Origin of the sequence: Pseudomonas sp. NPDC090233 (assembly GCF_044772285.1) — a bacterium.
Lineage (GTDB): Bacteria > Pseudomonadota > Gammaproteobacteria > Pseudomonadales > Pseudomonadaceae > Aquipseudomonas.
In genome coordinates this window covers 338,813-564,022 of the sequence record NZ_JBIVYQ010000004.1, presented here as the reverse complement: position 1 = coordinate 564,022, position 225,210 = coordinate 338,813, and the positions used below count along the sequence as shown (strand labels likewise).

The 225,210-nt window shown below is 61.9% G+C and carries 213 protein-coding genes, 1 tRNA gene and 3 pseudogenes (2 of these 217 only partly in view); 121 read left to right on the top strand and 96 right to left on the bottom strand.

Annotated elements, in window-relative coordinates; translation table 11 throughout:
- The 17 genes from mnmE to glmS form a co-directional block, all read left to right on the top strand.
- Positions 1-662, top strand: the final stretch of a protein-coding gene (mnmE, locus tag ACIQUF_RS13935) for a tRNA uridine-5-carboxymethylaminomethyl(34) synthesis GTPase MnmE (RefSeq protein ID WP_403132273.1). 709 nt of this gene lie to the left of the window's left edge; 662 of the gene's 1,371 nt are visible here — the last part of the coding sequence; its start codon lies beyond the left edge, outside the window; it ends in the stop codon at positions 660-662.
- A gap of 471 nt (positions 663-1,133) precedes the next feature.
- Complete coding sequence (mnmG, locus tag ACIQUF_RS13930) at positions 1,134-3,026, top strand: tRNA uridine-5-carboxymethylaminomethyl(34) synthesis enzyme MnmG (RefSeq protein ID WP_403132270.1); 1,893 nt, start codon at positions 1,134-1,136, stop codon at positions 3,024-3,026.
- Positions 3,023-3,673, top strand: coding sequence for a 16S rRNA (guanine(527)-N(7))-methyltransferase RsmG (gene rsmG / locus ACIQUF_RS13925; protein ID WP_403132267.1), 651 nt, complete (start codon positions 3,023-3,025; stop codon positions 3,671-3,673). Before mnmG ends, rsmG begins: the two co-directional genes overlap by 4 nt.
- Positions 3,674-3,691: 18 nt before the next feature.
- Entirely contained in the window at positions 3,692-4,483 is a 792-nt protein-coding gene (locus tag ACIQUF_RS13920) for a ParA family protein (RefSeq protein ID WP_400804311.1), read from the top strand.
- A gap of 9 nt (positions 4,484-4,492) precedes the next feature.
- Positions 4,493-5,365: a ParB/RepB/Spo0J family partition protein gene (locus ACIQUF_RS13915; RefSeq protein WP_403132265.1), complete on the top strand. Its 873-nt coding sequence runs from the start codon at positions 4,493-4,495 to the stop codon at positions 5,363-5,365.
- 149 nt (positions 5,366-5,514) lie between these two features.
- Positions 5,515-5,922 (top strand): F0F1 ATP synthase subunit I, encoded by a 408-nt coding sequence (locus ACIQUF_RS13910; protein WP_400804314.1) that lies wholly within the window; start codon positions 5,515-5,517, stop codon positions 5,920-5,922.
- Positions 5,923-5,938: 16 nt separating this feature from the next.
- Entirely contained in the window at positions 5,939-6,808 is an 870-nt protein-coding gene (atpB, locus tag ACIQUF_RS13905) for a F0F1 ATP synthase subunit A (RefSeq protein ID WP_400804317.1), read from the top strand.
- 143 nt (positions 6,809-6,951) lie between these two features.
- Positions 6,952-7,209 (top strand): F0F1 ATP synthase subunit C, encoded by a 258-nt coding sequence (gene atpE / locus ACIQUF_RS13900; protein WP_003097235.1) that lies wholly within the window; start codon positions 6,952-6,954, stop codon positions 7,207-7,209.
- Between the two features lie 56 nt (positions 7,210-7,265).
- Complete coding sequence (locus ACIQUF_RS13895) at positions 7,266-7,736, top strand: F0F1 ATP synthase subunit B (RefSeq protein ID WP_010955888.1); 471 nt, start codon at positions 7,266-7,268, stop codon at positions 7,734-7,736.
- A gap of 12 nt (positions 7,737-7,748) precedes the next feature.
- The gene (locus ACIQUF_RS13890; protein WP_003253191.1) at positions 7,749-8,285 is read left to right on the top strand and encodes a F0F1 ATP synthase subunit delta; all 537 of its coding nucleotides are present in this window, start codon (positions 7,749-7,751) and stop codon (positions 8,283-8,285) included.
- Between the two features lie 21 nt (positions 8,286-8,306).
- Positions 8,307-9,851, top strand: a complete 1,545-nt coding sequence (gene atpA / locus ACIQUF_RS13885) for a F0F1 ATP synthase subunit alpha (protein WP_400804319.1) — start codon at positions 8,307-8,309, stop codon at positions 9,849-9,851.
- A gap of 48 nt (positions 9,852-9,899) precedes the next feature.
- On the top strand, positions 9,900-10,760 hold the full coding sequence (atpG, locus tag ACIQUF_RS13880) for a F0F1 ATP synthase subunit gamma (RefSeq protein ID WP_400804321.1): 861 nt from the start codon (positions 9,900-9,902) through the stop codon (positions 10,758-10,760).
- Between the two features lie 27 nt (positions 10,761-10,787).
- Entirely contained in the window at positions 10,788-12,164 is a 1,377-nt protein-coding gene (atpD, locus tag ACIQUF_RS13875; protein ID WP_009684662.1) for a F0F1 ATP synthase subunit beta, read from the top strand.
- Between the two features lie 43 nt (positions 12,165-12,207).
- Positions 12,208-12,627: a F0F1 ATP synthase subunit epsilon gene (locus ACIQUF_RS13870; protein ID WP_016489909.1), complete on the top strand. Its 420-nt coding sequence runs from the start codon at positions 12,208-12,210 to the stop codon at positions 12,625-12,627.
- A 119-nt stretch (positions 12,628-12,746) separates the two neighbouring features.
- The gene (glmU, locus tag ACIQUF_RS13865; RefSeq protein WP_403132260.1) at positions 12,747-14,114 is read left to right on the top strand and encodes a bifunctional UDP-N-acetylglucosamine diphosphorylase/glucosamine-1-phosphate N-acetyltransferase GlmU; all 1,368 of its coding nucleotides are present in this window, start codon (positions 12,747-12,749) and stop codon (positions 14,112-14,114) included.
- A gap of 164 nt (positions 14,115-14,278) precedes the next feature.
- Entirely contained in the window at positions 14,279-15,055 is a 777-nt protein-coding gene (locus tag ACIQUF_RS13860; RefSeq protein ID WP_403132258.1) for a DeoR/GlpR family DNA-binding transcription regulator, read from the top strand.
- Positions 15,056-15,057: 2 nt separating this feature from the next.
- Entirely contained in the window at positions 15,058-16,893 is a 1,836-nt protein-coding gene (gene glmS / locus ACIQUF_RS13855) for a glutamine--fructose-6-phosphate transaminase (isomerizing) (protein ID WP_403132255.1), read from the top strand.
- Positions 16,894-16,940: 47 nt separating this feature from the next.
- Here the strand turns inward: glmS and ACIQUF_RS13850 are convergent, their stop codons facing one another.
- The 3 genes from ACIQUF_RS13850 to ACIQUF_RS13840 all read right to left on the bottom strand — a co-directional run bounded on the left by ACIQUF_RS13850 (position 16,941) and on the right by ACIQUF_RS13840 (position 19,628).
- Complete coding sequence (locus ACIQUF_RS13850; RefSeq protein ID WP_403132253.1) at positions 16,941-17,945, bottom strand: threo-3-hydroxy-L-aspartate ammonia-lyase; 1,005 nt, start codon at positions 17,943-17,945, stop codon at positions 16,941-16,943.
- 83 nt (positions 17,946-18,028) lie between these two features.
- A complete protein-coding gene (locus tag ACIQUF_RS13845; protein ID WP_403132250.1) occupies positions 18,029-18,910 on the bottom strand; it encodes a sugar phosphate isomerase/epimerase family protein in 882 nt (293 codons plus the stop codon).
- A 130-nt stretch (positions 18,911-19,040) separates the two neighbouring features.
- Positions 19,041-19,628: an acyl-homoserine-lactone synthase gene (locus tag ACIQUF_RS13840; protein WP_403132247.1), complete on the bottom strand. Its 588-nt coding sequence runs from the start codon at positions 19,626-19,628 to the stop codon at positions 19,041-19,043.
- A gap of 127 nt (positions 19,629-19,755) precedes the next feature.
- Between ACIQUF_RS13840 and ACIQUF_RS13835 the strand changes: the two genes are divergently transcribed.
- Entirely contained in the window at positions 19,756-19,974 is a 219-nt protein-coding gene (locus ACIQUF_RS13835) for a hypothetical protein (RefSeq protein ID WP_403132245.1), read from the top strand.
- 6 nt (positions 19,975-19,980) lie between these two features.
- Here the strand turns inward: ACIQUF_RS13835 and ACIQUF_RS13830 are convergent, their stop codons facing one another.
- The gene (locus ACIQUF_RS13830; RefSeq protein ID WP_403132243.1) at positions 19,981-20,688 is read right to left on the bottom strand and encodes an autoinducer binding domain-containing protein; all 708 of its coding nucleotides are present in this window, start codon (positions 20,686-20,688) and stop codon (positions 19,981-19,983) included.
- Between the two features lie 142 nt (positions 20,689-20,830).
- Here ACIQUF_RS13830 and ACIQUF_RS13825 point away from each other — a divergent pair, with 142 nt between their 5' ends.
- Both ACIQUF_RS13825 and ACIQUF_RS13820 read left to right on the top strand, forming a co-directional pair.
- Entirely contained in the window at positions 20,831-21,778 is a 948-nt protein-coding gene (locus ACIQUF_RS13825; protein ID WP_403132241.1) for a PDR/VanB family oxidoreductase, read from the top strand.
- Between the two features lie 92 nt (positions 21,779-21,870).
- Positions 21,871-22,506 carry a LysE family translocator gene (locus ACIQUF_RS13820; protein ID WP_403132238.1) on the top strand — a complete coding sequence of 212 codons (636 nt, stop codon included), beginning with the start codon at positions 21,871-21,873 and terminating at the stop codon, positions 22,504-22,506.
- 62 nt (positions 22,507-22,568) lie between these two features.
- On the opposite strand, the gene lpdA is transcribed toward ACIQUF_RS13820, so the two are convergent.
- Positions 22,569-23,969, bottom strand: coding sequence for a dihydrolipoyl dehydrogenase (gene lpdA, locus ACIQUF_RS13815; protein ID WP_403132236.1), 1,401 nt, complete (start codon positions 23,967-23,969; stop codon positions 22,569-22,571).
- A 200-nt stretch (positions 23,970-24,169) separates the two neighbouring features.
- Between lpdA and cfaB the strand changes: the two genes are divergently transcribed.
- Positions 24,170-25,354, top strand: a complete 1,185-nt coding sequence (gene cfaB, locus ACIQUF_RS13810) for a C17 cyclopropane fatty acid synthase CfaB (protein WP_403132234.1) — start codon at positions 24,170-24,172, stop codon at positions 25,352-25,354.
- Between the two features lie 37 nt (positions 25,355-25,391).
- On the opposite strand, the gene cls is transcribed toward cfaB, so the two are convergent.
- Positions 25,392-26,831, bottom strand: coding sequence for a cardiolipin synthase (gene cls / locus ACIQUF_RS13805; protein ID WP_403132232.1), 1,440 nt, complete (start codon positions 26,829-26,831; stop codon positions 25,392-25,394).
- A 131-nt stretch (positions 26,832-26,962) separates the two neighbouring features.
- Between cls and ACIQUF_RS13800 the strand changes: the two genes are divergently transcribed.
- On the top strand, positions 26,963-27,490 hold the full coding sequence (locus ACIQUF_RS13800) for a DUF3617 domain-containing protein (protein WP_403132230.1): 528 nt from the start codon (positions 26,963-26,965) through the stop codon (positions 27,488-27,490).
- Positions 27,491-27,493: 3 nt separating this feature from the next.
- On the opposite strand, the gene folE2 is transcribed toward ACIQUF_RS13800, so the two are convergent.
- Together folE2 and ACIQUF_RS13790 are read right to left on the bottom strand one after the other, a co-directional pair.
- Complete coding sequence (folE2, locus tag ACIQUF_RS13795) at positions 27,494-28,381, bottom strand: GTP cyclohydrolase FolE2 (protein WP_403132229.1); 888 nt, start codon at positions 28,379-28,381, stop codon at positions 27,494-27,496.
- 24 nt (positions 28,382-28,405) lie between these two features.
- The gene (locus ACIQUF_RS13790; protein ID WP_403132523.1) at positions 28,406-28,786 is read right to left on the bottom strand and encodes a glutamine synthetase; all 381 of its coding nucleotides are present in this window, start codon (positions 28,784-28,786) and stop codon (positions 28,406-28,408) included.
- 113 nt (positions 28,787-28,899) lie between these two features.
- Between ACIQUF_RS13790 and zigA the strand changes: the two genes are divergently transcribed.
- The 3 genes from zigA to ACIQUF_RS13775 are packed head-to-tail and all read left to right on the top strand — an operon-like array spanning position 28,900 to position 31,742.
- Positions 28,900-30,108: a zinc metallochaperone GTPase ZigA gene (gene zigA, locus ACIQUF_RS13785; RefSeq protein WP_403132227.1), complete on the top strand. Its 1,209-nt coding sequence runs from the start codon at positions 28,900-28,902 to the stop codon at positions 30,106-30,108.
- Entirely contained in the window at positions 30,105-30,731 is a 627-nt protein-coding gene (locus ACIQUF_RS13780) for a DUF1826 domain-containing protein (protein WP_403132225.1), read from the top strand. Before zigA ends, ACIQUF_RS13780 begins: the two co-directional genes overlap by 4 nt.
- A 39-nt stretch (positions 30,732-30,770) precedes the next feature.
- Complete coding sequence (locus ACIQUF_RS13775) at positions 30,771-31,742, top strand: CobW family GTP-binding protein (RefSeq protein ID WP_403132223.1); 972 nt, start codon at positions 30,771-30,773, stop codon at positions 31,740-31,742.
- Here the strand turns inward: ACIQUF_RS13775 and ACIQUF_RS13770 are convergent, their stop codons facing one another.
- The gene (locus ACIQUF_RS13770) at positions 31,743-32,135 is read right to left on the bottom strand and encodes a DUF3301 domain-containing protein (protein ID WP_403132220.1); all 393 of its coding nucleotides are present in this window, start codon (positions 32,133-32,135) and stop codon (positions 31,743-31,745) included.
- 120 nt (positions 32,136-32,255) lie between these two features.
- Between ACIQUF_RS13770 and pdxY the strand changes: the two genes are divergently transcribed.
- A complete protein-coding gene (pdxY, locus tag ACIQUF_RS13765; RefSeq protein ID WP_403132217.1) occupies positions 32,256-33,128 on the top strand; it encodes a pyridoxal kinase PdxY in 873 nt (290 codons plus the stop codon).
- Here the strand turns inward: pdxY and ACIQUF_RS13760 are convergent.
- Entirely contained in the window at positions 33,125-33,610 is a 486-nt protein-coding gene (locus ACIQUF_RS13760; RefSeq protein WP_403132215.1) for an acyl-CoA thioesterase, read from the bottom strand. The genes pdxY and ACIQUF_RS13760 overlap by 4 nt on opposite strands.
- A gap of 322 nt (positions 33,611-33,932) precedes the next feature.
- Between ACIQUF_RS13760 and ACIQUF_RS13755 the strand changes: the two genes are divergently transcribed.
- Positions 33,933-35,693, top strand: a complete 1,761-nt coding sequence (locus ACIQUF_RS13755) for a cation:proton antiporter (RefSeq protein ID WP_403132211.1) — start codon at positions 33,933-33,935, stop codon at positions 35,691-35,693.
- A gap of 156 nt (positions 35,694-35,849) precedes the next feature.
- Here ACIQUF_RS13755 and ACIQUF_RS13750 read toward each other — a convergent pair whose 3' ends face one another.
- The 4 genes from ACIQUF_RS13750 to zwf all read right to left on the bottom strand — a co-directional run bounded on the left by ACIQUF_RS13750 (position 35,850) and on the right by zwf (position 41,061).
- A complete protein-coding gene (locus ACIQUF_RS13750) occupies positions 35,850-36,257 on the bottom strand; it encodes an SMI1/KNR4 family protein (RefSeq protein ID WP_403132207.1) in 408 nt (135 codons plus the stop codon).
- 114 nt (positions 36,258-36,371) lie between these two features.
- On the bottom strand, positions 36,372-37,226 hold the full coding sequence (locus ACIQUF_RS13745; protein WP_403132204.1) for a Tim44 domain-containing protein: 855 nt from the start codon (positions 37,224-37,226) through the stop codon (positions 36,372-36,374).
- Between the two features lie 113 nt (positions 37,227-37,339).
- Positions 37,340-39,529 (bottom strand): DNA helicase II, encoded by a 2,190-nt coding sequence (gene uvrD / locus ACIQUF_RS13740; RefSeq protein WP_403132201.1) that lies wholly within the window; start codon positions 39,527-39,529, stop codon positions 37,340-37,342.
- A gap of 89 nt (positions 39,530-39,618) precedes the next feature.
- Positions 39,619-41,061, bottom strand: a complete 1,443-nt coding sequence (gene zwf, locus ACIQUF_RS13735) for a glucose-6-phosphate dehydrogenase (protein WP_403132199.1) — start codon at positions 41,059-41,061, stop codon at positions 39,619-39,621.
- Positions 41,062-41,164: 103 nt separating this feature from the next.
- Here zwf and hexR point away from each other — a divergent pair, with 103 nt between their 5' ends.
- Entirely contained in the window at positions 41,165-42,031 is an 867-nt protein-coding gene (hexR, locus tag ACIQUF_RS13730) for a transcriptional regulator HexR (RefSeq protein WP_400801598.1), read from the top strand.
- A 100-nt stretch (positions 42,032-42,131) separates the two neighbouring features.
- Positions 42,132-42,350, top strand: a complete 219-nt coding sequence (locus ACIQUF_RS13725; RefSeq protein WP_403132196.1) for a PA3496 family putative envelope integrity protein — start codon at positions 42,132-42,134, stop codon at positions 42,348-42,350.
- On the opposite strand, the gene ACIQUF_RS13720 is transcribed toward ACIQUF_RS13725, so the two are convergent.
- A complete protein-coding gene (locus ACIQUF_RS13720) occupies positions 42,292-43,239 on the bottom strand; it encodes a LysR family transcriptional regulator (RefSeq protein ID WP_403132521.1) in 948 nt (315 codons plus the stop codon). The genes ACIQUF_RS13725 and ACIQUF_RS13720 overlap by 59 nt on opposite strands.
- Positions 43,240-43,443: 204 nt before the next feature.
- On the opposite strand from ACIQUF_RS13720, the gene ACIQUF_RS13715 reads away from it, so the two are divergent.
- From ACIQUF_RS13715 to ACIQUF_RS13700, 4 genes are all read left to right on the top strand, one after another.
- Complete coding sequence (locus ACIQUF_RS13715; protein ID WP_400801595.1) at positions 43,444-44,859, top strand: acetyl-CoA carboxylase biotin carboxylase subunit; 1,416 nt, start codon at positions 43,444-43,446, stop codon at positions 44,857-44,859.
- 11 nt (positions 44,860-44,870) lie between these two features.
- Entirely contained in the window at positions 44,871-46,679 is a 1,809-nt protein-coding gene (gene oadA / locus ACIQUF_RS13710; RefSeq protein ID WP_403132193.1) for a sodium-extruding oxaloacetate decarboxylase subunit alpha, read from the top strand.
- Between the two features lie 183 nt (positions 46,680-46,862).
- Complete coding sequence (locus ACIQUF_RS13705; protein ID WP_403132519.1) at positions 46,863-48,188, top strand: type II toxin-antitoxin system HipA family toxin; 1,326 nt, start codon at positions 46,863-46,865, stop codon at positions 48,186-48,188.
- A complete protein-coding gene (locus tag ACIQUF_RS13700; protein ID WP_403132190.1) occupies positions 48,185-48,463 on the top strand; it encodes a helix-turn-helix transcriptional regulator in 279 nt (92 codons plus the stop codon). The genes ACIQUF_RS13705 and ACIQUF_RS13700 overlap by 4 nt, the downstream gene beginning before the upstream one ends.
- 28 nt (positions 48,464-48,491) lie before the next feature.
- Here the strand turns inward: ACIQUF_RS13700 and ACIQUF_RS13695 are convergent, their stop codons facing one another.
- The 3 genes from ACIQUF_RS13695 to ACIQUF_RS13685 are packed head-to-tail and all read right to left on the bottom strand — an operon-like array spanning position 48,492 to position 50,262.
- Positions 48,492-49,166 (bottom strand): GNAT family N-acetyltransferase, encoded by a 675-nt coding sequence (locus ACIQUF_RS13695; RefSeq protein WP_403132188.1) that lies wholly within the window; start codon positions 49,164-49,166, stop codon positions 48,492-48,494.
- A 7-nt stretch (positions 49,167-49,173) separates the two neighbouring features.
- Positions 49,174-49,620, bottom strand: coding sequence for a GNAT family N-acetyltransferase (locus ACIQUF_RS13690; protein WP_403132185.1), 447 nt, complete (start codon positions 49,618-49,620; stop codon positions 49,174-49,176).
- Between the two features lie 12 nt (positions 49,621-49,632).
- Positions 49,633-50,262, bottom strand: a complete 630-nt coding sequence (locus tag ACIQUF_RS13685) for an FMN-binding negative transcriptional regulator (RefSeq protein WP_403132183.1) — start codon at positions 50,260-50,262, stop codon at positions 49,633-49,635.
- A 90-nt stretch (positions 50,263-50,352) separates the two neighbouring features.
- Here ACIQUF_RS13685 and ACIQUF_RS13680 point away from each other — a divergent pair, with 90 nt between their 5' ends.
- Positions 50,353-51,891 carry a PLP-dependent aminotransferase family protein gene (locus tag ACIQUF_RS13680; RefSeq protein WP_403132180.1) on the top strand — a complete coding sequence of 513 codons (1,539 nt, stop codon included), beginning with the start codon at positions 50,353-50,355 and terminating at the stop codon, positions 51,889-51,891.
- A 62-nt stretch (positions 51,892-51,953) separates the two neighbouring features.
- On the opposite strand, the gene ACIQUF_RS13675 is transcribed toward ACIQUF_RS13680, so the two are convergent.
- The 4 genes from ACIQUF_RS13675 to aspA form a co-directional block, all read right to left on the bottom strand.
- Positions 51,954-53,057, bottom strand: a complete 1,104-nt coding sequence (locus ACIQUF_RS13675; protein ID WP_403132176.1) for a polyamine ABC transporter substrate-binding protein — start codon at positions 53,055-53,057, stop codon at positions 51,954-51,956.
- Positions 53,057-54,100, bottom strand: coding sequence for a histone deacetylase family protein (locus ACIQUF_RS13670; protein ID WP_403132173.1), 1,044 nt, complete (start codon positions 54,098-54,100; stop codon positions 53,057-53,059). The genes ACIQUF_RS13675 and ACIQUF_RS13670 overlap by 1 nt, the downstream gene beginning before the upstream one ends.
- Before the next feature lie 102 nt (positions 54,101-54,202).
- Entirely contained in the window at positions 54,203-55,195 is a 993-nt protein-coding gene (locus ACIQUF_RS13665; RefSeq protein WP_403132170.1) for an AraC family transcriptional regulator, read from the bottom strand.
- A 226-nt stretch (positions 55,196-55,421) separates the two neighbouring features.
- On the bottom strand, positions 55,422-56,846 hold the full coding sequence (aspA, locus tag ACIQUF_RS13660) for an aspartate ammonia-lyase (RefSeq protein ID WP_403132168.1): 1,425 nt from the start codon (positions 56,844-56,846) through the stop codon (positions 55,422-55,424).
- A 182-nt stretch (positions 56,847-57,028) separates the two neighbouring features.
- On the opposite strand from aspA, the gene ACIQUF_RS13655 reads away from it, so the two are divergent.
- The 5 genes from ACIQUF_RS13655 (at position 57,029) to ACIQUF_RS13635 (ending at position 60,641) form a co-directional block, all read left to right on the top strand.
- Positions 57,029-57,961 (top strand): LysR substrate-binding domain-containing protein, encoded by a 933-nt coding sequence (locus ACIQUF_RS13655; protein WP_403132165.1) that lies wholly within the window; start codon positions 57,029-57,031, stop codon positions 57,959-57,961.
- Between the two features lie 171 nt (positions 57,962-58,132).
- Positions 58,133-58,624: a 5-(carboxyamino)imidazole ribonucleotide mutase gene (gene purE, locus ACIQUF_RS13650; protein WP_403132162.1), complete on the top strand. Its 492-nt coding sequence runs from the start codon at positions 58,133-58,135 to the stop codon at positions 58,622-58,624.
- Positions 58,625-58,634: 10 nt separating this feature from the next.
- Entirely contained in the window at positions 58,635-59,717 is a 1,083-nt protein-coding gene (locus ACIQUF_RS13645; protein ID WP_403132159.1) for a 5-(carboxyamino)imidazole ribonucleotide synthase, read from the top strand.
- 96 nt (positions 59,718-59,813) lie between these two features.
- A complete protein-coding gene (locus tag ACIQUF_RS13640) occupies positions 59,814-60,059 on the top strand; it encodes a GlsB/YeaQ/YmgE family stress response membrane protein (protein ID WP_027592121.1) in 246 nt (81 codons plus the stop codon).
- Positions 60,060-60,107: 48 nt separating this feature from the next.
- The gene (locus ACIQUF_RS13635; protein ID WP_403132157.1) at positions 60,108-60,641 is read left to right on the top strand and encodes a DUF3299 domain-containing protein; all 534 of its coding nucleotides are present in this window, start codon (positions 60,108-60,110) and stop codon (positions 60,639-60,641) included.
- 108 nt (positions 60,642-60,749) lie between these two features.
- On the opposite strand, the gene ACIQUF_RS13630 is transcribed toward ACIQUF_RS13635, so the two are convergent.
- Together ACIQUF_RS13630 and ACIQUF_RS13625 are read right to left on the bottom strand one after the other, a co-directional pair.
- Complete coding sequence (locus ACIQUF_RS13630) at positions 60,750-61,646, bottom strand: D-hexose-6-phosphate mutarotase (RefSeq protein ID WP_403132154.1); 897 nt, start codon at positions 61,644-61,646, stop codon at positions 60,750-60,752.
- 71 nt (positions 61,647-61,717) lie between these two features.
- A complete protein-coding gene (locus tag ACIQUF_RS13625; RefSeq protein WP_400801571.1) occupies positions 61,718-62,116 on the bottom strand; it encodes an acyl-CoA thioesterase in 399 nt (132 codons plus the stop codon).
- 359 nt (positions 62,117-62,475) lie between these two features.
- On the opposite strand from ACIQUF_RS13625, the gene ACIQUF_RS13620 reads away from it, so the two are divergent.
- The 10 genes from ACIQUF_RS13620 to ACIQUF_RS13575 all read left to right on the top strand — a co-directional run bounded on the left by ACIQUF_RS13620 (position 62,476) and on the right by ACIQUF_RS13575 (position 73,602).
- Positions 62,476-63,765, top strand: a complete 1,290-nt coding sequence (locus ACIQUF_RS13620; protein ID WP_403132152.1) for an MFS transporter — start codon at positions 62,476-62,478, stop codon at positions 63,763-63,765.
- 190 nt (positions 63,766-63,955) lie between these two features.
- Positions 63,956-64,954 carry a phosphate ABC transporter substrate-binding protein PstS gene (locus ACIQUF_RS13615; protein ID WP_400801568.1) on the top strand — a complete coding sequence of 333 codons (999 nt, stop codon included), beginning with the start codon at positions 63,956-63,958 and terminating at the stop codon, positions 64,952-64,954.
- A gap of 138 nt (positions 64,955-65,092) precedes the next feature.
- The gene (locus ACIQUF_RS13610) at positions 65,093-67,381 is read left to right on the top strand and encodes a phosphate ABC transporter permease (protein WP_403132149.1); all 2,289 of its coding nucleotides are present in this window, start codon (positions 65,093-65,095) and stop codon (positions 67,379-67,381) included.
- A gap of 17 nt (positions 67,382-67,398) precedes the next feature.
- Positions 67,399-69,069 (top strand): phosphate ABC transporter permease PstA, encoded by a 1,671-nt coding sequence (gene pstA, locus ACIQUF_RS13605; protein ID WP_403132146.1) that lies wholly within the window; start codon positions 67,399-67,401, stop codon positions 69,067-69,069.
- A gap of 72 nt (positions 69,070-69,141) precedes the next feature.
- Positions 69,142-69,975, top strand: a complete 834-nt coding sequence (gene pstB, locus ACIQUF_RS13600) for a phosphate ABC transporter ATP-binding protein PstB (protein ID WP_400801563.1) — start codon at positions 69,142-69,144, stop codon at positions 69,973-69,975.
- A gap of 55 nt (positions 69,976-70,030) precedes the next feature.
- Positions 70,031-70,801 carry a phosphate signaling complex protein PhoU gene (gene phoU / locus ACIQUF_RS13595; protein WP_403132141.1) on the top strand — a complete coding sequence of 257 codons (771 nt, stop codon included), beginning with the start codon at positions 70,031-70,033 and terminating at the stop codon, positions 70,799-70,801.
- A gap of 164 nt (positions 70,802-70,965) precedes the next feature.
- Positions 70,966-71,868, top strand: a complete 903-nt coding sequence (locus ACIQUF_RS13590; protein ID WP_403132138.1) for a response regulator — start codon at positions 70,966-70,968, stop codon at positions 71,866-71,868.
- Between the two features lie 190 nt (positions 71,869-72,058).
- The gene (locus ACIQUF_RS13585; protein WP_403132135.1) at positions 72,059-72,961 is read left to right on the top strand and encodes a M23 family metallopeptidase; all 903 of its coding nucleotides are present in this window, start codon (positions 72,059-72,061) and stop codon (positions 72,959-72,961) included.
- A 42-nt stretch (positions 72,962-73,003) separates the two neighbouring features.
- Positions 73,004-73,306 carry a type II toxin-antitoxin system RelE/ParE family toxin gene (locus tag ACIQUF_RS13580; protein WP_403132133.1) on the top strand — a complete coding sequence of 101 codons (303 nt, stop codon included), beginning with the start codon at positions 73,004-73,006 and terminating at the stop codon, positions 73,304-73,306.
- Positions 73,303-73,602, top strand: a complete 300-nt coding sequence (locus tag ACIQUF_RS13575; protein ID WP_403132130.1) for an addiction module antidote protein — start codon at positions 73,303-73,305, stop codon at positions 73,600-73,602. The genes ACIQUF_RS13580 and ACIQUF_RS13575 overlap by 4 nt, the downstream gene beginning before the upstream one ends.
- Before the next feature lie 33 nt (positions 73,603-73,635).
- On the opposite strand, the gene ACIQUF_RS13570 is transcribed toward ACIQUF_RS13575, so the two are convergent.
- The 3 genes from ACIQUF_RS13570 to phoB form a co-directional block, all read right to left on the bottom strand.
- The gene (locus ACIQUF_RS13570) at positions 73,636-74,976 is read right to left on the bottom strand and encodes a hemolysin family protein (protein WP_403132127.1); all 1,341 of its coding nucleotides are present in this window, start codon (positions 74,974-74,976) and stop codon (positions 73,636-73,638) included.
- 116 nt (positions 74,977-75,092) lie between these two features.
- Positions 75,093-76,400: a phosphate regulon sensor histidine kinase PhoR gene (gene phoR / locus ACIQUF_RS13565; protein WP_403132125.1), complete on the bottom strand. Its 1,308-nt coding sequence runs from the start codon at positions 76,398-76,400 to the stop codon at positions 75,093-75,095.
- 48 nt (positions 76,401-76,448) lie between these two features.
- A complete protein-coding gene (gene phoB, locus ACIQUF_RS13560) occupies positions 76,449-77,138 on the bottom strand; it encodes a phosphate regulon transcriptional regulator PhoB (RefSeq protein WP_003253341.1) in 690 nt (229 codons plus the stop codon).
- Positions 77,139-77,312: 174 nt separating this feature from the next.
- Here phoB and ACIQUF_RS13555 point away from each other — a divergent pair, with 174 nt between their 5' ends.
- Entirely contained in the window at positions 77,313-77,684 is a 372-nt protein-coding gene (locus tag ACIQUF_RS13555; protein ID WP_403132112.1) for a hypothetical protein, read from the top strand.
- A gap of 119 nt (positions 77,685-77,803) precedes the next feature.
- Here the strand turns inward: ACIQUF_RS13555 and ubiA are convergent, their stop codons facing one another.
- A complete protein-coding gene (gene ubiA, locus ACIQUF_RS13550; protein WP_403132109.1) occupies positions 77,804-78,694 on the bottom strand; it encodes a 4-hydroxybenzoate octaprenyltransferase in 891 nt (296 codons plus the stop codon).
- Positions 78,694-79,251 (bottom strand): chorismate--pyruvate lyase family protein, encoded by a 558-nt coding sequence (locus ACIQUF_RS13545; RefSeq protein WP_403132107.1) that lies wholly within the window; start codon positions 79,249-79,251, stop codon positions 78,694-78,696. Before ACIQUF_RS13545 ends, ubiA begins: the two co-directional genes overlap by 1 nt.
- 105 nt (positions 79,252-79,356) lie before the next feature.
- Between ACIQUF_RS13545 and ACIQUF_RS13540 the strand changes: the two genes are divergently transcribed.
- The 4 genes from ACIQUF_RS13540 to ACIQUF_RS13525 all read left to right on the top strand — a co-directional run bounded on the left by ACIQUF_RS13540 (position 79,357) and on the right by ACIQUF_RS13525 (position 81,718).
- Complete coding sequence (locus ACIQUF_RS13540; protein ID WP_346612668.1) at positions 79,357-79,524, top strand: rubredoxin; 168 nt, start codon at positions 79,357-79,359, stop codon at positions 79,522-79,524.
- A 30-nt stretch (positions 79,525-79,554) separates the two neighbouring features.
- The gene (locus ACIQUF_RS13535) at positions 79,555-80,703 is read left to right on the top strand and encodes an NAD(P)/FAD-dependent oxidoreductase (RefSeq protein WP_403132105.1); all 1,149 of its coding nucleotides are present in this window, start codon (positions 79,555-79,557) and stop codon (positions 80,701-80,703) included.
- A 188-nt stretch (positions 80,704-80,891) separates the two neighbouring features.
- Complete coding sequence (locus tag ACIQUF_RS13530; protein WP_039605050.1) at positions 80,892-81,191, top strand: HU family DNA-binding protein; 300 nt, start codon at positions 80,892-80,894, stop codon at positions 81,189-81,191.
- Between the two features lie 149 nt (positions 81,192-81,340).
- Positions 81,341-81,718: a helicase gene (locus tag ACIQUF_RS13525; RefSeq protein WP_403132101.1), complete on the top strand. Its 378-nt coding sequence runs from the start codon at positions 81,341-81,343 to the stop codon at positions 81,716-81,718.
- Between the two features lie 33 nt (positions 81,719-81,751).
- Here the strand turns inward: ACIQUF_RS13525 and ACIQUF_RS13520 are convergent, their stop codons facing one another.
- The 6 genes from ACIQUF_RS13520 to exbB all read right to left on the bottom strand — a co-directional run bounded on the left by ACIQUF_RS13520 (position 81,752) and on the right by exbB (position 88,471).
- On the bottom strand, positions 81,752-83,155 hold the full coding sequence (locus ACIQUF_RS13520; protein ID WP_403132098.1) for an HDOD domain-containing protein: 1,404 nt from the start codon (positions 83,153-83,155) through the stop codon (positions 81,752-81,754).
- A gap of 78 nt (positions 83,156-83,233) precedes the next feature.
- Complete coding sequence (recG, locus tag ACIQUF_RS13515; RefSeq protein WP_403132096.1) at positions 83,234-85,312, bottom strand: ATP-dependent DNA helicase RecG; 2,079 nt, start codon at positions 85,310-85,312, stop codon at positions 83,234-83,236.
- 3 nt (positions 85,313-85,315) lie between these two features.
- Complete coding sequence (locus ACIQUF_RS13510; RefSeq protein WP_403132094.1) at positions 85,316-86,242, bottom strand: LysR substrate-binding domain-containing protein; 927 nt, start codon at positions 86,240-86,242, stop codon at positions 85,316-85,318.
- 94 nt (positions 86,243-86,336) lie between these two features.
- Positions 86,337-87,071, bottom strand: a complete 735-nt coding sequence (locus ACIQUF_RS13505) for an energy transducer TonB (RefSeq protein ID WP_403132093.1) — start codon at positions 87,069-87,071, stop codon at positions 86,337-86,339.
- Complete coding sequence (exbD, locus tag ACIQUF_RS13500; RefSeq protein WP_400801535.1) at positions 87,068-87,496, bottom strand: TonB system transport protein ExbD; 429 nt, start codon at positions 87,494-87,496, stop codon at positions 87,068-87,070. The genes ACIQUF_RS13505 and exbD overlap by 4 nt, the downstream gene beginning before the upstream one ends.
- Positions 87,497-87,499: 3 nt before the next feature.
- Complete coding sequence (exbB, locus tag ACIQUF_RS13495) at positions 87,500-88,471, bottom strand: tonB-system energizer ExbB (protein ID WP_403132090.1); 972 nt, start codon at positions 88,469-88,471, stop codon at positions 87,500-87,502.
- Positions 88,472-88,662: 191 nt separating this feature from the next.
- Between exbB and ACIQUF_RS13490 the strand changes: the two genes are divergently transcribed.
- Positions 88,663-89,520: an SDR family oxidoreductase gene (locus ACIQUF_RS13490; RefSeq protein WP_403132087.1), complete on the top strand. Its 858-nt coding sequence runs from the start codon at positions 88,663-88,665 to the stop codon at positions 89,518-89,520.
- A 58-nt stretch (positions 89,521-89,578) separates the two neighbouring features.
- Here ACIQUF_RS13490 and ACIQUF_RS13485 read toward each other — a convergent pair whose 3' ends face one another.
- From ACIQUF_RS13485 to ACIQUF_RS13465, 5 genes are all read right to left on the bottom strand, one after another.
- A complete protein-coding gene (locus ACIQUF_RS13485; RefSeq protein WP_403132085.1) occupies positions 89,579-90,304 on the bottom strand; it encodes a hypothetical protein in 726 nt (241 codons plus the stop codon).
- Positions 90,305-90,360: 56 nt separating this feature from the next.
- Positions 90,361-90,741 carry a RidA family protein gene (locus ACIQUF_RS13480; RefSeq protein ID WP_043199829.1) on the bottom strand — a complete coding sequence of 127 codons (381 nt, stop codon included), beginning with the start codon at positions 90,739-90,741 and terminating at the stop codon, positions 90,361-90,363.
- A 23-nt stretch (positions 90,742-90,764) separates the two neighbouring features.
- Positions 90,765-92,873: a bifunctional GTP diphosphokinase/guanosine-3',5'-bis pyrophosphate 3'-pyrophosphohydrolase gene (gene spoT / locus ACIQUF_RS13475; RefSeq protein ID WP_403132083.1), complete on the bottom strand. Its 2,109-nt coding sequence runs from the start codon at positions 92,871-92,873 to the stop codon at positions 90,765-90,767.
- A 59-nt stretch (positions 92,874-92,932) separates the two neighbouring features.
- Entirely contained in the window at positions 92,933-93,196 is a 264-nt protein-coding gene (rpoZ, locus tag ACIQUF_RS13470) for a DNA-directed RNA polymerase subunit omega (protein ID WP_012312123.1), read from the bottom strand.
- A 157-nt stretch (positions 93,197-93,353) separates the two neighbouring features.
- Positions 93,354-94,226 carry a LysR family transcriptional regulator gene (locus tag ACIQUF_RS13465; protein ID WP_403132082.1) on the bottom strand — a complete coding sequence of 291 codons (873 nt, stop codon included), beginning with the start codon at positions 94,224-94,226 and terminating at the stop codon, positions 93,354-93,356.
- Between the two features lie 244 nt (positions 94,227-94,470).
- Here ACIQUF_RS13465 and ACIQUF_RS13460 point away from each other — a divergent pair, with 244 nt between their 5' ends.
- From ACIQUF_RS13460 to ACIQUF_RS13450, 3 genes are all read left to right on the top strand, one after another.
- Positions 94,471-95,814, top strand: coding sequence for a glutamine synthetase family protein (locus ACIQUF_RS13460; protein WP_403132517.1), 1,344 nt, complete (start codon positions 94,471-94,473; stop codon positions 95,812-95,814).
- Between the two features lie 4 nt (positions 95,815-95,818).
- A complete protein-coding gene (locus tag ACIQUF_RS13455; RefSeq protein ID WP_403132080.1) occupies positions 95,819-96,568 on the top strand; it encodes a gamma-glutamyl-gamma-aminobutyrate hydrolase family protein in 750 nt (249 codons plus the stop codon).
- 113 nt (positions 96,569-96,681) lie between these two features.
- Positions 96,682-98,220, top strand: coding sequence for an APC family permease (locus tag ACIQUF_RS13450; RefSeq protein WP_403132078.1), 1,539 nt, complete (start codon positions 96,682-96,684; stop codon positions 98,218-98,220).
- A gap of 98 nt (positions 98,221-98,318) precedes the next feature.
- Here ACIQUF_RS13450 and gmk read toward each other — a convergent pair whose 3' ends face one another.
- Together gmk and ACIQUF_RS13440 are read right to left on the bottom strand one after the other, a co-directional pair.
- Positions 98,319-98,939, bottom strand: coding sequence for a guanylate kinase (gene gmk / locus ACIQUF_RS13445; RefSeq protein WP_403132076.1), 621 nt, complete (start codon positions 98,937-98,939; stop codon positions 98,319-98,321).
- 13 nt (positions 98,940-98,952) lie between these two features.
- On the bottom strand, positions 98,953-99,816 hold the full coding sequence (locus ACIQUF_RS13440) for a YicC/YloC family endoribonuclease (RefSeq protein WP_403132072.1): 864 nt from the start codon (positions 99,814-99,816) through the stop codon (positions 98,953-98,955).
- 206 nt (positions 99,817-100,022) lie between these two features.
- On the opposite strand from ACIQUF_RS13440, the gene rph reads away from it, so the two are divergent.
- On the top strand, positions 100,023-100,745 hold the full coding sequence (gene rph, locus ACIQUF_RS13435) for a ribonuclease PH (RefSeq protein ID WP_403132070.1): 723 nt from the start codon (positions 100,023-100,025) through the stop codon (positions 100,743-100,745).
- 61 nt (positions 100,746-100,806) lie between these two features.
- Here rph and ACIQUF_RS13430 read toward each other — a convergent pair whose 3' ends face one another.
- Positions 100,807-101,586 (bottom strand): exodeoxyribonuclease III, encoded by a 780-nt coding sequence (locus ACIQUF_RS13430; RefSeq protein WP_403132067.1) that lies wholly within the window; start codon positions 101,584-101,586, stop codon positions 100,807-100,809.
- 80 nt (positions 101,587-101,666) lie between these two features.
- Between ACIQUF_RS13430 and pyrE the strand changes: the two genes are divergently transcribed.
- Positions 101,667-102,308, top strand: a complete 642-nt coding sequence (gene pyrE / locus ACIQUF_RS13425; protein WP_014861506.1) for an orotate phosphoribosyltransferase — start codon at positions 101,667-101,669, stop codon at positions 102,306-102,308.
- A gap of 171 nt (positions 102,309-102,479) precedes the next feature.
- On the opposite strand, the gene argB is transcribed toward pyrE, so the two are convergent.
- From argB to coaBC, 4 genes and pseudogenes are all read right to left on the bottom strand, one after another.
- Positions 102,480-103,385 carry an acetylglutamate kinase gene (gene argB / locus ACIQUF_RS13420; RefSeq protein WP_346612649.1) on the bottom strand — a complete coding sequence of 302 codons (906 nt, stop codon included), beginning with the start codon at positions 103,383-103,385 and terminating at the stop codon, positions 102,480-102,482.
- A 30-nt stretch (positions 103,386-103,415) separates the two neighbouring features.
- A pseudogene (locus tag ACIQUF_RS13415) lies at positions 103,416-104,789 on the bottom strand (phosphomannomutase/phosphoglucomutase); the annotation flags it as partial.
- A 135-nt stretch (positions 104,790-104,924) separates the two neighbouring features.
- The gene (gene dut, locus ACIQUF_RS13410) at positions 104,925-105,380 is read right to left on the bottom strand and encodes a dUTP diphosphatase (protein WP_403132063.1); all 456 of its coding nucleotides are present in this window, start codon (positions 105,378-105,380) and stop codon (positions 104,925-104,927) included.
- A 5-nt stretch (positions 105,381-105,385) separates the two neighbouring features.
- On the bottom strand, positions 105,386-106,597 hold the full coding sequence (gene coaBC / locus ACIQUF_RS13405) for a bifunctional phosphopantothenoylcysteine decarboxylase/phosphopantothenate--cysteine ligase CoaBC (protein ID WP_403132061.1): 1,212 nt from the start codon (positions 106,595-106,597) through the stop codon (positions 105,386-105,388).
- 129 nt (positions 106,598-106,726) lie between these two features.
- On the opposite strand from coaBC, the gene radC reads away from it, so the two are divergent.
- The gene (gene radC, locus ACIQUF_RS13400) at positions 106,727-107,407 is read left to right on the top strand and encodes a DNA repair protein RadC (protein WP_403132058.1); all 681 of its coding nucleotides are present in this window, start codon (positions 106,727-106,729) and stop codon (positions 107,405-107,407) included.
- A gap of 76 nt (positions 107,408-107,483) precedes the next feature.
- Here the strand turns inward: radC and ACIQUF_RS13395 are convergent, their stop codons facing one another.
- A complete protein-coding gene (locus ACIQUF_RS13395; RefSeq protein WP_403132055.1) occupies positions 107,484-109,073 on the bottom strand; it encodes an ABC transporter substrate-binding protein in 1,590 nt (529 codons plus the stop codon).
- A 361-nt stretch (positions 109,074-109,434) separates the two neighbouring features.
- Here ACIQUF_RS13395 and rpmB point away from each other — a divergent pair, with 361 nt between their 5' ends.
- Together rpmB and rpmG are read left to right on the top strand one after the other, a co-directional pair.
- Positions 109,435-109,671, top strand: coding sequence for a 50S ribosomal protein L28 (gene rpmB / locus ACIQUF_RS13390; RefSeq protein ID WP_054894119.1), 237 nt, complete (start codon positions 109,435-109,437; stop codon positions 109,669-109,671).
- 11 nt (positions 109,672-109,682) lie between these two features.
- On the top strand, positions 109,683-109,838 hold the full coding sequence (rpmG, locus tag ACIQUF_RS13385) for a 50S ribosomal protein L33 (RefSeq protein WP_003253507.1): 156 nt from the start codon (positions 109,683-109,685) through the stop codon (positions 109,836-109,838).
- 58 nt (positions 109,839-109,896) lie between these two features.
- On the opposite strand, the gene ACIQUF_RS13380 is transcribed toward rpmG, so the two are convergent.
- The gene (locus ACIQUF_RS13380; RefSeq protein WP_403132053.1) at positions 109,897-110,256 is read right to left on the bottom strand and encodes a cupin domain-containing protein; all 360 of its coding nucleotides are present in this window, start codon (positions 110,254-110,256) and stop codon (positions 109,897-109,899) included.
- 196 nt (positions 110,257-110,452) lie between these two features.
- Here ACIQUF_RS13380 and ACIQUF_RS13375 point away from each other — a divergent pair, with 196 nt between their 5' ends.
- Complete coding sequence (locus ACIQUF_RS13375; protein WP_403132051.1) at positions 110,453-111,946, top strand: aldehyde dehydrogenase; 1,494 nt, start codon at positions 110,453-110,455, stop codon at positions 111,944-111,946.
- 98 nt (positions 111,947-112,044) lie between these two features.
- On the top strand, positions 112,045-113,184 hold the full coding sequence (locus tag ACIQUF_RS13370; protein WP_403132048.1) for an MFS transporter: 1,140 nt from the start codon (positions 112,045-112,047) through the stop codon (positions 113,182-113,184).
- A 3-nt stretch (positions 113,185-113,187) separates the two neighbouring features.
- Here ACIQUF_RS13370 and ACIQUF_RS13365 read toward each other — a convergent pair whose 3' ends face one another.
- A complete protein-coding gene (locus ACIQUF_RS13365) occupies positions 113,188-114,738 on the bottom strand; it encodes a phospholipase D family protein (protein WP_403132046.1) in 1,551 nt (516 codons plus the stop codon).
- Positions 114,739-114,798: 60 nt separating this feature from the next.
- Entirely contained in the window at positions 114,799-116,229 is a 1,431-nt protein-coding gene (locus ACIQUF_RS13360) for a PLP-dependent aminotransferase family protein (RefSeq protein WP_403132044.1), read from the bottom strand.
- A 178-nt stretch (positions 116,230-116,407) separates the two neighbouring features.
- On the opposite strand from ACIQUF_RS13360, the gene ACIQUF_RS13355 reads away from it, so the two are divergent.
- Entirely contained in the window at positions 116,408-116,638 is a 231-nt protein-coding gene (locus tag ACIQUF_RS13355; protein ID WP_403132042.1) for a DUF1127 domain-containing protein, read from the top strand.
- Positions 116,639-116,713: 75 nt separating this feature from the next.
- Here ACIQUF_RS13355 and ACIQUF_RS13350 read toward each other — a convergent pair whose 3' ends face one another.
- On the bottom strand, positions 116,714-118,006 hold the full coding sequence (locus ACIQUF_RS13350) for an NAD(P)/FAD-dependent oxidoreductase (protein WP_403132040.1): 1,293 nt from the start codon (positions 118,004-118,006) through the stop codon (positions 116,714-116,716).
- Positions 118,007-118,067: 61 nt separating this feature from the next.
- On the opposite strand from ACIQUF_RS13350, the gene ACIQUF_RS13345 reads away from it, so the two are divergent.
- Entirely contained in the window at positions 118,068-118,421 is a 354-nt protein-coding gene (locus ACIQUF_RS13345; protein WP_403132037.1) for a YkgJ family cysteine cluster protein, read from the top strand.
- A 2-nt stretch (positions 118,422-118,423) separates the two neighbouring features.
- Here ACIQUF_RS13345 and dadR read toward each other — a convergent pair whose 3' ends face one another.
- The gene (gene dadR / locus ACIQUF_RS13340; RefSeq protein WP_003258963.1) at positions 118,424-118,912 is read right to left on the bottom strand and encodes a transcriptional regulator DadR; all 489 of its coding nucleotides are present in this window, start codon (positions 118,910-118,912) and stop codon (positions 118,424-118,426) included.
- A gap of 153 nt (positions 118,913-119,065) precedes the next feature.
- Between dadR and dadA the strand changes: the two genes are divergently transcribed.
- The 5 genes from dadA to ACIQUF_RS13315 all read left to right on the top strand — a co-directional run bounded on the left by dadA (position 119,066) and on the right by ACIQUF_RS13315 (position 124,796).
- Entirely contained in the window at positions 119,066-120,370 is a 1,305-nt protein-coding gene (dadA, locus tag ACIQUF_RS13335; protein ID WP_403132035.1) for a D-amino acid dehydrogenase, read from the top strand.
- 135 nt (positions 120,371-120,505) lie between these two features.
- A complete protein-coding gene (alr, locus tag ACIQUF_RS13330) occupies positions 120,506-121,579 on the top strand; it encodes an alanine racemase (protein ID WP_403132034.1) in 1,074 nt (357 codons plus the stop codon).
- A 109-nt stretch (positions 121,580-121,688) separates the two neighbouring features.
- Positions 121,689-122,237: a cupin domain-containing protein gene (locus tag ACIQUF_RS13325; RefSeq protein ID WP_403132032.1), complete on the top strand. Its 549-nt coding sequence runs from the start codon at positions 121,689-121,691 to the stop codon at positions 122,235-122,237.
- A 154-nt stretch (positions 122,238-122,391) separates the two neighbouring features.
- Positions 122,392-122,796 (top strand): c-type cytochrome, encoded by a 405-nt coding sequence (locus ACIQUF_RS13320; RefSeq protein ID WP_403132515.1) that lies wholly within the window; start codon positions 122,392-122,394, stop codon positions 122,794-122,796.
- A 143-nt stretch (positions 122,797-122,939) separates the two neighbouring features.
- Positions 122,940-124,796 (top strand): acetyl-CoA hydrolase/transferase C-terminal domain-containing protein, encoded by a 1,857-nt coding sequence (locus tag ACIQUF_RS13315; RefSeq protein ID WP_403132029.1) that lies wholly within the window; start codon positions 122,940-122,942, stop codon positions 124,794-124,796.
- Positions 124,797-124,831: 35 nt separating this feature from the next.
- Here ACIQUF_RS13315 and ACIQUF_RS13310 read toward each other — a convergent pair whose 3' ends face one another.
- Entirely contained in the window at positions 124,832-125,404 is a 573-nt protein-coding gene (locus ACIQUF_RS13310; RefSeq protein WP_019472726.1) for a xanthine phosphoribosyltransferase, read from the bottom strand.
- 64 nt (positions 125,405-125,468) lie between these two features.
- A complete protein-coding gene (gene rep, locus ACIQUF_RS13305; protein ID WP_400801485.1) occupies positions 125,469-127,478 on the bottom strand; it encodes a DNA helicase Rep in 2,010 nt (669 codons plus the stop codon).
- Between the two features lie 300 nt (positions 127,479-127,778).
- Here rep and ACIQUF_RS13300 point away from each other — a divergent pair, with 300 nt between their 5' ends.
- Positions 127,779-129,446 (top strand): putative bifunctional diguanylate cyclase/phosphodiesterase, encoded by a 1,668-nt coding sequence (locus tag ACIQUF_RS13300; RefSeq protein ID WP_403132026.1) that lies wholly within the window; start codon positions 127,779-127,781, stop codon positions 129,444-129,446.
- A gap of 62 nt (positions 129,447-129,508) precedes the next feature.
- On the opposite strand, the gene ACIQUF_RS13295 is transcribed toward ACIQUF_RS13300, so the two are convergent.
- Entirely contained in the window at positions 129,509-130,891 is a 1,383-nt protein-coding gene (locus tag ACIQUF_RS13295; RefSeq protein WP_403132012.1) for a NorM family multidrug efflux MATE transporter, read from the bottom strand.
- Between the two features lie 155 nt (positions 130,892-131,046).
- Here ACIQUF_RS13295 and ACIQUF_RS13290 point away from each other — a divergent pair, with 155 nt between their 5' ends.
- From ACIQUF_RS13290 to ACIQUF_RS13280, 3 genes and pseudogenes are all read left to right on the top strand, one after another.
- A complete protein-coding gene (locus ACIQUF_RS13290) occupies positions 131,047-131,973 on the top strand; it encodes a LysR substrate-binding domain-containing protein (protein ID WP_403132008.1) in 927 nt (308 codons plus the stop codon).
- A gap of 259 nt (positions 131,974-132,232) precedes the next feature.
- A pseudogene (locus tag ACIQUF_RS13285) lies at positions 132,233-133,273 on the top strand (Cache 3/Cache 2 fusion domain-containing protein); the annotation flags it as partial.
- Positions 133,271-134,134, top strand: coding sequence for a methyl-accepting chemotaxis protein (locus ACIQUF_RS13280; protein WP_403132513.1), 864 nt, complete (start codon positions 133,271-133,273; stop codon positions 134,132-134,134). The pseudogene ACIQUF_RS13285 and the gene ACIQUF_RS13280, both read left to right, overlap by 3 nt.
- Positions 134,135-134,232: 98 nt before the next feature.
- Here the strand turns inward: ACIQUF_RS13280 and ACIQUF_RS13275 are convergent, their stop codons facing one another.
- Both ACIQUF_RS13275 and ACIQUF_RS13270 read right to left on the bottom strand, forming a co-directional pair.
- A complete protein-coding gene (locus ACIQUF_RS13275) occupies positions 134,233-135,618 on the bottom strand; it encodes a VOC family protein (RefSeq protein ID WP_403132005.1) in 1,386 nt (461 codons plus the stop codon).
- A gap of 206 nt (positions 135,619-135,824) precedes the next feature.
- Positions 135,825-136,709, bottom strand: a complete 885-nt coding sequence (locus ACIQUF_RS13270) for a LysR family transcriptional regulator (RefSeq protein ID WP_403132003.1) — start codon at positions 136,707-136,709, stop codon at positions 135,825-135,827.
- 136 nt (positions 136,710-136,845) lie between these two features.
- Here ACIQUF_RS13270 and ACIQUF_RS13265 point away from each other — a divergent pair, with 136 nt between their 5' ends.
- Together ACIQUF_RS13265 and ACIQUF_RS13260 are read left to right on the top strand one after the other, a co-directional pair.
- The gene (locus ACIQUF_RS13265; RefSeq protein WP_403132001.1) at positions 136,846-138,336 is read left to right on the top strand and encodes an aldehyde dehydrogenase family protein; all 1,491 of its coding nucleotides are present in this window, start codon (positions 136,846-136,848) and stop codon (positions 138,334-138,336) included.
- A gap of 66 nt (positions 138,337-138,402) precedes the next feature.
- Entirely contained in the window at positions 138,403-139,689 is a 1,287-nt protein-coding gene (locus tag ACIQUF_RS13260) for an NAD(P)/FAD-dependent oxidoreductase (protein WP_403131998.1), read from the top strand.
- Positions 139,690-139,774: 85 nt separating this feature from the next.
- Here ACIQUF_RS13260 and ACIQUF_RS13255 read toward each other — a convergent pair whose 3' ends face one another.
- From ACIQUF_RS13255 to ACIQUF_RS13245, 3 genes are all read right to left on the bottom strand, one after another.
- The gene (locus ACIQUF_RS13255) at positions 139,775-141,202 is read right to left on the bottom strand and encodes a mechanosensitive ion channel domain-containing protein (protein ID WP_403131996.1); all 1,428 of its coding nucleotides are present in this window, start codon (positions 141,200-141,202) and stop codon (positions 139,775-139,777) included.
- Positions 141,203-141,337: 135 nt separating this feature from the next.
- Positions 141,338-141,730, bottom strand: coding sequence for a hypothetical protein (locus tag ACIQUF_RS13250; protein WP_403131995.1), 393 nt, complete (start codon positions 141,728-141,730; stop codon positions 141,338-141,340).
- Between the two features lie 716 nt (positions 141,731-142,446).
- Positions 142,447-143,847, bottom strand: a complete 1,401-nt coding sequence (locus ACIQUF_RS13245; protein WP_403131993.1) for a PAAR domain-containing protein — start codon at positions 143,845-143,847, stop codon at positions 142,447-142,449.
- A gap of 298 nt (positions 143,848-144,145) precedes the next feature.
- On the opposite strand from ACIQUF_RS13245, the gene ycaC (ACIQUF_RS13240) reads away from it, so the two are divergent.
- From ycaC (ACIQUF_RS13240) to ACIQUF_RS13230, 3 genes are all read left to right on the top strand, one after another.
- On the top strand, positions 144,146-144,775 hold the full coding sequence (ycaC, locus tag ACIQUF_RS13240; RefSeq protein ID WP_403131991.1) for an isochorismate family cysteine hydrolase YcaC: 630 nt from the start codon (positions 144,146-144,148) through the stop codon (positions 144,773-144,775).
- A gap of 114 nt (positions 144,776-144,889) precedes the next feature.
- Complete coding sequence (locus tag ACIQUF_RS13235; RefSeq protein WP_403131989.1) at positions 144,890-145,198, top strand: hypothetical protein; 309 nt, start codon at positions 144,890-144,892, stop codon at positions 145,196-145,198.
- 129 nt (positions 145,199-145,327) lie between these two features.
- Complete coding sequence (locus ACIQUF_RS13230) at positions 145,328-147,310, top strand: amidohydrolase (RefSeq protein WP_403131987.1); 1,983 nt, start codon at positions 145,328-145,330, stop codon at positions 147,308-147,310.
- A 408-nt stretch (positions 147,311-147,718) separates the two neighbouring features.
- Here ACIQUF_RS13230 and ACIQUF_RS13225 read toward each other — a convergent pair whose 3' ends face one another.
- Positions 147,719-148,981, bottom strand: coding sequence for an OprD family porin (locus tag ACIQUF_RS13225; protein WP_403131985.1), 1,263 nt, complete (start codon positions 148,979-148,981; stop codon positions 147,719-147,721).
- Between the two features lie 79 nt (positions 148,982-149,060).
- Entirely contained in the window at positions 149,061-149,972 is a 912-nt protein-coding gene (locus tag ACIQUF_RS13220) for a LysR substrate-binding domain-containing protein (RefSeq protein WP_403131983.1), read from the bottom strand.
- 135 nt (positions 149,973-150,107) lie between these two features.
- Here ACIQUF_RS13220 and ycaC (ACIQUF_RS13215) point away from each other — a divergent pair, with 135 nt between their 5' ends.
- The gene (gene ycaC / locus ACIQUF_RS13215; RefSeq protein WP_400801461.1) at positions 150,108-150,737 is read left to right on the top strand and encodes an isochorismate family cysteine hydrolase YcaC; all 630 of its coding nucleotides are present in this window, start codon (positions 150,108-150,110) and stop codon (positions 150,735-150,737) included.
- 208 nt (positions 150,738-150,945) lie between these two features.
- On the opposite strand, the gene ACIQUF_RS13210 is transcribed toward ycaC (ACIQUF_RS13215), so the two are convergent.
- Complete coding sequence (locus ACIQUF_RS13210; protein WP_403131980.1) at positions 150,946-151,512, bottom strand: PBECR2 nuclease fold domain-containing protein; 567 nt, start codon at positions 151,510-151,512, stop codon at positions 150,946-150,948.
- Positions 151,513-151,811: 299 nt separating this feature from the next.
- On the opposite strand from ACIQUF_RS13210, the gene ACIQUF_RS13205 reads away from it, so the two are divergent.
- Complete coding sequence (locus ACIQUF_RS13205) at positions 151,812-152,057, top strand: HigA family addiction module antitoxin (RefSeq protein ID WP_403131977.1); 246 nt, start codon at positions 151,812-151,814, stop codon at positions 152,055-152,057.
- On the opposite strand, the pseudogene ACIQUF_RS13200 reads toward ACIQUF_RS13205, so the two are convergent.
- The 6 genes and pseudogenes from ACIQUF_RS13200 to ACIQUF_RS13175 form a co-directional block, all read right to left on the bottom strand.
- A pseudogene (locus tag ACIQUF_RS13200) lies at positions 152,054-152,731 on the bottom strand (NAD-binding protein); the annotation flags it as partial. The gene ACIQUF_RS13205 and the pseudogene ACIQUF_RS13200 overlap by 4 nt on opposite strands.
- A gap of 408 nt (positions 152,732-153,139) precedes the next feature.
- Positions 153,140-153,610 (bottom strand): hypothetical protein, encoded by a 471-nt coding sequence (locus ACIQUF_RS13195; RefSeq protein WP_403131975.1) that lies wholly within the window; start codon positions 153,608-153,610, stop codon positions 153,140-153,142.
- Between the two features lie 517 nt (positions 153,611-154,127).
- Positions 154,128-155,237 carry an SbmA/BacA-like family transporter gene (locus tag ACIQUF_RS13190; RefSeq protein WP_403131972.1) on the bottom strand — a complete coding sequence of 370 codons (1,110 nt, stop codon included), beginning with the start codon at positions 155,235-155,237 and terminating at the stop codon, positions 154,128-154,130.
- Positions 155,238-155,308: 71 nt separating this feature from the next.
- The gene (locus ACIQUF_RS13185; protein WP_403131970.1) at positions 155,309-156,724 is read right to left on the bottom strand and encodes a TolC family protein; all 1,416 of its coding nucleotides are present in this window, start codon (positions 156,722-156,724) and stop codon (positions 155,309-155,311) included.
- Positions 156,721-158,874 (bottom strand): peptidase domain-containing ABC transporter, encoded by a 2,154-nt coding sequence (locus tag ACIQUF_RS13180; protein WP_403131967.1) that lies wholly within the window; start codon positions 158,872-158,874, stop codon positions 156,721-156,723. The genes ACIQUF_RS13185 and ACIQUF_RS13180 overlap by 4 nt, the downstream gene beginning before the upstream one ends.
- A gap of 6 nt (positions 158,875-158,880) precedes the next feature.
- Positions 158,881-160,152 (bottom strand): HlyD family secretion protein, encoded by a 1,272-nt coding sequence (locus tag ACIQUF_RS13175; RefSeq protein ID WP_403131964.1) that lies wholly within the window; start codon positions 160,150-160,152, stop codon positions 158,881-158,883.
- Positions 160,153-160,315: 163 nt separating this feature from the next.
- On the opposite strand from ACIQUF_RS13175, the gene ACIQUF_RS13170 reads away from it, so the two are divergent.
- The 3 genes from ACIQUF_RS13170 to ACIQUF_RS13160 all read left to right on the top strand — a co-directional run bounded on the left by ACIQUF_RS13170 (position 160,316) and on the right by ACIQUF_RS13160 (position 162,880).
- A complete protein-coding gene (locus ACIQUF_RS13170) occupies positions 160,316-160,540 on the top strand; it encodes a response regulator transcription factor (RefSeq protein ID WP_403131962.1) in 225 nt (74 codons plus the stop codon).
- Positions 160,541-160,743: 203 nt separating this feature from the next.
- A complete protein-coding gene (locus ACIQUF_RS13165; protein WP_403131960.1) occupies positions 160,744-162,435 on the top strand; it encodes a hypothetical protein in 1,692 nt (563 codons plus the stop codon).
- Complete coding sequence (locus tag ACIQUF_RS13160) at positions 162,419-162,880, top strand: toxin-activating lysine-acyltransferase (RefSeq protein ID WP_403131958.1); 462 nt, start codon at positions 162,419-162,421, stop codon at positions 162,878-162,880. Before ACIQUF_RS13165 ends, ACIQUF_RS13160 begins: the two co-directional genes overlap by 17 nt.
- A gap of 930 nt (positions 162,881-163,810) precedes the next feature.
- On the opposite strand, the gene ACIQUF_RS13155 is transcribed toward ACIQUF_RS13160, so the two are convergent.
- Positions 163,811-165,598, bottom strand: coding sequence for a monovalent cation:proton antiporter-2 (CPA2) family protein (locus ACIQUF_RS13155; protein WP_403131956.1), 1,788 nt, complete (start codon positions 165,596-165,598; stop codon positions 163,811-163,813).
- Positions 165,599-165,720: 122 nt separating this feature from the next.
- Complete coding sequence (locus ACIQUF_RS13150) at positions 165,721-166,695, bottom strand: GlxA family transcriptional regulator (protein ID WP_403131955.1); 975 nt, start codon at positions 166,693-166,695, stop codon at positions 165,721-165,723.
- Between the two features lie 153 nt (positions 166,696-166,848).
- Here ACIQUF_RS13150 and ACIQUF_RS13145 point away from each other — a divergent pair, with 153 nt between their 5' ends.
- Together ACIQUF_RS13145 and ycaC (ACIQUF_RS13140) are read left to right on the top strand one after the other, a co-directional pair.
- Positions 166,849-167,220: a helix-turn-helix domain-containing protein gene (locus tag ACIQUF_RS13145; protein ID WP_403131952.1), complete on the top strand. Its 372-nt coding sequence runs from the start codon at positions 166,849-166,851 to the stop codon at positions 167,218-167,220.
- A gap of 74 nt (positions 167,221-167,294) precedes the next feature.
- Positions 167,295-167,921, top strand: coding sequence for an isochorismate family cysteine hydrolase YcaC (gene ycaC, locus ACIQUF_RS13140; RefSeq protein WP_004375560.1), 627 nt, complete (start codon positions 167,295-167,297; stop codon positions 167,919-167,921).
- Positions 167,922-167,961: 40 nt separating this feature from the next.
- On the opposite strand, the gene ACIQUF_RS13135 is transcribed toward ycaC (ACIQUF_RS13140), so the two are convergent.
- A complete protein-coding gene (locus ACIQUF_RS13135) occupies positions 167,962-172,992 on the bottom strand; it encodes an AAA family ATPase (RefSeq protein WP_403131949.1) in 5,031 nt (1,676 codons plus the stop codon).
- Between the two features lie 228 nt (positions 172,993-173,220).
- On the opposite strand from ACIQUF_RS13135, the gene ACIQUF_RS13130 reads away from it, so the two are divergent.
- Both ACIQUF_RS13130 and ACIQUF_RS13125 read left to right on the top strand, forming a co-directional pair.
- Positions 173,221-174,213, top strand: coding sequence for a response regulator (locus ACIQUF_RS13130; RefSeq protein ID WP_403131947.1), 993 nt, complete (start codon positions 173,221-173,223; stop codon positions 174,211-174,213).
- Entirely contained in the window at positions 174,210-174,590 is a 381-nt protein-coding gene (locus ACIQUF_RS13125; RefSeq protein WP_403131946.1) for a response regulator transcription factor, read from the top strand. Before ACIQUF_RS13130 ends, ACIQUF_RS13125 begins: the two co-directional genes overlap by 4 nt.
- On the opposite strand, the gene ACIQUF_RS13120 is transcribed toward ACIQUF_RS13125, so the two are convergent.
- The 3 genes from ACIQUF_RS13120 to ACIQUF_RS13110 all read right to left on the bottom strand — a co-directional run bounded on the left by ACIQUF_RS13120 (position 174,567) and on the right by ACIQUF_RS13110 (position 177,925).
- Positions 174,567-175,868: an Nramp family divalent metal transporter gene (locus ACIQUF_RS13120; RefSeq protein WP_403131944.1), complete on the bottom strand. Its 1,302-nt coding sequence runs from the start codon at positions 175,866-175,868 to the stop codon at positions 174,567-174,569. The two genes, ACIQUF_RS13125 and ACIQUF_RS13120, sit on opposite strands and share 24 nt — an antisense overlap.
- A gap of 156 nt (positions 175,869-176,024) precedes the next feature.
- Positions 176,025-176,279 (bottom strand): DUF2790 domain-containing protein, encoded by a 255-nt coding sequence (locus ACIQUF_RS13115; protein ID WP_403131941.1) that lies wholly within the window; start codon positions 176,277-176,279, stop codon positions 176,025-176,027.
- Between the two features lie 155 nt (positions 176,280-176,434).
- Positions 176,435-177,925 carry a YifB family Mg chelatase-like AAA ATPase gene (locus tag ACIQUF_RS13110; protein WP_403131938.1) on the bottom strand — a complete coding sequence of 497 codons (1,491 nt, stop codon included), beginning with the start codon at positions 177,923-177,925 and terminating at the stop codon, positions 176,435-176,437.
- A gap of 254 nt (positions 177,926-178,179) precedes the next feature.
- Between ACIQUF_RS13110 and ACIQUF_RS13105 the strand changes: the two genes are divergently transcribed.
- Complete coding sequence (locus ACIQUF_RS13105; RefSeq protein WP_403131936.1) at positions 178,180-180,201, top strand: DUF4034 domain-containing protein; 2,022 nt, start codon at positions 178,180-178,182, stop codon at positions 180,199-180,201.
- A 17-nt stretch (positions 180,202-180,218) separates the two neighbouring features.
- On the opposite strand, the gene ACIQUF_RS13100 is transcribed toward ACIQUF_RS13105, so the two are convergent.
- A complete protein-coding gene (locus ACIQUF_RS13100) occupies positions 180,219-180,482 on the bottom strand; it encodes an accessory factor UbiK family protein (RefSeq protein WP_403131935.1) in 264 nt (87 codons plus the stop codon).
- Positions 180,483-180,845: 363 nt separating this feature from the next.
- Here ACIQUF_RS13100 and glnK point away from each other — a divergent pair, with 363 nt between their 5' ends.
- The 3 genes from glnK (at position 180,846) to sutA (ending at position 183,322) form a co-directional block, all read left to right on the top strand.
- Positions 180,846-181,184: a P-II family nitrogen regulator gene (glnK, locus tag ACIQUF_RS13095; RefSeq protein ID WP_002555808.1), complete on the top strand. Its 339-nt coding sequence runs from the start codon at positions 180,846-180,848 to the stop codon at positions 181,182-181,184.
- A gap of 47 nt (positions 181,185-181,231) precedes the next feature.
- Entirely contained in the window at positions 181,232-182,563 is a 1,332-nt protein-coding gene (locus ACIQUF_RS13090; RefSeq protein ID WP_403131933.1) for an ammonium transporter, read from the top strand.
- A gap of 429 nt (positions 182,564-182,992) precedes the next feature.
- The gene (gene sutA, locus ACIQUF_RS13085) at positions 182,993-183,322 is read left to right on the top strand and encodes a transcriptional regulator SutA (protein WP_403131930.1); all 330 of its coding nucleotides are present in this window, start codon (positions 182,993-182,995) and stop codon (positions 183,320-183,322) included.
- Between the two features lie 76 nt (positions 183,323-183,398).
- On the opposite strand, the gene ACIQUF_RS13080 is transcribed toward sutA, so the two are convergent.
- Genes ACIQUF_RS13080 through ACIQUF_RS13055 form a run of 6 tightly spaced genes read right to left on the bottom strand, consistent with a single transcriptional unit; the run spans position 183,399 to position 188,009 of the window.
- Positions 183,399-184,094 (bottom strand): HAD family hydrolase, encoded by a 696-nt coding sequence (locus ACIQUF_RS13080; protein WP_403131927.1) that lies wholly within the window; start codon positions 184,092-184,094, stop codon positions 183,399-183,401.
- Complete coding sequence (gene xerC, locus ACIQUF_RS13075; RefSeq protein WP_403131924.1) at positions 184,091-184,990, bottom strand: tyrosine recombinase XerC; 900 nt, start codon at positions 184,988-184,990, stop codon at positions 184,091-184,093. The genes ACIQUF_RS13080 and xerC overlap by 4 nt, the downstream gene beginning before the upstream one ends.
- Positions 184,990-185,700 carry a DUF484 family protein gene (locus tag ACIQUF_RS13070; RefSeq protein ID WP_403131922.1) on the bottom strand — a complete coding sequence of 237 codons (711 nt, stop codon included), beginning with the start codon at positions 185,698-185,700 and terminating at the stop codon, positions 184,990-184,992. The genes xerC and ACIQUF_RS13070 overlap by 1 nt, the downstream gene beginning before the upstream one ends.
- A gap of 13 nt (positions 185,701-185,713) precedes the next feature.
- On the bottom strand, positions 185,714-186,544 hold the full coding sequence (gene dapF / locus ACIQUF_RS13065; protein ID WP_403131919.1) for a diaminopimelate epimerase: 831 nt from the start codon (positions 186,542-186,544) through the stop codon (positions 185,714-185,716).
- Between the two features lie 4 nt (positions 186,545-186,548).
- A complete protein-coding gene (lysA, locus tag ACIQUF_RS13060; protein ID WP_403131917.1) occupies positions 186,549-187,796 on the bottom strand; it encodes a diaminopimelate decarboxylase in 1,248 nt (415 codons plus the stop codon).
- 9 nt (positions 187,797-187,805) lie between these two features.
- Positions 187,806-188,009, bottom strand: coding sequence for a lipoprotein (locus ACIQUF_RS13055; RefSeq protein WP_403131914.1), 204 nt, complete (start codon positions 188,007-188,009; stop codon positions 187,806-187,808).
- Positions 188,010-188,197: 188 nt separating this feature from the next.
- On the opposite strand from ACIQUF_RS13055, the gene cyaY reads away from it, so the two are divergent.
- The 3 genes from cyaY (at position 188,198) to rnk (ending at position 189,287) form a co-directional block, all read left to right on the top strand.
- Positions 188,198-188,530: an iron donor protein CyaY gene (cyaY, locus tag ACIQUF_RS13050; RefSeq protein ID WP_403131911.1), complete on the top strand. Its 333-nt coding sequence runs from the start codon at positions 188,198-188,200 to the stop codon at positions 188,528-188,530.
- A gap of 1 nt (position 188,531) precedes the next feature.
- Entirely contained in the window at positions 188,532-188,744 is a 213-nt protein-coding gene (locus tag ACIQUF_RS13045; protein WP_403131908.1) for a DUF1289 domain-containing protein, read from the top strand.
- Between the two features lie 132 nt (positions 188,745-188,876).
- The gene (gene rnk, locus ACIQUF_RS13040; protein WP_403131906.1) at positions 188,877-189,287 is read left to right on the top strand and encodes a nucleoside diphosphate kinase regulator; all 411 of its coding nucleotides are present in this window, start codon (positions 188,877-188,879) and stop codon (positions 189,285-189,287) included.
- 15 nt (positions 189,288-189,302) lie between these two features.
- On the opposite strand, the gene ACIQUF_RS13035 is transcribed toward rnk, so the two are convergent.
- From ACIQUF_RS13035 to ACIQUF_RS13025, 3 genes are all read right to left on the bottom strand, one after another.
- The gene (locus ACIQUF_RS13035; RefSeq protein WP_403131903.1) at positions 189,303-192,161 is read right to left on the bottom strand and encodes a class I adenylate cyclase; all 2,859 of its coding nucleotides are present in this window, start codon (positions 192,159-192,161) and stop codon (positions 189,303-189,305) included.
- Between the two features lie 148 nt (positions 192,162-192,309).
- The gene (locus ACIQUF_RS13030) at positions 192,310-192,555 is read right to left on the bottom strand and encodes a TIGR02647 family protein (RefSeq protein WP_403131901.1); all 246 of its coding nucleotides are present in this window, start codon (positions 192,553-192,555) and stop codon (positions 192,310-192,312) included.
- 69 nt (positions 192,556-192,624) lie between these two features.
- Positions 192,625-192,924 carry a hypothetical protein gene (locus ACIQUF_RS13025; RefSeq protein WP_403131899.1) on the bottom strand — a complete coding sequence of 100 codons (300 nt, stop codon included), beginning with the start codon at positions 192,922-192,924 and terminating at the stop codon, positions 192,625-192,627.
- 146 nt (positions 192,925-193,070) lie between these two features.
- Between ACIQUF_RS13025 and ACIQUF_RS13020 the strand changes: the two genes are divergently transcribed.
- Entirely contained in the window at positions 193,071-193,733 is a 663-nt protein-coding gene (locus tag ACIQUF_RS13020; protein ID WP_403131897.1) for a glutathione S-transferase, read from the top strand.
- Positions 193,734-193,774: 41 nt separating this feature from the next.
- On the opposite strand, the gene argH is transcribed toward ACIQUF_RS13020, so the two are convergent.
- On the bottom strand, positions 193,775-195,169 hold the full coding sequence (gene argH / locus ACIQUF_RS13015; protein ID WP_403131895.1) for an argininosuccinate lyase: 1,395 nt from the start codon (positions 195,167-195,169) through the stop codon (positions 193,775-193,777).
- A gap of 309 nt (positions 195,170-195,478) precedes the next feature.
- Between argH and ACIQUF_RS13010 the strand changes: the two genes are divergently transcribed.
- The 7 genes from ACIQUF_RS13010 (at position 195,479) to rsd (ending at position 201,933) form a co-directional block, all read left to right on the top strand.
- The gene (locus ACIQUF_RS13010) at positions 195,479-196,222 is read left to right on the top strand and encodes a LytR/AlgR family response regulator transcription factor (RefSeq protein WP_403131892.1); all 744 of its coding nucleotides are present in this window, start codon (positions 195,479-195,481) and stop codon (positions 196,220-196,222) included.
- Positions 196,223-196,415: 193 nt separating this feature from the next.
- Positions 196,416-197,357, top strand: coding sequence for a hydroxymethylbilane synthase (gene hemC, locus ACIQUF_RS13005; protein ID WP_403131889.1), 942 nt, complete (start codon positions 196,416-196,418; stop codon positions 197,355-197,357).
- Positions 197,354-198,121, top strand: coding sequence for a uroporphyrinogen-III synthase (locus ACIQUF_RS13000; RefSeq protein ID WP_403131886.1), 768 nt, complete (start codon positions 197,354-197,356; stop codon positions 198,119-198,121). The genes hemC and ACIQUF_RS13000 overlap by 4 nt, the downstream gene beginning before the upstream one ends.
- 46 nt (positions 198,122-198,167) lie before the next feature.
- The gene (locus ACIQUF_RS12995) at positions 198,168-199,268 is read left to right on the top strand and encodes a uroporphyrinogen-III C-methyltransferase (protein ID WP_403131884.1); all 1,101 of its coding nucleotides are present in this window, start codon (positions 198,168-198,170) and stop codon (positions 199,266-199,268) included.
- A complete protein-coding gene (locus ACIQUF_RS12990; protein ID WP_403131882.1) occupies positions 199,265-200,503 on the top strand; it encodes a heme biosynthesis protein HemY in 1,239 nt (412 codons plus the stop codon). Before ACIQUF_RS12995 ends, ACIQUF_RS12990 begins: the two co-directional genes overlap by 4 nt.
- 221 nt (positions 200,504-200,724) lie before the next feature.
- The gene (locus ACIQUF_RS12985) at positions 200,725-201,231 is read left to right on the top strand and encodes a disulfide bond formation protein B (protein WP_403131879.1); all 507 of its coding nucleotides are present in this window, start codon (positions 200,725-200,727) and stop codon (positions 201,229-201,231) included.
- 231 nt (positions 201,232-201,462) lie between these two features.
- Positions 201,463-201,933: a sigma D regulator gene (rsd, locus tag ACIQUF_RS12980; RefSeq protein ID WP_403131877.1), complete on the top strand. Its 471-nt coding sequence runs from the start codon at positions 201,463-201,465 to the stop codon at positions 201,931-201,933.
- 9 nt (positions 201,934-201,942) lie between these two features.
- On the opposite strand, the gene ACIQUF_RS12975 is transcribed toward rsd, so the two are convergent.
- Positions 201,943-202,608, bottom strand: a complete 666-nt coding sequence (locus ACIQUF_RS12975) for an FKBP-type peptidyl-prolyl cis-trans isomerase (RefSeq protein WP_403131874.1) — start codon at positions 202,606-202,608, stop codon at positions 201,943-201,945.
- Between the two features lie 224 nt (positions 202,609-202,832).
- On the opposite strand from ACIQUF_RS12975, the gene ACIQUF_RS12970 reads away from it, so the two are divergent.
- A complete protein-coding gene (locus ACIQUF_RS12970) occupies positions 202,833-203,834 on the top strand; it encodes an AlgP family protein (protein WP_403131872.1) in 1,002 nt (333 codons plus the stop codon).
- Here ACIQUF_RS12970 and ACIQUF_RS12965 read toward each other — a convergent pair.
- Positions 203,810-204,292, bottom strand: a complete 483-nt coding sequence (locus ACIQUF_RS12965) for a TIGR02444 family protein (RefSeq protein ID WP_403131869.1) — start codon at positions 204,290-204,292, stop codon at positions 203,810-203,812. The two genes, ACIQUF_RS12970 and ACIQUF_RS12965, sit on opposite strands and share 25 nt — an antisense overlap.
- A 50-nt stretch (positions 204,293-204,342) precedes the next feature.
- Here ACIQUF_RS12965 and ACIQUF_RS12960 point away from each other — a divergent pair, with 50 nt between their 5' ends.
- Both ACIQUF_RS12960 and ACIQUF_RS12955 read left to right on the top strand, forming a co-directional pair.
- On the top strand, positions 204,343-206,253 hold the full coding sequence (locus ACIQUF_RS12960; protein WP_403131867.1) for an ATP-binding cassette domain-containing protein: 1,911 nt from the start codon (positions 204,343-204,345) through the stop codon (positions 206,251-206,253).
- Between the two features lie 107 nt (positions 206,254-206,360).
- Entirely contained in the window at positions 206,361-206,993 is a 633-nt protein-coding gene (locus ACIQUF_RS12955) for a LysE family transporter (RefSeq protein WP_403131865.1), read from the top strand.
- A 30-nt stretch (positions 206,994-207,023) separates the two neighbouring features.
- Here the strand turns inward: ACIQUF_RS12955 and ACIQUF_RS12950 are convergent, their stop codons facing one another.
- Together ACIQUF_RS12950 and ACIQUF_RS12945 are read right to left on the bottom strand one after the other, a co-directional pair.
- Entirely contained in the window at positions 207,024-207,776 is a 753-nt protein-coding gene (locus ACIQUF_RS12950) for a slipin family protein (protein ID WP_403131863.1), read from the bottom strand.
- 2 nt (positions 207,777-207,778) lie between these two features.
- Entirely contained in the window at positions 207,779-209,119 is a 1,341-nt protein-coding gene (locus tag ACIQUF_RS12945) for a nodulation protein NfeD (RefSeq protein ID WP_403131860.1), read from the bottom strand.
- 97 nt (positions 209,120-209,216) lie between these two features.
- Here ACIQUF_RS12945 and ACIQUF_RS12940 point away from each other — a divergent pair, with 97 nt between their 5' ends.
- The 3 genes from ACIQUF_RS12940 to ACIQUF_RS12930 all read left to right on the top strand — a co-directional run bounded on the left by ACIQUF_RS12940 (position 209,217) and on the right by ACIQUF_RS12930 (position 210,688).
- Positions 209,217-209,675: an aminoacyl-tRNA deacylase gene (locus tag ACIQUF_RS12940; RefSeq protein ID WP_400801391.1), complete on the top strand. Its 459-nt coding sequence runs from the start codon at positions 209,217-209,219 to the stop codon at positions 209,673-209,675.
- A gap of 61 nt (positions 209,676-209,736) precedes the next feature.
- Positions 209,737-209,979, top strand: coding sequence for a DUF2789 domain-containing protein (locus ACIQUF_RS12935; RefSeq protein WP_403131857.1), 243 nt, complete (start codon positions 209,737-209,739; stop codon positions 209,977-209,979).
- A 70-nt stretch (positions 209,980-210,049) separates the two neighbouring features.
- The gene (locus ACIQUF_RS12930) at positions 210,050-210,688 is read left to right on the top strand and encodes an NADH:ubiquinone oxidoreductase subunit N (RefSeq protein WP_400801387.1); all 639 of its coding nucleotides are present in this window, start codon (positions 210,050-210,052) and stop codon (positions 210,686-210,688) included.
- Between the two features lie 7 nt (positions 210,689-210,695).
- On the opposite strand, the gene ACIQUF_RS12925 is transcribed toward ACIQUF_RS12930, so the two are convergent.
- The 3 genes from ACIQUF_RS12925 to ACIQUF_RS12915 form a co-directional block, all read right to left on the bottom strand.
- Positions 210,696-211,133, bottom strand: coding sequence for a CBS domain-containing protein (locus ACIQUF_RS12925; RefSeq protein WP_403131853.1), 438 nt, complete (start codon positions 211,131-211,133; stop codon positions 210,696-210,698).
- Positions 211,134-211,349: 216 nt separating this feature from the next.
- Positions 211,350-213,080, bottom strand: a complete 1,731-nt coding sequence (locus ACIQUF_RS12920; RefSeq protein ID WP_403131850.1) for a dipeptidase — start codon at positions 213,078-213,080, stop codon at positions 211,350-211,352.
- Between the two features lie 161 nt (positions 213,081-213,241).
- A tRNA-Arg gene (locus tag ACIQUF_RS12915) sits at positions 213,242-213,318 on the bottom strand.
- 225 nt (positions 213,319-213,543) lie between these two features.
- Here ACIQUF_RS12915 and ACIQUF_RS12910 point away from each other — a divergent pair.
- The 8 genes from ACIQUF_RS12910 (at position 213,544) to ACIQUF_RS12875 (ending at position 220,769) form a co-directional block, all read left to right on the top strand.
- The gene (locus ACIQUF_RS12910) at positions 213,544-214,293 is read left to right on the top strand and encodes a GntR family transcriptional regulator (RefSeq protein ID WP_403131847.1); all 750 of its coding nucleotides are present in this window, start codon (positions 213,544-213,546) and stop codon (positions 214,291-214,293) included.
- On the top strand, positions 214,290-216,014 hold the full coding sequence (locus ACIQUF_RS12905; protein WP_403131845.1) for a fumarate reductase/succinate dehydrogenase flavoprotein subunit: 1,725 nt from the start codon (positions 214,290-214,292) through the stop codon (positions 216,012-216,014). The genes ACIQUF_RS12910 and ACIQUF_RS12905 overlap by 4 nt, the downstream gene beginning before the upstream one ends.
- Before the next feature lie 67 nt (positions 216,015-216,081).
- On the top strand, positions 216,082-216,327 hold the full coding sequence (locus tag ACIQUF_RS12900; protein WP_043208219.1) for a ferredoxin family protein: 246 nt from the start codon (positions 216,082-216,084) through the stop codon (positions 216,325-216,327).
- A gap of 119 nt (positions 216,328-216,446) precedes the next feature.
- The gene (locus ACIQUF_RS12895) at positions 216,447-217,853 is read left to right on the top strand and encodes an ABC transporter substrate-binding protein (protein WP_403131842.1); all 1,407 of its coding nucleotides are present in this window, start codon (positions 216,447-216,449) and stop codon (positions 217,851-217,853) included.
- Positions 217,854-217,868: 15 nt separating this feature from the next.
- Complete coding sequence (locus ACIQUF_RS12890) at positions 217,869-218,645, top strand: ABC transporter permease (protein ID WP_403131839.1); 777 nt, start codon at positions 217,869-217,871, stop codon at positions 218,643-218,645.
- A complete protein-coding gene (locus tag ACIQUF_RS12885; protein WP_403131836.1) occupies positions 218,645-219,502 on the top strand; it encodes an ABC transporter ATP-binding protein in 858 nt (285 codons plus the stop codon). Before ACIQUF_RS12890 ends, ACIQUF_RS12885 begins: the two co-directional genes overlap by 1 nt.
- Positions 219,499-220,464 carry a HEAT repeat domain-containing protein gene (locus ACIQUF_RS12880; protein ID WP_403131833.1) on the top strand — a complete coding sequence of 322 codons (966 nt, stop codon included), beginning with the start codon at positions 219,499-219,501 and terminating at the stop codon, positions 220,462-220,464. Before ACIQUF_RS12885 ends, ACIQUF_RS12880 begins: the two co-directional genes overlap by 4 nt.
- Positions 220,464-220,769, top strand: coding sequence for a DUF971 domain-containing protein (locus ACIQUF_RS12875; RefSeq protein WP_403131831.1), 306 nt, complete (start codon positions 220,464-220,466; stop codon positions 220,767-220,769). Before ACIQUF_RS12880 ends, ACIQUF_RS12875 begins: the two co-directional genes overlap by 1 nt.
- A 63-nt stretch (positions 220,770-220,832) precedes the next feature.
- On the opposite strand, the gene ACIQUF_RS12870 is transcribed toward ACIQUF_RS12875, so the two are convergent.
- Together ACIQUF_RS12870 and ACIQUF_RS12865 are read right to left on the bottom strand one after the other, a co-directional pair.
- Positions 220,833-221,693, bottom strand: coding sequence for an ABC transporter ATP-binding protein (locus tag ACIQUF_RS12870; RefSeq protein ID WP_403131829.1), 861 nt, complete (start codon positions 221,691-221,693; stop codon positions 220,833-220,835).
- On the bottom strand, positions 221,690-223,282 hold the full coding sequence (locus ACIQUF_RS12865; protein WP_403131827.1) for an ABC transporter permease: 1,593 nt from the start codon (positions 223,280-223,282) through the stop codon (positions 221,690-221,692). Before ACIQUF_RS12865 ends, ACIQUF_RS12870 begins: the two co-directional genes overlap by 4 nt.
- A 297-nt stretch (positions 223,283-223,579) precedes the next feature.
- Between ACIQUF_RS12865 and ACIQUF_RS12860 the strand changes: the two genes are divergently transcribed.
- Positions 223,580-224,623, top strand: coding sequence for an ABC transporter substrate-binding protein (locus tag ACIQUF_RS12860; protein WP_403131825.1), 1,044 nt, complete (start codon positions 223,580-223,582; stop codon positions 224,621-224,623).
- 35 nt (positions 224,624-224,658) lie between these two features.
- On the top strand, positions 224,659-225,210 hold the 5' portion of the coding sequence (locus ACIQUF_RS12855) for a TauD/TfdA dioxygenase family protein (protein WP_403131823.1). The gene runs 354 nt beyond the window's last position; only the first 552 of its 906 coding nucleotides appear in the window; its start codon is at positions 224,659-224,661; its stop codon lies off the right edge, out of view.

The following is a 225,210-nucleotide window of genomic DNA, read 5'->3' as shown; positions in this document are numbered from 1 at the left end:
CGGGGCGTGAAGCGGCCATCGTCACCGATATCGCCGGCACCACGCGGGACATCCTGCGTGAACATATCCACATCGATGGCATGCCGCTGCATGTGGTCGATACCGCCGGTTTGCGCGATACCGACGACCATGTGGAAAAGATAGGTGTGGAACGTGCGCTCAAGGCCATTGGCGAAGCCGACCGGGTATTGCTGGTGGTCGACTCAACGGCGCCGGAGGCAAGCGACCCATTCGCCCTCTGGCCCGAGTTTCTCGACCAACGGCCGGACGCGGCCAAGGTCACGCTGATTCGCAACAAAGCCGATCTCAGCGGCGAGCAAGTTGCGCTGGAGCAGTGTGATGACGGTCATGTGACGATCACCCTGAGCGCCAAGGGCGACGATCAGGGCCTGCAGCTGCTGCGGGATCATCTCAAGGCCTGCATGGGTTATGAACAGACCGCCGAAAGCGGTTTCAGCGCCCGTAGACGCCATCTGGATGCCCTGCGCCAGGCTAGCACGCACCTGGAGCACGGTCGCGCGCAATTGACCCTGGCAGGTGCCGGCGAGCTGTTGGCCGAGGACCTGCGTCAGGCGCAGCAGGCATTGGGTGAGATCACCGGAGCCTTCAGCTCCGATGACCTGTTGGGACGAATCTTCTCCAGTTTCTGCATCGGCAAGTAGCCTTTACGGTAAACCATCCACAGCCGCTCCCTTTGGGGGCGGCTTTTTTTTGCCTGAAATTTGAGTGGCCGCCGTAAAACTGCTCTCAGGAGCCCTGTGGAAAACTCGCCATAGGCTCCGTTGATAACCGTGCTTTTTTTCTGAGGACAAACCGGCCTGTGGGTAAACAGGCATTTCATCCACAGGCTAAATGGCGTTATCCAGAGCCCTCGTGGTACTCCAGACACAGGGTTTAATTTTTCTCTACACAGCGCCAATAGAGGGATACAGAACCTTATCCACAGAAGAAGGTGTGCATAAGAATAAACATAAAAACAAAGCTTTTTTAAATTTCTTCTCTCTGATTTCTGTTGTCAGCCACTCATCCACAGCCTGGTCAAAATTTGCGCAAAAGGTTTCTTTAGAGTGGGTGAAGTCCCTATACTTGTCGGCTTACCTTCTCTATTCGCAAAAACAGGCACGAGGTGCGTGGTGGATTTCCCTTCCCGTTTTGAAGTGATCGTCATCGGCGGCGGCCATGCCGGTACCGAGGCTGCGCTTGCGTCTGCACGCATGGGTGTGAAAACCCTGCTGCTGACCCACAACGTGGAAACCCTCGGTCACATGAGTTGCAACCCCGCCATCGGCGGCATCGGCAAAAGCCATCTGGTCAAAGAGATCGATGCGCTCGGCGGTGCGATGGCACTGGCCACCGACAAGAGCGGCATCCAGTTCCGCGTGTTGAACAACCGCAAGGGCCCGGCCGTACGCGCCACCCGTGCGCAGGCAGACCGCGCCATCTACAAGGCAGTGGTGCGCGAAATCCTGGAAAACCAGCCCAACCTGTGGATATTCCAGCAGTCCTGCGATGACCTGATCGTCGAGCAGGACCAGGTCAAAGGCGTGGTTACGCAAATGGGTCTGCGCTTTTTCGCCGATTCCGTTGTGCTGACCACCGGTACGTTCCTCGGTGGCCTTATCCACATCGGCCTGCAGAATCATTCCGGCGGTCGTGCCGGTGATCCGCCATCGATTGCCCTGGCCCACCGCATGCGTGAACTGCCGCTGCGCGTCGGCCGCCTGAAAACCGGTACTCCGCCACGTATCGACGGGCGTTCGGTGGACTTTTCGGTGATGACCGAACAACCAGGCGACACACCGATCCCAGTGATGTCGTTCATGGGCAACGCGGCAATGCATCCGCGTCAGGTCAGCTGCTGGATCACCCACACCAACGCGCGCACCCACGAGATCATTGCCTCCAACCTCGACCGTTCGCCGATGTACTCGGGCGTGATCGAAGGTGTCGGCCCGCGCTACTGCCCGTCGATCGAAGACAAGATCCATCGCTTCGCCGACAAGGGAAGCCACCAGGTGTTCATCGAGCCAGAAGGCCTGAATACCCACGAGCTGTACCCCAACGGCATTTCCACCTCGCTGCCGTTCGACGTGCAGCTGGAACTGGTGCGCTCGATCCGCGGCATGGAAAACGCCCACATCGTGCGCCCGGGCTATGCCATCGAGTATGACTACTTCGATCCGCGCGACCTCAAGTACAGCCTCGAGACCAAAGTCATCGACGGCCTGTTCTTCGCCGGCCAGATCAACGGCACCACCGGCTACGAAGAAGCCGGCGCCCAGGGCCTGCTGGCCGGGACCAACGCCGCGCTGCGCGCGCAGGGCCGCGAAAGCTGGTGCCCGCGCCGTGATGAGGCGTACATCGGAGTTCTGGTCGACGACCTGATCACCCTGGGTACCCAGGAGCCGTACCGCATGTTCACTTCGCGCGCCGAATACCGTTTGATCCTGCGCGAAGACAACGCCGACCTGCGTCTGACCGAAAAAGGCCGCGAGCTAGGCCTGATCGACGATGAGCGCTGGGCCGCGTTCTGCGCCAAGCGCGACGGTATCGAGCGTGAAGAACAACGCCTGAAGTCGACCTGGGTTCGTCCGAACACTCCTCAAGGCCAAGCCGTTGTGGATAAGTTCGGTACACCGCTCAGCCACGAATACAGCCTGCTCAATCTGCTGGCACGTCCGGAAATCGATTACGCCGGGCTGATCGAGGCGACAGGCGGGGAAGAAATCGATCCACAGGTCGCCGAGCAGGTCGAAATCAAGACCAAGTACGCCGGTTACATCGACCGTCAGCAGGATGAGATCGCTCGCCTGCGTGCCAGCGAAGACACCCGCTTGCCTGTGGATATCGACTACACGACGATTTCCGGCCTGTCCAAGGAGATCCAGGGCAAGCTCGGCCAGACCCGCCCGGAAACCCTGGGCCAGGCTTCGCGCATCCCAGGCGTGACGCCAGCGGCGATTTCCCTGTTGCTGATTCATCTGAAAAAACGCGGCGCTGGCCGCGAATTGGAGCAAAGCGCTTGAGTTCCCTGGTCACCCCGCAACACGCAGAAGAGTTGTCCACAGGTGCGCGTCAGCTCGGTGTCGAGCTGACCGCCGAGCAGCACGAACGGCTGCTGGGTTACCTGGCCCTGTTGATCAAATGGAACAAAGCCTACAACCTGACCGCCGTGCGCGACCCGGACGAGATGGTTTCGCGCCATCTGCTCGACAGCCTCAGCGTCATGGAATTTATCCACAGCGAGCATGACAGCTGGCTGGATGTCGGCAGCGGTGGTGGCATGCCAGGCATTCCCTTGGCTATCCTGCATCCGCACAAGCAGGTGACAGTGCTGGACGCCAACGGCAAGAAGACGCGCTTCCTGACCCAGGTGAAAATGGAGCTGAAACTGGACAACCTCACGGTTATCCACAGCCGCGTCGAAGCCTTCCAGCCAGCGCAGCCGTTCAGCGGCATCATCTCCCGCGCCTTCAGCAGCATGGAGAACTTCACCAACTGGACCCGCCACTTGGGCGACACCGGGACGCAATGGCTTGCAATGAAGGGGCTGCATCCTGCCGATGAACTGGTAGCATTGCCCGCAGACTTCACAGTGGAAAGCGAGCAGGCCCTGACCGTTCCGGGTTGCCAGGGCCAGCGCCATCTGCTGATACTGCGCCGCAAGGCATGACTGGGAACACACGCAACAATGGCTAAGGTATTCGCAATCGCGAACCAGAAAGGTGGCGTGGGTAAAACCACCACCTGTATCAATCTCGCCGCATCGCTGGCCGCGACCAAGCGTCGTGTGCTGCTGATCGACCTCGATCCGCAGGGCAACGCCACCATGGGCAGCGGTGTCGACAAACATGAACTCGAACATTCGGTCTATGACCTGCTGATCGGGGAATGCGACCTTGCCCAGGCCATGCACTACTCCGAGCACGGCGGCTTCCAGCTGCTGCCGGCCAACCGCGACCTGACCGCCGCGGAAGTGGTGCTGCTGGAAATGCAGGTCAAGGAGAGCCGCCTGCGCAATGCCCTGGCGCCGATCCGCGACAACTACGACTACATTCTCATCGACTGCCCACCGTCGCTGTCGATGCTGACGCTCAACGCGCTGGTTGCCTCCGATGGCGTGATCATCCCGATGCAGTGCGAGTACTACGCGCTGGAAGGTCTCAGCGACCTTGTGGATAACATCAAGCGCATTGCCGCTCGTCTGAATCCCGAGTTGAAGATCGAAGGCCTGCTGCGGACCATGTACGACCCGCGCCTGAGCCTGAACAACGATGTTTCGGCGCAGCTCAAGGAACATTTCGGCGAGCAGCTGTACGACACGGTGATTCCGCGCAACATCCGCCTGGCCGAGGCGCCGAGCTTCGGCATGCCGGCGCTGGCGTACGACAAGCAATCGCGTGGCGCGCTCGCCTACCTGGCCCTGGCCGGGGAACTGGTTCGCCGTCAGCGCCGTCCATCACGCACTGCACAAACAACTTAAGGAATCCGTATGGCCGTCAAGAAACGGGGTCTCGGACGTGGGTTGGATGCACTGCTCAGTGGTCCTTCCGTCAGCGCGCTCGAAGAGCAGGCTGTGAAGATCGACCAGAAAGAACTGCAACACCTGCCGGTCGAGCTGATCCAGCGTGGTAAATACCAACCGCGCCGCGACATGGATCCAGAAGCGCTGGAAGAACTCGCGCACTCGATCCGCACCCACGGCGTGATGCAACCGATCGTGGTCCGCCCGATCGATGGCAACCGCTACGAGATCATTGCCGGTGAGCGCCGTTGGCGCGCCACCCAGCAGGCAGGCCTGGACACTGTGCCGGCGATGGTCCGTGAAGTGCCGGACGAAGCCGCCATCGCCATGGCGCTGATCGAGAACATCCAGCGCGAGGACCTCAACCCGCTGGAAGAGGCCTTGGCCCTGCAGCGCCTGCAGCAGGAATTCGAGCTGACCCAGCAACAGGTGGCCGACGCTGTAGGCAAGTCGCGGGTGACCGTGGCCAACCTGCTGCGCCTGATCTCGCTGCCTGAAGCAATCAAGACCATGCTCGCCCACGGCGATCTGGAAATGGGCCACGCCCGTGCTTTGCTCGGCCTGGAAGAAAATCGCCAGGAAGAAGGGGCGCGTCATGTTGTCGCACGCGGCCTCACCGTGCGCCAAACCGAGGCACTGGTGCGCCAGTGGCTCAGTGGCAAACCTGATCCGGTCGAACCGAGCAAACCTGATCCGGATATCGAGCGCCTTGAACAGCGGCTCGCAGAGCGCCTGGGCTCCCCGGTGCAGATACGCCACGGCAACAAGGGTAAAGGCCAGTTGGTTATTCGCTATAACTCGCTTGACGAGTTGCAAGGTGTGCTTGCTCACATCCGCTGAAACAATTCCCGTTGTAGCGCGCAGTCGGAAATCACTACCGAAGAGTTGAATAGGGGTTAATCCACCCCTATACTCTGCGCGCATTTTGTCGGCACAAATTATGCCAAGTCGATACTGACTTGTTGGTCGACTTCCGAGGAGCAGTTTTGATGGAAATCCGCACGCCAAACCGCCTGCCTTTCCATCGCTGGGCAGTTTTTCCGGTACTGTTGGCTCAATTTGTCGTACTGCTGCTGGCAACATTGGTGTTGTGGCAGTGGAAAGGTGCGGTCAGTGGATATTCAGGTCTCTGCGGAGGTTTGATTGCCTGGCTGCCCAATATGTATTTCGCCTGGAAGGCTTTTCGCTTCAGCGGAGCCCGGGCGGCGCAAGCCATCGTCAAGTCGTTCTACGCAGGCGAGGCTGGCAAGATGATTTTGACGGCAGTGCTGTTTGCACTGACCTTTGCAGGAGTGAAGCCATTGGCGCCGTTGGCAGTATTCGGCGTCTTCGTGCTGACCCTTATGGTCAGCTGGTTTGCGCCCCTGCTGATGAATAAAAGACATTCGAGACCTTAGGGCGTTTGAGGCAACCATGGCAGAAGAAACCGCTTCGGGTTATATCCAGCACCACTTGCAGAACCTGACCTATGGTCAATTACCAGACGGCAGCTGGGGCTTTGCCCATTCGGCTGCAGAAGCCAAGGCAATGGGCTTCTGGGCGTTCCACGTGGACACCCTGGGTTGGTCCGTCGCGCTGGGTCTGATCTTCCTGTTGATCTTCCGCATGGCGGCGAAGAAGGCGACTTCCGGCCAGCCTGGCGGCCTGCAGAACTTCGTCGAAGTGATGGTCGATTTCGTCAACGGCAGCGTGAAGGACTCCTTCCACGGCCGCAGCCCGGTGATCGCTCCGCTGGCGCTGACCATCTTCGTCTGGGTCTTCCTGATGAACGCCGTCGACCTGGTACCGGTCGACTGGATTCCTCAGCTGGCCATCCTGATCTCCGGTGACCCGCACATTCCGTTCCGCGCCGTGTCGACCACCGACCCGAACGCGACCCTGGCCATGGCCTTCTGCGTGTTCGCCCTGATCATCTTCTACAGCATCAAGGTCAAGGGCCTGGGCGGCTTCATCGGTGAGCTGACCCTGCACCCGTTCGGCAGCAAGAACATCTTCGTGCAGATCCTGCTGATCCCGGTGAACTTCCTGCTGGAATTCGTCACCCTGATCGCCAAGCCGATCTCGCTGGCACTGCGTCTGTTCGGCAACATGTACGCCGGCGAGCTGGTGTTCATCCTGATCGCCGTCATGTTCGGCTCCGGCCTGCTGTGGCTCAGCGGCCTGGGTGTGGTGCTGCAATGGGCGTGGGCTGTGTTCCACATCCTGATCATCACCCTGCAAGCTTTCATCTTCATGATGCTGACCATCGTCTACCTGTCGATGGCTCACGAAGATAACCATTAAGACCGCCTGGCGTGTCTGATAGCCTTCCCCGCTCGTTTGGGGGGAGGGCTTAAAAAGTCCGCAAGGGCAGCTGTTCCAAACGATTTGTTTTACCGCTTCAAACTAAAAACCTAACCAATACGACGTAAAAGTCGGGAGGAAAGATGGAAACTGTAGTTGGTCTGACCGCTATCGCTGTTGCTCTGCTGATCGGCCTGGGTGCTCTGGGTACCGCCATTGGTTTCGGCCTGCTGGGCGGCAAATTCCTGGAAGGTGCTGCTCGTCAGCCTGAGATGGTTCCGATGCTGCAGGTGAAAATGTTCATCGTTGCCGGTCTGCTCGACGCCGTAACCATGATCGGTGTTGGTATCGCTCTGTTCTTCACCTTCGCGAATCCGTTCGTTGGTCAGATCGCCGGCTAATCACTCGTCACCACGAGTTGATGGCTGTATGAATTAAGACCGAGCGAGGTGTTGGCGTGAACATTAATGCAACCCTGATTGGCCAATCCGTTGCTTTTCTGATTTTTGTACTCTTCTGCATGAAGTACGTATGGCCTCCGGTCATCACTGCTCTGCAAGAGCGCCAAAAGAAGATTGCCGACGGCTTGGACGCTGCCAACCGCGCAGCTCGCGACCTGGAGCTGGCCCAAGAGAAAGCGGGTCAGCAACTGCGTGAAGCTAAAGCACAGGCAGCCGAAATCATTGAGCAAAGCAAGAAACGCGCTGCTCAGCTTGTCGATGAAGCCCGTGAACAGGCCCGCGTCGAAGCTGACCGTGTGAAGGCTCAGGCTCTGGCCGAGATCGAACAGGAACTGAACAGCGCTAAAGACGCCCTGCGTGCCCAAGTGGGTGCCCTGGCCGTTGGCGGTGCTGAAAAGATCCTTGGCGCCACAATCGATCAAAACGCGCATGCGGAGCTGGTTAACAAACTGGCCGCTGAAATTTAAGCGAGGGCGATCATGGCAGAACTGACCACGTTGGCCCGACCTTACGCTAAGGCTGCCTTTGAGCATGCCCAGGCCCATCAGCAACTGGCCAATTGGTCAGCCATGCTCGGCCTGGCTGCTGCGGTGTCGCAAGACGACACCATGCAGCGCCTGCTCAAGGCCCCGCGACTGACGAGCGCAGAAAAGGCCGCCACGTTCATTGACGTGTGCGGTGACAAGTTCAATGCACAGGCACAGAATTTCATTCATGTTGCCGCGGAAAACGACCGTCTCCTGCTGTTGCCGGAGATTGCCGCTCTGTTCGACCTGTACAAGGCCGAGCAAGAGAAATCCGTGGACGTGGAAGTCACCAGTGCTTTTGCGTTGAACCAAGAACAGCAAGACAAACTCGCCAAGGTTCTCAGTGCACGGTTAGGCCAGGAAGTGCGCCTGCACGCGTCGGAGGATGCCAGCCTGATAGGTGGTGTCGTCATCCGCGCTGGTGACCTGGTAATCGATGGCTCTGTTCGCGGCAAAATCGCGAAACTGGCCGAAGCATTGAAATCTTGAGTTTGAAGGGGCAGCAGAGCAATGCAGCAACTCAATCCTTCCGAAATTAGTGAAATCATCAAGGGCCGCATCGACAACCTCGATGTGAGCTCCCAAGCCCGTAACGAAGGTACCGTTGTTTCGGTATCCGACGGTATCGTGCGGATCCACGGTCTGGCCGACGTCATGTACGGCGAAATGATCGAGTTCCCTGGCGGCGTCTACGGCATGGCCCTGAACCTGGAGCAAGACTCCGTAGGTGCAGTGATCCTGGGTGCCTATGACACCCTCGCCGAAGGCATGAGCGCCAAGTGCACCGGCCGCATCCTGGAAGTTCCGGTTGGTAAGGAACTGCTGGGCCGCGTCGTCGACGCCCTGGGCAACCCGATCGACGGCAAAGGTCCTCTGGGCAACACCCAGACCGACGCGGTCGAGAAAGTTGCTCCAGGCGTGATCTGGCGTAAGTCGGTAGACCAGCCTGTACAGACTGGCTACAAGTCCGTCGACGCCATGATCCCTGTCGGCCGTGGCCAGCGTGAGCTGATCATCGGTGACCGTCAGATCGGCAAGACCGCCATGGCCATCGACGCCATCATCAACCAGAAAGACTCCGGTATTTTCTGTGTTTATGTTGCTGTCGGCCAGAAGCGTTCCACCGTTGCCAACATCGTTCGCAAGCTGGAAGAAAACGGCGCCCTGGCCAACACCATCGTGGTGGTTGCCAGTGCTTCGGAATCCGCCGCACTGCAATTCCTGGCGCCATACGCCGGTTGCACCATGGGCGAGTTCTTCCGTGACCGCGGTGAAGACGCACTGATCGTTTACGATGACCTGTCCAAGCAGGCCGTTGCCTACCGTCAGATCTCCCTGCTGCTGCGCCGTCCACCAGGACGTGAAGCGTACCCAGGCGACGTGTTCTATCTCCACTCCCGTCTGCTGGAGCGTGCATCGCGCGTTTCCGAAGAGTACGTCGAGAAGTTCACCAACGGTGCTGTAACTGGCAAAACCGGTTCCCTGACCGCGCTGCCGATCATCGAAACCCAGGCTGGCGACGTTTCCGCGTTCGTTCCGACCAACGTGATCTCGATCACCGACGGTCAGATCTTCCTGGAATCGGCCATGTTCAACTCGGGCATCCGCCCTGCAGTGAACGCCGGTGTTTCGGTATCCCGCGTAGGTGGTGCCGCTCAGACCAAGATCATCAAGAAGCTGTCCGGTGGTATTCGTACCGCTCTGGCTCAGTACCGTGAACTGGCTGCATTCGCCCAGTTCGCTTCCGATCTGGACGAAGCGACCCGCAAGCAGCTGGAGCATGGTCAGCGCGTAACCGAGCTGATGAAGCAGAAGCAGTACGCGCCGATGTCCATCGCGGACATGGCTCTGTCGCTGTACGCCGCTGAGCGTGGTTTCCTGACTGACGTGGAAGTCTCCAAGGTCGGCAGCTTCGAACAAGCGCTGATCGCCTACTTCAACCGTGATCACGCCGAATTGCTGGCGAAGATCAACGTGAAGGGTGACTTCAACGACGAAATCGACGCTGGCCTGAAAGCCGGTATCGAGAAGTTCAAGGCCACCCAGACCTGGTAAGCCGCAGCGGGGGCCCTGGCCCCCGCTTGCTAACCTGATAGGTGATACATGGCAGGCGCAAAAGAGATTCGCAGTAAGATTGCGAGCATCAAAAGCACGCAAAAAATTACCAGCGCCATGGAGAAAGTGGCGGTCAGCAAGATGCGCAGAGCACAAATGCGCATGGCTGCTAGCCGTCCTTACGCGGAGCGTATCCGCCAGGTGATCGGTCATCTGGCCAACGCCAACCCGGAATACCGCCACCCGTTCATGATCGAGCGCCCTGTAAAGCGCGCCGGTTATATCGTGGTGAGCAGTGACCGTGGTCTGTGCGGTGGTTTGAATACCAACCTGTTCAAGGCCCTGGTCAAGGACATGAGCGCAAACCGCGAACAGGGCGTGGAAATCGACCTGTGCGTGATCGGCAGCAAGGGTGCGACTTTCTTCCGCATCTTTGGCGGCAACGTCGTAGCCGCGATCAGCCACTTGGGCGAAGAGCCATCGATCAACGATTTGATCGGCTCCGTCAAAGTGATGCTGGACGCCTACCTGGACGGCCGTATCGATCGCCTTTCGGTGGTTTCGAACAAGTTCATCAACACCATGACCCAACAACCGACGGTCGAGCAATTGGTACCGTTGGTGGCAACCCCGGATCAGGATCTCAAGCATCACTGGGACTACCTGTACGAACCCGACGCAAAAGAGCTGCTGGACGGCTTGATGGTGCGTTACGTGGAGTCGCAGGTGTACCAGGCGGTGGTCGAGAACAACGCTGCTGAACAAGCGGCCCGGATGATCGCCATGAAGAACGCCACAGACAACGCCGGTGATTTGATCAAAGAGCTTCAGTTGATCTACAACAAGGCGCGTCAGGCTGCGATCACCCAGGAGATCTCGGAAATCGTCGGCGGCGCTGCCGCGGTTTAACGGTTCAAAAATTCAGAGGATCCAGCTATGAGTAGCGGACGTATCGTTCAAATCATCGGCGCCGTCATCGACGTGGAATTCCCACGTGACGTCGTGCCGAGTGTATACAACGCGCTGAAAGTACAAGGCGCGGAAACCACTCTGGAAGTTCAGCAGCAGCTGGGCGACGGCGTGGTTCGTACCATTGCGATGGGCTCGACCGAAGGCCTGAAGCGCGGTCTGGATGTTGTCGACACCGGTGCTGCCATTTCCGTTCCTGTTGGTAAGGCCACTCTGGGCCGTATCATGGACGTACTGGGCAACCCGATCGACGAAGCCGGCCCGATCGGTGAAGAAGAGCGTCGCGGTATCCACCAGCCAGCGCCTTCGTTCGCTGACCAGGCAGGCGGCAACGACCTGCTGGAAACCGGCATCAAGGTTATCGACCTGGTTTGCCCGTTCGCCAAGGGTGGTAAGGTTGGTCTGTTCGGTGGTGCCGGTGTCGGCAAGACCGTAAACATGATGGAACTGATCCGTAACATCGCCATGGAACACAGCGGTTACTCCGTGTTCGCTGGTGTGGGTGAGCGTACTCGTGAGGGTAACGACTTCTACCACGAGATGAAGGACTCCAACGTTCTCGACAAAGTAGCGCTGGTCTACGGTCAGATGAACGAGCCACCAGGAAACCGTCTGCGCGTAGCGCTGACTGGCCTGACCATGGCTGAGAAGTTCCGTGACGAAGGTAACGACGTTCTGCTGTTCGTCGACAACATCTATCGTTACACCCTGGCCGGTACCGAAGTATCCGCACTGCTGGGCCGTATGCCTTCGGCGGTAGGTTACCAGCCGACCCTGGCTGAAGAGATGGGCGTTCTGCAAGAGCGCATCACCTCCACCAAGGAAGGTTCGATCACCTCCGTTCAGGCCGTATACGTACCTGCGGACGACTTGACCGACCCGTCGCCAGCGACCACCTTCGCCCACTTGGACGCCACCGTCGTTCTGTCCCGTGACATCGCCTCCCTGGGTATCTACCCAGCGGTCGACCCACTGGACTCGACTTCGCGCCAGCTGGACCCGAACGTGATCGGCAACGAGCACTACGAGACCGCTCGTGGCGTTCAGTATGTTCTGCAGCGCTACAAAGAGCTGAAGGACATCATCGCGATCCTGGGTATGGACGAACTGTCCGAAAGCGACAAGCAACTGGTAGCCCGCGCTCGTAAGATCCAGCGCTTCCTGTCGCAGCCGTTCTTCGTGGCCGAAGTCTTCACCGGTTCGCCAGGCAAGTACGTTTCCCTGAAAGACACCATCGCTGGCTTCAGCGGCATCCTCAAAGGTGACTACGACCACCTGCCAGAACAAGCGTTCTACATGGTCGGCAGCATCGACGAAGCGATCGAGAAAGCCAAGAAACTGTAATTCCTGCGCCCCGCAAGGGGCGCTATCAGGTTGAGGCAAGCAGATGGCTATGACAGTCCATTGCGATATCGTCAGCGCGGAAGGAGAAATTTTCTCCGGTCTGGTCGAGATGGTGGTTGCGCACGGTAACTTGGGTGATCTTGGTATCGCTCCAGGCCACGCGCCGCTGATCACCAATCTGAAGCCAGGTCCGATCACGCTGACCAAGCAGGGTGGCGCACAAGAGGTGTTCTACATCTCTGGTGGTTTCCTCGAGGTTCAGCCGAACATGGTCAAGGTGCTTGCCGATACCGTGCAACGTGCTGCAGACCTGGATGAAGCGCAGGCTCAGGAAGCCCTCAAGGCTGCTGAGAACGCCCTGAATCTGAAAGGCGCGGACTTCGATTACGGCGCCGCCGCCGCACGTCTGGCCGAGGCCGCAGCTCAGCTGCGTACCGTCCAGCAAATGCGCAAAGGCAAGTAATCGGCCCCGGCTGATCACTGCTGTTGCGATTGAGAAAAAGGGTAGCCTCGGCTACCCTTTTTCTTTTTCAAATTTCCCCTCGGTCATTTCACTGACCGCCCAGGATTGGTAGCCAGTCAATGTCGCTCGATATCGTAATTCTTGCCGCCGGCCAAGGTACCCGCATGCGCTCGGCGCTGCCTAAGGTGCTGCACCCGGTGGCCGGCAACTCCATGCTCGGTCATGTTATCCACAGTGCTCGCCAGCTCAAGCCGCAAGGTATTCATGTGGTGATCGGCCATGGTGCGGAGCAGGTTCGCGAGCGCCTGGCGGCTGATGACCTGAATTTCGTCCTGCAGGATAAGCAGCTGGGGACTGGCCATGCGGTTGCCCAGGCGCTGCCGGCTATCACCGCCGACACCGTGCTGGTGCTGTATGGCGATGTACCGCTGATCGAAGTGGAAACCCTGCAGCGCTTGCTGACCAAGGTCAGCGAACAACAACTGGGCTTGCTCACCGTGACCCTGCAAGACCCGACCGGCTACGGGCGCATCGTGCGTGACGCCGATGGCAAGGTGACAGCGATCGTCGAGCACAAAGACGCCAGCGAAGCGCAGAAGGCGATCAAGGAAGGTAACACCGGTATTCTGGCGCTTCCCGCCGCGCGTCTGGCCGATTGGATGGGGCGGTTGTCCAACAACAACGCCCAGGGTGAGTACTATCTGACTGATGTCATCGCCATGGCTGTAGCCGATGGTCTGGTGGTCGCCACCGAGCAACCGCACGATCCGATGGAAGTGCAGGGCGCCAACGACCGTCGCCAGTTGTCCGAACTCGAACGCCATTACCAATTGCGCGAAGGCCGTCGCCTGATGGCCCAGGGTGTCACCCTTCGTGACCCGGCGCGTTTCGACGTGCGCGGTGAGGTAACCGTTGGTCGTGACGTACTGATCGATATCAACGTGATCCTCGAAGGTAAGGTGGTCATCGAAGACGACGTACAGATTGGCCCGAACTGCGTCATCAAGGACAGCACACTGCGCAAGGGTGTAGTGATCAAGGCCAACAGCCATATCGAAGGCGCGGTGATGGGCGAGGGCAGCGATGCCGGTCCGTTTGCCCGCCTGCGCCCGGGCAGCGTGCTCGATGCCAAGGCCCATGTGGGTAACTTCGTCGAACTGAAGAACGCTCATCTGGGCGAAGGCGCCAAGGCCGGTCACCTGACCTACCTGGGCGACGCCGAGATCGGCGCCCGCACCAACATCGGTGCTGGCACCATCACCTGCAACTACGATGGCGCGAACAAGTTCAAGACCGTGATGGGCGAAGACGTGTTCATCGGCTCGAACAACTCGCTGGTGGCGCCTGTGGAAATCAAGGCCGGTGCCACGACGGCTGCTGGTTCCACCATTACCCAGGTGGTCGATGCGGGTGATCTGGCCGTAGCGCGAGCCCGCCAACGCAACATTTCGGGCTGGAAGAGGCCCGAGAAGATCAAGAAGAGCTGAGTTATACACAGCTGTCGTAACCGAAGCCGACCTATGTGAATAAGTCGGCTTTTTTGTGGCCATGAATTATCCACAGGCCAAATTTCCGATTTGCGACCTTGACGCAACGTCCATCTTAGGTTTTGATTGCAACCATTATCTTTCGAATCGAAACTTAAAAGCCCATGTCGAAACGGAACACGCCTCAACGTCGCCACAATATCCTGGCTTTGCTAAGCGAGCAGGGTGAGGTGAGTGTGGACGCCCTGGCCAAACGCTTCGAGACATCGGAAGTCACCATTCGCAAAGACCTTGCCGCGCTGGAGGCCAATGGCCTGTTGTTGCGGCGCTACGGTGGGGCGGTACCGGTCCCGCAGGAGATGCTGGGTGAACCCGCAGTCCTGGTTTCCGCTTACAAGAAAGCCATCGCCCGCGCAGCGGTAGGCCGCATTCGCGAGCACGCCCGGATCATCATCGACAGCGGCAGCACCACCGCCGCCATGATCCCTGAACTGGGCCGTCAGCCGGGCCTGGTGGTGATGACCAATTCGCTGAACGTAGCCCGCGCCATCAGCGAGCAGGAGCACGAGCCGGTGCTGTTGATGACCGGCGGCACCTGGGACCCGCACTCCGAATCGTTCCAGGGCCAGGTGGCCGAGCAGGTACTACGCTCATACGATTTCGACCAGCTGTTCATTGGCGCCGATGGCATCGACCTCGATCGAGGCACCACCACCTTCAATGAACTGCTGGGCTTGAGCCGGGTCATGGCCGAGGTGGCCCGCGAAGTGATCGTCATGGTCGAGTCCGACAAGGTCGGGCGCAAGATCCCCAATCTCGAGCTGCCATGGGGCAGCGTCACCACCCTTATTACCGACGACCGCCTGCCCATGGCGGCACGCGAACTCATTCAAGCCCGCGGCATCAACCTGATCTGTGCCGCGATCAGCCAGGAGCAATAACCATGTGTGGAATCGTAGGCGCCGTTGCCGAGCGCAACATCACCGCCATCCTTATCGAAGGTCTCAAGCGTCTTGAGTACCGCGGCTACGACAGCGCGGGCCTGGCTGTTTACACCCAGCAGGGTGAGCTGCAGCGTCGCCGCCGCATCGGCAAGGTTGCCGAGCTGGAAGCCGCCAATACCGCCGACCCTCTGGTCGGCCAGCTGGGCATTGCCCACACCCGATGGGCCACCCATGGCGCGCCAACCGAAGGCAATGCACACCCGCATTTCTCCGGTAACGAAGTAGCGGTGGTGCACAACGGCATCATCGAAAATCACGAAGAACTGCGCGAAGAGCTCAAGGCTCTGGGTTACGCGTTTTCCTCGCAGACCGATACCGAGGTCATCGTCCACCTGATTCACCACACGCTCAAAACCATCCCGGACCTGGCCGACGCGCTCAAGGCTGCGGTCAAGCGGCTGCACGGTGCCTACGGCCTGGCGCTGATCAGCGTGAAACAGCCGGACCGCCTGGTTGCAGCACGCAGTGGCAGCCCGCTGGTGATCGGTCTTGGCCATGGTGAGAACTTCCTCGCGTCCGACCAGTTGGCGCTACGCCAGGTCACCGACCGCTTCATGTACCTGGAGGAGGGCGACATCGCTGAGATCCGCCGTGACCAGGTGAAGATCTGGGACCAGGCCGGCAACCCCGTCCAGCGTGAAACCGTTCAGTACCACGAAGGTGCCGAAGCGGCTGACAAGGGTGAGTACCGCCACTTCATGCTCAAGGAGATCCATGAGCAGCCGTCCGTGGTGCAGCGCACCCTGGAAGGTCGCCTGGGCAAGGACCATGTGCTGGTCCAGGCCTTCGGCCCACAGGCCGCCGACCTGTTCGCCAAAGTCCGCAATGTACAGATCGTCGCCTGCGGTACCAGCTACCACGCCGGCATGGTCGCCCGTTACTGGCTGGAGAGCCTGGCCGGCATCCCGTGCCAGGTCGAAGTGGCCAGCGAGTTCCGCTACCGCAAGGTGGTGGTGCAGCCTGACACCCTGTTCGTCTCGATCTCCCAGTCCGGCGAGACCGCCGATACCCTGGCGGCCCTGCGCAACGCCAAGGAGCTAGGCTTCCTCGGCAGCCTGGCGATCTGCAACGTGGGCATCAGCTCGCTGGTGCGCGAGTCCGACCTGACCCTGCTGACCCTGGCCGGCCCGGAAATCGGTGTAGCTTCGACCAAGGCGTTCACCACTCAGCTGGTGTCGCTGATGCTGCTGACCCTGGCCCTGGGCCAAGTGCGCGGTACCCTCGAATCCGGCGTGGAAGCGGAGCTGGTCGAAGAGCTGCGTCGCCTGCCGGCTCGCCTGGGTGAAGCACTGGCCATGGACCGCACTGTCGAGAAGGTCGCCGAGCTGTTTGCCGACAAGCATCACACCCTGTTCCTCGGCCGTGGCGCGCAGTACCCAGTGGCGATGGAAGGTGCGCTCAAGCTCAAAGAGATTTCCTACATCCACGCCGAAGCCTACCCGGCAGGTGAGCTCAAGCACGGCCCGCTGGCGCTTGTGGATAACGACATGCCAGTGGTGACCGTGGCGCCGAACAACGAGCTGCTGGAAAAGCTCAAGTCGAACCTGCAGGAAGTCCGCGCCCGTGGTGGTGAGTTGGTGGTCTTCGCCGACGAGCATGCCGGCATGAGCAACGGCGAAGGCACGCATGTGATCAAGGTCCCGCACATCGCTGATGCGCTGGCGCCGATCCTGTACACCATTCCGCTGCAGTTGCTGTCGTATTACGTGGCGGTGCTCAAGGGGACGGATGTGGATCAGCCGCGTAACTTGGCGAAATCCGTGACTGTGGAATAAGGCAGGTCTGGCACAAAGGGGGTGAGTTTCCTTCTTTCACCCCCCTCTCAAGTCTCCTGGCTATTGACCGCTTCAGCACCTTTGGCTGCAAGCAACAACCGCGCATAGTGCTCCAGGTCGACGTTGCCGCCAGTGAGAATCACCCCGACGCGCTTGCCCTTCAGCCGCTCGCCCAACGAAACCGCCGCCGCTGCCGCCAAGCAGCCGGTGGGCTCGACCAACAGGTTCATGCGCTCAGCCAAAAAAACCATGGCCTGCAGAAGCTCCGCGTCCGACACCGTCACCATGTCGCTCACCCACTGTTGGATCAACGGAAAGGTGATTGACCCCAACGACTGCGACTGTGCGCCGTCGGCCAGGGTCGCGGGGGTGGGGATGGTCACCAGCTTGCCGGAGCGCCAGGACTGCTGGCCGTCATTGCCCGCCTCGGGCTCCACGCCGATGACCTCGCAGCCAGGGCTGCACAGCTGGGCTGCCAAGGCGCAACCGGCAATCAGGCCGCCACCCCCCACTGGTACCAGAAGTACGTCGAGCGGGCCTGTCTCCTCGAACAATTCAAGAGCGGCGGTGCCTTGCCCGGCGATCACGTCCGGGTGATCGAAGGGTGGAATCAGCGTGTAGCCGTTGTCTTGCTGCAACTGGTTGGCGATGGCGAGACGATCTTCGCGGTAGCGGTCATAGCCAATCACGGTGGCGCCGTAGCCTTCGGTGGCGGCGCGTTTCGCGGCGGGGGCATCTTCGGGCATCACGATCACCGCTGGCATGCCCAGATCCCGGGCGGCGAGGGCGACGCCCTGGGCGTGGTTGCCGGATGAGTAGGCCACCACTCCGCGTTGACGGCTGGCCGGGTCGAGCCGCATCAACGCGTTGAGTGCGCCGCGGATCTTGAAGGCGCCCATGCGCTGAAACTGTTCACATTTGAAGAACACCTGTGCGTCCGTTTGGGCGTCGAGGGTGGAGGAAGTGAAGACGGGCGTGCGGTGGACACGGCCCTGCAGGCGGTCGGCGGCGGCCAGCACGTCCTGTGCAGTGGGTAGCGGCTGTTCGGTCATGGCGGTTCCTTGGAACTAAAACCCGTACGGCAGCCAGGGTAGCTGCCGTACGGGTGTTTAGCGAGGCAATGATGCCTCGCGGATCAGTGGGTCGAGGCCGCCACCAACTGGTTGAGGTGGCTGACGCCTCCCATCAAGGTACCGCCCCGGGTCTCGAAACCGATCAGGCCTTTCCAGCCGGTGTACTGGATTGCGTTCACCAGCGCCGGGAAGTCGAGGTTTCCGCGGCCCAGTGGGAAGTGCGAATCGCGGTCACCGTTGTTGTCGCTGAACGACATGCCCACTACGCGATCAGTGAACTTCCAGAAGAATGACAGCGGGTCGCCGCCGTTGACGTAGGCGTGGGACACGTCCAGGAACATGTGCAGGCCCGGTACGGCTTCGAGTACCTGCTCGACCTCATCCTCGGTGGTGCAGATGTAGTAGAACGGGTGAAACCGTGTGTAGTTGCACAGGTTTTCCAGCCAGATTTCGACACCGCGCTCTTTGCCATAGGCCACCAGTTCGCGCAGGTTATCGATAAGCCGGCCGAGGCCTTTTTCCCGCGCTTCCTTGACCAGGCGAGGCTCGACCACGCCGCCGCCATGCACGATCAGCGGTGCACCGCCCAAGGCCGCGCAGACATCGACTTCCTTCTTCACGTAGTCCAGCGCGGCGGCGGCGAGGGCTTCCACATCGCTGCCCAGCGGTGCCTTGAAATTGCCATGGAAGATCGGCTTGACCCCGCTGCTGGCCATCCGCTGGTTAAGCTCGGCCAGGCGTTCGGCGGTAAAGTCCGCCGGGCCTTCGCCCTCCAGGCTGCCGTCGATGTACCAATGGCTATAGCCCTGTTCCACGGCCGATTGCAGGCCGGTCTCGGCGCTCAGGTAGTCCTGCAGGGCACTGGCAGTCATGAATGCGGGCCAGGTATCACGGCTGGCATACATCAGGGTTTCGCTGCTAGGCGTATCGATCACGGATTCCATCGTTCGTCTCTACATTCCGATTGTATTTGTTGAATGTTTCCCAACCATCACCGCTCTCTGTGTGAAATACGGTGGGTATTGGCGGGTTGCTGGAAAATCTTGTGTGCTGACAAGGCCTTGGAGCAACCTATCAATTTGACAGGGTTGAGTCGGCCAGGGCTGCCAAGGTTTTGCCATTGAGCGCGATCGACAAGGCGACGGCGCGCTCCACCCCGATGGTCTGCGCCGGCCCCAAACGGCGTATATCAAGGCCCAGGCGAATCAACAGCTTTTCCACGCCTACCGTGGTGACGGTCACGAAACGCTTCAGGCCGCGCTCGACGCCAAAGTGAATGACCGCGCGGATGGCCACCAGCGACTGCTCGGAGAACGCAAAAGGTCGGCCATTGCGTTGGCAGATCGCGAAACGACTGAGTTCCCAGGTGTCTTCGGCGCGGGGTACCGGGGCGCCCCCCAGCAGTTCGGGGAAGGTGTCGGCCAGCATGTTCGGGCCGGTTGTGGGCAGCAAACGCCAGCAACCTGCGACATCATCGGCGCGGTCCTTGTCCTGGAGAATCATGTAATAAGGGTTCAACGCATCGTAGCCGTCGATCTCCATTCCCGCGATCACGCTAACGTCCCAGGCCTTCTTGTCGCGGAATATCTGCGCGCGCAGCACATGCATCTTTTCCAGGCGGGCGCTATCAAAGTTATTTCTTTTATCGATTGCTATGTTCACGGTCATTACCTCGGAAAGACCGGAATAGTTGTATATCCAGTTCGGATAATTATCAGCCTATCAATCTGATAGGTGTCCGGCGCCGGGGGTGCTTGGGTACAGTTCGGGCCAACTGGAAGGGGGCGAGATGGATGCACAGAGAGGGCTGATCGCACGCGCCGTGGGGGTGCGTCTGGCGCGGGGCGAAAGCCAAGGGGCATTCTGGCAGATGTTTGGTCTCAGCCAGCCGGCGGCTAGCCGGCTGGAGTGTGGTGGCAAAGGCTCGCCCAGCCTGATCGTGTTGCTCAGCCTGTACTTTGCCGGGCGCATCAGCGATGAGGACTTGAACCAGGCGAGGCTGGAGTGATCGCGGCTAGACGTTGAGCAGGTCCAGCTGGATCGCACGGGCGACCGCCAGGCGCCGGGAGTTCACGTTCAGCTTGCGGCGGATGTTCTTGAAGTGGAACTCGACGGTGGGCCCCGAGAGGCTGAGGATTTTGCCAATTTCCCAGGTGGTTTTCTCAGCCCAGGCCCAGTGCAGGATTTCCCGCTCTCGGGTGGTCAAGTGGGGGGCTGGCGTTTTCGCCGGTTGCAGGTGGCGGACAGCGCTGGTGAATGCATAGTCGCGCAGCATGGCCAACTGGCCGATACCGCTGTTGAACAGCTGTTCGTACTCCCGCTCGGGCAGCGCATCGCAGCTCAAGCTGAGCATGCCGACCTGGCCTTGTGGCCCGTGGATCGGCAGCGTTATGCCATGACTGAGCCCTGCCCCTTTGGCTTCCTCGGCAAAAGCCTGTGCGGCTTGGGTACTGTAAAGGGCGCGGTGCCAACGTAGCGGCAGGGACGAAGTGAAACTGTGAGCGACCGTAGGGTCGATGGTGGCGTAGCCCTGGCTGTCGTAGTGGTGGCGCCATTCCCCAGGAAAGGTACTGAGAATGACAGCCTCATCATTGCGCGCCTGTTTGTTGGGCTTCAGGCCATACAGCACCTGGTTGTAGCCGAGCTTACCGGCCGTCCCGACCAGCGATTCGAACCAGGCGCGTTCATCCGGGGCGTTCAGCAGCCCGATGCATTCATCCATGAGCAACATCATTTATTCCAATAGCAAGCTAATCATCAGGGGCGGCGAACATAGAAGGGCTGCACGTTAGCGTCAAGAAGGGGTGCGACCTTCGTCTAATGCGCGCCTCCGGATTCAATTAGGTATTACAAGGAAGATAACGTTGAACGCCGATTTGCAAACTGTTCGAGTCACCCGTGTGGTACAGGAAACCGAGCGCATCCTTTCGTTGGAGCTCTCCCAGGCTGGTGCTGGTTCGCTGGCCGGCTTCGACCCTGGCGCGCATATCGACCTGCACCTGCCCAACGGCCTGGTGCGCAGCTATTCGATCATGAGTGCGCCGGCTGACCTCAGCCGCTACCGTCTAGGCGTGCTGCTGGACCGGCAGAGCAGGGGCGGGTCGTCGTTCATCCACCAGCACCTGCGGGTAGGCGCGCAAATCAAAGTCTCGAAGCCGCGCAACAACTTCCCGGTGGTTAACACCCCCCGGGCGGTATTCATTGCCGGGGGCATCGGCATCACACCCTTGCTCGGCATGGCCACGCAACTTGCTGGCGAGGGCTGCGCGGTCGACATGCTGTATTGCGCGCGTTCGGAAGAAGAAATGGCGTTCCGCCAGGAGCTGGAGGGATTCCCCGGCAAGCTGATGATGCACTTCGACGATCGACAGGGCGGCGCGCCGGACTTGATCGCGTTTCTGCGCAAGTACTCCCCTGATACGCCAGTCTACTGCTGTGGCCCGAGCCCCATGCTCAAAGCGTTGGACACGGCATGTTCGCACCTCGCTTTGCAGAACGTTCACACCGAGAGGTTCGCCGGTGTCGTCACGGTGCCCGCGAATGACCCAGGTTACGAAGTGGTGCTGTCGCGTTCCGGTCGGGCGCTGTTCCATGACGGACGCGGCAGCCTGATCGATACACTGCTTGCGGCAGGCCATCCGGTCTCGTTCAGTTGCCGCGAAGGGGTGTGCGGCTCCTGCGAAACCGTAGTGCTGGAAGGCACGCCCGATCACCGCGACTTCGTGCTAAGCCCAGGTGAGCGGGAAGCCGGTAAGACGATGATGATCTGCGTGTCGGGCTGCAAGTCGTCTCGCCTCGTGCTGGACCTGTAAAGCCGGCCCACCATGCAGGCCGGCATCCGAGCCTGAACGGTGCAGCAATCTGTTACAGTCCGTCGATCAGTGTTCCCAGGAGATGTACAAGGATGTTGCTTCACGAATGGTTCGGTTTTGTCGTCGTCGCCATGCTGGTCACCCTGACTCCAGGCCCTGGGGTGATCATGGCGCTCTCCAATTCGGTGGCTTACGGGCCTCGGCGTGCGATGCTCGGCTCGGTCGGAAACGCCTTCGGCTTGCTGGTGGTCTCGGCTGCCACCAGTGCCGGGCTGGGCGTGTTGCTGCAGGCGTCGGCGACGGCGTTCCTGCTGCTCAAGGTGCTTGGCGCAAGCTACCTGATCTACCTGGGGGTGAAGCAGTGGAGGAGCCGCACCAGTGCATTCGACTCGCTCGACCAACCGGCCCGGCGCGTCTCGACCAACAACAGGCTGATGCTCAACGGTGTAACCGTGGCACTGACCAACCCCAAGGCGATCTTGTTTTTCGCCGCGTTTCTGCCGCAGTTCATCCGCCCCGGCAGTGACTCGAACGTGCAGTTGGGCATTCTGGTACTGACCTTCGCGGCCTGCTCGATCATTTCCCATGCCTTCTATGTAACCCTGGCCCGGATGCTCCGGCGCAAGCTCGCCGCGCCGAACCGTGCGCGGTTGATGAACCGGCTGTTCGGCGCCTCGTTCGTGGCGCTGGGGGCAAGCTTGTTTACGGTGCAGGCCAAGGTTGCCTGACTGACGAGCGTCAGTGGCAAAACCCCTGAGAGGGGTTTTGTCGTTTCTGGTCTGATCGAAACTCAGATCTGCATCGCCATCCCTTCCACATTCATCGCCGCCTGGCGCAACGCCTCGGAGCGGGTCGGGTGTGGGTGGCAGGTAAGGGCGATGTCTTCGGCCGAGGCCGAGAACTCCATCGCTACGCAGAATTCGCCGATCATCTCGCTGACGCTCGGGCCAACCAGGTGCACGCCCAATACTTCATCGGTGTTGGCATCGGCGATGACCTTGGCGAAGCCTTCGGTCTCGTGGTTGATCTTGGCCCGGCTGTTGGCGGTGAAGGGGAACTTGCCGACCTTGTACGCACGGCCCTCGGCCTTGAGCTGTTCTTCTGTCTTGCCGACGCTGGCCAGCTCGGGACGGGTGTAGATCACCCCGGGGATAAGGTTGTAGTTGACCTCATGTGGCTTGCCGGCGATGCGCTCGATGCAGGCCACTGCTTCGTCTTCGGCCTTGTGCGCGAGCATCGGTCCGGAAGTGACGTCGCCAATCACCCAGACACCCGGCACGGAAGTGCGGTGATGTTCGTTGGTGAGCATGCCACGCTTGTCGGTCTGCAGGCCCACACTCTCCAGGTTCAGGCCCTGGGTGAAGGGGCGGCGGCCGATGGCGACCAGCACGTAATCGGCTTGCAGGGTCTCTGCGGCACCGCCGGCTGCGGGTTCCAGGGTCAGGCTCACGCCATCGGCAGAAGCGCTGGCCTGGGTCACCTTGCTGCCGAGCTTGAAGGCCATGCCTTGCTTGGCCAGGGCTTTTTGCAGGGTTTTGGCGGTTTCTTCGTCGGTGCCCGGGCAGATGCGATCGAGGTACTCGATGACAGTGACCTGGCTGCCCAGGCGGCGCCATACCGAGCCCAGCTCCAGGCCGATGACACCGGCGCCGATCACGATCAGGTGCTTGGGTACCTGGGGCAGGGCCAGGGCGCCGGTGGAGTCGATGATGCGCTGGTTATCGATGGTCACGCCTGGCAGTGGCGTGGGCTCCGAGCCGGTGGCGATGACGATGTCCTTGGCCTGCAGCGGGGTTTCGCTGCCATCTTCGGCCTTGACGATGACCTTGCCGGCACCGTCCAGGCGGCCCCAGCCCTTGATCCAGTCGACCTTGTTCTTGCGAAACAGGTATTCGATGCCCTTGGTCAGGCCGGTTACGCTCTCGTCCTTCTGTTTCATCATCTGGGCAAGATTCAGGGTTGGCTTCACTTCGATGCCGAGATGGGCAAACTCCTCGCCGCTGGCGGCCTCGTAAAGCTCGGAGGCATGCAGCAACGCCTTGGATGGCATGCAGCCGACATTCAGGCAAGTGCCGCCCAGGGTCGAGCGGCCTTCCACACAGGCGACACTCAGGCCCAATTGGCCGGCGCGAATCGCCGCGTTGTAGCCGCCGGGGCCGCCGCCGATGATCACCACGTCATAGGATTTCATGAGTTTCTACTCCAGATGAAGAAGCGCGAGAGGGGCATAAGGTTAAGCGGAGCGATTGAAATTGTATACAATCAAGCGCGCGCATAAGATCAGTTGGTTCTAGACCTTGGTCTCGCTTAGCGGAAACTTTGCACGAATGAACTACCCTGATTCGGTGGTGTTCGAAATTTCATGCATCGAGCCCAGAAGGAGGGTCGTCCATGCTTGCGCAACTTCCGCCGGCACTGCAGAGCCTGCATTTGCCACTTCGCCTGAAACTGTGGGACGGCAACCAGTTCGACCTGGGGCCTAGCCCTCAGGTCACCATTCTGGTGAAGGAACCGCAGCTGATCAGCCAGCTGACTCATCCCAGCCTGGACGAACTGGGAACTGCGTTTGTCGAAGGCAAGCTGGAGCTGGAGGGCGATATCGGCGAAGCCATTCGGGTATGCGACGAACTGAGCGAAGCCTTGCTGACTGACGACGACGCCAGCCCTCCGCAGCGTCTGGCCCACGACAAACACACGGACGCCACGTCCATCTCGTATCACTACGATGTTTCCAACGACTTCTATCAACTGTGGCTCGACCAGGACATGGCGTACTCCTGCGCCTACTTCCGTGAGCCCGACAACACCCTCGATCAGGCTCAGCAGGACAAGTTCGACCACCTGTGCCGCAAGCTGCGCCTGCAGGCGGGTGACTATCTGCTCGACGTGGGATGCGGCTGGGGTGGGTTGTCTCGTTTTGCCGCGCGCGAATATGGCGCCAAGGTATTTGGCATCACCTTGAGCAAGGAGCAGCTCAAGTTGGGGCGCCAGCGGGTGAAGGATGAAGGGCTGGCTAAACAGGTCGACCTGCAGATCCTCGATTATCGCGACCTGCCCCAGGACGGGCGATTCGACAAGGTGGTGAGCGTCGGTATGTTCGAGCATGTCGGGCATGCCAACTTGGCGCTTTACTGCCAGAAGCTGTTCGGCGCCGTGCGTGAAGGCGGCCTGGTGATGAACCACGGCATTACCGCCAAGCATATCGACGGCCGACCGGTTGGGCGTGGCGCAGGTGAGTTCATCGATCGCTATGTGTTCCCCAACGGTGAGCTTCCACATTTGTCGATGATCAGTGCAAGCATCTGCGAAGCGGGGCTGGAGGTGGTGGACGTGGAAAGCCTGCGCCTGCATTACGCCAAGACATTGCATCACTGGAGTGAGAATCTGGAGCACCAGCTACACCGGGCAGCGGCCCTGGTGCCGGAAAAAATCTTACGCATCTGGCGCCTGTACCTGGCGGGTTGTGCCTATGCGTTCCAGAAGGGCTGGATCAATCTGCACCAGATTCTTGCTGTGAAGCCCTATGCCGATGGGCATCACGATCTACCCTGGACCCGCGAAGACCTCTACCGCTGACACTCAACCCAGGGCCGCAATCGCGGCCCTGGTCACTTTAGAGGATCGGCGAAATCAACCGCGCTATGCGCATCCCCAGCTGCTGGATACGGTGGGTATCACGGCTATCCTCTGCGGTAATTTCTCTGGCCTGTTCAAAGTCATCGATCAACATCGCCTCGACCTGATCGGCGAACTGTCGGTCGACCGTCAACAGGGTGATTTCGAAGTTGAGCCGGAAGGATCGGTTGTCCAGGTTGGCACTGCCGATGGCACTGACCTCGTCGTCGACCAGCACCACCTTCTGATGCAGGAAGCCTGGCTGGTAGCGGAACATGCGCACACCTGCACGCACGGCCTCGAAGGCGAACAGGCTGGAAGCGGCATAGACGATGCGGTGGTCCGGGCGCGATGGGATCAGAATGCGTACGTCCACACCTCGCAGCACGGCCAGGCGCAAGGCGGCGAACACGGCCTCGTCGGGGATGAAGTAGGGGCTGGTGATCCATACCCGGTGGATGGCGGAGTGGATAGCTTCGATGAAGAACAGCGAGCATGTTTCCTGAGGGTCCGCTGGGCCGCTGGCCAGTGCCTGGCACAACACGCCGTTGTCTGGGTAGGTGTCGGGCAGGATCAACGGTGGCAGCTGGCGCGTTGCCCAGTACCAGTCTTCGGCGAACGACTCCTGCAGGCAGGCCAGCACCGGCCCGCTGATCTGCACATGGGTATCGCGCCAGGGAGAAAGGCGAGGGTGCTCACCCAGGTATTCGTCACCGACGTTGTGGCCGCCGATGAAGCCGGCCATACCATCGACTACGACAATCTTGCGGTGGTTGCGAAAGTTTACCTGGAAGCGATTGAACCAGCCGCGGCGGGTGGCGAAGGCATGGATCTGCACGCCACCGTCGCGCAGTGCCTGGCTGTAGCTTGCGGGCAAAGCGTGGCTGCCGACCCGGTCGTACAGTACGAACACCTGCACGCCCTCGGCGGCTTTGCGCAGCAGCAGTTGCTGTAGCGTCTTGCCCAGGGTGTCGTCATGAATGATGAAAAACTGCACCAGTACCACTTCCCGGGCCTGCTCCATGGCGGCGAAGATCGCGTCGAACGTTGCCTTGCCATTGATCAACAGCTTCACTTGGTTATTGGCCAGGCAAGGCATTCGACCTAGTTTCGGCATCGCCCGTAACGCGGCATAGCTGTCTGATTCGCGGGCAGTGAGCGCTTCCTCTACCCAGGGCCGCCAGTTCAGATTGGCCATTGCCACGTGCATTTCCTGGTTGGCCTGGCGCCGCGCCTGGATGTAGGCATAGAAGGAGCGGGCACCGAAAACCAGGTAAGGGATGAGGGTGAAGTAGGGAATGAAGAACAGCGACATGGCCCAGGCAATCGCACCTTGGGCGGTACGCACGGTGAACACCGCATGCAGTGCGGCGATGATGCCTAGCAGGTGAATGACGCCGAGCACGTAGCCGAAGAAGTAGGGGCTGTGGTAATCCATACGCATCCTGCTTGCCGAATACACAGCGGATAACAGAACACGTTCCACGCCCGCCTTGCAACCTGAAAGCGGATTTGACGTCTAAGCCTGAGCCCGGCCACTTGGCCGGTTTTTTCGAGGAGCGTTCGTCCATGAAGATTCGTCTGCCACTGTTGGCTCTGGCCCTTGGCCTGGGCAGCCCGCTGGTGCATGCGCAGATGTTGCAACCTGGCTTGTGGGAACTGACCACCAGCAATATGCAGGTTGATGGCAAACCGTTGCCTGATATGCAGTTCATGCTCGGCCAGCTGAAGAACTTGCCGCCGGAGCAACGGGCGATGATGGAAGGGGTGCTGGCCAAGCAGGGCGTTACGATCGGCGGCAATGGTGTGCGTTCATGCCTGACGCCGGAGCAGGTGAAGACCAATGATATTCCGCTGCAAGACCCTAAGTCCGGTTGCACGCAAAAGATCACCGACCGCACCGGCAATGTCTGGAAGTTCCAGTTCAGCTGCCCGAAGGCTCAAGGCACCGGTCAGGCAACCTTCTTCAGCGACAAGGAATTCACCACCCAGGTAAACGGCACATTCAATGCGTCGGGTGTGCAGCAGCAGGGCAGCATGAACACCCGCGCCGTCTGGCTGGGCAACGACTGTGGAACGGTCAAGCCTCGGACTTGAAATTCACCATTGCCACTGACTGCTGGCGACCGCGTCGTGGGCATGCAGGCTTTCTGCATGTTCCACGCGCAGCTTGAAGGCAGTGCTCCAATCCAACTGTCGCAGCGACTTATGCAGTCGTCGTGCGGCGTCTTCACAGAACATCAGGTTCTGGCCATTGGCCAAAGCGAACGCTTGCTCGTCGGCGCGTTTTACGGCTGTCTGAACTGCGGTACCCAAGCTCATCTCGATCGAGTCGATGAGTGCGGTTGCTGGAAGACTCTCAAGATTGTCGCGCAAGCGAACATGGACTTTGGCCATGCTGCGTTGACTGTGTGGCGTGGCAACAATGCCCTGGCTGCTGCTCAACCAGCTCAGGATTTCCTCGCGACTCGGGTTGCGCTGGGCAAAGTCTGTCTGAAACTGTTTTTGAATCAACTGCCTGGCTAGCGCTGCCGAGCATGGGCAAGTGGATGAATAGGGAACGCGTACAGATAGTTCCACGTGGAACATTTCATTTTCAATCTTCGCATCGAGAGTGACCGCGTAGCTTTTCCAACCTGCTAACGGGCTGATTAGAGCCGGTCGTTTGAGCAAGTGCTCGAAACTCAGCCGCAGATAGGCAGCATTGGACAGTCCCTCGTGGCTGACGAGAAAATCTGCAAGCAAACGACGGATTGCCAACGGGGTCAGCGCTTCATGCTCAAGGCGCTCCAGGGAGAGGTAGAGTCGCGACATGTGAATACCACGTGACGTGCCATCCACAAGGCTCACCCCGGCATCGGCCATCGCTGCCACCCTGTGCCCTTCGAACTGTACGGGCAATGCGATACCGCGCATGCCAACCCAATCGAGGGGCGTCGTTTGCTGTTGTGCCTGTGCGGCGATGTCGGGGAGCGTCAGATCAGTCATGGGTGATACCAGGCATAAGGTGTGTCAGCGGCATCCGCCGACCAGGCTGCAATGCAGATTGAAACGTTGACCGCTTGAGCTGGAAACGCGGTTCAACGTGGTCCAGCCAACGCGTCGGCTATACCCAACCCAGGCTTCACCATCGCTGGCGAGGCCTGTGAAAAACGTCAGCGTGCCGTAGCGGCTGTTGGTTTGCGCCCAGAGTCGGCGCGACGCAGTGTCGAAGCCGCGCAGGTAAAGATGGCTGCCCTCTGTCCGCACACTGTAATAACTGCCGTTGCCATCCTTGCAGGCAAGCAGTGTCGCGCTACGTGTGCACAACGCGAGCGTGTTGCTCAACGGCATCGCCAGCGTCGGAAAAGGCGCAGTGAGCAGCAGCAACGCAGCTGCACGTAACAGGTTCATTTTCATTCCCCGAGAAAATCTTCCGACGAGTACGGCTTGGCGAAATTGTATTGTTACTTTATAACATTATGCAATGCATCGTTTCGAATGCGTCCGCCTGTAGAGGTTTCGCCATGTCCAATCGTCTTCCCGTCACCGTGCTCTCCGGCTTCCTGGGCGCCGGCAAAAGCACCTTGCTCAACCATGTGCTGCGTAATCGCTACAACCTTCGGGTCGCCGTGATCGTCAATGACATGAGTGAAATCAACATCGATGCCAGTGAGGTCCAACGCAACGTCAGCCTCAACCGCGCCGAAGAAAAACTGGTGGAGATGAGCAACGGCTGCATCTGCTGCACACTGCGCGAAGACCTGCTGGAAGAAGTCGCAAGGCTGGCCGAGGAAGGCCGCTTCGATTATCTGCTGATCGAGTCCACCGGCATTTCCGAGCCGTTGCCGGTCGCCGAGACGTTCACCTTCCGAGATGAGCAGGGCCGCAGCCTGTCCGACATGGCCCGGCTGGACACCATGGTGACGGTGGTCGATGGCCTGAACTTCATGCGCGATTACCAGGCTGCCGACAGCCTGGCGAGCCGCGGCGAAACCCTGGGCGAGGAAGACGAGCGTTCAATCAGTGACCTGTTGATCGAACAGGTCGAGTTCGCCGATGTGCTGTTGCTGAGCAAGATCGACCTGATCAGCCAGCATGAGCGCGAGGAGCTCATCGCCATCTTGCGCAGCCTCAATGCCCGGGCGCAGATCGTGCCCATGGTCATGGGCCAGGTGCCGCTGGCGCGGATCCTCGACACCGGTTTGTTCGACTTCGAACAGGCCGCGCAGGCACCGGGCTGGTTGCAGGAACTGCGAGGGGAACACGTTCCGGAAACCGAGGAGTACGGCATTGCCGCGTCTACGTGGGAAGCTCGCAGGCCGCTGCACCCACAGCGGTTCTTCGACTTTATCCACAAGCCTTGGAGCAACGGCCGCTTGTTGCGCTCGAAAGGTTTCTTCTGGCTGGCCAGCAAATACCAGGAGGCCGGCAGCTGGTCGCAGGCAGGCGGCATGATGCGCCATGGGCTGGCCGGGCGCTGGTGGCGGTTCGTGCCGCGTGAGCACTGGCCACAGGATGAGCAGAGCACACAGGACATCCTCAAGTATTGGGTAGCCGAAAGCGGAGACTGCCGTCAGGAACTGGTATTCATCGGCCAGAACATCGACTTCGCCAGGTTATCCACAGCGTTGGATGACTGCTTGTTGACCGATGAAGAGATGGCACTGGGTCACATGGAATGGCTGCACCTACCTGACCCATTCGGCCCCTGGCATGCAGAGGAAGCAGCATGAAGCCTTTGCTTCAGCCTGTGGATATCCGTCAGATTCACGGTGAATCACCACGGGTTTTAACGGAAATTTTTAACGATGGCGTCAATATGGCCGCCTGGCAGCGCCGTCTGCCTGTTCAGATCGAAGATTTCGCCGCGCTGCTGGTTGGCCTGGGCCAACCCCTGGAGGACCTGCGTGTGTTCGATGTGAATGAGCATGAAACCCCGCTGCTCCCGCACCTGTTGGCCGAGGCAGCGGAACTGCAGGGCTACGAAAGCTTCGTCGCAGATGTGCGCTGGCTGGTGTCCGCCTTCACCTGCCTGCTCGGAGCGCGGCGAGTGGGGCTGCGGTTGCGGGTTCTGCAAGGCGCCATGTGTCCTCGCTTCCATGTGGATAACGTCCCCGTGCGGCTGCTGACCAGCTATGTGGGTCCAGGCAGTGAATGGCTCGAAGAGGACGCGATCGAGCGGCGTGGATTACATCTCGCTCAGGCGCCTGTGGATAACATCAAGCGCCTGCAACCTGGGGATGTAGCTGTGCTCAAGGGCGAAAAATGGCTGGGCAACGAAGGGGCCGGCCTGATCCATCGCTCGCCGCCTAGCCAGGAGCGGCGCCTGCTGCTCAGCCTTGACTGGCTGGCTTGACGGGGCATAGTGGGGTGAATTACGTACCGAAGTGATCGCATGCTGCAGAACATCCCCACTCACGTCATCGCCGGGCCTTTGGGGGCCGGTAAAACCAGCGTCATCCGTCAGTTGATGGCCCAGCGTCCGGCGGGCGAGCGTTGGGCTGTGTTGGTCAATGAGTTTGGTCAGGTTGGCCTGGACGCGGCGTTGATGAGTCGTGACGAGGACGGTATAGCCATTGCGGAGGTGGCGGGGGGATGCCTGTGCTGCGTGAATGGCACCCCCTTCCAGGTCGGGCTCGGGCGACTGCTGCGCAAGGCTCGCCCCGACAGGTTGTTCATCGAGCCTTCGGGCCTTGGCCATCCCGTGCAGCTGCTGAACCAACTGCGCCAGGCTCCCTGGGTTGGAGTACTGGCGGTGCAGCCGCTGGTAATGGTTTTGGACGCTCAGTCGCTGGCGCGGGGGGAGCCTTTACCTGAGGCCCAACGACGGGCGCTGGAAGCTGCTTCGCTGCTGATCTTCAACAAAAGCGAGGCTGTTGATGAAAAACATAGGTTGTTGATAAATAAGGAATTTCCAGCAATAGCTAGTGTATGGACACAGCAGGGGCTGTTAGCAATTTCCCGCCTCCCGATGTCATCCACAGATGGTTTATCGCGATTATCTGTGGATAAATCTTTCATCGATATTCCGTCCACAGCCTCTGGCGCCCTGTGGACAGATACTCGCCAGCCCATCTTTCACGTCAACGAAGGTGAGGGGAGTTGGAGCATCGGTTGGCGCTGGCATCCGAGCCAACAATTCAATCCGCAGGCGCTGCGTGAAATGCTCGAAATGTTCCACTGGCGGCGGGCCAAGGGAGTTATCCACAGCACCGAAGGTTGGCAGTCCTTCAATGGTCTGAATGGCAACTTGCCTGATTGGCTAGCTAGCGACTGGCGCAAGGATACGCGCATCGAACTGATCTTCGATCAGCCGCAATCCCTGCAGTCGCTACAGGCCGAACTGGATCGATGCCGAGTAACGTGATCAGTTGCGCCAGCGATTGTGCTCCTGGCGCCACTGCTGCATCTCGATGACGTTGCCGGTGCGGGGCGGCGTATTGATCTCGAACGGGTAGGGCGCCAGCTCGATCTGCATGCTGTGGGCGCCGAACTGAGTCACGGTACCTGGATGGCGCTGTTCGCCGGTCACGGTGAACTCGAAGGCATACACCCGTGCCAGCCGCTTCCTGCCATTGGCATCACGGATAAAGCCGATGCGCTTGAGCGCGACGGCATCGTCGAGCAGCTCCAGGTCGAGTTTGGCGCAGTGCTGTTTGACCCGCGCCAGGGCCTTCTCGCGCAGCCCATGGTTGTGCCATAACCAAGCGCCTGCCGTGGCCAACAGCATCAGGACTAAGAGGTTCTCCAGGGTCAACATTTACGTATGCTCCAAACAGGTCGATCCAGCTTAACTGTGTCCCTGGTCTGTCGTACAGGTGGCAATCAAGTTCATACTGCGCGACGCACAATCCTTGAAACAGCTTTGGAAAACGCCCGCATGAAACGTACCCCGCACCTGCTCGCCATTCAGTCCCACGTGGTGTTCGGCCACGCTGGCAACAGCGCCGCGGTGTTCCCCATGCAACGGATCGGGGTCAATGTCTGGCCACTTAATACCGTGCAGTTCTCCAATCACACTCAGTATGGCCAGTGGGCGGGCGAAGTGCTTGCTCCAGCGCAAATTCCTGCGTTGGTGGAAGGCATTTCCAATATCGGCGAACTGGGCCACTGCGATGCGGTGCTGTCCGGCTACCTGGGCAGCGCCGAGCAGGGCCGGGCGATCCTGGCGGGCGTCGAGCGTATCAAGGCGGTGAATCCGAAGGCGTTGTATCTGTGCGACCCGGTCATGGGCCACGCCGAGAAGGGTTGTATCGTGCCGCAGGAGGTCAGTGAGTTCCTGTTGGAGGAGGCCGCTGCACGGGCGGACATTCTGTGCCCCAACCAGTTGGAACTGGACAGCTTTTGTGGCCGGCGGGCGCAGTCACTGGAGGACTGCGTGGGCATGGCCCGTGGTCTGCTGGAGCGTGGCCCGCAAGTGGTGCTGGTGAAGCACTTGGCCTATCCGGGGCGAGCCGAGGACATGTTCGAGATGTTGCTGGTCACCCGTGACCAGAGCTGGCACTTGCGCCGCCCATTGCTGGCCTTCCCGCGCCAGCCGGTCGGGGTGGGTGACTTGACCTCGGGGCTGTTCCTCGCCCGCGTGCTGCTGGGAGACAGCTGGTTGCAGGCATTCGAGTACACCGCGGCAGCCGTGCATGAGGTGCTGCTGGAAACCCAGGCCTGCACCAGCTACGAGCTGCAGCTGGTGCGGGCACAGGATCGTATCGCTCACCCGCGCGTGCGCTTCGAGGCGCAGCGCCTGGCGTTTTAAACGGCGTCGGTCTTCAAGTCCTGGTAGCGCTTTTCCAGCTCCTGACGGATTTGCCGGCGCTGCTGGCCCTGGAGGAAGCGGCGCTTCTCTTCGCTGGACAGCGGCTGGCGCGGCGGCACCGGGACTGGACGGCGGTTATCGTCGACCGCGACCATGGTGAAGAAACAGCTGTTGGAATGGCGCACCGAGCGCTCGCGGATGTTCTCGGTAACCACCTTGATGCCCACCTCCATGGAGGTGTTGCCGGTGTAGTTGACCGAAGCCAGGAACGTCACCAGCTCGCCGACGTGCACCGGCTCGCGGAAGATCACCTGGTCGACCGACAGGGTCACCACATAGCTGCCGGCATAACGGCTGGCGCACGCATAGGCCACTTCATCGAGATACTTGAGCAAGGTGCCGCCATGTACGTTGCCAGAGAAGTTGGCCATGTCCGGGGTCATCAGGACGGTCATGCTCAACTGGGCGTTTCCAGGTTCCATAGTGTGCTCACGGTGGGGTTGCGCTGAATCGGGGCGGGTATCTGAAGACACTTCTGTTTCCCCTCTTGAAGTTTTGCCTTCCTGGTACGGGACGTTGGCTGACGCTCCAGCGTCACGCCGATCTTGCCATCAGCGGTGGTTAACCGGCCGATCTGTTTCTACATATTGCACCGCCTTTTTGCGGCGGGGTGCGATGTTAACCTGAGTACGCCCACGCAACATGGGCCTTCCTGCATTCAATACAGTATGTACTTGCTGCTCGCTTGGGTTTGCCTTGGCAGAGGAGCGGTTTGCCCGGGCATCGAAAAAGGAGTATCGCGCCATGCATGCCATCAGCTTCATCCAGGATCTGGCCGTGATCATGCTGGTCGCCGGGGTGGTGACGATTCTCTTCCACCGGCTCAAGCAGCCTGTGGTGCTCGGCTATATCGTCGCCGGTTTCATCATCGGCCCGCACACACCACCGTTCGGCCTGATTCACGATGAAGACACGATCAAGACCCTGGCTGAGCTTGGGGTGATCTTCCTGATGTTCTGCCTGGGCCTTGAGTTCAGCCTGCGCAAGTTGTTCAAGGTGGGCGCCACGGCGTTTATCGCGGCGTTCCTGGAAATCGTCCTGATGATCTGGATCGGTTTCGAGATTGGCCGCTGGTTCGGCTGGAATACCATGGATTCGCTGTTCCTCGGCGCGATCCTGGCGATTTCCTCAACCACCATCATCGTCAAGGCGCTCAACGATCTGAAGATGAAGAACGAGCGTTTCGCTCAGCTGATCTTTGGCGTGTTGATCGTCGAGGACATTCTCGGCATCGGCATCATCGCCCTGCTTTCAGGTATCGCGGTCAGCGGCTCGGTCAGCTCTGGCGAGGTGTTCTCCACGGTTGGCAAGCTTTCGCTGTTCATGATCGTGGCGCTGGTCATCGGCATTCTGCTGGTGCCGCGGCTGCTGGCCTACGTGGCGAAATTCGAAAGCAACGAGATGTTGCTGATCACCGTGCTGGGCCTGTGCTTCGGTTTCTGCCTGCTGGTGGTCAAACTTGAATACAGCATGGTGCTGGGCGCGTTCCTGATCGGTGCGATCATGGCCGAGTCGCGCCAGTTGCTGAAGATCGAGCGGCTTATCGAACCGGTGCGCGACCTGTTCAGCGCCATCTTCTTCGTCGCCATCGGCTTGATGATCGACCCGCAGGTTTTGATCGATTACGCCTGGCCGATCGTGGTCATCACCCTGGCCGTGGTGTTGGGCAAGATGCTGTCCTGCGGCATGGGCGCGTTCATTGCCGGCAACGACGGGCGTACTTCGCTGCGGGTGGGAATGGGGCTTTCGCAGATCGGCGAGTTCTCGTTCATCATCGCGGCCCTGGGCATGACGCTTCAGGTAACCAGCGACTTCCTCTACCCGGTTGCCGTGGCCGTGTCGGCGATTACCACATTGCTGACGCCCTACCTGATCCGTGCGGCCGACCCGCTGTCGCTGAAGCTGGGCCAGGTGATGCCGAGCCGGCTGTCGCGCGTGCTGTCGCTGTATGGCGAATGGTTGCGCAGCATCCAGCCTCAAGGGGAAGGCGCGATGCTGGCAGCGATGATCCGGCGCATCCTGCTACAGGTCGGGGTGAACCTGGCGCTGGTGATCGCGATCTTCTTCAGCGGGGGATACTTCGCCGAGCGTATCGGCACCTGGCTCAATGAGTGGGTCAGCGATGTCAGCCAGCAGAAGGCGGTGATCTGGGGCGCGGCGCTATTGCTGTCGCTGCCGTTCCTCATCGCGGCGTATCGCAAGCTCAAGGCCCTGTCGATGCTGCTGGCCGAGATGGGCGTGAAGCCGGAAATGGCTGGGCGCCATACCCAGCGCGTGCGCCGTGTGGTGGCCGAGGTGATTCCGCTGCTGTCGCTGCTGGTGATTTTCCTGCTGCTGTCGGCGCTATCGGCGAGCATTCTGCCGACCAACGAACTGCTGCTGATCATTGCAGTGGTGGCAGCGGTGGTGGTGGCGGTGCTGTGGCGGTGGTTCATCCGCGTGCACACACGCATGCAGATCGCTTTGCTGGAGACGCTGGAGAACAGCCGGGAGAATTCGCACTGAAGCGGGCATGCTGAGTTTCTGAAGCTTGCGCAACCCTTGTAGGAGCGGCTTTAGCCGCGAAGAGAACGATGCGGTGTATGGCACCGGCTCCGCCGGTGTTCGCGGCTGAAGCCGCTCCTACAGGGATATGTGAGAGCTTCGGAATGGGTGGTGCTATCAGCTTTCCAGCCAGACATCCCGTGCCCAGTGCCAGACCGATTCCCAGCTGTCTTCGCCCACCAGCTCTTCGTCGGCATCCCACAGCACTACAGTGCCGTCTTCCTCGACACAGTAGTAGTTGTCACCGTCCTGGCACAGTGGGATCAGCTCGCGGGGTACGCCTGCATCCCAGGCATTGGCGGCGACTTCAGGGAGGTAGGTGTGCGACTGCGGGTCGGTGGCCGTCACCGGCTCCAGCGAGCCGTACACCACATCGCTGACGGTCAAAAGAAACTCTTTGAACACGAACGGAATATTGATGAACAGCTGTTCCTCGATCTCGACCAGTTGGTCTTCATCGGGAAGCTCCAGGGGCACCGGTACCGGCTCATTGGCTTCACGGAGTTGTTCGATCACTTCTTCCACGGTTCATTTCCTCTGACCTTGATGACAACGCTGCGCGTTATACCCTAGTAGGCCGGTCTGGCAAAAGCAAAAACCCCGGGACAGGCCCGGGGTTTTTTGTGCAACGTGCGTCGGTTAACCGTTTTGACGGATACCGGCGACCAGCCAAGGCTGGTTGTCGCCTTGGGCGCGAACCATGTGCCAGCTTTCGCTGAAGGCTTCGCCCTGATCGAAGCGCGAGGTCTTCGATACGCCACGGAAGGTCAGGGTGGCGTCGGTACGGTCGGAGCGATCGTCCACCCCGTCCAGCTGCACTTCAAGGTTGTCGATGTAGGTGGCCTGGAAGCCATCACCCAGGTCGGCACGTTCGCGCTTGAGGAACTCTAGCATTTGCGGTGTGACGAACTCGGCGATCTTGTCCATCTCGTTGGCATCCCAGTGCTGCTGCAGCGACTGGAAGTGGCTTTGCGCTGCTGCCAGGAAGCTCTTCTCGTTGAACCAGGCCGGGGCGTTGATGACCGGCGCAGCTGCAGCCGCAGGTGCGGCCGAACCACCGAAGATCGACGGCTGGGCAGGCTGGCCGTGGGCTTCACGCTGGAACGGCGCGTGGCCCGGAGCGGCCATTTGTGGCTGCTGCTGGCGGCGTCGCGCGGCGATGAAGCGGAACACCAGGAAGGCGATCAGCGCGACGATCAGGAAGTCCATGATCTGGAAGCCTTCGAAGCCGTCACCCATGAACATGGATGCCAGCAGGCCACCGGCGGCGAGGCCGGCCAGAGGGCCCAACCAGCGCGAAGCACCGCTGGCGGCGGCCGGAGCACGGCCAGGTGCGGTCGGCGCGGCGGCAGGCGTGGTTGGCGTAGCCTGGCGAGTCTGGTGAATAGGCGCGGAGCCCGAGCTCTTGCCGCCGCCGAAGCGCTTGGCACTGGCGTCCAGGCTCAGCGTCAGGCCGACGCAGAGCGCCAGTGCGATGCTAAGAAAACGTTGCATAAATGGGATATCCCCTGTTGTGGATTGCACGCGCGTCATGGTGCACAGGTTCCCGGGCACATGACCAGCGACAAGATGTTTCTAGCTTTTGCTTGAATGTTGCAGGGCTGCGCTTAGATGGCCTCTAGCTTGGCATACCCCAACATCAGCCATTTGCTGCCTTCGGCAAAGTTGACCTGCACCCGGGCCTGGGCGCCGGAGCCCTCGAAGTTGAGGATCACGCCCTCACCGAAGACCGAATGCTGGACCCGCTGGCCAAGGTTGAACGCTGTTTGCGGAATGTTGGCATTGGCGAACAGGTTGCTGGTGCTGGCGCTTTTCGCGCCGCCGAACGGACGGCTGACGCTGTTGGAAAGGCGCACTTCCTGAACCAGCCCGGCCGGAATCTCGCGTACGAAACGTGACACCTTGTTGTAGGTTTCACTTCCATACAAACGACGGGTTTCAGCGTAAGTCATGAACAGCTGACGCATGGCGCGGGTAATGCCCACGTAGGCCAGGCGGCGTTCCTCTTCCAGGCGGCCGGGTTCTTCCAGGCTCATCTTGTGCGGGAACAGGCCTTCCTCCATGCCGACCAGGAACACATAAGGGAATTCCAGGCCTTTGGCGCTGTGCAGGGTCATCAGCTGAATGCTGTCTTCATGCTCGTCAGCCTGCGCTTCACCGGCTTCCAGCGAGGCGTGGCCGAGGAAGGCCGACAGTGGCGAGAGATCCGCGTCATCGTCGCTGGTTTCGAAGTTGCGCGCGGCGCTGACCAGTTCCTCAAGGTTTTCTACCCGTGCCTGGCCCTTTTCACCTTTTTCTTCTTGGTGATAGATGATCAGGCCCGATTGCTCGATAACCGTTTGCGTCATAGTGTGCAGCGGCATGTCGGCAGTCTTGCCGGCGAGGTTCTCGATCAGCTCGATGAACGCGCCCAGTGCGCTGGCAGCGCGGCCTTTGAGGGCCTTGGCGGCGAGCAGCTGGCACATGGCTTCCCACATCGACAGCTGGCTGTGGCGGGCGTGCTCGCGGATGGCTTCGACAGTCTTCTCGCCAATTCCGCGCGGCGGGACATTGATGACTCGCTCCAGGGCCGCGTCGTTTCCACGGCCTTCGAGCAGGCGCAGGTAAGCCATGGCGTTCTTGATTTCGGCACGTTCGAAGAAGCGCTGACCACCGTAGATGCGGTAGGGGATGCGCTCGCGCAGCAGCGCTTCTTCCAGCACCCGCGACTGGGCGTTGGAGCGATACAGGATGGCGACTTCGTTGCGCGAACAGCCTTGCTTGATCAGGCTCTCGATGGTCTCGACCACATAGCGCGCTTCGTCGTGCTCGTTGTAAGCCGCATAGAGGGTGAGCGGCTCACCTTCACCGAGGTCGGTCCACAGCTCCTTGCCCAGGCGCCCGCTGTTGTTGGCGATCAAGGCGTTGGCGGCCTTGAGGATGCCCCCGGTGGAGCGGTAGTTCTGCTCCAGGCGAATCATCTCGGCGTCGGGGAAGTCGGCGGTGTACTGGTGAATGTTCTCGATCTTGGCACCGCGCCAGCCGTAGATCGACTGGTCGTCGTCGCCCACGGCCATCAGGCTGCCGCCGCCACCGCCCGCCAGCAGGCGCAACCAGGCGTACTGTACGGCGTTGGTGTCCTGGAACTCGTCCACCAGCAGGTGGCGGAAGCGCCGCTGGTAGTGTTCGAGCAGGCCCGGGTGGTCGCGCCACAGGTCAAGGGCGCGCAGCAGCAGTTCGGAGAAGTCGATGACCCCGGCGCGTTCGCAGGCCTGTTCGTAGGCCTCGTAAATGCTGCGCATGGTGCCCAGGAACAGGTCGCCACTGGCCTGGATATGCTGCGGGCGCAGGCCTTCGTCCTTCTGCCCGTTGATGAACCACTGGGCCTGGCGCGCCGGCCAGCGCTGCTCATCGAGGCCCAGCTCGCGGATCACCCGCTTGACCAGGCGCTGCTGGTCATCGCTGTCGAGGATCTGGAAGTTCTGCACCAGACGCGCTTCCTGCCAGTGTGCCCGCAACAGGCGGTGCGCCAGGCCGTGGAAGGTACCCACCCACATGCCCGCCGGGTTGATGCCCAGCAGTTGCTCGATCCGCTGGCGCATCTCGGCGGCAGCCTTGTTGGTGAAGGTCACCGACAGGATCGAGTGCGGGGACGCCTGCTCGACCTGGATCAACCAGGCGATGCGGTGCACCAACACGCGGGTTTTACCGGAGCCGGCGCCGGCAAGCACCAGTTGACGCCCGAGCGTGGCCGCGACGGCCTGGCGTTGGGCATCGTTGAGGGAGTTCAGCAGGAGGGAGAGGTCATCTGTGTGCATCCGGCCATTCTAGGGGCAGGCTGGTTACGGGGCAAACACCCACTGTATAAATATTCACCCTGCAAGGTCGCCGCTCATCGGTGAGCGTCTCAGCCGTGCCAGTGCTGGCCGTTCCTTGCCAGCAGGCTGTTGGCCTGGTCAGGGCCGTTGCTGCCGGCGGCATAATGACGGGGGGCCTGGAAGTGCTCCTCCCAGCCATTGATGATCGGATCTATCCAGGCCCAGGCCGCTTCCACTTCGTCACGCCGCATGAACAGCGTCGAGTCACCTTCCAGCACGTCCAGCAGCAGGCGCTCATAGGCTTCCCAGCGACGGGTCTGGCCGAACACCTGAGCCAGGTTGAGGTCCAGCTCCACCGGCTCAAGGCGCATGCCCTTGCCCGGGCTCTTGGTCATCATGCGCAGGCTGATGCGTTCTTCCGGCTGCAACTGAATCAGCAGCTGGTTGACCTGGCCGCCGCTGAACAGCTCGTGCGGCACCGGTTTGAACTGGATGACGATCTGCGACGAGCGCCGCGCCATGCGCTTGCCGGTGCGCAGGTAGAACGGCACACCGGCCCAGCGCCAGTTGTCGATGTGGGCGTGCACGGCAACGAAGGTTTCGGTATCGCTGTCGTTGTCCACGTCCTTCTCGAAGTAATAGGCAGGCACTTCCTGACCGCCGATGTGCCCGGCACCGTACTGCCCGCGCACGGTCTTGTCCTGCACGTCCTGGCCGGTGATCGGCTTGAGGGCGCGCAAAATCTTCACCTTTTCGTCTCGCACCGCTTCGGCTTCGAACTGCGCGGGCGGCTCCATGGCCACCAGGCACAGCAGCTGCAGCAGGTGGTTTTGCAGCATGTCACGGGTTGCGCCGGAGCGGTCGTAGTAGCCGCCGCGGTTCTCTACACCGAGGGTTTCGCAGACGCTGATCTGTACATGGTCGACCTGCCCGTTGCGCCACACCGGTTCCAGCAAGGCATTGGCGAAACGCAGGGCCATGAGGTTCTGCACGGTCTCTTTGCCAAGGTAGTGGTCGATGCGAAATACCTGGGATTCGTCGAATACCGCGCCGATCGCTTCATTGATGGCGGTGGCCGACGCCAGCGAATGGCCGATCGGCTTCTCCAGCACGATGCGCGCTTCGGGGTCGGCCAGCCCGGCCACACGCAGGTGGTTGGCAATCGGCACGAACAGGTTCGGGGCGGTGGCCAGATAATAGATGCGGGTCAGCCCGCCCGGTTCGCCGAGGTAGCGGGCCAGTCGGCCGAAGTCGGCGCTTTGCGAAGCATCCATGGGGAAGTAGTCGAGGCGTGCACAAAAGCGTTGCCACACGTCTTCGTCGAAGTCGTTGCGGGCGATCTGCGCCCGACAATGGCGTTCGGCGAGCTTGAGGTAGTCGTTACGCGAGAGGTTGCGGCGAGCCAGGGCAATGATGCGCACAGCAGTGTTCAGGCGTGCCTCGCGATACAGGTGATAGAGCGCCGGCAGCAGTTTGTGCAGGGCCAGATCACCGGTGCCACCGAACACCAGAATGTCGCAAGGAATAGTCAAACCGCTTCGCTCCACCTTCGTTTAACTGGGCGGGTTGGCGTCCATGTAGTATAACTACAAGAAAGCTACATCCCGGCCAGCCGATCATAACCGAGTCCAGCCCGTGAATCTGTTGCAACATATCGCCCAATCGCGCCACCTGCTGCGCAAATCGGAATTGAAAGTGGCCGACCACGTGCTGCTCGACCCGGCAGCCGTCATGCACAGCTCGATGGCCGACCTGGCGCACAACGTGGGTATCAGCGAACCGACCATCGTGCGTTTCTGCCGGGCAATCGGTTGTTCGGGCTTCCAGGATCTCAAGCTCAAGCTGGCGCAGAGCCTGGCCGCTGGTGCCAGTTTCGGGCAATTCGCAATTCATGAAGACGACTCGGTTGCCGACTACAGCCTGAAGATTTTCGACACCACTCTGCACACCTTGATGGAAGTGCGCGAACACCTCGACCCGCACGCCTTGCAGCAGGCGGTGAGTGCCATGGCCAAGGCGCAACGCGTGGAGTTCTATGGGTTTGGTGCGTCCGGCGCGGTGGCGGCCGATGCGCAGCACAAGTTCTTCCGCCTGCTGCTCAGTGCGGCCGCTTATTCCGACCCGCATATGCAGGCGATGTCGGCCGTCACGCTCAAGCCGGGTGATGTGGCGGTGTGCATTTCACAGTCGGGGCGTTCCAAAGACCTGCTGATCACCGCCAACCTGGTGCGTGAGAGTGGCGCCAACCTGATCACCCTGTGCCCAAGCCAGACGCCTTTGGCAGAGCTTTCGACCGTGAACCTGGCGATTGATGTGCACGAAGACACCGAAATCTATACTCCGCTGACCTCGCGTATCGCCCACCTGGTAGTGATCGACGTGCTGGCCATGGGTGTGGCAATGGCGCGCGGACCGAGCCTGGTCAACCACCTCAAGAGCGTGAAGCGCAGCTTGCGTAGCCTGCGTTTGTCGCCGAAGTCGATCAAGGCAATGGATGACTGAAAGAATCGGCAAATTTCATTGATTTGTCACGATTGCTCAGCAAAACGGTAAACCATTGAAGCCAGTCTGAAGCTCCCCGCACTCGATCAGGGAGACAGACATGGCTCGTGACTTCGATGGCTCGTACCAACCTAATGCCAAAGCCCGTAAACAGCAGGAAAAGGATCAGCGCCGCATGGAGTACCGCCGCGCGATCGAAAGCTATTGCGACCAACGACAACTGCTCCGCGACTTGGCGGATTATCCCGAGTTGGAAGCACTTACAGTGTGGCAGGCTTCAGCTGCAACTTCCCCGAAAAACGCTCAACAATCGCGCTGATCAATGCACGTTCGCTGCGGATGAACGCCAGAAAGGCCAGGGCTACCGGTGACTGCCGCTTGGCCTTGGACTGCACCACGCACCAGCTGCGGTACAGCGGGAGTTCTTCCACCGGCAGCTCCCTGAGCACCCCTGCGGCCAGTTCCATGTTGACCGCGTGGCGGGTCAGCAAGGCAATGCCGAGGCCGGCGATCACGCACTCGCGTTGGGCATCGGCCGAGGCCACTTCCAGTGTTTGGGTGAAGTGCACGCGCTTGTCCTTGAAGTATTCCTCACAAGCTTTACGCGTTCCCGAGCCCTGTTCGCGGACCAGCAGGGTATGAGGCTCAAGATCCTGCAAGCGCAGCTGCTCAAGCTTGCACAGCGGATGCTCAGGCGGCGCCACGGCGATGATCGGGTTGTTGAGAAACGGCAGAAACTCCAGGCCCATGTCCTGCGGCACCATGGACATGATGATCAGGTCGTCGCGGTTGTCGGAAAGACGCCGGATCGCCTGGGCGCGATTGACCACCGTAAGGGTCAGGTTGACCTCCGGGTGACGTTGCTTGAAGGCGGCGAACAGGTGTGGCACGAAGTACTTGGCGCTGGATTCGATCGCCAGTTTCAGCTGCCCTTGCAGTGAGCCCTGCATGTCCGACAGCTGCATGTCGAGGCTTTCCAGGCGGCCGAAGATGTCTCGGCTGGCGCGCTGCAAGGCTTCGGCGGCCTCGGTCAGGTAGAGCTTCTTGCCGACGTACTCGAACAGCGGCTGCCCGACCAGCTCTTCGAGCTGGCGGATCTGTAGACTAACGGCGGGTTGCGTCAGTGCCATCTCCTCTGCGGCACGGCTGTACGAGCGTAAATCACACACCTCGTTAAAGATCTGCAATTGACGCAAAGTCATACGCATCAAGGACTTACGCATTTTTCCCTAGGCTCCAGCAAAACCTTGTTACCGAACTATAAGCTTTTGCTAATACAGCCCCTAACAAATATTGATTTTTGTTTATCGACCTACAGCGCTAGGGTGAATATGCGACTGGCCAGCGACGTCTGGTCACGCGCCGACCGGTAAAACCGGCTCGACTGTTCCTACGGCTTTGGGAAGACTCCAGTGATAAAAAAAATCCTGATCGCCAACCGGGGTGAAATCGCAGTTCGCATTGTGCGTGCCTGCGCCGAAATGGGCATTCGCTCTGTCGCGATCTATTCCGACGCCGACCGTCACGCCTTGCACGTCAAGCGCGCCGACGAGGCCTACAGCATTGGTGCCGAGCCGCTGGCCGGTTATCTGAACCCGCGCAAGCTGGTCAACCTTGCTGTGGAAACCGGCTGTGACGCCCTGCACCCGGGCTACGGTTTCCTGTCGGAAAACCCTGAACTGGCAGAAATTTGCGCCGAGCGCGGGATCAAGTTTATCGGCCCGGCCGCCGAGGTCATTCGCCGCATGGGCGACAAGACCGAAGCACGCCGCACCATGATCAAGGCCGGCGTGCCGGTGACGCCAGGCACCGAAGGCAACGTCGCCGATATCCACGAAGCCCTGAGCGAAGGCGAGCGCATCGGTTACCCGGTGATGCTCAAGGCCACCTCGGGTGGTGGCGGCCGTGGTATTCGCCGTTGCAACAGCCGTGAAGAGTTGGAACAGAATTTCCCCCGGGTCATTTCCGAGGCGACCAAGGCCTTCGGCTCGGCGGAAGTGTTTCTGGAAAAGTGCATCGTCAATCCCAAGCACATCGAAGCGCAGATCCTCGGTGACAGCTTCGGTAACGTAGTGCACCTGTTCGAGCGCGACTGCTCGATCCAGCGCCGCAATCAGAAGCTCATCGAAATCGCCCCGAGCCCGCAGCTCACCCCCGAACAGCGCGCCTACATCGGCGACCTGGCGGTGCGTGCGGCCAAGGCGGTGAACTACGAGAACGCCGGTACCGTGGAGTTCCTGCTCGCCGATGGCGAGGTGTACTTCATGGAGATGAACACCCGGGTGCAGGTGGAACACACCATCACCGAAGAAATCACCGGTATCGATGTAGTCCGCGAGCAGATTCGCATTGCCTCGGGCCTGCCGCTGTCGGTCAAGCAGGAAGACATCCAGCACCGCGGCTACGCGTTGCAGTTCCGCATCAACGCCGAAGACCCGAAGAACAACTTCCTGCCCAGCTTCGGCAAGATCACCCGTTATTACGCCCCCGGCGGCCCGGGCGTGCGCACCGACACGGCGATCTACACCGGCTACACCATTCCGCCGTTCTACGACTCCATGTGCCTGAAGCTCGTGGTCTGGGCATTGACCTGGGAAGAAGCCATGGACCGCGGCCTGCGGGCCCTGGACGACATGCGCGTGCAAGGGGTGAAGACCACCGCCGCGTACTACCAGGAAATCCTGCGCAACCCGGAATTCCGTAGCGGCCAGTTCAACACCAGCTTCGTCGAAAGCCACCCTGAACTGACCAACTACTCGATCAAGCGCAAACCCGAAGAGCTGGCCCTGGCCATCGCCGCCGCCATCGCCGCCCACGCAGGCCTGTGAGGAACCCAATAATGTCCAAGAAAATCTTTGTTACCGACACGATCCTGCGCGACGCCCACCAGTCCCTGCTGGCCACCCGCATGCGCACCGAAGACATGCTGCCGATCTGCGACAAGCTCGACAAAGTCGGCTACTGGTCGCTGGAAGTCTGGGGTGGCGCCACCTTCGACGCCTGCGTGCGCTTCCTCAAGGAAGACCCGTGGGAGCGCCTGCGCAAACTGCGCAATGCCTTGCCCAACACCCGCCTGCAGATGCTCCTGCGCGGCCAGAACTTGCTCGGCTACCGCCACTACAGCGACGACGTGGTCAAGGCGTTCGTGGCCAAGGCAGCGGTCAACGGCATCGATGTGTTCCGTATCTTCGATGCCATGAACGACGTACGTAACCTGCGCGTGGCCATCGAAGCAGTGAAGGCTGCCGGCAAGCACGCCCAAGGCACCATCGCCTACACCGTCAGCCCCGTGCACACTGTCGACGCCTTCGTGCAGCAGGCTAAGCAGATGGAAGCCATGGGTTGCGACTCGGTAGCGATCAAGGACATGGCCGGCCTGCTGACCCCGTTCGCCACTGGCGAGCTGGTGAAGGCGCTGAAGGCCGAGCAGTCGCTGCCGGTGTTCATCCACTCCCACGACACCGCTGGCCTGGCTGCCATGTGCCAGCTCAAGGCCGTTGAGAACGGTGTCGACCACATTGATACCGCTATCTCCAGCTTCGCCTGGGGCACCAGCCACCCGGGCACCGAGTCGATGGTCGCTGCGCTCAAGGGTAGCGAGTTCGACACCGGCCTGGACCTGGAGCTGCTGCAGGAAATCGGCCTGTACTTCTACGCCGTGCGCAAGAAGTACCACCAGTTCGAGAGCGAGTTTACCGCCGTGGATACCCGCGTGCAGGTCAACCAGGTGCCGGGCGGGATGATTTCCAACCTGGCCAACCAGCTCAAGGAGCAGGGCGCGCTCAACCGCATGAACGAGGTGCTGGCGGAGATCCCGCGGGTGCGCGAAGACCTCGGCTTTCCGCCGCTGGTTACCCCGACCTCGCAGATCGTTGGCACCCAGGCGTTCTTCAACGTGCTGGCCGGCGAGCGCTACAAGACCATCACCAACGAGGTGAAGCTGTACCTGCAAGGCGGTTACGGCAAGGCCCCGGGCGTGGTCAACGAGCAACTGCGCCGCCAGGCCATCGGCAGCGAAGAAGTGATCGACGTGCGCCCGGCCGACCTGCTCAAGCCAGAGATGGCCAAGCTGCGTGCCGACATCGGCGCGCTGGCGCGCAGTGAAGAAGACGTGCTGACCTTCGCCATGTTCCCGGACATTGGCCGCAAATTCCTCGAAGAACGCGAAGCCGGTACCTTGACCCCCGAAGCCCTGCTGCCGATTCCAGAAGCCGGTGCAGTCGCCGCCCCTGGTGGAGAAGGCGTACCGACCGAGTTCGTCATCGATGTGCACGGCGAAACCTACCGCGTCGACATCACCGGTGTGGGCGTCAAGGCCGAAGGCAAGCGTCACTTCTACCTGTCGATCGACGGCATGCCGGAAGAAGTGGTGTTCGAGCCTCTCAACGAGTTCGTCGGTGGCGGCAGCAGCAAGCGCAAGCAAGCCAGCGCCCCGGGCCACGTCAGCACCACCATGCCGGGCAACATCGTCGATGTGCTGGTCAAGGAAGGCGACGTAGTCAAAGCCGGCCAGGCCGTGCTGATCACCGAAGCGATGAAGATGGAAACGGAAGTGCAGGCGGCCATCGCCGGCAAGATCGTGGCCATCCACGTGGCCAAGGGCGATCGCGTGACGCCGGGTGAGATCCTGATCGAGATCGAAGGCTGACAGACGCCTTCATCTACAAGTGGTTAACCTCTGGGGAGCGGATGCTCCCCTTTTTTTGTGCATTAAAAAGCATATTTTTTCGATCAAGATTAGAAGAAATGCAATTTAATGCACAATTTGCTTTTGAAACTTGTTTTGGATGCACTATATTGCATATTAAATGATCCGCTTAAAGGCAAGCCCATGTACCCGCTGACGCTTCAGGTCTATGTCGACGGCTGTTGGCAAGATGCGATGACACTCAGTTTTTCGCAGCCAGAGCAGGGTTTTATCGGCCCTTGTGCCTTTGCCTACGAGCCCTCTTATGTCAAAAACAACCTGGATGCCTACGGGAGCTTTCTTGCCAAAGCGGTGAGTGCACGATTGCCCGTGGATTTCGACAGCTTCATGCTACCGGCAGCTCCCGCGTTCATTCATGACATTGCCCCTTCGGGTGCGGCTAAGCGGTTTCTCATGGCTCACTTGGGCCGAGAAAAGTCCGTTGGCATCAGCGACGATGTATATCTCTTGGCAAGAAGTACCCCAGCGCCGGTCGGAAATCTGCGTATCAAGGAGTCGATGGCACATCTCGACACGGTCGACCCTATGGGGTTCAGCAGGCAAGACGTGATCAGTCGTGATCAGCGTTTTCTCGAGTACGCCTACGAACAGGGGGCCGCCATTGGCGGGGCCACTGGCGCAGGCGGCGAGGCGCCCAAGCTGCTGATGACCGAAGGCAAGGATGGCTTGCTGTACCCGGATGCCGCTTTGGACGACGGACAGGCCCGCCAACACTGGTTCATCAAGTTTGCGCGCAATCAGGCGCTGAAAAATGACCAGGACATATTACGGGCTGAATGTCTCTACTATCGGGCACTGCGAGTTCTGGATGTGGAGACTGTGGCTACGGATGAATTGGCCCTTGAAGAGGGCGTGAAACCTAGCCTCTGGATGAAGCGCTTTGACCGTAAGTTGGCCGATCAAAAGGTGGAGCGGTTTGCTGTGGAATCCATCTATTCGCTGGCTGGCGTTACGCAGCCGGGAAGCCGCATGGAACATGGGGAAGTTGTGAGGGGGTTGGTGAAGCTATGGGTTCAGGCAGGGCAAGGTAGTCAGACCACTGAGCTGATTGCTGAATACCTTCGTCGAGACCTGATCAACAAGATCCTCGGCAATTCGGACAATCACGGACGGAACATGGCTGTCATACGTGAAGCCGAGACGGTGAGGCTGGCACCCATTTACGACCTCGCGCCGATGGTGCTTGATGCGGAGGGTGTCACCCGTACGACAAAATGGGCGGCAGGTATCGAGCGTGCCGGTGAAATCGACTGGTGGGCCGCGTGTGCCAGCCTGGCTGATCTGATTGAACCGGAACTGGCCTTTGAACAGTTGCGCCAGGATGCCACCCGACTATTGGCGCTCCCAGACCTGCTCAGCGAATCAGGTTTGCCGGACGCCGTCATGAATCACCCAGCAATCGCATTACGCCAACTTGAACACCGTATGAAAACATGGGGGCTGATATGAGCCTGACACCCGAGCAACGTGCTCAGGTTATCGAAGACGTTCAGCGAGCAATTGCCGAAGGCTCCTGGGAATTGGGTACAGCGGTACGACACCTGCGGGTGACCATAGCAAACCTTCAACAAGCCCAATTCGCCAAAATGTGCAAAGTCTCGCTGCGCACGCTCATTCAGATTGAGCAGGGTGAAGGTAACCCTACGCTCAAGTCCTTGAATGCCGTATTTCGCCCATTTGGTCTGCAAATGGGCGTTGTCAGGCGCCAGCGTCAGGTTATCTGAACTGTGGTTGGCGCCTCCGTCCTGGCCATCAGCAGTGAGTGCGGCAAGTTTCCAAGCTGCTGACTTGGCCCTCAGGCCGCTGATTTTCTTCGCTCAACCACCGCTCGAACCCCGCTGCCACCTGCGGCCATTCATCATCGGTAATCGAATACCACGCCGTATCGCGGTTATGGTCCTTGACCACCAGGTGCTTGCGGAACACCCCTTCGAACTGGAAGCCGAACCGCTCAGCCGCGCGCTTGGAGCGGGCATTGGCGTTGTTGCACTTCCATTCCAGGCGCCGGTTGCCCAGCTCGAAGCCAAGCTTGGCCAGCAGGTACACCGCTTCGGTGCTCTTGGGCGTACGCTGCATGGGGGCGCCGAAGGCGATGTGGCCGATCTCGATGCGGCCGTGGTCGGGCACGATCGACATCAGGGTGAGAACGCCTTGCGCCTGGCCGTTCGCGCGGTCGATGACGGTGTAGTACAGCGGGTCGCGGCCAGCGGCGTTGCCTTCCAGCCAGCGGTCGAAGGCAGCGCGCTCGGTGAAGGGGCCGTAGGGCAGGTAATCCCACAACACGGGATCGGAGTCCGGGCCCTGCAATGCTGCCCACAGATCATCCGCATGGCGTGCCGGGTCGAGCTTCTCCAGGCGAATGAAGCGGCCATCGATGGGCTCGGCTTGCGGCGCTGTGGCAGGTTTCCAGTTCAAGGCATCAGTCATGATCGGCCTACAGTCCTTTGCGAAATTGGATGAAGCCCGGCCGCTCGGCAACCTGCTCGTACAGGCTGATGGCGGTGGCGTTGGTTTCGTGGGTCAGCCAGTGCACCTTGATGCAGCCGGCAGCTTTGGCCGTGGCATAGACGTGTTCGATGAGTTGACGGCCGATGCCCAGGCCGCGCTGTGCGCTGTCCACGTAGAGGTCCTGCAGGTAACAGGAATTCTCGATGCTCCAGTTGGAACGATGGTAGATGAAGTTGACCATGCCCACCGCCTTGCCATCGACCCAGGCGAGGGTCGAGTGGGTCGGTTCATTGGGATCGAGCAGGCGTTGCCAGGTATTGAGGCTGATTTCTTCGGCCAGTTCGGTCTGGTAGAAGCGCAGGTAGGCCTGCCACAGTTCGAGCCAGGCGGCGTGGTCTTGGGCGCTGACGGGGCGCAGGTTAACGCTGGGCATGGGGCTTTTCCTTCAGAGCTGGCGCATCTGCGCCGCGAGTTGGTTGTCCAGATAATCGGTGCTGGCGCTTAGGCCTTCGCGCACGCCGGTAATGTCTTGTGCCGAACGGTTCTGGCTGAGCTTGCGCGCGCCCTGCAGGCGGGCGATGGGCAGGCGGATGCCGACGATGGCGCGGAGCATGCCGTCCAGGTAATCGCTGGGTGCGTCGGCCACTTTCCAAGGTGCATCGCGACCGTGTTCGTGGCGTTCGGTCAGGCGGCTGACGATGTTTAGCAGCGGGGCCGCCTCATGGATCACTTCGACCGGGCCATAGGCATGTACGGCCAGGTAGTTCCAGGTCGGCACCACCTTGGGGTTTTCGGCTTTGCTCGGGTAGTAGCTGGGGCTGATATAAGCATCGGCGCCGGGAAATACCAGCAGTGCTTCGCCGCCACTCTCCAGGTCCTGCCATTGGCGATTGGCGCGCGCCAGGTGCGCGTAAACGGTGCCGAATTCGCCTTCATCGGTGTCGACCAGCACTGGCAAGTGGGTGGCGAGTAAACCTTGTTCACCCTGGCTGACCAGCACGGCCAGGCGGGTATCCAGCATGTGCTGATGCAAACGCTCGCGGTCGTGTTCCTGGTGGGGTTTGCTGTTGTACATGCGTAGGTTCCTTGTCGAATGTCTCCATCCTAGGCAGGCTATTGGTTCTGTGTAAGATCCATTCATGACTGTTTTGATAGGTCCAATGCCATGAGCGAACGTCCCCTCGTGCTGCCCTTTGATCCTGCCGGACTGGTCCTCGACCGCCGCCGGGGGCTTAGTCAGCAGCTCTATCAGGCTCTGCGTTCACGAGTGCTGGACGGGCGGCTGAGCAGCGGCACGCGACTGCCCGCCACCCGCGAACTGGCGAGCATGTTGGCGCTGTCGCGCAACAGCGTGGTGCGAGCCTACGATCAGCTGTACGCCGAGGGTTACATCGAAAGCCGGGTAGGTGACGGTACGTATGTGAGTCGCCTGGAAAAACTATCCACACAACTATCCACAGGGTTATCCCTGGGTTTATCAACAGGTTTATCCACATCTTCTTCGGGTGATACTGAGGATTTATCCAGCAACACGCTGTCCAGTGAGCCATTGGAACGTCTGAAAAGTAACCATCTTCCGCTGCCAAGAAGCGGCGCACCGCGTGCTTTTCGCGTCGGTATTCCAGCCTTCGACCTGTTCCCGTTCGACGTGTGGGCCAAGCTTCATGCGGGTTTCTGGCGTAATCCGGATCCTGCGCAGCTTGGTTATGGCGACCCGGCAGGCGAGCGCACGCTGCGCGAGTTGATATCGGCCTACCTGCGGCGCTCACGTGGTCTTTCCTGCACGGCTGAACAAATTGTGATCACCAGTGGTGCACAGCAGGCCATCAGCCTTTGTGCACAGTTGCTGTTACAGCCGGGCGACGGCGTGGCTGTGGAAAGCCCTGGTTATCGAGCCGCTGGCCATACCTTCGCCGTGGCCGGTGGCAAGGTGTCGGGCATTCCTGTGGACGAGGAGGGCATGGACTGCGCGCGCCTGGAACAACTGCAGGATTGCCGCCTGGCCTACGTCACGCCCGCCCACCAGTACCCCACGGGTGTAACCATGAGCCTGGCCCGGCGCCTGGCGCTACTGGCGTGGGCCGAGCGTCGCGATGGCTGGATCATCGAGGATGACTATGACGGCGAGTACCGCTACAGCGGTGCGCCGTTGGCTCCGCTGGCGGCGTTGGACCGCCAGGGGCGGGTGTTGTACGTCGGCACCTTCGGCAAGATTGCGTTCCCCGCATTGCGCCTTGGCTACCTGGTGCTGCCCCAGCGATTGGTGCAGGCGTTCAGCCAGGGCAGGGCGCTGGCGATGCGGCATTCCGAAGTCGGCACCCAATGCGTGATGGCCGAGTTCATGGCTCAGGGGCATTTCCAGCGGCATATTCGGCGGATGCGCAAGGCGGCGTTGAGCCGGCGCAATGTATTGAAAGCTGGGTGGCCTGTGGAGGTTCCGGGGCTGGGTGGTATGCCGGAAGTGGCTGCGGGGCTGCATGTGAAGGTGGATGTGGATAACTTTGCGCGGGAGCAGGAATTGGTGGCCAAGGCAGAAGCGGTCGGGGTCGAAGTGAATCCGCTGAGCAGTTATTGGCTGGAGGACAGCGAGGTGCCTTTGGATAAACGTGCGGGGTTGGTACTGGGGTTTGCGGCGGTGCCGGAAGGGGAAATTGCCGAGGCGTTGATGCGCTTGCGCAAGGCTTGGCGGCCTCTTCGCGGCTAAAGCCGCTCCCACAGGAGTACTGCAGTACCGGTGGGAGCGGCTTCAGCCGCGAAGAGGGCGACTCAGGTTCCGGACTTGATCCTGGTCCAGGCCCGTGTCCGCGCCCGCTCCGCATCCCGTGACAACGGCTTGAGCGTATACAGCTTGGCCATCGCCTCCGCCGTCGGATACAGGTTGGGGTTGTTGCGAATCGCCGGGCTGACCTTCTCGGTCGCATCTTTGTTCGGGTTCGGATACCCGACAAAGTCGCTGATCGGCGCAATCACCTCCGGCCGCAATAGGTAATTGATGAACGCGTGCGCATCTTCCGGGTTGGCTGCCCCCTTTGGAATGGACAGCATGTCGAACCAGATCGGCGCGCCTTCCTTGGGCAGGCGCATGTCCACCACCACGCCATTCTTGGCCTCCCGTGCGCGGTTGGCGGCCTGGGAGAAGCTGCCGGAATACCCGACGGCCACGCAGATGTCGCCGTTGGCGATATCGGCCATGTACTTCGAGGAATGGAAGTAGGTGATGTGCGGGCGGATCTTCAGCAGCAGCGCCTCGGCTTTCTTGTAGTCTTCAGGCTTGCCGCTGTTGGGGTCCAGGCCCAGGTACTTCAGGGCCAGCGGCAGGATCTCCGAAGGCGAATCGAGCAACGCCACGCCGCACTGCTTGAGCTTTGCAATGTTCTCTTCCTTGAAGATCAGGTCCCAGCTGTCTACCGGCGCCTGGTCGCCGAGCACTGCCTTGACCTTGGCCGGGTTGAAGCCGATCAGCACGGTGCCGTACATGTAGGGCACGGCGAACTTGTTGCCCGGGTCGTTGGCCTCGATCAGCTTCATCAGCGCCGGGTCCAGATGCTGCCAGTTCGGCAGCTTGCTGCGGTCCAGCGGCTGGAACACGCCCGCCTCGATCTGCTTGGCGAGGAACACGTTGGACGGCACCACCACGTCATAGCCGGAGTTGCCGGTCAAAAGCTTGGCCTCCAGCGCTTCGTTGGTGTCGAAGATGTCGTAGACCAGCTTGACGCCGCTGTCCTTCTGGAAATCGGTCAAGGTCTGCGGGGTGATGTAGTCGAACCAGTTGTACACACGCAGGGTGCGCTGTTCGGCATGCGCCTGGAGCGCACCGGTGAACAGGGTGGCAGCGATGAACGGGGCGAGCAGACGCTTGAGTCGGACCATTACCGGGCTCCTGGCTGGGCGCGCTGGAAGCCTTCCAGCACATTGACCGCGTTGATACCGATTTCTTCCACAGCGTAGCCGCCTTCCATCACGAACAGGGTCGGCTTGCCGAGCTGGGCGATGCGCTGGCCCATTTCCAGGTAGTCCGGGCTGTCCAGCTTGAACTGGGAGATCGGGTCGTCCTTGAAGGTGTCCACGCCCAGGGAGATCACCAGCACGTCGGCGTCGTAGTCGGCGATGCGTTGGCACGCAGCGTCCAGTGCCGCGCTCCAGGCGCCCCAATCACTGCCGGCCGGCAGCGGGTAATTGATGTTGTAGCCTTCACCTGCGCCTTCTCCGGTTTCGTCGGCATAACCGAGGAAGAACGGGAATTCGGCCTGCGGGTCGCCGTGGATCGAGGCGAAGAATACGTCGTTGCGCGCGTAGAAGATGTCCTGGGTGCCGTTGCCGTGGTGGTAATCGACATCGAGGATGGCCACTTTGGCGCGGCCCTGGTCGAGGAAGGCTTGGGCCGCAATGGCGGCGTTGTTCAGGTAGCAATAACCGCCCATGACTTCGGCGGCGGCGTGGTGTCCAGGCGGGCGGCACAGGGCGAATGCCGAATGGGCGCCCTGCTGAATAGCGGCTTGGGCGGTGAGGGCGACTTGCGCGGCGCTGTAGGCTGCCTGCCAGGTGCCGGCAGTGATCGGTGCACCGGCATCGAAGCTGTAGTAACCCAGTTCGCCATGCAGGCCGGTCGGCTTGACCTGGCGCAGGGTGCGGGCCGGCCAAGTGAAGGGCAGCAGGTCGCCGTCGTGGCCCAATGCGGCCCAGCGGGCCCAGGCGCCTTTGAAGAAATCGAGGTAGTCGGCACTGTGGATGCGTTGCAGCGGCGCACGGCCGAAGTCGGTCGGGCCTTGGACATCACCCAGGTTGCGCTTTTTCACCTGGTCGAGCACATGGTCGGCGCGCGAAGGCATTTCGAAGCAGGGCATCAGCTTGCCGTCGATCAGCTCGCAGCGGCCGTGGTGCAGGCGGTGATCATCGGAATAGATCGTCAGCATTGTTGTTCTCCGTCAGGTACTGGCGTAGGCCCATTTTCACGGGCGGCCCGGTGCGGGAGAACGTTGCAAACGGCCAAAAGGGGATCGATGTGGCCAAGGTGGTCAGCCGCGGAAATGGCTTGGCGCCACACCGCTCCAACGCTGGAACGCATGTCGGAAGCTGGCCGTCTCGCTGAAGCCCAGGGTTTCGGCGATTCGATAGATCGGCATCTGCTCATCTGCCAGCAGCTGCTTGGCGCGCTCGAAGCGCAACTCATCGAGCAGCTGTTGATAACTGCTGCCCAGCGCCTGCAGGTGTCGGCGCAAGGTCCGCGACGAGCAGTTCATCTGCCGCGCCAGGCCTTCCAGGCCAGGTGCCGCATCCAGTTGCTGCAGCAACAGCTGGCGAATCCGCCCCAGCCAAGCCTGGCGCCCCGTGAACTCCAGGTTCAGGCGCCGGCAGCGTTCGCTCATGGCCTTGTGGGTGATCGGGTCGGCCAGCGGTAGCGGTGCGTCCAGCCAACGGCGCTCGAAGGCAAAGGCGTTGTCTTCGGCTTCGAAGCCGAGCGGGCAGGGGAATGCACCGGTATAGCGCGCGTGATAACCGGGCCGAGCATGTTCGAAACGGGCGCCGAGCAGCGGCAGCGGGCGGCCCAGCAGGTCGTCGCAGATGACTTTCAGCGAAACCAGGCAAAACTCGGCATTGAACGCGGCCAGGGCTGGGGCGTCGCGGTAATCGTTGGCACTGAACCAGACCCGCTGGCCATCGTCGACCAGGCGCAGCTGGAAAACTGTTCCCAGCAGTGCCGGATACTGCAACGCCAGGCGCAGGGCGTCACCCAAAGTGGCACTGGAGAGCAACGCGTAACCGAGCATGCCGTAGCACGACACATGCATGCGCTGACCCAATTCGAGGCCGATGTCCTCGCGCCGAGCCACGGCATTGGCGCACACCTGCAGCTCCTGTTGAGTGGTGATGCGCGCGTCGCTATGGCCAAGGTCTGCCGGGCCTATGCCGCTGCCCGCCAGCAGTGTCGAAGCCTCGCAGCCTTGTTCCTGGAACAGGTTGAGGATTAGCGATACCGCGTTGAGGGTAGTCAGGTGGCTGTGCAGCATGCTCGGTATTCCCGTGGGGCTGGGAGGCATTATGGAGCAAGTTGTATGCCGACAAATGTAGGAGCGAATTCATTCGCGATGCGCCGCGCGGGCGGCGCTCGATCTTCCAGGCACCGCATTACTGACGGCAGACGAAAAAAAAGGCCCGGAGCGTGCGCTCGGGCCTTTGAAAGGTTGAGAGGTGTCTAGTCCCTCGACCTGGTGAGACTGTTTGCAGCGGCCTGGGTTACGCCTTCAGCGGAACCAGACGTGGAGCGATCATGTTCTCCGGACGCAGGATGTCGTTGAGCATCGCTTCGTCCAGCAGCTTCTCTTCGCGCACCAGTTCCAGTACGCCGCGGCCGGTTTCCAGGGCAACGCGGGCGATACGGGTGGCGTTTTCGTAGCCGATGTAAGGGTTCAGGGCGGTGACCAGGCCGATCGAGTGCTCGACCAGTTCACGGCAGCGCTGTTCGTTGGCGGTGATGCCGACGATGCAGTGTTCGCGCAGCATGTCCATGGCGCGCTGGAGCAGGCGGATCGAGTCGAAGATCTTGTAGGCGATCAGCGGCTCCATCACGTTCAGCTGCAGCTGGCCACCTTCGGCGGCGACGGTCAGGGCCAGGTCGTTGCCCATGATGGCGAAGGCCACCTGGTTGACGGCTTCCGGGATTACCGGGTTGACCTTGCCTGGCATGATCGAGCTGCCTGGCTGACGCGCTGGCAGGTTGATTTCGTTGATGCCGGTGCGTGGGCCGCTGGACAGCAGGCGCAGGTCGTTGCAGATCTTCGACAGCTTGACCGCGGTACGCTTGAGCATGCCGGAGAACAGCACGAAGGCGCCCATGTCGGAGGTGGCTTCGATCAGGTCGGCAGCCGGCACCAGCGGTTGGCCGCTGATGGTTGCCAGGCGCTGTACGGCCAGCATCTGGTAGCCCGGGTCGGCGTTGATGCCGGTACCGATGGCGGTACCGCCCAGGTTGATTTCGGTCAGCAGTTCCGGGGCCAGCGAGCGCAGGCGCTGCAGGTCTTCGGTCATGGTGGTGGCGAAGGCGCGGAATTCCTGGCCCAGGGTCATCGGTACGGCGTCCTGCAGCTGGGTACGGCCCATCTTCAGTACGTGGTCGAACTCTTTACCTTTGGCAGCGAAGGCCTGGATCAGGCTGTCGAGGCTGGCCAGCAGCGCGTCGTGGCCGAGCAGCAGGCCCAGGCGGATGGCGGTCGGGTAGGCGTCGTTGGTCGACTGCGCCATGTTCACATCGTTGTTCGGGTGCAGGTACTGGTACTCACCCTTCTGGTGGCCCATGGCCTCCAGCGCGATGTTGGCGATGACTTCGTTGGCGTTCATGTTGGTGGAGGTACCAGCACCGCCTTGAATCATGTCCACCACGAACTGCTCGTGGTAGTCGCCCTTTATCAGTCGTGCGCAGGCTGCGCTGATCGCGGCGTGCTTGGCATCGCTCAAGTGCCCCAGCTCACGGTTGGCGTCAGCAGCGGCCTGCTTGACCATCGCCAGGCCGACTACCAGTTTCGGGTAGTGCGACAGCGGAACACCGGAGAGGTGGAAATTGTTGGCAGCGCGCAGGGTCTGGATGCCGTAGTAGGCATCGGCAGGGACTTCAAGGGTACCAAGCAGATCTTTTTCGACGCGGAACGATGCAGCGGAGGACATGATGGATATCATCTCGATTTGGGCCCGGCACCTGCCGGAATGGCGCCAATCCTAGGCCTGAAGGCGATTTTGCGGCCAATGCTGTTGCACGCTAACCTATGCACAAACGGCATAGTGTTTCGTGTGACGCCAATTGACATTCGAGCGTGTTCCATTTTGGTGCATGCCGGGAGAGATGCTTCGTGAACCTGGAAAGCAAATGGCTGGAAGACTTCAGTGCTCTGGCCTCGACCCGCAGTTTTTCCCAAGCCGCAGAGCGGCGTTTCGTGACGCAACCGGCCTTCAGCCGGCGCATACGCAGCCTGGAAGCAGCGCTGGGGCTGACCTTGGTGAATCGTTCCCGTACACCGATCGAATTGACCGAAGCGGGACAGCTGTTTCTCGTCACTGCGCGGACTGTTGTCGACCAGTTGGGCGAAGTTCTGCGGCATTTGCATCATCTTGAAGGAGGGCAGGGCGAGGTCATCCAGATCGCCGCGGCGCACTCCCTGGCATCGGGCTTTTTCCCACGTTGGGTTGCCCAGTTGCGCAACGACGGTTTGAACATCGCTACTCGCCTGGTTGCGACTAACGTAGGGGATGCCGTGCATGCATTACGGGAGGGTGGTTGCGACCTGATGTTGGCATTCTACGACCCCGATGCGGCGCTGCAGATGGACGCCGAAATCTTCCCGTCGCTGCACATGGGCACCACGGAAATGCTGCCGGTCTGTGCTGTGGATGCCGACGGCAAGCCGTTGTTCGACCTCGAAGGCGACAGCAGCGTGCCGTTGCTGGCCTACAGCGCCGGTGCGTTTTTGGGGCGTTCGGTGAACCTGCTGCTACGCCAGCGCAACCTGCGCTATACCACGGTCTATGAAACGGCCATGGCCGACAGTCTCAAGAGCATGGCACTGGAGGGCATGGGCATCGCCTGGGTGCCGCGTTTGTCGATGCGCGGCGAATTGGAACGTGGCGAACTGGTGATATGTGGCGCCAGTCAGTGGCACGTGCCGCTGGAAATCCGCCTGTACCGCTGCGCGCTGGTGCGCAAAGCCAACGTGCGCCTGCTGTGGCGCAAGCTGGAGGGGGGCGTTGCGGTTGACCCGAAAGTCAGCCAAAGCCCCGAAAAATAAGGCCGACAGTTGGTCGCCAGGGGTGCCAGCAACGCCCTGGGTTACGGTATACTGCGCGGCCTTTCGACCGGGCAGCTCCGGTCCGGATCAGCAAACAAGCCACGCCGGTCGTCCCGCGTGGCTTGTTGTTTTTTGACGCGCCTGCGGGCGCACAAGCGAAGAGGCTCGACGATGAGTGCACTGGTTGGCGTGATCATGGGCTCCAAGTCCGATTGGTCCACCCTTAGCCACACCGCCGATATGCTGGAAAAACTCGGCATTCCCTACGAAGTGAAGGTGGTTTCCGCCCACCGCACCCCGGATCTGCTGTTCCAGTACGCTGAAGAAGCCGAAGGCCGTGGCATCGAGGTGATCATCGCGGGCGCCGGTGGCGCTGCGCACCTGCCAGGCATGTGCGCTGCCAAGACCCACCTGCCGGTGCTCGGCGTGCCGGTGCAGTCGTCGATGCTGTCGGGTGTCGATTCGCTGCTGTCGATCGTGCAGATGCCAGCCGGTGTGCCGGTTGCCACCCTGGCCATCGGCCGTGCCGGGGCGATCAACGCCGCGCTGCTGTCGGCGAGCATCCTCGGCGCTAAGTACCCGCAGCACCACGCGGCGCTCAAGCAGTTCCGCACCGAGCAGACCGACACCGTGCTGGACAACCCAGACCCACGTCAGGCTTGAGGCAGAACCCATGAAGATCGGTGTAATCGGTGGCGGCCAGCTGGGCCGCATGCTGGCCTTGGCGGGCACTCCGCTGGGCATGAACTTCGCCTTCCTCGACCCGGCGCCGGACGCCTGCGCCGCGCCCCTGGGCGAGCACCTGCGTGCCGACTACGGTGACCAGGACCACCTGCGCCAGCTGGCCGACGAAGTCGACCTGGTGACCTTCGAGTTCGAAAGCGTCCCGGCCGAGACCGTGGCCTTCCTCTCCCAGTTCGTCCCGGTCTACCCGAGCGCCGAAGCGCTGCGCATCGCCCGCGACCGCCTGTTCGAGAAGAGCATGTTCCGCGACCTGGGTATCCCGACCCCGGCCTTCGCCGACATCCTCTCGCAGGCCGACCTCGACGCCGCAGTGGCCAGCATCGGCCTGCCGGCCGTGCTCAAGACCCGCACCCTGGGTTACGACGGCAAGGGCCAGAAGGTGCTGCGCACGCCTGAAGACGTGGTGGACACCTTTGCCGAGCTGGGCAGCGTGCCGTGCCTGCTGGAAGGTTTTGTGCCGTTCACTGGCGAAGTGTCGCTGGTGGCCGTGCGTGCCCGCGATGGCGAAACGCGCTTCTACCCGCTGGTGCACAACACCCACGAGAGCGGCATCCTGAAGCTGTCGGTGGCCAGCGCCTCGCACCCGCTGCAGAGCCTTGCCGAAGACTACGTCGGCCGTGTGCTCAAGCAGCTGGACTACGTCGGCGTGATGGCCTTTGAGTTCTTCGAGGTCGACGGTGGCCTCAAGGCCAACGAAATCGCCCCGCGTGTGCACAACTCCGGGCACTGGACCATCGAAGGCGCCGAGTGCAGCCAGTTCGAGAACCACCTGCGCGCCGTTGCCGGCCTGCCGCTGGGTTCGACCGCCAAGGTCGGTGAAAGCGCCATGCTCAACTTCATCGGTGAAGTGCCGGCGGTGGACAAGGTCGTCGCCATCGACGACTGCCACCTGCACCATTACGGCAAGGCCTTCAAGGTCGGGCGCAAGGTCGGCCACGCCACCCTGCGCTGCCAGGACATGGCCACCCTCAAGGCCAAGATCGCCGAAGTAGAGGCGTTGATCAGCAACTGATCGAACTTCTCTAAGCGCCTTGCCCTCTGAACATGGCAACAAGTCAAAGCCCGTCTAGGCTTTGGCTTGTTCCATTTTCACTGCAGAGGGATTGCCATGGGCATCATTGGAACCATCTTCATCGGCCTCATCGTCGGCCTGCTGGCCCGCTTCATCAAACCGGGCGACGACAGCATGGGCTGGATCATGACCATCCTGCTGGGTATTGCCGGCTCACTGCTCGCCACCTATGGCGGCCAGGCGCTGGGGATCTACCAGGCCGGGCAGGCGGCGGGCTTCTTCGGCGCGCTGGTCGGTGCCGTGGTCTTGCTGGTGATCTACGGGCTCATCAAGAAGCGCTGAATACTGGTTAGAATGCTCGGCAATTCTTCTGAGTTGCCGAGCATTTTCATGCGTGCCTTTTTCCTCATTCCCCTACTCCTGGCCAGCACCCTGGCCCATGCCGAACTGCCTGAAACCGACTGGCTGGAGCTGATGCCCAAGTCGGACCAGAAAGCCCTCGAACAGATGCCTGAAATCGACCACGACTCGCCCGAGGCGATGGGCACGTTCACTGACAAGGGCGGCCTGAAGCAGAGCAAAGGCCTGCCGGCGGTGATGTATTCGACCAAGACCGTGGCCGCCATGAACGGCAAACAGATCCGCTTGGGCGGTTACCCGGTGCCGCTGGAAAGCGATGCCAAGGGCAACAGCACGCTGTTCTTCCTGGTGCCGTACCCCGGCGCCTGCATCCATGTGCCGCCGCCGCCACCGAACCAGCTGGTGCTGGTGCGCTATCCGAAGGGGTTGAAGATCGATGATATCTACACGCCGCTTTGGGTCAGCGGGACGTTGAAGGTGGAGAAGGTCAGCAATGACCTGGCCGATGCGGCGTATGCGCTGGATGCGGGGCAGGTGAGAGTGGTGGAGGATGCTGATCTTTGAGGTTGTCTGTACTGGCCCATTCGCGGGTAAACCCGCTCCCACAGGATTTGCGCGCTACTTGTGGGAGCGGGTTTACCCGCGAAGAGGCCGTGCCAGACAATGCCAGGGTCAGATTACTTCACTCGCAATAGTAACCTTGAGGGCACTGCTTGCCCCGGGCTTCAACTCCACCACATCATCCCAGACATTCGCCGTCTCGATGCACAGCATCCGCTGCCAGCCATCATCGGCCATGTCCACCAATTCCTTGGCCCGGTCGGTCCAAGGGTTCCAGATCACCGCCGAGCGCGAACCGCTGCTGGTCAGTTTGATGCGCCGGTTCCAGTGTGGGTCGACGATGCTCAACGTTGCAGGTGTATTCAGATAGATGCGGTCGGTTTCACCGGTGAACGCCAGCGCACCCTGCTGCTGGCGCTGCTCCCAGTCAGCCAGGGTTTCGATGTAGTCCAGCCCCTCGACGCCCTCGACCCGCGCCTGGCGCACATCACTGACGGCGAAGTAGCTGTGCAGGGCCTGGCTGATGGTGACCGGGCTGTTGCCCATGTTGCGGCTGGTCAGGCTAAGCTCCAGCGCATCACCCATCAAGATCTGCAGCTTCAGCTCGACGTCATGCGGCCAGTCGGGCAGGTCGCCCTTTGCCTGCGGCAGTTCGAACTCGATGCGCAGCGCGGTGCCCGCGTCTTCGATACCCAGCAATTGCCAGTCGCGCGTGCGCGCCAGCCCATGCGCAGGCGCCTGCTCACCCTTGTACATGGCCTGCACCGACGGCGGGTTGCGCTGCAGGCTGCCGAACCACGGCCAACACACCGGCACACCCGCGCGCACCGACTTGCCCTGACGGAAGATGGCCTGGTCGCTCAGCCACAGCAGAGGCGGTTCGCCAATACACTGGTAGCTGAGGATCTGCGCACCCTGCTGGGCGATCAGTAGTTCGGCGCGGTCGCTGGTGATGCGCCAGCAGTTGAGTTCGCCGTGAAGCTCGGTTTCGACCTTGTAGGTAGCCATTGCGCTTATCTCATTGATTGCCTGTGGGCCTTCGACCCGGTGACGTGCAATGAGTTTAACGCCCGCAAGGCTCAGCGACGAGGCACCGAACGGGTGCGGCCGCTGCCGTCGATGGCGACGAACACGAACAGCGCTTCGGTGACCTTGCGCCATTCGCTGGACAGCGGGTCGTCGCTCCACACTTCGACCATCATGCGGATCGAGCTGCGGCCGACTTCCTCGGTGTGGGTATAGAACGACAGTTGCGCACCCACGGCCACCGGCACCAGGAAGGCCATGCGGTCGATGGACACCGTGGCCACCCGGCCCCCAGCAACGCGGCTGGCCATGGCAGTGCCGGCCAGGTCCATCTGGGCGACCAGCCAGCCGCCGAAGATGTCGCCGAAACCGTTGGTTTCGCGGGGCAACGCAGTGATTTGCAAGGCCAGGTCGCCTTGCGGGATGGGATCTTCTTGTTCGAGCTCAATCATGCGGTGGGGCCTCTGACCCGTGACGCTTCGTTGGTGTGGCGCAAAGGCCGGGTAAACGATTCAGCTGGAAACATACTACGCCGATTTCGTTTCGCTGGACGGCCGTAGGGAAATTCTGCGAAACCGTCTGACATCAAGACCGGCGTTTTCGCACAATATCCCACTTAAGCGGCGTCCTTTTCCTACGAACGGCCAGTATATATAGCCGAAGGCTTAGCGACGACCGCACTTTCATGAATATCTGTATGGATTTTGTATCGCTTTCAGCACGGCTCGGCAATTTGCTATCTTCGCCTGTCCCAGCAAGCCAGAAGCCGCGTGCCAAGCGGCCTGCATCACCTACAAGAGAACAACGAGCGATGACTTCCGTGCCGAGCAGTATCGAGCAGCCCTCGCGGCCGCTGACCCGCAGTGACTACAAGACCCTCTCACTGTCCGCCCTGGGCGGAGCACTGGAGTTCTACGACTTCATCATTTTCGTGTTCTTCGCCACGGTGGTGGGCAAGCTGTTCTTCCCGCCCGACATGCCTGAATGGCTACGCCTGATGCAGACCTTCGGCATCTTTGCCGCAGGCTACCTGGCGCGGCCGCTGGGCGGCATCATCATGGCGCACTTCGGTGACCTGCTCGGGCGCAAGAAGATGTTCACCCTGAGCATCTTCATGATGGCCCTGCCGACGCTGATCATGGGTTTGCTGCCGACTTATGCGCAGATTGGCCTGTGGGCACCGGTCTTGCTGCTGCTGATGCGGGTGATTCAGGGCGCGGCGATTGGTGGTGAGGTGCCGGGTGCCTGGGTGTTCGTTTCCGAGCACGTGCCGGCCCGCAACACCGGCTACGCCTGCGGCACCCTGACCGCCGGCCTGACTGCGGGCATTCTGCTGGGTTCGCTGGTGGCGACCCTGATCAACACCGTGTACAGCCCAGAGGAAGTCGCCGATTACGCCTGGCGTATCCCCTTCCTGCTCGGCGGTGTGTTCGGCCTGTTCGCGGTGTACCTGCGCCGCTGGCTGCACGAAACCCCGGTATTCGCCGAGATGCAGCAGCGCAAGGCGCTGGCTGAAGAACTGCCGCTGGCCACCGTGCTGCGTGATCATCGCGGGCCGATCATCCTGTCGATGCTGCTGACCTGGCTGCTTTCGGCGGGTATCGTCGTGGTCATTCTGATGACCCCGGCGCTGCTGCAGAGCCTTTACCACGTCAGCCCGACCGACTCGCTCAAGGCCAATAGCCTGGCGATCGTGCTGCTCAGTCTCGGCTGTATTGCCTCTGGCAGTTTGGCCGACCGCTTCGGTGCGGGCCGTGTGTTCGTGATCGGCAGTCTGTTGTTGCTGACGTCTTCCTGGACCTTCTATCACAGCTTGCCGACTCATCCGGAGCTGCTGTTCCCGCTGTATGCCATTACCGGTCTGTGCGTGGGTGTGATTGGTGCCGTTCCTTATGTGATGGTCAAAGCGTTCCCGGCTGCGGTGCGTTTCAGCGGCCTGTCGTTCTCCTACAACGTCGCTTACGCCATTTTCGGGGGGCTGACGCCGATGGTGGTGACTGCGCTGCTCAAGGTCAGCCCGATGGCGCCGGCCTATTACGTTGCGGGGTTGTGTGCGGTTGGTTTCGGTGTGGGGCTGTATTTGCTTGCCAACAAGCGCTGATTTGCGTTGCCTCTGCTGGCCTCATCGCGGCTGAAGCCGCTCCTACCATCCGTGATGGGACCAGCCCAGCCTCCGGCAATGATGGCCTTTCATCCAATTGTCACATTGGGGTCATATCGTGTTCATGCGGCCTGCCGATACTTGGGCCCGTTCCATCCAACACCCACAATATTCCTGCTAGGAGCAAGGCATGAAACTGAAGCGTTTGATGGCGGCCCTCACCTTCGCCGCCGCTGGCGTTGCAACCGCCAATGCGGTAGCCGCTGTCGACCCAGCCATCCCGACCTACACCAAGACCACCGGTGTTTCGGGCAACCTCTCCAGCGTCGGGTCGGACACCCTCGCCAACCTGATGACGTTGTGGGCCGAGGCCTACAAGAAGGAATATCCGAACGTAAACATCCAGATTCAGGCTGCCGGCTCCTCCACCGCGCCACCCGCGCTGACCGAAGGCACCGCCAACCTCGGCCCGATGAGCCGCAAGATGAAGGATGTCGAGCTGCAGGCCTTCGAGCAGAAGTACGGCTACAAGCCGACCGCCATCCCGGTCGCCGTCGACGCCCTGGCCGTGTTCGTGCACAAGGACAACCCGATCAAAGGCCTGACCATGGCCCAGGTCGATGCAATCTTCTCCTCCACCCGCCTGTGCGGTGGCAAAGCCGACGTTAAAACCTGGGGCGACCTGGGCGTGACCGGCGACCTGGCCAACAAGCCAGTACAGCTGTTCGGCCGTAACTCGGTATCGGGCACCTACGGCTACTTCAAGGAAGAAGCCCTGTGCAAAGGCGACTTCAAGCCTAACGTCAACGAACAGCCAGGCTCGGCTTCGGTCGTGCAGTCGATCAGCTCCTCGCTGAACGGCATCGGCTACTCGGGCATCGGCTACAAGACCGCCAGCGTCAAGACGGTCGCCCTGGCCAAGAAAGAAGGCGGTGAGTTCGTCGAAGACAACGAAGCCAACGCCCTGAACGGCACCTACCCGCTGTCGCGCTTCCTGTACGTCTACGTAAACAAGGCCCCGAACAAGCCTCTGGCCCCGCTGGAAGCCGAGTTCGTCAAGCTGGTGCTGTCGCAAGCTGGCCAGCAGGTCGTGGTGAAGGATGGCTACATCCCGCTGCCGGCCAAAGTTGCCGCCAAAGCCCTGGCTGACCTGGGCCTGGACCACAACGGTAACGTTGCAAAGAAGTAAGTAACTGAGGACGAGGCCGGCACTGACGCTGGCCTCCTCCCCGCATTCTCGGCCCGAAGCCAGGGTTCCTGCGCGGCGGGCTTTGTTGCGTCAACTCACTGTCATGTTTTTGTCATACGGGACCGCTAGGGTGTGCGCATGAATGATCTGGCCAATTCCACAATGACCCCAAATTCCCCACCCGTGCGAATTGACTTCAATACGCCCGAGTTGCAACGCAAGCGCCGCCTGCGCGCGCTCAAGGATCGCCTGACCCGCTGGTATGTACTGGTGGGCGGGCTTGCCGTGCTGGCAGCCATCACCCTGATCTTCTTCTATCTGGCCTATGTGGTGCTGCCGCTGTTCCAGGGCGCCTCGCTGACCAGCAAGAAAGCCCTGGAGCCGGCCTGGCTGCAGCAGGATGCCGGCAGGCCGCTGATGATCGCCCTGGAAGAGCAGAACCTGGTCGGCATGCGCGTTTCGGACAAGGGCCAGGCGCTGTTCTTCGACACCAAGACCGGCAACGAACTCAAGCGTATCGACCTGCCGCTGCCAGAGGGCACCCAGGTCAGTTCGATCAGCACCGATCAGCCGGGCAGCCCGATGGTGGTGCTGGGCTTGTCCAACGGTAAGGCGCTGGTGTTCCACCACACCTACAAGATCACCTACCCGGACAACAAGAAGACCATCACCCCCGGCATCGACTACCCGTATGGCCAGGAGCCATTCGTCCTCGACGAGCAGGGCCGTGCGCTGGAGCACATCAGCGTCAACGTCAATGGCGATACCCTGGTGCTGGCCGGCTCCACCGGTGCGCACCTGCAGGTGATCGAGCTGACCCGCACCGAGAACATGATGACCGAAGAGGTCACCACCGAGCAGAACCGCATCGAGCTGCCGCAGATGACCGAGGTGGTGAAGAACATCTTCATCGACCCGCGCCAGCAGTGGCTGTATGTGATCAACGGCCGTGCCACCGCAGATGTCTTCAGCCTGCGCGACAAGAGCCTCAATGGCCGCTACAAACTGTCCGAAAACGCCGACACCGAAATCACCGCCAGCGCGCAGCTGGTCGGCGGCATCTCGCTGATCATCGGTGACTCCAAGGGCGGCCTGGCCCAATGGTTCATGGCCCGCGACCCGGACGGCGAATCGCGCTTCAAGCAGATCCGCACCTTCCAGATGGGCAAGGCGCCAATCGTGCAGATCGATGCCGAAGAGCGCCGCAAGGGCTTCATCGCCCTGGACAGCGAAGGCAAGCTCGGCGTGTTCCACAGCACCGCGCACCGTACCCTGCTTGTAGAACCGGTTGCCGAAGGTGCCGGTACCTTGGCCCTGTCGCCTCGCGCCAACCGCATCATCATCGAACAAGGTGGCAAGCTGCTGCCGCTGAGCCTGAAGAACCCGCACCCGGAAGTGTCCTTCAGCGCGCTGTGGGGCAAGGTCTGGTACGAGAACTACGACGAGCCCAAGTACGTTTGGCAGTCGACCGCGTCGAACACCGACTTCGAGCCCAAGCTGAGCCTCTCGCCGCTGACCTTCGGTACCCTCAAGGCCGCGTTCTACGCAATGATCCTGGCGGCGCCGCTGGCCATTGCCGCTGCGATCTACACCGCCTACTTCATGGCCCCAGGCATGCGCCGCAAGGTCAAGCCGGTGATCGAGCTGATGGAAGCGATGCCGACGGTGATCCTCGGCTTCTTCGCCGGCCTGTTCCTGGCGCCGTACCTGGAAGGGCACCTGCCGGGTGTGTTCAGCCTGTTCCTGCTGATGCCGTTCGGCATCCTGCTGGCCGGCTTCACCTGGAGCCGCCTGCCTGAGTCGCTGCGCCTGCGGGTGCCGGATGGCTGGGAAGCGGCGATCCTGATCCCGGTGATCCTGTTCACCGGCTGGTTCGCCCTGACCATGAGCCCGTACCTGGAGACCTGGTTCTTCGGCGGCGACATGCGCCTGTGGATCACCAACGACCTCGGTATCACCTACGACCAGCGCAACGCCCTGGTGGTCGGTATTGCCATGGGCTTCGCGGTCATCCCGAACATCTACTCGATCGCCGAAGACGCCGTGTTCAGCGTGCCGCGCAGCCTGACCCTGGGCTCCCTGGCCCTGGGCGCAACGCCGTGGCAGACCCTGACCCGCGTGGTCATCCTCACCGCCAGCCCGGGCATCTTCTCGGCGCTGATGATCGGCATGGGCCGTGCGGTAGGCGAGACCATGATCGTGCTCATGGCCACCGGCAACACCCCGGTGATGGAGATGAACCTGTTCGAAGGCATGCGCACCCTGGCCGCCAACGTGGCGGTGGAAATGCCCGAATCCGAAGTGGGCGGCAGCCACTACCGTGTGCTGTTCCTCGCCGCCCTCGTGCTGCTGATGTTCACCTTCATCATGAACACCTTGGCCGAGCTGATTCGCCAGCGTCTGCGCAAGAAATACTCGTCGCTTTGATAGAAAGGTAGAGATCCGTGAAAAAGGATTCCCTCAAAGGCTGGTTCAAGAGCGGCGCCCCCGGCGTCTGGATCAGCGGTGGCGCGGTGGCCATGGCGGTGATCATGACCGTCGGCCTGCTGGCGGTGATCGCCGTGCGCGGGCTCGGCCACTTCTGGCCGGCCGACCTGATCCAGGCCACCTACAAGGTGCCAGGCCAGGCAGATCACATCGTCATCGGTGAAGTGGTGCAGAAAGAAGAGGTGCCGCGTGCGCGCCTCAAGGGTGCCGGCTTGCCGGTACCGGACGTAGGCCCGGAGTTCATGACCCGCGAGCTGATCAAGGTCGGTAACCGCGACCTCAACGGCAGCGACTTCACTTGGGTGGTCGGTGACTGGCTGGTCGACGAGCAGCGCCCGGTCGACTTGATCGCCCTGGAGCGCCGCGAGTGGGGCAACTTCTATGGCCGCCTGGTCAGCGTCAAGGAAGAAGGCCGCGTGGTCGCCGAAGGCCCTGGCGCCTGGAACGAATTGCAGGCCCGCCTCAAGCGCGCCAACCAGCTCAACGCTGAACTGCAGCAGCTTGAGAAAAAAGACATCGGTGCCATCAACCATGGCCTCGAGCGCCTGCGCCTGCAAAGCCGCAAGCTGGAGCTGCACGGCAATCTGGACGCTGCTGCACAGGCCGACATGGATGCCGAGCGCGCCGAGCTGAACAGCCGCTACAAGGCCATCGAAGAGCGCCTCAGCGGCCTGCACCAGGCTTTCTCCCGCGACAGCCTGGTGGCCCGCGACGGCAACGGCCGCGAAGTGGAAATCAACCTGAGCAAGGTGGTGCACGCTATCCAGCCGAACGGCATGTCCGCGCTGACCAAGATGGGCACCTACTTCGCCAAGGTCTGGGAGTTCCTCAGCGACGACCCGCGTGAAGCCAACACCGAGGGCGGTATCTTCCCGGCCATCTTCGGCACGGTGATGATGACCCTGATCATGGCCGTGATCGTCACCCCGTTCGGTGTACTGGCAGCTGTATACCTGCGTGAATACGCCCGGCAAGGTACGGTGACCCGGCTGATCCGTATCGCCGTGAACAACCTGGCGGGTGTGCCGGCGATCGTCTACGGCGTGTTCGGCCTGGGCTTCTTCGTCTACGTGTTGGGCGGCTCGATCGACCGGCTGTTCTTCCCCGAGTCGCTGCCGGCGCCTACCCTGGGAACTCCGGGCCTGCTGTGGGCCTCGCTGACCCTGGCGCTACTGGCGGTGCCGGTGGTGATCGTGGCTACCGAGGAAGGCCTGGCGCGTATTCCACGCACCGTGCGTGAAGGCTCGCTGGCGCTGGGTGCGACCAAGGCCGAGACGCTGTGGAAAATCGTCCTGCCAATGGCCAGCCCGGCGATGATGACAGGCATGATCCTCGCCGTGGCCCGCGCCGCTGGCGAAGTGGCGCCGCTGATGCTGGTGGGTGTGGTGAAGCTGGCGCCATCGCTGCCGCTGGACGGCAACTATCCGTACCTGCACCTGGACCAGAAGATCATGCACCTGGGCTTCCACATCTACGACGTCGGCTTCCAGAGCCCTAACGTCGAGGCCGCGCGGCCGCTGGTGTACGCCACCGCGTTGCTGCTGGTGATGGTGATCGCCACCCTCAACCTCTCGGCGGTGTGGATCCGTAACCACCTGCGCGAGAAGTACAAGGCGCTCGACCACTGAGCCTGATTTGCAAGCGTGCCGCCCGCATCCGGGCGGCCCTTTGAAACGAATTGATAGCGTATGGAGATGACCATGCAGCAAGATTCCCACACCCACGGCATCGACATGTCTGCCCTGGGCCGCGACAAACAGGGCCTGCGCCTGGCCGAAGAAACCGTGGCCATCGAAGTACCGGGCCTGAGCCTGTTCTACGGCGACAAGCAAGCGCTGTTCGATGTCAGCCTGAATATCCCCAAGCAGCGCGTGACCGCCTTCATCGGCCCGTCCGGCTGCGGCAAGTCGACCCTGCTGCGCACCTTCAACCGCATGAACGACCTGGTTGACGGCTGCCGCGTGGAAGGCGCCATCAACCTGTACGGCAACAACATCTACCGCAAGGGCGAGGACGTGGCCGAGCTGCGCCGCCGCGTGGGCATGGTGTTCCAGAAGCCCAACCCGTTCCCCAAGACCATCTATGAGAACGTGGTCTACGGCCTGCGTATTCAGGGCATCAACAAGAAGCGCGTGCTCGACGAAGCGGTCGAGTGGGCACTCAAGGGCGCGGCGTTGTGGGACGAGGTCAAGGATCGCCTGCACGACTCGGCACTGGGCCTGTCCGGCGGCCAGCAGCAGCGTCTGGTGATCGCCCGTACTATCGCCGTCGAGCCTGAAGTACTGCTGCTCGACGAACCCTGCTCGGCACTCGACCCGATCTCGACGCTGAAGGTCGAAGAGCTGATCTACGAACTGAAATCCAAGTACACCATCGTTATCGTCACCCACAACATGCAGCAGGCGGCACGCGTTTCGGACTACACCGCGTTCATGTACATGGGCAAACTGGTCGAATTCGGTGATACCGACACCCTGTTCACCAACCCGGCGAAGAAGCAGACCGAAGACTACATCACCGGTCGCTACGGCTAAGCCTGCAGCCAGGGAACGACACGAACCACTTGCACCTGCTTCGCGGAGCGAAACGATGATCAACAAAGAAAGCCTGACGCACCACATTTCCCAGCAGTTCAACGCCGAGCTCGAAGAGGTGCGCAGCCACCTGCTGGCCATGGGCGGCCTGGTCGAGAAGCAGGTCAACGACGCGGTCACCGCGCTGATCGAGGCCGACTCCGGTCTGGCTCAGCAGGTGCGTGAAGTCGACGAACAGATCAACCAGATGGAGCGCAACATCGACGAGGAGTGCGTGCGCATCCTCGCCCGTCGCCAGCCGGCGGCCTCCGACCTGCGCTTGATCATCAGCATTTCCAAGTCGGTGATCGACCTGGAGCGAATCGGCGACGAATCGACCAAGATCGCCCGTCGCGCCATTCAGCTGTGCGAGGAAGGCGAGTCGCCGCGCGGTTATGTCGAGGTGCGCCACATCGGCGACCAGGTCCGCAACATGGTCCGCGACGCGCTTGATGCCTTCGCCCGCTTCGACGCCGAGCTGGCGCTGTCGGTGGCGCAGTACGACAAGACCATCGACCGCGAGTACAAGACCGCCCTGCGCGAGCTGGTGACCTACATGATGGAAGATCCGCGCTCGATCTCGCGGGTACTGAGCGTCATCTGGGCCCTGCGCTCGCTGGAGCGTATCGGCGACCACGCACGCAATATCTCGGAGCTGGTGATCTACCTGGTACGCGGCACCGACGTGCGCCACATGGGCCTCAAGCGCATGAAGGCGGAAGTCGAGGGTACGGCATTCGATGAAGCCGAAAGCGCTAATGTTCCGGCTGAACCGGACGATAAATAAGATTGCTCCCGAGCATCGACGCCCGGCCTTGGCCGGGCGTTTTCGTTTGCGCCAGAGCAGCAGCAGGCACCCGCGAACGATGCAAAGAAGTCCCGGCGTGGCCCAGTTATTGGCAAATGGCCATCAATCGACGGTAGGCTAGTCGGGGATCAAGAGGAGTATCGATGAGTAAAGTGAATGTGCTGGTCGTGGATGATGCGCCGTTCATCCGTGATCTGGTGAGGAAGTGCCTGCGTAATGCCTTCCCGGGCATGGTCATCGAAGATGCGGTCAACGGCCGCAAGGCCATGACCCTGTTGGCCAAGGAACAGTTCGACCTGGTCCTGTGCGACTGGGAGATGCCGGAGATGTCTGGCCTGGAGTTGCTGACCTGGTGCCGTCAGCAGCCCGAGATGAAGAACCTGCAGTTCATCATGGTGACCAGCCGTGGTGACAAGGAGAACGTGATTCAGGCCATCCAGGCTGGCGTCTCCGATTTCGTCGGCAAGCCGTTCACCAATGAGCAGCTGCTGACCAAGGTGAAGAAAGCCCTGACCAAGATCGGCAAGCTCGACAGCCTGATGGCCGGTGGCCCGGCGCGGGTCAACTCGGCATTCGCCAACGACTCGCTGAGCGCACTGACCGGCGGCAAGCCCGAAGCGGTCAAGGTGGCAGCGCCTGCAGCTGCCCCGGCCAAGCCGTTGATCAACGCACCGCAACCCCAGACCGCCGCAGCGGCGGCTGCGCAGTCCGGCCGTGGTCAGGGCCAGTTGCGTCTGTCCAGCGGCACCCAACCCTGCGTGATCAAGGCACTGAGCCTCAAGGAGGCACTGCTGGTGGTGCGCCGCAGCGCAACCCTGCCACAAGTGCTGGAAGGGGCCGTGCTCGACCTGGAGCAGGGCGAGAACGCAGAAGTGGCCCGCCTCAACGGTTACCTGCATGCCATCGCGGCGCTGGAGCCGAAGCCGGAAAGCGACTGGTTGCAGCTGACGTTCAAGTTCGTCGACCAGGATGCGCAGAAGCTCGACTACCTGTCGCGCCTGATTGCCCGCGGTACGTCGCAGAAGCACTTCACACCGGGCGCTTAGGCCGGTTGAACACAGTACCACCTGTGGGAGCGGCTTCAGCCGCGAACACCGGCGAAGCCGGTGCCATCCACCGCGTCGCCTGCTTCGCGGCTAAAGCCGCTCCCACAGGGTATTCCGACCAACTGTAATAACGCTCCCAGATGGCCCTGCTAGGCTTCGACAGAACACCACCTGTCAAAAAGCCACTATCATGCCCGCCATCGCCCGCTTGCTGCTTTGCTGTGCCTTGCTTTCGGCCTCGGCGTCGACCCTGGGCATGACGCTCTACAAAACCACCGACAATTTCGGCGTGGCCTCCTATTCCGATCGCCCCAGCCCCGGCGCGAAAGCCTTCGAGCTGCGTGAGCCGATGTTCGAGCGGCTGGACAGCCAGGTGCGTCTGCAGACCGAAACCTTCCCCGGCGGCGTGCGTTTCATGGTGCGCAACGAGCTGTACGTACCGATGCAGGTCGAACTGCGCATCGACAAGCTGGCCAACGCCTTCGGTGGCAATGCCCCGCGCACCGTGCGTGCGGTGGTCGGGCCGCGCTCGACCAAGGTGCTTAGCTCGGTGCTGGCGGCGCCCAGCGGGCCGCTGAAATACGCCAGCAACTTCCAGTACGCCATGGGCGACCCCGGCCAGCGTTCGCAGGCTTACCGCTATCCGTTCCCGTGGAAAGGCGGGCCCTTCCGCCTGACCCAAGGCCCCAACGGCCGTTTCAGCCACTTCGGCCCCAAAGGCCGTTACGCCATGGACATCGCCATGCCCGAAGGCACGCCGATCATCGCGGCACGCGCTGGCATGGTGGTGAAAATCGAGAATTCCCAGAGCGGGCGAGGGACCAACCCATCGGGCAATTTCGTGCGCATCCTGCACCCGGACGGCACCATGGGCGTGTACCTGCACCTGATGCGCGGCTCGGTGGTGGTGGCGGAGGGGCAGCAGGTAGCGCTGGGCCAGGCGCTGGCCAAGTCGGGCAATACCGGCAACAGCACCGGGCCGCACCTGCATTTCGTGGTGCAGCGCAATGTGGGGCTGGCGCTGGAGTCGATACCCTTTCAGTTCGACCGGCCGATTGGCGGGTTGCCGGACTTTACGGCGGGAAATCCTTGAGACTGCTTGCTTGACTGTGATTTATAAGCTACAAACTGATCCATGAAGAGCATCAAACAAACAGCCACCTACAGGAATTGGGAGCACAAGCTCCGAGATAAGCAGGCAAGGGCAATCATAGCTGCACGTGTATTCCGTCTGGCGCATGGGTTGCTTGGGGATGTTCAGCCGGTGGGCCAAGGTATCAGCGAATTGCGTATCCACTACGGCCCCGGTTACCGAGTATATTTCCAGCAACGAGGAAATCAGCTGGTACTGTTGTTGTGTGGTGGGAACAAGAGCAGCCAGGCACGCGATATAGAGACCGCTAAAACCCTGGCCAGCCAGTGGAGTGACGACGAATGAAAGAACAGTTCTATGACTATGACCCAGCCGAAGCCCTGACGGACGCAGAATCCATCGCCATATTCATGGAGGATGCATTTGAAACCGGCGATGCTGCCTACATCGCTCAGGCCCTCGGTGTTGTCGCTCGTGCCAAGGGAATGTCCGCTATTGCGAATGAGGCAGGCGTGTCCCGGGAGCATCTTTACCGCTCGTTCTCAGAAAAGGGTAACCCTACGCTGAAAACGATGCTGGCGGTGATGCGAGCCGTGGGTTTGGACCTGACGTCCCGCAAGCACGTAGAACCAGCACATTGATCTGAATCCCGGGCCGCAAAGCGGCCCATTGGGTCAGTCCAGCTTCAGCACCTTGGCCAGCACGATCTTCGGCCCTTTCATCTTCTTGATGATGATGCGCAGGCCCTCGACTTCCAGCACTTCCTCTTCTTCAGGCACGCGCTTGAGGGCCTCGTAGATCAGCCCGGCGAGGGTTTCCGCTTCGATGTGGTCCAGGTCGATACCCAGCAGGCGCTCGACCTTGAACAGCGGCGTATCGCCGCGCACCAGCAGCTTGCCCGGCTGGTAGGCGAGGATGCCGCGCTCGGTCTTGCGGTGTTCGTCCTGAATGTCGCCCACCAGCACTTCCAGCACGTCTTCCATGGTCAGGTAGCCGATCACCTTGCCATCGGCTTCCTCGACCAACACGAAGTGCGCGCCGCCCTTGCGGAACTGCTCCAGCAGCTGGGACAGCGGCATGTGCCGGGACACGCGCTCCAGCGGGCGGGCGAGGTCTTCGAGGTCGACGGTTTCGGGCAGGTGTTCGAGCTCGGCCAGCTCCAGCAGCAGGTCCTTGATGTGCAGCAGCCCGGTGAACTCCTCGCGCTCGGCGTCGTACAGCGGGTAGCGGCTAAACTTGTGGCGGCGCACCAGGGCGAGGATTTCCTTGAGCGGCGCATGGGCGTCGATGCTGACCATGTCTTCGCGTGAGTTGGCCCAGTCGACCACTTCCAGCTCGCCCATCTCCACGGCCGACGCCAGCACGCGCATGCCTTGGTCGCTCGGGTCCTGGCCACGGCTGGAGTGCAGGATCAGCTTGAGTTCTTCGCGGCTGTAGTGGTGCTCGTGGTGCGGGCCAGGCTCGCCTTGGCCTGCGATGCGCAGGATGGTGTTGGCGCTGGCGTTGAGCAGGTAGATGGCCGGGTACATCAGCCAGTAGAACAGGTACAGCGGCACGGCGGTCCACAGCGACAGCAGCTCGGGCTTGCGGATCGCCCACGACTTGGGCGCCAGTTCGCCGACCACGATGTGCAGGTACGAGATGACGAAGAAGGCGACGAAGAACGAGACAGCCTTGATCAGCTCCGGCGTATCGACGCCGAAGTAGGCCAGCAGCGGTTCGAGCAGGTGGGCGAACGCCGGCTCACCGACCCAGCCCAGGCCCAGCGAGGCCAGGGTGATACCCAACTGGCAGGCCGACAGGTAGGCGTCGAGCTGGTTGTGTACCTTGCGCAGGATGCTGCCGCGCCAGCCGTGCTGTTCGGCAATGGACTCGACGCGTGTGGAACGCAGCTTGACCATGGCGAACTCGGCGGCAACGAAAAAGCCGTTGAGCAGCACCAGGAACAAGGCAAAGAGAATCATGCCGAAATCGGCGAAGAGCGAGGTGAGGCTGATACCAGGGGAAGGGTCCATGATGGAGTTTTTACGGGGTCCGTCTTAGAAAAGGTAGAAAGAAAAGTGCCAGCGATTGCTGGCACAGGGGATCCAATGTAGCGGCTGGGGCGGCAAAAGCAAAGTAGCCCTTGGCATCAGCCCCTGTCGTTGGCCAATTGTGCTGGCATGAAATGACAGGTGAATGTACTGCCATGCCCCGGCACGCTGCTGATTTCCAGGCGCCCGCGATGGCGCATCAGCACATGCTTGACGATCGCCAGCCCCAGCCCGGTGCCGCCGGTGTTGGAGGCGCGGCTGGAGTCGACCCGGTAGAAGCGCTCGGTCAGGCGCGGCAGGTGCTTGGCGTCGATACCGACCCCCGAATCCTGCACCGACAGGTGCGCGCCCTGGTCGTCGGCCCACCAGCGGATGCGGATATTGCCTTCGTCCTGGGTGTACTTCACCGCGTTGAACACCAGGTTTGAGAAGGCACTGCGCAGTTCCGATTCGCTGCCTTTCAAGCGCAGGCCCGGCGCGGCTTCCAGGGTAATGCGCTGGTTGCGCGGGCCGGACAGCGCCTGGGCATCGTTCTTGATCGCGTTGAGCATGGCGTCCACCGCCACCGGCTGGTTGTCCGACGGGTAGTCGGTGGCTTCCAGCTTGGCCAGCAGCAACAGGTCGTTGAGCAACGTCTGCATGCGCGAACCTTGCTGGGTCATCTGTTGCAGCGCCCGTCTCCAGCGCGGGTTCACGTCTTCGACGTTGTCCAGCAGGGTTTCCAGGTAGCCGGTGATCACCGTCAGCGGCGTACGCAGCTCGTGCGAGACGTTGGCGACGAAGTCCTTGCGCATCTGTTCCAGCTGATGGATGCGGGTGACGTCGCGCACCAGCATCAGGTGCTCGTTGTTGCCGTAGCGGGTGAGGTGCAGTTGCACGCGCAGGCGGTCATTGATCGGTGAGGGGATCTCCAGCGGTTCGGCGTAGTTTTCCGACTCGAAGTATTCCTTGAAGCGCGGGTGGCGCACCAGGTTGGTGACCGGCTGGCCGCCGTCTTGCGGGGTCTTGAAGCCCAGCAGGGTTTCCGCGGCGCGGTTCCACCATTCCAGGTTGCCGTCGCTGTCGAGCATGATCACCGCGTCACGCAGGGCGGCGGTGGACTCTTGCACGCGGTCGATCACCGCTTGCAGGCGGCCGCGCACCCGCTGGTCGCGGCGCTGCAGGTGATAGATGCTGTCGAACACCTCGCCCCACAGGCCGTAGCCGTCGGGCGGTGCTTCGTCGGGTTGATGGTTGCGCAGCCAGTCGTGCAGGCGCAGCAACTGCTTGAGGGTCCAACCCAGGTAGAAGCCCAGACCGATGGCCAGGCTCCAGCCGTAATAGCCGCTGATCAGGCCACCGATCAGGCAGACAGTGATCAGCAGCAACAGGTGGCGAATCAGGGTCGCGTGCCAGTTCTGGTTCAATTGACGGTCCTTGTACAACGACGTGCCGCTAGACGCTTGGGTGCTCGATCAGCTCTTGGTCGAGAAGCGGTAGCCAGTGCCCCGGACGGTTTGTACCAGATTTTCGTAAGCTTCACCCAGTGCCTTGCGCAGGCGACGGATGTGCACATCGACGGTGCGCTCTTCGACATAGACGTTGCCGCCCCATACCTGGTCGAGCAACTGGCCGCGGGTGTAGGCGCGTTCCTGGTGGGTCATGAAGAACTGCAGCAGGCGGTATTCGGTCGGGCCCATTTCGGCCGGCTTGCCATCGATGGTCACGCGGTGACTGATCGGGTCGAGCAGCAGGCCGCCGACTTCGATCGGTGCTTCGCTGTCACTCGGGCCGGTGCGGCGCAGCACGGCCTTCAGGCGCGCTACCAGCTCGCGTGGCGAGAATGGCTTGGTGATGTAGTCGTCGGCGCCGACTTCCAGGCCCTGGATCTTGTTGTCCTCTTCGCCTTTGGCGGTGAGCATGATGATCGGGATGTCACCGGTCAGCTCGTCGCGCTTTAGGCGGCGGGCCAGCTCGATGCCGGAGGTGCCGGGCAGCATCCAGTCGAGCAGGATCAGGTCCGGTTTGCGGTCGACGATGATCGCATGGGCCTGTTGCGAGTTTTCAGCTTCCAGGCAGTCATAGCCGGCCATTTCCAAGGCAACGGCGATCATCTCGCGGATAGGCGCTTCGTCGTCGACGATCAGAATGTTTCTGCCAACCATGCTCTCAACCTCTCCTGGAATATCGTGTCTGGCCCGCATTAGATAACGGAATTATTGCAGCTGTGTGACAAGGTGTTGGCCGTTCTGGCGACATTGGATGACTGGGCTAGGCTTGAGAGGGCCGCTGCGGCGGCACGCAGCACTCATTCCACCCTCGAATTTATGGTGATTCCAATGACACGACACACGCTGAGCTGGATGGCCCTTTTCGCTGCACTGGCGCTGCCCGGGGTAGCGTCAGCCCACCATGCGATGGAGAAGGATGGCATGTGGGTCGATCACAACGGCATGACGCTGTACACCTTCGACAAGGATGCTGGCGGCAAGTCGATGTGTAACGGTGATTGCGCCAAGAACTGGCCGCCGCTGCTGGTGAAGGCAGACGACGAAGCGCCCAAGGACAAATGGACCACGGTGATACGTGATGATGGTCAAAAACAGTGGGCCTATGACGGCAAGCCGCTGTACACCTTCGTCAAGGACAAGAAGGCCGGCGAAACCACCGGCGATGGCATGAAGGACGTCTGGCACGTCGCCAAGCCTTGAAGTACACCGCCTAACCCTGTAGGAGCGGCTTCAGCCGCGAACACCGGCGAAGCCGGTGCCAGCCACCGCGTCGCTTGCTTCGCGGCTGAAGCCGCTCCCACAGGTTTGGTGGTCATCTTTTATCGAAGGGCGTAATCCAGCACCACCCCGATAAACACCAGCAACCCCGCCCAGTGATTGTGCAGAAACGCCTTGAAGCACGACTCCCGGTCCAGCTTGCGCGTCGACCAGTACTCCCAGGCAAAGCACAGCGCCGCACCCAGCAACCCCAGGTGGAACCAGCCACCCAGCTCGAAGCGGCTACCCGCCAGCAACAAGCAGCCCAGCGACAGCAACTGCAGGGTCAGGATGATCACCCGGTCGGCCTCACCGAACAGGATCGCTGTAGATTTCACGCCAATCTTCAGGTCATCGTCACGATCGACCATGGCGTAGTAGGTGTCGTAGCCCACCGTCCACAACAGGTTGGCGATGTACAGCAGCCAGGCACTGGTCGGCAACTCGCCGCCAGCAGCGGTGAAGGCCATGGGTATACCCCAGGAATACGCGGCACCCAGCACCACCTGCGGGTAATAGGTGTAGCGCTTCATGAACGGATAGCAGAATGCCAACGCCACAGCGCCGAACGACAGCCACACGGTCTGGCTGTTGGTGCTCAGCACCAGCAGGAAACTCACCGCCACCAGCAGGGCGAACAGCGCCAGCGCCTCGCGGGGCTTGACCCGGCCACTGGCCAACGGCCGGTCGGCGGTGCGTTTAACGTGGCCGTCGACCTTGCGGTCGGCGAAGTCGTTGATGCAGCAGCCAGCGGCGCGCATCAGCACTACACCGAGGGCGAAGATCAGCACATTGGCCACGGTCGGTGAACCCTGCCCGGCGATCCACACTGCCGTCAGGGTCGGCCACAGCAGCAGGTAGATGCCGATCGGCCGGTCCATGCGGCTGAGCTGGACGAAGTCCCAGGCGCGCGGGTGCACGCGGTTCAGCGACTTGAGCAGGTTCAGGTACATCAGCGATTTTCCTCCTTGGCCGCTTGCCACAAGGTCGGCAGGAATACTTCGGCCACCAGCAGGTCGAGGCCGTTGCGCTCGAAGCGCGAACGCCGCCCCCACAGGCCGTCATGAACCGCTTCGACAGGCAGCCAGGCCTGTGGATAAGTGCACACCTCGATCGGGTGGCGAACGAATGCCTGATCGCAGAACAGTAGCTCGCCCAGCGAACGGCTGCCCAGGGTTTCCAGGTCCAGGCCACCACGCTCCAGCGCGCTGCGGCTGGCCACGCTGCGGGCGAACACCCAAGGCTGGCCATGGCCGCGCAGGTACACTTCGCGTACCCAGCCTTCGGCGCCTGGCGCGATGCCCAGTGCCAGGCATTCGTCATCGCGCAGCGGCTGCCAGCCCTCGAACAGAGGGGTGACGCTGAAATGGTCTTGGGAGAGGCGGGTCAGGCGGCGAGTCAGGGAGCCTTCGTCGAACAGCCAGTCGAGGGTAGGCTGGTCGATATCGGTCGCCAGCTGTGAATACGGCAGCCACGCGACAGCGGCTGCTTGCGGGGATTCGTACGACACGTCGGTATGCTTTGTTACAGCCAGAGAGGCGGCGAGCTTAGCATGATTGCCCCGACTGCTTGCATAATGCCCGCATAACAAAGCCTGACCGAGGAAGTACGACCGATGAAGAAGTGGCAATGTATTGTCTGTGGCCTGATCTATGACGAAGCCGAAGGCTGGCCGGATGACGGCATTGAACCCGGCACCCGTTGGGAGGACGTGCCGGAAGACTGGCTGTGCCCTGACTGCGGCGTCGGCAAAAGCGACTTCGAGATGATCGCCATCGGCTGATCGCACCACCGTTCAAGAGGAAAGCACGACATGACGTCCCCCGTGGTCATCATCGGTACCGGCCTTGCCGGCTACAACCTGGCCCGCGAATTTCGCAAGCTCGATGGCGAGACGCCGCTGCTGCTGATTACCGCCGATGACGGCCGGTCCTATTCCAAGCCCATGCTTTCCACGGGCTTTGCCAAGCACAAGGACGCAGACGGCCTGTGCATGGCCGAGCCGGGTGCCATGGCCGAGCAGCTCAAGGCCGAGATTCGCACCCATACCCGCATCAGCGGCATCGACCCGGGCCACAAGCGCCTGTGGATCGGTGAAGAGGCGGTGGAGTACCGCGATCTGGTGCTGGCCTGGGGCGCGCAGACTGTACAGGCGCCGGTAGAAGGCGACGGCGCCGGGCTGGTGTTCCCGATCAACGACCTGGAAGACTACGCCCGCTTTCGCGCCGCCGCGGCTGGCAAACAGCGGGTGTTGATCCTTGGCGCCGGCCTGATCGGCTGCGAGTTCGCCAACGACATGAGCCTGGGTGGGTTCCAGGTCGATGTGGTGGCGCCCTGCGAACAGGTCATGCCCACGCTGTTGCACCCCGCTGCGGCTGCTGCCGTGCAGGCCGGGCTGCAAGGCCTGGGCGTGCGCTTTCACCTCGGCCCGGTGCTTACCCGGCTTGATCTGGTGGGCGAGGGCCTTGAAGCGCACTTGTCCGATGGCAGCATGATCGCCTGCGACCTGGTGGTGTCGGCCATCGGCCTGCGCCCTCGCACCGATCTGGCGGCGGCCGCCGGCCTGCAGATCAATCGCGGTGTGGTCGTCGACCGCCAACTGCGCACCTCCCACGGCAATATCTTCGCCTTGGGCGATTGTGCCGAAGTTGAGGGCATCAACCTGCTGTACGTCATGCCGCTGATGGCCTGCGCGCGTGCCTTGGCCCAAACCCTGGCCGGTAATCCCACCCAAGTCAGCTATGGCCCGATGCCCATTACCGTAAAAACCCCGGCTTGCCCGCTGGTGGTATCGCCTCCGCCTGCGGGGCTCGAAGGCAACTGGCAGGTCGAGGGGCAGGGCAGCGACCTGAAAGTGCTTTGTCACGCCGACGACGGCCAGTTGCTGGGCTACGCCCTGACCGGCAACGCTGTCATGGAAAAACTGGCGTTGAATCGGCAGTTACCGCCGCTGATGGCCTGAATAGCGGGCGTTCTGTCGGATTTACCCTGTGGTTGCCCCCACAATGGCCGCCCAGACACTGGCGCGGCCCCGGAGGGCGTGCCATTCTCACTTCCGTCTGCCGCAGATTAGAGCCTGCGGTGCCTTGAACGCTGCTTTCATGGCAGCACGGCAATAACAACAAAAAATTCCGTCAAAGAGGCTTCACTATGCGTAAACCAGAACTCGCCGCCGTCATCGCCGAAAAGGCCGATCTGACCAAGGAAAAGGCCAACCAGGTGCTGAACGCGATTCTCGACAGCATCACCGGTGCCCTGGACAAGGACACCGTCACCCTGGTCGGCTTCGGCACCTTTGAGAAACGCCATCGTGGCGCTCGCACTGGCAAGAACCCGCAGACCGGTGAGCCGGTGAAAATCAAGGCCAGCAATACCGTCGCGTTCAAGCCCGGCAAGAACCTGCGCGACAGCGTCAACGTTCCCGCCAAGCCGGCCAAAAAGGCCAAGTGATCGACGCCTGACACCTTCAGCCTCTCTCCAAACGGGCGCCCCAGGGCGCCCGTTTTGCTTTCTGTAGTTAACGTGCAGCGAACTTGCATAAATAGTTCAAGAAAAGGCTAAACTGCGCGCCTCAGTCATTTTTCATTCGAGGCGCGTTGATGAAGTTTCGCTTTCTTCTCTGGGCCATGGGATTGTTGATGGCCAGGGCCAGCCGCAACAACCCGGCGTTTCAGCAGCAGCTGAAGGACAAGGACCTGGTGTTCCAGATGCAGACTCTGGACGGCAAAGTAGCCCGGCATTTCACCGTCAGCGGCGAACGCATCAGCAGCAAGGGTGGCAGCCACCCACAGCCGGCCTTCGCCATTGCCTTCAAGGATGCCGCCTACGGCTTCGCCACGATGCAGGCGAGCAACAAGCAGCTGGCGTTCATGCAGGGCATTCAGGACAAGAACATCCAGATCAAGGGCAATCCGGCGTTGGTGATGTGGTTTCAGGGGTTGATGAAATACCTGAAGCCTAGAAAGAAGAAAGGCTGACATCGTTAGGGCCGCTTTGCGGCCCCAGTTCAGTCAGTGCGGTGCGTTGAACTGTGACGCCAGTTCGCGCAGCAGGCTCTCGGCCTCAAGCACCTTGTTCACCACATCCTCGGCTTTATCCCGGGTAATCCCCAAACGCTCCAGCAGCGCGTCGGGGATCGCCTCCTGCGGCCCCGAGCCAATCCCGCGCGAGCGCAGCAGGCGCGTGGCTAGGCACACCAGGTTGGGGTAGGCCGAGTAACTGCCTTCGTATGAAGGGTCGTGCTGGAAGCGCAACGCCGTTTGCAGTTCTTCCGGCATGTCCCACAGTTTCATCAGCCAGGCGCCGATCTGTTCGCGGCTGATACCCAACAGGTGCTGCTCCACATAGGTGTGGCACAGGTGCGGGTTGACCTCCAGATGGCGGCAGATCAGCGAGAAGTGCGGCGGGAACACGTGCGCCAGCAGCAGGTAACCGAAGTTGTGCAGCAGCCCTGCCAGGTAGGTCAGGCCGGCTTCCGGGCGCTCTGCGCGCGGCATGGCGCGGGTCAGGCCTTCGATGATCGCGGCGGTGTAGATCGACTGCTGCCAGTACGGCGTGGCCTGCTGCGGGTGATCCTTGGGCAGGCTCAGGGTCTTGCCCAGCGCCAGGCCCAGGGCCAGGTTGATCACCAGGTCGAAGCCCAGCACGCGGACGATGGCGTCTTCCACCGAACGGATCTTGCCGGGTGAGGCGTAGTAGGGCGATGCAGCCCAGCTGACCACCTGCGCGGCCAGCGCCGGGTCGGTTTCGACCACGCCGGTGATGTCGTCGATGCTGGCGTTGGGGTCGACGCGCAGCTTGATGATCTTCTGCGCGGTGTCGGCCAGCGGTGGAATCTCGATGGTTTCTTCCAGGCGCTTCTGGATCCGTCGGGCAGTGAACGCCTGAACGGCCTGGGTGATCTCTTTGGAGTCGTCATCCGGGCGGTCGAGGTTGGGGCGAATTTCCCGGACCGGTTGGCCGAAGCTGCCAGCGCTGGCCTTCTTCAGCATGTGCTTGAAATCATCTTTCTTGATTTCCAGCAACAGCCCGGTTTCGCCGGACTGGATCAGTAGGTGCTCCTGTTCGAGCAATTTGCCTTCATACAAGCAGGGCGAGCTGGTCAGCGCCGGAATGGCCGGCAAGGCTTTGAGCTGGTGCTTGTCGAGCATATGCTTCAGGCGTGCCACGGGTACGGCCTTGAGCTTGCGGCCAGTCAGCTCTTCCAGGCGGTTGAGGTCGAGCAGCTTGCTTTGCGGGAACAGCACCATCAAAGCGCCGATCTCGTCGTCCAGCAGGATCGCCTGTACCCGCGAAGCGGCTGGCAGTTGCGGGTGATCTGCCACCTCGCGATAGGCCACGCCCGTTTTATCGAGCAACAGCCGGATGACAGGGGGTGCGTGTGGGGTTGCGGTGTCCAGGGCAACTTCAGTCATGGTCCGTATCCACTGATTCTTTTAAATGCGAAGTATAACCAGTCTGGTCGCAAAGCTGGATCCATTCTGGTACTGGCGTCACACTTGGCCATATTGCTGGCCGTGGCGCAGCCAGCGGTCGAGTAGGGGGCTGACGTGGTCCGGCCAGCGAGCGATCAAGGCCTGGGCGGCGTCACGCACGGCGGGCAACAAGTCGGCATCGCGCATCAGGTCGGCGACCTTGAATTGCAGCAGGCCGGTCTGGCGGGTGCCGAGCATCTCGCCGGGGCCGCGCAGCTCCAAGTCCTTTTCGGCGATGACGAAGCCATCGTTGGTTTCCCGCATGATGCCCAGGCGTTCACGGCCGATCTGCGACAGCGGCGGGTGATAGAGCAACACGCAGTGGCTCACCGCGCTGCCCCGGCCAACCCGACCGCGCAGCTGGTGCAGTTGGGACAGGCCCAGGCGCTCGGGGTTTTCGATGATCATCAGGCTGGCGTTGGGCACGTCCACGCCGACTTCGATCACGGTGGTCGCGACCAGCAACTGCAGGTCGCCTTGCTTGAACTCGGCCATTACCGCCGCCTTTTCCGCAGGCTTCATGCGCCCGTGGATCAAGCCCACACGCAGCTCGCCCAAGGCGCTGCCGAGGTCTTCATAGGTGCTCTGCGCGGCCTGGCAGGTGAGCTCTTCGGATTCTTCGATCAGCGTACACACCCAATAGGCCTGGCGCCCCTCGGCGCAGGCGGCGCGTACCCGCTCGACCACTTCGAAGCGGCGGCTGTCGGCAACCAGCACAGTATTCACGGGCGTACGCCCTGGCGGCAGCTCATCGAGCACCGAGGTGTCGAGGTCGGCGTAGGCGCTCATGGCCAAGGTCCGCGGGATCGGCGTGGCGGTCATGATCAGCTGATGGGGGCACAGTTCACCGGCCACGCCTTTCTTGCGCAAGGCCAGGCGTTGCTGCACGCCAAATCGGTGTTGTTCGTCGATGATCGCCAAGGCCAGGTGCTTGAACTGTACTTCTTCCTGGAACAGCGCGTGCGTGCCCACCACCATCGGCGCGCCGTTGGCGATCTGTTCCAGGGCGCTGGTGCGGGCCTTCCCCTTGAGCTTGCCGGCCAGCCAGGCGACTTCCAGGCCCAGCGGTTCGAGCCAGCGCTTGAAGGTGATGTAGTGCTGTTCGGCGAGAATCTCGGTGGGTGCCATCAGCGCCACCTGATAGCCGGCTTCCAGTGCCTGCAGCGCAGCGAGCGCGGCCACCACCGTCTTGCCGGCACCGACATCACCCTGAACCAGGCGCATCATCGGTTCGTGCTGGCTGAGGTCATAGGCGATCTCGTTAGCCACACGTTGTTGCGCACCGGTCGGCTGGAAGCCCAGGTTCGCCAGGTACTGCGCCTGCAGGCGCTTGACCTTGGGCAACACCGGCGCGCGCAAGCTGCGCAGGCTTTCACGCAGGCGCTGTTGCGACAGCTGATGGGTCAGCAGCTCTTCGAAGGCCAGGCGATGCTGGGCCCAGTGCTGGCCTTCGGCGAGCTCGTCGAGGTCGGCGTCGGCGGGTGGGTTGTGCAGGTAACGGATGGAATCGTCCAGCGGCGCCAGGTGATAGTCCCGGGCCAGTTCGTCTGGAAGCCAGTCCGGCAGGCTGCGCGGGCCAAGCATGCCCAGGCTCTGCTGGCAGAGCAGGCGCAGGCGCTGCTGGGTCAGGCCTTCGGTGGACGGATAGATCGGCGTCAATGTTTGCTCGACCGGGGGCGGTGGTTCGTCGCCATTGAGCGCGCGGTACTCCGGGTGGTAGATCTCCAAACCCGAGGCGCCGGGGCGAGCCTCGCCATAGCAGCGCACATGGGTGCCGCGCTTGAGGCCTTCCTTCTGCGCATTGCTGAAGTGATAGAAGCGCAGGCTGAGCAAGCCCGTGCCATCGCCGAGGCGCACCACCAGGCTGCGGCGCTTGCCCATGGTGACATCGGCACCGCTGACCACACCTTCGATCACCGCATCCTGGCCCGGGCGCAGGGCGCCAATGGGCACCACGCGGGTACGATCCTGGTAACGCAGGGGCAAGTGGAACAGCACGTCCTGCAGGTTTTCCAGGCCGACCTTGGCGAGCTTTTCCGCCATGGCTTCGCCGACACCCTTGAGCGCAGTGACCGAGACCTTCGACAGCTCAGTCATGACTCAGGCCGGTTGTTCCACGGCTGGCTTGGCCACCGAGCAAAGGCGGATCGAGTCGGCAAGGATCTCGATGGCCTTCGGCCGCGGGAAGCTGGCGCGCCAGGCGATGGCTACGGTACGGAAAGGGGCAGGCGCAGTCAGCGGGCGAACTTCGATGACCCCCGGCGCGTAATGGTGGCTGTGCACCGCCGACAGCGGCAGGATCGAAACACCCAGGCCTGAGGCGACCATATGGCGGATGGTTTCCAGCGAGCTGGATTCTACCGTGGTGTGCTTGGCACCATCACCGCCTTTGTTCAGCGTCGGGCAGGCTTCCAGTACCTGATCGCGGAAGCAGTGACCCTCGCCGAGCAGCAACAGGCTCTTGTCGTTGAGCATGGCGGTGTCGATGGTCTTTTTTGCCGTCCATGGGTGGTCGGCGGGCATCAGGGCACAGAACGGTTCATCGTACAGCGGCAGGGTCAACACATCGGCTTCGTTGAACGGCAGGGCAACGATCACCGCGTCCAGTTCGCCATTGCGCAGCTTCTCACGCAGCACGTGGGTGAAGTTTTCTTCGATGTACAGCGGCATCTGCGGCGCCACGCGGTGCAGTTGCGGGATCAGGTGCGGGAACAGGTAAGGGCCGACGGTATAGATGGCACCGACCTTGAGCGGGGCGGTCAGCTGGTTCTTGCCGGCCTGGGCCAGCTCGCGGATACCCTGGGCCTGCTCCAGTACCTTCTGCGCCTGGGCAACGATGCCTTCGCCCACCGGGGTCAGGCGCACCGCGCTCTTGCTGCGCTCGAAGATCAGCACGCCAAGCTCGTCCTCGAGCTTCTTCACCCCGACGGACAGGGTCGGCTGGCTGACGTGGCAACGCTCGGCGGCGTGGCCGAAGTGCTGCTCCTGGGCGAGGGTGACGATGTAGCGGAGTTCTGTGAGGGTCATAACGTGCGTCCATGAAGTTGCGAGCCCAGCATAGCGGCTGCAATTGATAGACGCACGTTATCAGACTTGCCGATTTGTGACAGAAACAAAAGTATCAGCGACGGTCCAGCGAGTAGACGAACGGCGCCACGACTTCGATCGTGCCATTGTTCAGCAACTCCGCAGGCGGCTTGGGTACCGTGCCGGCTCGGCGGATCATTTCCAGGGTTGCCCGGTCCAGTGCTGCGCTGCCCGAACCACCAGCCATCGAGTACGACACCACCTTGCCTTCGGCGTCGACCACGAAACGCAGGCGGTTGATGCCCTGCAGGCCGCGACGGCGCGCGTCTTCCGGGTAGCGCTTGTACTTCGCCAGGTGGCGCAGCAGGTCGCTCTGCCAGGTCGGCAACGCTTGGCTGTTGGAGGCGATGCTCGGCGCCGGTGCCGCCGACTTCTGCGGTGGCGTGTTGCTTGGCGGCGTATCGACCACTTGTTCCTTGGCCGGTGGCTCATCCTTCGGCGGCTCAGGCTTCTTCTCAGGCTTCGGGGGTTGAGGCTTGGGCTTCGGCTTGGGCGGCTTGGCGATGGCGATTTTCGGTTTCGGCGCTTCTACCAGCTTGGGCAACGGTGGTTCTTCGACCGGTGCCGGCGGCTGTGGAGCGGCCTTCGGCGGTGGTGGTGGCGCGGGTTCCGGCAGTGGTGCCAGTTCGACCATCATGGCTGCCGGGGGCAGCTCGATGGCCTGGGGCACCGACCAGTTGAGCGTCAGCACCACGGCGACCACGTGCACGCCCAGCACGATCGCCAGGCTGCTACCGTAGCGCGCCATGTTTGAGCGCGTTTTCGTCATTTCTTGGCTGCCGTCTCGAGTCCGACCAGGCCGACCTTGAGGTAGCCGGCCGCACGCATGGTGTTCATCACTTCCATCAGGTCACCGTAATCCACGCCTTTGTCGGCCTGGAAGAAGATGGTGGTTTCCTTGTCACCCTTGGTCTTGGCGTCGAGCATCGCGCCAAGCTGCGCGGGGGCAGGCACCTGATCGTCGCCGACGTACAGCTTCTGGTCGGCCTTGACGCTGACGAACACCGGCTTCTCGGGCCTCGGCGCCGGCTTGGCGGTCGAGGCCGGCAAGTCGACCTTGATGTCGACCGTGGCCAGGGGCGCGGCAACCATGAAGATGATCAGCAGTACCAGCATCACGTCGATGAACGGCGTAACGTTGATTTCGTGGTTTTCGGCGAGGTCGTCGCCACCTTCGTTGAGATGCAGGCCCATGGCTTACCCCACTTTCACCATGTGCGGGGCGGCGCGGTCGCTGCCCTGGTGGTCGAGGTCACGGCTGACCAGCAGCAGCACCTGCGCCGAAGCGTCGGAAACCTGTGCCTTGTAGCCAGCGATGGAGCGGGCGAAGACGTTGTAGATGACCACGGCCGGGATCGCTGCGACCAGGCCCAGGGCGGTTGCCAGCAGGGCTTCGGCGATGCCGGGAGCAACTACGGCCAGGTTGGTGGTCTGGGTTTTGGCGATGCCGATGAAGCTGTTCATGATGCCCCATACGGTACCGAACAGACCGACGAACGGCGCGGTGGAACCGATGGTGGCGAGCACGCCGGTGCCGCTGCTCATGTTACGGCCGCTGGCGTGCACCAGGCGCTCCAGGCGGAAGCTGACGCGTTCCTTGATGCCTTCTTTCTCGCGGGCGTTGGCCGACAGGCGCATTTCTTCGAGGGCATCGTGGACCAGGGTGTGGGCCAGCGTGCCTTCCTTGTTGGAGACGTCGCTGGCTTCCTTGAGGCTGGCGGATTTCTTCAGCAGGGCGATCTCGCCGCGCAGGCGACGCTTGGCGCCCATCAGCTCGAAGCCTTTGGCGATCCAGATGGTCCAGGTGATGATCGAGGCGATGGCCAGGCCGATCATGACGATCTTCACCACGATGTCGGCGTTCTTGTACATGCCCCATGGCGACAGGTCGTGGGCCATGCCCAGCGAGGTGTCTTCGACCAGCGCTTCGACGCTTGGGTCGACAGCGGCTGGCGCATCAACCGGCGTGGCGACCTGACCGTCTGCTGCCGGAGCCTGGGCTTCGGCGGCCGGGGCAGCCGGAGCAGTTGCGGCAGCGGGGGTGCTGGCGTTGGCAGTTGGCTCATCGGCCATGGCTACTGGGGCCAGCACCAGGCTGAACATCAGCGCGGCGATGGCGCGCCAGGCGCGCGACGGGGTTGGCGAAGCGGAAGGTTGAGTACGTGTCATGCTGGCCGGACCTGATGAAGAAAAAAGTGAGCGTTCTCCAAGGCCTCGAGATAGGCCGAGAACAGATAGGGGTGCCATTATTGCAAGTAATTCTTGTTAACAAAAGTAATCATGTTGCTTTTTTCGCCCATGGTCTAGCCGCCTATCGTGTAATCCGGCTAGCCTGATTCTTTGGTCTAGGGAGTTTAGTGATGTCAGACCTTTCCGCTTTGATAGTAGGTTGCGGTGATGTAGGGGGCCGGCTAGCCCGCCAATTGCTGGCGAAAGGCTGGCATGTCCGCGGCCTGCGGCGGTCTGTCGAGCACCTGCCTGCAGGCGTTGAACCGATAGCTGCCGACCTTTCCGACTCAAGCATTCCACCCTCGTGGCCGCAGCGTTCGCCGGATTATCTGGTGTACTGCGTGGCTGCCAGTCAGCATGACGAAGCCGGCTACCAGTCCGCGTATGTTGACGGTTTGCGCCATGTGCTGGCGTGGCTGGCCGAGCGCGGGCAACAGCCGCGACGTCTGCTCTTCGTGTCCAGCAGCAGCGTGTTTGCGCAAAAGGATGGCGAGTGGATCGATGAGACTGCGCCCGCCGAGCCTGAAGGTTATTCAGGGCGTGTGATGCTGGAAGCCGAACGACTGGCACTGGGGAGTGGTATTCCGGCAAGCGTGGTGCGCTTGACTGGCATCTATGGGCCGGGCCGGGAGTGGCTGCTGAGCCAGGTACGCCAGGGGTATCGAGTGGCCGTGGAGCCGCCGTTGTATGGCAACCGCATCCATGCCGAGGACGCTGCAAGCCTGCTGGCTTTCCTACTGCAAAAGGATGCCGAGGGTGTGGCGCTGGACGATTGCTACATAGGTGTGGATGACGACCCGGCGCCGCTGGCCGATGTGGTGGGTTGGTTGCGGGGCTACCTGGGCGTTACCGAATGGTCCGATGAGCAGCGAGTGCGCCGGACGGGTAGCAAGCGCTGCAGCAATGCGCGGGTGAAGGCGTTGGGTTGGGTGCCCGCGTATCCGAGTTACAAGGAAGGGTATGCGGCGATTCTGCAAGGCCTAGGCTGAATCTGCCGGCCTCTTCGCGGCCTCAGCCGCGAAGAGGCCAGTGTGATCGGCCGAGATTTCAGTCCTTCTCCAGCACCCACTGCCGAGCACCGGCTGCCAGAGCAGGCATCTCATCCGGCTGCGCCCGGTTCACCGCACGGAAAATCTCCAGCTTGTCGTCATCGCGCTTGAAGATGAACGGTGCGCCGCGCTGGTCGCGCTCCAGCCATAGGCTGTCGTTGCTGCCGCCCATGCTAGCGCAGTCGCCCGCCAGGCACAGGGCATAGCGGTCCGGGCCGGGGAGGCCGGTCACGCCGCCGTTATCGGCGAAGCGCACTACGCCCCCTTTGCCTTCACCTTCGACGATCTTCCACTCACCACCCAGGTAAGCCTGGTACAGCGCCTTCTCGAAGCTGCCACCCAGCGGCGTATTGCCAGGTTGCTTGCTGCGCTCGAAGGTCTGCTCGGCACCGCTCTGGTCAGTGGTTTTCAGCTCATCGCCATCGAGCGAAAGCTGTTCGGTCTGGCCGCCCTGGAAGCTGGCTTGCCATTGCTTTTCATTGGCGCTGAACTGGCCGTCGGCGGCCTCGAAACCGTTGCTGTAGCTGGCCCGTTGGTTGGCCACATCGAGTTTCCACTCGAACACCGGGCCGTGTTCGTTCAGGGCCTGGCGCAGGCTGCCACCTTTGACGGCGGCGTCGATGGCGTCCTGGTTGATCCAGGTGCCGTTCAAATCTTCAGGTTTGTGGCTGGCGCAGCCGCTCAGAAGCAGGGCTGCCAGCGCGAGGGGCAGTGCTTGACGCATGGTGGGGGTAACCTTGAACAGGAGGGTGACGGGCTGGGCGCCCGTCACCGGCGGCATCACTCGATGACCAGGATGGCGTCCATTTCGACCTGGGCGCCTTTCGGCAGCGCGGCAACGCCAATGGCGGCGCGGGCTGGGTACGGCTGTTCGAAGTAGCGGCCCATCACCTCGTTGACCTTGGCGAAGTGGCTCAGGTCGGTGAGGAAGATGTTCAGCTTGACGATGTCCTTGAACGAACCGCCAGCGGCTTCGGCGACCGACTTGAGGTTCTCGAATACCTGCACGGTCTGGGCTTCGAAGCCCTCGACCAGCTCCATGGTTTTTGGGTCCAGCGGGATCTGGCCCGACATGTACACGGTGTTGCCGGCCTTGATCGCTTGCGAGTAGGTACCGATGGCGGCAGGGGCTTTGTCGCTGTTGATGACGGTCTTGCTCATGATGACTCCTTGCGGTTGGCGGACTACGTACGCATGCGGGTGATGCGGACTACGCCGGTCAGCGTACGCAGCTTCTTGATCACACGAGCCAGGTGCACGCGGTCGTGCACGCTGACCACCAGTTGGACAACGCTGATGCGGCCGTCGCGTTCGTCCATGCTGATCTTCTCGATGTTGCCGTCGGCGGCGTTGACACTGCTGGCCAGCAGCGCGATCAGGCCGCGCTGGTGTTCCAGCTCGACGCGCAACTCGACATTGAATTCGCCGGTGATGTCCTTGGCCCAGGAAAGCTGTACGCATTTCTCTGGGTTGTGGCGGACTTCACTGATGTTGCGGCAGCTCTCCAGGTGCACGACCATGCCCTTGCCCGCCGACAGGTGGCCGACGATCGGGTCGCCCGGGATCGGCGTACAGCACTTGGCATAGCTCAGCACCAGGCCTTCGGTACCGCGAATCGCCAGCGGGCCTTCCGGCGCCGGCAGCTGTTCGCCTTCGGCTGACAGCAGGCGACGGGCGACCACGTAGGCCATGCGGTTGCCCAGGCCGATGTCTTCGAGCAGGTCTTCGATCAGCTCCAGGCGGTATTCGGCGAGGATCGCGTTGATACGTTCCTGAGGAATCTTCTCCAGGCTGCTGTCGAAGCCGGTCAGCACCTTGTTCAGCAGGCGCTCGCCGAGGTTGATCGACTCGGAGCGACGCTGCTGCTTGAGCGCGTGACGGATGTGCGTACGGGCCTTGCCGGTGACCACGAAGTTGAGCCAGGCGGGGTTCGGCCGTGCGCCCGGGGCGCTGACGATCTCGACCGTCGAGCCGCTCTGCAGCGGTTCGGACAGTGGCGCCAGGCGACGGTTGATACGGCAGGCGATGCAGCTGTTGCCGACATCGGTGTGCACGGCGTAGGCGAAGTCGACGGCCGTGGAGCCTTTGGGCAGCTCCATGATCCGGCCTTTGGGCGTGAACACATAGACCTCGTCGGGGAACAGGTCGATCTTCACGCTCTCGATGAATTCCAGCGAGTTGCCGGCACGCTGCTGCAGCTCAAGGATGCCCTTGACCCATTGACGGGCGCGGGCATGGCTGCCTTTGGGCTGCTCATCGTCGTTGGACTTGTACAGCCAGTGCGCGGCGATGCCGTTGTTGGCCATCTCTTCCATCTCGCGGGTGCGGATCTGGATTTCGATGGGTACGCCGTGCATGCCGAACAGCGTGGTGTGCAACGATTGGTAGCCGTTGGCCTTGGGGATCGCGATGTAATCCTTGAAGCGCCCGGGCAGCGGTTTGTACAGGTTGTGCACGGCGCCGAGCACGCGGTAGCAGGTGTCGACCTTGTCGACGATGATGCGGAAGGCGTACACGTCCATGATCTCGGTGAAGGCACGGCGCTTGCCGCGCATCTTCTTGTAGATTCCATAGAGGTGTTTTTGCCGGCCGCTCACTTCGCCCTGGATGCCGTCGGCGGCCAGGCAGTTGGCCAGCGAGTGCTCGATCTTGGCGACGATCTCTTTGCGGTTGCCGCGTGCGCTCTTGACCGCCCGGTGGATCAGCGACGAGCGCATCGGGTGCATGGCCTTGAAGCCGAGGTCCTCGAACTCCACGCGCACGGTGTGCATGCCCAGCCGGTTGGCGATGGGGGCGTAGATTTCCAGGGTTTCCTTGGCGATGCGCCGGCGTTTTTCGCCCGACAGCACTTCCAGCGTGCGCATGTTGTGCAGGCGGTCGGCCAGCTTGACCAGGATCACGCGGATATCGCGGGCCATGGCCATGGCCATCTTCTGGAAGTTCTCGGCCTGCGCCTCAGCCTTGGTCTCGAAGTTCATCTGGGTCAGCTTGCTGACCCCATCGACCAGCTCGGCCACCGTCTCGCCAAACTGCTGGCTGAGGGCTTCCTTGGCGATGCCGGTGTCTTCGATCACGTCGTGCAGCATGGCCGCCATCAGGCTCTGATGGTCCATGTGCATATCGGCGAGGATGCTGGCCACGGCCAGCGGATGGGTTACGTAGGGCTCGCCGCTGCGGCGGCGCTGCCCGTCGTGCGCCTGTTCGGCGTAAAAGTAGGCCCGGCGAACCAGGTTGACCTGTTCGGGGCCCAGGTAGGTCGACAGCCGTTCGGCTAAGGCTTCTATGCCCGGCATGGTTTCACCTCTTGCCGAGGAAGAGGACCTTGTGCCGCGCGACGTCGACCAGGCATGGCTTAGACGGCCTCGTTGGACTCGTCCTCGAACGCGGCGAAGACCGGATCCTCGGTGACGATCTCTTCAGCGGCGATGAATTCGTTGGTGACGATGCCTTCAGCGATTTCACGCAGGGCAACGACGGTCGGTTTGTCGTTTTCCCACGCTACGCGCGGCTCTTTGCCGCCGGTCGCCAGCTGACGGGCGCGCTTGGTCGAGAGCATGACCAGCTCAAAACGGTTATCCACGTGTTCCAGGCAGTCTTCAACAGTTACGCGGGCCATGGTCTTCCTCAGTAGCAAATGCGATGGGCGTGCAGCCCAATATGGGCAGGCGGACTCGATAGTTTAAAAAATCACCAGCCAATAGGGAAGCGCTGTTTTGCCAGTGGGAGTGGCTTCAGCCGCGAAAGGGCCGGAACAGACGCCCTCATCTTGTATCTCACAACATCGCGCCACGCAACCGCGGGGTCAACTCCTCGAACAACGTCTGCACCGAGCGCAACGCCCGGCAATCCGGCCGGGTCAGCAGCCACAGCTGGGTGTCGCAGCCGGCCAGCGGCCCGCTCAGCGCATCGACGCCGGGCAGGGCATGCACCATGTAGTCAGGCAACGCCGCCACGCCAAGCCCGGTGCTCACCAGCTGGGCGATGGTCGACATGCTGCTGCACTGGTAGCGCGGGCTCAGCCCCGGATACTGCTGGTTGCGCCAGACCACGGTGGGGTGGTCCTGCATCGAATCGTCGGGGGCGATCCACGGCACGCTGGTATGTGCCTCGGCCAAGCGTTCGCGCCACTGTGGTTGACCACAGATTACGTAGGAAGTGGAGCCCAGGCAGCGCCCGACCAGGTGTTCCGGCGGTGTATTGGTCAGCCGCAGGGCGATGTCGGCATCGCGCCGGCTGAGGTTGGCGAAGGTGTTGGAGGTGCCCATTTCCAGTGACAGCGCCGGGTAGTTCGGCATGAAATCAGCCAGTGCTGGCAGCAGCAGGCTATGCATCACCGCTTCGGTACAGGTCAGACGAACGGTACCGCTGACCACCTGCTCTCCACTGCTCATGGCGATGCGCGCAGCATCCAGCGCTTGCTCCGCGCGTTCGGCCTGCTCGGCCAAAGCCTGCGCGGTGTCGGTCGGCAGGTAGCCTTTGCGGCTCTTGACGAACAGCGCGGTACCGAGCGCCGATTCCAGTCGGCGGATCGAACGGAACACGGTCGAAACGTCGACTTTGAGCAGCTCGGCGGCCTTGGCCAACGAGCGCCCGCGCTCCAGGGCCAGGACCAGGGAGAGGTCGGCATGGGTTATCTGATATTGCATTGGTGCACGCTCTGCTTGCCGAAATGCCAATGTCTGTTGCGTTGAGGCCATTTTATAGTGGAACCGCCCCTGGGAATCAATGCGCCCGGTCGGGTAATCAATCCCCACGATGGGAAAGTGAAAAGAACAACAGCTGCAACCATCGTCGCCCGTGAGGCGCCAGCCGTATCCCCACATCGCCGCAGCAAATCAAAGGATGTACACCATGACGTCGGTCACCCCGTGCGCCAGTTCTTCCAGCGAGATGAAAGATTTCCTTCAGGCCCATCCGGACACGCAGTACGTCGATCTGCTGATCTCCGACATGAACGGCGTGGTACGCGGCAAGCGCATCGAGCGGGCCAGCCTGCACAAGGTGTACGAGAAGGGGATCAACCTGCCGGCGTCGTTGTTCGCCCTCGACATCAACGGCTCCACCGTTGAAAGCACTGGCCTGGGCCTGGACATTGGCGATGCCGACCGCATCTGCTACCCGATTCCCGGCACGCTGTGCAACGAACCCTGGCAGAAGCGCCCCACCGCCCAGTTGCTGATGACCATGCACGAGATCGAAGGCGAGCCGTTCTTCGCCGACCCGCGCGAGGTGCTGCGCCAGGTGGTGAGCAAGTTCGACGACCTGGGCCTGGATATCTGCGCCGCGTTCGAGCTGGAGTTCTACCTGATCGACCAGGACAACCTCAACGGCCGGCCGCAGCCGCCGCGCTCGCCGCTCTCCGGCAAGCGCCCGCAGTCGACCCAGGTGTACCTGATCGACGACCTCGACGAATATGCCGACTGCCTGCAGGACATGCTGGAAGCGGCCAAGGAGCAAGGCCTGCCAGCCGATGCCATCGTCAAGGAAAGCGCCCCGGCGCAGTTCGAAGTCAACCTGCACCATGTGGCCGACCCGCTCAAGGCGTGCGACTACGCGATTCTGCTCAAGCGCCTGATCAAGAACGTTGCCTACGACCATGAAATGGACACCACCTTCATGGCCAAGCCCTACCCGGGCCAGGCGGGCAACGGCCTGCATGTGCATATCTCGCTGCTGGACAAGAAAACCGGCAAGAACATCTTCAGCCATGAAGACCCGCTGCAAAGCGACGCCCTGCGCCATGCCATTGGCGGCGTACTGGAAACCATGCCGGCGTCGATGGCCTTCCTCTGCCCGAACATCAACTCGTACCGCCGTTTTGGCGCGCAGTTCTACGTGCCGAACGCGCCGAGCTGGGGCCTGGACAACCGCACGGTGGCCGTTCGCGTGCCGACCGACAGCAGCGAAAACGTGCGCATCGAGCACCGCGTGGCGGGCGCCGACGCCAACCCTTACCTGATGCTCGCGGCGATCCTGGCCGGCATTCACCACGGCCTGACCAGCAAGGTCGAGCCGGGTGCGCCGATCGAAGGCAATTCCTACGAGCAGTTGGAACAGAGCCTGCCGAACAACCTGCGTGACGCCCTGCGCGCGCTGGATGACAGCGAAGTGCTCAACCAATACATCAGCCCGGACTACATCGATATCTTCGTGGCCTGCAAGGAAAGCGAACTGGCCGAGTTCGAAGTGTCGATTTCCGACCTTGAGTACAACTGGTACCTGCACACGGTGTAAGCCCATGAGCGCAACTGCGGTCCCTTTGATCGGTGTCAGCGCCTGCCGTCAGCAGGTGGGAAAGAACTCGTCGCACACAGTCGGCGACAAGTATGTCGAGGCCGCCGGTTTTGCCGGGCTGCCGCTGATCCTGCCGGCCCGCGATGGCGGGAGCGACACGCAGGCGTTGCTGGCCAGGCTCGACGGCATTCTTTTTACCGGCTCGCCTTCAAATATCGAGCCGCATCATTACAATGGCGCCCCCAGCACGGAAGGGACCCGGCACGACCTTGCACGTGACCGCCTGACCCTGCCGCTGCTGCAGGCGGCCATAGACGCCGGTGTGCCGGTGTTCTGCATCTGCCGTGGTTTCCAGGAATTGAACGTGGCCCTTGGCGGCAGCCTGCACCAGCGCGTGCAGGAGCTGCCCGGCTACCTGGACCACCGAGAACCTGAGGACGCACCCCTGGAGGTGCAGTACGGCCCTCGTCACCCCGTCGGCATTGCGCCAGGCGGGGTGTTCGAGCGCCTGGGCCTGGCTGCGCAGTTCGAGGTCAACTCGCTGCACAGCCAGGGCATCGACCGCCTGGCCCCTGGCCTGCGTGTCGAGGCAAGGGCCCCGGATGGCCTGATCGAAGCGGTGTCGATGCCTGATGCGCCGGGCTTTGTGCTCGGCGTGCAGTGGCACCCGGAATGGCGTTTTGCCGACAACCCGGTCTCGCTGCGCCTGTTCCAGGCCTTCCGCGAGGCCTGCATTGCCCATGCTGCACGGTAGGGTCTTACCCGAAGGTCTTGGATGACCGATACCGATTCGCAAGCTTTCAATGAGTGAAAGCGCCTTGTTCGCAAGGCCTGTGACAACAATTCCAATAGTTACGGCAAATACTCATGAGCAATTACACAGAAGCCGGCCGCCCACCCGATGCGGCCGACTCGGGCAGCACACAGCGCAGCAAAGGCCTGGCCAAAGGCCGACTCGGCCTGCTGGCCAGCGTGGTGCTGGGCATTTCCACGATCGCCCCGGTCTACACCCTGACCGGCGCCCTTGGCCCCACCGTGCGGGAGGTCGGTGCGCACCTTCCCGCCGTGTTCATCGTCGGTTTCCTGCCCATGCTGCTGGTCGCCCTGGGCTACCGCGAGCTGAACTCGGCAGAGCCTGACAGCGGCACGTCCTTTACCTGGTCGGCCCGTGCGTTCGGCCCGATGATTGGCTGGATCGGCGGTTGGGGGTTGGTCGTCGCCACCACCATCGTGTTGTCCAACCTGGCGGGCGTGGCCGTCGACTTCTTTTATCTGTTCCTCAGCCAGATCACCGGCAACCCTGAGCTGGCGGCTCTCGCGGACAACTTATTGATCAACATCACCACCTGCTGCGTGTTCATCGCCATGGCGGTGTGGATCTGTTGTCGCGGCATGGCCACTACGATGACCGTGCAATATGGCCTGGTGGCGTTGCAGCTGTTGGTGCTGATCGGCTTTGCTTTCGCCGCCTTCAGCGAGACCACTGCGCCCCCGCCGCTGGCGTTCGATCTGGCCTGGTTCAACCCGTTCGGTGTCGAGTCGTTCTCGGCCTTCGCTGCTGGCCTGTCACTGTCGATCTTCATCTTCTGGGGCTGGGACGTGTGCCTGACCGTCAGCGAAGAATCCATCGGCAGCGATGAAGTGCCGGGCAAGGCCGCGACCTGGACCGTGCTGCTGATTCTTGGTCTGTACCTGGTCACTGCCATCGCTACCCTGCAGTTCGCCGGTATCAGCGAGCAGGGCCTGGGCCTGAACAACCCGCGCATCCAGGAGAACGTCTTCGCCCACTTGGCCGGTCCAGTGATGGGGCCACTGGCGATCCTGATGTCGATCGCCGTGCTGGCCAGCACTGCCGCATCGTTGCAGTCGACCTTCGTTTCGCCCGCGCGCACGTTGCTTGCCATGGGTTACTACGGCGCGGTGCCGCAGAAATTCGCCAGTGTCTGCCCGCGTTCGCAGACGCCGCGCTACGCGACCATCTGCGCCGGGGTAGCGGCGGGCCTGTTCTATGTGACCATGCGCAGCCTGAGCGAAAACGTACTGGCTGACACCATCACCGCGCTGGGCATGATGATCTGCTTCTACTATTCGCTGACCGCGTTTGCGTGCGTCTGGTACTTCCGCCACAGCCTGTTCACCAGCCTGCGCCACTTCTTCATGCGCGGTGTGTGCCCGCTGGTGGGTGGGGTGATTTTGTCGGTGATCTTCGTGCGTACCGCCATCGACAGCGCCTCGCCGGACTTCGGCAGTGGCTCGCATGTGGGCGGATTGGGCTTGGTGTTTGTGATTGCAGCGATCATCTCGGCACTGGGGATCGTGCTGATGATGTTGTCGCGGATGCGCGCGCCGGCTTACTTCCTGGGGGCTACCCTGCGTCAGCAGGCGACCTTGCAGTTGCAGGAATGAACATACCTGTGGGAGCGGCTTCAGCCGCGAAGCAAGCGACGCGGTGAATGGCACCGGCTTCGCCGGTGTTCGCGGCTGAAGCCGCTCCTACAGGTTTTTCAGCCGATCAGTTGCTTCAGCAGCGTCTCATGTCGCTGCTGCTGCTTCTTCAGCAGCAAGCGGTTGGCCACGAACACCGCTTTCAACTCCTCCAGCGCCTCGTCGAAGTTGTCATTGATGATGACGTATTCGTACTCGTTGTAGTGCTCCATCTCGCTGACCGCTTCTTTCATACGCCCGGCGATGATCTCTTCGCTGTCCTGGCCGCGCCCGTCCAAGCGCTGGCGCAGCGCTTCCTGGCTCGGTGGCAGGATGAAGATCGAGCGCGCTTCAGGCATCAGCTCGCGGACCTGACGGGCGCCTTGCCAGTCGATTTCCAGAATCAGGTCATCGCCTCGATCCAGCACTTGCTGCAGCGCGCTGCGCGAAGTGCCATAGAAGTTGCCGAAGACTTCTGCGTGTTCAAGGAAATCCTTCTCGTCGATCAGTGCCTTGAACTCGTCATGGCTGACGAAGTGATAGTTGACGCCGTGTTCCTCGCCGGGGCGCTTGTTGCGCGTGGTGTGCGAAACGGAAACACTGACGCGCTTGTCTGCCTTGATCAGAGCGTTGACCAGGCTGGTCTTGCCAGCACCCGAAGGTGCCGAAACGATATAGAGGGTGCCGCTGCTGTGATTCATGGTCGGGGTGGCCTTACTCGATGTTCTGTACTTGTTCACGCATCTGTTCGATCAGCACCTTCAGGTTGACCGCCGCTTGCGTGCTACGCGGGTCGAAGGCCTTGGAGCCCAACGTGTTGGCCTCGCGGTTGAGTTCCTGCATCAGGAAGTCCAGGCGCCGCCCGGCGGCGCCGCCGGACTTGAGCACCCGGCGCACTTCGTTGACGTGGGTGCTGAGGCGGTCGAGTTCCTCGGCAACGTCGCTCTTCTGCGCCAGCAGCACCATCTCCTGCTCCAGGCGCTGCGGGTCGAGCTCGGCCTTGAGGTCGCCGAAGCGGTCGATGATCTTCTGCCGCTGGGCCGCCAGCATCTGCGGCACCAGGGCGCGCAGGGTGGTGACCTCGGTGGCCATGTTGTCCAGGCGCTCGTTGATCAGCCGGGCCAGCTCCTGGCCTTCGCGCTGACGCCCGGCCTTGAGTTCGGCTAAGGCTTCGTCGAACAGTGCCAAGGCTTCGGCGTTGAGCGCCTGGGGGTCGTTGGCATCGGCCACCAGCACTCCCGGCCAGGACAGCACTTCCAGCGGGTTGAGCGGCGCTGGCTGCTTGATCAGGCCAGCTACTTCTTCGGCGGCGGCGACCAGTTGCGCGGCGCGCTCGCGGTCGACCTTCAGCGGTTTGCCGTTGCTGTCTTCGTGCAGGCGCAAGGTGCATTCGACCTTGCCGCGCGACAGGCCCTGGCGCAGGCCTTCACGCACTGCGCCTTCGAGGTCGCGCAGGGCGTCATGCAGGCGCAGGTGCGGTTCGAGGTAGCGGTGGTTGACCGAGCGCAGTTCCCAGACCAGGGTGCCTTGGCTGCCGGCGCGCTCGACACGAGCAAAAGCGGTCATGCTGTGCACCATGGAGAGTACCTCGCGTAATTGAATGGAAGGCGCGGGATTGTAGCGCAGTGCGCCCCCCGGCGCCCAATCCGACCATGTTACCGAGCGCCTGCTTGCGGGTCAGAAAAAGCGACGGGCTGCCGAGGGCGCGACAATAGGCATGTCCTATGCGGGCAGCGGGCTCTATAATGATGGGCAGATTCAAAGTCCCAGTACAGGTATCCCAGATGAAACGTCCAAGTGGTCGCGCCGCCGATCAGCTCCGCTCGATCCGCATCACCCGCAACTACACCAAGCACGCCGAAGGGTCGGTACTGGTCGAGTTCGGTGACACCAAGGTCATCTGCACGGTCAGCGTCGAGAACGGCGTGCCGCGCTTCCTCAAAGGCCAGGGCCAAGGCTGGCTGACCGCCGAGTATGGCATGCTGCCGCGTTCCACCGGCGAGCGTAACCAGCGTGAAGCCAGCCGTGGCAAGCAGGGTGGCCGCACCCTCGAAATCCAGCGTCTGATCGGCCGTTCGCTGCGTGCCGCGCTGGACATGAGCAAACTCGGTGACATCACTCTGTACATCGACTGCGACGTGATCCAGGCCGACGGTGGCACCCGTACTGCGTCGATCACCGGCGCCATGGTTGCGCTGGTCGATGCCCTGGCCGTAATCAAGAAGCGCGGCGGCCTGAAGGCCGGCAACCCGCTCAAGCACATGATCGCCGCTGTCTCGGTGGGCATGTACCAGGGCGAAGCGGTGCTCGACCTCGACTACCTGGAAGACTCCGCTGCCGAGACCGACCTGAACGTGGTCATGACCAGCGCCGGTGGTTTCATCGAAGTGCAGGGCACCGCTGAAGGTGCGCCGTTCCAGCCTGAAGACTTCAACGCCATGCTGGCGCTGGCGCAGAAGGGCATGAACGAGATCTTCGAACTGCAGCAGGCCGCGTTGGCCGACTGATCGCTCGTGTAGATACGAAAAAGCCGACAGTGATGTCGGCTTTTTTGTGTCTGAATAGCATTCAGATAGTCAACGTCCAGTCATAGTCGACGATCAGCGGCGCATGTTGCGAGAAGCGCGGCTGACGCGGCAGGCGGGCATTGCGCACGAAGCGGCGCAGGCCCGGCGTGAGGATCTGGTAGTCGAACCGGTAGCCCAGGTTGAGCATCTCGGCCTGCTCGTTGTCCGGCCACCAGCTGTACTGGTCGCCTTCACGGCTGACTTCGCGCAGGGCATCGACGTAGCCCATCTCGCCGGTGATTGCGTCCATCCAGGCCCGCTCCGGCGCCAGGAAGCCCGGCGACTGCTGGCTGTCACGCCAGTTCTTGATGTCGAGCTTCTGCTGCGCCACGTAGAACGAGCCGCAGTAAATGTACTCGCGGCGCTTGCGGCGCTGCTTGTCCAGGTACTTGCCGAAGTCGTCCATCAACTTGAATTTCTGGTTCAAGTCTTCGTCGCCGTTCATACCCGAAGGCAGCAGCAAGGTGGCAATACTGACTTTGTCGAAATCTGCTTGCAGATAACGCCCGTAGCGGTCGGCTGTCTCGAAGCCCAGGCCGGTGATGACTGCCTTGGGCTGCATGCGCGAGTAAAGTGCCACGCCACCTTGGGCGGGCACCTCCGCGTCGCAGGCATAAAGGAAATAGCCATCGAGCTGGAAAGCTGGGTCGTCGAGTTCAAAGGCCGAGGCGCGGGTATCCTGAAGGCAGATGACGTCGGCATTCTGGGCTTGCAACCAGCTGAGCAATCCACGCTCGGCTGCAGCCTGAATGCCATTCACGTTCACACTGATGATCCGCATAAATGGCCCCAAAAATCTCGTGCGTGTATGATACCCGAGCTCAACCCATTTAGCTAAATCCGTGGTGTCCGGGACCTTACATGCAGCCGTATCAGCGCGACTTCATCCGTTTTGCCATCGATCGCGGCGTGCTGCGCTTCGGTGAATTCACCCTGAAATCGGGGCGTACCAGCCCGTATTTCTTCAATGCCGGCCTGTTCAACACCGGTTCCGCCCTGGCTGAGCTGGGGCGTTGCTACGCTGCAGCCATCGTCGACAGCAAGATCCCGTTCGACGTGCTGTTCGGCCCGGCCTACAAGGGTATTCCCCTGGCGGCGACCACTGCAGTGGCCCTGGCCGACCAACACCAGCTCGACGTGCCGTGGTGCTTCAACCGCAAGGAAGCCAAGGATCACGGCGAAGGCGGCAGCCTGGTCGGCGCGCCGCTGGCCGGTGAGGTACTGATCATCGACGACGTGATCACCGCCGGTACCGCCATTCGCGAGGTCATGCAGATCATCAACGCCCAGCAGGCCAAGGCCGCTGGCGTGTTGATCGCACTCAACCGCGAAGAGCGCGGCAATGGCGAGCTGTCGGCGATCCAGGAAGTGGAGCGCGACTTCGGTATTCCGGTGGTCAGCATCGTTTCGCTGACCCAGGTGCTGGAGTTCCTGGCGGACGACCCGCAGCTCAAGCAGCATCTGCCAGCTGTTGAGGCTTACCGGGCACAGTACGGAATCTGATCTCGGCCGGGTAACGAAAAAAGGCGACCTTCGTGAGAAGGCCGCCTTTTTTGTTTCTGCTGTCCCGGCCCTTTCGCGGGTAAACCCGCTCCCATAGGTACAGCGCTGGCTTGGAGGGCTGCGACATTCCTGTGGGAGCGGGTTTACCCGCGAAGAGGCCGGGGCAGGTTATCAGTGACGCTTGCGGTTGCTGATCAAAGTACCCACACCGCTGTCGGTGAAGATCTCCAGCAACACCGCATTCGGCACGCGTCCGTCGATGATGTGCGAGGTCGTCACGCCGCCCTGGACGGCATCCAGCGCGCACTTGATCTTCGGCAGCATGCCGCCGTAGATGGTGCCATCGGCGATCAGTTCGTTGACCTGCTCGGTGGTCAGGCCGGTCAGGACCTGGCCTTGCTTGTCCATCAGGCCGGCGATGTTGGTCAGCAGCATCAGCTTCTCGGCTTTCAGCGCTTCGGCCACCTTGCCGGCCACAAGGTCCGCGTTGATGTTGTACGACTCACCGTTGGCGCCCACGCCGATTGGCGCGATCACCGGGATGAAATCGCCTTTCACCAGCATGTTCAGCAGGTCGGTGTTGACGCTGACCACCTCGCCGACGTGGCCGATGTCGATGATTTCCGGTTGGGTCATCTCTGGCGTCTGGCGGCTGACAGTGAGCTTCCTGGCGCGGATCAGCTCCGCGTCCTTGCCGGTCAGGCCGATGGCGCTGCCGCCGTGGCGGTTGATCAGGTTGACGATGTCCTTGTTGACCTGGCCACCCAGCACCATCTCAACCACGTCCATGGTCGCCGCGTCGGTGACGCGCATGCCATCGATGAAGTGGCTTTCGATCGACAGGCGCTTGAGCAGGTCGCCGATCTGCGGGCCGCCGCCGTGCACGACTACCGGGTTGATGCCCACGGCCTTCATCAGCACGATGTCCCGGGCGAAGCCGGTCTTGAGCTCTTCGCTCTCCATCGCGTTGCCGCCGTACTTGATCACCAGCGTTTTGCCGACAAAGCGGCGAATGTAAGGCAGCGCCTCGGACAAAACTTCGGCTACATGGGAAGCGGCATCGCGATCGAGGGTCATGCAGGGCTCCTGTAAGGAACAGATAGTCGGTCAGAACGGCAGTTGCAGCTCAGGGGCAACCCGCAGCAACTGCGCGCGGAAAACATCCTTGATACGTTGCAACTCGGCGTCGCTTTCAGCCTCGAAGCGCAGTACCAGCACCGGCGTGGTGTTGGAAGCGCGCACCAGGCCCCAGCCCTGGGCGTAGTCGACCCGCACACCGTCGATGGTGGTCAGGCTGGCGTCGCCCCAGTCGGCGTCGCGTTGCAGTGCATCAATGATGCTGAATTTACCCTCGTCGGTCACATCAATGTTGATTTCCGGCGTGGAAATATCGTTCGGGAACGCGGCGAACAGGCTTTCGGCGTCCTGATCGGCCTTGCTGAGGATCTCAAGCAGGCGCGCGGCGCTGTAGATGCCGTCGTCGAAGCCGTACCAGCGCTCCTTGATGAAGATGTGCCCACTCATCTCGCCGGCCAGCAGCGAGCCGGTCTGCTTCATCTTCTTCTTGATCAACGAATGGCCGGTCTTCCACATTAGCGCGCGGCCGCCGTGCTGTTCGATCAGCGGGGTCAGGCGACGGGTGCATTTGACGTCGAAGATGATCTCGGCATTCGGGTTGCGGGCCAGCACGTCCTGGGCGAACAGCATCAGCAGGCGGTCGGGGTAGACGATGTTGCCGGTGTTGGTCACCACGCCGACGCGGTCGCCGTCACCGTCGAAGGCCAAGCCGATGTCGGCGCCTGTTTCCTTGACCTTGGCGATCAGGTCTTCGAGGTTTTCCGGCTTGCCTGGGTCCGGGTGGTGGTTAGGGAAGTTGCCATCCACCTCACAGAACAGCGGAATCACCTCGCAGCCCAGGGCTTCGATCAGCTGCGGCGCGATTACGCCGGCTGCGCCGTTGCCGCAGTCGACCACCACCTTGAGCTTCTTCGCCAGTTTCACGTCGGCGACGATCTGCTGATAATAGCGCTCAAGGATCTCGACCTTCTGCACGCTGCCTTCGGCACGGGGCAGGGCATCGGTCTTGAGGCGGGTCAGCAGGGCCTGGATCTGTTCGTTGGCCAAGGTATCGCCAGCGATGACGATCTTGAACCCGTTGTAGTCCGACGGGTTGTGGCTGCCGGTGAGCATCACTCCCGACTTGCCGGCCAGCACATTGGCGGCGTAATACAGGGCTGGAGTCGGCACCAGGCCGACGTCGCTGACCTGGCAACCGGCTTCCACCAGGCCTTTGATCAGTTGCTCGACCAGCATCGGGCCGGAGAGGCGGCCGTCACGGCCTACGGAGATCTGCGGTTCGCCCTGGGCAAGGGTCTGCGCGCCGATGGCGCGGCCGATCCAGTAGGCCGTCTCGGCATGCAGGGTCTTGCCGACCACGCCGCGGATGTCATAGGCGCGGAAGATGCTCTCGGGCAATGCGGGGACCAGGTGGGCCATGTCGTTCATCTCTGGAAACTCCATTAGTCAAAGGCTGCCTGGGCAGGCGCAAACTGAACGCTTGGACGATGGTTTCGCCAGAGAGTTCGCCATCCTTGGCCTGAACGGTCGACGGGCGGCTCAGTGGCTGCCGGAGTGACCGAATCCGCCGGTGCCGCGCTGGCTTTCGTCGAAGGCCTCGACGATGTCGAAATGCGCTTGTACCACAGGCACCAGCACAAGCTGTGCGATGCGCTCGCCAACGGCGATGGTGAACGGCGTATTGCCGCGGTTCCAGCACGACACCATCAGCTCGCCCTGGTAGTCCGAATCGATCAGGCCAACCAGGTTGCCCAGCACGATGCCGTGCTTATGGCCCAGGCCCGAACGCGGCAGGATCATGGCCGCGAGGCCCGGGTCGCCGATGTAGATCGACAGGCCGGTGGGGATCAGCAGGGTCTGGCCCGGCTCTAGAACGGTGTCTTCTTTCAGCAGCGCGCGCAGGTCGAGGCCGGCGGAGCCTGGGGTGGCGTACTGCGGCAGCGGGAATTCGTTGCCCAGGCGTTTGTCGAGGATCTTGGCTTGAAGAGCGTGCATGTAACTTATTGAACCTTGTTGAGCCGTTCGGCGATGAAGGCGACCAGTTGCCGGGCGATCTTGCCTTTGCTGGTCTGCGCGAAGAGGGTCTGGTGCTGCTGGCGGTCGATCACGGTCAGGGCGTTTTCTTCGCTGTTGAAGCCGATGCTGGGGTTGGCCACATCATTGGCGACGATCAGGTCGAGGTTCTTGTCCTTGAGCTTGCGCGTGGCGTAATCGAGCAGGTGTTCGGTCTCGGCGGCGAAGCCGACGCTGAACGGGCGGTCGGTGCGGCCAGCGATGGTGGCAAGGATATCGGGATTGCGCACCATCTGCAGCAGCATGCCGTCGCCGGTCGTAGGATCCTTCTTGAGCTTTTGCGCGGCAACCACTTCTGGGCGGTAGTCCGCGACCGCTGCCGAGGCGATGAACAGGTCGCAGGGCATGGCGGCTTCACAGGCCGCGAGCATGTCCCGCGCGCTGACCACGTCGATGCGGTTGACACGGTCGGGCGTTTGCAGGTGCACCGGGCCGGTAACGAGGGTCACCCGAGCCCCGGCTTCGGCGGCCGCTTCGGCCAGGGCGAAGCCCATCTTCCCGGAGCTATGATTGGTGATGTAACGCACCGGATCGATGTTTTCCTGGGTCGGGCCGGCGGTGATCAGCACGTGTTTGCCGGTGAGCGCCTGGCGTTTGAAGCTTTCGGCCGCGCACCAGGCCAGGTCGGTGGCCTCTAGCATGCGGCCCAGGCCGACGTCGCCACAGGCCTGGCTGCCGGAGGCTGGGCCGAACACCTGGATGCCGCGGGTCTTGAGCAGTTCAAGGTTGGCTTGTGTCGCCGGGTCGCGCCACATCGCCTGATTCATGGCCGGGGCGACCGCCACGGTGGCGTCGGTGGCCAGCACCAAAGTGGTCAGCAGGTCGTCTGCCATGCCTTGGGCCATGCGCGCCATCAGGTCGGCGGTGGCCGGGGCGATGAGTACCAGGTCGGCCCACTTGGCCAGTTCGATGTGGCCCATGGCCGCTTCGGCGGCAGGGTCGAGCAGGTCCATGTGCACCGGGTGGCCGGACAACGCCTGCAGGGTCAGCGGGGTGATGAATTCAGCGCCACCACGGGTCATGACGACGCGCACCTGCGCGCCGTGCTCCAGGAGACGGCGGATCAGCTCGGCGCTCTTGTAGGCGGCAATGCCGCCCCCCACGCCGAGAACGATGCGCTTGCGATACAGCCGCTGCATAGGCTTGCCTTATTCCAGTGAGAGCGGGCGGCGACGTTGCAGAAATGCCTGCGGCACAACGTCGCATGTACGAGGCGAAATAGATTAACACACGGGTTAAACGGGCCACAGCAGGACCAAGGAGCGGGGATGAATATCAGGGAGTGGCCGGCGGATGAACGGCCTAGGGAGAAGTTGTTGAAGCGTGGGGCAGGGAGCCTGACTGACGCTGAACTGCTGGCGGTGTTTCTCGGCTCGGGCGTTCGCGGACGCAATGTCGTGGAGCTGGCGAGAGGGCTTCTGCTGAAGTTTGGTGGGTTGCGTCAGTTGCTGGAGGCCAGTCGGGAAGCCTTCGTGGGCGAGCTTGGGCTGGGGCCGGTGAGGTACAGCCAGTTACAGGCATTGCTGGAGATCGGGCGACGGCACTTGGCAACCACCATCGAGCGCGAGTCGGTCATGGACAGCCCGGCGGCAGTGCGCAGTTATCTGAAATCCATGCTGCGGCATGAGGCGAGCGAGGTGTTTGGCTGTCTGTTTCTGGATACCAAACATAGGCCGCTGGCCTTCGAGATTCTGTTCAGAGGCACCATCGACCGGGCCAGTGTCTATCCGCGCGAAGTGGTACGGCGGGCGCTGCAGCACAACGCGGCGGCATTGATTCTGTGCCATAACCATCCTTCGGGTAACAGCGAGCCGAGCCAGGATGATGTGCATCTGACGGTCTCGCTGAAACGGGGGCTGGCGCTGATCGATGTGCGGGTGCTGGATCACATCATCGTGGGCGACGGGGAGCCGTTGTCGATGGTGGAGCAGGGGTGGATCGTGGCCTAGGGCTTTGTGCTGACAGTTGCGGCCTCTTCGTGGGCTTGCCGAGACGTCGGACCGCCGCGAAGAGGCCGGCACAGGTTCAGCGGTTCACCGAAACCTTACTGAAATCCAGCCGCCCAAACGGGCTCGCCTCATACCCCTCGACCCCATCGCGCAACAACGTCGCCGCCGTCGGATGCGCCAGCGGCACCCACAACGCCTGCTGCTGAATCAACGTCTGCGCCTGCTGGTACAGCCGGCTGCGTACGCTCTGGTCGTTGGTCGTGCGCCCGGCGCTGATCAGCTGATCCAGGCGGTTATCGCAGAACCGCGCGAAGTTGGTCCCCGACTTGACCGCTGCACAGGAAAACTGCGGGCTGAGGAAGTTGTCAGGGTCTCCGTTGTCGCCGGCCCAGCCCATGAACAGCAGATCATGCTCGCCGGCCTTGGCGCGGCGAATCAGCTCGCCCCATTCGATCACGCGGATCTCGGCCTTGATGCCGATTTTGCCGAGGTCTGCCTGCAACATCTGCGCGCCGAGGCTCGGGTTGGGGTTGAGCAGGCTGCCCGAAGGGCGGGTCCAGATCGTGGTGCTGAAACCTTCGGGGAAGCCGGCCTTGGTCAGCAGTGCCTTGGCTTTTTTCAGGTCCAGCGGGTAGCCGGGCAAGTCCTTGGCATAGCTCCAGGTGTTGGGCGGGTAGGGGCCGTTGGCGGCGGTGGCGGTGTCTTCGAATACGGCCTTGAGGTAGGCCTGCTTGTCGAACGCCAGGTTGATCGCCTGGCGCACCTCGGGTTTGTCCAGCGGCGGGTGTTCGCTGTTGATGGCGACGAAGGCGGTCATGAAGGCCGGCGTGGTGGCGACCTTGAGGTTACCGTCCTTGCCCGCTTCGGCGACGTCCAGCGGTTTGGGCGACAGGGCGACCTGACACTCGCCGCGCTTGAGCTTTTGCAGGCGCACGTTGGCGTCAGTGGTGATGGCGAAGATCAGCGGGTCAACCGCCGGCTTGCCGGCGAAGTAATCGGGGTTGGCGCGGTAGCGCACCACGGCGTCTTTCTGGAAGCGCTGGAAGACGAACGGGCCGGTGCCGATCGGCTGGGTGTTGAGCTTTTCAGGGGTGCCGGCCTTGAGCAGCTTGTCGGCGTACTCGGCGGAGTAGATCGAGGCGAAGCCCATGCTCAGGGTGGCCAGGAAGGTGGCGTCGGCGTGGGTCAGGGTGAAGCGCACAGTGTTGCCGTCAGCGGCCTCGATCGACTTGATCAGGCTGCCCAACTGCAGCGACTGCGCGTGCGGGTAGCCACCCGGAGCCGACTTGTGCCAGGCGTGGGCGGGGTAGAGCATGCGCTGGAAGCTGAACAGCACGTCATCGGCATTCAGTTCGCGGCTGGGCTTGAAGTACGGCGTGGTGTGAAATTTGACGCCGTCTCGCAGCTTGAAGTCGTAGACCATGCCATCGGCCGAGACTGTCCAGCTTTGCGCCAGGCTCGGTACGACCTTGCCTTGCGTGGCGTCGAACTCGACCAGGCGGTTCATCAGCACGTCCGCCGAGGCGTTGGTGGTGGTCAGCGAATTGTACTGGACCACATCGAAGCCTTCGGGGCTGGCTTCGCTGCAGACACTCAGCGGGGCAGCCTGGGCAATGCCTGCGGCTAACAGGGAGGTGAAGAATAAGGAAAGGGCGGCAGCACGCATGGTGGCTCCTTGGCTGATCATTGGCCCATCTGCCGGTGCAGTCTGGAAACGTCCTACCCTAGTGTGCGCATCGGCAAATGACTACCCCCTTTTTCTGCCGGCTGGCGACGAGTGGTCGACAGTGCGCCGCGCTAGCCGCTATGCTGCTCGCGCACGATTTGTCTCAGTCAGATGCTCATCATCTGTTGTTGCAACGCAGTCTTTCTGGTATAAAGCAGCGCTCTTTTCTAGGGGCTCGGCCTGTCGCATCAGCGGATCCGGTCGATAAGACCTCCAGAATCACGGCGCCTGGCGCCAAAGACTGAGAGATTAAGCGGCCAACCCATGCCGGGTTGGGCATGTGGTTTTAGAGGGCTGAGTCATGTCGAGAGTCTGTCAAGTTACTGGTAAGGGTCCAGTAACCGGGAACAACATTTCCCACGCAAACAACAAAACCCGTCGTCGTTTCCTGCCGAACCTGCAGCACCACCGTTTCTGGGTTGAGTCCGAGAACCGTTTCGTGCGTCTGCGCGTTTCCGCCAAAGGCATGCGTATCATCGACAAGCGCGGCATCGACGCCGTTCTGGTTGACATCCGTAAAGCTGGCGCCAAGGTCTAAGGGAGAACATCATGCGTGAATTGATCCGTCTGGTTTCGAGTGCCGGTACCGGCCACTTCTACACCACCGACAAGAACAAGCGCACCACTCCGGACAAAATCGAGATCAAGAAATACGATCCGGTTGTTCGCAAGCACGTGGTATACAAGGAAGCCAAGATCAAGTAATTGATCGGCGACCTGACAAAAACCCGCATCCGAAAGGACGCGGGTTTTTTTATGTCTGCTACTTCTGCTCGAACATCACATAGATCTTGCGGCATGGCTCCAGCACCTCCCAGGTGCCCTTGAAGCCCGCCGGGATGACGAACCGATCACCGGCACGCAGGGTCTTGGCAGCGCCATCCTGATCGCGCAGCACCGAAACGCCTTGAACGATCTCGCAATATTCATGTTCGGTGTAGTTCACTGTCCATTGCCCGACTTCACCTTCCCACACGCCCGCAGCGAACTGCCCGCACGGGCTGGAGTAATGGTTGTAGACAGCCTGGTCCGGCTCGCCCTTGAGAATTTTTTCCGCCGCCGGGCGGTAGCGTTCAGCCTCGGTGAGCACCTGGGCGAAGTCGATGATGCTGGCGATACTCATGGTACGGCTCCTGTTGTTGTTTAATAAAATGCACATCAGTAGGCTTTTAGGCCATTCGTGTCAAATATATTGATAGTTTACCCGGCCTGGTTTAGGGTATCGCTTGCCCGTGTGCGCTCGTCGCCCGGCCAGAATTCTGACAACGCCAGTGAGTCCTCAGTGCGGCGTTGCACCTAAACAAGAGGAGGAGTTTCGTATGACCACCCTGACCCGTGCGGACTGGGAACAACGTGCCCAGCAACTGAAGATCGAAGGCCGCGCCTTCATCAACGGCGAATACACCGACGCCGCATCCGGTGAAACATTCGACTGCCTGAGCCCGGTCGACGGACGCTTCCTGGCCAAGGTCGCCAGCTGCGACCTGGCCGACGCCAACCGCGCCGTGGAAAACGCCCGCGCTACTTTCAATTCCGGCGTCTGGTCGCAGCTGGCCCCGGCCAAGCGCAAGGCCAAGCTGATCCGCTTCGCCGAGCTGCTGCGCAAGAACGTCGAAGAGCTGGCGCTGCTCGAAACCCTCGACATGGGCAAGCCGATCGGTGACTCCTCCACCATAGATATCCCAGGCGCAGCGCAAGCCCTGCACTGGAACGCCGAAGCCATCGACAAAGTCTACGACGAAGTCGCGCCAACCCCGCATGACCAACTTGGCCTGGTTACCCGCGAGCCAGTGGGTGTGGTCGGTGCCATCGTACCGTGGAACTTCCCGCTGCTGATGGCTTGCTGGAAACTCGGCCCGGCCCTGGCCACCGGTAACTCGGTGGTGCTCAAGCCGTCCGAAAAATCGCCGCTGACCGCCATCCGCATCGCCCAACTGGCCATCGAAGCCGGCATCCCGGCCGGTGTGCTGAACGTGCTGCCAGGCTATGGTCACACCGTTGGCAAGGCCCTGGCCCTGCACATGGACGTCGACACCCTGGTGTTCACCGGTTCGACCAAGATCGCCAAGCAGCTGATGATCTACGCGGGTGAGTCGAACATGAAGCGCATCTGGCTGGAGGCCGGTGGCAAGAGCCCGAACATCGTCTTCGCCGACGCTCCGGACCTGCAAGCCGCCGCCGAATCTGCCGCCAGCGCCATCGCCTTCAACCAGGGCGAAGTCTGCACCGCAGGTTCGCGCCTGCTGGTCGAGCGCTCGATCAAGGACAAGTTCCTGCCTATGGTGGTCGAGGCCCTCAAGGGCTGGAAGCCAGGCAACCCGCTGGACCCACAGACCACCGTCGGTGCGCTGGTCGACACTCAGCAGATGAACACCGTGCTGTCGTACATCGACGCCGGCCACCAGGACGGCGCCAAACTGCTGGCCGGTGGCAAGCGCACCCTCGAAGAGACCGGTGGCACCTACGTCGAGCCGACCATCTTCGACGGCGTGACCAACGCCATGAAGATCGCCCAGGAAGAAATCTTCGGCCCAGTGCTGTCGGTGATCGCCTTCGACACTGCCGAAGAAGCCATCGCCATCGCCAACGACACGCCGTATGGCCTGGCCGCTGGCATCTGGACCTCGGACATCTCCAAGGCTCACAAGACCGCCCGTGCCGTGCGCGCCGGCAGCGTCTGGGTCAACCAGTACGACGGCGGCGACATGACCGCGCCGTTCGGTGGCTTCAAGCAGTCGGGCAACGGCCGTGACAAGTCGCTGCATGCGCTGGAGAAGTACACTGAGCTGAAAGCGACCTGGATCAAGCTGTAAGTCGCTGGGGCTGCACAGCAGCCCCCACCAGCCGGGTCGGTTAACGCCGTCCCGGCTTTGTCGTTTCTGTCATTCAAGAATTTTGCCTAGGAGGCCAAATGCGTTGGGGCACCTACTTCGCCGTACTGGCATCGGTACTGAGCGTCGGGCTCGCGCTCGGCGTGAGCATGCCGCTAGTATCCCTGCGTCTGGAGGCCTGGGGCTACGGCAGCTTCGCCATCGGCGTGATGGCGGCGATGCCAGCGATCGGTGTGCTGCTCGGCGCCAGCCTGGCCAGCCGCCTGGCCGGTTGGGTCGGCGTGCCTGCGGCCATGCGCCTGTGCCTGTGGGGCGGGGCGTTGTCGATCGGCTTGCTGGCGCTGCTGCCCAGCTACCCGTTGTGGCTGGCGCTGCGCTTGCTGATCGGTATGTCGCTGACCGTGGTGTTCATCCTCGGCGAAAGCTGGATCAACCAATTGGTGGTCGAGCAGTGGCGCGGCCGCCTGGTGGCGCTGTATGGCAGCAGCTATGCCTTGAGCCAGCTGGCCGGGCCGCTGGTGCTGGGCTTCCTTGGCTCAGACGATGACTTCGGCTTCTGGTCCGCGACTGGCTTGTTGCTGCTGGCCCCCTTGCTGCTGCTGGGGCGGGGCGGGGCGCCGAGCACCGAGGCTTGCAGCGTCACCTTCGGCGACCTGTTCGCCTTCTGCCGCCGGCTGCCGGTGATCGCCTGGGCCATTGCGTTGTTCGCCGCTTTCGAGGCGATGATCCTTACCCTGCTGCCGGTGTATTGCCTGCAGCAGGGCTTCAGCACCGAAATCGCGCTGTTTATGGTCAGTACCGTGGTGGTGGGTGATGCGGTGTTGCAATTGCCGATCGGTGCCTTGGCCGACCACATGTCACGGCAAAAACTGTTCACTGGTTGTGCGGTGACCTTGATGGTTTCCAGCCTGGCGATTCCGTTGTTGCTGGATACGCCGGTGATCTGGCCATTGTGGGTGCTGTTCGGGGCCAGCGCCGGTGGCTTGTTCACCTTGTCGTTGATACTGATCGGCGAGCGTTATCGCGATGATGCGCTGGTGCGGGCCAATGCTCACGTGGCGCAGCTGTGGGGCATCGGCTGCCTGCTCGGGCCGTTGCTCGCTGGGGCAGGGAGCCAATGGGTCAGCGGCCATGCGCTGCTGTGGCTGATGGCGGCCGGGGCGGCGGGGCTGGTGGTGTTGACCCGGCGGCGCGGGGCGTTCGAGGTGGCGCCCGCCTGACCGTCAGAGCATTTTCTCCAGGCCAACGGCCTTGCTGATCCAGGCATTGAACCGCCGCCAGAGCCCACCGGGCTCTGCGTTCAATGTGTGCAACTGGCCGTTGTCCTCGGTGACCCAGACCAGCTTGTCGTTGGCCAGCTTCACCTGGTAGCTGAGCGCAGGCGCCATACCCTGCAGCGCCAGTTCGCGGGTGTATTCGGCCAGCTCCGGGCTATCCACCAACACGCCCACCTCGGTGTTCCACAGCACCGAGCGCGGGTCGAAATTGAACGAGCCGATGAAGGTCTTGCGCCGGTCGAAGACGATCGCCTTGCTGTGCAGGCTCGAATCCGAGCTGCCGTGGAAGCTCAGGCGCCCGGCGCTGGGGTCGCCCGGCTGGCGGCGCAGCTCGAACAGCTGCACGCCGTGTTCGAGCAGCGCGCGGCGGTAGGGTGCATAGCCTCCATGCACGGCTGGTACATCGGTGGCCTCCAGTGCATTGGTCAACAGTTTGACCGAAGTCCCGGCATCGGCACGGCCAGTCAGGTACAACAGCCCCGGCTCGCCCGGCACGAAGTAGGCCGACACCAGGATCAGCTCCTTGTGCACGCTGGCCAGGTCCGGTGCCAGCTGCTGGCTCATCAACAGGTGCGGGTCTGGCTCGTCATCGGCCAGCACCTTGCTCGGCGCGTCCCAGAGCGCCGAGCTGTGGGCCCAGATCAGCTCATTGCGCCAGACGTCAAGGCGCGGCTGGGATTGATAGGCCATCAAACGGTCATACAACGCCTTGCGCTTCACCCGCGCCTCGGCCAGCGACACTTCCAGGCGATGGCGGCTGGCACTCAGGTCTTCGGCATCGGGCTGTTGCCAGAGGAAGTCGCCGATCGGCCGGCTCAGCGCACTGTTCCAGTACTGGTCGAAACCGTGCCCCAGCTGCTCGGCCACCGGGCCGACGCCGAGCAGGTCGATATCGGTGAAGTTCAAGTTGGGCTCGGCATCGAAATACTCGTCGCCCAGGTTGCGCCCGCCGACGATGGCCATGCTGTTGTCCACCAGAAACAGCTTGTTGTGCATGCGCCGGTGCTGGCGCGAGAGGTTGAACAGACGGCCCACGGCGCGGGTGACCCCGGTACTGCGGCCCAGGTGCAGGGGGTTGAACACGCGGATCTGGATATTCGGGTGGGCGTCGAGGGTGCCCATGATGGTGTCCAGGCCATCGCTGGTGGTGTCGTCGAGCAGGATGCGCACACGCACGCCACGGTCGGCGGCGCGCAGCAGTTCGTGGACCAGCGCGCGGGTGCTCAGGCCGTCATGGACGATGTAGTACTGCAGGTCGATGCTCGCCTGGGCGTTGCGGATCAGCTCGGCGCGGGCACGGAACGCCTCGTTGCTGTTGGGCAGCAAACGAAAGCCCGAGCGGCCTTCATAGGGTGCTGCCTGGCGCATGACCGAGCGGCCGAAGGCAGAATCCTTGGCCGGCAGTGCCTGGCTGGTTTCGCGGGGGGCACCAACGCTGGCACAGCCTGCTAGGCCGAGCAGCGCCAGCAGCAGAGGCAGAATGCGCTGGAATCTCAAATGTGGATCGTCCTGTGCAGCAAGGGCCTGGGAATTTGGACCACAGAGGGCGGCGCAAAGTTACCCTTCGCCGTTGTCCTCAGCCAGTAGACGAAGGGCGGTTTCACCGACCTTGCGCACCGCGTCCTCAATCTGAGGCGTTGGCCGCGCGGCAAAGTTCATGCGCAGGCAGTGGCGAAACTTGCCCGAGGCCGAGAAGATGCTGCCCACCGCCACTTGCACACCCTGTTCCAGTAAAGCGCGGTTCAGCCGCAGCGTGTCGAAATGTTCAGGCAACTCCACCCACAGCATGAAGCCGCCCTGGGGCCGGCTGACACGGGTGCCGGCCGGGAAGTAACGGCTCACCCAATCGCTCATCAGGTCGCGAGCGCGCTGGTACTGGCTGCGCATGCGCCGTACGTGCGGCTGGTAATGCCCGGCTGCGATGAAGTCGGCAATGGCCAGTTGCGGCTGGGTGGCGGTGCTGCCGGTGCTGATGTACTTCATGTGCAGCACGCGCTCCAGGTAACGACCCGGCGCCACCCAGCCGATGCGCAGGCCGGGGGCGAGGGTCTTGGAGAACGAACTGCACAGCAGCACGCGGCCGTCGTCGTCGAATGACTTGAGGGTACGCGGGCGCGGGTAGGTGTAGGCCAGGTCGCCATACACATCGTCTTCAAGGATCGCCACGTCGTAGCGCTGAGCGAGGCTCAGCAGGGCCTTCTTGCGCGCCTCGGGCATGATGTAGCCGAGCGGGTTGTTGCAGCTTGGGGTGATCTGGATGAGCTTGATCGGCCATTGTTCCAGCGCCAGCTCCAGGGCTTCGAGGCTGATGCCGGTGGTCGGGTCGGTGGGGATTTCCAGCGCCTTCATGCCCAGGCCTTTGAGGGTCTGCATGGCACCGTGGAAGCTCGGGGAGTCGACCGCGACGATGTCGCCGGGCTCGCACACCGCGCGGATGCTGCACGACAGCGCTTCGTGGCAACCGGTAGTCACCACCAGGTCGGCCGGCCCCAGGCGGCAGCCGGAGTCGAGCATCAGCCGGGCGATCTGCTCGCGCAGGGCGAGGTTGCCGTGGATGTTGTCGTAATACAGCCCTGGCATGTCCTGCCGCCGGCTGAGTTGGGCGAGGCTGCGCAGCAAGGGCTTGAGGCTGGGGCTGTCGATGTCGGGCATGCCGCGGCCCAGCTGGATCACATCCTTGCGCGGGGTGCTGCGCACCAGTTCCAGCACTTGCTCCCATTGCGAGATGTCCACCGGGCGCTGCGCCGGACGGCTGACGGCGGGCAGAGCGGCGAGGTGGCGGTGGTCGCTGACGAAGTAGCCGGACTTGGGCCGTGGCGAGACCATGCCGCTGTCTTCCAGCATGCGGTAGGCCTGCTGCACGGTGCTCAGGCTGACGCCGTGTTCCACACTCAGGGCGCGCACCGACGGCAGGCGTTGGCCGGGGCGATACAGGCCTTGCTCGATACGGGCGCCGAGCAGCTCGGCGAGGTTCAGGTAGAGCGTCACGGCATACTCCTGCGCGGCTTTTCGGCAGCGACCAGTACAGTTGCGCTGAAAATACAGCATTCAGCCCGTCGGCCGCCAATTCTGTATGGGAATAATAACCTTGTAGTGGTTCTGTATTGTCGACGCTGCCAGCGCGCATGCTTTCTCCACGGTAACCACTGAATGGGAGAACGCAGCGATGGGTGGCATGAGCGATGTGCGCTTGCAACTGATGGCCAAGGAACTGGAAGCGGGGCAGCAGGCCCAGGTTTTCAATGCGCCGGCAGGCCTTGGCCGTTGGGGCTTGATGCTGCACCGCTGGCACACCCGGAGGGCGTTGCTGCAGCTGGATGACAACCAGCTGCGGGATATCGGGTTGAGCTGGGAGCAGGCTCGGGAAGAAGGTAGCAAACCTTTCTGGAGAGATTGACTCCCAACCTGTAGGAGCGGCTTCAGCCGCGAACACCGGCGAAGCCGGTGCCATTCCCATAGGTACTCAGGTGACCTAGACCAGCTCTTTCAGCCGGTGCCAGAGCATCCCCAGCGCCAGCAGCGGCGAGCGCAGATGCTTGCCGCCGGGGAAGGTGATGTGCGGCACCTTGGCGAACAGGTCGAAACGCCCGCTCTGCTGGCCGCTGATCGCCTCGCCCAATAGGCGTGCGGCCAGGTGCGTGGCGTTCAACCCGTGACCGGAGTAGGCCTGGGCGTAATAGACGTTCGGCTGGCTGGCCAGGCGGCCGATCTGCGGCAGGCGGTTGGCACCGATGCCGATCATGCCGCCCCATTGGAAATCGATGCGCACGTCGGCCAACTGCGGGAATACCTTGAGCATCTTCGGCCGCATGTACGCGGCGATGTCCTGCGGGTCGCGGCCGGAGTAATGGCAGGCGCCGCCGAACAGCAGGCGGTGGTCGGCGGACAGGCGATAGTAGTCCAGTGCCACACGCTGGTCGCACACCGCCATGTTCTGCGGCAGCAACTGGCGTGCGCGTTCCTCGCCGAGCGGCTCGGTGGCGATGATGTAGCTGCCGGCGGGCAGCACTTTGCCGCCCAGCTCGCGGTTGAGGTCGTTGTGATAGGCGTTGCAGCACAGCACCAGCGTCTTGGCGCGCACGCGGCCCTGGGCGGTGTGCACCTTCACTTCGGGGCCGTACTCGATGCGGCTGACTTCCGATTGCTCGTAAAGCTGCACGCCGAGGCGGCTGGCCACGGCCGCTTCGCCGATCGCCAGGTTGAGCGGATGCAGGTGCCCCGAGCCCATGTCGATCAGGCCGCCGACGTAACGGTCGGAGCCGACCACGCTGTGGATCTCGTCTTTCTGCACCAGGCGCAGTTGGTGGCGGTAGCCTAGGCTGCGCAGTTCCTCGGCATCCTCGGCAAAGCCTTGCAGCTCACCGGGTTTGTTTGCCAGGTCGCAGTAGCCCCAGGTCAGGTCGCAGGCGATGGCGTGGCGTTCGACTCGCTCACGGACGATCTCCACGGCTTCCAGGCCCATCAGCTTCATGCTGCGCACGCCTTCTTCGCCGATCACCGGGAGGAACTGCTCCAGACCATGGCCGACGCCACGAATCAGCTGGCCGCCATTGCGCCCGCTGGCGCCCCAGCCCAGCTTGCGCGCCTCCAGCAGGATTACCGACAAGCCGCGTTCGGCCAGCTCGATGGCAGTATTCAGGCCCGAGTAGCCGCCGCCGACGATGCACACGTCGGCGCTGTGCTCGCCTTGCAGGAAGGGGTAGTCGGCGTGTGGCGCGCTGCTGGCGGCATAGTAGGAGGCGGCGTGCTGCGCGCTGTGGATCATTGGGCAGGTCCTGGGCGAATGGGCCTATAATCTTGCCTGAATTCCTGCTTCGTACCCAGCCATGTCCTGCAACCGCCACAAGATCCAGTTCCTGCGCGAACTCATTCCTTCTTTCGAGTGCGAGCCCGGCTGCCACGATTGTTGCGGCCCGGTCACCACGTCCGCCGAAGAGATGGCGCGCCTACCGCGCAAGTCGCAGGCCGAGCAGGACGCTGCGCTGGAACGCCTGGATTGCGTGCACCTGGGCCCCGATGGCTGCACCGTTTATGAGGAGCGGCCGATGATCTGTCGGCTGTTCGGTACCACGCCCCGCATGGCCTGCCCGCGTGGGCGCGGCCCGCAACCGATGATCGAACCCGAAGCCGAGCAGCTGGTGCACCGGTTCATCGCCACCACCCGCCAGGTGCTGGTCTAGCCTCAGTCCGGGATCGGCAGGCAGAGGCTTTCCTTCACCTCTTCCATCACGATGTAGCTCTTCGATTCGCGCACGTGCGGCAGCTTGAGCAGGATGTCGCCCAGCAGCTTGCGGTACGACGCCATCTCGGAAATACGCGCCTTCACCAGGTAGTCGAAATCGCCTGACACCAGGTGGCATTCCAGCACATGCGGCAGCTTGAGCACCGCGCGGCGGAACTCCTCGAAAGTATCGCCCGACTTGTAGTCCAGGCTGATTTCGACGAACACCAACAGGCTGCCCTTCAGGTGCTGCGGGTTGAGCCGGGCGTTGTAGCCCATGATGATGCCCTCGCGCTCCAGGCGGCGTACGCGTTCGGTGCAAGGGGTGGTGGAAAGCCCAACTTTCTCGCCCAGTTCGGTGAAGGAAATACGCCCGTCATTCTGCAGGATCCGCAGGATGTTGCGGTCGATCTTGTCCAGTTCACGCTTGCTCTGGTGCTGGGTTCTCATAGGGGATGCCCCTCCGTGAAAGGCGATTTTGCCGAGAATTCTCGCCAAATATAGGCTTTTATATAGTGAATTGCACTGGTCTGTAATTTTTATACTGCGCGCATCCATGCTATTTCAACAAAAATGCGGTGCGCCGCGTGCGAGGGATCAACAATGCGAGTTCTGGTACTTGGTAGCGGTGTCATCGGAACCGCCAGTGCCTATTATCTGGCCCGGCAAGGTTACGAGGTCACGGTGGTCGATCGCCAACCGGCGGTGGCCATGGAAACCAGCTTTGCCAACGCCGGCCAGATCTCGCCCGGCTACGCCTCGCCCTGGGCTGCCCCAGGCGTGCCGCTCAAAGCCATCAAGTGGCTGCTGGAGCGCCACGCGCCCCTCGCCATCAAGCTGACCGGCGACGTCGATCAGTATCTGTGGATGGCGCAGATGCTGCGCAACTGCACCGCCAGCCGTTACGCGGTGAACAAGGAGCGCATGGTGCGCCTGTCCGAGTACAGCCGCGACTGCCTCGACGAACTGCGCGCCGAAACCGGTATCGCCTACGAAAGCCGCACCCTGGGCACCACCCAGCTGTTCCGCACCCAGGCTCAAGTGGATGCCGCCGCGAAGGACATCGCCGTACTGGAGCAGTCCGGTGTGCCGTATGAACTGCTCGACCGCGATGGCATCGCCCGCGTCGAACCGGCCCTGGCCGGGGTCAAGAACATCCTCGCCGGTGCCCTGCGCCTGCCCAACGACCAGACCGGCGACTGCCAACTGTTCACCACCAAGCTGGCCGACATGGCGCTCAAGCTGGGTGTCGAATTCCGCTTCGGCCAGGACATTCAGCGCCTGGACTTCGCTGGCGACCGCATCAATGGTGTGTGGATCGACGGCAAGCTGGAAACCGCCGACCGTTACGTGCTGGCGCTGGGCAGCTACTCGCCGCAGATGCTCAAGCCGCTGGGCATCAAGGCGCCAGTGTACCCGCTCAAGGGCTACTCGCTGACCGTGCCGATCACCAACCCCGACATGGCGCCGACCTCGACCATTCTCGACGAGACCTACAAGGTCGCCATCACCCGTTTCGACAACCGCATCCGCGTGGGCGGCATGGCGGAGATCGCCGGTTTTGACCTGTCGCTGAACCCGCGTCGGCGCGAAACGCTGGAGATGATCGTCAACGACCTTTATCCTCGCGGCGGTGACCTGAGCGAAGCCAGCTTCTGGACCGGCCTGCGCCCGGCGACCCCGGACGGCACGCCAATCGTGGGCTCCACCCCGTTCCGCAACCTGTTCCTCAACACCGGGCACGGTACGCTGGGGTGGACCATGGCTTGTGGTTCCGGCCGACTGCTGGCCGACCTGATTGCGCGCAAGAAGCCGCAGATCAGTGCTGAAGGCCTGGATATTTCCCGGTATGGCAACACTCGGGAAGCGGCCAAGCACGGGCAGTCAGCGCCGGCTCATCAGCAATAAGTTTGTCTGTACCGGCCTCTTCGCGGCTGAAGCCGCTCCCACGGGATCTGCAGCGTTGCAAATGTCTGTGGGAGCGGCTTCAGCCGCGAAGAGGCCGACACCGTTTTCAACCCGAACCACCATAAGGCAGCCGCCATGCGTCCCGCCCGCGCCCTGATCGACCTCCAGGCCCTGCGCCACAATTACCGCCTCGCCCGTGAACTGACCGGCGCCAAAGCCCTCGCCGTGATCAAGGCCGACGCCTACGGCCACGGCGCCGTGCGCTGCGCCCTGGCCCTGGAACCCGAAGCCGATGGCTTCGCCGTGGCCTGCATCGAGGAGGCGCTTGAGCTGCGTGCGGCCGGTATCAAAGCCCCGGTGTTGCTGCTGGAAGGCTTCTTCGAAGCCAGCGAACTGGCGCTGATCGCCGAGCACGACCTGTGGTGCGTGGTGCATTCGCTGTGGCAACTGGAAGCCATCGAACAAACGTCGGTACACAAGCCGCTGACCCTCTGGCTCAAGCTCGATACCGGCATGCACCGTGCCGGCCTGCACCCCAAGGACTACCACGCCGCCTACCAAACTCTGTTGGCCACCGGCAAGGTTTCGCGCATCGTGCTGATGAGCCACTTCGCCCGCGCCGACGAACTGGATGCCGACGCCACCACCCAGCAGATCGCCGTGTTCGACGCCGCCCGCCAGGGCCTGGCCGCCGAATGCAGCCTGCGCAATTCGCCCGGCGTGCTGGCCTGGCCACAGGCGCCGAGCGATTGGGTGCGCCCGGGCATCATGCTGTACGGCGCCACGCCGTTCGAAGTGCAGCAGGCCCAGGCCGAGCGCCTGCAGCCAGTCATGACCCTGCAATCGCGGGTCATCAGCGTGCGTGAACTGCCCGCTGGCGAGCCGGTGGGTTATGGCGCCAAGTTCATCAGCCCGCGCCCGACCCGCGTGGGCGTGGTCGCCATGGGCTACGCCGACGGCTACCCCCGCCAGGCCCCCACCGGTACCCCGGTGATGGTCGCCGGCAAGCGCAGTCAGCTGATCGGCCGTGTGTCCATGGATATGCTGTGCATCGACCTGACCGACGTGCCCGAGGCCACCATCGGCAGCCCGGTCGAGTTGTGGGGCAAGCAGGTGCTGGCCAGCGAAGTGGCCATGCACGCCGGGACCATTCCCTATCAGATCTTCTGCAACCTGAAACGCGTGCCGCTGGACTATTTCGGCGAATGACACGCTGAAGCGGACAGCCTGAGGGCGGTGTGTTGTAAATACTGAACGGCATTGCCATGATATCGTTCACATTCACCCCGCCATCACACCGTTTCAGGAGGCTCCAGCTTTGGACGTCGGCGAACGACTGCAAGCCATCCGCAAGCTCAAGGGCCTGTCCCAGCGTGAACTCGCCAAGCGCGCGGGGGTGACCAACAGCACCATCTCGATGATCGAGAAAAACAGCGTGAGCCCTTCGATCAGCTCGCTGCGCAAAGTGCTGAGCGGGATTCCCATGTCCATGGTCGAGTTCTTTTCCGTCGAACTGGAGGTCGAAAGCCCCGCGCAGATCGTCTACAAGGCCCACGAGCTGATCGACATTTCCGACGGCGCGGTGACCATGAAGCTGGTGGGCAAGTCACACCCCAACCGGGCTATCGCGTTTCTGACCGAAATCTACCCACCAGGTGCCGACACCGGCGCCGAGATGCTCACCCACGACGGCGAAGAAACCGGCATCCTTCTCGAAGGCCGCCTGGAATTGGTGGTGGGCACCGAGATCTTCATCCTTGAAGAAGGCGACAGCTATTACTTCGAAAGCACTCGCCCGCACCGTTTTCGCAACCCGTTCGATGAGCCGGCCCGGCTGATCAGCGCCGCCACGCCGTCGAATTTTTGATCCAGCACAATGCATTGATTCGGCAATACCCCTTTCCCAAGTAGGGTCGTTTCACGCCTTCTGGGTTCCCGCTATACTTTTCAACGCTCGCATTACCGTGGCCGCGGGCGTGATTAGCCACCATGAGGGTGTACGCGTGAACCAAATCAAGAAGATGCTGGCCGTACCAGCAGCCGTATTCGCCCTTTGGGCAATCAGTGCAACCGCTGCGACCAATGACGACCTCGCCAAACGCCTGGAGCCGGTTGGCCAGGTGTGCGTCCAGGGCCAGGAATGCAAAGGCATGGAAGTGGCTGCCACGGCGGGCGGCGGCGGCGCCAAGACGCCTGATGACATCATCGCCAAGCACTGCAATGCGTGCCATGGCACGGGGCTGCTGGGTGCGCCGAAAATTGGTGATACTGCTGCGTGGAAAGAGCGCGCCGATCACCAGGGCGGCCTGGACGGCATCCTCGCCAAGGCCATTACCGGCATCAACGCCATGCCTCCGAAGGGCACCTGCGCGGATTGCTCGGATGATGACCTGAAGGGTGCGATCAAGAAGATGTCCGGGTTGTAAAAATTGAATTGCATGAAGCCCGCCTTTTTGGCGGGCTTTGTTTTTGTGTCGCCAATGCCGACCTCTTCGCGGGCGGTACTGGCAACGAATCAGCCGAGATTCATGTCCAACCCCTGAACCCATAGAAGACTCAGGAGGCCAAGATGCACCTCTGCTCCATCGACCAAGCCGTAGAGCAGGTTCTATCTCGCCTACCGGCCCATATCCACATGGGCCTGCCACTGGGCCTTGGCAAACCCAACGCCTTCGTCAACGCGCTATACGCCAAGGTTCGCGATCTGCCCGAGCGCCGCCTGACCCTCTACACAGCCTTGTCCCTGGGCCGCCCACCCTTGGGCGATGGCCTGCAACGGCGCTTCCTCGAACCCTTCATCGAACGCGTCTTCGCCGACTACGAAGAACTCACCTACCTCGCCGACCTGCGCAACGACACGCTGCCGCCGAACATCCGCGTCGAGCAGTTCTTCATGCAGCCCGGCAGCCTGCTGCACAGTGATGCCGCACAGCAGGACTACGTCAGCAGCAATTACAGCCACGCGGCCCGTGACATCAACGCCAAGGGCCTGAACCTGATCGCCCAGTTGGTGGCCGCCACACCGGAAAAGCCGGTGCACCTGAGCCTTTCCTGCAACACCGACATCACCCTCGACCTGCTGCCGATGATCGCCAAGCGCCGCGAAGCTGGCGAAACCATCCTCATGCTCGGCCAGGTCCATGCCGAGCTACCCTACATGCCCGGTGACGCGGAGCTGGGCATGGAAGCATTCGACCTGCTGATCGATCAGGTCGAGCAACGTCGGCTGTTCTCCACGCCGAACATGCCGGTCACCACCCAGGACCACTGCATCGGCCTGCACGCCAGCACCCTGGTGCGCGATGGCGGCACGTTGCAAATCGGCATCGGCGCAATGGGCGATGCCGTAGCCGCCGCATTGCTGGCGCGCCAAGGCGACAATGCGGGCTACCGAGCGCTGATGGATGAGCTTGATGTTTGCCCGTGGCAAAGCTTGATCGAGCGGGAAGGGGGGGTGGACGCTTTCGCCCAGGGCCTCTACGGCTGCAGCGAAATGTTCGTCAATGGCCTTTTGGCGCTGGCCGAGGCTGGTGTAGTACGCCGGCCAGCCGACGAGCAGGGCGTGTTGGTGCATGGCGGATTCTTCCTTGGCCCACGGGCGTTCTATCAGCGCTTGCGCGAGATGCCGCTAGAGCAGCGTGCGCAGTTCGCGATGACTCGCATCAGTTACATCAACGAGCTGTATGGCCAGGAAGAACTCAAACGCCGTCAGCGGCGGGATGCCCGCTTCATCAACACGGTGTTCAGCATGACCCTGCTGGGTGCCGGGGTCGCCGACCAGCTCGAAGACGGCCGCGTGCTCAGCGGTGTGGGCGGGCAGTACAACTTCGTCGCCCAGAGCCATGCGCTGGAGGGCGGTCGGTCGATTCTGCTGCTGCGCAGTTGGCGCGAGGCGGGGGGCGAGGTCAGTTCAAACCTGTTGTGGGCCTACGGCCACTGCACCATCCCTCGGCACCTGCGCGATATCGTCGTGACCGAGTACGGCATCGCCGACCTGCGCGGACAGACCGACAGTGAAGTGATTGCGCGGTTGCTGGCAATCAGTGATTCTCGGTTCCAGGGCGAGCTGATGGAGCAGGCTAAAAAGGCCGGCAAGCTGGCCAGGGACTTTGAACTGGAAGCGAGGTTTACGGACAACACGCCTGAGCGGCTGGAAGCGATCAGGGCACGGCACGCGCGGCTGTTCCCCGAGTATCCATTGGGCACTGATTTCACAGCAGAGGAGCGGGACTTGCTGCGGGCGTTGAACTGGCTGAAGAGCAAGTTTCGTTTGAGCGAGGTGCTGGAGCTGGGCAAGGCTGCGCTGGATGCACCGGGGCCGGAGGGGTATGAAGCGCATTTGGCGCGGATGCAATTGGATAAGCCGCATGGGCTGAAGGAAGAGCTTTATCAGCGGTTGCTGCTGGCGGGGTTGGCGGCGACTTGAAGATCGCCGGGGCCGCAACGCGGCCCCAGTAACCATCACTCGATGAAGCTGACCACACCGCCTTCCAGCGACTTGACCCGAGCCAGCGATTCAACGCGGTAGCCCTGGCTGTCCAGCTCGGCACGGCCGCCCTGGAACGACTTCTCGATCACGATGCCAAGGCCCGCAACAGTGGCGCCAGCCTGCTTGATGATCGAGATCAGCGCCTGCGACGCCTTGCCGTTGGCCAGGAAGTCGTCGATCACCAGCACGCGGTCGCTGCTGTTGAGGTGGCGCGGCGAGATGGCCACGGTGTTCTCGGTCTGCTTGGTGAAGGAATACACCGAGGCGGTCAGCAGGTTCTCGGTCAGGGTCAGCGACTGGTGCTTGCGCGCGAAGATCACCGGCACGCCCAGCTTCAGGCCGGTCATCACCGCCGGGGCAATGCCCGAGGCTTCGATGGTGACGATCTTGGTCACGCCGGCATCGGCGAACAGGCGGGCGAACTCGTCACCGATCAGCTGCATCAGCGCAGGGTCGATCTGGTGGTTGAGAAACGCGTCGACTTTGAGAACTTGATCGGAAAGCACGATGCCTTCTTCGCGAATCTTCTGCTGCAGTGCTTCCACTGTGGTTTCCTCGATGTAGCAAAGGTGGCCGCATAACGCGGCAAAGTTAAAGAGTAAGGGTTGATCAGCGTTTGAGCATTGCCCGAATGTCGGCCAGTGCGTTGTTGCCGCGCGCGGCTTTGACTTCCACGGGCGCATCGTCCAGGCCTTCCCAGGCCAGGTCGTCCGGCGGCAGTTCATCAAGGAACCGGCTGGGCGTGCAGTCGATGATTTCGCCGTATTGCTTGCGTTTGGCGGCAAAGGTGAAGGCCAGGGTCTGGCGCGCGCGGGTGATGCCCACGTAGGCCAGGCGGCGCTCTTCTTCGATGGTGTCGGCTTCGATGCTGGAGCGGTGGGGGAGGATTTCCTCCTCCATGCCCATGATGAACACGTAGGGGAATTCCAGGCCCTTGGAGGCATGCAGGGTCATCATCTGCACGCCCTCGGCGTTTTCTTCCTCTTCCTGCTGACGCTCAAGCATGTCGCGCAATACCAGCTTGCCGATGGCGTCCTCGATGGTCATGTCACCCTCTTCGTCTTTTTCGAGGGTGTTCTTCAGCGCTTCGACCAGGAACCAGACGTTGCTGATGCGGAACTCCGCCGCCTTGTCGCTGGCGGTCTGCTGGCGGATCCAGTTTTCGTAGTCGATGTCGCGGATCATCTCGTGCAGCGCGGCGATCGGGTCTTCCAGGGCAACCTTGTGGCGCACGCCGTCGAGCCAGTGCTTGAAGCGCTGCAGGCGCTCGGTGTAGCGCGCGTCCAGGTGTTCGCCCAGGCCCAGCTCTTCGCTGGCGGCGTACATCGAGATGCCGCGCTCGGTCGAGTAGTTGCCGAGCTTTTCCAGGGTTGTCGAGCCGATTTCCCGGCGCGGCACGTTGATTACCCGCAGGTAGGCGTTGTCGTCGTCCGGGTTCACCAGCAGGCGCAGGTAGGCCATCAGGTCCTTCACCTCCTGGCGGCCGAAGAAGCTGTTGCCGCCCGACAGGCGATACGGCACTTGGTGGTGCTGCAGCTTGAGTTCGATCAGCTTGGCCTGGTAGTTGCCGCGGTAAAGGATGGCGAAATCGCTGTATGGGCGGTTGGTGCGCAGGTGCAGGGTGAGGATTTCCATGGCCACGCGTTCGGCCTCGGCTTCCTCGTTCTTGCAGCGGATCACGCGGATCTCGTCGCCCACGCCCATTTCACTCCACAGCTGTTTCTCGAAGGCATGCGGGTTGTTGGCGATCAGCACGTTGGCGCAGCGCAGAATGCGGCTGGTGGAGCGGTAGTTCTGTTCGAGCATGACGATCTTCAAGGAGGGGTAATCCTCCTTGAGCAGCATCAGGTTCTCTGGGCGCGCGCCGCGCCAGGCGTAGATCGACTGGTCGTCGTCGCCCACCACGGTGAACTGGTTGCGCATGCCGATGAGCATTTTCACCAGCAGGTACTGGCTGGCGTTGGTGTCCTGGTATTCGTCCACCAGCAGGTAGCGCACGCGGTTCTGCCAGCGTTCGAGCACCTCGGGGTGCTCCTGGAACAGCTTGACCGGTTGCAGGATCAGGTCGTCGAAGTCCACCGCGTTGAACGCCTTGAGCGTGCGTTGGTAGTGGGTGTAGACGATGGCGGCGGTCTGCTCGCGTGGGTTGCGGGCTTTTTCCAGGGCTTCGGCGGGCAGGATCAGGTCGTTCTTCCAGGCACCGATCATGTTCTTGATCTCGTCGATGCCGTCGTCGCCGGAGTATTCCTTCTGCATGATGTCCGACAGCAGCGCCTTGATGTCGGACTCGTCGAAGATCGAGAAGCCTGGCTTGTAGCCGAGCTTGTCGTGCTCCTTGCGGATGATGTTCAGCCCCAGGTTGTGGAAGGTGCACACCGTAAGGCCTCGGCCTTCCCCCGGCCGCAGCAGAGTACCGACCCGTTCCTTCATCTCGCGCGCGGCCTTGTTGGTGAAGGTCATCGCGACGATGTACTGGGCACGGATGCCGCAGTTCTGGATCAGGTGGGCAATCTTGCGCGTGATCACGCTGGTCTTGCCGGAGCCTGCACCGGCGAGCACCAAAAGAGGGCCGCCGACGTAGTCACGGGCTTCCTGTTGCCTGGGATTGAGTCGGGACATGCTAGAAACCGGGGGTCGCCAGAAAATAGCCGCGCATTCTAACAGGCATGGGGCGGTTGTGGCGCGACCGTCTGACGTCTGAGTCAGAGTTTCTCGCCTGCCTATTACCATTAGTCAGGCTCATGCTATTCACGGAAAAAATCGTATTTGCTGGTTTAACCACTTTCGAGCAGGATGCACGTCAAAATGTGTCGGGACGCGCTGTGGGCAAGGATATGTCTAAAAGTGAAAATCATTTTCATTTATGCAGTAGCATACCCGACCTCCCTCGTGTCACCGTCCATGCTTTAAGGAGCCCGCTTGTCCACGCCTGTCGAACCTCTGCGTTTGCTGTTGTTGGCTGATGAGCCGGAATGGGCCGCCTTGCTGCGCGAGTGCCTGCTGCCGCTGGACGGCACGGCAGTGCTGCTGACCGCACCTAACTGGGCGGCGGTCGATACCTTGTTCAGCCATGACCGCCAGGCGGTGATATTGGCCACCCCGGATCTGCAACCGGCGCCGGGGCGCTGCGACTTGCCGACCATCCTGCTGCTCGACCATGAGCCTGAGGCGCCACCCACCGGCGTCAGCGACTGGCTGGTGCGTGACCAACTCAACGCCGACGCCCTGCGCCGTTCGTTGCGCCATGTGCGCGAGCGCGGCGTGCTGGTCGCGACCTTGCAGCGCCTGGCCGAACAGGACCCACTGACCGGTATCGCCAACCGCCAGGGTTTTCAGGCCCTGCTGACCGCGCGCCTGGCCGAAAACGACGGCCGCGGCGTGGCCCTTGGGCACCTGGACCTGGACAACTTCCGCCACGTCAACGATGCCCTTGGCCATCAAGGCGGCGACCGTCTGATCCTGCAAGTGGTCTCGCGCCTCAAGCAGCAACTGGAGGCGGGCGACCAGCTGGCGCGCCTGGGCAGCGACGAGTTCGCCCTGCTGATCGATACCCGCCGCGACACCGGCCGCGCCGAGTGGATCGCCGAACGCATCGTCGAGGCCCTTGCCGAGCCCTACTGGATCGACGGCGAAAGCCTGCTGCTCGGCTGCAGCCTGGGCCTGGCCCATGCCCGCGCGCAAAGTGGCGCCGACCCGTTGATGTGGCATGCGCACATCGCCATGCGCCAGGCCAAGAGCAGCCAGGGTTGCACCTTCCATGTGTTCAACGAGCGGATCAACCGTAATGCCCGCAGCCTGGCCGACCTGGAAGGCGAGCTGCGCCGCGCCCTGCGCCGCGACGAGCTGGAGCTGCACTATCAGCCGCGGCTGAACCTGGCCGATGGCCGCATCGTCGGTCTGGAGGCGCTGGTGCGCTGGCGCCATGCCGAGCGTGGCCTGCTGCCGCCGAGTGAATTCGTGCCGCTGGCCGAGCAAAGCGGGCTGATCGTGCCGCTGGGCTACTGGGTGATTTCCCGCGCCTTGCGCGACATGCAGGCCCTTCGCGAGAGCGGCCTGGCGCCGCTGCACATGGCGGTGAACCTGAGTTTTCGCCAGTTCCAGGACAGCCAACTGCTGGCGACGCTGAGTCGCCTGATCATCGAGAACGGTGTCGATGCCCGCTGGCTGGAGTTCGAGCTGACGGAAACTGCCGTGATGCGCCGCAACGAGCTGGTGCGCCAGACCATGGACGCTCTGGGGCGACTGGGCGTTCGTTTTTCGCTGGACGACTTCGGCACCGGTTTCTCTTCGTTCGTGCACCTGAACAGCCTGCCGATCACCCTGCTCAAGGTCGACCGCAGCTTCGTCGCCGAGATGGAGATGCGCGAGGAGAACCGCAAGCTGGTGCACGCGATGATCAACCTGGCGCACAACCTCAATCTTGAGGTGGTGGCCGAAGGCGTCGAGAGCTACGAGCAGATGGCTTTGTTGCGTGGGTTTGGCTGTGATCAGGTGCAGGGGTTCCTGGTCAGCAAGCCGTTGCCGGTGGAGGAGTTGGTGGAGTATCTGCAGCAGGCGTCCGAGCGCAAGCTGGTGGAAGTGCTCTAGGGCCTCATCGCGGATGAATCCGCTCTTGTAGGAGCGGATTCATCCGCGATAGGGCCCTCGAATCAAACCGAAGCAGCAGCCCCAACCCCAGCCTTCCCCAGCATCCGCTTCATCCGCCACTCAAAGGCAAAGGTCAGCGCCACCGAGGCACAGGCCAGCCCTAACGCCAGCCCCCACCACACCCCGACCGCGCCGCCGCCCAGGGTGAAGGTCAGCAGCCAGGCACTCGGCGCACCGACCAGCCAGTAGCAGCACAGCCCGATCAGGAAGGTGGTCTTGGCATCCTTCAGCCCACGGATCGAACCCATGGCAATGGTCTGCACACCATCGAACAGCTCGAACCAGGCCGCGACCATCAGCAAACTCACCGCCAACTGGTAAATGCCCGCGAACGCCGGGTCGTTAGCATCGATGAACAGGCCCACCAGCATTTCCGGGCGCAGCCAGAACAGCGCGGCAAAAGCGAACATCAGCATCGCGCCGAAACTCATGCCCACCCGCCCGGCACTGCGCGCCGCCAGCAGATTGCCGGCACCGTAATACAGCCCCACGCGCATGGTCACGGCATACGAAAGCCCGGTCGGCACCATGAACGCGGTCGAGACGATCTGCAGCGCGATCTGGTGCGCCGCCAGTTCGGTGCTGCCCAGTACGCCCATGCACAGCGCGGCAAAGGCGAACAGGCCGACCTCCACCATGTAGGTGCCGCCGATGGGCAGCCCCAGCCGCCACAGCTCACGCAGGGCCGGCAGCGAAGGGCGCGACAGGCCCTTGCGCAGCGGGTAGGCGGCGTAGGCCGGGTGCCAGCGGATGTACAGCGCCAGCGCAATGGCCATGCCCATCGACACCACGGCAGTCACCAGGCCAATGCCCATCAGCCCCAGCTTGGGCAGGCCGAACATGCCTTCAATCAGCGCGACGTTGAACAGGTAGTTGAGCACCGTGCCGACCAGGCTGATGACCATTACCGGCGTCGAACGGCCCAAGGCGCTGGTGAAGCCGCGCAGGGCCATGAAGGTCAGGTAGCCGGGCAATGCCAGTGGCAGCAGGGTGAGGAACTGCATGGCCGCGTCGACGTTGTCAGGCTGCTGACCGAACAGCAGCAGCACCGGCTTCAGGTTCCACAGCGCCAGCGCAGCGACCAGTGCCAGCCCCCACGCCAGCCACAGGCCGTTCTGCGCCAGGCGCGTGGCGCCTTCGATGTCGTTGGCGCCCTTGCGGATCGCCACCAGCGTGCCGACCGCCGCGATCACGCCCAGGCAGAAGATCGACACGAACGAATAGCTCGCCGCGCCCAGGCCGCCACCGGCCAGGGCCTGGGGGCTGATGCGGGCCATCATCAGGGTGTCGGTGAGCACCATCAGCATGTGCGCCAACTGCGAGGCGATCAGCGGCCCGGCCAGGCGCAGCAAAGCCTTGAGTTCTGTGGTGGGCGCAACGTGCATGGGTGTCGTCCTTTTGGCCTGACTCTGTGAGCGAGGGACGATTCTGAGGCTTCGGTCAACTTTGCACAAAAGGATAAAAACGATGGTTGGCATGAGTTGAACTCATGCCTATATGATTCTGAGCATTCCTTGTCCGCCCCGAATGCAGGTGCCTCATGTCCCGCCAGATGCCTCCGCTGTATGCGCTGCGCGCATTTGAAGCTGCCGCCCGGCTCAGCTCCTTCACCCGTGCCGGCCAGGAGCTGTCGATTACTCAGAGCGCGGTCAGCCGGCACATTCGCACCTTGGAAGAGCATTTTGCCTGCCGCCTGTTCATCCGCAGCGGGCGCAGCCTGCAGTTGACCGAGGCGGCGCGGGTGCTGTTGCCCGGGGTGCGTGAAGGGTTCGCGGCGCTGGAGCGGGCGTGCGATACGTTGCGCGGCGAGGACGACATCCTGCGCATGAAGGCGCCTTCGACCCTGACCATGCGCTGGCTGCTGGCGCGCCTGAGCCAGTTCCGCCACTTGCAGCCCGGCAACGAAGTGCAGCTGACCAGCGCCTGGATGGACGTCGATCACGTGGACTTCAATCAAGAGCCATTCGACTGCGCGGTATTGCTCAGTGACGGCGTGTTCCCGCCGGATTGGGAAGTGCGCCGGCTGTTTGCCGAGCTGCTGATCCCGGTGGGCGCACCGGACCTGCTCAACGAAGGCCCATGGGACGAACGCCGATTGGCTGGCATCGAATTGCTCCACCCCACCCCCGACAAGCGTGACTGGCGTGAATGGCTGGAACGTATGGGGTTGGCCGACAGCGTTTCGCTCAAGGGTGGGCAGGTGTTCGACACGCTGGAACTGGGCATGATCGCCGCGGCCCGTGGCTACGGGATCTCCATGGGCGACTTGTTGATGGTCGCCGAGGATGTGGCCCATGGGCGCTTGAGCCTGCCGTGGCCGACAGCGGTGCCCAGTGGCATGGATTATTACCTGGTGTGGCCGCGCACCCGGCCGGGGGGCGAGCGGTTGCGGCGTTTGAGTGTGTTTTTGCAGGAAGAGGCGGCGGGGGTGAATTTGCCGGATGTGAAGATTCTGCCCTGTCTTTGATTGCCTGTACTGGCCTCTTCGCGGCTAGAGCCGCTCCTACAGATACTGTGCAACCCCTGTAGGAGCGGCTTTAGCCGCGAAGAGGCCGGTACAGACAGTCGAAAACGTTTGCGAATACCCCGGCCCGACACTCAAGTATTCGCCCGCGACGCCGACTTACTTGCACCAGCGTCCCGGAAGAGGGCGCGATTCTCCGTCGATAACCAGCAGGCGGTCAGCGTGATCAGGATGATCCCGGCCATTTGCCAGGAGCTTCTTTATGTCTCAACCGCGTGCCCGCATCGCCTCGCAGCTCGGTATAGCCCTCGCCATCGTGTTGGCGATGGTGATCACCGGCAGTACCCTGTTCGCCCTGCGTTCCCTGGATGACGCCAACCTCGCCACGCGCCAGGCGCACCTGGCCAGCGAGGCGCGCCTGCTGGCCGACCAGCTGGAAACCTTCCACGGTTCGCTCAAGGACAACACCCAACGCTTGAGCGGCTTGTTCGAGCGCCGCTTTGCCTCGGGACTGTCGCTGCATGCCGGCGAAACCGTGCAGGTTGCCGGTCAGGCCACGCCTGCGCTGTACCTGGGTGAGCATCTGCTGAACAACGACGTCCAGCAGGTCGACGAATTCCAGCAGATGACTGCGGGCATCGCCACGCTGTTCGTACGCAGTGGGGATGACTTCATACGCATCACCACCAACCTGAAGAAACAGGACGGCAGCCGTGCGATCGGCACCCAGCTCGACCGCCAGCATCCGGCTTATGCAAAGTTGCTGGCGGGGCAGATGTACGTGGGCCGGGCAGTGCTGTTCGAGCGTAACTACATGACCCGCTACGTGCCCGTGAGCGACGGCAATGGCCGGGTGATCGCCGTACTGTTCGTTGGCTTCGATTACACCGATGCGCAGAACGCGCAATTCAACAACCTCAAGCGCTTCCGCATTGGCGAAACCGGCTCTCTGGCCATCCGTGACGACCAGGGCCAGTGGCTGGTGCCGCCCGCCAATGCCGATCAGGACCTGTTCAGCGCCTCGGCACCGTTCGCCGAAGGCCCGTGGACCGTGGTTGCCAGCATGCCCAAGGCGGAGATTCGCGAAGTGACCTGGAGTGTTGGGACGCGCCTGGCCATCGGCAGCCTGTTGGCGATGCTGCTGGCCGTGGCCGCCACGCTGTGGCTGCTGCGACGCAAACTGCGCCCGCTCGACGATCTGGTGCGCCAGGCCAATGCCCTGGGTGCCGGCGACCTCAACGCGCGCCTGGCGGTGACCAGCCATGACGAGATCGGCCAGCTGGCGCGTAGCTTCAACAAGATGGGCGAAGCCCTGGCGACCATGGTCGAGCACATTCGCGGCGCGTCCGAGCAGGTCAGTGGCCGCGCCCGTTCGCTGGCCGGCCTGTCGGCGGGCGCCTGTGAAGGCATGGACCAGCAGTCCGGCGAAATCACCAGCATGGCCGGTGCGGTGGAGGAATTCAGCGCCACCTCGATGAACATCGCCGACAACATGGCCGGCACCGAGCGCATGGCCCGCGACAACGCCCAGCAGACGCGTATTGGCCGCACGGCCATGGATGAAGCGTCGAGTTCGCTGCGCCAGATCGCCGAAGCCCTGGGCGGTACTGCCACCGTGATGGACACTCTGGGCGCTCGCTCTCAGGAAATCGGCGGCATTGTCGGGGTGATCACCGCGATTGCCGAACAGACCAATCTGCTGGCGCTCAACGCGGCCATCGAAGCGGCCCGTGCGGGCGAGCAGGGCCGTGGCTTTGCCGTGGTCGCCGACGAGGTGCGCGGGCTGGCGGCGCGTACGCGTCAGGCAACCGATGAGATCTCTGGCATGATCGCCAGCATTCAGCAGCAGACCGGCCATGCCATCAGCACCCTGGAGCAGGGCAATCAGCTGATGCAGGAAGGCTTGCAGCGCAATGACAAGGTCGCCGAGGCGTTGGCGCGCATCGATGAGCAGAGCCGCTTGGCGGGCGAGCAGTTCACCGTGATCAGCACCGCGACCCAGGAGCAGAGCAGCACCGCGACCGTGCTCAGCCGCAACCTGCAGAGCATTGCCCAGGCCAACGGCGAGCAGCGCGATGTGGCCAATGAGCTGGCCTTTACCGCCCGTGAGCTGGAAGGCTTGGCGGCGCAGTTGCGCCAGGAAGTGGATCGGTTTCGGGTGTAGATAGAGGATGGCTGTGCCGGCCTCTTCGCGGCTGAAGCCGCTCCCACAGGGTGGTCCACACAACTCGTGTGGGAGCGGCTTCAGCCGCGAAAGGGCCGTTACATGACCCCCAAATTCAGCGCATCAGCACACGCCTGCAACGACCGCCGCTCACTCTCTGCATACAACGCCAGCTCATCCTGCACCGGCAGCCCCAGCGCCGCCTCAAACGCCTCGCGGTTGGCATTGCTGCCATAGTCTGCCTGGGCCTCATCCCCCAGGTTCGACTGGAAGATCCCCGCCGCGCTGACCGGCAAGAAGTCCTCATACACCAACGCCTCGAAGTGCACATGACCGGCGTCGATCAGGCCTTGCAAAGTGGTCGGCCGATCAGCCTGCTCGCGCGCAGCCAGGCCCTTCTCCGTAGCGAAGTAGCGGAAATACGCCAGCCCCTGCTCACGCATCTGCGCCAGGTCATCCGGGAATTCAGCGAACTGCTCCTTCAGCAGCGCTCCATACCGCTCGGCATTCGACTCCGCTGGCGCGCCACCCAATGCCGCACGGGTAGCGTCGAGCAAGCGGTCATACAGCTGGCGTCCCTTGGGCGTCAGCGCCGCGCCCCGTTGCTCGATCTCGCCGAAACGGGCGGTATGGCTACCCTGGTGGTCGTTGAACGCAACGGTCTCCTGCAGTGCTTTGAAACTGGTCTGGCGCAGCAGGATCGGGTGGCGGCGGGTAGGCGGGCCTTCGACCACGGCCTTGGGCGGAATACCCTTGGCCGGCATGCCCAGCTGGATCGCGTCGATGTCCAGCGTGCGTGGCGTAAGGTGGTTGATATGCGGGCCTTTGAACGCCACCACGTCGGCAATCAGGCGATGCTGGTCGTGCAGCTGCTGATACTGCTCCGCGCTGACCGTGGCGTCCTGGTGCCAGCGGAAGGTGTGCAGCGCTTCCTGCACGAAGGCCTCGGCGTCGGCCGCGTTCAGGCCACCCTCGCTTTCGCATTGGGCGATCAGTTCGAGGGCACGGGCGCTGAAGATCTTGCGTTTGGCCAGGATGCTCCGAGCCAGCTCGCGCAGGGCCGGATTGTCGATCAGCTCCAGGCGCAGCAGCGACGTGAACACACGGAAGGGGCTGACGTGCAGCGCCTGTTCGTGCACGGGGCGGAACGCGGTGGAGTGCACGGGTACGCCGGCCGAGCTGAGGTCGTAGTAGCCGACTGGCTGCATGCCCATCACGGCGAACAGCCTGGCGATGGTGGCCAGCTCTTCGGCCGTACCGACGCGGATGGCGCCGTGGCGTTCCTGGTCCAGGCGTTCGACCTCGCCGGTCCAGCGCAGTGCTTCGGCGACCTTGGGTTGCTGGGCCATGACCTGCTGGTTGATTTCGCTAACCAGCTCCAGCAGCGTGCCGTAGAGCGGCACTTCCTGTTTGTACATGAGCGACATGGCGGCAGAGAACTGCGCGCGAATGCTGTCGGGGCTGACGAAATCGAGGGCGGGCATCGCTAGCTTCCTGGTTGGGTTCGGACGGTTACATGAAAGCTGGGAATGTATTGGCCTCGCAAGCGAAAAAAAGTGGTTGAGTCATTCCCTTTTTGATTGAACTTTAGGGCCTCATCGCGGATGAATCCGCTCCTACACGGCCCGCGTGAATGATGAACCCACGCAACCCCTGTAGGAGCGGATTCATCCGCGAGAGGCCCTCAATCCTAGAGCTGCTCCCGAATCCACTCCACCAGAGCCCGCACCTTCGGAACTTCGGCCGCATGCTCGGCATATGCCAGGTAATGCTTTCCGGCACTGGGCATCGCATGGTCCCAAGCAATCACCAAGCTCCCCTCGGCCAGTTCCCTCGCCACCAGATAACGCGGCACCAAGGCCACCCCACAACCCGCTTCGGCGGCGCTCAAGGCCATGTAGAAGGTGTCGAAACGCGGCCCGTGGTAGGCGTTGACGCTGTCCAATCCCAACTCCAGAAACCACTCGTGCCAGGCCTCCGGCCGCGAGGTGCTCTGCAGCAGCACCAGCTCGGCCAGCTCGGCAGCACCGCTCAATTCGCGCCCTGCCAGCAGCTCCGGGGCGCACACCGGCAGCACTTCTTCGCCGAACAACTCGATGCAGGTCGCCCCTGGCCAGGTGCCTTGCCCATAGAAGAACACCACATCCGCCGAGCCCTGCAGCAAGGCGAACGGCTCCATCTCGTTGCGGATGTCCAGGTGGATGTTGTTGTGGCGCTTGCCGAAGCCCTTGAGGTGCGGAATCAACCAGCGCACGCCAAAACTCGGTTGAGTGGCTACCTTCAATATCTCGGTCTGTTCACCGTAGGTCAGCACATAGCGGCTGGACATGTCGACCTGGGTGAGGATCTTGTTGACCTCGGCCAGGTACAGGCTGCCAGCGGGTGTCAGCTGCAGGCGCCGGCGGATGCGCAGGAACAGGTGGTGACGCAGCATTTCTTCGAGCTGCGCCACCTGCTTGCTGACCGCGCTCTGGGTCAGGTGCAGCTCTTCGGCGGCGCGGGTGAAGCTCAAGTGGCGGGCTGCAGCCTCAAAACACTGCAGGGCGGTCATGGAAGGCACCAGGCGTTTGGACATAGGTTTCTCTGCGGCTCAAATCATTACCTGACGGAATGATATGCGGAATAAAGGTCGTTTGTTGCACCGATGTGATCGGATTAATACTGATCCCCATCATTTTTCCAACCCATCACCCGATGTAGGAGATGCACAAATGGTTGCTGGATTGCTCGAACGCCTTGGCGTTACCGCCGCGGCTCACACCCAGGGCGACTACCCTGTTCACACGCCGATCGACGGCAGCCAGATCGCCTCGGTGAAACTGCTTGGCAAGGCCGAGACCACCGCCATCATCGACCAGGCGCAGTCCGCCTTCGAAGCCTGGCGCAGCGTGCCGGCCCCGCGCCGTGGCGAGTTGGTGCGCCTGTTCGGCGAAGTGCTGCGTGAGCACAAGGCCGACCTCGGCGAGCTGGTGTCGATCGAAGCCGGCAAGATCACCCAGGAAGGCCTGGGCGAAGTGCAGGAAATGATCGACATCTGCGACTTCGCCGTGGGCCTGTCGCGTCAGCTGTACGGCCTGACCATCGCCTCCGAGCGCCCTGGCCATCACATGCGTGAAACCTGGCACCCGCTGGGTGTGGTCGGCGTGATCAGCGCTTTCAACTTCCCGGTCGCCGTGTGGGCCTGGAACACCGCGCTGGCGCTGGTCGCTGGCAACGCGGTGGTGTGGAAACCGTCCGAGAAAACCCCACTGACCGCGCTGGCTTGCCAGGCGCTGTTCGAAAAAGCCCTGAAAGCCTTCGGCGATGCTCCGGCTGGCCTCGCGCAACTGGTTATCGGCGGCCGCGAAGCTGGCGAAGCCCTGGTGGATGATCCGCGCGTGCCGCTGGTCAGCGCCACCGGCAGCACCCGCATGGGGCGTGAAGTCGGCCCGCGCGTGGCAGCCCGTTTCGGCCGCAGTATTCTGGAGCTGGGCGGCAACAACGCCATGATCCTGGCCCCGAGTGCCGATCTGGACCTCGCCGTGCGCGGCATCCTGTTCTCCGCCGTCGGCACCGCCGGCCAGCGCTGCACCACCCTGCGCCGGCTGATCGTGCACCGTTCGATCAAGGACGAAGTGGTTGCCCGCGTCAAAGCCGCCTACGCCAAGGTGCGTATCGGCGACCCGCGCAAGGACAACCTGGTTGGCCCGCTGATCGACAAGCTGTCGTTCGACGCCATGCAAGGCGCGCTGGCCAAGGCTCGCGATGAAGGCGGCGAGGTATTCGGTGGCGAGCGTCAGTTGGCCGCCCAATTCCCGAACGCTTACTACGTATCGCCTGCCATCGCCGAGATGCCCGCGCAGAGCGATGTGGTGCGCCACGAAACATTCGCGCCGATTCTCTACGTGCTGGCCTACGACGACTTCGAAGAGGCCCTGCGCCTGAACAACGAAGTGCCACAGGGCTTGTCGTCGTGCATCTTCACCACCGATATTCGTGAGGCCGAGCGCTTCCAGAGTGCCTCGGGCAGTGATTGCGGCATCGCCAACGTCAACATCGGTACCAGCGGTGCCGAGATCGGCGGTGCGTTTGGGGGCGAGAAGGAAACCGGTGGCGGGCGTGAGTCGGGGTCGGATGCCTGGAAAGGCTACATGCGGCGCCAGACCAACACCGTGAATTACTCGCGCGAGCTGCCGCTGGCGCAGGGTATCGTGTTCGATTGATGCTGTATGGCCGGGGGCTTTGCCCCCGGGCCGCCCTAACAAGAACAATACGGTTGGAGCCGGGCCATGTCCGAACTGCGTCAACAATGCTTGTGGGAACACGTCAGCCAGCCGACCGTCGCCGCCCAGGCCCTGGCCGGTGAGCACAAGGCGGATGTTTGCGTTATCGGCGGCGGCATTACCGGCCTGTCGGCGGCCATTCACCTGCTCGAACAGGGCAAGTCGGTGATCCTGCTGGAGGCCTGGAAGATTGGCCATGGCGGCTCCGGTCGCAACGTCGGCCTGGTCAACGCCGGCACCTGGATCCGCCCCGACGATGTCGAGGCGACCCTCGGCCAGAAGCAGGGCAGCCGCCTGAACAAGGTGCTCGGCGACGCCCCTGGCGAGGTGTTCGCCATGATCGAACGCCTCGGCATCGACTGCCAGGCGCAGCACAAAGGCACCCTGCACATGGCGCACAACGCCACCGGCATCGCCGACCTCGAAGCCCGCCATGAACAGTGGAGCCGGCGTGGCGCCGATGTGCAGTTGCTGACCGGCGCCCAATGCCAGGAATACTGCGGCACCGACAAGATTTCCGCCGCGCTTCTCGACCGCCGCGCCGGCACCATCAACCCCATGGGCTACACCCAGGGCCTGGCCGCAGCGGTTGTGCGCCTGGGCGGCACGCTGTTTCAGCAATCGGCCGTCGAAGGCCTGGAGCGCGACGGTGACGCCTGGCGGGTCAAGACCGCGCGCGGTTCGGTGCGTGCCGACAAGGTGGTGATCTCCACCGGCGCCTACACCGAAGGCGACTGGAGCAACCTGCAGAAGCAGTTCTTCCGGGGTTACTACTACCAGGTAGCCTCTAAACCGCTGCACGGCGCCGCCGCTGACAAGGTTCTGCCCCACGGCCAGGGTTCATGGGACACCCGCACCGTGCTCAGCAGCATCCGCCGTGACGACCAGGGCCGCCTGCTGCTCGGCAGCCTTGGCCGGGTCGACAACAAGCCGGCGTGGTTCGTGCGTAGTTGGGCTGATCGCATTCAGAGCCATTACTACCCGGAGCTGGGCAAGGTCGAGTGGGAAATGCACTGGACGGGTTGCATCGACTTTACGCCTGACCACCTGATGCGCTTGTTCGAGCCAGCGCCGGGGTTGGTTGCGGTGACCGGCTACAACGGGCGGGGGAACACCACGGGGACCGTGATCGGCCGTGCGTTTGCCGAGTTCTTGCTCAAGGGGGAGGCGGACAGCTTGCCCATACCGTTTTCGGCGATGACCGGGGTGAGTGCGCCGTCGTTGCGTACGGCGTTTTACGAGTCTGGGTTCTCGCTGTATCACGCGGGGCAGTGCTTGAGAGTTGTGCTGTAACTGCTGGCCTCATCGCGGATGAATCCGCTCCTACGGGGGGTGTAGGAGCGGATTCATCCGCGATGAGGCCAGTGCAGGCAACAAATTACTTGTGCAACCAGCTAAGAAACCCACCTTTCTTGATCAGCGCCGGCTTCTGCAGCAACAACGATTCCCGACTCTGGCGCCTGAACCGCTGCAGCTTGCTCAACGCCGTCTGCACTTCACCACGTTGCACCAGGCAGCTCTTCACCTGCTCCTTGTCAATGCGGTACAACACGCAACTGGTCAACGTGCGGAACTCGGCAAACGAGTCATCCTCATCGATGATGCCCTCGATCCCCAGCACCTCGCCCGGCCCCATGCGCCCGGCCTCCAGCAACTTGTCGCCATCGCGCACTGACGCCGAAACCACACCGCTGCCAATCACCAACAGGTGATCGGAATGCTCGCCCACGCCCAACACCACCTGGTCGGCCAGGTATTCCACGGCGGTCATGCGCTGGCTCAACGCATCGCGCTCCTCAATGCTCAGCGAACGGAACACCCGCACCTCATCCAGCACCTCGCGCTGGCGACTGCGCGGCGCCATGGCCAGGTCGACATTCCACATCACCCCGCTGGCTTCCAGGTGCCGGTGGGCCAGGTCGAACAGCTGATTGCGCACTTCGGTCTTGCGCGCGACGTCGGCGATGAAGCCGCTGGCCTCGTATTCCACCGACTCCAGCGTCGAGGTTTTCACCGACACCTTGGGCGCAGGCGAAAGGAGCAGGGCGCTGGTGCCTTGCAGGGCTTTTTCCAGCGCGTCGAACACCCGTCTGGGGCGCACCTTGGCGGGCACCACCACGTTGATCGAAACGCCATGCCGGTCTGCCGGGCGGCTGTGGTTGAGCAGCTTGGCCTTGGCCGCCACCGAGTTGGGGATCACCGCCAGGCTGCCCGTGCCGGTGATCATCCGCGTGGCGCGCCAGTCGATATCCACCACCTTGCCCTCGGTGCCATCGATGGAGATCGAGTCGCCAATCTGATAGGGCCGCGTGGTGTTCAGCACGATGCCGCTGAACACATCGGCCAGGGTACTTTGCAAGGCCAAGCCGATGACAATAGCCATGACCCCGGAGGTGGCCAGCAAACCCTTGACCGGCAGTTGCAAGACATAGCCTGCGGCGGCCACCACAGCGGCCAGGAAGATCAATGCCCCCAGCACATCCTGCAGCAACCGCCCGCCATGGCTGCCACGCGCCACCAGCAGCAGGCCGAACACCACCGTCACCGTGCGCGCACCGAACAGCCACCAGCCGATCGCCAGCACGGTCGCCATCAGGTTGCGGGACACATCGTCGACCCAGGGTGGTGGTTGCAGCGGGCTCATCCCAGCGGTCACCAGCACCCAGCTGAACAGCAGGAAGATTGCCAGCCGCGCGCCGATGCGCCAGGCCCGGCGCTGGATGGGGATGAGTTGCCAGAGGATGAGGTCGAGCAGGATCAGGGTGGTGCCGAGCAACAACGGGGAGGACTGGATGAAGGCCAGCATGATGGTCTCGGGGGTGAGGGGAGGGCTGGGGGTAGTAATAGAGCAGGTTGGGGCGGCAGGCAATCAGCAGGAGGGCATTTATTCATTTCCCCGGTTCAGAGGTTGCTGCCTGGCCACTTATGCCGCCCTATGGTTTTACGATAGGCACATAATGAAGTACATCAGAGGGCCGAAAACAATCATGTAGGCAGAGGCGGCGGCAACCGGCACCCAGCTAGCGACTATCCAGAGAATATTGGCCCACGTGATTGAGGCGTTTTGCAGACCCAATTGGTCTCCCTCGCAAGCATTTGCCGCCTGTTGAATTAGTATCAAGGAAACGGTGGCGAACAGTATGTTCGTGATAAAAAATATGATGGGTGTCATGAACGCTACCGTCAGGAATAGAATTTCAATGAAACGCTCGGGAATCCAAAGTCTCCAACTCATTGTTGCCAGCGTGGGAAGCCACCACATCAAGGTGACGTTGAGCGCTGTGCCCTCCACCCGCTGGTTCGCTACGCGGCTACGAGCGATGATGTTCTTCATTAGCCAATACATCGTGAAACCGCTGAATGTCGCGCATAATAGCGGGACTAACTTAAGTCCGGATTGTCCGCGTAAATATAACCAGTGTCGATAGTTGCAGTATGCGATGTATAGACCTAGGGAAAGCACTCCGACGATGACAAACTTTGATAATGAGACAACGTGAAGCTGAGTCTTCTCAGTGCTTGAGTTGGATTTTAGGCAGTCTTGCCCCAGGATAAGTTTTTTCACTTTGTAGTTTCTCATTTAATTTGGTGATTAAATGCGTTCAGTATCGCTAGTTCGATATAATCGGAGCGCTGAGCGTGGTGTCCCACACTTGTCATTATTTGATTTGTTTAATTTTTCAGGCTATGAAATAGCTCATGACGAGCCAAACAAATCCAGCGATAGTCAAGTATGATGAAGCAATCATCGTTTTTTTCAGATTTTTAGGAAGTTGTTGCAAGTCTTCAGCGTCGAGTGACCCTCTACGGATGTTGGATCTCGGAAACATGATTTCGCTTGATAGCATGGAGATTACAAAGATTCTTGATTTCATACTTCTTTCCCCCCACATCCTGATCGCAAACTGAAGGCAATCGCTCCTTGCAAGTGCTGAAGTTATTTGCATGTAGTTACGAATGGACGCAAGGTGGACATCTAGGATGAATCCGATGAAAATTAGAATGAAAGGTGCACCTAATATGAATATCTGAATCTTGAGATCGAGATGATCAATCATCTTGAAATGCCTCGAAAATCTTATCTGCCATTTCTTCGCCGCGTTTCATTCCCTGCGTGCTGCCAATGTAAGCCCCTGCTCCTGTAACTGCTACGCCGCATATCAAAGTGCCAGCAGGGTGGCGCAGTCTCCAGCAGACTTTAGTAGCCACTTCAGCGCCGATTTTACCGCCAGCCCAACCACCGCCTAAGCCACCAAAAAAATTTGCTGCCTCAGTTATTTTGACTTTTTCACAGGCCTTGCTATCACCTGCCCGGCATACGTCGGAAACTTTTACTGATGAACCAATACCACCAATGGTGATGCCTATATATCCCCCGGCTTTCAAGTATTTGGAAATCTTGGCAAGCTTATCCAAGTGTGTTGAGTAGCCTGGAATTTGACCCGGAGCCCCTGATTTGGACCAATGGTGTACCAGACTTTTAGTAGAGATACCCAAGTCCCGACGCAGTTTTTCGTAATTGCCTAAGTTAAGGCGTTTTTTTAGAGTGGTCGATCTCAGATGAGTGTCTAATTGGTTGAGCAGCTTCCTGCGTTTTTCGAAAAACTCTGAGCTGTGCAGATGTCCATACTTGCCAAACTGTTCCAGATGCAGCGCTTCGATCTTTCTGAGCAGGAGGCCTATTTCATCCAGTGACTTTGCCATCGCCGCCTCACTCACGCCGACGGACAAGCTCACTTCACTGAGCAGCGCCGCAATCTCAGCTTGGTTTAGCATCATGAATTCCGCTTCTTCCGGCGTAAGGCTTGCCAGCGCCTCTCGCGCCTGTTTCGCCGCACTCATCGCATACAGCTCTTCCTGAGTACAAACCGGGCGACTAAGTCCATCGCCAATGACGAAAATCTCGCCCGCCTTGAACCCCAACTGATGCGTCGGGTTCAGTCTCTGCAGAATCGACCGTGGCAGCTTGGCCTGTGGTGCACCGAGTTCTACCAGCACTTCCTGATACGTCATGCACCGCGGGACGATGAAGAAACCAGGTTCCATGGCTTGCGGTTCAGGCGACGGCTGGAAGGCCTGGGGCTGGTAGCTGTCCCTTACGGACGTATTGGCGCGCACGGGTGGGGGTGCTTCATAAACCGCAGCAGGTGCTGATGTGTGGCGAGGGGCGGGGCCTTGGCCCAGCGGAGCAACCAAGCGATTGCTGCCCAGCGGGCAGCCGCATTTCACCAGCGCGCCATCGACGGCGGTGGGTATGTTGTCCTGCTTCCAACGTGGCTCACCTTCGATGAGCGTGCCTTCTACCCCGCAGCGCGGGCAGAAGGTGGTCTTGTCACCTTGCAGCAGCCAATCGCTGCCGTGGACCCTGCCACGGGCCTGGCTGGCAATGCAGATGGCGCCGGTGCTGGTTTCGTCGCCGTCCAGGCCTTGGCCGCGGCCAAAGATGTTCATGCGTCGGCTCATGGCTCACCTCGGTTGTGAAGATGGAAGCCTGGAACCTAGCAGCCTGGAAGGCAGTTTTTTCAAGGTGAGGAAGGTTTGGGAAAGGTCCTACAGGAGATGACGATTTGGATGTAATCGCATTCCGTTGGAAGAGGCCAGCAAATCCACTGCCAACCCATCGTTCCTGAAACAGAACGCTAAAGCCAAAAACCACTATCTACCGCTCCAAAGGTGATGGTTTTAATCTTCTCCCATCAACGCGAAACACCCAACTTACTGAACATCAAAAACCCTTAGGAGCACGACCATGACCAACTTCAAATACAACCGCCTGAACAAAGACGACGCCGCCGTTCTGCTGGTCGACCACCAGGCTGGCCTGCTGTCCCTGGTCCGCGACATCGAGCCGGACGCGTTCAAGAACAATGTCCTGGCCCTGGCGGACCTCGCCAAGTTCTTCAACCTGCCGACCATCCTCACCACCAGCTTCGAACAAGGCCCCAACGGCCCACTGGTACCCGAGCTGAAAGCGCTGTTCCCGGACGCCCCCTACATCGCTCGCCCAGGCCAGATCAACGCCTGGGACAATGAAGACTTCGTCAAAGCCGTGAAGGCCACCGGCAAGAAGCAACTGATCATCGCCGGTGTGGTCACCGAAGTGTGCGTCGCCTTCCCGGCCCTGGCCGCGCTGGAAGAAGAGTTCGACGTGTTCGTGGTCACCGATGCCTCCGGTACTTTCAACCAGATGACCCGCGACGCCGCCCACGACCGCATGAGCCAGGCCGGCGCGCAACTGATGACCTGGTTCGGCGTGGCCTGTGAGCTGCATCGCGACTGGCGCAACGACGTCGAAGGCCTGGCCGCGCTGTGCTCCAACCACATTCCGGACTACCGCAACCTGATGACCAGCTACAACGCCTTCAACGCCAACAAGTAAGCCGAGCCCGGGGCACCGCCAGGCGGTGCCCGCCCAGGGCTGCACACCCATTCAATCCTCCGCCCGTCCGCCGTTGCACAGTGGATGCGGGCAAGCTCATCCCAAGGAACGCCGATGAACACCGCACTCCAAGACAACCGCGAAGTGGTGACCGTATGCCTGCAACACCAGGTTCTCGATAGCCCGCTGGGCACACCGGCAGCGCAACCGCCACGCTGGAAGCAGGCACTGCTGACGTACCTGGTGATCTGCCCGATGACGATGATCATTCCGCAATTGCTGGCGCCGCTGTTCGCGCGCTTCCCGCAGCTGGGCGGGCCGATCACCGGCAACCTGATCGTCAACCTGTTCGTCATCCTGCCCGTGGTGTTCTACATCATGCCGTGGGTCACCCGCCGCTGCGCCAACTGGCTGCGTGGCTGAGCCGAGGCAGGCTGCACAAAATCTGATCAAGGCTAACCTTCACCCACCGCACATCCATGCAATCCCGGCCAGGCTGGAACCGGCATGCTCCACCGTTGCGCCTGCCGCCTCACATAGACGGAGAAGACCATGTCCCAGGACCCCAGCGACAACAGCCGTCGCCAGTTCCTCGCCAAGAGCACCGTGCTCGGTGCCGCTGGCGCGCTCTGGTCCGCATTGCCCTTCACCGGCTCCGCCGGTTCCGCCCACGCATCCATTCAAGGAGGTTCCATGACCGCCGACCTGATTCTGTTCAACGGCAAGCTGCACACGGTCGACCGTGAAAACCCCACGGCCACCGCCGTCGCCATCAAGGACGGCCGCTTCATTGCCGTGGGCAACGACGCCGAGGCCATGGCCCACAAGGGCAGCGCCACGCAGGTCATCGACCTCAAGCAGCGCACGGTGATCCCGGGCCTTAACGACTCGCACCTGCACCTGATCCGCGGCGGCCTGAACTACAACCTGGAACTGCGCTGGGAAGGCGTGCCGTCGGTGGCCGATGCCCTGCGCATGCTCAAGGACCAGGCCGCACGCACGCCAACCCCGCAGTGGGTGCGTGTGGTCGGTGGCTGGAACGAATTCCAGTTCGCCGAAAAACGCATGCCGACCCTGGAAGAAATCAACCAGGCCGCGCCCGACACCCCGGTGTTCCTGCTGCACCTGTACGACCGCGCGCTGCTCAACCGCGCCGCCCTCAAGGCCGTAGGCTATGACAAGGCAACGCCGAACCCGCCGGGCGGCGAGATTCAGCGCGACAAGTTCGGCAACCCGACCGGCATGCTCATCGCCCGCCCCAATGCGATGATCCTCTACGCCACCTTGGCCAAAGGGCCGAAGCTGCCGCTGGAATATCAGGTCAACTCGACCCGCCAGTTCATGCGCGAGCTCAACCGCTTGGGCCTGACCAGCGCCATCGATGCTGGCGGCGGCTACCAGAACTTCCCGGACGACTATTCGGTGATTCAAGAACTGGCCGACAAAAACCAGCTGACCGTGCGCATCGCCTACAACCTGTTCACCCAGAAGCCCAAGGAAGAGCTGGACGACTTCAAGAAGTGGACCTCCAGTGTCAAGCTGCACAGCGGCACCGACTTCCTGCGCCATAACGGCGCTGGCGAGATGCTGGTGTTTTCCGCCGCCGACTTCGAGGACTTCCTCGAACCGCGCCCGGACCTGCCGCAAACCATGGAAGAAGAGCTGGAGCCGGTGGTCCGCCACCTGGTCGAGCAGCGTTGGCCATTCCGCCTGCACGCCACCTACAACGAATCGATCACACGCATGCTCGACGTGTTCGAGAAGGTCAACCGCGACATCCCGTTCAACGGCCTGCCGTGGTTCTTCGACCATGCCGAGACCATCACCCCGCAGAACATCGAGCGCGTTCGCGCCTTGGGCGGCGGCATTGCCATCCAGGACCGCATGGCCTTCCAGGGTGAATACTTCGTTGATCGTTACGGCGCCAAGGCCGCCGAACAGACGCCGCCGATCAAGCGCATGCTCGAAATGGGCGTGCCGGTAGGTGCCGGTACTGACGCCACCCGTGTCTCCAGCTACAACCCGTGGACATCGCTGTACTGGCTGGTCAGCGGCAAGACCGTGGGTGGCATGGAGCTGTATCCGCAAGGCCTGGACCGCGACACTGCGCTGCAACTGTTCACCCAGGGCAGCGCCTGGTTCTCCAGCGAACAGGGCAAGAAAGGCCAGCTGAAGGTGGGGCAACTGGCGGACCTGGCGGCGCTATCGCTGGACTTCTTCAGCGTCGAAGAAGAAGCGATCAAAGGCATCGAGTCGGTGCTGACCATCGTCGATGGCAAGGTGGTTTACGGCGCTGGCGAATTCGACAGGCTCGGCCCACCGCAGGTGCCGGTGCTGCCGGAATGGTCGCCGGTGGCCAAGGTGCCAGGGCATTGGCGTGTCGGTACGCCATCGTTGGCGGCGGCGGTGCATGTGTGCAGCGGGCCGTGTGGGGTACATGCGCACAGCCATGACACCGCCCGCAAGTCGAGCGTGCCGGTGAATGACTATCAGGGCTTCTGGGGTGCGCTGGGGTGTTCGTGCTTCGCGTTTTAAGCTGATGTGAAGAAGGGGCCGTGCAGGCCCCTTCTTGGTTTACCGGGCTCTTTCTCGCTAAAGCGGGCTCACCCTGCAAGCCGGAATATCAGTCGAAGTCCCAATCAGGCTGGCAGTGACCCACACTAGTCGGATAGGTCCCTTCCGAGCAGGATGGCGCATATGGCAGTGGACCCTGGGCGTGAGCAACCTGAATCAGTCCGGCAGTGGCTAGCAGTGCAATCAAGGCAATTTTTTTCATTCTCATTTCCCGAAAGAAGTTATTGGTGTTGGCAGAACAATCCTATGCCGTGCTCAGTCCCGAGGGCTTTAGCTCAATTCCAATGGACTTTTCGGATACTCGATCCCGGCTCGTGGGAAACTTCATGGCAAAAGCTTCCAACCCCTTGATCCATCATGGAGTTGCAATCAGAAGCGGCCATTGAGTGGGTACTCCATGATGAGGTAGATACGGTCGATGTCATCGCCAGCCTGGGCCTGGTTGGCGCGGTGGCTGACGTGGGAAAACGACAGGCGGAGGTCCTTGGCGGCGCCCGACTGCACCACGTACTTCATCTCGATATCACGTTCCCAGTGCTTGCCACCCTGGCCTTGCTGGCCGACATAAACGCCGCCGGCCGGTGCATGTGTGCCATCGATGTCGCGACCGCTGACGTAACGGCCCATCAGGCTCAAACCGGGGGCGCCGAAGGTCGCGAAGTTCAGGTCGTAACGCAGTTGCCATGACGCTTCGCCTGGGCCGTTGAAATCGGCGTACTTGATCGCGTTGGCCAGGTAGATCGAATCGCCGCCGACGAAATCGAACGGCGTGTCGCCTTCCACTTTCTGGTAGGCCAGGGTCAGCGCCTGGGCGCCGAAGCTGTATTTGGCCAGCAGGCTGTAGGCGAGGGTGTCGATTGCCCCGGCGCTGGCTTCGCCGGTGTCGCGGGTTCTGTAGAGGTTGCCATCCAGGCGCCAGTTGCCTTCGGCCAGGTTCAGGTTGAGGTAGGCCTGGCGCCAGGTGTCTTGCAACTCGCCGGTATACAGCGAGCCACCGAATCCGTCACTGAATGCGTAGGTAGCACCGGCCAGGCTGATGGCGCGGCCCCGGGTGGTGGCGCCGTAGCCGCTGAAGTCGTCGCGGGTCGAGCTCTTGTCCTGGTTGTTGAACGCGGTGAAGCGGCCGGCCTGCAGGCGCCAGTCGGGCAGGTCGGTATTTTCGACGAACCAACCGGTGGCGTACTCCGGGTGCAGGCGTTTGTCACCGGTGTCGAACACCGAGGTTTCCACGGTCATTTCGCCGTACCGCAGTTGCGTGTTGCCCAGGCGCAGCTTCAGGGCGGCGCCGGCGCTGGAGTAGTCGGACTCGGCGCGGCCATCGCCGTCGCGAGGCAGCAGTCCGGTACCGGCATGGCCACGGCCACCGTCAAGCTTGAGGCCGAGAAAGCCGTGGGCGTCGATGCCGATACCAACAGTGCCTTTGGTGAAGCCCGAACGGATTTCGCCGATGAAGCCCTGGGCCCATTCCTGACGGTAGTTCTGGCCGCTGGCGGAAGGTGAACGGAAGTCGCTGTGCAGGAAATAGTTGCGGCTGAGCAGCGACCAGCCGTGTTCTTCTGCCTGGCTGAGTACCGGGCAGAAGGCGAGGGTGGCGAGCAGGGCGCGGCCTGGTCCGTGAGTGGCGCGGATCATGGGGGCTCCGGGGTGGATGATCCGGGAGTGTGGGGCAAGGATAGGCTGGCGATCTTGTAAGCGTGTGCTGGCTGGGGATTCAAGCCATGTCGCTGATGGCGAATTCCTCTGCCAGGTGATCGATCAGCGAGCGCACCGACGGCAACAACCCGCGCCGTGACGGGAAGATCGCATGCACGATGCCGCAGCGTGGGTGCCAGTCTGGGATCAGCTCCACCAGACGTCCCGCCGCCAGGTCTTCGCGCACCGCAACCCGCGGCAAATGCGCGATGCCGACCCCGGCCACGACGAAATGGCGCAGCGCGAACAGGTCATCGGTGACCATGCGTGGTTTGTGCGGGATGACGATGCTGCGGCTCATGTCTTCGCCCTGGAACAGTTCCCACTGGTATTCGCGCTGAGCACTGCCCCAATGCACGCTGGGCAGCGTGCCGAGCAGTTGCGGGTCAAAGCCTTCGGGCAGTTGCTCCAGGTATTGCGGCTGGCCCACCAGGCACTGGGTGCTGTTGCTCAGCACCTTCATCACCATGTCGGTGTTCTCCAGCGGCGGGAAGCGCACCCGCAGCGCCACGTCAAAGCCTTCGTGCAGCAGGTCGACGCGGCGGTTGGTGCTCTCGATGAACAGTTCCACCTGCGGGTACTTGAGCATGTAGCGGGTGAGCATCGGCCCGACCCAGGAGTTGAGCAGGGTGGTCGGGCAGCTGATGCGCACCAGGCCGCGCGGTTCGCTGCGGTTGCGCTCGATGATCTCCGCCGCGCCCTCGGCCTCCACGCGCATGGCCAGGCAACGGTTGTAATAGGCCTGGCCGATTTCGGTCAGCGAGCAGTGCCGGCTGGTGCGGTGCAGCAGGCGCACGCCCAGACGGTCCTCAAGGTCGGCGATGCGCCGGCTGAGCTTCGACTTGGGCATGTCCAGCGCCCGCCCGGCTGGCGCGAAGCCGCCGTGCTCTACCACTTGGGTGAAATAATAGAGGGAGTTGAGGTCTTCCAATGATCGTTCTCCAGATGGAACGCTAAAGGCAATTTTCGCCGTCTACCGCTGCGAACGTGATGATTTTAATCTGTGCCCATCAACGCGAAACACCCCGAATTGCTGAAAACTTCATAAACCTTAGGAGCACAGATCATGAGCAAATTCACCTACAACCGCCTGAACAAAGATGACGCCGCCGTACTGCTGGTCGACCACCAGGCTGGCCTGCTGTCGCTGGTGCGTGACATCGAGCCGGACAAGTTCAAGAACAACGTGCTGGCCCTGGCTGACCTGGCCAAGTTCTTCAACCTGCCGACCATCCTCACCACCAGCTTCGAGCAAGGACCGAACGGCCCGCTGGTGCCGGAGCTGAAAGCCCTGTTCCCGGACGCCCCCTACATCGCCCGCCCTGGCCAGATCAATGCCTGGGACAATGAGGACTTCGTCAAGGCAGTGAAGGCCACTGGCAAAAAGCAGCTGATCATTGCCGGTGTGGTGACCGAGGTGTGCGTGGCGTTCCCGGCACTGTCGGCGTTGGAAGAAGAGTTTGACGTGTTCGTGGTGACCGATGCTTCCGGTACCTTCAACGAAATGACCCGTGATGCGGCGCATGACCGCATGAGCCAGGCGGGTGCGCAGATGATGACCTGGTTTGGCGTGGCTTGTGAGCTGCACCGCGACTGGCGCAATGACGTGGAAGGGCTGGCGGCGCTGTGCTCGAACCACATTCCGGATTATCGGAATTTGATGACCAGCTATAACGCGTTGACGGCTGGTAAGTAACACGAAGTAATCTGATGATTGGCTTCCGCATGGGAGCCATCGTTGACTTGATCAACGAGTGTTGTTAGCGTTCCATCTGAGCGCGAAACCAGCTGCTATTCAGCGGCAACAGCTGGCGTAGGAACCCCGTCGATGGCTGAATCATCAGCGTCGGGTGAGACCTCCACACCCCGGCTTGAGGGTGTGTATATGAATATCAAGCACGAATTCAGGGCCACTGGTGACAGTGGCCCTTTTCTTTGCACGGCAGAAATGCATATCGCCGGTATAGCAGCCTTCCGTGGCGGTGTTTGTTCAGTGCCTTTGCATCGCATTGCATGAAATTCCACAACACTTTGCCCTGGTCGAGAGACACGATTACCAGCATCTGCCGCTTCGTTTCGTAGACGCCAATGAAAGCTAACCTGTAAGTCTCATTGGTGTAGGCGACTTCCCAAATCTCGAATGGCCCGGAAAGCGTGTCCAGCGCTACTTTCACATAACGTTCACGGGCGTCATGTCGTTTCTCTACGATGTGATGGAGGCAGCTGCGTTTAACCCGGATGTCTCCCATCGGGGTTGCGACAGTAACTTCGTCAATGTTTGAACCATTCAACCCCAGATGTTCCGCAGCAAGCTCGATGGCTGCGTCATGTGAGTCGGCAGCCGTCAGTTCTTCGATAGGTTGGATGCGCATTTCCCGGTCGAGTGTTCTGAGATCGGGCAGTTTTAGATTCAGCCAGGTGCTCTGGCCTTTCTTCTCGGCGATTTTCGCAATTGGGTTGATGGTGCTCAAAGACATACCTGACTGCGAACGATGTCGCTGCTGCGATGGCGGCCAGGTGAGGCTAGGGAGAGGGGCTTCCTAGGGCAATCAGACGGGGTGTGACACCTGTTGTAAGGCGTTTCCTAAATTGATTTAGCGGACCTCCGTGGGAGCGGCGCACCTCTGCGAGATATCGCCCGCTAAGGGCTGCAAAGCAGCGTTGTCTGAGAGAGAGGACTCGGAGAAATCTGACAATGCGTTCAGACATCATGAACTGATAGCCAGCGAGGAAAAGGAGGAGCATTAGGAAGCTTTCCAGGAGATTTCCCATGCCCCTCTTCAACCCACCGTATCCAGGAGAGTCACTTCGTGAAGATGTGCTGCCCGCAATTTCAATGACCGTAGCGGGTTTAGCGAATCTGGTAGGTTATCCACAGGACCATTTGACCGCAGTGCTCAACGGGCGTGTACCCATTTCCCGTGACCTGGCCCAAAGGTTAGAGGCCGCAGGTTTGGGCGCTGCCCGGCAGTACCTGGCTGAGCAGGCCGCCTATGATGAGTGGCAATTGCGTTAATCCGCATCCGAATCGAACAACCGCTCCAACTCCACGCGCGCCTCCTCTGCCGTCTGCATCACCTTGGCCCGGTCGTCCCGAACCTGCCCCTGCGCCTCCAGCACTTCCTCATCATGCTGGGTAAACCGCGCGATGCGGTCGGCCGCCTGTTCACCGCTCAACCCCAGCCCAACCAACGCCCGCCGGGTCATCTCCAGGCTCGAATAGAACGTCTCGCGAATCGGCTCCGCGCCCACGTCCACCAGCTTGTGCACATGCTGCCGGTTACGCGCGCGGGCCAGCACTTTCAGGTGAGGGTACAGGCGCTTGACCCGTTCCGCCGTGCGCGTGGTGACCTCCGGGTCGTCAGTGGTGATGACGAAATACTCCGCCTCGCCAACCTTGGCCGCATGCAGCACCTCGGGGCGCAGCGGGTCGCCGTAGAACACCGGGGACTGTTCGAACATGCGGGTCATCTCGATGGCGTCCACCGAGGTTTCCAGGGCAACGAAGGGAATTTTCTGCGCATGCAGGATGCGCGAAACGATCTGGCCCATGCGGCCCATGCCCACGATCACCACACGCGCGGTGCCGGCATCGATGCTCTTGTATTGCTCGGGCACTTCACGTACCGGTTGCGGGCGCTTGAGGGCGCGGGCGCAGCCGAGCATCAGCAGTGGGGTGATGATAACAGTGGGAGCGGCTTCAGCCGCGAAGGGGCCAGCACAGACCACATCAATTCACAGTCTGTGACTCAATCCCATCCAGCAAAGCATCGACCACACCTTCAGCCGTTTCCACGTGAAGGGTGGCAGCTGTACGCGGGGTGGAAAAACCGGTCGGAGACACCCCGGCAGGCCATTCTCCCGCGTACAGCTGCCATTGAAGACAGCTCTGACGGGTTTACACATCCGATCGCTGAACCGAAAGCGGGTCGCTGCACCGCCGCTCCTACATCTGTTGCAATAAATTCTGGGGATTGGGGGTGACCCAGACAATCCGGTCGCCGGAAGAATTATTGTCCCGGTAGATGTGACAACTATTCAGTGCGCCTTGTTGCTAAATTTATAAAAACCTTGCTGTATTGAAGTGGCTCGCGATTTCTATTTATAAATTAGATTTAAGATGACCTCAAGGTCCTCGTATGGCCCTCTGAAGGTGAGATTCTTGTTGTCGGTCTGAATATATATTTTTTCACTTTTGCATTTATGCAGGATACTGAATTTTGTTTTTTTGTTTAAATAATCTCCATTTTCATCCTTGATGAATCCCCTATCGAAAAGCGACTTTTCTATTGCGCTAAATTCAATGTCGATTGGAAGGTCAAGCTGTGAAAAAGCATAGTCGTAGTACATTTTCTTTAATAGAAACGCTAGAAAACCCACTGTGCCGCTTAAAGCGGCTCCTAACAAAAACTCGTTGGCCAGTCCAGATAGTTTTAGCAAATAGAAAGTTGTCATAATCATGGCAAGCGCCATGATAACTTTTTCACAGAGCGCCACAACCTTAAGCGGGTCATAACACAGTTGGTCTACTACGTTTAATCGACTTAAGGAAAAAATCATATCGCTCACCCGCGGAAGTCTTTTATAAATATACGGTACGTTTTATTCAGTGAGCATAGCCAATGGCCTACTGCTACAAATAGAAAAGCAGGTATGAAGGCACCTGCTCCGCTAATCTATCCAGCATATTAACTTCCGCTCGTTTGCGGAAAGAATGATGTACCAGCGAATCCGGAAGGATTCCAGGCGCCGGCGGCATCCTTAACAGCATTGTAGGCCGTGCCACCTCCTATGGCGCCCAAGCCACTACCTATAGCAGCCCCACCCACTGGGCCAATCGGCGTTCTTGATCCAATAGCTGCGCCCAAGGTTCCCCCCAGGGTTGAACCGACATTCTCAAAAAATGTATCGCCTTTGTCGCCTCCGGAAATTTGAAGCAACTCGTCTTCCGATAAGTCTCGCATATCTGGATAAGCCTTTCATTACGTTTAATGATGTGATGTTACTATTTGTTAGATGCTGGATAACGCATATGAATTCTATCAGCTCACCAGAGAACGACCACCCTACACCTGTAGGGTGCTGATCATTTGGCAACTACCGAAGGATAGCTAAAGTCGGAGCCCTCTGTTTGGGACAGCACCGCGAGTGCACCGTCGAATGAGTTCAAACGGTCAGTCGTAGCCTTCCAGTCCGCCAGGCGGTGGTAGGCGTTAATGAACCAACTGAGATTTCCACACAAATTTCCGAATGCCGAATTAATCTGCATGACGTCCCCGAACATGATGGCGCCGGTAAAGAATCTAGGGACCGCCAGCAAGCTGCTGAATATCAATGAGAGTTGGCTGTAACTTTCTGTAAATAGTGAGAGTCGCATCTTTACTCGGATGGTACGGCGCATGTTTGCCAGGCTGACATCGAGCTTTTCGCTAATGCGTTTCTTCTCGCAGTTTCTATCCTCTGGGTCTTCTTGGGCGGAGCTATCGCGAAAGCGAAACAGGAAATAGCGAAGGTCGGCTTCGGAACGCTGCTGGTTGTTGCTCAATGACACCAATTTGAAACCGATTTTCTGGCTGATATAGGTGCCCAGCAGCGCATACAGGATGGCGGCCCAGAACATGTACGCCGGGATATCCACGCCCCACAGCATCGCATCGCCCGATATATCGATCAACACGATGCTGAAGGACACGACACTGACTAGGGTGTAAAGCAGTCCGCAGGCTAGGTCGATGGTCTCGAAGGTGAATTTATTGATGTCCTCGGCAATCCGCTGGTCCGGGTTGTCCACACGATGTTCGACATGGTCGGGGCGCTCGGACTCGACAATCCAGACCGAAAGGTAGTGATTGGTCAGCCAGCGTCGCCATCTCAGGGCGAACAAGTCGACCAAGTAGGTGATTAGAACGGTGCGGACGACGGAGAACAGAATGATGGCGAGAAACACCACTATCAGAACGTAGAACTTGCGGGCGTCGTGCGCCTGAATCGCGTTGTAGAAATGCTTGTACCATTCGTTGATCGCCAAGGCGGTAGCCACGGCAAGCAGTGAAAGTATGAAAAGTACCAGCAACGACCACCAGGCAAATAGTTTCTCCTCTCCCCGCCAGTACAACGACAGCACGTAAAAAGTCTTGCGATAGAATGACGGATTGCCAGGGGCTTCCTGCCTCCTATCCAGCTTGCTCGAATTCATCAGGGACCTCACGGTATACCCGGGTTTTAGATAGCATTGTCGTATTTCGGGTACACGCTCTTCGGCGTGCTTCACAGCGTCCAGAAGCCCAGGCGTCCCAGGCTTGCCGCCAGCCTCAAACGGGCCAGGTGCCAATTGCTCAAGGCCTTGATGTTTTGTTGCTCGGCGCTCGCAAAGGCAGCGGAGGCGTTGAGTAATTCGATCATGCTGCCGACGCCCGAACGGTACCGTCCCTGTACCACCTGTAGCGCCTGAGTTGCTTGCTCTACCCATTCAGCAGTGTTTTCGAGCGCTTGCGTTTCGACCGACAGGGCCTCGTAGTTGGCCCAGAGTTCCAAGGCAATGCGTTGTTCGACTTCCGCCAAATCCGCTTCGCTGGCGTCTAGTCGGGCCTGAGCGCTGCGGATCTGATAAGTGCGTTCAAACCCTTCAAACAAAGGGATTTCAATTTGCAGCCCGATACTGTTATCGCGAATACGACTGTCCCCGTCGTAAGTCATGGGTTGCTGGATTTGCACATGCGAGGCGGAGGCGAAGAGTGAAATGCTGGGACGGCCCGCAGCCTCTTGTTCCTTGACGGTCGCTTTAGCGGCTTCCAACCTGGCCTTGGCGGCGATGAGCGACGGATGTTCCTCACGGGCCTGCGCAAGCAACAAATCGACGTTCTTAACGAAGCTCGTGTCGGGTCTCCTGGTTAGGCTACCGGCCAAGGCAATTGGTGTTTCCGGTGGCAAGCCCATACGCAACGCAATTTGCCCTTGTGCACTGCGCATCGCCCCTTGGCCGCGGACCTCGTTCAATCTGGCCTGGGTGTGGGCTGTCTGCGCCTGAAGGCGGTCGGACAACGCCACAGCCCCGGCTTCGTATTTGGCGCTAGCGTCTTTGAGGTTTTCCGCCGTCAGTGCGGTGATCTGTTGAGCGGCGCGTTGGCTGTCCTGTGCCGACAGAGTGGCGTAGTACAATTCGGCTACCTGCACAAATGTTTCTTGCAGTTGACTGTCCATAGTGGCATTTGCAGCGACCAGCAGTTGACGGGCATTGAGCAGGTTCGCCTCGCGACGACCGAAGTCGAACAGTACCCAACTCAAGTTCAGCCGGTGCGCGAGCCGGCGCTGACGCCCTGTGGTTGAGTAACCATCAGGCTGTTGATAGGTGGTGTGGTTGCGACCATGGGTAACCGCATAACTGGCGCCAAGCCTGGGAAAGTACGCAGACTGGGCCACTCCAACCTGAGCCGCCTGGATCTTCGCCTCAGCCCAAACCCTTTGTGTCAGCGGGTCGCGACAGAGCACCTGTTCGATCACGATTTCCAGGCTCAACGCAGAGCGTATCGGGCTTGCATCGCATGTTTCGGAAGTGGGCCTAGCATCAGGGAACCGCTTGGCTGAGACGCCCTGTTCGGTTCGAAATGCATCCAGCGCCGTCGCGCCGTCAGACCAGGCAAAAACCACAGCCAGCAGCCCACCGGCAACGGCTGCGCGGATCATGGTGCGCCTAGTTCGCTGGCGGGCTGCCTATTCATTGCAGTGCAAGGGTCTTGGACGACTCGACCCGCGTCGAGACGAACCACGCGGTCCGCTGAAGCGATCGTCTCCGCACGATGGGCGATAATGATGCGTGTTATGTCGAGGGCTTTTATCGCTTGATTGACGCGTTGTTCACAGCCTGTATCCAGATGGCTGGTCGCCTCATCGAGAATCAGGATCTCAGGGCGCTTATATAGGGCACGGGCCAGCAGCAGGCGTTGTTTCTGTCCACCCGACAATACCGTGCCCATATCGCCCACAAGGGTGTTATAGCCCATCGGCATCGCCAGCACATCCTCATGTATCGAAGCTTTGCTGGCGCACTCAGTTGCCCAGTCAAGGTTCGGACTCGCCTCGAAGAAGGTGATGTTTTCCATTAACGAGCCTGCGAATAGGCAATCGTCCTGCAGGACAGTACCTATCTTCCTACGCCAGGAATCGATATCGAGGTGACGCAGCTCGCATCCAGCCAGGCGGATCCGCCCCGACGTAGGTTGTAATATCCCCAACATCAGGTTGACCAGTGTGCTCTTTCCGCAGCCTGACGCACCAGTGATCGCGATCGATTGTCCTTGAGCGATATGTAGGTCGATGCCATCGAGTACCCAGGGCTCATGTTCTGAATAGCGATACTTCAAGCCCTGGATCTCGATATCGATCGCACCCGGAGACCAGGCTGACATACTCAGGACATCCTGCTTATCTTCCGGGGGATGCAGGACGATGTCGGCAAGGCGTTCGCCCTGCAGACGCAACATGCGCAACTCGAACAAGTGATCTACCAGGCTGGCCACGCGGCCGATGAACTGCCCCTTATAGGCCATGAAGGCCATCAGCACGCCAACACTGAACGTGTTGTTCATCACAAGGGAGGCACCAAAGCCGATAGAAAGCAAGTTTTCCAGGCCAAAGATCAGGCTGTTTAGCTGGGTGTACAGCAATTGAAGTTTCTGTGTTCGCAAACCTGCATTGATTTGCGTCACCAGCAGGCTGAGCCACGTCGCACGCCGCTCACTTTGACGCTGGAACAACTTCAATGTACGCATACCGCGCAACGTTTCCAGGAAGTGGCTGTCCACCCGTGCGGCATGAACAATCTGCTCTTCGCTGGCCCTGCGAAGTGGTTGGTAACAGGCCCAGCGAATTAAGATATACAGCATCATGCTCAGCACTGCGATCATGGCCAGCAGCGGGCTATAGATTAGCATTAGGATCAGGGTCGCCAGACTCATTAGGCCATCGAGTACTGTCGAAAAGAAGGCGGCAGTTAGCGTCTGCTGTATTTTGCCAACAGCGCCGAAGCGCGAAACCACATCTCCAAGATGACGCTTTTCGAAGTATTGGACAGGCAGACGTAACAGGTGACTGAACACATTGGACTGCCACTGCACGCCCAGCAGGGTACTCATGTACATCGTCACCCAGTCCCGGACCAGGCTTACCACCTGCTTCATCAGCAAAAGCAGGCCAAAGCCAATCATCAGGGTGATTAAGAGATCTCGGTCTTGTGCCACCAGCACATTGTCAATGGTCCACTGAAGGAGGAAAGGGCTAACCAGCGAGAATACTTCTAGCGCCAAGGCCAGCAGCAGTACTTGCCCCAGCGCCCGATAAAGCCCAGTTACACGCCCCAGCATGCGCATCAAGCCAACCTGGATTGATGCCGGTTGCTGCTGGAATTCGGTTTCCGGCCAGACTTCCAAGGCGACACCGGTAAACCACTTGCTTGCTTCGCCAAGGCTCAATTTACGAACACCTTGGCCTGGGTCGTGCAGTGTCAATCGCTGACCATTGACGGCCTTCAGCACCACGAAATGGTTGAAATTCCAATGCAGCACGCAGGGCAGCTTCAGTTGACCCAATTCACCCAACTCCACCCTTACCGCTCGCGTTCCGAGCTTAAGCCGGTCGGCGGTATGAATAAGCTGCCTGAGGGTTGTGCCCTTGAGTGACACGCTGAACTTACGACGTAACTCCATGATTGTGGTGTGGTAGCCGTGATAGTTGGCAATCATCGCCAAGCAAGCCAGACCGCATTCTGTCGCTTCCGTCTGCAAGAACAATGGCAAACGTCGCCCCAGGCGCAGGGCAATTGCATGGAGATAGTTCATATGTACCTACAGCTTGCCAGTCAAGGTATAGAGGGGCTCAAGCACCCATTCGTAGAGGCGGCGGGTCTCCTGAAGAATGTCTGCCTCCACCAACATGCCCGTCTGCAAAGGCCGCTGCTCGCCATATGCGATCACCGACTGCTTCTCGAGATCAACGCGGATGCGGTAGATCTGCTCTCCGTCCGTACCAATGCCTGGCACGCTCCCTGCCATGCTGCCGAGTTCAGCGGCTGAAATTGTTGTGCGCGAGATAGAGCTCACCCGACCATAGTGCTGGCCGAACTTCTGATAGGGATAGGCCTTATAGCGGAGCAACACCGCATCGCCCATGCGGATGAAGCCTATCGTGCTACTTGAGGCATAGAGCTCCGCTTGCAAGATGGAGTCGGCCGGTACAATGCTCATCAGTGAGCGAGTGCTGTCAACTGTCTGGCCCGGATTGGCGAGAATGGATGTAGCGATGCCAGATTTAGGGGCAGTGATGAGCACTGAACGCTTTGCTTCGTTTTCGATGAGCTCCTGCTCCACGGAAGACAATGCACGTCGGATACTGGCCAGCTGATTTTCATGCAGTGCCGGTAATCCGATGAGTTCGTGTTGTCGCTCAACCCTCTGTTGGTGCAGTGCGGCTTTCTCACGCATAAGGCCTTGCAGTGTCTGCCGCTCTCCGAGTAATTGCGCCTGACGTTGTTGAAGCTGATCCATCGAAATGTAGCCTTTATCCATCAGTCCCTGGTAACGCTCGGCTGCATTGCTTGCCAACGACACGAGTTTTCCCTGGTTGCTTAACTGATGCGTGAGCGTTTCCAGTTCCTGGCGTAGGCTTTCCAATTTACTTTGCAGGCTTAGCCGCTCTTCGGCTTGGAGTTGCTCTCGTTTAATCAGCTCGGCTTTCAATGAGCGACGGCGTTGTGAAAGTTTATCACTCACACTGGCCTGCACTAGGCCGGAATTGCTCGTGCGTTCGCTGGAAAGACTGAACAACCGCGCGCCACGCTCTACTTGCTGGCCTTCTTCGACAAAGCGCTCGATCACGACACCATATTGCGGGGAATGAATCTTCATTTGCCCGGAAGACGGTAAAAGTTGCCCAGTGACTGTGCTCCGTTTTGTGTAACTGCCATAAAAGAAGAAAGCCACAACCATTGCTGCGAGCAGTAATGCAATGAAGGTCAGAAAGCTAAACGAAACGGGACGAATCAGCACGATTTCACCAAGCCAATTTATCCCCCGGGCTGCCAGTGCCTCGGATCGAAATAAAGCCGTCTTGCCTGTCACTCGACCATCCTCAATTTTTGTTACACCACGGGGATACGCCGTAATATCAATTGCTCTAAATTTTTGCTAACGTCATTCGTTCTCATACGCGCATGGATAGGCAGTGATAGCTTTCGCTGTCTAGCGCAAATGGGCACTTTTCGAGCGTACGTAAGGACACATTTTGAAAATTACTGATAGAGAATCTGACGTCATCCGGCTGCTAGGCCAAGGCATGACTAACAAACAGATCGGACTTCAGCTAGGTATAAGCCATTACACGGTAAGAGATCATATATCGTCGATGCTCAAGAAGCTGAATATGAACAGCAGAGTCGAATTGGCTATCCTCGTACTCAGATCTGAAACCTATCGGCCATCAGAGGCGGAGGGAGCAGAACCGACCTAATTCTGCCAGAAAAATAGGCGCTAACAACCCCTACGCCTGTAGGATATTAATTTCATGTGTTTTTTCGTAGTTTAGGGTGAGTGAATTCTATCGAGCACGTGCTCTGTTACTGCGACTTGTACCTGGGCAGGTGAAAGCTCAACACGTCTATTTGTGTTCTCATGACTATTTCAATAAGTAAGGGATACGCTAGGCTCGCTGATTTGCACGAAGTGTTTCTGGACTTTGAGTGCGAGCGAATCGACGGCTGCGAAGTTTTATTCCTCAATCCGCCATTGGCCGGCGCAAGTAGCGCGGAGGATGTGCGGGCAGCGTATAGCTATCTGATAAAGCCTGCCGGACAGGCCTCGTCGGAGACTGCGTCAGTCAAGGTGTTCAAAGCCGAGCGCTATGGTGGCGATGGCATTCTCAACAATGGGGGTGGTGCCCGCTGTGGCTTCGATGGTATCTGGCAACTCAAAGGCCTAGGGCCCAACGCACTGGTTGGGCACGACGTCGATGCCGGCCATGGCGACGGCAATCTGTCGCTGGTCACCGCAATTTACGAAACGATTTGGGCTGAAATTATCGAGGCAGTGTTGCCCTATGGCGCCACGAGAACCGTGGCCATTCTCGACACGGGGCAGGAATACACTAGGCAGGGCACGCAAAAGCGTGGTCTCCTCGTCCGAGAACCGGCTGTGCGGCCAGCGCATTTCATCCGCTCTATCTATTTCAGGCAAAAACGTTGTGACGTTCTAGGCGAAGATGCGCACCGAGTTAAGGAGGCAATTCACAGGCTTGTCGATTTCCTCCCTGGCTCCGCCTGCGCCACCCCCTCCGAGCGGGTGCCGGAACGACTGAACAGAGGGCTGATCGAGTTGGCCGGGCGCTATGCCAGGCAATTTGCGGCAGCAAGGGCTAAGCACATAATGCATTACAATGTCAGCGCCTCAAATGTCTCGGTAGAGGGGAGCTGGCTGGACCTCAGCGGTATCTGTCTGTTCACGAATTTTATCAACGGCGACCGGTTGAGCATTGATCAGTTCAACAGTGAATATCGACCTGCTCTGCAAAGCATCCATAGTTTGTGCTACTACCTCGGCAAGTATGCCGTGGTAAGTGCCGAGGAATCCTTAGCGCTATGGGAGGCTGCCGCGGCGCATTTCGGCGAGGCCTACACTCGCCACCTCCGCCTCTACCAGGCATCCCAGGCCGGCTTTCCACTCTGGTTGTTAGCCGATGTAGAGCACACTGCCGCATTCCAGGCATTTAGCAGTAGTCTCGACACCGTGCTCAAGTTCGATGATTTCAGCGTTACGCCCGTTGTAAACATGAGCGGCTGGGAAGGTTATGCACGATGGACGTATCGACTCTTCAAGGCATTGCTGGCCGGATGTAACAGGCCGTCAGCTGAGGCTGACCTTTCATGGCTTAGCCATGACGACGCAGCGACGTTGTGCACGCGTTATCGTCAGTTGTTCGAAGAGGTTGCCCAAGCAGCGTGCGTACAACACATCACCCGTCAAAACCTACGCCGGTGCATGGCATTCAATCTCACCAGGCTGAACCGAAGTCATCGACTGTTGCATGAAGTGAAGGACCTGATCAACGTCATAGAAAGGGATGTGGAAAGTGATCGAAAAGCGTCGTACCAGCGACTCATCGATGAGGCCATTCTTGTGGCGATGTTCAACCTGGGCAACGAGCAGACTGCGTCCGTTCCTTTTTGGTTAAGTAAACAACAGTCAATCTGGTTTGAGCCGCTGACCGGCATGTTCAGATTGGAGGGAGAGGAGCACGGTTTACTGACAATGGATGCGCTGTTCGCTAAGTCTACTAGGCAGGTCAGTATCAGTCGCGCGATTAACTTCTATCGCGGGGTGTGGGGTGTAATAGATGAAGAAGCACTTTGAGTTAATGAGCGTCTGCCAGGATCATAAGCTGAAAGAGCGGGCAGCTGCACTAGGATATGCGGTAATGGTCATGTCGAAATGCCGGCGTTCCTCAAGCTTCCAGATCCGCACGCTGCATTACTGGCTAGCACCTGCGATCGAACATGAGCAAATAATTTTCCTGTATGACCGGACTGCGACACCAATAGGCTTCGTCATATGGGCACACTTAGCCTCTGACAGCGAGCAACGTTTTCTCAACGATTCAGACTTTTTATTGCACCCATCTGAATGGAATGAAGGGGGGCGTACATGGATTATTGACTTCTGCTTCCCAAGTGGCGCGATCAAGGAGTCTTTGAAAATGCTGAGAGAGCACTTTCTTGAAGCTGGAATTAAACGGATCTCCTGGGTGCGTCGATGGCCTGACTACACCGTCAGGAAAGTTGGCGGTTGCAATATTTGAAGAGCATCTGGAATGCATCCTTGTTGCACGACTGCTTACTAGGAGTGTAGGAAGGGTGCAGTGTGAGTGTCGTTGACGTATCAGAAATTTAAGGATGAATGATGAGAGATTTAACCAACGAAGAACTTCAGGATGTTTCCGGAGGCAATCCGGTTGCCGTAGTCTTGGTGGGTGCTGCAGTAGGCGCTGGCGGTGCGTATATCAGTGGCGGGTCTGCCGGACAGATCGCCGGGGCTGCAGTAATGGGCGGTGTGTCGGCAGGTTATGGTGCGGTAGCCAGTGTTGCGACAGGGGCTAGCAAAGCGCTGTACTATGGATATTCAGCTGCCTCGGGCATTGCTACGTCGCTATTCACTTCAGGAAGTAGCGGCTCTTGAGTAGATCCTCGCTGCCCGTCTAGCCCAGAGGCGTCTGGCTTGTTTTACTCTCCGCAAGCCGAAGCAAGCCGGACGTCGCCACCCTTCTGTGCATCTACCTTAGCTTTTATGGACAAGAGAACATGACATTCGATGGACTTTCCATGCTCAACGCCCTCTGGGGTTTTGTTTGCGTCATGTTTACCGTACCCGCCCTAGCCGCTAGGCACTACAGACGGGTTTGCCTTATTGCGCTGCTCATTCTAGTGGCCAATACGATCATGCTGTATAGCTCCAGCGTGAAGACGCTGGTCGAGTCAATGTCGCGAAGTGCAGTAGTGGCCTTGCTGAATGTCTCGGTGGCATTCCTTTTCGTCCACTTCATCCATCGCAAGCGTTCTATTTCGGACCTGCTCCGTTTTCGTAGGCGAGGGTAGCTTGGCTTCTGAGCATTCAGAATATTTGGGGCGCCGAGTGCATGTCTGGAGGTGTTTATCGCTATTGAAGTCGAGGGCCGCGCGGGCGGCGCTCGATCTCATGAACAACAAATCAATAACGGCGAGCGCCCCGAGCGTTAATCCGCATCCGAATCAAACAACCGCTCCAACTCCACCCGCGCTTCCTTCGCCGTCTGCATCACCTTGGCCCGGTCATCACGCACCTGCCCCTGCGCCTCCAGTACTTCCTCATCATGCTGGGTAAACCGCGCGATGCGGTCGGCCGCCTGTTCACCGCTCAACCCCAGCCCAACCAACGCCCGCCGGCTCATCTCCAGGCTCGAATAGAACGTCTCGCGAATCGGCTCCGCGCCCACGTCCACCAGCTTGTGCACATGCTGCCGATTACGCGCACGGGCCAGCACTTTCAGGTGTGGATACAGGCGCTTGACCCGCTCTGCCGTGCGCGTGGTGACCTCCGGGTCGTCAGTGGTGATGACGAAATATTCCGCCTCGCCAACCTTGGCCGCATGCAGCACCTCGGGGCGCAGTGGGTCGCCGTAGAACACTGGGGCCTGTTCGAACATGCGGGTCATCTCGATGGCGTCCACCGAGGTTTCCAGGGCGACGAAGGGGATCTTCTGCGCACGCAGGATGCGCGAAACGATCTGGCCCATGCGTCCCATACCCACGATCACCACACGCGGAGTGCCGGCATCGATGCTCTTGTATTGCTCGGGCACTTCGCGCGTCGGTTGCGGGCGCTTGAGGGCGCGGGCGCAGCCGAGCATCAGCACTGGGGTGATGGCCATCGACAGGGTGATGGTCATCAGCAGCAGGTCGTAGGTCTGGGTGTCGAACAGCCCCTGGTCCTTGCCCAGCTTGAACACCACGAAGGCAAATTCGCCACCGGCAGCGAGCACCATGCCCAGGCGCAGGGCGCTGGCGCTGTTCAGGCCACCGGCCAGGCGGCCGACGCCGATCAGCAGCACCAGCTTCACTCCCACCAGCAGCAGGGTCAGGCCCAGCAGCACCCACGGCATTTCCAGCAGCAGGCTGAGGTTGGCGCCCATGCCGACGCTCATGAAGAACAGCCCCAGCAGCAGGCCTTTGAAGGGTTCGATCTGCGACTCCAGCTCGTGTCGATATTCCGAATCGGCCAACAGCAAGCCGGCCAGAAAGGCCCCCAACGCCATGGAAACGCCAGCTTCTTCCATCAGCCAGGCAGTGCCGATCACCACCAGCAGCGCGGTGGCGGTGGACACTTCCGGCAAGCCGGTGCGGGCGACGATGCGGAACACTGGGCGCAGCAGGTAGCGGCCGCCGACGATCACCACGGCAATGCTGGCGAACACCTTCAGGCCATGCTCCAGGCTGTCACTCTGACTGGTGTCCGGGCCGCTGGCGGCCAGCAGCGGAACCAGGGCGATCAGCGGGATCGCGGCGATGTCCTGGAACAGCAGAATGGCGAACGCCAGGCGACCATGCGGGGCATTGAGTTGCTTGCTCTCGGCCAGGCTCTGCAGGCCCAGGGCGGTGGACGACAGCGCGAGGCCCAGGCCGACCACGATGGCTGCCGCCAGCGACTGGCCGAAGCCGAACAGGGCGATAGCACCGATGACTGCGCCAGTCAGCAGCACCTGGGCGGTCCCCACGCCGAACACCGACTTGCGCATCAGCCACAGGCGTTTGGGCGACAGTTCCAGGCCGATGATGAACAGCAGCAGGACCACGCCCAGTTCGGAAATGTGCGCAACGCTTTCAGTGTCGCGAATCAGGCCCAGTGCCTGCGGGCCGATGGCCACGCCGGCCAGCAGGTAGCCGATCACGGCCCCGAGCTGCAGGCGTTTGGCCAAGGGGACGGCGAGGACAGCGGCGAACAGGAAAATCACCGCGGTTTGTAGAAGGCTGCCTTCGTGTGGCATTGGCTCGTACTCCATGAGCTGCCGGGGCAGCATTTGAACAGTTTGGCGGACAATTCTGGGGATTGCGGGTGGCTCAGACAATCTGCTCGGCAGAAGAAACATTGTCCTGTTGAAGCTGACAGTCAGCCTTCGCCAAACTGCGCCCGGTACTGCGCCGGTGTCATCCCGATCCGCTCGCAGAACACCTTCCGCATATGCCGATCACTGCCAAACCCGCACTGCGCTGCCACCACTTTCAACGGCAGGTCGCTGCCTTCGAGCAGTTTGCGCGCCTGGTCGATGCGGGCGTTCTGCAGGTACTGCAACGGCGTGATGCCGATTTCGCGCTGGAAGGTGCGGGCGAAATTGCGTGCACTCATCGCCACCAGATCGGCCATGGTCTGCACGTTGAACGCCTGGTCGATGTGGTCGACGATGTACGCTTGTACCCGCGCAATGGCCGACCCATCGCGGGGTACCGCTGCCAGCAGCGGCCCGTAGGGCGTTTGCCCACCCTGGCGATGGCGGGCCACCAGCAACACCTTGGCCACTTCCAGGGCCAGCGCCTTGCCATGATCTTCGGCGACGATGGCTAGCGCCAGGTCGATGCCGGCCGTGATGCCGCCGGAGGTGACCAGGTCGCGGTCGACCACGTAGATCTGTTCGGTCTCGACTCTCGCTTCCGGGAACGCCCGGGCCAGGCGCTCGACATAATTCCAGTGGGTGGTGCAGCGGTAACCGCCGAGCAGCCCGGCCCGCCCCAGCAGAAACACCCCGGTGCAGATGGCACCGAAGCGCTTGGCACTGCGCACGGCCTTCGGCAACCAACGCTCCAGCGCGGGCAGGGCGACGTCGTAGGCCCCCGGCCCGCCAGGCACCATCAGCAGGTCGACACCGGTCGGCAGGTCTTCCAGGGGGAGGTCGGCCATGACCCTCAACCCGCATGAGCTGCGAATGGCCGCCTGGCTGTCCGCCACAGTGACCAGTCGGTAATGCCGCTCTGCGGGCAAAAACCGGTTGGCGATGGCGAAGGCATCCATGGGGCCGGTGACATCCAGCAGCAGCACATCGTTGAACAGCACCATGGCCACGGTGCGATGAGCGTGATTTTCCTGCATGGCTCTTTCGCCTGAAGCTGAATACGACGTGCATCTTAAGGTATCGCCGTAGCTGAGGGGCTAGCCGCGCACAATTAAGAACTATTCAGGTTTGGCTCAGGACTTTGTCATGCGCCAAGGGCGAGACTTTCTGCATTGAACAGGAGAGTCGCCATGTACCCTGGGACGCCCCAAGACAACCCCCATGCCTGCGGCGCGCTGACCCCCGCGCGCCTGCGCCAGGCCAAGGAACTGATGTTGCACAGCGCGCTGTCGATCATCGAGATCGCAGGCGTATGCAACCTCACCCGCAGCCATTTTTCCCGTGCCTTCAAGGTCAACACCGGCCTGTCGCCCCAGGCCTGGCGCCTGCTGGCGCGCATGGAAAAGGCCAAGCGCCTGCTGGCCACCGAAGCGCCGATCACCCACGTCAGCCTTGAATGCGGCTTTTGCGACCAGGCCCATTTCACTCGTGCGTTCAGCCGCCTGGTCGGCCAGCCGCCCAAGGCCTGGCGCCAGGCGACGCGTTTGGACGCACATTCTTAAGCCGGCCTAATCCCTCGGTATAAGCCCTTTGGGACAGTGCCGGACCTGCTTCCCCAACCCAAGGAGTCACCCCCATGAGCCAACCCGATTACAAGCGCCTGAACAAAGACGACGCCGTGGTCCTGCTGGTCGACCACCAGACTGGCCTGATCTCGCTGGTGCAGGACTTCTCGCCCAACGAGTTCAAGAACAACGTGTTGGCCCTGGGTGACCTGGCCAAGTTCTTTGGGCTGCCGACCATCCTCACCACCAGCTTCGAGCAAGGCCCCAATGGCCCGCTGGTGCCGGAACTCAAAGAGATGTTCCCGGACGCGCCGTATATTGCCCGCCCTGGCCAGATCAACGCCTGGGACAACGAGGACTTCGTCAAGGCGATCAAGGCCACCGGCCGCAAGCAACTGATCATCGCCGGTGTGGTCACCGACGTGTGCGTGGCGTTCCCGACCCTGTCGGCGCTGGCCGAGGGCTTTGAAGTGTTCGTGGTGACCGATGCCTCGGGCACCTTCAACGAAACCGTGCAGCAAGCGGCATGGGTGCGCATGACCCAGGCGGGCGCGCAGATGATGAACTGGTTCTCGGTGGCCTGCGAGCTGCACCGCGACTGGCGCAACGATATCGAAGGGCTGGGTAATCTGCTGTCGCAGCGCATTCCCAACTACCGCAACCTGATGAACAGCTACGCGGCGTTGAGCGCGCGTTGATCTGAAGTTTTCGCCGTCCCTTTCGCAGGGATGGCGAAGATTATGAATTACACATAGGCAAACTGAACCTGATTCTGCACCCGCCGAGCTCCGAAACCTGCGCCTGCAACTGCCCACCATGGGCCTGCACCACCGAACTGCAGATCGCCAGCCCCATGCCCAAACCACTGCTCTTGGTGGTGTAGAAAGCCCCGAATACCCGATCGCGTTCCTCCGGTGCGATCCCCGGCCCGTTGTCATCCACGCAAATCTCCACCCTGTCCCCCAGCACCTCTGACGAAATCCGCAGCAGACCATCACTGCGATACCCCGCTAACGCTTCCAGCGCATTGGTGATCAGGTTGAACACCAACTGCTGCAACTGCACCGAATCGGCCATCACGCTCACGTCCGCCTGCAACCGGGTCTGCACGTTCACCGCGCATTTGCCGGCATCCGCCGAAGTCAGCCGCACGACCTGAAGGATCAGCTCATCGAGTTTCACCGCCTTGAGCTGCATCGGCGCTTGCTTGGCCAGCGAACGCAGCGCCCGCACGATGTTGGCGGCACGTTCGCTGTCGTTACGGATGTCCTCCAGGCCGGCGATGGCCTCGTCCAGGTCGGGTTGTTCACGCTTCAGCCAGCGCAGGCTGGCCGAGGCATTGGAGGCGATGCCCAGCAGCGGCTGGCTGATTTCGTGGGCGATCGACGCTGACAGTTCGTTCATCACCTGCAGGTGCGCACTGCGGGCCAGCTCCGCGCGCGCATGGCGCAATTCGGCCTCCATCTGCACGCGGGCCTGGGTATCTTCGGCCAGCCGCGTATAGAACTTGGCCGTCTGCAGCGACACCGCCGCCTGCGAGGCCAGTATCTCCAGCATGGCCAGGCGCTGACTGCCGAAGAGGTTCGGCACCAGGCGGTTTTCCAGGTAGACCAGCCCGATCAGCACACCCTGGATCACCAGCGGCAGGCACAGCACCGAGCGTGCCTTGCGCGCGTGCAGCTCCTGGCGGAAGGCTTCCGGGCAATCGCTGATGGCGTCGTTGAGCACCAGCGGTTTCTTGGTGCGCAGGGTGGCATTGACGACCGACAGCGGGGCCTGGGTGAGGAATTTCTGGCAGTTGTCCATGTGCACGTGCAGGCCGGCGTCGTCGATGTAGGCCAGGGCCGCCATCTGGAACTCGGCACCGCTGACGATCAGCAGGGCGCCGTGGTCGGCGCCGGAGTGCTGGGTCAGGTGACCCATCAAGGTTTCGATCAGCCCTTCGAGCAGTACCTCTTCGGACAAGGCCCGCGCCGCTTCGATACCGGCTTCCAGGTCCAGCCGCGCCTGGCTGGAGGTGCGGCAGGTTTCCTGCACCGGCTGCGTGCGCAGGAACGGGTGCAGGGTCTCCAGCTGGCGCACCTTGCCGGTCGCGCCCCAGATATGAAAACAGTCGCGGGCGATACGCAAGTGCAGGTTGGCGCCGGAAATCAGCCCGCTGGGGATGCACACTTCGGCCAGTTGTTCGTGGGCGAGGGCCTGTTCGTGAATGAAGCCGGCTGCCGTGGCAGCGATCTGCGCCTGGTCGAAGCAGCGAATGGCGGCCAGGCCGTCACCGTCGAGCTTGGCGATGACCCCTTCGATCAGCAGCAGCTTGTTGCGGAAGGTCAACGGGTTGAAGTTGGTCCAGGCGGCGAAGCGTTGATGTATGCCCTGCAGCGTGGCGCGTTTGCTGGCGAGGCTGCCGGCAGCTTGCGGGCTGCCCAGGGTCAGACCGTGAAACAGATGGTAGTCGGCCAGGTTGATGTGTGCGGGCGCTGCCCAGGCGTGTTCGCCGGCACACGCGAGGCTGCGCAAGGCCAGTTCGACGTTGCCCAGGTAGAAGGCCGCCATGCCGCTGAACAGGTGTTTGAAGAACAGCGTCGTGCACGAAGTCGCCGCGACGCTCGATGCTGAAATGGGGCTGCCAGCCAGGTGGGCGACGAACGCCTGCTGGGCCTGCAGAATCTGCTCGACATCGCTGTAGCCAAAACGACGCACGGTGATCAGGCCTTGTTCCACTTCTTTGGCCACTTCCGGCAAGTAGCGGCCCATGAATAACGAGTCCGATACCAGGTGGTTGCAGGCGTAGCAGCTCATGGCCAGATCGCCGCTCAAACGGCCCGAATCGGCTGCCTCCAATGCCGTGCGGCGGGCGAACTCCATGGGCGCGGTCCAGGCGCTGACCTGGTCGAGGGCGAGCAGGGCGCAGGTCAGGTCGGACTCGAAACCGTGCCGTTCAATCAGCTTGAGTGCGGCCAGGCTGTAGGCATGCCCGTCATGGTAGGCACCGAAACGCTCGGCGATCATCACCCCGTACCAGGCCAGGCCGTAGGTGCTGCCTGGCGCGACGCCGTGAATCAGGGACAGCTCCATCAGCTTGGCCAGGTGCAGGAAGCAGATGTCGTCCTGCACGAAAAAGGAGGATGAGAGGGTCGCCAACAAGCTGATGGCAATCTCCACCTCTTGCGAATCGGTGCGCGGCAGTGACTCCAGGCAGTGCCGTCCTTTCTGCTCGATCAGGGCCTGCACGCGAGCATGGCTGGCCTCCACCTGAGCCTGATCGGTGCCGCGGGCGAGGGTGATGCCCAGCAGTTCGAGACCCTCCATCGCCGTACTGATGGCTGCCTGGTAATCGCCGTGCAGGGTCTGCAAGCGGGCCTGCAACCTGCAGACTCTTGCTTGGTCCAGAACCGTGCGCGCCCGTTGCCGGCATTCGAGGATGCGCGCTTGAGCCTGCGGCATGCGAGTCAGCTGCATGTCGCATTCGGCTGCCATGCAGGCGACGGCGAAGGCGTGTGTGACGTCGGTGTCGGGTGCTGCTGCCAGGCGCAACAGGTGGTCGGCGGTGTTGAGGTAGATGGCGGCCTGGTCGACGGCACCATTGTCGCGAGCTCGCCGTGCGGCTTCGCGCAGCAAGGGCAGGAACGCCTCGCAGTCATCGGCTGCAAAGGCCCGTGGACTGGCGCGTTGCAGCTGGTTGGCGATAGCGAAAACCCCATCGCGAGGTTCGTTTTGCCAGGTGTGCTGCATGGCCTGGGCGATGCGCGCATGCAGCACTGCCCGCTCGCGTTCTGGCGTGAGGGCGTAGGCGGCTTCCTGTACGCGGTCATGGGCGAAGCCCAGGCTCTTTGCGCCAGGTAACAGGAAACCTGCGGCAATCAGGGACTTGAGTGGCTCGGCGGGGTGGGCCAGCAGCTTGTGCAGCAAACGCTCGTCGCAACGGTTGCCGACAGCGCTGGCGATGCGCAGCACGTCGCGCTGGGCCGCCGGCAGGCGCGCCAGGCGCTGGACCATCAGGTCGGCAACGTTGTCGGCATAACGGTGCCGCGCCACGGCTTCCAGCGACCAGGTCCAGCACATGGCCTGGGTGTCGAAGGTGAACAGACGGTCTTCGACCAGCGCGCTGAGAATCTCATTGATGAAAAACGGGTTGCCGGCGGTCTTGGCGTGCACCAGTTCGGCGACCTGCAAAGCCACTGCGGGCGACACATGGTAGCGCTCGCCGATCAGTTCCATCACGGCGCCGACAGCCAGCGGGCGTAGGCTCATGGTGGTGCTGCGGATGCCCGCCGGGACGCTTGCAGGTGCATCGTTGCGCTGGGCGACGATCAGCAACAGGTTACCCACAGGCTTGGCGTACAGCTCCGCCAGCAGGTGCCGCGTGGCATCGTCGGCCCATTGCATGTCGTCGAGGAACAGCGTCAGCGGTTGTCCAGGGCGGCTGAACACGTGGAGGAATTCGACGATGGCCAGTAGCTCTCTCTGCAGCGCCAGCCGAGTCGGTTTCTCCGGCAGATCGGGCAATGGGCCGATGATCAGTTGGAGCTCCGGGGCCAGCTTGCCCAGCAGTCGGCCACGGCCCTTGATCCGGCACAGGATCTCGTGGCGCAGTGCATCCAGGTCCTGGCTGTTCTTCGCCAGCAGCTGGGTGGTCAGCGATTGGAGGATTTCGATCCAGGGCCCATAGGGCACTGCGTGTTCGGGGCTGTTGCACTTGCCGGTCGCCCAGTAACCGTTGGCGCCTGTCTTCAGCGCGGTATCGACCAGGCTGGACTTGCCCATGCCTGCGGCGCCCTGGATGAACAGTGCCTGCGCTGTGCTGCTGCTGCGCAGCGATTTCAGCAACAGGGCGATGGCATTCAGTTCGGCGCTGCGGCCATACAGGCGTTTTACGCTGGGTGCGATGGTGTCGGCGGCGCCCGGGTCAAAGTCTTCGAGCGTGTTGTTCATAGCCCACTGCCGTTGGCAATAAGCGAGGTCGATGGCCAAGGCATGGGCGCTCTGGTAGCGGGCGTCAGGGCCTTTGGCCAACGCCTTGGCGAGGATGCGGCTGAGCGCAAGCGGCACTTTGCTGTCGACTTCGCCGGCAGCCCGGGGTTGCACGCCTGCATGCAGCTGGCGCCAGTGCGGCTTGTCGCGCCCGCTCAGTGGCAACTCGCCCAGCAACACTTGGTAGAGAATCGCACCGAGGGCGTAAATATCGCTGCGTTGATCAGTGCTGCTGCCGTGGGGGCAGACCTGCTCGGGCGCCAGGTATGACCAGTTGCCGACCGGTGCATCCTGCCCGCTGACAAGCTGCGCACTGTCGGCGCGAAAGCCGCTCAGCCGGACGCGTTGGGGGCGCTGAATGCACACGTGTTCTGGCTGCAATGCGCCATGCAGCACGTTACTTGCGTGGGCCTGCGCCAATGCGCTGGCGGCGTTCACGGCCACCTCGAAAAAGTCCTCAAGCGGCGCAGGGCCCTGGGCAATGAGGTCGGCGATGGAGCGGTCGGCTGGATACACCAGCAGCGGGCCCTCGGCGGAGCGCAAAAAGGCCGAGGGGGTGACGGCCCATTGTGGGTCCAACTGTAAGCGATAGTCGCGTTCGAGGCGTTGGCATGCGCCCGGGGCTTCGACCGGTGCGCGTATAGCCAGCCAGGCTTGGCGGGTGACGGGGTCGCGCAGGCGGAAGTAAGTGAGGTCGCCCTCCTGGCCCTGCTGCGTGATGTCGCACCGGTTCAACCAGGTTTCGTCGATCGACTGGTCGTAATCGACAGGCCTTTGCGCAAGGCGTTCATCAAGCATCAAGCACCCCCTGCCAGCGACATCCCGAAGCGCGAGTATACCCAGCGCAACCGCTCAGCTTGCCGGGTGCGGGCGGCTTGGCAGGAACGGGCACCATCTTGACCGGAATGGTCCCCCGGCAGTTTGTATCCTGAGGGCCAACCTATCCCTCGGGATAATTGTCTGAATGCGGACGCTGGCCTAGATTGCACGAGGCCGCGCAACCGCCCGCGCCTGCGAGAGAAGTCGATGATCCGATTAGGCAATGCCCAGGTGTCGCTGGAGCGGCGAGAAGCGTTTCTCGACGGCGCGCCGATCCCGTTGGGCGGCCGTGCGTTTGAAGTGCTGGCGATGTTGATCGAGGCCAGAGGCCGGGTAGTTGCCAAGGACGAGCTGTTCAGCCAGGTGTGGGCGGGCACGGTGGTCGAAGACAACAACCTGCAGGTGCAGGTCTCGCTATTGCGCAAGGCGTTCGGCAACCCCGGCTTGATCCAGACGGTGCCACGCCGGGGCTACCGGTTGGCCGCCGAAATTACCCTCGACGTGCCGTGCATGGCCTTGGCTAAATCAGTGCTGTGCGATGTTGCCGAGGCCAGCGAACCGGTTGGCGATTACACGCGCGTGCCGGTGCTGGTCGTCGATGACGACCCCTCGGTGCGCAAGGCATTGGGGCGCTTGTTTCGCTCGCAGGATATCGCCCATCGGCTGTATGCCTCGGCCGAGGCACTGTTCGACGACCAGCTCGACACCCCCTATGCCTGTCTGCTGCTGGACATGAACCTGCCCGAAGCCAGTGGCCTTGAGGTGCAGGAGGCACTGCGCCGGCTCGACTTGCCCTGGCCGATCATCTTCATGACTGGCTTCGGCACCATCCCCCTGACCGTGCAGGCCATGCGCGCCGGCGCGGTGGAGTTTCTGACCAAGCCTTTCGACGAAGCCCAGCTGCTGGCGGTGCTCGATGCGGTGCGCGCCCGTGCCCTCGTTCAAGGCCGCAAATGGCAGCACGTGCGGCAGGTGAAGGAAAAGTACCAGCGTCTTACCCAGCGTGAGCGCCAAGTGTTCGCCCTGGTGGTCGATGGCCTGTCACATAAAGAGATTGCCAGGCACATCGGTACCAGTGAGGTGACGACCAAGGTTCACAAGAAGAACATCATGAACAAGATGCAGTCCCGCTCGCTGGTCGACCTGGTCGCCATGCACAACCTTATCGAGGCACGCGCCGAGGGCCAGGGCGCCGCATGAGCAGAGGGGTGTGCATCGTCGACGACGATGCTTCGGTGCGCAAAAGCCTGGCCAACCTGTTGCGTTCGGCAGGGTTTGTCACGTTGCTGTTCGCCTCGGGTGAAGAACTGTTGGCGTCGGACCAGGCGCCGACGGCGGGGTGCGTGCTGCTGGACTTGAAGATGCCTGGGCTGACCGGCCTGGACGTGCAGCGTGAGCTGGCACGTCTGGGCTGGCGGTTGCCGGTGATCTGCATGTCCGCGCATTGGGATGACCTGGCGGTGGCGGCATCGCTGCGTCAGGGGGCGGTGGCTTGCCTGGGCAAGCCGTTCAGTGAAGAGGCGCTGCTCAAGGTGGTGGAAGAGGCACTGGCGTCAGGCGAACAGATCCACACCTAACTGGAATGCCACCCACAAGGCCAGCCCTGTTGCAAACGCCAGTGCAATGTTCTCGAACAGGTTGTTGCGGTATTCCTTGCTCAGCAACGACTTCTGGTTGGACATGATCAGCAGGCCCAGGGAAATCACTGGCAAGCCGATGATGTTCAGCGCGCTGACGCCAATGGTCAGCGTCACGAAATCGGGCATGCCCGGGATGGACCAGATCAGTGGTGTGACCAGAATGAACAGCATGAACCACTTGTGCATCGGGTCTTTGTGGAATTCCTTACCGTAACGTTCACGCCGCTGCGGTTGTACATGCTGGAAAGCATCGGTGATGAGCATCGGGAAGGCCGTGGTCTTGCCGGAAATGCTGGCGAACAACGTGGCGAACACACCGATGAAGAAGATGTACCAGCCGATTGGGCCGAAGAACATTTCCAGTGCTTTGCCCAGGTCGCCGAGGGTCTTCACTTCGATGCCGTTGGGGCGCAGAATCTCCGCGCCAACGATCCAGATCGCCAGGTTGATGACGATACCGACGAACACCGCGAACAGCAGGTCGTTGCGCTGGATACGTTTGTGCTGCGGGCCGACCCAGCCTTTCTGGCGCATCACATAGGGGTGAACGAAGTTGGCCACCGAGCCTGCCACTGCGCCAATTACCGACACCGCCACCAGCAGGGCACCGTGCACGCCTTCGTCGGCCGGGATGCTGAAGCCGATGGTGCCTTTGACGATGCCTGCCACATCCGGGCCTGACATCACTGCCAGGGCCAGGAAAGCCAGGGTCATCACGGCCAGCAAGACTTTCATCACGCCTTCGATCATCGCGTAGATGTTGCGCCCGACCAGCATCCATACCGCCAGCACCACGGCCATGGAGCACAGCAAGGGGTAATCGATGCGCAGCAGCATCGCCAGCGCTTCGCCTGCGCCTTTGATCATGTAGGCGTTCATCAGATGGCCCATCAGCAGCGCATAGGCCAGCATGAACCAGGCGAACACGGGGTGCAGTTGAGCGTAGCCTTGGAGAATGGTCATGCCCTGGTTATTGCAGAGCTGGAAGCGGGCGATGATGTTGACGATCAGGTACCTGAGCAGCAGCGAAACGGCCAGTACCCACATCATGGCGTAGCCATAGTTGGCGCCTGCTACGGACGAAGTTATCAGATCACCTGCGCCAAGCCAGGACAGTACCGCGATGATGCCTGGCCCCAGCAGCTTGATCAGCCGTGTGACGCGGCTTTGAGAGTGTGCGGCAGCACTCCCCTCGGCCGAATGAATGCTCGACATGGGATGTCTCCGATTATTGTTCTTGTTGAAACGTGCGCAGTCGAACACAGTAGATAGGATGTCGTACAACTACATTTTCTATGAAGGTATTTCAAGGTGTTTCAAGATTCAATGTAAAAGGCCGCTGTCGCGGCCTTTTTCGATTTTGCGTAAGTATCAATTCTGATTGGCTTGCGTGGTGTCAGGCAGGTAGTACCGAACGCTGCGAACTTGGCCACTGGTGTCACGGTAAGTCATCGTGGCGGTACTGCTGTGGCCCTGAGTAGTGGCTGAGGGCTCCAGCCTGATCACTTCGGCGATATCCAGATCCATGCCGTAGCGGTAGGAGGGGGTTGCTTCGGTGGACTGGGCAAATGCGCCTGCGCTGGTGCCGAGTGCGAGGGTGAGGGCGAAAACGTTGCGAAGTGTCATGGTCGTTCTCCAGATTCAGTGAGGGGTGTCGACGATTGCTTGCTGTCTGGAGGTAATACTGCGCTCAATTATTTAGCGCGCAAAATATATTGCTGCTATGGCTCTCATCGAATGCGTACATCACTGTGCCGGTGTTGCGAAGCGTGTCGCAGACGTCAAGGACTGCCCGGCCGGTACTGCAGCGCTTCGGCCAGATGCGCCCGGCCAATCGACCGGACGCCTTCCAGGTCTGCCAGGGTGCGCGCTACTTTCAACAGCCTGTGGGCAGCGCGCAGGGACAGCGTCAGCCGCTCGCAGGCGCTTTCCAGCCAGGCCTGATCGACCGCTTCAAGCGGGCAATGTCGGCGCAGGCCTTCAAGGTCGAGGAACGCATTGGCACAACCTTGGCGACGTTGCTGAACCTCGCGCGCCTCAGCGACCAGCGCCGCCACAGCGGCACTGGTTTCGCCGCTGGGCTGGTGGCTGAGGGTGGTGGTTTCACGCGCCACGGTCAGGTGCAGGTCGATGCGGTCGAGCAGGGGGCCGGACAGCTTGTTGCGGTAGCGCGCAATTTGCTCGGTGCTGCAGCGACAGCGGCCGGTGGGGTCGCCGAGGTAGCCGCACGGGCACGGGTTCATGGCCGCCACCAGCTGGAAACGCGCCGGAAAGCGCACTTTGTCGCGTGCCCGCGCGATCACGATCTCGCCGGACTCCAGCGGCTCGCGCAGCACTTCCAGCACGCGACGCTCGAACTCGGGCAACTCATCCAGGAATAAGACTCCATGGTGCGCCAAGGTAATTTCACCGGGCTGCGGCCGGCTGCTGCCACCGACCAGGGCTGGGCCGGAGGCCGAGTGGTGAGGATGGCGAAAGGGCCGTTGCGGCCAACTGCTCAGCGGGGTGTGACCGCTGACTGATTGAATCGCCGCCACCTCCAGTGCTTCCTGTTCATCCAGCGGCGGCAACAGGCCGGGCAGGCGACTGGCGAGCAGGGTCTTGCCGGTGCCCGGTGGCCCGGTGAACAGCAGGTTGTGCGCTCCGGCTGCGGCCAGCAATAACGCGCGCTTGGCGGCGATCTGCCCCTGCACTTCACTCAAGTCAGGGTAGGGCAGACTTTGCAGGATCAATCCATTGGCGGCAAAAGGCGGCAAAGGTACCTGGCCATTGAGGTGTGCAACCAGCTCAAGCAAATGGCCCACCGCATACACCACCAGCCCGCCCGCCAGGCTCGCTTCCTCGGCGTTTTCCCTTGGCACTACTAGCGCCCGACCCGCCTCCCGAGCTGCCAATGCGGCAGGCAGCACGCCCTGCACCGGGCGCAGCGCGCCGGAAAGCGCCAGTTCGCCCAGGCATTCGATGTCGACCAGGCCCGCCACCGGCACCTGGCCGTCGGCGGCAAGGATACCCAGGGCGATGGCCAGGTCGTAACGTCCGCCATCCTTGGGTAGATCAGCGGGTGCCAGGTTCTGGGTGATGCGCCTTTGTGGATAATTCAGCGCGGAGTTGACGATGGCACTGCGCACCCTGTCCTTGCTTTCTTTGACGGTGGTTTCTGGCAGGCCGACCAGGGTGAGGTGCGGCAGGCCGTTGGTCAGGTGGGTTTCGACGCTGACGGCAGGCGCCTGCACGCCAACCTGGGCGCGGCTATGGACGAGGGCAAGGGACATGGACGCTCCGTTGTCGCTGATGTGGGCCGCTTCCTGCGGCTTGGGCAAGCTTAGCGAATGGGGCGACCGCAGCCGCAAGAAGAGTGCGTCATTGTTTTTCAGGTCAGGGATTTCCCCTGCTTGCGCCTATAATCTGGCAAATAATGGATCCAATATCTTTGCGCGATGCAAAGCTATGGCTTAGTGTTCAAGCGTTACTGCCGTTGCCATGGGATGGCAGCGCGGCTTCTTCAAATGGACTTAAGGTACAGCCCGTGCAAACGCTCACTCGCACCCGCCAGCAGATCCATGAACGGCTGCAGGCCAATGACTTCGCTGAACTCAACCGTTTTTTCGATGCCCTCCAGGCGCAGTGGCAGCAAGCGCCGCCTGGGGAGTGCCCGGCTTATCTGGAAGCCGTTCAGGGGCATATGCTGGTCGATTGGGATGTCGACAGCAGCAAGGTGCTGACGCAGCGGCTCAGGACTTGGATCGACGCCTGCCCAAAGGCTTACCATCCGCAGGTGGCCATGGGGTTTCACTGTTTCAACCGTGCATGCCACATCCGCGGAACGCAGGCGGCCAATGAGGTTTGCGCAGAACGCTGGTTGGCCGCCGAACAGGCGTGCGAGAAGGCGGCGGCGCACTTTTTACGGGCCATGCAGCAGTGCGCACAACCTGTGGCGGCGGCGATCGGCTTGCTGCAGATCAGCGGGCATTTCCGTGAACCGGGTTGGCTGGTGGAATTGTTCAATGGCCAAGTGGCGCGGTCTCGACCCAGTACCCATGCCGATGTCGAAGTGCAGGAGGCCGCAGCACCTTTGCTGGTCAGGTATGGCCTGGCGCCGTTGGTCGAGTTACCACAAGTGTTGCCAGCATGCCTGAGTTCGCGTGCCACCCAAGAGCGTGCCGAAGATTACTGGCTGCGTCATGCCTTGGCCTGGTTTCCCGGTTGCTTCGAGGCGGTTGAAGCCTACGCCAGCTACCGGACACCTCGCTGGGGGGGAAGTTATGACGCCATCGAGGCGCTTGCTGGCGGGCCCTTATGTCAGGGCTGGAGCGAGACGCTGCGTAATGCGATTCGCTGGCGGGCACTCGAAGATCAGCTCTGGCTGCCTGAGGCCGATCAGTCGCGGCAGACAGCCGCCTGGCAGCGCCTCTTTGATGTCTGGGCAACGCGTGCGCTCCGGCCCAGGGAACATGCCACGATGCTGGCCTATCGTGCGGCGTTTCGTAGCAACTCGCTGGATGATCACACCGGGGCAATGCGTGACTTTGTAAGCAGTGTCGGCCTGTATCCTGATCAAGGTTTCGTTCCGGCCATCGGTGAGCCATTTCGCAGTTTTGTCTGCCTCGTGCTGTTTCACGACGTGCAGGATGATACGCAAGCGTTCCGCATCGCCATTGAGCGGCTGTGCGAAAACCGCAGGCAAGCGGCGGCCTGTGCATTACGGGCCGTGGGGCACCAGTTCGGGCTGTGGGGGTTCGTCCACTGCACCGCGCAGGCGCGCATTTGGTTGCACGCTGCGGTGAAACGCCAGTGCGGGCGAGAGGGCATGGGTTTTGACGTACTCGAAGTCCCGCGCCTTTTGTGGGCTGCCAGGCAGCACGAAGCGGCTGTCTTTCTCTATGAGCAGTGTGCCGAGAGGAAGCTGCCGGATGCTGCCGCCACCCTTTACGCCCTGCACAGCGGTCGGCTGGAGGGTACGCCGGCCCAGTACCTGGATGCCGGGGCCGCGGCGCATTGGTTATTGCGTGCCGTCGAGTCAGGCAGCCAGATGGCCAAGTACGACCTGGCCTGCCAACGCATGCGCGATGACCAAGATCTGAGTGAGCGCAGTGCGATGTTGGCGGTCAGGCGTTTACTGCTCGACTGCCTGGGGAATGAAGCGTTCGATGCCCAGGCGCGCCTGCAGGTGGCCATTCTGCAGCGCAAGTTCGGTGATTCGCGCGAGCGTGAGGAGGCGGTGGCTTACTTGCTCGATCTGGTCGACTTCCCGGATTGCGGCATCGCCGCGCGCGCCAGCGCCGAACTTGGCCTGGCCTGGATGCACGGGCAAGGCACGCGCAAACAAAGCCGCTTCGCAGCCATCGAGTGGGCCAACCGTGCGGTCGCGCTTCAGCCGGGGGACTCGGTCATCGAAGCCATTCAGGTCGAAATACGCAACTCGCACAACGTGTTCAAGACGCTATTCACGGTGTACGGAGCGGCATTGTTCCGCGGGGATCTGCACGCCAATGAGCTACCGCCCAAGACGAATGGCGCGGACCCTGATCGGCTGCGCGCCTCCGCCTGAGAGACGGCGCGTGCAGCTTAATCCTGCGCCGCTGGCGCCATGCGCGTCTCCAGCTCGGCAACTTGTTTCTCCAGGGCCTCCAGGCGGGCACGGGTGCGGGCCAGCACGACCATCTGGCTGTCGAATTCTTCGCGGCTGACCAGGTCAAGCTTGCTGAAGGCACCCTGCATCAGCACTTTGAACTGGCTTTCCAGTTCGGCGCGGGGCTGGGCGGTGTCGCCGCTGAACAGGCGCGAGGCCTGGTCGCTCAGGGCGTCGAGAAGGGCTTTGGGCGCGAGCATGTTCGGCTGTCCACGGAGTTTGAAAATGGCCCGCAGTGTAGCACGGCTCGGTTTTGCTTCCGGTTGCACGCTTTTCGAGCGACGTTGTGCATCGCAGCGCACCAAAGCCGTGCATCTTTTCGATGCTGGCGACTGGCCAATCCCGAGCATTTGGCATAACTCGCTGTTTTGCGGTGGTTTAACGGAACTGGCAAGGTTTCTGCAAAGACCAGTACGAGCCATGCACTGATGCAGTTCCTTGTGACCAGGCAGTGCGCACGCGGAGCCGGATGCCGACGACGCGTTACAAAGCCAACCGCTGCGCTTAGACTTGAGACGGGTTTGTTTTCCTGGGGCAAGTCCACCAAATCGGGAGAGAGTTTCATGAAGCTAGTCACAGCCATCATCAAGCCGTTCAAGCTGGACGACGTGCGCGAGTCGCTGTCGGAAATCGGCGTGCAGGGCATCACCGTCACCGAAGTCAAAGGCTTCGGTCGGCAGAAGGGCCACACCGAGTTGTATCGCGGTGCGGAATACGTGGTCGACTTCCTGCCCAAGGTGAAGATCGACGTCGCCATCGACGACAAGGACCTCGATCGCGTGATCGAAGCCATCACCAAGGCAGCCAACACCGGCAAGATCGGTGACGGCAAGATCTTCGTGGTGAATCTGGAGCAGGCAATCCGCATCCGTACCGGCGAAACCGATACCGACGCGATCTAAGCGCCAAACAAAGCCTCACCAAACCCAACGCCCCAGGAGAAAACAACATGACTCTGCGTAAGATCGCAGGGCTAGGAGCCCTATTGTCCCTCGCAATGCCAGGCCTTGCCCTGGCAGAGGAGGCTGCCCCAGCGCTGAACTCCGGTGACACCGCGTGGATGCTGACCGCAACGGCGCTGGTGCTGTTCATGACCATTCCGGGTCTGGCCCTGTTCTACGGCGGCATGGTGCGTTCCAAGAACGTGCTTTCGGTGATGATGCAGTGCTTCGCCATCACCGGCCTGATGAGCATCCTGTGGGTCATTTATGGCTACAGCATGGCCTTCGATACCACCGGTATGGAAAAGGGCGTGCTCAACTTCAATTCCTTCGTCGGCGGCTTCTCCAAGGCCTTCCTCAGCGGCGTCACGCCAGAGGGTCTGACCTCGGCCACCGCGCTGTTCCCAGAAGCCGTGTTCATCACCTTCCAGATGACCTTCGCCATCATCACCCCGGCGCTGATCGTCGGTGCATTCGCCGAGCGCATGAAGTTCTCCGCGATGCTGGTGTTCATGGGCATCTGGTTCACTCTGGTCTATGCACCGATCGCGCACATGGTCTGGAGCGGTGACGGCGCGCTGATGTGGGACTGGGGCGTGCTCGACTTCGCCGGCGGCACCGTGGTGCACATCAACGCCGGTATCGCCGGCCTGGTCTGCTGCCTGGTACTGGGCAAGCGCAAAGGCTACCCGACCACACCGATGGCCCCGCACAACCTGGGCTACACCCTGATGGGCGCGGCCATGCTGTGGATCGGCTGGTTCGGCTTCAACGCCGGTTCCGCCGCCGCCGCCAACGGCACCGCCGGCATGGCCATGCTGGTGACCCAGATCGCCACTGCCGCCGCCGCGCTGGGCTGGATGTTCGCCGAGTGGATCGGCCACGGTAAGCCAAGCGCCCTGGGCATTGCCTCGGGTGTGGTCGCGGGCCTGGTCGCCATCACTCCGGCCGCCGGTACCGTGGGCCCGATGGGCGCCCTGGTGATCGGCCTGGCCTCTGGTGTGATCTGCTACTTCTGCGCCACCACCCTCAAGCGCAAGCTCGGTTATGACGACTCGCTGGACGCCTTCGGCGTGCATGGCGTTGGCGGCATCATCGGCGCGATCCTTACTGGTGTATTTGCCGCGCCGGCCCTGGGTGGCTTCGGCGCGGTCACCGATATCGGCGCGCAGGTCTGGATCCAGGCCAAGGGCGTGATTTTCACCGTGGTCTACACCGCTATCGTCACCTACGTGATCCTCAAGGTGCTGGACGTGGTGATGGGCCTGCGGGTCAACGAAGAAGAAGAGTCGGTCGGCCTCGACCTGGCTCAACACAACGAACGCGGCTACAACCTGTAACTGCGACGCTGGAAAAACTTGCCCGGCTTGCCGGGCATTTTTTTGCCTGTTTTTTGCGATTTCGCGCAGAGCAAATGGTTTATCACTCACGTTCGCGACGTAGGGCAAAAACTTACAGGTTGTAGGGCGTTTATGGAGCTTTGCTTTTTCCACGGGCGCGCTAGAATGCGCGCCGAGGGGTGTGGGACGAGATGTCCGCACGCTCGCTCAGCCTTTGCTAGGCTTGCCAATAGCGCGTGGCCAGCAGGGGCTAAAGGATTTGTCAGGCCCTGCCAGGAGCAGGGCCTGCTGGGTGCCGCCTCCCATCAGGAGCGCCGACTCAAGGGCAGTGGCCTAACCCACGGCCAGTTGAATTTTCACTGGTGGCTGCCGGTCTACGGCTGCACTGGTCTATAACTAACCTGCTTTTCGCAAGTCATGAGGTAGAACATGAGCGACGACGATCTGGAAAATGATGACCTCGAAGTAGGTGACGATGACGAGGCTGATGAGGGCCTTGAAGCGGCGGCTGACGATGGCGCCGAAGACGCTGGCGATGACGACAGCAGCCCGGTACCCGCTGCCAAGGGCAAATCCAAGGCGGCAGTCTCGGTAGACGAGATGCCGAGCATGGAAGCCAAGCAGAAGGAGCGTGATGCCCTGGCCAAGGCGATGGAAGAATTCCTTTCGCGCGGTGGCAAGGTGCAGGAAGTAGAGGCCAACGTGGTCGCCGACCCGCCCAAGAAGCCGGACAACAAATACGGCAGCCGCCCTATCTGAGTGTTCGCATGCAAAAAAGCCCGCCGTCGCTGCGGGCTTTTTTGTGCCTGTACCGGCCTCCTTGGGAGCGGCTGTTTCAGCGCCAGCGCGATAGCACGTCAGGCAACTGCGACAACCGCTGAATCTCGGCATCCGGCGCCTGCTCGCCCGTCCAGGCCTTACCCTGCGGGTTGAACCACACAGCAAGTAACCCGGCGCGTTGGGCACCGCCAATGTCATCGCCGGGGTGATCACCCACATGCACTGCTGCACCGGCCTCGACCTCGCCACGCTTCAGGGCCTCCAGGAACGGCGCCGGGTCCGGTTTGCCGATCCCGAGATCTTCCGCACAGAGGGCGAACTTGAAGTAGTCCGCCAGCCCCAGGCGGCGCACGTCGGCATTGCCGTTGGTCACAACGCCCAGGGTGTACTGGTGGCGCAGGATCTCCAGCACCGGCTGAACCTCGGGAAATACCTCGACCTGGTGCCTTGCATGCAGGAACACTTCAAACCCTTCATTCGCCAGTTCCTGGGCCTGTTTTTCGCTGTAGCCGACCTCTTCAAGCGCATGGAACAGCACGCGCCTGCGCAGTGCGCTGATGCGGTGCTTGAGCCCAGGCTCCGCCTGCACCAGGCGCTCACGGATGGCGAACAGGTGCTCCACCGGCACCCCGCCCAGGATCGGCGCGTTGGCTTCGAGCCAGTCGCGCAGCACGACCTCGGCGCTGGCTATCACAGGCGCGGTGTCCCACAGGGTGTCGTCGAGGTCGAAGGTGATCAGCTTGATGCTCATGAGTCTGTGCCTTTGCTGCGTTTTGCCCGAGGGTGGGCGCTGTCGTACACCGCGGCCAGGTGCTGGAAGTCCAGGTGGGTATAGATTTGCGTGGTGCTGATGTCGGCGTGGCCGAGCATTTCCTGTACGGCACGCAGGTCCTGGGACGATTCCAGCACGTGGCTGGCGAATGAGTGGCGAAGCATGTGCGGGTGCAGGTGCTGGCCCAGTTCGCGCTCGCCGGCCGCCTTGACCCGCAGCTGGATGGCGCGCGGCCCCAGCCGGTTGCCTTGGCGGGTGATGAACACGGAGCTGTCACGCGGGCCACCGATGCCGCGCAAGCGCAGCCATTGCTGCAGCGCCTCGCGGGCCTTGCGGCCAACGGGCAGCACCCTGGCCTTGCCGCCCTTGCCGAGTACCTGCACCAGCCCGGCGGCAAGGTCGAGCTGTTCCAGGTCGAGGTTGGTCAGCTCGGACAGGCGCAGGCCGGACGAGTAGAAAAGCTCAAGGATGGCCTGGTCACGGCGGGCGATGAAGTCGTCGTCTACGCCACCGTCGAGCAGTTGCAGGGCACGATCGGTATCGAGCACTTTGGGCAACCGCCGTTCGCCCTTGGGCGCGCTCAGGCCCGTAGCCGGGTCGTGCTGGCACAGGCCTTCGCGGTTGAGGTAACGGTACAGGCCGCGCACCGCCGACAGTAGTCGGGCGAGGCTGCGGGAGGACTGGCCTTGATGGTGCTGGCGGGCAATCAGCTGGCGCAGTTGCTGGATCTGCAGCGCGCCCCAGCCGGCAATGCCCTGGGTATTGCAGTATTCGATGACCTTGGCGAGGTCACGGCGGTAGGCCAGCAGGGTATGTTCGGACACCTGGCGCTCGTTGCGCAGATGGGCGCAATAAGCCTCCAGCTGGCGTTCCATCAGCGTACCGGACGCAGGGTCTGAGTAACGCGCGGGACCACGCGGCCCAGCACTTCGGCGATGTAGCCGAGGAACAAGGTGCCGACGCTGCTCTTGTAGTGCTGCGGGTCGCGGCTGCCGATCGCCAGCACGCCATGCAGCCCCTGGTACTCCAATGCCGCGACTGCGCTGGAGCCCACTTCGAGGCGTTGCTCATCGCCAAACAGGAAGGCCAGTTCTTTCTCGCGCAGGTTGCCGCTGACCGTCTTGCCACCGCCGAGCAACCCGCCGATAGCCTGCTGAGCCTCGGCGTTGCTGACCCAGCGACCAACCGGCGCGGCGTTGTCGCCGAACAGGATCAGGCTGACGAAGGGCACCTGAAACTCCTGGCGCAGGCTGTCTTCGACGGCCATTACCACTTCCTCCAGGCTGCCGGCATCGAGCAGGTCGAGGATCAGCCGGCGGGTCTTGTCGAACAGCCGGTCGTTGTCCCGGGCCACGTCCATCAATTGCGACAGGCGATGGCGCATCTCGATGTTGCGGTCGCGCAACAGCTTGAGCTGGCGCTCCACCAGCGACACGCTGTCGCCGCGCTGATGGGGGATGCGTTGTTCGAGCAGCAGCTCATCGTGTTCGGCGAAGAACGCCGGGTGGGCGCGCAGGTAGGCGACCACCGCTTCGGCGTCGAGCTCGGTGGAGTGCTTGGGTACAACCTTGGGCTGATCGGTCATGGCGGTTACTCGCTTAGAGACGAACCTGTCCTTCGTAGACGCGTACGGCCGGGCCGGTCATCAACACGGGCTTGCCGGGGCCGGCCCATTCGATATGCAGGCGGCCACCGGGCAGGTCGAGGGACACCGGAGAATCCATCCAGCCCTGGCTGATAGCCGCCACGGCTGCGGCGCAAGCACCGGTGCCGCAGGCTTGGGTCTCACCGGCACCCCGTTCCCAGACCCGCAGGTTGGCGCGATGGCGGTCGATGACCTGAAGGAAGCCGGCATTCACCCGCTGCGGGAAGCGCGGGTGGTTTTCGATCTTCGGGCCCAGGGCATGCACGGGTGCGGTGTGGATGTCATCGACGCGCAGCACGGCATGCGGATTACCCATGGACACGGCGGCGATCGAATGCACTTCGCCGTCGACTTCCAACGGGTAATTCAGCGCCTGCGCATCGGCGACGAAGGGGATTTCGTCCGGGACCAGGCGCGGTGGGCCCATGTCGACACACACCTGGCCGTCGTTCTGCACGTCCAGCTCGATGATGCCGCCCTTGGTTTCGACGCGGATGCGCTTCTTCGCGGTCAGGCGCTTGTCCAGCACGAAGCGGGCAAAGCAGCGCGCGCCGTTGCCGCACTGCTCGACCTCCGAGCCGTCGGCATTGAAGATCCGGTAGCGGAAGTCCACTTCCGGATTGTTCGGTGCTTCGACGATCAGCAGCTGGTCGAAGCCGATGCCGGTGTGGCGGTCACCCCATTGCTTGGCATGCTTGGGCTGGATGTGCGCGTGCTGGCTGACCAGGTCGAGGACCATGAAGTCGTTGCCCAGGCCGTGCATCTTGGTAAAGCGCAGCAGCATGGGGTCACTCCGGCAGCAGGCTTTCGCCAGCGTACAATTCGGCGATGGTCTCGCGGCGACGCACCTCGAACGCCTGGTCGCCGTCGACCAGGATTTCTGCGCAACGGCCACGGGTGTTGTAGTTCGAGCTCATGACAAAACCATAGGCGCCCGCCGACTGCACGGCCAGCAGGTCACCTTCGGCCAGGTTCAGTTCGCGGTCCTTGGCGAGGAAGTCGCCGGTCTCGCAAATCGGCCCGACCAGGTCGTAGGCACGGCCGTGGCCTTCGCGTGGTTTGACCGCGCTGACACCCATCCAGGCCTGGTACAGCGCTGGGCGGATCAGGTCGTTCATCGCCGCATCGATGATGGCGAAGTCCTTGTGTTCGGTGTGCTTGAGGTATTCCACGCGGGTCAGCAGGGCACCGGCATTGGCCACGATGTAGCGGCCCGGCTCGAACACCAGGGCCAGGTCGCGGGTGCCGACGCGCTCGCGGATGGCCTTGATGTAGTCGGCCACCAGTGGCGGCTCTTCGTCGCGATAGCGCACGCCAACGCCGCCGCCCAGGTCCAGGTGGCGCAGGTGGATGCCGCAGTCGGCGAGGCGATCGACCAGGTCCAGCAGGCGGTCGAGGGCGTCGAGGAACGGGTCGACGGTGGTCAGCTGCGAGCCGATGTGGCAGTCGACACCGACCACGTCCAGGTTCGGCAGCTGCGCGGCGCGCACGTAGATGGCTTCGGCGTCGGCGATGGCGATACCGAACTTGTTTTCTTTGAGGCCGGTGGAGATGTACGGGTGGGTACCGGCATCGACGTCCGGGTTGACCCGCAGCGAGACCGGGGCAACTTTGCCCATCTCGGCGGCCACCACTTGCAGGCGTTCAAGCTCGTCGGTGGACTCGACGTTGAAGCAGTGCACGCCGACTTCCAGCGCGCGGCGCATGTCTTCGCGGGTCTTGCCGACGCCGGAGAACACTACGCGGTCAGCACGCCCACCTGCGGCCAGCACACGCTCCAGCTCACCGCCGGAAACGATGTCAAAGCCTGCGCCCAGGCGCGCCAGCACGTTCAGCACGCCGAGGTTGGAGTTGGCCTTGACCGCGAAGCACACCAGGTGCTCGACGCCCTGCAGGGCATCGGTGTAGCTGCGGTACTGGGCTTCGATGTGGGCGCGCGAGTAGACGTAGGTCGGGGTGCCGAAACGTTCGGCAATGGCCGACAGGGCCACGCCTTCCGCGAACAGTTCACCGTCGCGGTAATTGAAAGCGTTCATCTGATTTCCTTACTGCTCTGGCGTCTGCTCGGGCTGGATCGGCTGCTCTTCTTGCGGCTGGACCGCCGGAGCGTGCTGGTGCTGGTGCGACTTGTTGCTGCCCTTGCCGTCCTTGCCGTCTTCCGGCAGGTACAGGGGGCCTTTCTGACCGCAGGCCGAAACGAGGCAGGCAACCGCGACCAGCGCCGCGAGCGAGGAAATCAGGCGCTTCATGGGTGAAATCCTTTGAAATATGCAGTATTGCGCCCGAGTATACCGAGCGACCGCCGGATTGCCTATGCAAGGGCCGGTCCGTCGGGCGGGCTATCCTTGTGTGCTGGCGGCTAACCTTTGCATTCGGCGCCAAGCGCCCGTATCTTGCCCGGCTTGCCTGTCACGCAGCCAATTTCGAGGTTCCTGCAATGAGTTTGAGCGAAGCGCGTTTTCATGATTTGGTCGACGCGACCCAACAGGCCCTGGAAGACCTGTTCGACGATAGCGATCTGGACCTGGACATGGAGAATTCTGCCGGCGTCCTCACCATCAAATTCGAAAATGGCAGCCAGCTGATCTTCAGCCGCCAGGAGCCACTGCGTCAGCTGTGGCTGGCCGACCGCTCCGGTGGCTTCCACTTCGATTACGACGAAGAGAGCGGCAAATGGGTGTGCGAGAAGAGCGAAGAATTGCTCGGCGAGATGCTCGAGCGCATCGTCTGGGAGCGGGCCGGCGAGAAGCTGGACTTCGACGAGATCTGACATGACTGCCCCAGCCAGGCCGCCCAAGCCGCTTTACAGCAATGTCAGCCCTGCAGTGCCATCGCCGTGCATCAATGTTTGCCGCCTAAACGAACAGCGCGTGTGCACCGGTTGCCAGCGTCACGTCGAGCATATCCGCGAATGGCGCTCTGCCGATGACGAGCGGCGTCGGCAGATCTGCCGTGAAGCCGAGGCCCTGCGCGCACGGGCTTGAGTATTTACCCGGCTGTGGTAGTGTCGGGTTGTGCGTCGCCGACGCAAAAGCATCGACAAACCCCGCCCCTGGGCGGGGTTTTGCTTTATCTGCCCATAGCAAATTGCCTGTTCAATGGAGTCTGACTGGATCATGAGCACCAAGCCTTCCCTCATCCTCACCCGATTGGACGTACAGCGTCTCGAGCGCCTGATCGACAGCCTCGACGAAAGTACCCCGGGTGTGCTCGCCCTGCAGGACGAGTTGGACCGCGCCGGGCAGGTGGTCGGCCACGAGGAAGTGCCGGCCGGCGTGGTCACCATGAACTCGCGCGTGCACTGCCGCGAAGAGGCCAGCGGCAAGGACTATCACCTGACACTGGTGTACCCGAAAGATGCCGGTGGCGAGGGCAAGGTCTCGATCCTGGCGCCGATCGGCTGCGCGCTGTTGGGTTTGTCGGTAGGCGAGCAGATCGACTGGCCCGCGCCGGGTGGCAAGACGCTGAAGCTGAAACTGCTGGATGTGGAGTACCAACCAGAAGCCGCGGGTGACTTCGACCTCTGATTGATTGGCGTCGTCTCAAGGCTCCGGGGATGCCCGCACCTGGGACAGCCCATCATTGAGCGCCTGTTCCAGTTCGCGCTTGTAGCGCAGGTACAGGAGGGTCGAGCCCTGCTCATCATCGAGCAGCTCGGACAAATCCAGATCAGTGATGTAGCAGCGATAATGCCCGGCGCTGCGGCGCTGGCTGAGAATCTGCCGGGCGACGACGGCGTACAACTCGTCGCCGTGGTCCAGCTCCGAGAATTCCTGCTGGTTGCAATAGAGCGTGACATGCACACCGTCGCCCGTGCCTGCCTGGAGAATGGCCTGCACGTCGTAGTAGGGCTGCGGGTTGCTGTCGTTTGGCGTCGGCTGGGGCTCGATGCTGCGCGCCTTGCCTGGGCCTGAGGGCAGCAGCTGGGCATACTCGATGAGCAACGGCGCTTGCTGCACGCTGTCGAGCGGCATGCGGGCGTCATGGCGCATCAATACCGATCGTAAAAACCGCTGCAGCGGCAGCAGCAGGTGGTTTTCATCGTGCAGAGGCAGGCGTTGCTGCCACAAGGCGTTGTATTCATCCAGCACATACAGGTCGGCCCAGCCGTCGAGCAGGCGGTAGAACACCTGAATACAGCCGGGCCGCCCCTGATCCAGCACCAGCGGCAAGTCGTGGTCCTGCAGGGCATTGGCATCCAGATGCAGTGGGCTGTAGGCGCTGCGTTCCTCGCTCAAATAATCCAGGACCGCGTCGTGATCGGCCAGGGTCGCCAGGCTGACCTGGCCGGGCAGCAGCTCCAAAACGTGTGTGAAGTGCGCCACCTGCAGCAGGTAGCGATGGTTCTGGCGCTGGTCGAGCAGCAGTTGCACGGTGTCGAAAATCTCTTCGACCCGCTGGCTGATGGCCTGGGCGCGGTTGTGGCAATAGCAGCGCACCCGTACGCGCGGGCGGTGGCTGCGCTGGCCAAGGCTGTTGAGGAAATCGCGCAGGCAGCGCAGCAGGGCGTGCTCGCCGTCATAGCGCTGCACCAGCACTTCGTTCCAGCTGTTGAGGGTGACTTGGTCGAGGGTCAGCACCAGATTCTCGCGCACGCCTGCATAGCTCAGCGAGTCGGTGCGCTCGGTGGTCATCAGGATGTTCAGGTCGCGGTGGTGGCGCAGCGGGTCGACGCCGACATTGACCAACAGCAGGATCTCATCGGCTGCGCTCGGCTGTAGCAGGCGCACTTCACTGACGGTTTCCAGCGGCAAGGGGATGCTTTGCTGCAGGCTGCCAAGCAGGTTGAACAGCTCGAATTCGCTCAGGTCACTGTCGCCGGGGTGCAGCGCCAGGCGCGTGGTGCTGTCGATGACACCGTTGCGGTGGGCCCAGGTCAGCAGTTCGAGTAACTCGCGGCAGCGCTTGATCGGGCTGAAGTGCTCCCACTCGTGCACGCCCAGGTTGCCGTTGTACAGGCCCCAGTGGTGGCTGCCGGGCTCCTTGCGGTTGGGCGAGTGGACCAGGGTCAGGGTGTCCTCGGCAAGGTCCGGGGCGATGCCGGGGTTGATCACCTCGATCTTGCCGGCGCGACGCTCGAAGGCGGCGTACAAGCGCCGCCCCAGCACATTGAGGTCGCGCTGATCGGCACGGCTACTGGCGTTCTGGTTTTGTGCGAACTGGCTGAGGAAGCGATAGCTGTGGTTGAGTTCGGCCACCAGTTCGCGGCGCTCGATGGCCACCTGGCGCACCTTCCACTGGCTGCGGCTGTCGAGCAAGGCGAGCTGACGTTCGTCCCAGCCCCACTCATCCGTCAGGCGCTGCAGCAAGCTGCGCTGCCAATCCGTGTTGCGCGTGGGGCCCTGGCCGCTGAGCTTCTTGTTGACCTTCAGGTAGAGGCTGCGCCGCACCAGCTCCAGGCGTGCGGTTTCGCCGCGCTGTTGCAGGTAGCGTTCTATGCGCCGATAGACCATCACATAAGGGTCGAGCGCGTCCAGGTCGAGGTGGTTGGCGAACACTGCCTGCTTGTAGTCCAGGCTCAGGCAGCGCACGGCCGGGTGTTCGCTGGCGTAGACCTCGGTCAGCAGCAGCTTGAGCAGGGACTTGTGCGGAGAGTCGATACCTTTGAATAGCTGCCAGAGCCCGGCCCCGACGAATTCGCCGGACGGGATGTGGGCCAGGTTGCCCAGGTCGAGGGCGTCGGTGCTGCGGATAAAACGCTTGGACAGCAGGGTTTCGGTATAGCGCTGATAGCTGTGCTCTTCATACACCGGCACCAACCACCACAGTGGGGTACGCCCGGCCAGCCAGATGGCGGTGCGGTAGAACTCGTCGAGCAGCAGGTAATGCTGGGTGGTGCCGCAATCATCAGAGCTGAGTTGGCTGTCGCGACGCCCCTGGGCAAAGTTTTGCGGGTCGATCAGGAAACAGTGCACTTCTGCGCCCAGGCTGGCCGCCCAGGTTTCCAGCAGCTGGCATTTGCGTTGCAGCTCCTCCAGCTGGGCTTCAGCCAAGCCAGGGGCGTGGCAGACCCACAGGTCCATGTCGCTCTGTTCGGCCTGTGCCAGCGAGCCCAGGCTGCCCATCAGAAATAGGCCGTGGATAGGTCGATTGGGGTTGCCCAGGCGTGTCTTGTAGGAGAATGAACGGGCCAGCCGTTGGCCTTCGGCGACCAGCTCGGCATCGGGCTCGAAGCCAGACACGCCGGCGGGTGTGCTGCCGGATACATAACCCGGTAGCAGCGGGTGGTTGACGTGGAACAACAGCGGCAGAAGGGTCAACACCTGTTGTTGGCGGGTCGACAGCCCATCCGTGGCCCGTTGCAACCTGCCTGCGTTCAGGCGCAGAAAGCGCGCACGCAGATTTGCCAGCACCTTGCGGTCGATGCCTTCGTCGAGGTCCGGGCGGATTTCGTGGTTCATTGCGCACTCAGGGCAGGCAGGGGGAGCTGTGGCGAGTTTAGCCTGAGTAGGGCAGTCGGATAAGCGGCAAATGGGTTTTTGACGTCAATTTCTCAGCGGCTTTGCTGGCCTCTTCGCAGGCTTGCCCCGCGAAGAGGCCAGTACAGGTTTATGCCGGCTGCGGTGCTTTGAGGATGGTCAGCAACAGTTGGACACTTTCCGCCGCATCATTCCCGAGGCTGGTGAGGTAGCCGCCATCGGGTTGGTCGGTGAGCTCTTTTTCATGAAGGCGCTTGGCTGCGGCGACCAGAGCGGGGGAAGCGTTGCTGCCAACTTTGATGCCTTCCTGGTGACTGTCCAGGTTGAACAGTGCAAGCACTTCCAGTTCGGCGATCAGTTCGGGGGTGAAGGACATGGCGACTCCTGACTTCCAGACGAGGATGGCGGCACCGCCAGCGGTGCCTGACCCTGGAGTGTAGTCGGGTTATTCGTCCTCGCCTTGATCTGCCTCAGGTGGCAGTTCGGGCAGCGCGCGCAGGGCGGTTTCGTACCACTCGGTGTTGAATGGACGATCCTCGTCAAGCATGTTGTCGATCTCGATGGCCAGCACGTGGGCCATGAGGTTGAGGATGTCTTCGCGCTCGTAACCGACCAGCGTCAGCTTGTTGAAGGTGGCCTTGGCTGCCGGCGGCTCGCCGCTTTCGATCTGGTTCTCGATGGCCTGGGTCAGCGTCGCCTCGGCGAAGGCTTCGTCGTCATTGTCGATGTCGGTGGGCTCGCTCATGGCGGTACTCCTGTGGGTGGACGCACAGTTTGCCACGCCCGCGTCGGCAATGCCCGGTCATCGACCGGGTGCATGACGCTGGTCAGGCGCAGGCACAGGGGCTATAAAAGCCCGGCCATCCCCTTACGGCCTGGAGGCTGTTACCCATGCTCAAGCTTCACGGATTCTCGGTCAGCAACTACTACAACATGGTCAAGCTGGCCCTGCTGGAAAAAGGCATACCGTTCGAAGAGGTTGCCTTCTACGGCGGCCAGGCGCCGCAGGCGCTGGAAGTCAGCCCGCGCGGTAAGGTTCCGGTGCTGGAGACCGAGCACGGCTTCCTCAGCGAGACCAGCGTGATTCTCGACTACCTCGAGCAGACCTGTGGTGGCAAGGCGTTGCTGCCGGCCGACCCCTTCCAGCAGGCCAAGGTCCGCGAACTGCTCAAGGAGATAGAACTGTATATCGAGCTGCCGGCACGTACCTGCTATGCCGAGTCGTTCTTCGGTGCGGCGGTCGAGCCATTGATCAAGGAACGTGCGCGTACCGAATTGCTGGCGGGGTTCGCCACGCTCAAGCGCAATGGCCGCTTTGCACCTTACGTGGCGGGTGAAGAACTGACCGTGGCCGACCTGATGTTCTGCTTCTCGGTCGATCTGGCCTACGCCGTGGGCAAGAAAGTACTGAACATCGACTTCCTGGCGGATTTCCCCGAGGCCAAGGCGTTGTTGGACAAGATGCGCGAGAACCCGCACATGGCGCGGATCGTGGCGGACAAGGAGGCGGCGATGCCGGCCTTCATGGAGTTGATTCGCAGCGGCAAGCGCTGAAGAAGGGAGAGGAGGGCTGCATTACAGCCCTCCAATGGCGGTCAGCGCGAAGCCAGTAGCGCCTTGCCACGCACGACAGCAGCCCGCACCTGCGCCGGTGCTGTACCACCGATGTGGTCACGGGCATTCACCGAACCTTCCAGGGTCAGCACGGCGAACACGTCCTGCTCGATCTGGTCGCTGAACTGGCGCAGCTCGTCCAGGCTCATTTCGGCCAGGTCCTTGCCGGTGTCGACGCCATACTTCACGGCGTGGCCGACAATCTCGTGGCAATCACGGAACGGCAGGCCGCGGCGCACCAGGTAATCGGCCAGATCGGTGGCGGTGGAGAAGCCACGCAGTGCCGCTTCGCGCATGATCGCGTGCTTGGGCTTGATGGCCGGGATCATGTCGGCGAAGGCGCGCAGCGAGTCGCGCAGGGTATCGGCGGCGTCGAACAGCGGCTCCTTGTCTTCCTGGTTGTCCTTGTTGTAGGCCAGCGGCTGGCCTTTCATCAGGGTCAGCAGGCCGGTCAGGGCGCCGAATACGCGGCCGGTCTTGCCACGCACCAGCTCTGGCACGTCCGGGTTCTTCTTCTGCGGCATGATCGAGCTGCCGGTGCAGAAACGGTCAGGCAGGTCGATGAACTGGAATTGCGCGCTGGTCCACAGCACCAGCTCTTCGGAGAAGCGCGACAGGTGCATCATTGCGACGCTGGCGGCAGCGCAGAATTCGATGGCGAAGTCACGGTCCGACACGCCGTCCAGCGAGTTGCCGGCCACGGCCTCGAAGCCCAGCAGCTTGCAGGTCAGCTCGCGGTCGATCGGGTAGGTGGTGCCGGCCAGTGCGGCGCTGCCCAGGGGCATGCGATTGGCGCGTTTGCGGCAGTCGACCAGGCGCTCGTAGTCGCGGCTGAGCATTTCGAACCAGGCCAGCAGATGGTGGCCGAAGGTGACTGGCTGGGCGGTCTGCAGGTGGGTGAAGCCCGGCATGATGGTCTCGGCTTCACGCTCTGCCTGCTCCAGCAGGCCCTGCTGCAGGCGGGTGATCTCGGCGAGGATCAGGTCGATCTCGTCGCGCAGCCACAGGCGGATATCGGTGGCCACCTGGTCGTTGCGGCTGCGGCCGGTGTGCAGTTTTTTGCCGGTGATGCCAATGCGGTCGGTCAGGCGTGCTTCGATGTTCATGTGCACGTCTTCCAGGTCGACGCGCCAGTCGAAGTTGCCGGCCTCGATTTCACCCTGGATGGTGGTCAGGCCGTCGATGATGGTGTCGCGCTCGGCGTCGCTGAGTACGCCGACCTGCGCCAGCATGGTGGCGTGGGCGATCGAACCCATGATGTCGTGGCGGTACAGGCGCTTGTCGAAATCGACCGAGGCGGTGAAGCGGGCGACGAAGGCGTCGACGGGTTCACTGAAGCGGCCGCCCCAGGACTGATTGGTCTTGTCGGTGCTCATGGATTCACTCGTGGAAGGCGTGAACGAAAAAGTGGCGCCGATAATAGCAGGCTTGAGCGTGTCGCCGAAGGACGCCGGTCGAGAGAAATCGTCAGCAAACATTGGCCAGGGCGGGCAAAGACGATATTTACCGATTGAACGGCAGTGTTCCACGGACCGTCTACAGTTGGACAAAGGACTGGCAGCGAATCTGCCGGCTCAGTGAATCTTTGGCCTTCGCATCGGTCTAGAGCGTGACCGCAGTGTCGCTCGACCTGCATCTGTCTACGCTATACCTGTGCGAGACTCACTCAGGAATCCAGAGCAATTATGAATGTCCTGATCGTTGATGACGAACCCCAAGCTCGTGAGCGCCTGACGCGGCTATTCGGGGAACTGGAGGGGTACAACGTGCTGGAGCCCAGCGCCACCAACGGCGAGGAGGCCCTGGCTTTGATCGATAGCCTCAAGCCCGATGTGGTCCTGCTGGACATCGGCATGCCTGGCCTCGATGGCCTGCAGGTTGCGGCCCGCCTGTGCGAGCGCGAGGCGCCGCCGACGGTGGTGTTCTGCACCGGCGACGATGAATACGGTGCCGAGGCGTTCAAGGACAGCACCCTCAGCCATGTAACCAAGCCGATCCAGCCGCAAGGCCTGCGCGATGCCCTGCGCAAGGCCGAAAAACCCAACCGCGCCCAGCTGGCGGCGCTGACCCGGCCTGGCAGCGAAGGCGGTGGCCCGCGTAGCCATATCAGCGCGCGGACCCGCAAGGGCATCGAGCTCATCCCGTTGCCCCAGGTGATCTATTTCATTGCCGACCATAAATACGTGACCTTGCGCCACGAAGCCGGGGAAGTGCTGCTCGATGAGCCGCTCAAGGCCCTGGAAGATGAGTTTGGCGAACGTTTCGTGCGAATCCACCGCAATGCGCTGGTCGCCCGCGAACGCATCGAACGCCTGCAGCGTACGCCGCTGGGGCATTTCCAGCTGTTCCTCAAAGGGTTGGATGGTGATGCCCTGACCGTCAGCCGGCGGCACGTGGCTGGCGTGCGCAAGATGATGCAGACCCTCTGATTCTGGATGGCAAGGGCTTCGCCCTTGTTCGCGGCTGAAGCCGCTCCCACAGGTCCGGCGCCGCTCTTGATGGCAGTGATGAACCTGTGGGAGCGGCTTTAGCCGCGAAGAGGCCTTGCTGCTGACCCACATCTGCTAGCGATCCCGACGGAGCTGTTATCATCGGCGGTATTCCTAAGCATCGGGGCGTTCCATGTCCACTCGCGAAATCCGCATTGCCACCCGTAAAAGTGCCTTGGCCCTGTGGCAGGCCGAATACGTCAAAGCCCGCCTCGAACAGGCGCATCCCGGTCTTCTGGTGACCTTGGTACCCATGGTCAGCCGCGGTGACAAGCTGCTCGACGCGCCGCTGGCGAAGATCGGTGGCAAAGGCCTGTTCGTCAAGGAGCTGGAAACCGCCCTGCTGGACAACCAAGCCGACATCGCCGTGCATTCGATGAAGGACGTGCCCATGGACTTCCCCGAAGGCCTGGGCCTGTACTGCATCTGCGAGCGCGAAGACCCGCGTGACGCGTTCGTGTCCAACCGCTTCGCCAGCCTGGAAGCATTGCCTGCCGGCAGCATCGTCGGCACTTCCAGCCTGCGCCGCCAGGCCCAGCTGCTGGCGCGTCGCCCGGACCTCGAAATCCGCTTCCTGCGCGGTAACGTCAACACCCGCCTGGCCAAGCTCGATGCTGGCGAATACCACGCGATCATTCTGGCGGCGGCGGGGCTGATCCGCCTGGGCTTCGAAGACCGTATCACCTCCAGCATCAGCGTCGATGACAGCCTCCCGGCCGGTGGCCAGGGCGCGGTAGGCATCGAATGCCGCAGCGCCGACAGTGAGATCCACGCGCTGCTGGCGCCTCTGCACCATGCCGATACTGCCGACCGGGTGGTCGCCGAGCGTGCTTTGAACAAACACTTGAATGGCGGTTGCCAGGTGCCGATCGCCTGCTACGCCGTGCTCGAAGGCGAGCAGTTGTGGCTGCGTGGCCTGGTGGGCCAGCCAAGCGGCGGCACCCTGCTGGTGGCCGATGCCCGCGCCCCGCGCTCGGCCGCCGAAGCCTTGGGTGTGCAGGTGGCCGAAGCCCTACTCGGCCAGGGCGCCGAAGCCATCCTCAAGGAAGTCTACGGTGAGGCCGGCCACCCGTGAGCCCCTGGCGCCTGCTGCTGACCCGGCCTGAGGAGGATTGCGCGGCGCTGGCGCAGAGCCTGGCAGCGGCTGGTGTGGCCAGCAGTTGCCTGCCCTTGCTGGCAATCGAGCCGGTCACGTTGAATGAAATGCAGCGTCGGCAGATCGCGGCATTGGGGCAGTATCAGGCGATTATCGTGGTCAGCAAACCGGCAGCCAGATTGCTACTGGATCAACTGCGGCGAGCAGGTCTGCAGGCCCCTGCAGACGGCTGGTTTACCGTAGGTGAGGCCACGGCGGCGGTGCTGCAGGCCGCCGGTCTGAAGGTGACTTTCCCTACGCAGGGTGACGACAGCGAGGCCTTGCTTGCGCTACCGCGCCTGCGCGAGGCTGTCGCTGTTCCTACAGCGCGCGTCCTGATTGTCCGTGGTGTCGGAGGTCGTGAACTGCTGGCCGAGCGTCTTGCAGAGCAAGGTGCTAGTGTCGAATATCTGGAACTGTATCGCCGCTGCCTGCCGGCGTACCCGGTCGGCACGTTGATGGGTCGCATTCAAGCGGAACGCCTCAATGGCGTAGTGGTCAGCAGTGGGCAGGGTCTTGAACACCTGCAGCAGATGGCCGCTGCCAACTGGTTGCAGGTGGCGCGTCTGCCGTTGTTCGTGCCGAGCCCACGGGTCGCCGAACAGGCCAGGGCCGCAGGGGCCCAACAGGTTGTGGATTGCCGTGGCGCGAGTGCCGCGGCCTTGCTGGCAGCCGTGCAGCGCAGCGCTGTACCTGCCTCTTAAGGCGCTAAGCTTCAGTGCGATGCGCCCCCATGCAAAGGATGGATACGTGAGCGAAACTGTCTTGTCACACAATGATCAGCCGTCGGCGCAGGAGCCGGCGCAACCGGTCACCCCTCCACCCGCCAAACGTTCCGGCACCGGCCTGGCCTTGCTGGCGCTGTTGGTGGGCGCGGCCGGGGTCGCCGTGGGCGGCTGGGGTGTCTGGCAGGTGCGACATCTGCAGGGCAGTGAACTGAGCCAGGGCGAGCACCTCGAAGCGCTGAACCAGCGTGCAGCGGCCTTGCAGCAGCGTGAACAGCAGATCAGCGCCCAGCTGGCCAGCCTGCCGGCGGCCAGCGAACTGGAAGACCGCCGGCGCCTGGTGGCACAACTCCAGGGTGATCAACAGCGTCTCAGTCAGCGCGTGGAAACCGTGCTGGGCGAAAGCCGCAAGGAATGGCGCCTGGCCGAAGCCGAGCACCTGCTGCGCCTGGCCACCCTGCGGCTTTCGGCCTTGCAGGACATCGCCAGTGCCAAGGCGCTGGTCGAAGGTGCCGACGAGATCTTGCGTGAACAGAGCGACCCTGGATCATTCGCCGCCCGCGAGCAGCTGGCACGCAGCCTGGCGACGCTCAACAGCACCCAGCAACCCGATCGTACCGGCTTGTACCTGAAGTTGGCCGCCCAGCGTGAGCTGGTGCAGCAGCTCAGTGCCCAGTCGCCCGAATTCGACAGCAATGCCGACGCGCTCGGTGCGCTGACTGCCGATGGCGATGGCGCCAGCCGCTTGGCGCAGTGGTGGGCAGAGATCTCCAAGTACTTCCAGATTGATTTCAACGCCGACGACAATGTGCGGCCACTGCTGGCCGGGCAGTCGCTCAATCAACTGCGCCTGGCCCTCAGCCTGACCATCGAGCAAGCCCAGTGGGCCGCGCTCAATGGTGAGGCCAAGGTCTACAGCCAGGCGCTGGATGATGCACGCAGTGTGTTGCTGGCCAACTTCAACGCCGACAACCCACAGAGCAAGGCAATGCTCGACAGCCTCAACGCGCTGGCCGAGCAACCGGTTTCGGTGGTTACCCCCGACCTGAGTGACAGCCTGGCCGCGGTGCAGACTTACATCCAGCGTCGCCACCTGCCTGCCGAGGGTGAAGGGGGCAAGCCATGAAGCGTGTCTACCTGTTGGCCGTGCTGGCGATCGTGGTTGCTGCGGCATTGGGTATCGCGGTGGCCAAGCACAGTGGCTACGTAATGATTTCCTACGGTAGCTTCCGTTATCAGTCCGGGCTATGGGCGGCGCTCGCAGCACTGGTCGCCGTGGTGCTGCTGTTGTGGCTGCTACGGTACCTGATCGGTCTGGTGTTGACCTCCAGCGGCGTGATCAACCCGTGGTCGCGGCGTAACCGCAGCCGACGCATTCGTATTGCCATCGAGCAAGGCCAACTGGACCTCGCCGAAGGCCGTTGGGCCAGCGCCCAGCGCCACTTGCACCGCGCGGCCGAGGCTGAACGTCAGCCGCTGCTGTATTACCTCGGCGCTGCCCGTGCCGCCAATGAGCAGGGGCGCACCGAAGACAGCGACAACCTGCTGGAACGAGCGCTGGAGCGCCAACCCCAAGCCGAGCTTGCGATCGCGCTGACCCACGCGCAATTGCAGATGGACCGGGGCGAGAGCGAGGGGGCTCTGGAAACCCTGCTGGCCATGCAAGAGCGGCACCCGCACAACAACCAAGTGTTGCGCCTGTTGCAGCGCCTTTATCTGGCGCGCGGTGACTGGTCGGCATTGATCCGCCTGTTGCCCGACCTGCGTAAAGGCAAGGTGCTGCCGGCCGACGAACTCGCCGCGCTTGAACAGCGTGCCTGGGGCCAGAATCTGGGCCTCGCGGCAACCCGTGGCGACGATGATCAGAGTGCCCGTCAGGCGCTGGAGCGCGCGTGGCAACAGCTGACCGCTGCGCAGCGCCAGGAGCCGCGCCTGGTACTGGCCTATGCCGAGCAATTGCGTCAGGTAGGCGCCCAGGGTGAAGCCGAGCAGGTGTTGCGCACCGCCCTCAAGCGTGAGTACGAAAGCCATCTTGCACGCCTGTATGGCCTTGTGCGTGGCGATGATCCCGCTCGCCAGCTGCAAACTGCAGAAGGCTGGCTCAAGGCGCATCCGCAGGACCCTAGCCTGCTGCTGACGCTTGGCCGCCTGAGCCTGCAGAACCGCTTGTGGGGCAAGGCCCGCGACTACCTGGAAAGCAGCCTGAGCATGGAGCGCAACCCGGAAGCCTGCGCCGAGCTGGCCCGATTGCTGGCCGGGTTGGGCGAAACCGAGCGAAGCAACCAATTGTTCCAGGAAGGCCTCGGCCTGTTGGACGAGCGTCTGTTGGCCCTCCCGCTGCCAGAAGGCGTACGCGCCTGAGTAACCCATGAGCCCGCAATGGATGCGGGCTCATGGGCATTGGCGTCTTATCCTGCGACACGTGTTCTATCTGCAGCGCTCTTCGTGAGAAATTTCCTACTGCCCGCGAAGAAGTTTCTAGTGCCTCCCGGTGACTTACCTTTGCTGTCGCGCCTTGAAACAAAGCCCGCGTTTCCTCTACCGTTTCAAACCAATTCATCTACTCCGGACGCCCACCGCTCATGTTGCCGGCCCGCCTGCGCACGTTTTTTCTTACTGCCTGCCTTGCCTCGTTGGCGGTGCTGACCGCGTCCTTCTACCTGGAAGTCAGCCTGGGCCTGGTGCCCTGCCTGCTGTGTTTCAGTCAGCGTTTTTTTCTGGGTGTGTACGCAATGATCTGCTTGTGCGCGACTGTGCACGCGCCGGGCGTGGCAGGTGTTCGGCGGTATGGTCAGGCGGCCTTGGCCTTTGCGGCGGCTGGTGCGCTGCTGGCGGCCAGGCATGTGTGGTTGCAGGGCGCGGTCGGCATCGACCATGCCTGTCCGGCGTCGCTGCGCCAAGTACTGCAAAGCTCCTGGAGCGAGGCTGCACGGCAACTTGTACTCGGCGGCCCGGACTGCAGCTCGATGACCTGGAGTTTTCTCGATCTGACTTTGCCTGAATGGAGCTTGCTGGCATTCCTGCTGTTGGCTGCGCTGCCCTTGTCAAACCTGCTGGCGTATCGTTTCCGCACCCTTGGCAAAGCATGACCCAGCGCAAGCACTGGGCGATAGCGCGACCAGTGGTGCTGCGGCAGAGTATTAAACACTTGTATGAACTTTGTCGGCTGCGTACCTTGATGGGCAGCACGTGCAGGAATAATCTCCCAGCACGCATACCGAAAACACAACTGCTCGATGCCGTCCTGCTGATGTCACCTTTGTGCTGCGCGGTCGTGGTGCGAGGTGCAGCGGCATCTACCCAGAAGGGAAGAGATCGCCATGCTTGATAGTTGTCAGAACGCCCAAGAACGCTGGGGTGGGGTGCACAAGCTGATCGACCGCTGGCTCAAGGAGCGAGAGGAGCTGGTTCAGGCTTTCCGTACTTTGCGCGATGCCAAGCCGGCGTTTGCAGACAAGGACAAGAACCGTGATTTCTGCGCGGTGCTGGTCGACTACGTGTCAGCTTGGCATTTCGAGGTCAGCGAGCAACTGGTGACCGAGGCCAAAGCATTCGGTGACGAAAAGGCGCTGAAGCTGGCGGAAGAGATCAATCCGCGCATCAACGACAGCACTCAGATCGCGTTGGCTTTCAACGATCACTGCGAAAAGGGCGAGTGCAAAGACACCGAACGCTTCGCCGAGAAGCTGGGCAAGCTGGGCAGCTTGCTGCATGAGCGCTTCGAACTCGAAGACTGCCTGATCGAGGTGCTGCATAACGCGCACAAGGAAGAAGACGCGATCGAGGCCTGAAGGTCGGCGTCAGTCGCCGACCGCCAGCAACTCGATCTCGAACACCAACGGCGTGTAGGGCGCGATCAGGTCACCCGCGCCCTCGGCACCGTAGGCTTGGGCCGAAGGGATCACCAGCCGCCATTTGGCCCCAGCTTTCATGTGCGGCAGCGCCACCTGCCAGCCCTCGATCACCGAGTCCAGCTTGTACCACTGCGGCTGCTGATTCTGGTCGAACACCGAGCCATCAGGCAACTTGCCCACGTAGAGCACTTGCACCTTGCCATTGGCCTTGGGCTGCGCGCCGTTACCACTTTTCAGTTCACTGTAGAGCACGCCTTCAGGCAGCTCGTGCACGCCCGCGCGTGCCCGTTCATTGGCCATGAAGCGCGCTTCCACGGCCTGTAGCTTCGCTACTTCGGCTTGCTCGGCGGCGGCGTTGGCCTGCTCATCGTGCTGCTGGAGGATGGCCTGCATCCGCGCCTGATCGAGTTTCAGCGGTTGGTTCTGATAGGACTGGCGCAGGCCTTCGACCAGCGCGTCCAGCTGCAGCCCCGGCACCTCCTGGCGCAGGCGCTCACCCAGGCTGGCGCCCAGGCTGTAGGCCAGGTCGTGATCGTTGGTGGAGGGTGTTTCACCGGCGGCAAGTGCCAAAGGAGCAACCAGGCACAAGCCGAAAACAAGATAACGAGGCATGCTCAACTCCGAGCTCAAGAGCTGGGAAGTATGCCAGCCTTGTTGAAGTGATTTGCGTAAATATCGGCAACGATTTGTTAAGCAACTACACTTGCACGGAGCTGCAAGATAACAACTTTGCCCAGGCATGCAACGCGGCGCTGATGAGACTGTCAACATGCCCTAGCGGCGGTAGCAGCAGAAGCATAGTATGAGCCGCAATCTCGTCAGCCAGGAGGTAAACCATGTCGGCCAAGAAGAAGCCAGTAAGTACGCCGTTACACCTGCTCCAGCAACTTTCGGGCAGCCTGCTCGAACACTTGGAAGATGCCTGCTCGCAAGCGCTGGCTGATGCTGAAAAACTGCTGGCCAAGTTGGAAAAGCAGCGCGGCAAGACCCAGGAGAAACTGCACACCGGGCGCCTGAAGTTGCAGGATGCGGCCAAGGCAGGCAAAGCCAAGGCGCAAGGTAAAGCGCAGAAAGCCATCGGTGAACTTGAGTCGTTGCTCGACTCGCTCAAAGATCGCCAGACGCAAACCCGCACTTATATTCAGCAACTCAAACGCGATGCCCAGGACAGCCTGAAACTTGCCCAGGGTGTTGGCAAAGTGCGTGAGGCCGCGGGCAAGGCACTGGATCAGCGTGCGGTGGCCGCCAAGTCGGCTAAATCGGCTGCTGTAAAAGCGCCTACCAGAACTGCCGCCAAGCCTGCAGCCAAACCTGCCGCCAAGGCACCCGCGAAAACTGCAGCCGCCAAGGCGCCAGCTCGCACCGCAGCGGCCAAGCCTGCTGCCGCCAAGGCGCCTGCCAGGGCTGCAGCCAAGCCTGCAACGAAGCCAGCTGCAGCGAAGGCCCCGGCAAGAGCTGCTGCGGCCAAGCCAGCTGCCAAACCTGCCGCTGCCAAGGCACCGGCCAAAGCCGCCGCCAAGCCAACTGCCGCCAAGGCCCCGGCTAGAGCTGCCGCCGCGAAGCCAGCTGCCAAACCAGATGCCGCTAAAGCGCCCGCCAGGACGACTGCCGCCAAGCCTGCATCAGCCAAAGCACCGGCCAAGCCAGCTGCTAAACCTGCCGCCAAGCCAGCTGCCAAGCCTGCCGCCAAAGCCCCGGCGAAACCCGCCGCCGCCAAACCGGTTGCCAGCAAGCCAGCCACGCCCGCTACCAGCACAGCAGTGACCAACTCGGCTACACCGGCAGCCCCTGCGGCCCCCGCAAGCACCCCAGCTCAGGCGCCGTCTTCGGCCTCCTGAAGCCCTGCGGCCGCGACGCGCAGCTGATCCAGCGCGTCGTGGCCACGGGCCTGGTCGGGCGCCAGCCAGGCCAGCCAATCATCTACAGGCTCCAGCGAGCCTGTAGGCCATTGTTGCGCGCAAGCCTCAAACCGTTGCAGCAATTGCTTTTCAGCCTGCAGTTCCAAGCCTTTCACCTGTTCACGCAACGCCGCCAATTGCGGGTCGTGCTGCGCCTGCGTTCGCCATTGCTGGCGCAAGCTGCGTAGCGGCGTGACCACCTGCCTTTGCCAAGGCTCGGCAAGCACGCGCAGGGCCTGAGCGCGCTCGGCGTTCGGCGCAACCCCACGGCATTGCAACCAGGTCGCGCACAGCAGCAGGCAAACATCGCCCCCCAGCGCCTGAACGTTCAGGCAAGCTTCTTCGATACCTGGCCGGGCATACAAGGCCAGCGCGTGATTCCACAGGTCGGTGTGCATGATTCGACGTACGCTCCGGGTCGAGGAAGCTGGTAGACTCCGCGACCATCATGATCAGACTATCCAACCTCACTTTACAGCGTGGTCCGCAGCGCTTGCTAGAAGGCGCCGAGATGACCCTGCACGCCGGCCACAAAGCCGGCCTGATCGGTGCCAACGGCGCCGGAAAATCCAGCCTGTTCGCCTTGCTGCGCGGTGAGCTGTCGCCCGACTCCGGCGACTGCCAGCTACCCGGCGACTGGCGCATTGCCCACATGCGCCAGGAGGTCGACACCCTCGATCGCCTGGCGGTGGATTATGTGCTCGATGGCGATGCGCGCCTGCGCAAGGTCCAGGCTGAGCTCGCCGTGGCCGAGACGGCCCACGACGGCACCGCCTTGGCACGCCTGCACAGTGAGCTGGAAAGCGCCGACGGCTATACCGCCGATGCCCGCGCGCGCAAGTTGCTGGCCGGCCTGGGCTTCACCAACGAGCAGATGGACCGCCGCGTCGGCGACTTCTCCGGTGGTTGGCGGATGCGCCTGAACCTGGCCCAGGCGCTGATGTGCCCGTCCGACCTGCTGCTGCTCGACGAACCGACCAACCACCTGGACCTCGATGCGATCCTGTGGCTGGAAGACTGGCTTAAAGGTTACCCAGGCACATTGCTGCTGATTTCCCACGACCGTGATTTCCTCGATGCCGTGGTCGACCATGTGCTGCACGTCGAGCAACGCAAGCTCAACCTGTACAAGGGCGGCTACAGCGCCTTCGAACGCACCCGTGCCGAGCGCCTGGCGCAGCAGCAGCAAGCCTACGAGAAGCAGCAGGCCCAGCGTGCGCACATGGAAAAGTACATCGCCCGCTTCAAGGCGCAAGCGACCAAGGCCCGCCAGGCACAGAGCCGGATCAAGGCCCTGGAGCGCATGGAAGAGCTGTCGGCGGCGCATGTCGATTCGCCGTTCGACTTCGTCTTCCGTGAGTCGCAGAAAATCTCCAGCCCGCTGCTGAGCCTGTCCGAAGGCTGCCTGGGCTATGGCGACAAGGCGATCCTCGACAAGGTCAAGCTGCAACTGGTTCCGGGTGCCCGTATCGGCCTGCTCGGCCCCAACGGTGCCGGCAAGTCGACCCTGATCAAGAACCTCGCAGGTGAGCTCGAACCGCTGTCCGGCCGGCTGGTACGCGGCGAGAACCTGGCCGTTGGCTACTTCGCCCAGCACCAGCTCGATTCGCTGGACGACAAGGCCAGCCCGCTGCTGCACCTGCAGCGCATTGCGCCGACCGAACGCGAGCAGACCTTGCGCGACTTCCTCGGCGGTTTCGACTTCCACGGCAACCGCGTCGACGAGCCGGTGGTGAACTTCTCCGGGGGTGAAAAGGCCCGCCTGGCCTTGGCGCTGATCGCCTGGGAACGGCCGAACCTGTTGCTGCTCGACGAACCGACCAACCACCTGGACCTTGAGATGCGCCTGGCGCTGACCATGGCGTTGCAGGAGTTTGCCGGTGCCGTGGTGGTGGTCTCCCACGACCGTCACCTGCTCAAGAGCACCACCGACGACTTCCTGCTGGTGGCGGATGGCAAGGTCGAACCCTTCGATGGCGACCTGGACGACTACAGCCGTTGGCTGGTCGAGTACCGCCAGCGCAGCGCCCCGGTGAGCAACGCCCCGGTCAATCCGGACAAGACTGACAAAAAAGCCCAGCGCCAGGCCGCCGCGGCCTTGCGTCAGCAACTGGCACCGCACAAGAAGGCCGCCGACAAGCTCGAAGCCGAGCTCAACCAGGTGCATGCGCAACTGGCCGAGATTGAAACCGCGTTGGGTGACAGTGGGCTGTACGAGGCGGCGCGTAAGGATGAACTGCGTGATCTGCTGGCGCGGCAGACCAAGCTCAAGCAGCGTGAAAGCGAGCTTGAGGAAGGCTGGATGGAGGCGTTGGAGACTTTGGAAAGCATGCAGGCGGAGCTGGAAGCATTGTCCTGACTTGATGCTGCCAGTGCTGCCAACAAAAATCCCCAGAATTTACTGGTCATTTTTCCGCCAGCACCTTAGCTTAACGTTTTGCAACATTTGTTCGAGCGAGGTGTGTGATGTCGATGGAAGTGTGGTTGGGCTTCTTTGCCGCGTGTTGGGTGATCAGCCTTTCACCTGGAGCCGGGGCGATTGCCTCGATGTCCAGCGGCCTGCAGTACGGTTTCTGGCGCGGCTATTGGAACGCGCTAGGCCTGCAGATTGGCCTGATCGTGCAGATCGCCATCATCGCCGCCGGTGTCGGCGCCGTTCTTGCGGCATCCGCCACTGCCTTCACCCTGATCAAATGGTTTGGTGTCGCTTACCTGGTCTACCTGGCCTACAAGCAATGGCGCGCATTGCCGATGGACATGACCGAAGACTCCGCTGTGCGCCCGATCGGCAAGCCGCTGAGCCTGGTGTTCCGTGGCTTTCTGGTCAACGTCAGCAACCCCAAGGCGCTGGTGTTCATGCTGGCGGTGCTGCCGCAGTTCCTCAATCCGCACGCGCCGCTGCTGCCGCAGTATGTGGCGATCACAGTGACCATGATCAGTGTCGACATGCTGGTGATGGCGGGCTACACCGGGTTGGCGTCGCGGGTGCTGCGCCTGCTGCGTACGCCCAAGCAGCAGAAGCGTTTGAACCGCACCTTCGCTGGGCTGTTCATTGGCGCGGCGACCTTCCTGGCGACCCTGCGCCGCGCGCCAGTCTGATTCATTGCAGGGGCCTCACGCAGGCCCCTGTCACTTTTCCCGGTCCAGCATCCCCTTGAGCAGATCCAGCGGCATCGGAAACACGATGGTCGAGCTCTTGTCCCCGGCAATCGACCCCAGCGTCTGCATGTAACGCAACTGCATGGCCCCTGGCTCCTTGCTGAGCATCTGCGCGGCCTGCATCAGCTTCTCCGACGCCTGCAATTCGCCTTCGGCATGGATCACCTTGGCCCTGCGTTCACGCTCGGCCTCGGCCTGGCGGGCGATGGCGCGGACCATCGAATCGTTGAGGTCGACGTGCTTGATCTCGACGTTGGCGACCTTGATACCCCAGGCATCGGTCTGTGCGTCCAGCACCTGGCGGATGTCCAGGTTCAGTTGTTCGCGCTCGGCCAGCAGCTCGTCCAGTTCGTGTTTGCCCAGCACTGCGCGCAGGGTGGTCTGGGCCAGCTGGCTGGTGGCGACCAGAAAGTCCTCGACCTGGATGATCGCCTTCTGTGGGTCGAGCACACGAAAATACAGCACCGCATTGACCTTCACCGAGACGTTGTCGCGGGAGATCACGTCCTGCGGCGGCACGTCCAGCACCACGGTACGCAGGTCGACCCTGACCATCTGCTGGATCACCGGAATCAGCAGGATCAGCCCCGGGCCCTTGACCTGCCAGAAGCGCCCCAGCTGGAACACAACGCCGCGCTCGTATTCACGCAAGATACGGAACGCCGACAACAACAGCACGCCCAGCAGCATCAGCAGGGCGCCGAAACCCAATTGCACGAACATCGTCAGTCTCCTTGCACGGTAGGGGCGGCAGCGCTCACTTCCAGCATCACGCCATGCCGCGCGGTGACCCGCACCTTCTGGCCCAGCTGCAGCGGCGTGGTGCACTGCACCTGCCATTGTTCGCCCTGGGCCTGTACCGAGCCGCAGAACGGGTTGTCTGGCTCCACCTGGGTGACGCTGACCAGGCTGCCGACCAGCCCGGCATCGCCGCTGACCAGCGCGCGCTTGCGCGTCTTCAGGGCCATGCCCAGCACGCCGCCGATCAACAGCGCCGAGAGCACCGCGAGGGTGGCGATCAGTGCCAGGGGAATACCGAAGCCGGGGGCGTCGGTGTCAATCAGGATCACCGCCCCCACCACGAACGCGACAATCCCGCCAAAGCCGACCACGCCAAAGCTGGGCAAAAATGCCTCGGCGATCATGAAAGCGATACCCAGCAGGACCAACGCCATGCCAGCGAAGCTCACCGGCAGCAGCTGCAGGGCATACAGGGCCAGCAGCAGGCAGATGCCACCGACCACTCCGCCGACACCGGAGCCTGGGTTCATGAATTCGAAGAGCAGGCCATAGACGCCGATCATGATCAGGATCAGCGCCACGCTGGGGTTGGTGATTACCGCCAGCAGGCGCGTGCGCCAGTCCGGCAGGTGCTCGACCACGCTGGCGTCGCGGGTTTGCAGCAGGCGCGGCTGGTCTGCGGCGAGCAGCGTCTTGCCGTCGAGCTGACGCAGCAGGTCCGGCAGGTCACTCGCCTGCAGATCGATTACCTTCTGCTTGAGCGCCTCACTGGCTGACAGGCTTACTGCCTCACGCACGGCCTTTTCCGCCCAATCCGCATTGCGCCCGCGCAACTGCGCCAGGCCACGGATATACGCGGCGGCATCGTTGACCTGTTTGCGTGCCAGGGTCTCGTCATCGCTGCCGGGTTTGGCCTGGTCTTCCTTCGGCGCGCCGCCGATCTGCACCGGCGTGGCCGCGCCGAGGTTGGTGCCGGGGGCCATGGCCGCCACGTGGCTGGCGTACAGGATGTAAGTGCCGGCGCTGGCGGCACGCGCGCCGCTGGGGGCAACGAAACTGGCCACCGGCACGGGGCTGGCGAGGATTGCCTTGATGATCTGGCGCATGGCGCTGTCCAGCCCGCCCGGCGTGTCCATGCGGATCACCACCAGCTGCGCGCCCTGATCCCGCGCCTGGTCCAGGCCGCGCAGCACGTAGTCGGCGCTGGCGGGGCCGATGGCATCGTCGATGCTCAATACCCAGACCGCGCCAGGCGCGGCCTGGCTGCCCGGGGCGAGGCCGAGCACCAGTACCAGCAACCAGCAGCGCCAGCAGCGAGCGATCACCTGTCGTCACCTTGTTCGCCTCTCTATCCGAAGTTTAGTCATGCCTGTCCGGGCAAGGCCTAAAATTGGAAAGGGGGGGCGAAACCGGAGGTGCATCATGCGAATGGCCAAGACCCTGCAGCAGCGCCTGGACCAGGCCAACTGCGATTACGACATCATTCCCCATCCCCACTCGGCGACCAGCCTTGAGTCGGCACGCACGGCAGGTGTACCGGCCGAGCGGGTGGCCAAGTCGGTCATGCTCGACGATCGTCATGGCAACTACATCATGGCGGTGCTACCGGCCAACCGGCACTTGGACATGAGCAAGGTGCGCATGACCGGTGCCTGGCAAATGACCCGTGAAAGCGGCCTGCCGAGCCTCTTCGGCGATTGCGAGCGCGGCGCCATTCCAGCAATGGGTGACGCTTACCAGATAAAGATGCTGCTCGATTCGAGTCTTACCCGCCAGGGCGATGTCTACCTAGAGGCGGGTGACCACGATCACCTGATCCACATGAGCATGGAGCAGTACCTGAAACTGGTACCGCAAGCCGAAGTACGCGAGCTGTGCTGATGTTCTCAAACCCATGCCGGGCCGGCGTCGTGGACGGCCTGCCCGGCAGACAGGAGGAATCATGGACGCACCGACCCATCCGTTTTCCGAGCTGTTCAAGCAATTGGGCTTGCCCGACGATCCGCAGAGTATCGACCAGTTCATTACCAGCCATTCACCGCTGAAAAACGAAATCAAGCTGGTGGACGCGCCGTTCTGGACCGAGCCCCAGCGCGCATTTCTCAAGGAAAGCATCATTGAAGATGCCGATTGGGCGGTGCCCTTCGATCAACTCAACGAAGCGCTGCGCCGCCCCCGAAAATAAAGCGCCGAGCGGCACCTGACGAGTGTTGGGCCGTTGCTATGCTCAGGAAAACAATAAGGGGATAGGCGCCATGAAAGATCCCTACGCATCAGGTTTCTGGTGCTCCGTGACGATCCTGGGCACGCTGACGGCCGGCTACTTCTACGGCATTCGCCATACGCACCAGATGAACCAGGCCGTGCAGTTCCTCTACGCCGCTGCCGCCGTTACTGCGGCGGTGGCGTTGCTGGGGCTGACGTGGATTGCCTGGCAGCAGTTGCACCTGAACAAGCGCGAAGTGATCCAGGGGCGAACGTTGCTCACCATCTGGAATACCAAGGTCGCGCTGCGCCGGGTGGAAACGGTGTTCGACCGCTATTTCTGGGGCAGTTACTGGCATTCAGGGCGGACCTTCGAGGAGGTCATGGGCGAGCTCAAGGGCACGCCGCTGGAGCAGAGCCTGGAGGCACTGAAACGCCAATGCCGGACGCTCGACCGCGAAGTCCACGACCACCACCACCACTGGCTGGCCAATGCCCGCGACCTGTCCAGCGTGGCCACGGCCATGGCCCGCGAGCGTTACCAGTTGGACCTGTGTGAACCGTCAAGCACTGGGCATGGCAACACGGCCGTGCTCAATCGGGATCTGGAAGTGCTGGTTTACACCTGGTCGGCGCGCCTGCGCAGCTTCGACCATCAGCTGGACGAGCTGGAGCGCGCCTACCACTGAGGCCTGATCATTCGCCGCGGATATACTGCTCCAGCTGCTGGATCAGGTTGGCCTGTTCGGCGATGGTTTCCTTGACCAGGTCACCGATCGACAGCAGGCCCAGCAGCTCGCCGTTGTGTACCACCGGCAGGTGGCGCAGGTGGCGGTTGGTCATCAGGTTCATGCAGTACTCAAGGTTCTGTTTGAGTTCCACCGTGACCACTGGCGCGCTCATGATTTCGCGGACCGGCGTGGCCGCCGAAGAGCGGCCCTTGAGTACCAGCTTGCGTGCGTAGTCGCGCTCACTGACGATGCCCACCACTTTGCCATCCTCTACCACAGGCAGCGCACCGATGTTCTTTTCTGCCAGCTTTTTCAGGGCCTCCAAGACCGACTCATCAGGGCCGATGGTGTGCACGGTCTGATGGTGCAGCTTGGTCTTGAGGATTTGTTCGACGTTCTTCATACAGGCCTCTGCGGGTGGAAAAAACGGGCTCTTGGAGTAAATAAAGCATCCAGCACGACGCTCTGCACGGCAATGCAGGAAACGGCATGGAGGCGATTGAAAAACGTCATGGGCGATCGTCTCCGTCGGCCTCTTCGCGGCTAAAGCCGCTCCCACAGGGCAGGCGAAAATCCCTGTGGCAGCGGCTTTAGCCGCGAAGAGGCCGGCACAGCTGGCTCAAAGCTTGGGCATTTGCCCAATCCGCGCAACCATCTCGCTCACCACCTGCAAGTCCAGCATGAACTGCTCCACGGTCTTGAACTCGTTATCGTTGTGCCCGGTGTATTTCACGTCCGGCATGGCCAGGCCGAATTGCACGCCGTTGGGCAGATCGTGCACCGAGGTGGCGCCGGCAGAGGTGCCGAAGGCGTGCTTCATGCCCAGATTCTCGCTGGCCACATCCAGCAGCGCCTTGACCCATTCGCCCTCGGGGTTGCGGTACATCGGCTCGTCCAGGCTGTAGTCGAAGGCGACCGAAGTGTGGCTCTGACGGGTCCATTTACCCAGCTTGTCGGCCAGTTCGTCCTTGATCGTGGCCAGCGGCTTGCCTTTGGGAATGCGCAGGTTGACTGCCAGCTTGAGGCCTTTTTCATCCACGCCGACAAAGGTCGGTGAAGCGGTCAGCGGGCCCATGAACTCATCCTTGAAGTCCACGCCGAGCTTCTTGCCCAGGTAATCCAGGCCCCAGTTGTCGGCGGTGTAGCGGGCTGCATCGGTGAAGTGGTTTTGCTTGAGCGGCACCTGCTGGCTAAGGCCGTTGATGAAGCCAAGCATGCGCGCCACTGGGTTGACCCCAGATTCCGGCTCGGAAGAGTGGGCCGATACCCCTGTCACGGTGAGCAGCACGTGCTTGCCATCGCTCTTGGCCGCGATGCTGAAGTCGCCGCCATTGTCCTTCACGTATTTGGCGCCGGCTTGTTCGAGCTGCTTGGCCAACCGTTCCGGGTTGTCGCTGACCAGGGTCGCCACCGAGGTGGTGGGGATCTGGTTGGTGGCCAGGCCGCCGGTGAGGTTGATGATCTCTGCGCCTTCGCCGCTGCCCGGGCGCTTGCTGAAGCTGGCCATGACCGTGCCGTAGCCTTTTTCGGCGATCACCACCGGGTAGCCGCCATCGAGCGCAAGGTTGTAGGCGGGCGTGGGGTTGCGCTCGAAGTAGTAGGGGATGGCATCACCGCTGGTTTCTTCGGTGGTGTCGATCAGCAGTTTGAACTGCCGGGCCAATGGCAGGTTTTCGTCTTTCGCCACCTTCAGCGCGTACAACGCGACGACGATGCCGTTCTTGTCGTCTTCGGTGCCACGGCCGTACATGCGGTCGCCCACCAGGGTGACCTTGAACGGGTCGAGTTTGGTGCCGTCGGCCAACTTCCAGTTGTCTGGATTGACCGGCACTACGTCGGCGTGAGCATGAATGCCGACCACGTCTTTGCCGGCGCCCAGCGAGATCTCGTAGACACGGTTGTCGACGTTGCGGAAAGCCAGGCCAAAGCCCTCGGCCAGCGCCTTGATCTTGTCGGCGATCTTCAGGAACTCAGGGTTTTCGTGCTGCGGTACACCGTCGACGCTGAAGGTGGGAATGGCCACCAGTTCGCGCAGGGTTTCGGTGGCAGCCTTGCCATATTTGATGCGGGTGTAGAGGCCAAGCAGGCGGTTGATTTCATTTTGTTGCTCGGCGTTCAGCTGCTTGCCGGCGAGGTAGGCGTCGAGGGTTGCGCCAAGGTTGTCGGCCTTTGCCTGCTCGCTGTCTTTGAGTTTTCCGAGGAATTGCTTGAAGTCGCTGGGATCAGTGCCATCGAAGACTTTGACGATGGCGGCGGACTGCTGTTGGGTGAGGTTGGCCTGAGCGGGCTGAGTGAACAGGCCGATGCTGGCCAGCAGCAAGGTGGTTGTGGTGAGTTTTTTCAGATGCATGGAGGCGCGCATTCCTTCGCGAATCATTGTTATGGGATACCCGTCGAGAAAACGGGAAGGTGCCCACGCTAACACCAATGACCCATGGCACGGGAGTGCCAGAAATGCGATATGCCGCACAAACGAAAAAGCCCCGGGCACGGGCCCAGGGCTTTTTGATATGGCGCACTCGGCGGGATTCGAACCCACGACCCCTGCCTTCGGAGGGCAGTACTCTATCCAGCTGAGCTACGAGTGCAACGCGCACGCATGATACCCATCTGATTCGGTGGCGTCCATCGCCTTGATCTATGGCCCTTTTTCCTCTGGTATCGGTGGCGGCTTTTTCGCGGCTGAAGCCGCTCCCACACCCACAAAATCGCATCTATCCATATGCAATAACAGTATTTCCGTGCCCGGTCTTATGCCCGTTACTCTCTGGTCACAACTTGTTATAACAAGTCACCACTCAGCGAAGAGACCCATGGCCGAACTCCTCCCCCTGTCCCCGGTACCGCTCTACACCCAGCTCAAGGAGCTGCTGCGCGAGCGCATCCTCGATGGCACCTACCCGCCGCACAGCCGCATGCCTTCTGAAAGCGAACTGGGCAAGGCGTTCGACGTCAGCCGCATCACCGTGCGCCAGGCGCTGGGCGACCTGCAGAAGGAAGGGCTGATCTTCAAGATCCATGGCAAGGGCACTTTCGTCGCCAAGCCCAAGGCGTTCCAGAACGTCAGCACGCTGCAGGGCCTGGCCGAGTCGATGACGCAGATGGGCTACGAAGTACTCAACCGCCTGCGCAGCTTGCGCCATGTACCGGCGAATGCGCTGGTGGCGGCGCGGCTGCAGGTCGAGGAGGGCAGCCTGGTCACCGAGATCCGTCGGGTGCGCCTGATCAACCGTGAGCCGGTGTCGCTGGAGATCACCTGGCTGCCCAAGGCGGTAGGCGAAAAGCTGGAAAAGGCCGACCTGGTCACCCGCGACATTTTCCTGCTGCTGGAAAACGACTGCGGCATCGCGCTCGGCCACGCCGACCTGGCCATCGACGCGGTGCTGGCCGACAGCGATCTGACCCAGGCGCTGGACGTGGAAGAAGGCTCGCCAATCATGCGCATCGAGCGCCTCACCCACACCGCTGACGGCACCCCACTGGACTTCGAACACCTCTATTACCGCGGCGATGCTTTCCAGTACCGCCTGCGCATCGACCGCCAGAAGGGAGGCAAGGCATGAGTATCGAGATCCAGGACTACGACATCATCGTCATCGGCGGCGGCACCGCTGGGCCGATGGCGGCGATCAAGGCCAAGGAGCAGGACAAAAGCCTGCGCGTGCTGTTGCTGGACAAAGCCAACGTCAAGCGCAGCGGCGCCATCAGCATGGGCATGGACGGCCTGAACAACGCGATCATCCCCGGCCACGCCACGCCCGAGCAGTACACCAAGGAAATCACCGTGGCCAATGACGGCATCGTCAATCAGGCCGCCGTGTATGCCTATGCCACGCACAGTTTTGAAACTCTCGAACAGCTCGACCGCTGGGGCGTGAAGTTCGAAAAAGACGAGACCGGCGACTACGCGGTGAAGAAGGTCCATCACATGGGCGCCTACGTGCTGCCCATGCCCGAAGGCCATGACATCAAGAAGGTGCTCTACCGCCAGCTCAAGCGCGCCCGGGTCGAGATCAGCAACCGCATGGTCTGCACCCGCGTGCTGCTCGATGGCGAAGGGGCGGCGGCCGGTGTACTTGGTTTCGATTGCCGTAGCGGCGAGTTCCGCGTGGTCCGCGCCAAGGCCGTGATCCTCGCCTGCGGTGCCGCCGGGCGCCTCGGCCTGCCGTCGTCGGGCTACCTGATGGGCACTTACGAAAACCCCACCAACGCGGGCGATGGCTATGCAATGGCTTACCACGCGGGCGCCGAGCTGGCCAACCTGGAGTGCTTCCAGATCAACCCGCTGATCAAGGATTACAACGGCCCGGCCTGCGCCTACGTGACCGGCCCGCTCGGCGGGTATACCGCCAACAGCAAGGGCGAGCGCTTCATCGAGTGCGATTACTGGAGTGGGCAGATGATGTGGGAGTTCCACCAGGAACTCGAAGGCGGCAATGGCCCGGTGTTCCTCAAGCTCGACCACCTGGCCGAGGAAACCATCCAGAACATCGAAGAGATCCTGCACAGCAACGAACGCCCCAGCCGTGGCCAGTTCCATGCCGGGCGCGGCACCGATTACCGCCAGCACATGGTCGAGATGCACATTTCCGAGATCGGATTCTGCTCCGGGCATTCGGCTTCGGGTGTGTGGGTCAACGAGAAGGCCGAGACCAGCGTCAAAGGCCTGTATGCCGCAGGGGACATGGCTGCGGTGCCGCACAACTACATGCTCGGTGCCTTCACCTATGGCTGGTTCGCTGGTGTGAACGCGGCGCACTACGTGGTCGGGCGCGAGCTGGCCGAGGTCGATGTCGCCCAGGTCGAGCGTGAGCGTGAGCGTGTGTTCGCGCCGTTGCACCGTGAGCACGGCCTGCCACCAGCCCAGGTCGAGTACAAGCTGCGGCGCATGGTCAACGATTACCTTCAGCCGCCCAAGGTGACCAAGAAGATGGAGATCGGCCTGACGCGCTTCGCCGAGATCGAGCGTGACCTCCAGCAGATGAAGGCCAACAACCCCCATGAGCTGATGCGCGCGATGGAGGTAACGGTGATCCGCGACTGCGCCGAAATGGCCGCTCGCGCGTCGCTGTTCCGCGAAGAAAGCCGCTGGGGCCTGTACCACCACCGGGTCGACTTCCCCGAGCGCAACGATGGTGACTGGTTTTGCCATTGCCACCTGAAGAAGGGCGATAACGGCGAGATGACCAGCTTCAAGAAAGCCGTCGAACCCTACCTGATCGCCCTGGATGCCGAGGAGCAGACCGCCTACGACCGCCTGCGGGTCAAGGCGGATGCCGCCTAGATGCCACAGGGGAAAGTGCAAACCCTTACAAAAAAGGTGCCCAAGACGGCACCGAGGAAACCGTGACATGGCCTACCAGCCGCAAGAAATCTTCTTCCGCAGCAACGCCCCGGTGACCATCGACGAAGACAAGTGCATCGCCGAAAAAGGCTGCACCGTGTGCGTCGAGGTCTGCCCCATGGACTTGCTGGCGATCAACCCGGCCACGCAGAAGGCTTACATGGCTTTCGACGAGTGCTGGTACTGCATGCCCTGCGAGAAGGATTGCCCCACCGGTGCGGTGAAGGTCGACATCCCATACCTGCTGCGCTGAACCACGCCTGCCATCCGGCGAACCACCGGACGCCCACCTGCAATGCCCCTCGTTTCCCACCACCCAAGCCCGGTGGCGGAGACGATTCCAATACCTAAAACGATTCGAGGGGAATACCCATGCGCCTTGTAGCAACCGTGGCCGGCCTCGCGCTGGCGCTCGCTGGCCTGAACGCCAGCGCCGAAACCATCCGTATCGCCATCGGCACCCAGGACACCACCATCAACTGCGCCACCGGCGGCCTGCTGATTCGCGAGCTGGGCCTGCTCGACAAGTACCTGCCGCATGACGGCAAGTACAAGGATGCGCAGTACCAGATCGAATGGAAAAACTTCACCAGCGGCGCGCCGCTGACCAACGAGATGGTCGCTGGCAAGCTCGACTTCGGCGCCATGGCCGACTTCCCCGGCTCGTTCAACGGCGTCGCCCACCTGGATGCCGGCAAACGCAGCCTGTTCATCAGCGTGCTGTCGGGCAGCGTGCAGGGCAGCGGCAACGGCATCGTCGTACCCGCCGCTTCCGCCGTGCAGTCGCTGAGCGAACTCAAGGGCAAGACCATCTCCGTGCCATTCGCCTCCACCGCTCACGGCATGCTGCTGCGCGCTGTCGCCGCGCAAGGCTGGGACCCGCAGAAAGACGTGAAGATCATCGCCCAGGCCCCCGAGATCGCCGGCTCTGCACTGCGCAGCAACCGCATCGAGGCGCACGCCGACTTCGTCCCGTTCGCCGAGCTGTTCCCCAACCGGGGTTTCGCCCGCAAGATCTACGATGGCGCCCAGGCCAACGCGCCAACCTTCCACGGCGCACTGGTCGATGCCGACTACGCGAACAAATACCCCGAAGTGGTCACCGCCTACCTGCGTGCCAGCCTGGAGGCCGACCGCCTGATCGCCGCCGAGCCGGAGAAGTACAGCGAGCTGATCGAGAAGGTCACCGGCATCGAAGCCGAGGTCAATTACCTGTTCCACGGCCCGCTGGGCCTGCAGACCCGCGACCTGACCTGGAAGCCCGAGTACCGCCAGGCCGTCGCCACTTCGATCGACACCCTGAAGCTATTGAAGAAGACCGACCGTGGCCTCGACACCCGGCAGTTCATCGATGACCAGTACATCCGCGCCGCCTTCAAACAGGCGGGTGTGGATTACGACAGGGCGCTGAAGAATTATGACCCGCTGCCGCTCAAGGCCGTGGATGCGCTGACCGGTAAACCGATCACCGATTTCAGTCGCCTGGCGCAGATCTGGGTGCGCGGTGAAGACAAGGTGCGCCATTACGCATCTCCCGAGGCCGCGCTCGGTGCCTTGGCCCAACTGGAGCAAGAGGGCAAGGACATCCGCGCCATCTACGCCCAGGCTGCCGACAGCGGCATCAAGTTGCTGGCCAACCAGGCCTGGTTCGTGCGCAACGGCAAGGGCGAACTGGCCGCTTTCCTGCTCAAGGATCAGGCCGAGCAGTACGCCAAGGCCCATGGCGGTGAAGCGCTGGACTTCGTCAGCGCCAACCAGAAGCTGGTCGCCCAGCGCTGACCGGGAGGCACTTTCATGACCCGCAATCGCTGGCCCGTGCGCCTGGCATCGTTGCTCGCCTGCCTGTTGTTCTGGCAGGTGGCTGCCACTGCCAAGCTCGACTTTGGCTTGTTCACCTTCACCTATGTACCGACGCCCAGGTCTGTGCTGGAGGCTGCCTGGCAATTGCTGACTTCCAACGCCTTGCTGGCACATTTGGGCAGCAGCCTGTCGCGGGTGTTTGCCGGCTATGGTGTCGCGGCATTCTTCGGCGTGGGCCTGGGGCTGTTGATCGGCCGCTCGAAATTGGCCGAAGACACGCTGTTGCCGCCGCTGGAGGTTCTGCGGCCGATCCCGGCGGTGGCGTGGATCCCTCTGGCGATCCTGATGTTCCCGTCGTCGGAGCTGTCCATGGTGTTCATCACCTTCACCGGCGCGCTGTTCCCGATCCTGCTCAACACCGTGCACGGCGTCGAGGCGGTCGACCCGCGTCTGGTCGCCTCGGCACGCAGCCTGGGTGCCGGTCGCTGGGCGATCCTGCGTGAGGTGGTGTTGCCTGGCGCGCTGCCGAGCATCGTCACCGGCCTTGCCATCGGCATGGGCACCTCGTGGTTCTGCCTGGTCACCGCCGAGATGATCTCTGGGCAGTTCGGCATCGGCTATTACACATGGGAGTCGTACACCTTGCAGAACTACCCGGACATCATCGTCGGCATGTTGCTGATCGGCGTGCTGGGCATGGGCAGTAGCGCCCTGGTCAAGCACCTCGGCGCGCTGGCCACCCCGTGGTACCGCACGCGGAGGGCGGCCTGATGAGCAGTTATCAACAGGCCCCTGAGCCTGGGCGAATCGAAGGGCGTGGCCTGTCGATACGCCTGGGGCAGGGCGCCGATGCGTTCGAGGCGGTGCAACGCCTGGACTTTGCCGTCGCCCCCGGTGAGTTCGTGTGCATTCTCGGGCCTTCCGGCTGCGGCAAGTCCACCTTGCTCGGCGCCTTGGCCGGACACCTGGTCCCCAGTGCGGGTCAACTGACCGTGGACGACCAGGCCATCGACGGCCCATCGCCGCAACGCGGCATGGTTTTCCAGCACCACACCCTGCTGCCCTGGCGCAGCGTGCTCGACAACGTCGCCTTCGGCCTGAAGATGCAAGGCCTGGGCAAGGCCGAACGGCAGCGTCAGGCGCGTGAAATGCTGCAGTTGGTAGGCCTGGCCGACTTTGCCGGACGCTGGCCGAGCCAGCTGTCCGGCGGCATGCAGCAGCGCGCCGAGATCGCCCGGGTGCTGATCAACCGCCCGCGCCTGCTGCTGATGGACGAACCCTTCGGCGCCCTCGATGCGCAAACCCGCGCGCGGATGCAGGAGCTGCTGCTGGATATCTGGGCACGCATCCGTACCACCGTGGTGTTCGTCACCCACGACATCGATGAAGCCTTGTTCCTGGCCGACCGCATTCTGGTGATGAGCCCGCGCCCCGGGCGCTTCATCGAAGACCTGCGCCTGGATTTTCCACGCCCGCGTCGCGCCAGCTTGCTGACCACCCCTGCCTTCACCCATCTAAAGCGTCACTGCCTGGCTTTGCTGCGCCACGAGGAAGGCCGCGAACTGCCGCGCCTGACACCACTGGGGCTGCCGGACACTGACCACCCTCCGCTACGGATCGCGTTATGACTGAACGAAAAACAGACAACCCCGACATCCTTGCCCTGCTGCCGCGCCTCGAAGCCGCCGACCCAGGCGTGCGCCGTATCGCCTTGATCGAACTGGCCGACCTGGAGGATCCGGATGGCTTGCCGTGGCTGACCGATGCACTGCTGGTGGATACGGCCGACGAAGTCCGCAGCGAGGCGGCGCGGCTGCTCGAAGCCTGGGAAGAGCCCGAGGTGGTGCAGGCGCTGTGCGCCGCGTTGGCCGATACTGCCGAGCCAGTGCGCCTGGCCGCTGCGCAGAGCCTGAGCGAACTCAAGAGTCTCGAAGTTGGGCAGTTGATCCTGCCCTGGGTCAAGCACGCCGATGCATTCGTGCGCGCCAGCGCCCTGCGAGCGTTGCGCGAGTTGCGCCTGGAAGATGCCGCAGCACCGGCGCTGCTGGCCCTGGCGGATGACGATGCGGCCGTGCGGCGCGAGGCGGTGGGCATTCTGGGTTGGCTCAAACACCAACCGGCATTGCCGGCATTGGCAAGGCTGGCGCAGGCCGAGCCGGATACTGAGGTGCGCCGCGCTGCCATCGGCGCACTGGGCCTTGCGCGTGACAATGCGGTGCTGCCTGCACTGGTATCTGCGTTGAAGGATGAGGCCTGGCAAGTGCGTGAAGAAGCCGCGACTACCCTGGGTAAAGTAGGCCAGGGACAGGCTGGCCCGGCGCTGGTGGAAGCGTTGGCCGACGGCTTCTGGCAAGTACGTCTGCGTGCGGCGCGCGCGTTGGGGCGCCTGCGCTATGCCCCAGCACTCGACTCGCTTGGCGAACTGCTCGGGCATGGCATTGCCAACCTGCGCAAGGAAGCGGCCCTGGCTTTGGGTGAACTGGGCCAGGCGCGTGCGTTGCCGGTGCTGCAGGCTGCCGAGGCCGACAGCGACCCTGAGGTGCGCAAGGCGGTGCGCATTGCCCTGGCGCAATTGCGCGGGGCGGCGTGATGAATGCGCCTGTGGCGATCCGCAACCTGCGTGGGGCTGGGCAGTTGGTGCTGCAATGGGAGGATGGCGAGCACAGCATCAGCCATGCCCGCCTGCGCGGTGCCTGCCCATGTTCACAATGCCGAGCGGCGCGGATTTCGGGCGTTATTGCGGTGGTGGCCGCCGATGTGCGTGTCGAACGCGTCGAGTCGCAGGGGTATGGCGTGCAACTGGTGTTCAGCGATGGGCATGAGCGGGGGATCTATCCATGGACGTACCTGCACACGCTAAGCGGCCCGACACCGCTCCTGTGGGAGCGGCTTTAGCCGCGAAACAGACGACGCGCAGGATGGCACCGGCTTTGCCGGTGTTCGCGGCTGAAGCCGCTCCTACAGGGCAATCAGCTCCGGCCTGAGACCTTCTACTCTCCGCACCGGCGGCAGGTACCCGCCATCTCCAGTTATCTGATGCAACACCCTCTCACGCAACCCATGCAACGCCACCCCCGTGCGCAGCCTTGGGTGCGGCAGGTCGATCTCGACCACCGCCTTGATCCTTCCTGGCCGCGGCTCCAGCACCACCACCCGATCCGCCAGGTACGTCGCTTCCTCGGCATCGTGGGTCACCAGCAAGGTTGTGATCCCAGCCCGTTCGCGGATCGCCAGCAGTTCGTCCTGTAATTGCTGGCGGGTCAATGCATCCAGCGCGCCGAACGGCTCGTCCAGCAACAGAATCCGCGGGCTTGCCACCAACCCCCGTGCGATCGCCACGCGTTGTGCCATGCCACCGGAGAGCTGGTGCGGGTAAGCCGACTCGAAGCCGATCAGGCCCACCAGCAGCACGAACTCATGCACGCGGCGGGCGCGTTCGCCTTGTGTCAGCTGTTCATTGACCAGGCCCAGCGCAATGTTCTGCTCCACCGTCAGCCACGGGAACAGGCGATGCTCCTGGAACACGATGCCACGTTCGCCACCAATGCCGCTTACGGCTTGGCCATCGACGCGGATACTGCCGCTGTAGTCGGTGTCCAGCCCGACCAGCAGGCGCAGCAGGGTGGACTTGCCACAACCGGAGGCGCCGACGATGGCGATGAATTCGCCCTCGTTGATTGCCAGGTTGAAATTGCGGATGGCTTCAAGGGGCTGACCATCGACGCTGAAGACCTTGCCCACGCCTTCGAAGCTGACCAGCGCGGGCGTGGTGTCGGGTTGGTTGGCCGCCAGCAGGTGCGATGTATTGAAAGCGTTCATGCGGTTCTCCAGCGCATGGCGCGCGATTCGAGGCGTTGTCCAAGGGTGCCGAGCAGGGCGCCGACCAGGCCGATCAGCAGCATGGCGGCCATGACCTGGTCCATGCGAAACAGCTGCTGCGCGCCAATCATCAGGCTGGCGATGCCGCCGTCCGACGGCATGAAGTATTCCGCGCCGATGGTGCCCAGCCAGGCGTAGATCAGCGACAGGCGCAAACCGGCGAAAATCGCCGGTGCCGCGCCGGGCAGCACCAACAGGCGCAGGCGTTGCCACAGGTTCAGGCGTAGCGTGCGGGCAGCTTCGCCCAGTTGCGGCGAGAGGCTGGCGATGCCGCGTTGGGTGGCAATCAGCAGCGGGAAGAAAGCCGCCAAGCCAACGAACACGTTCTTGGCACCTTCGCCAAGGCCGAACCAGGCGGTCAGCAGCGGCACCCAGGCGAACAGCGCTACCTGGCGCAAGGCCGATAGGCTGGGGCCCACTACGCGTTCGGCGGAGTGAGACAGGCCCAGCAGCAGGCCGGTCAGCAGCCCCGCGCCCCCACCGAGCACAAGGCCGGTGAGGGTGCGTTGCAGGCTCAGCAGCATGGCTTGCGGCAGCGAGCCATCGGCCAGGCCAGCGAACAGTGTGTGCACGACGCCCAGCGGCGAGGTCAGGATGTTGTGATCGACCCAGCCAAGGCTGCTGCTGGCCTGCCACAGCGCCAGCAGTGCTGCTGGCAGCAACAGGCTTTGCCAGCCCTTGGGCACCGGGCCGCGCTGCTGTTCGCCGGTAGCCGGTTGCGGCCAGTACAGCAGGCGTTTTTCCAACAACGAAAAGCCGCGCTCCATCAGCGCGCCAACCAGGCCGATGACCAGAATGCACAGCAGCACCAGGTCGAGCATGAACAGCTGGCGGCCCCATACCATCAGGTAACCAATGCCTTCACTTGAGGCCAGCAGCTCCACGGCCAACAACGACGTCCAGCCGGTGGCCAGCGCCAGGCGCACGCCGGTGAGGAAAGCGGGCAGGGCCGCCGGCAGCAACAGGCGCAGGAACAGCAGGTGACGCGGCAGGCGCAAGGCCGCAGCGGCTTCACGCAGCTTGGGCTGGGCATCGCGGACACCGACCAGGGTATGCAGGGTGACCGGCACCACCACGGCTTTCACCAGCACCACCAGCTTGAGCAGTTCACCGATGCCGAAAAACAGCATGAACAGCGGAATCCAGGCCAGGGTGGGGATTTGCGCAAGTGCGACGAAGGTTGGCAGCACCAAGGTTTGCGCCATGCGCGAAGTCCCCAGCCAGGTCCCCAGCAGCAATCCGCTGGCAATCCCCGCCAGCAACCCCCAGAACAGCCGTTGCAGACTTATCCACAAGTGCCCCCAAAGCTCGCCGGTGCCAAACTCCACCGCGCTCTGCCACACCAGCGAAGGCGCCGGCAGAATCTGCTCGCTCATCCAGTGCTGCCGACTGGCCACAACCCAAAGCAGCACAATCAGCACCGGCAACAACCAAGGCAGGAGCATGGCGCGGTCAATGTGGGAGCGGCCTTGCGCCGCGAATGGGCCGCGCAGCGGCCCCCCCCGATTCCTGCTCAGAATTCCATTCATCAGCCATCTCTCGAAGCGTTTCAAGGTTATGCACTTATGGAATTAAAAATTCTCATATGCGGCTTTCAAGAGATAAGAGCATGCACACCCCGCAGGCGGAAGCCTCCCGCCGTTGCGTTTTCCTCATATTTTCCATGCGTAATCCGCAACCCGCCCGGCGAGCCGCGCAGCGCCTGATTTATGCTTTCTGGTTACTAAAAAATGAAGTTTTGATCTTTGTAGGTTCTAACCAGACCTGCCTAGCTTCTGGCCAAAGCGCCGGCCATCGCCGGTGGCAACCTGCCAAGGAGCCTTGCCATGAACACTCCGTTGCGTCACTTGATTACCGCCCTCGGGCTGGTCGGTTTCTTCGCCATCAGCGCCCAGGCTGCCGAATCGGCCAAGCCCGAGAGCATCCGTATCGCTGTACCCGACCTCAGCGCCGGCAGCAAGCACAGTGCCGGCGGCGTGGTCGATGTACTGCGCGATCAGCAACTCCTGGAAAAGGAGTTCGCCAAAGACGGCATCCGCATCGACTGGCACTTCTTCAAGGGCGCCGGCCCTGTGGTCAACGAAGCGCTGGCCAACGGCCAGGCAGACTTCGCCTACCTCGGTGACCTGGCGGCAATCGTCGGCAAGGCCAATGGCCTCGATACCCGCGTGCTGTCCGCCGGTGTGCGTGGGGTGAAAAGCTACCTGGGCGTGGTGCCGGGCTCTGGCATCAGGACCCTGCACGACCTCAAGGGCAGGCGCGTGGCGGTGTTCCGTGGCACCGCCAACCAACTGTCGTTCGCCAGCGCATTGGCCAGCCAAGGGCTGTCCGAGCGCGACCTGAAAGTGATCAACCTGGATTTCAACGCCGCCAACGCCGCGCTGGCCGCCAAGCAAATCGACGCCACCTGGGGCCTGTCCAACCTGCTCTCGCTGCGAGAGCGCGGCCTGGTCGAGTTGCCGGTCAACTCGCGTGACCTGGAGGGCGCTGGCAGCACCCAGGCCGTATTGCTGGGTACCGGTGAATTCATCCGCCAATACCCCGAGCTGGTCCAGCGCGTGGTCAATGCCCAGCAGCAAGCCACCCACTGGCTGCGCGACGAACACAACCGCGATGCCTTCGTCGACCTGGTGGCGAACAACGCCAGCTGGCCGCGCAGCATCCTCAGCGACGACCTGGCCAAAGAAGACCTCGCCCACTACTTCGACCCACGACTGGACGCCGGCTTTGTCGCCCAGTTGCAGCAAGGCGTCGACCTGGCCGCGCGCGAGCGCCTGATCCGCAAAGGCTTCCAGGTTGCTGACTGGATCGAACCGCGTTTTCTCGACGCCGCTCTGAAGCAGGAACAAGCCGTACAAGCCGCCCGTTGAATCTAACCCCGACAATGACCGCAAGGACCACGACCATGAGCAACGCAGCACTGGCCTCCGCACCGCAAGCCCTCGAACTCGATATCCACCCTGTCGCAGGCCGCATCGGCGCCGAGATCCGCGGGGTGAAACTGTCCGCCGATCTCGATGCCGCCACGATCGAAGCGATCCAGGCTGCCCTGGTGCAGCACAAGGTGATCTTCTTCCGAAGCCAGACTCATCTCGACGACCTAAGCCAGGAAGGCTTTGCCAAGTTGCTCGGTGAGCCGGTCGCCCACCCGACCGTGCCGGTGGTCGACGGCACCAGCTACTTGCTGCAGCTCGATGGCGCCGAAGGCCAGCGGGCCAACTCCTGGCACACCGATGTGACCTTCGTCGATGCCTACCCCAAGGCCTCGATCCTGCGCAGCGTGGTCGCCCCGGCTTCCGGCGGCGACACCGTGTGGGCCAACACCGCTGCGGCCTACCAGGAACTGCCCGAGCCGCTGCGCGAGCTGGCCGACAAACTGTGGGCGGTGCACAGCAACGAATACGACTACGCGAGCATCAAGCCGGATGTCGACCCGGCCAAGCTCGAACGTTACCGC

Bases quoted from the DNA above. Each gene is read 5' to 3' on its own strand.
- ACIQUF_RS13920 (WP_400804311.1), top strand. From the start codon at position 3,692: ATGGCTAAGGTATTCGCAATCGCGAACCAGAAAGGTGGCGTGGGTAAA.
- ACIQUF_RS13915 (WP_403132265.1), top strand. From the start codon at position 4,493: ATGGCCGTCAAGAAACGGGGTCTCGGACGTGGGTTGGATGCACTGCTC.
- ACIQUF_RS13910 (WP_400804314.1), top strand. From the start codon at position 5,515: ATGGAAATCCGCACGCCAAACCGCCTGCCTTTCCATCGCTGGGCAGTT.
- atpB (WP_400804317.1), top strand. From the start codon at position 5,939: ATGGCAGAAGAAACCGCTTCGGGTTATATCCAGCACCACTTGCAGAAC.
- atpE (WP_003097235.1), top strand. From the start codon at position 6,952: ATGGAAACTGTAGTTGGTCTGACCGCTATCGCTGTTGCTCTGCTGATC.
- ACIQUF_RS13890 (WP_003253191.1), top strand. From the start codon at position 7,749: ATGGCAGAACTGACCACGTTGGCCCGACCTTACGCTAAGGCTGCCTTT.
- atpA (WP_400804319.1), top strand. From the start codon at position 8,307: ATGCAGCAACTCAATCCTTCCGAAATTAGTGAAATCATCAAGGGCCGC.
- atpG (WP_400804321.1), top strand. From the start codon at position 9,900: ATGGCAGGCGCAAAAGAGATTCGCAGTAAGATTGCGAGCATCAAAAGC.
- atpD (WP_009684662.1), top strand. From the start codon at position 10,788: ATGAGTAGCGGACGTATCGTTCAAATCATCGGCGCCGTCATCGACGTG.
- ACIQUF_RS13870 (WP_016489909.1), top strand. From the start codon at position 12,208: ATGGCTATGACAGTCCATTGCGATATCGTCAGCGCGGAAGGAGAAATT.
- glmU (WP_403132260.1), top strand. From the start codon at position 12,747: ATGTCGCTCGATATCGTAATTCTTGCCGCCGGCCAAGGTACCCGCATG.
- ACIQUF_RS13860 (WP_403132258.1), top strand. From the start codon at position 14,279: ATGTCGAAACGGAACACGCCTCAACGTCGCCACAATATCCTGGCTTTG.
- glmS (WP_403132255.1), top strand. From the start codon at position 15,058: ATGTGTGGAATCGTAGGCGCCGTTGCCGAGCGCAACATCACCGCCATC.
- ACIQUF_RS13850 (WP_403132253.1), bottom strand. From the start codon at position 17,945: ATGACCGAACAGCCGCTACCCACTGCACAGGACGTGCTGGCCGCCGCC.
- ACIQUF_RS13845 (WP_403132250.1), bottom strand. From the start codon at position 18,910: ATGGAATCCGTGATCGATACGCCTAGCAGCGAAACCCTGATGTATGCC.
- ACIQUF_RS13835 (WP_403132245.1), top strand. From the start codon at position 19,756: ATGGATGCACAGAGAGGGCTGATCGCACGCGCCGTGGGGGTGCGTCTG.
- ACIQUF_RS13830 (WP_403132243.1), bottom strand. From the start codon at position 20,688: ATGGATGAATGCATCGGGCTGCTGAACGCCCCGGATGAACGCGCCTGG.
- ACIQUF_RS13820 (WP_403132238.1), top strand. From the start codon at position 21,871: ATGTTGCTTCACGAATGGTTCGGTTTTGTCGTCGTCGCCATGCTGGTC.
- lpdA (WP_403132236.1), bottom strand. From the start codon at position 23,969: ATGAAATCCTATGACGTGGTGATCATCGGCGGCGGCCCCGGCGGCTAC.
- cfaB (WP_403132234.1), top strand. From the start codon at position 24,170: ATGCTTGCGCAACTTCCGCCGGCACTGCAGAGCCTGCATTTGCCACTT.
- cls (WP_403132232.1), bottom strand. From the start codon at position 26,831: ATGGATTACCACAGCCCCTACTTCTTCGGCTACGTGCTCGGCGTCATT.
- ACIQUF_RS13800 (WP_403132230.1), top strand. From the start codon at position 26,963: ATGAAGATTCGTCTGCCACTGTTGGCTCTGGCCCTTGGCCTGGGCAGC.
- folE2 (WP_403132229.1), bottom strand. From the start codon at position 28,381: ATGACTGATCTGACGCTCCCCGACATCGCCGCACAGGCACAACAGCAA.
- ACIQUF_RS13790 (WP_403132523.1), bottom strand. From the start codon at position 28,786: ATGAACCTGTTACGTGCAGCTGCGTTGCTGCTGCTCACTGCGCCTTTT.
- zigA (WP_403132227.1), top strand. From the start codon at position 28,900: ATGTCCAATCGTCTTCCCGTCACCGTGCTCTCCGGCTTCCTGGGCGCC.
- ACIQUF_RS13780 (WP_403132225.1), top strand. From the start codon at position 30,105: ATGAAGCCTTTGCTTCAGCCTGTGGATATCCGTCAGATTCACGGTGAA.
- ACIQUF_RS13775 (WP_403132223.1), top strand. From the start codon at position 30,771: ATGCTGCAGAACATCCCCACTCACGTCATCGCCGGGCCTTTGGGGGCC.
- ACIQUF_RS13770 (WP_403132220.1), bottom strand. From the start codon at position 32,135: ATGTTGACCCTGGAGAACCTCTTAGTCCTGATGCTGTTGGCCACGGCA.
- pdxY (WP_403132217.1), top strand. From the start codon at position 32,256: ATGAAACGTACCCCGCACCTGCTCGCCATTCAGTCCCACGTGGTGTTC.
- ACIQUF_RS13760 (WP_403132215.1), bottom strand. From the start codon at position 33,610: ATGGAACCTGGAAACGCCCAGTTGAGCATGACCGTCCTGATGACCCCG.
- ACIQUF_RS13755 (WP_403132211.1), top strand. From the start codon at position 33,933: ATGCATGCCATCAGCTTCATCCAGGATCTGGCCGTGATCATGCTGGTC.
- ACIQUF_RS13745 (WP_403132204.1), bottom strand. From the start codon at position 37,226: ATGCAACGTTTTCTTAGCATCGCACTGGCGCTCTGCGTCGGCCTGACG.
- uvrD (WP_403132201.1), bottom strand. From the start codon at position 39,529: ATGCACACAGATGACCTCTCCCTCCTGCTGAACTCCCTCAACGATGCC.
- ACIQUF_RS13725 (WP_403132196.1), top strand. From the start codon at position 42,132: ATGGCTCGTGACTTCGATGGCTCGTACCAACCTAATGCCAAAGCCCGT.
- ACIQUF_RS13720 (WP_403132521.1), bottom strand. From the start codon at position 43,239: ATGCGTATGACTTTGCGTCAATTGCAGATCTTTAACGAGGTGTGTGAT.
- oadA (WP_403132193.1), top strand. From the start codon at position 44,871: ATGTCCAAGAAAATCTTTGTTACCGACACGATCCTGCGCGACGCCCAC.
- ACIQUF_RS13705 (WP_403132519.1), top strand. From the start codon at position 46,863: ATGTACCCGCTGACGCTTCAGGTCTATGTCGACGGCTGTTGGCAAGAT.
- ACIQUF_RS13700 (WP_403132190.1), top strand. From the start codon at position 48,185: ATGAGCCTGACACCCGAGCAACGTGCTCAGGTTATCGAAGACGTTCAG.
- ACIQUF_RS13695 (WP_403132188.1), bottom strand. From the start codon at position 49,166: ATGACTGATGCCTTGAACTGGAAACCTGCCACAGCGCCGCAAGCCGAG.
- ACIQUF_RS13690 (WP_403132185.1), bottom strand. From the start codon at position 49,620: ATGCCCAGCGTTAACCTGCGCCCCGTCAGCGCCCAAGACCACGCCGCC.
- ACIQUF_RS13685 (WP_403132183.1), bottom strand. From the start codon at position 50,262: ATGTACAACAGCAAACCCCACCAGGAACACGACCGCGAGCGTTTGCAT.
- ACIQUF_RS13680 (WP_403132180.1), top strand. From the start codon at position 50,353: ATGAGCGAACGTCCCCTCGTGCTGCCCTTTGATCCTGCCGGACTGGTC.
- ACIQUF_RS13675 (WP_403132176.1), bottom strand. From the start codon at position 53,057: ATGGTCCGACTCAAGCGTCTGCTCGCCCCGTTCATCGCTGCCACCCTG.
- ACIQUF_RS13670 (WP_403132173.1), bottom strand. From the start codon at position 54,100: ATGCTGACGATCTATTCCGATGATCACCGCCTGCACCACGGCCGCTGC.
- ACIQUF_RS13665 (WP_403132170.1), bottom strand. From the start codon at position 55,195: ATGCTGCACAGCCACCTGACTACCCTCAACGCGGTATCGCTAATCCTC.
- aspA (WP_403132168.1), bottom strand. From the start codon at position 56,846: ATGTCCTCCGCTGCATCGTTCCGCGTCGAAAAAGATCTGCTTGGTACC.
- purE (WP_403132162.1), top strand. From the start codon at position 58,133: ATGAGTGCACTGGTTGGCGTGATCATGGGCTCCAAGTCCGATTGGTCC.
- ACIQUF_RS13645 (WP_403132159.1), top strand. From the start codon at position 58,635: ATGAAGATCGGTGTAATCGGTGGCGGCCAGCTGGGCCGCATGCTGGCC.
- ACIQUF_RS13640 (WP_027592121.1), top strand. From the start codon at position 59,814: ATGGGCATCATTGGAACCATCTTCATCGGCCTCATCGTCGGCCTGCTG.
- ACIQUF_RS13635 (WP_403132157.1), top strand. From the start codon at position 60,108: ATGCGTGCCTTTTTCCTCATTCCCCTACTCCTGGCCAGCACCCTGGCC.
- ACIQUF_RS13630 (WP_403132154.1), bottom strand. From the start codon at position 61,646: ATGGCTACCTACAAGGTCGAAACCGAGCTTCACGGCGAACTCAACTGC.
- ACIQUF_RS13625 (WP_400801571.1), bottom strand. From the start codon at position 62,116: ATGATTGAGCTCGAACAAGAAGATCCCATCCCGCAAGGCGACCTGGCC.
- ACIQUF_RS13620 (WP_403132152.1), top strand. From the start codon at position 62,476: ATGACTTCCGTGCCGAGCAGTATCGAGCAGCCCTCGCGGCCGCTGACC.
- ACIQUF_RS13615 (WP_400801568.1), top strand. From the start codon at position 63,956: ATGAAACTGAAGCGTTTGATGGCGGCCCTCACCTTCGCCGCCGCTGGC.
- ACIQUF_RS13610 (WP_403132149.1), top strand. From the start codon at position 65,093: ATGAATGATCTGGCCAATTCCACAATGACCCCAAATTCCCCACCCGTG.
- pstB (WP_400801563.1), top strand. From the start codon at position 69,142: ATGCAGCAAGATTCCCACACCCACGGCATCGACATGTCTGCCCTGGGC.
- phoU (WP_403132141.1), top strand. From the start codon at position 70,031: ATGATCAACAAAGAAAGCCTGACGCACCACATTTCCCAGCAGTTCAAC.
- ACIQUF_RS13590 (WP_403132138.1), top strand. From the start codon at position 70,966: ATGAGTAAAGTGAATGTGCTGGTCGTGGATGATGCGCCGTTCATCCGT.
- ACIQUF_RS13585 (WP_403132135.1), top strand. From the start codon at position 72,059: ATGCCCGCCATCGCCCGCTTGCTGCTTTGCTGTGCCTTGCTTTCGGCC.
- ACIQUF_RS13580 (WP_403132133.1), top strand. From the start codon at position 73,004: ATGAAGAGCATCAAACAAACAGCCACCTACAGGAATTGGGAGCACAAG.
- ACIQUF_RS13575 (WP_403132130.1), top strand. From the start codon at position 73,303: ATGAAAGAACAGTTCTATGACTATGACCCAGCCGAAGCCCTGACGGAC.
- ACIQUF_RS13570 (WP_403132127.1), bottom strand. From the start codon at position 74,976: ATGGACCCTTCCCCTGGTATCAGCCTCACCTCGCTCTTCGCCGATTTC.
- phoB (WP_003253341.1), bottom strand. From the start codon at position 77,138: ATGGTTGGCAGAAACATTCTGATCGTCGACGACGAAGCGCCTATCCGC.
- ACIQUF_RS13555 (WP_403132112.1), top strand. From the start codon at position 77,313: ATGACACGACACACGCTGAGCTGGATGGCCCTTTTCGCTGCACTGGCG.
- ubiA (WP_403132109.1), bottom strand. From the start codon at position 78,694: ATGTACCTGAACCTGCTCAAGTCGCTGAACCGCGTGCACCCGCGCGCC.
- ACIQUF_RS13540 (WP_346612668.1), top strand. From the start codon at position 79,357: ATGAAGAAGTGGCAATGTATTGTCTGTGGCCTGATCTATGACGAAGCC.
- ACIQUF_RS13535 (WP_403132105.1), top strand. From the start codon at position 79,555: ATGACGTCCCCCGTGGTCATCATCGGTACCGGCCTTGCCGGCTACAAC.
- ACIQUF_RS13530 (WP_039605050.1), top strand. From the start codon at position 80,892: ATGCGTAAACCAGAACTCGCCGCCGTCATCGCCGAAAAGGCCGATCTG.
- ACIQUF_RS13525 (WP_403132101.1), top strand. From the start codon at position 81,341: ATGAAGTTTCGCTTTCTTCTCTGGGCCATGGGATTGTTGATGGCCAGG.
- ACIQUF_RS13520 (WP_403132098.1), bottom strand. From the start codon at position 83,155: ATGACTGAAGTTGCCCTGGACACCGCAACCCCACACGCACCCCCTGTC.
- recG (WP_403132096.1), bottom strand. From the start codon at position 85,312: ATGACTGAGCTGTCGAAGGTCTCGGTCACTGCGCTCAAGGGTGTCGGC.
- ACIQUF_RS13510 (WP_403132094.1), bottom strand. From the start codon at position 86,242: ATGACCCTCACAGAACTCCGCTACATCGTCACCCTCGCCCAGGAGCAG.
- ACIQUF_RS13505 (WP_403132093.1), bottom strand. From the start codon at position 87,071: ATGACGAAAACGCGCTCAAACATGGCGCGCTACGGTAGCAGCCTGGCG.
- exbD (WP_400801535.1), bottom strand. From the start codon at position 87,496: ATGGGCCTGCATCTCAACGAAGGTGGCGACGACCTCGCCGAAAACCAC.
- exbB (WP_403132090.1), bottom strand. From the start codon at position 88,471: ATGACACGTACTCAACCTTCCGCTTCGCCAACCCCGTCGCGCGCCTGG.
- ACIQUF_RS13490 (WP_403132087.1), top strand. From the start codon at position 88,663: ATGTCAGACCTTTCCGCTTTGATAGTAGGTTGCGGTGATGTAGGGGGC.
- ACIQUF_RS13485 (WP_403132085.1), bottom strand. From the start codon at position 90,304: ATGCGTCAAGCACTGCCCCTCGCGCTGGCAGCCCTGCTTCTGAGCGGC.
- ACIQUF_RS13480 (WP_043199829.1), bottom strand. From the start codon at position 90,741: ATGAGCAAGACCGTCATCAACAGCGACAAAGCCCCTGCCGCCATCGGT.
- spoT (WP_403132083.1), bottom strand. From the start codon at position 92,873: ATGCCGGGCATAGAAGCCTTAGCCGAACGGCTGTCGACCTACCTGGGC.
- rpoZ (WP_012312123.1), bottom strand. From the start codon at position 93,196: ATGGCCCGCGTAACTGTTGAAGACTGCCTGGAACACGTGGATAACCGT.
- ACIQUF_RS13465 (WP_403132082.1), bottom strand. From the start codon at position 94,226: ATGCAATATCAGATAACCCATGCCGACCTCTCCCTGGTCCTGGCCCTG.
- ACIQUF_RS13460 (WP_403132517.1), top strand. From the start codon at position 94,471: ATGAAAGATTTCCTTCAGGCCCATCCGGACACGCAGTACGTCGATCTG.
- ACIQUF_RS13455 (WP_403132080.1), top strand. From the start codon at position 95,819: ATGAGCGCAACTGCGGTCCCTTTGATCGGTGTCAGCGCCTGCCGTCAG.
- ACIQUF_RS13450 (WP_403132078.1), top strand. From the start codon at position 96,682: ATGAGCAATTACACAGAAGCCGGCCGCCCACCCGATGCGGCCGACTCG.
- gmk (WP_403132076.1), bottom strand. From the start codon at position 98,939: ATGAATCACAGCAGCGGCACCCTCTATATCGTTTCGGCACCTTCGGGT.
- ACIQUF_RS13440 (WP_403132072.1), bottom strand. From the start codon at position 99,816: ATGGTGCACAGCATGACCGCTTTTGCTCGTGTCGAGCGCGCCGGCAGC.
- rph (WP_403132070.1), top strand. From the start codon at position 100,023: ATGAAACGTCCAAGTGGTCGCGCCGCCGATCAGCTCCGCTCGATCCGC.
- ACIQUF_RS13430 (WP_403132067.1), bottom strand. From the start codon at position 101,586: ATGCGGATCATCAGTGTGAACGTGAATGGCATTCAGGCTGCAGCCGAG.
- pyrE (WP_014861506.1), top strand. From the start codon at position 101,667: ATGCAGCCGTATCAGCGCGACTTCATCCGTTTTGCCATCGATCGCGGC.
- argB (WP_346612649.1), bottom strand. From the start codon at position 103,385: ATGACCCTCGATCGCGATGCCGCTTCCCATGTAGCCGAAGTTTTGTCC.
- dut (WP_403132063.1), bottom strand. From the start codon at position 105,380: ATGCACGCTCTTCAAGCCAAGATCCTCGACAAACGCCTGGGCAACGAA.
- coaBC (WP_403132061.1), bottom strand. From the start codon at position 106,597: ATGCAGCGGCTGTATCGCAAGCGCATCGTTCTCGGCGTGGGGGGCGGC.
- radC (WP_403132058.1), top strand. From the start codon at position 106,727: ATGAATATCAGGGAGTGGCCGGCGGATGAACGGCCTAGGGAGAAGTTG.
- ACIQUF_RS13395 (WP_403132055.1), bottom strand. From the start codon at position 109,073: ATGCGTGCTGCCGCCCTTTCCTTATTCTTCACCTCCCTGTTAGCCGCA.
- rpmB (WP_054894119.1), top strand. From the start codon at position 109,435: ATGTCGAGAGTCTGTCAAGTTACTGGTAAGGGTCCAGTAACCGGGAAC.
- rpmG (WP_003253507.1), top strand. From the start codon at position 109,683: ATGCGTGAATTGATCCGTCTGGTTTCGAGTGCCGGTACCGGCCACTTC.
- ACIQUF_RS13380 (WP_403132053.1), bottom strand. From the start codon at position 110,256: ATGAGTATCGCCAGCATCATCGACTTCGCCCAGGTGCTCACCGAGGCT.
- ACIQUF_RS13375 (WP_403132051.1), top strand. From the start codon at position 110,453: ATGACCACCCTGACCCGTGCGGACTGGGAACAACGTGCCCAGCAACTG.
- ACIQUF_RS13370 (WP_403132048.1), top strand. From the start codon at position 112,045: ATGCGTTGGGGCACCTACTTCGCCGTACTGGCATCGGTACTGAGCGTC.
- ACIQUF_RS13355 (WP_403132042.1), top strand. From the start codon at position 116,408: ATGGGTGGCATGAGCGATGTGCGCTTGCAACTGATGGCCAAGGAACTG.
- ACIQUF_RS13350 (WP_403132040.1), bottom strand. From the start codon at position 118,006: ATGATCCACAGCGCGCAGCACGCCGCCTCCTACTATGCCGCCAGCAGC.
- ACIQUF_RS13345 (WP_403132037.1), top strand. From the start codon at position 118,068: ATGTCCTGCAACCGCCACAAGATCCAGTTCCTGCGCGAACTCATTCCT.
- dadR (WP_003258963.1), bottom strand. From the start codon at position 118,912: ATGAGAACCCAGCACCAGAGCAAGCGTGAACTGGACAAGATCGACCGC.
- dadA (WP_403132035.1), top strand. From the start codon at position 119,066: ATGCGAGTTCTGGTACTTGGTAGCGGTGTCATCGGAACCGCCAGTGCC.
- alr (WP_403132034.1), top strand. From the start codon at position 120,506: ATGCGTCCCGCCCGCGCCCTGATCGACCTCCAGGCCCTGCGCCACAAT.
- ACIQUF_RS13320 (WP_403132515.1), top strand. From the start codon at position 122,392: ATGCTGGCCGTACCAGCAGCCGTATTCGCCCTTTGGGCAATCAGTGCA.
- ACIQUF_RS13315 (WP_403132029.1), top strand. From the start codon at position 122,940: ATGCACCTCTGCTCCATCGACCAAGCCGTAGAGCAGGTTCTATCTCGC.
- rep (WP_400801485.1), bottom strand. From the start codon at position 127,478: ATGTCCCGACTCAATCCCAGGCAACAGGAAGCCCGTGACTACGTCGGC.
- ACIQUF_RS13295 (WP_403132012.1), bottom strand. From the start codon at position 130,891: ATGCACGTTGCGCCCACCACAGAACTCAAGGCTTTGCTGCGCCTGGCC.
- ACIQUF_RS13290 (WP_403132008.1), top strand. From the start codon at position 131,047: ATGTCCCGCCAGATGCCTCCGCTGTATGCGCTGCGCGCATTTGAAGCT.
- ACIQUF_RS13280 (WP_403132513.1), top strand. From the start codon at position 133,271: ATGGGCGAAGCCCTGGCGACCATGGTCGAGCACATTCGCGGCGCGTCC.
- ACIQUF_RS13275 (WP_403132005.1), bottom strand. From the start codon at position 135,618: ATGCCCGCCCTCGATTTCGTCAGCCCCGACAGCATTCGCGCGCAGTTC.
- ACIQUF_RS13270 (WP_403132003.1), bottom strand. From the start codon at position 136,709: ATGTCCAAACGCCTGGTGCCTTCCATGACCGCCCTGCAGTGTTTTGAG.
- ACIQUF_RS13265 (WP_403132001.1), top strand. From the start codon at position 136,846: ATGGTTGCTGGATTGCTCGAACGCCTTGGCGTTACCGCCGCGGCTCAC.
- ACIQUF_RS13260 (WP_403131998.1), top strand. From the start codon at position 138,403: ATGTCCGAACTGCGTCAACAATGCTTGTGGGAACACGTCAGCCAGCCG.
- ACIQUF_RS13255 (WP_403131996.1), bottom strand. From the start codon at position 141,202: ATGCTGGCCTTCATCCAGTCCTCCCCGTTGTTGCTCGGCACCACCCTG.
- ACIQUF_RS13250 (WP_403131995.1), bottom strand. From the start codon at position 141,730: ATGAAGAACATCATCGCTCGTAGCCGCGTAGCGAACCAGCGGGTGGAG.
- ACIQUF_RS13245 (WP_403131993.1), bottom strand. From the start codon at position 143,847: ATGAACATCTTTGGCCGCGGCCAAGGCCTGGACGGCGACGAAACCAGC.
- ycaC (WP_403131991.1), top strand. From the start codon at position 144,146: ATGACCAACTTCAAATACAACCGCCTGAACAAAGACGACGCCGCCGTT.
- ACIQUF_RS13235 (WP_403131989.1), top strand. From the start codon at position 144,890: ATGAACACCGCACTCCAAGACAACCGCGAAGTGGTGACCGTATGCCTG.
- ACIQUF_RS13230 (WP_403131987.1), top strand. From the start codon at position 145,328: ATGTCCCAGGACCCCAGCGACAACAGCCGTCGCCAGTTCCTCGCCAAG.
- ACIQUF_RS13225 (WP_403131985.1), bottom strand. From the start codon at position 148,981: ATGATCCGCGCCACTCACGGACCAGGCCGCGCCCTGCTCGCCACCCTC.
- ycaC (WP_400801461.1), top strand. From the start codon at position 150,108: ATGAGCAAATTCACCTACAACCGCCTGAACAAAGATGACGCCGCCGTA.
- ACIQUF_RS13205 (WP_403131977.1), top strand. From the start codon at position 151,812: ATGCCCCTCTTCAACCCACCGTATCCAGGAGAGTCACTTCGTGAAGAT.
- ACIQUF_RS13190 (WP_403131972.1), bottom strand. From the start codon at position 155,237: ATGAATTCGAGCAAGCTGGATAGGAGGCAGGAAGCCCCTGGCAATCCG.
- ACIQUF_RS13185 (WP_403131970.1), bottom strand. From the start codon at position 156,724: ATGATCCGCGCAGCCGTTGCCGGTGGGCTGCTGGCTGTGGTTTTTGCC.
- ACIQUF_RS13180 (WP_403131967.1), bottom strand. From the start codon at position 158,874: ATGAACTATCTCCATGCAATTGCCCTGCGCCTGGGGCGACGTTTGCCA.
- ACIQUF_RS13160 (WP_403131958.1), top strand. From the start codon at position 162,419: ATGAAGAAGCACTTTGAGTTAATGAGCGTCTGCCAGGATCATAAGCTG.
- ACIQUF_RS13155 (WP_403131956.1), bottom strand. From the start codon at position 165,598: ATGCCACACGAAGGCAGCCTTCTACAAACCGCGGTGATTTTCCTGTTC.
- ACIQUF_RS13150 (WP_403131955.1), bottom strand. From the start codon at position 166,695: ATGCAGGAAAATCACGCTCATCGCACCGTGGCCATGGTGCTGTTCAAC.
- ACIQUF_RS13145 (WP_403131952.1), top strand. From the start codon at position 166,849: ATGTACCCTGGGACGCCCCAAGACAACCCCCATGCCTGCGGCGCGCTG.
- ycaC (WP_004375560.1), top strand. From the start codon at position 167,295: ATGAGCCAACCCGATTACAAGCGCCTGAACAAAGACGACGCCGTGGTC.
- ACIQUF_RS13135 (WP_403131949.1), bottom strand. From the start codon at position 172,992: ATGCTTGATGAACGCCTTGCGCAAAGGCCTGTCGATTACGACCAGTCG.
- ACIQUF_RS13130 (WP_403131947.1), top strand. From the start codon at position 173,221: ATGATCCGATTAGGCAATGCCCAGGTGTCGCTGGAGCGGCGAGAAGCG.
- ACIQUF_RS13125 (WP_403131946.1), top strand. From the start codon at position 174,210: ATGAGCAGAGGGGTGTGCATCGTCGACGACGATGCTTCGGTGCGCAAA.
- ACIQUF_RS13120 (WP_403131944.1), bottom strand. From the start codon at position 175,868: ATGTCGAGCATTCATTCGGCCGAGGGGAGTGCTGCCGCACACTCTCAA.
- ACIQUF_RS13115 (WP_403131941.1), bottom strand. From the start codon at position 176,279: ATGACACTTCGCAACGTTTTCGCCCTCACCCTCGCACTCGGCACCAGC.
- ACIQUF_RS13110 (WP_403131938.1), bottom strand. From the start codon at position 177,925: ATGTCCCTTGCCCTCGTCCATAGCCGCGCCCAGGTTGGCGTGCAGGCG.
- ACIQUF_RS13100 (WP_403131935.1), bottom strand. From the start codon at position 180,482: ATGCTCGCGCCCAAAGCCCTTCTCGACGCCCTGAGCGACCAGGCCTCG.
- glnK (WP_002555808.1), top strand. From the start codon at position 180,846: ATGAAGCTAGTCACAGCCATCATCAAGCCGTTCAAGCTGGACGACGTG.
- ACIQUF_RS13090 (WP_403131933.1), top strand. From the start codon at position 181,232: ATGACTCTGCGTAAGATCGCAGGGCTAGGAGCCCTATTGTCCCTCGCA.
- sutA (WP_403131930.1), top strand. From the start codon at position 182,993: ATGAGCGACGACGATCTGGAAAATGATGACCTCGAAGTAGGTGACGAT.
- ACIQUF_RS13080 (WP_403131927.1), bottom strand. From the start codon at position 184,094: ATGAGCATCAAGCTGATCACCTTCGACCTCGACGACACCCTGTGGGAC.
- xerC (WP_403131924.1), bottom strand. From the start codon at position 184,990: ATGGAACGCCAGCTGGAGGCTTATTGCGCCCATCTGCGCAACGAGCGC.
- ACIQUF_RS13070 (WP_403131922.1), bottom strand. From the start codon at position 185,700: ATGACCGATCAGCCCAAGGTTGTACCCAAGCACTCCACCGAGCTCGAC.
- dapF (WP_403131919.1), bottom strand. From the start codon at position 186,544: ATGCTGCTGCGCTTTACCAAGATGCACGGCCTGGGCAACGACTTCATG.
- lysA (WP_403131917.1), bottom strand. From the start codon at position 187,796: ATGAACGCTTTCAATTACCGCGACGGTGAACTGTTCGCGGAAGGCGTG.
- ACIQUF_RS13055 (WP_403131914.1), bottom strand. From the start codon at position 188,009: ATGAAGCGCCTGATTTCCTCGCTCGCGGCGCTGGTCGCGGTTGCCTGC.
- cyaY (WP_403131911.1), top strand. From the start codon at position 188,198: ATGAGTTTGAGCGAAGCGCGTTTTCATGATTTGGTCGACGCGACCCAA.
- ACIQUF_RS13045 (WP_403131908.1), top strand. From the start codon at position 188,532: ATGACTGCCCCAGCCAGGCCGCCCAAGCCGCTTTACAGCAATGTCAGC.
- rnk (WP_403131906.1), top strand. From the start codon at position 188,877: ATGAGCACCAAGCCTTCCCTCATCCTCACCCGATTGGACGTACAGCGT.
- ACIQUF_RS13035 (WP_403131903.1), bottom strand. From the start codon at position 192,161: ATGAACCACGAAATCCGCCCGGACCTCGACGAAGGCATCGACCGCAAG.
- ACIQUF_RS13030 (WP_403131901.1), bottom strand. From the start codon at position 192,555: ATGTCCTTCACCCCCGAACTGATCGCCGAACTGGAAGTGCTTGCACTG.
- ACIQUF_RS13025 (WP_403131899.1), bottom strand. From the start codon at position 192,924: ATGAGCGAGCCCACCGACATCGACAATGACGACGAAGCCTTCGCCGAG.
- ACIQUF_RS13020 (WP_403131897.1), top strand. From the start codon at position 193,071: ATGCTCAAGCTTCACGGATTCTCGGTCAGCAACTACTACAACATGGTC.
- argH (WP_403131895.1), bottom strand. From the start codon at position 195,169: ATGAGCACCGACAAGACCAATCAGTCCTGGGGCGGCCGCTTCAGTGAA.
- ACIQUF_RS13010 (WP_403131892.1), top strand. From the start codon at position 195,479: ATGAATGTCCTGATCGTTGATGACGAACCCCAAGCTCGTGAGCGCCTG.
- hemC (WP_403131889.1), top strand. From the start codon at position 196,416: ATGTCCACTCGCGAAATCCGCATTGCCACCCGTAAAAGTGCCTTGGCC.
- ACIQUF_RS12990 (WP_403131882.1), top strand. From the start codon at position 199,265: ATGAAGCGTGTCTACCTGTTGGCCGTGCTGGCGATCGTGGTTGCTGCG.
- ACIQUF_RS12985 (WP_403131879.1), top strand. From the start codon at position 200,725: ATGTTGCCGGCCCGCCTGCGCACGTTTTTTCTTACTGCCTGCCTTGCC.
- rsd (WP_403131877.1), top strand. From the start codon at position 201,463: ATGCTTGATAGTTGTCAGAACGCCCAAGAACGCTGGGGTGGGGTGCAC.
- ACIQUF_RS12975 (WP_403131874.1), bottom strand. From the start codon at position 202,608: ATGCCTCGTTATCTTGTTTTCGGCTTGTGCCTGGTTGCTCCTTTGGCA.
- ACIQUF_RS12970 (WP_403131872.1), top strand. From the start codon at position 202,833: ATGTCGGCCAAGAAGAAGCCAGTAAGTACGCCGTTACACCTGCTCCAG.
- ACIQUF_RS12965 (WP_403131869.1), bottom strand. From the start codon at position 204,292: ATGCACACCGACCTGTGGAATCACGCGCTGGCCTTGTATGCCCGGCCA.
- ACIQUF_RS12960 (WP_403131867.1), top strand. From the start codon at position 204,343: ATGATCAGACTATCCAACCTCACTTTACAGCGTGGTCCGCAGCGCTTG.
- ACIQUF_RS12955 (WP_403131865.1), top strand. From the start codon at position 206,361: ATGTCGATGGAAGTGTGGTTGGGCTTCTTTGCCGCGTGTTGGGTGATC.
- ACIQUF_RS12950 (WP_403131863.1), bottom strand. From the start codon at position 207,776: ATGTTCGTGCAATTGGGTTTCGGCGCCCTGCTGATGCTGCTGGGCGTG.
- ACIQUF_RS12940 (WP_400801391.1), top strand. From the start codon at position 209,217: ATGCGAATGGCCAAGACCCTGCAGCAGCGCCTGGACCAGGCCAACTGC.
- ACIQUF_RS12935 (WP_403131857.1), top strand. From the start codon at position 209,737: ATGGACGCACCGACCCATCCGTTTTCCGAGCTGTTCAAGCAATTGGGC.
- ACIQUF_RS12930 (WP_400801387.1), top strand. From the start codon at position 210,050: ATGAAAGATCCCTACGCATCAGGTTTCTGGTGCTCCGTGACGATCCTG.
- ACIQUF_RS12925 (WP_403131853.1), bottom strand. From the start codon at position 211,133: ATGAAGAACGTCGAACAAATCCTCAAGACCAAGCTGCACCATCAGACC.
- ACIQUF_RS12920 (WP_403131850.1), bottom strand. From the start codon at position 213,080: ATGCATCTGAAAAAACTCACCACAACCACCTTGCTGCTGGCCAGCATC.
- ACIQUF_RS12910 (WP_403131847.1), top strand. From the start codon at position 213,544: ATGGCCGAACTCCTCCCCCTGTCCCCGGTACCGCTCTACACCCAGCTC.
- ACIQUF_RS12905 (WP_403131845.1), top strand. From the start codon at position 214,290: ATGAGTATCGAGATCCAGGACTACGACATCATCGTCATCGGCGGCGGC.
- ACIQUF_RS12900 (WP_043208219.1), top strand. From the start codon at position 216,082: ATGGCCTACCAGCCGCAAGAAATCTTCTTCCGCAGCAACGCCCCGGTG.
- ACIQUF_RS12895 (WP_403131842.1), top strand. From the start codon at position 216,447: ATGCGCCTTGTAGCAACCGTGGCCGGCCTCGCGCTGGCGCTCGCTGGC.
- ACIQUF_RS12890 (WP_403131839.1), top strand. From the start codon at position 217,869: ATGACCCGCAATCGCTGGCCCGTGCGCCTGGCATCGTTGCTCGCCTGC.
- ACIQUF_RS12885 (WP_403131836.1), top strand. From the start codon at position 218,645: ATGAGCAGTTATCAACAGGCCCCTGAGCCTGGGCGAATCGAAGGGCGT.
- ACIQUF_RS12880 (WP_403131833.1), top strand. From the start codon at position 219,499: ATGACTGAACGAAAAACAGACAACCCCGACATCCTTGCCCTGCTGCCG.
- ACIQUF_RS12875 (WP_403131831.1), top strand. From the start codon at position 220,464: ATGAATGCGCCTGTGGCGATCCGCAACCTGCGTGGGGCTGGGCAGTTG.
- ACIQUF_RS12870 (WP_403131829.1), bottom strand. From the start codon at position 221,693: ATGAACGCTTTCAATACATCGCACCTGCTGGCGGCCAACCAACCCGAC.
- ACIQUF_RS12865 (WP_403131827.1), bottom strand. From the start codon at position 223,282: ATGAATGGAATTCTGAGCAGGAATCGGGGGGGGCCGCTGCGCGGCCCA.
- ACIQUF_RS12860 (WP_403131825.1), top strand. From the start codon at position 223,580: ATGAACACTCCGTTGCGTCACTTGATTACCGCCCTCGGGCTGGTCGGT.